Source organism: Streptomyces sp. DT224, assembly GCF_049844595.1.
GTDB lineage: Bacteria > Actinomycetota > Actinomycetes > Streptomycetales > Streptomycetaceae > Streptomyces.
Window position 1 is genome coordinate 1 of sequence record NZ_JBNCLI010000001.1, and the last position, 222,829, is coordinate 222,829.

Annotated in this window: 201 protein-coding genes, 2 tRNA genes, 3 pseudogenes and 1 riboswitch (1 of these 207 cut by a window edge); of the genes and pseudogenes, 118 read left to right on the forward strand and 88 right to left on the reverse strand. The window is 71.7% G+C overall.

Features of this window, described 5'->3' with window-relative positions:
- Together ACLQ2N_RS00005 and ACLQ2N_RS00010 are read right to left on the reverse strand one after the other, a co-directional pair.
- The coding region (locus ACLQ2N_RS00005; RefSeq protein ID WP_425808234.1) for an MFS transporter at nucleotides 1–551 on the reverse strand (551 nt) is incomplete at its 3' end.
- Nucleotides 548–910: a MarR family winged helix-turn-helix transcriptional regulator gene (locus ACLQ2N_RS00010; protein WP_425808932.1), complete on the reverse strand. Its 363-nt coding sequence runs from the start codon at nucleotides 908–910 to the stop codon at nucleotides 548–550. The genes ACLQ2N_RS00010 and ACLQ2N_RS00005, both read right to left, overlap by 4 nt.
- Nucleotides 911–1,061: 151 nt before the next feature.
- Here ACLQ2N_RS00010 and ACLQ2N_RS00015 point away from each other — a divergent pair.
- Nucleotides 1,062–1,523: pseudogene (locus tag ACLQ2N_RS00015) on the forward strand (methyltransferase domain-containing protein); the annotation flags it as partial.
- Nucleotides 1,524–1,584: 61 nt separating this feature from the next.
- On the opposite strand, the gene ACLQ2N_RS00020 reads toward ACLQ2N_RS00015, so the two are convergent.
- The 7 genes from ACLQ2N_RS00020 to ACLQ2N_RS00050 all read right to left on the reverse strand — a co-directional run bounded on the left by ACLQ2N_RS00020 (nucleotide 1,585) and on the right by ACLQ2N_RS00050 (nucleotide 8,753).
- Complete coding sequence (locus ACLQ2N_RS00020) at nucleotides 1,585–1,992, reverse strand: PIN domain-containing protein (RefSeq protein WP_425808235.1); 408 nt, start codon at nucleotides 1,990–1,992, stop codon at nucleotides 1,585–1,587.
- Complete coding sequence (locus ACLQ2N_RS00025; protein ID WP_425808236.1) at nucleotides 1,989–2,264, reverse strand: hypothetical protein; 276 nt, start codon at nucleotides 2,262–2,264, stop codon at nucleotides 1,989–1,991. The genes ACLQ2N_RS00020 and ACLQ2N_RS00025 overlap by 4 nt, the downstream gene beginning before the upstream one ends.
- Nucleotides 2,265–2,524: 260 nt before the next feature.
- The gene (locus tag ACLQ2N_RS00030; RefSeq protein WP_425808237.1) at nucleotides 2,525–3,739 is read right to left on the reverse strand and encodes a hypothetical protein; all 1,215 of its coding nucleotides are present in this window, start codon (nucleotides 3,737–3,739) and stop codon (nucleotides 2,525–2,527) included.
- Nucleotides 3,736–5,712: a hypothetical protein gene (locus ACLQ2N_RS00035; RefSeq protein ID WP_425808238.1), complete on the reverse strand. Its 1,977-nt coding sequence runs from the start codon at nucleotides 5,710–5,712 to the stop codon at nucleotides 3,736–3,738. The genes ACLQ2N_RS00030 and ACLQ2N_RS00035 overlap by 4 nt, the downstream gene beginning before the upstream one ends.
- Nucleotides 5,709–6,500, reverse strand: coding sequence for a toll/interleukin-1 receptor domain-containing protein (locus ACLQ2N_RS00040; RefSeq protein WP_425808239.1), 792 nt, complete (start codon nucleotides 6,498–6,500; stop codon nucleotides 5,709–5,711). The genes ACLQ2N_RS00035 and ACLQ2N_RS00040 overlap by 4 nt, the downstream gene beginning before the upstream one ends.
- 183 nt (nucleotides 6,501–6,683) lie before the next feature.
- On the reverse strand, nucleotides 6,684–7,919 hold the full coding sequence (locus tag ACLQ2N_RS00045) for a helix-turn-helix domain-containing protein (protein ID WP_425808240.1): 1,236 nt from the start codon (nucleotides 7,917–7,919) through the stop codon (nucleotides 6,684–6,686).
- Nucleotides 7,920–8,168: 249 nt separating this feature from the next.
- Nucleotides 8,169–8,753 (reverse strand): TetR/AcrR family transcriptional regulator, encoded by a 585-nt coding sequence (locus ACLQ2N_RS00050; protein ID WP_425808241.1) that lies wholly within the window; start codon nucleotides 8,751–8,753, stop codon nucleotides 8,169–8,171.
- A 161-nt stretch (nucleotides 8,754–8,914) separates the two neighbouring features.
- Between ACLQ2N_RS00050 and ACLQ2N_RS00055 the strand changes: the two genes are divergently transcribed.
- Nucleotides 8,915–9,730: an SDR family NAD(P)-dependent oxidoreductase gene (locus ACLQ2N_RS00055; protein WP_425808242.1), complete on the forward strand. Its 816-nt coding sequence runs from the start codon at nucleotides 8,915–8,917 to the stop codon at nucleotides 9,728–9,730.
- Between the two features lie 54 nt (nucleotides 9,731–9,784).
- Here ACLQ2N_RS00055 and ACLQ2N_RS00060 read toward each other — a convergent pair whose 3' ends face one another.
- A complete protein-coding gene (locus tag ACLQ2N_RS00060) occupies nucleotides 9,785–10,507 on the reverse strand; it encodes a lytic polysaccharide monooxygenase (RefSeq protein ID WP_425808243.1) in 723 nt (240 codons plus the stop codon).
- A gap of 370 nt (nucleotides 10,508–10,877) precedes the next feature.
- A complete protein-coding gene (locus tag ACLQ2N_RS00065; RefSeq protein ID WP_425808244.1) occupies nucleotides 10,878–12,272 on the reverse strand; it encodes a glycoside hydrolase family 18 protein in 1,395 nt (464 codons plus the stop codon).
- Between the two features lie 200 nt (nucleotides 12,273–12,472).
- On the opposite strand from ACLQ2N_RS00065, the gene ACLQ2N_RS00070 reads away from it, so the two are divergent.
- The 6 genes and pseudogenes from ACLQ2N_RS00070 (at nucleotide 12,473) to ACLQ2N_RS00095 (ending at nucleotide 18,367) form a co-directional block, all read left to right on the forward strand.
- The gene (locus tag ACLQ2N_RS00070) at nucleotides 12,473–13,225 is read left to right on the forward strand and encodes a GntR family transcriptional regulator (RefSeq protein WP_425808245.1); all 753 of its coding nucleotides are present in this window, start codon (nucleotides 12,473–12,475) and stop codon (nucleotides 13,223–13,225) included.
- A gap of 240 nt (nucleotides 13,226–13,465) precedes the next feature.
- Nucleotides 13,466–13,666 (forward strand): SPOR domain-containing protein, encoded by a 201-nt coding sequence (locus ACLQ2N_RS00075; protein WP_164403001.1) that lies wholly within the window; start codon nucleotides 13,466–13,468, stop codon nucleotides 13,664–13,666.
- A gap of 399 nt (nucleotides 13,667–14,065) precedes the next feature.
- A pseudogene (locus tag ACLQ2N_RS00080) lies at nucleotides 14,066–14,287 on the forward strand (PadR family transcriptional regulator); the annotation flags it as partial.
- A 309-nt stretch (nucleotides 14,288–14,596) separates the two neighbouring features.
- A complete protein-coding gene (locus ACLQ2N_RS00085) occupies nucleotides 14,597–14,992 on the forward strand; it encodes an NUDIX hydrolase (RefSeq protein WP_425808934.1) in 396 nt (131 codons plus the stop codon).
- Between the two features lie 190 nt (nucleotides 14,993–15,182).
- Entirely contained in the window at nucleotides 15,183–15,611 is a 429-nt protein-coding gene (locus tag ACLQ2N_RS00090; RefSeq protein WP_425808936.1) for an ATP-binding protein, read from the forward strand.
- A gap of 194 nt (nucleotides 15,612–15,805) precedes the next feature.
- Nucleotides 15,806–18,367, forward strand: a complete 2,562-nt coding sequence (locus ACLQ2N_RS00095; RefSeq protein ID WP_425808938.1) for a SpoIIE family protein phosphatase — start codon at nucleotides 15,806–15,808, stop codon at nucleotides 18,365–18,367.
- An 18-nt stretch (nucleotides 18,368–18,385) separates the two neighbouring features.
- On the opposite strand, the gene ACLQ2N_RS00100 is transcribed toward ACLQ2N_RS00095, so the two are convergent.
- Nucleotides 18,386–19,099 (reverse strand): PspA/IM30 family protein, encoded by a 714-nt coding sequence (locus tag ACLQ2N_RS00100; protein ID WP_425808246.1) that lies wholly within the window; start codon nucleotides 19,097–19,099, stop codon nucleotides 18,386–18,388.
- Between the two features lie 97 nt (nucleotides 19,100–19,196).
- A complete protein-coding gene (locus tag ACLQ2N_RS00105; protein ID WP_425808940.1) occupies nucleotides 19,197–21,287 on the reverse strand; it encodes a TPM domain-containing protein in 2,091 nt (696 codons plus the stop codon).
- Nucleotides 21,288–21,539: 252 nt separating this feature from the next.
- Between ACLQ2N_RS00105 and ACLQ2N_RS00110 the strand changes: the two genes are divergently transcribed.
- From ACLQ2N_RS00110 to ACLQ2N_RS00160, 11 genes are all read left to right on the forward strand, one after another.
- On the forward strand, nucleotides 21,540–21,992 hold the full coding sequence (locus tag ACLQ2N_RS00110) for a MarR family winged helix-turn-helix transcriptional regulator (protein ID WP_425808247.1): 453 nt from the start codon (nucleotides 21,540–21,542) through the stop codon (nucleotides 21,990–21,992).
- Nucleotides 21,993–22,003: 11 nt separating this feature from the next.
- Nucleotides 22,004–23,410 (forward strand): MFS transporter, encoded by a 1,407-nt coding sequence (locus ACLQ2N_RS00115; RefSeq protein ID WP_425808942.1) that lies wholly within the window; start codon nucleotides 22,004–22,006, stop codon nucleotides 23,408–23,410.
- Between the two features lie 35 nt (nucleotides 23,411–23,445).
- On the forward strand, nucleotides 23,446–23,997 hold the full coding sequence (locus tag ACLQ2N_RS00120) for an isochorismatase family protein (protein ID WP_425808248.1): 552 nt from the start codon (nucleotides 23,446–23,448) through the stop codon (nucleotides 23,995–23,997).
- 221 nt (nucleotides 23,998–24,218) lie between these two features.
- On the forward strand, nucleotides 24,219–26,558 hold the full coding sequence (locus tag ACLQ2N_RS00125) for an ABC transporter family substrate-binding protein (RefSeq protein ID WP_425808249.1): 2,340 nt from the start codon (nucleotides 24,219–24,221) through the stop codon (nucleotides 26,556–26,558).
- Between the two features lie 117 nt (nucleotides 26,559–26,675).
- Nucleotides 26,676–27,347, forward strand: coding sequence for a hypothetical protein (locus tag ACLQ2N_RS00130; protein WP_425808250.1), 672 nt, complete (start codon nucleotides 26,676–26,678; stop codon nucleotides 27,345–27,347).
- Between the two features lie 192 nt (nucleotides 27,348–27,539).
- Nucleotides 27,540–29,447 (forward strand): translational GTPase TypA, encoded by a 1,908-nt coding sequence (gene typA / locus ACLQ2N_RS00135; RefSeq protein WP_425808251.1) that lies wholly within the window; start codon nucleotides 27,540–27,542, stop codon nucleotides 29,445–29,447.
- Between the two features lie 461 nt (nucleotides 29,448–29,908).
- Entirely contained in the window at nucleotides 29,909–31,528 is a 1,620-nt protein-coding gene (locus ACLQ2N_RS00140) for a peptide ABC transporter substrate-binding protein (RefSeq protein ID WP_425808252.1), read from the forward strand.
- Between the two features lie 119 nt (nucleotides 31,529–31,647).
- Nucleotides 31,648–32,577, forward strand: a complete 930-nt coding sequence (locus tag ACLQ2N_RS00145) for an ABC transporter permease (protein ID WP_164404078.1) — start codon at nucleotides 31,648–31,650, stop codon at nucleotides 32,575–32,577.
- Nucleotides 32,570–33,514: an ABC transporter permease gene (locus ACLQ2N_RS00150; RefSeq protein WP_425808253.1), complete on the forward strand. Its 945-nt coding sequence runs from the start codon at nucleotides 32,570–32,572 to the stop codon at nucleotides 33,512–33,514. Before ACLQ2N_RS00145 ends, ACLQ2N_RS00150 begins: the two co-directional genes overlap by 8 nt.
- Before the next feature lie 11 nt (nucleotides 33,515–33,525).
- The gene (locus tag ACLQ2N_RS00155) at nucleotides 33,526–34,584 is read left to right on the forward strand and encodes an ABC transporter ATP-binding protein (RefSeq protein ID WP_425808254.1); all 1,059 of its coding nucleotides are present in this window, start codon (nucleotides 33,526–33,528) and stop codon (nucleotides 34,582–34,584) included.
- A complete protein-coding gene (locus tag ACLQ2N_RS00160) occupies nucleotides 34,577–35,719 on the forward strand; it encodes an ABC transporter ATP-binding protein (protein ID WP_425808255.1) in 1,143 nt (380 codons plus the stop codon). The genes ACLQ2N_RS00155 and ACLQ2N_RS00160 overlap by 8 nt, the downstream gene beginning before the upstream one ends.
- Nucleotides 35,720–35,919: 200 nt before the next feature.
- Here ACLQ2N_RS00160 and ACLQ2N_RS00165 read toward each other — a convergent pair whose 3' ends face one another.
- From ACLQ2N_RS00165 to ACLQ2N_RS00185, 5 genes are all read right to left on the reverse strand, one after another.
- Nucleotides 35,920–37,017 (reverse strand): ABC transporter ATP-binding protein, encoded by a 1,098-nt coding sequence (locus ACLQ2N_RS00165; protein WP_425808256.1) that lies wholly within the window; start codon nucleotides 37,015–37,017, stop codon nucleotides 35,920–35,922.
- Nucleotides 37,018–37,043: 26 nt separating this feature from the next.
- A complete protein-coding gene (locus tag ACLQ2N_RS00170) occupies nucleotides 37,044–38,009 on the reverse strand; it encodes an ABC transporter ATP-binding protein (protein WP_425808944.1) in 966 nt (321 codons plus the stop codon).
- Nucleotides 38,010–38,080: 71 nt separating this feature from the next.
- A complete protein-coding gene (locus ACLQ2N_RS00175; protein ID WP_425808257.1) occupies nucleotides 38,081–39,061 on the reverse strand; it encodes an ABC transporter permease in 981 nt (326 codons plus the stop codon).
- 262 nt (nucleotides 39,062–39,323) lie between these two features.
- Nucleotides 39,324–41,111: an ABC transporter substrate-binding protein gene (locus ACLQ2N_RS00180; protein ID WP_425808258.1), complete on the reverse strand. Its 1,788-nt coding sequence runs from the start codon at nucleotides 41,109–41,111 to the stop codon at nucleotides 39,324–39,326.
- Nucleotides 41,112–41,185: 74 nt separating this feature from the next.
- Complete coding sequence (locus tag ACLQ2N_RS00185) at nucleotides 41,186–42,214, reverse strand: ABC transporter permease (protein WP_425808259.1); 1,029 nt, start codon at nucleotides 42,212–42,214, stop codon at nucleotides 41,186–41,188.
- 504 nt (nucleotides 42,215–42,718) lie between these two features.
- Between ACLQ2N_RS00185 and ACLQ2N_RS00190 the strand changes: the two genes are divergently transcribed.
- The 6 genes from ACLQ2N_RS00190 to ACLQ2N_RS00215 all read left to right on the forward strand — a co-directional run bounded on the left by ACLQ2N_RS00190 (nucleotide 42,719) and on the right by ACLQ2N_RS00215 (nucleotide 49,841).
- Nucleotides 42,719–44,350 (forward strand): peptide ABC transporter substrate-binding protein, encoded by a 1,632-nt coding sequence (locus ACLQ2N_RS00190; RefSeq protein WP_425808260.1) that lies wholly within the window; start codon nucleotides 42,719–42,721, stop codon nucleotides 44,348–44,350.
- A gap of 100 nt (nucleotides 44,351–44,450) precedes the next feature.
- Nucleotides 44,451–45,374 carry an ABC transporter permease gene (locus ACLQ2N_RS00195; RefSeq protein WP_425808261.1) on the forward strand — a complete coding sequence of 308 codons (924 nt, stop codon included), beginning with the start codon at nucleotides 44,451–44,453 and terminating at the stop codon, nucleotides 45,372–45,374.
- Nucleotides 45,367–46,341: an ABC transporter permease gene (locus ACLQ2N_RS00200; protein WP_425808262.1), complete on the forward strand. Its 975-nt coding sequence runs from the start codon at nucleotides 45,367–45,369 to the stop codon at nucleotides 46,339–46,341. Before ACLQ2N_RS00195 ends, ACLQ2N_RS00200 begins: the two co-directional genes overlap by 8 nt.
- 13 nt (nucleotides 46,342–46,354) lie before the next feature.
- Complete coding sequence (locus tag ACLQ2N_RS00205; protein WP_425808263.1) at nucleotides 46,355–47,332, forward strand: ABC transporter ATP-binding protein; 978 nt, start codon at nucleotides 46,355–46,357, stop codon at nucleotides 47,330–47,332.
- Entirely contained in the window at nucleotides 47,322–48,599 is a 1,278-nt protein-coding gene (locus ACLQ2N_RS00210; protein WP_425808264.1) for an ABC transporter ATP-binding protein, read from the forward strand. Before ACLQ2N_RS00205 ends, ACLQ2N_RS00210 begins: the two co-directional genes overlap by 11 nt.
- A gap of 180 nt (nucleotides 48,600–48,779) precedes the next feature.
- The gene (locus ACLQ2N_RS00215) at nucleotides 48,780–49,841 is read left to right on the forward strand and encodes a hypothetical protein (RefSeq protein WP_425808265.1); all 1,062 of its coding nucleotides are present in this window, start codon (nucleotides 48,780–48,782) and stop codon (nucleotides 49,839–49,841) included.
- Between the two features lie 17 nt (nucleotides 49,842–49,858).
- Here the strand turns inward: ACLQ2N_RS00215 and ACLQ2N_RS00220 are convergent, their stop codons facing one another.
- The gene (locus ACLQ2N_RS00220; protein WP_425808946.1) at nucleotides 49,859–51,940 is read right to left on the reverse strand and encodes a prolyl oligopeptidase family serine peptidase; all 2,082 of its coding nucleotides are present in this window, start codon (nucleotides 51,938–51,940) and stop codon (nucleotides 49,859–49,861) included.
- A gap of 208 nt (nucleotides 51,941–52,148) precedes the next feature.
- Here ACLQ2N_RS00220 and ACLQ2N_RS00225 point away from each other — a divergent pair, with 208 nt between their 5' ends.
- The 8 genes from ACLQ2N_RS00225 (at nucleotide 52,149) to ACLQ2N_RS00260 (ending at nucleotide 59,713) form a co-directional block, all read left to right on the forward strand.
- A complete protein-coding gene (locus ACLQ2N_RS00225) occupies nucleotides 52,149–52,343 on the forward strand; it encodes a hypothetical protein (protein WP_365677963.1) in 195 nt (64 codons plus the stop codon).
- A gap of 65 nt (nucleotides 52,344–52,408) precedes the next feature.
- Nucleotides 52,409–53,308, forward strand: coding sequence for an N-acetyl-1-D-myo-inositol-2-amino-2-deoxy-alpha-D-glucopyranoside deacetylase (mshB, locus tag ACLQ2N_RS00230; RefSeq protein WP_425808266.1), 900 nt, complete (start codon nucleotides 52,409–52,411; stop codon nucleotides 53,306–53,308).
- Nucleotides 53,305–53,760, forward strand: a complete 456-nt coding sequence (locus ACLQ2N_RS00235) for a DUF6113 family protein (protein ID WP_425808267.1) — start codon at nucleotides 53,305–53,307, stop codon at nucleotides 53,758–53,760. Before mshB ends, ACLQ2N_RS00235 begins: the two co-directional genes overlap by 4 nt.
- Nucleotides 53,761–53,924: 164 nt before the next feature.
- The gene (locus tag ACLQ2N_RS00240; protein ID WP_425808268.1) at nucleotides 53,925–56,036 is read left to right on the forward strand and encodes a peptidoglycan binding domain-containing protein; all 2,112 of its coding nucleotides are present in this window, start codon (nucleotides 53,925–53,927) and stop codon (nucleotides 56,034–56,036) included.
- A 206-nt stretch (nucleotides 56,037–56,242) separates the two neighbouring features.
- Complete coding sequence (locus ACLQ2N_RS00245) at nucleotides 56,243–57,178, forward strand: ABC transporter ATP-binding protein (RefSeq protein ID WP_425808269.1); 936 nt, start codon at nucleotides 56,243–56,245, stop codon at nucleotides 57,176–57,178.
- Nucleotides 57,175–57,930, forward strand: coding sequence for an ABC transporter permease (locus ACLQ2N_RS00250; RefSeq protein ID WP_425808270.1), 756 nt, complete (start codon nucleotides 57,175–57,177; stop codon nucleotides 57,928–57,930). The genes ACLQ2N_RS00245 and ACLQ2N_RS00250 overlap by 4 nt, the downstream gene beginning before the upstream one ends.
- Entirely contained in the window at nucleotides 57,927–59,105 is a 1,179-nt protein-coding gene (locus ACLQ2N_RS00255) for a sensor histidine kinase (RefSeq protein ID WP_425808271.1), read from the forward strand. Before ACLQ2N_RS00250 ends, ACLQ2N_RS00255 begins: the two co-directional genes overlap by 4 nt.
- Nucleotides 59,102–59,713 carry a response regulator transcription factor gene (locus ACLQ2N_RS00260; RefSeq protein WP_361033469.1) on the forward strand — a complete coding sequence of 204 codons (612 nt, stop codon included), beginning with the start codon at nucleotides 59,102–59,104 and terminating at the stop codon, nucleotides 59,711–59,713. Before ACLQ2N_RS00255 ends, ACLQ2N_RS00260 begins: the two co-directional genes overlap by 4 nt.
- Before the next feature lie 29 nt (nucleotides 59,714–59,742).
- Here the strand turns inward: ACLQ2N_RS00260 and ACLQ2N_RS00265 are convergent, their stop codons facing one another.
- The gene (locus tag ACLQ2N_RS00265; protein ID WP_425808948.1) at nucleotides 59,743–60,345 is read right to left on the reverse strand and encodes a response regulator; all 603 of its coding nucleotides are present in this window, start codon (nucleotides 60,343–60,345) and stop codon (nucleotides 59,743–59,745) included.
- A 125-nt stretch (nucleotides 60,346–60,470) separates the two neighbouring features.
- A complete protein-coding gene (locus ACLQ2N_RS00270; RefSeq protein ID WP_425808272.1) occupies nucleotides 60,471–61,754 on the reverse strand; it encodes a sensor histidine kinase in 1,284 nt (427 codons plus the stop codon).
- Between the two features lie 133 nt (nucleotides 61,755–61,887).
- On the opposite strand from ACLQ2N_RS00270, the gene ACLQ2N_RS00275 reads away from it, so the two are divergent.
- Nucleotides 61,888–62,796, forward strand: a complete 909-nt coding sequence (locus ACLQ2N_RS00275; protein ID WP_425808273.1) for an ABC transporter ATP-binding protein — start codon at nucleotides 61,888–61,890, stop codon at nucleotides 62,794–62,796.
- On the forward strand, nucleotides 62,793–63,641 hold the full coding sequence (locus ACLQ2N_RS00280; RefSeq protein WP_425808274.1) for an ABC transporter permease: 849 nt from the start codon (nucleotides 62,793–62,795) through the stop codon (nucleotides 63,639–63,641). The genes ACLQ2N_RS00275 and ACLQ2N_RS00280 overlap by 4 nt, the downstream gene beginning before the upstream one ends.
- A gap of 18 nt (nucleotides 63,642–63,659) precedes the next feature.
- On the opposite strand, the gene ACLQ2N_RS00285 is transcribed toward ACLQ2N_RS00280, so the two are convergent.
- Nucleotides 63,660–64,589, reverse strand: coding sequence for an SDR family oxidoreductase (locus tag ACLQ2N_RS00285; protein ID WP_425808275.1), 930 nt, complete (start codon nucleotides 64,587–64,589; stop codon nucleotides 63,660–63,662).
- A gap of 169 nt (nucleotides 64,590–64,758) precedes the next feature.
- Here ACLQ2N_RS00285 and ACLQ2N_RS00290 point away from each other — a divergent pair, with 169 nt between their 5' ends.
- A complete protein-coding gene (locus ACLQ2N_RS00290) occupies nucleotides 64,759–65,283 on the forward strand; it encodes a TetR/AcrR family transcriptional regulator (protein ID WP_425808950.1) in 525 nt (174 codons plus the stop codon).
- 87 nt (nucleotides 65,284–65,370) lie between these two features.
- On the opposite strand, the gene ACLQ2N_RS00295 is transcribed toward ACLQ2N_RS00290, so the two are convergent.
- Nucleotides 65,371–67,185: a coagulation factor 5/8 type domain-containing protein gene (locus ACLQ2N_RS00295; RefSeq protein ID WP_425808276.1), complete on the reverse strand. Its 1,815-nt coding sequence runs from the start codon at nucleotides 67,183–67,185 to the stop codon at nucleotides 65,371–65,373.
- Nucleotides 67,186–67,483: 298 nt separating this feature from the next.
- Here ACLQ2N_RS00295 and ACLQ2N_RS00300 point away from each other — a divergent pair, with 298 nt between their 5' ends.
- Nucleotides 67,484–68,116 (forward strand): class I SAM-dependent DNA methyltransferase, encoded by a 633-nt coding sequence (locus ACLQ2N_RS00300; RefSeq protein WP_425808277.1) that lies wholly within the window; start codon nucleotides 67,484–67,486, stop codon nucleotides 68,114–68,116.
- Nucleotides 68,117–68,176: 60 nt separating this feature from the next.
- On the opposite strand, the gene ACLQ2N_RS00305 is transcribed toward ACLQ2N_RS00300, so the two are convergent.
- Together ACLQ2N_RS00305 and ACLQ2N_RS00310 are read right to left on the reverse strand one after the other, a co-directional pair.
- Entirely contained in the window at nucleotides 68,177–68,719 is a 543-nt protein-coding gene (locus ACLQ2N_RS00305) for a TetR/AcrR family transcriptional regulator (RefSeq protein WP_425808278.1), read from the reverse strand.
- A 19-nt stretch (nucleotides 68,720–68,738) separates the two neighbouring features.
- Nucleotides 68,739–69,317 carry a sugar O-acetyltransferase gene (locus ACLQ2N_RS00310; protein ID WP_425808279.1) on the reverse strand — a complete coding sequence of 193 codons (579 nt, stop codon included), beginning with the start codon at nucleotides 69,315–69,317 and terminating at the stop codon, nucleotides 68,739–68,741.
- Nucleotides 69,318–69,447: 130 nt separating this feature from the next.
- Between ACLQ2N_RS00310 and ACLQ2N_RS00315 the strand changes: the two genes are divergently transcribed.
- Nucleotides 69,448–70,665, forward strand: coding sequence for an MFS transporter (locus tag ACLQ2N_RS00315; protein ID WP_425808280.1), 1,218 nt, complete (start codon nucleotides 69,448–69,450; stop codon nucleotides 70,663–70,665).
- Nucleotides 70,666–70,678: 13 nt separating this feature from the next.
- On the opposite strand, the pseudogene thrS reads toward ACLQ2N_RS00315, so the two are convergent.
- The 5 genes and pseudogenes from thrS to ACLQ2N_RS00340 form a co-directional block, all read right to left on the reverse strand.
- Nucleotides 70,679–71,911, reverse strand: a pseudogene (gene thrS, locus ACLQ2N_RS00320) (threonine--tRNA ligase); the annotation flags it as partial.
- Nucleotides 71,912–72,118: 207 nt separating this feature from the next.
- Complete coding sequence (locus ACLQ2N_RS00325; protein ID WP_425808281.1) at nucleotides 72,119–72,826, reverse strand: class F sortase; 708 nt, start codon at nucleotides 72,824–72,826, stop codon at nucleotides 72,119–72,121.
- A 121-nt stretch (nucleotides 72,827–72,947) separates the two neighbouring features.
- Nucleotides 72,948–73,697 (reverse strand): hypothetical protein, encoded by a 750-nt coding sequence (locus ACLQ2N_RS00330; protein ID WP_425808282.1) that lies wholly within the window; start codon nucleotides 73,695–73,697, stop codon nucleotides 72,948–72,950.
- 230 nt (nucleotides 73,698–73,927) lie between these two features.
- Complete coding sequence (locus ACLQ2N_RS00335; protein WP_425808283.1) at nucleotides 73,928–74,767, reverse strand: transglutaminase-like domain-containing protein; 840 nt, start codon at nucleotides 74,765–74,767, stop codon at nucleotides 73,928–73,930.
- 3 nt (nucleotides 74,768–74,770) lie between these two features.
- Nucleotides 74,771–75,769, reverse strand: a complete 999-nt coding sequence (locus tag ACLQ2N_RS00340; protein ID WP_425808284.1) for a GNAT family N-acetyltransferase — start codon at nucleotides 75,767–75,769, stop codon at nucleotides 74,771–74,773.
- A gap of 117 nt (nucleotides 75,770–75,886) precedes the next feature.
- Between ACLQ2N_RS00340 and fdxA the strand changes: the two genes are divergently transcribed.
- A complete protein-coding gene (gene fdxA, locus ACLQ2N_RS00345; RefSeq protein ID WP_018105475.1) occupies nucleotides 75,887–76,207 on the forward strand; it encodes a ferredoxin in 321 nt (106 codons plus the stop codon).
- A gap of 118 nt (nucleotides 76,208–76,325) precedes the next feature.
- Nucleotides 76,326–77,420: a succinyldiaminopimelate transaminase gene (gene dapC, locus ACLQ2N_RS00350; RefSeq protein WP_425808285.1), complete on the forward strand. Its 1,095-nt coding sequence runs from the start codon at nucleotides 76,326–76,328 to the stop codon at nucleotides 77,418–77,420.
- A gap of 65 nt (nucleotides 77,421–77,485) precedes the next feature.
- Here dapC and ACLQ2N_RS00355 read toward each other — a convergent pair whose 3' ends face one another.
- Nucleotides 77,486–77,884: an ATP-binding protein gene (locus ACLQ2N_RS00355; RefSeq protein WP_425808286.1), complete on the reverse strand. Its 399-nt coding sequence runs from the start codon at nucleotides 77,882–77,884 to the stop codon at nucleotides 77,486–77,488.
- A gap of 314 nt (nucleotides 77,885–78,198) precedes the next feature.
- The gene (locus ACLQ2N_RS00360; protein ID WP_425808287.1) at nucleotides 78,199–79,122 is read right to left on the reverse strand and encodes a hypothetical protein; all 924 of its coding nucleotides are present in this window, start codon (nucleotides 79,120–79,122) and stop codon (nucleotides 78,199–78,201) included.
- A 35-nt stretch (nucleotides 79,123–79,157) separates the two neighbouring features.
- Between ACLQ2N_RS00360 and dapE the strand changes: the two genes are divergently transcribed.
- Both dapE and ACLQ2N_RS00370 read left to right on the forward strand, forming a co-directional pair.
- Complete coding sequence (dapE, locus tag ACLQ2N_RS00365; protein ID WP_425808288.1) at nucleotides 79,158–80,237, forward strand: succinyl-diaminopimelate desuccinylase; 1,080 nt, start codon at nucleotides 79,158–79,160, stop codon at nucleotides 80,235–80,237.
- 109 nt (nucleotides 80,238–80,346) lie between these two features.
- The gene (locus tag ACLQ2N_RS00370; protein WP_361031807.1) at nucleotides 80,347–81,132 is read left to right on the forward strand and encodes a TIGR00730 family Rossman fold protein; all 786 of its coding nucleotides are present in this window, start codon (nucleotides 80,347–80,349) and stop codon (nucleotides 81,130–81,132) included.
- A 111-nt stretch (nucleotides 81,133–81,243) separates the two neighbouring features.
- On the opposite strand, the gene folP is transcribed toward ACLQ2N_RS00370, so the two are convergent.
- Nucleotides 81,244–82,104, reverse strand: a complete 861-nt coding sequence (folP, locus tag ACLQ2N_RS00375) for a dihydropteroate synthase (RefSeq protein ID WP_425808952.1) — start codon at nucleotides 82,102–82,104, stop codon at nucleotides 81,244–81,246.
- Between the two features lie 133 nt (nucleotides 82,105–82,237).
- On the opposite strand from folP, the gene ACLQ2N_RS00380 reads away from it, so the two are divergent.
- Nucleotides 82,238–82,660 carry a hypothetical protein gene (locus ACLQ2N_RS00380; protein ID WP_425808289.1) on the forward strand — a complete coding sequence of 141 codons (423 nt, stop codon included), beginning with the start codon at nucleotides 82,238–82,240 and terminating at the stop codon, nucleotides 82,658–82,660.
- Nucleotides 82,657–83,244 carry a DNA-3-methyladenine glycosylase I gene (locus ACLQ2N_RS00385; RefSeq protein ID WP_425808290.1) on the forward strand — a complete coding sequence of 196 codons (588 nt, stop codon included), beginning with the start codon at nucleotides 82,657–82,659 and terminating at the stop codon, nucleotides 83,242–83,244. The genes ACLQ2N_RS00380 and ACLQ2N_RS00385 overlap by 4 nt, the downstream gene beginning before the upstream one ends.
- A gap of 10 nt (nucleotides 83,245–83,254) precedes the next feature.
- Here ACLQ2N_RS00385 and ACLQ2N_RS00390 read toward each other — a convergent pair whose 3' ends face one another.
- Nucleotides 83,255–84,067 carry an enoyl-CoA hydratase/isomerase family protein gene (locus ACLQ2N_RS00390; RefSeq protein WP_425808291.1) on the reverse strand — a complete coding sequence of 271 codons (813 nt, stop codon included), beginning with the start codon at nucleotides 84,065–84,067 and terminating at the stop codon, nucleotides 83,255–83,257.
- Nucleotides 84,068–84,382: 315 nt separating this feature from the next.
- Here ACLQ2N_RS00390 and ACLQ2N_RS00395 point away from each other — a divergent pair, with 315 nt between their 5' ends.
- The gene (locus ACLQ2N_RS00395) at nucleotides 84,383–84,550 is read left to right on the forward strand and encodes a DUF3117 domain-containing protein (RefSeq protein WP_018105485.1); all 168 of its coding nucleotides are present in this window, start codon (nucleotides 84,383–84,385) and stop codon (nucleotides 84,548–84,550) included.
- Between the two features lie 100 nt (nucleotides 84,551–84,650).
- On the opposite strand, the gene ACLQ2N_RS00400 is transcribed toward ACLQ2N_RS00395, so the two are convergent.
- On the reverse strand, nucleotides 84,651–85,316 hold the full coding sequence (locus ACLQ2N_RS00400) for an O-methyltransferase (protein ID WP_425808292.1): 666 nt from the start codon (nucleotides 85,314–85,316) through the stop codon (nucleotides 84,651–84,653).
- A gap of 178 nt (nucleotides 85,317–85,494) precedes the next feature.
- On the opposite strand from ACLQ2N_RS00400, the gene sigE reads away from it, so the two are divergent.
- The 5 genes from sigE (at nucleotide 85,495) to ACLQ2N_RS00425 (ending at nucleotide 90,386) form a co-directional block, all read left to right on the forward strand.
- The gene (sigE, locus tag ACLQ2N_RS00405) at nucleotides 85,495–86,262 is read left to right on the forward strand and encodes an RNA polymerase sigma factor SigE (protein ID WP_425808293.1); all 768 of its coding nucleotides are present in this window, start codon (nucleotides 85,495–85,497) and stop codon (nucleotides 86,260–86,262) included.
- Nucleotides 86,259–87,242, forward strand: coding sequence for a zf-HC2 domain-containing protein (locus tag ACLQ2N_RS00410; RefSeq protein WP_425808294.1), 984 nt, complete (start codon nucleotides 86,259–86,261; stop codon nucleotides 87,240–87,242). The genes sigE and ACLQ2N_RS00410 overlap by 4 nt, the downstream gene beginning before the upstream one ends.
- Before the next feature lie 123 nt (nucleotides 87,243–87,365).
- Nucleotides 87,366–89,036, forward strand: a complete 1,671-nt coding sequence (locus tag ACLQ2N_RS00415) for a trypsin-like peptidase domain-containing protein (RefSeq protein ID WP_425808295.1) — start codon at nucleotides 87,366–87,368, stop codon at nucleotides 89,034–89,036.
- 99 nt (nucleotides 89,037–89,135) lie between these two features.
- Entirely contained in the window at nucleotides 89,136–89,612 is a 477-nt protein-coding gene (locus tag ACLQ2N_RS00420) for a sec-independent translocase (RefSeq protein WP_425808296.1), read from the forward strand.
- A gap of 117 nt (nucleotides 89,613–89,729) precedes the next feature.
- Nucleotides 89,730–90,386: a hypothetical protein gene (locus ACLQ2N_RS00425; protein ID WP_425808297.1), complete on the forward strand. Its 657-nt coding sequence runs from the start codon at nucleotides 89,730–89,732 to the stop codon at nucleotides 90,384–90,386.
- Nucleotides 90,387–90,450: 64 nt separating this feature from the next.
- On the opposite strand, the gene ACLQ2N_RS00430 is transcribed toward ACLQ2N_RS00425, so the two are convergent.
- Genes ACLQ2N_RS00430 through ACLQ2N_RS00440 form a run of 3 tightly spaced genes read right to left on the reverse strand, consistent with a single transcriptional unit; the run spans nucleotide 90,451 to nucleotide 93,447 of the window.
- Nucleotides 90,451–91,584 (reverse strand): Mrp/NBP35 family ATP-binding protein, encoded by a 1,134-nt coding sequence (locus ACLQ2N_RS00430; protein ID WP_425808298.1) that lies wholly within the window; start codon nucleotides 91,582–91,584, stop codon nucleotides 90,451–90,453.
- 44 nt (nucleotides 91,585–91,628) lie between these two features.
- Entirely contained in the window at nucleotides 91,629–92,183 is a 555-nt protein-coding gene (locus ACLQ2N_RS00435; protein ID WP_425808299.1) for a DUF1003 domain-containing protein, read from the reverse strand.
- Nucleotides 92,173–93,447 (reverse strand): magnesium transporter MgtE N-terminal domain-containing protein, encoded by a 1,275-nt coding sequence (locus ACLQ2N_RS00440; RefSeq protein ID WP_425808300.1) that lies wholly within the window; start codon nucleotides 93,445–93,447, stop codon nucleotides 92,173–92,175. Before ACLQ2N_RS00440 ends, ACLQ2N_RS00435 begins: the two co-directional genes overlap by 11 nt.
- A 206-nt stretch (nucleotides 93,448–93,653) precedes the next feature.
- Between ACLQ2N_RS00440 and ACLQ2N_RS00445 the strand changes: the two genes are divergently transcribed.
- Nucleotides 93,654–94,424, forward strand: a complete 771-nt coding sequence (locus ACLQ2N_RS00445) for a hypothetical protein (RefSeq protein ID WP_425808301.1) — start codon at nucleotides 93,654–93,656, stop codon at nucleotides 94,422–94,424.
- Nucleotides 94,425–94,435: 11 nt separating this feature from the next.
- Here ACLQ2N_RS00445 and ACLQ2N_RS00450 read toward each other — a convergent pair whose 3' ends face one another.
- Nucleotides 94,436–94,951 (reverse strand): hypothetical protein, encoded by a 516-nt coding sequence (locus tag ACLQ2N_RS00450; RefSeq protein WP_425808302.1) that lies wholly within the window; start codon nucleotides 94,949–94,951, stop codon nucleotides 94,436–94,438.
- A gap of 23 nt (nucleotides 94,952–94,974) precedes the next feature.
- Nucleotides 94,975–96,096 carry a magnesium and cobalt transport protein CorA gene (locus ACLQ2N_RS00455; RefSeq protein WP_425808303.1) on the reverse strand — a complete coding sequence of 374 codons (1,122 nt, stop codon included), beginning with the start codon at nucleotides 96,094–96,096 and terminating at the stop codon, nucleotides 94,975–94,977.
- Nucleotides 96,097–96,500: 404 nt separating this feature from the next.
- Here ACLQ2N_RS00455 and ACLQ2N_RS00460 point away from each other — a divergent pair, with 404 nt between their 5' ends.
- Nucleotides 96,501–97,085 carry a suppressor of fused domain protein gene (locus ACLQ2N_RS00460; RefSeq protein ID WP_425808304.1) on the forward strand — a complete coding sequence of 195 codons (585 nt, stop codon included), beginning with the start codon at nucleotides 96,501–96,503 and terminating at the stop codon, nucleotides 97,083–97,085.
- A 6-nt stretch (nucleotides 97,086–97,091) separates the two neighbouring features.
- Here ACLQ2N_RS00460 and ACLQ2N_RS00465 read toward each other — a convergent pair whose 3' ends face one another.
- Nucleotides 97,092–98,339 (reverse strand): MFS transporter, encoded by a 1,248-nt coding sequence (locus ACLQ2N_RS00465; RefSeq protein ID WP_425808305.1) that lies wholly within the window; start codon nucleotides 98,337–98,339, stop codon nucleotides 97,092–97,094.
- A gap of 205 nt (nucleotides 98,340–98,544) precedes the next feature.
- On the opposite strand from ACLQ2N_RS00465, the gene ACLQ2N_RS00470 reads away from it, so the two are divergent.
- The 3 genes from ACLQ2N_RS00470 (at nucleotide 98,545) to ACLQ2N_RS00480 (ending at nucleotide 100,877) form a co-directional block, all read left to right on the forward strand.
- Nucleotides 98,545–99,189 carry a DUF6758 family protein gene (locus tag ACLQ2N_RS00470; protein ID WP_425808306.1) on the forward strand — a complete coding sequence of 215 codons (645 nt, stop codon included), beginning with the start codon at nucleotides 98,545–98,547 and terminating at the stop codon, nucleotides 99,187–99,189.
- A 76-nt stretch (nucleotides 99,190–99,265) separates the two neighbouring features.
- Nucleotides 99,266–100,132, forward strand: coding sequence for a PHP domain-containing protein (locus tag ACLQ2N_RS00475; RefSeq protein WP_425808307.1), 867 nt, complete (start codon nucleotides 99,266–99,268; stop codon nucleotides 100,130–100,132).
- Nucleotides 100,133–100,271: 139 nt separating this feature from the next.
- Complete coding sequence (locus tag ACLQ2N_RS00480; protein ID WP_425808308.1) at nucleotides 100,272–100,877, forward strand: MarC family protein; 606 nt, start codon at nucleotides 100,272–100,274, stop codon at nucleotides 100,875–100,877.
- A gap of 91 nt (nucleotides 100,878–100,968) precedes the next feature.
- Here ACLQ2N_RS00480 and ACLQ2N_RS00485 read toward each other — a convergent pair whose 3' ends face one another.
- Nucleotides 100,969–101,121, reverse strand: a complete 153-nt coding sequence (locus tag ACLQ2N_RS00485; RefSeq protein ID WP_018105503.1) for a hypothetical protein — start codon at nucleotides 101,119–101,121, stop codon at nucleotides 100,969–100,971.
- 209 nt (nucleotides 101,122–101,330) lie between these two features.
- Between ACLQ2N_RS00485 and ACLQ2N_RS00490 the strand changes: the two genes are divergently transcribed.
- Nucleotides 101,331–102,218, forward strand: a complete 888-nt coding sequence (locus ACLQ2N_RS00490) for an NYN domain-containing protein (protein ID WP_425808309.1) — start codon at nucleotides 101,331–101,333, stop codon at nucleotides 102,216–102,218.
- 31 nt (nucleotides 102,219–102,249) lie between these two features.
- Here the strand turns inward: ACLQ2N_RS00490 and ACLQ2N_RS00495 are convergent, their stop codons facing one another.
- Together ACLQ2N_RS00495 and ACLQ2N_RS00500 are read right to left on the reverse strand one after the other, a co-directional pair.
- The gene (locus tag ACLQ2N_RS00495; RefSeq protein ID WP_425808310.1) at nucleotides 102,250–103,095 is read right to left on the reverse strand and encodes an alpha/beta fold hydrolase; all 846 of its coding nucleotides are present in this window, start codon (nucleotides 103,093–103,095) and stop codon (nucleotides 102,250–102,252) included.
- 142 nt (nucleotides 103,096–103,237) lie between these two features.
- Nucleotides 103,238–105,160 (reverse strand): DEAD/DEAH box helicase, encoded by a 1,923-nt coding sequence (locus ACLQ2N_RS00500; protein WP_425808953.1) that lies wholly within the window; start codon nucleotides 105,158–105,160, stop codon nucleotides 103,238–103,240.
- Nucleotides 105,161–105,604: 444 nt separating this feature from the next.
- On the opposite strand from ACLQ2N_RS00500, the gene ACLQ2N_RS00505 reads away from it, so the two are divergent.
- A complete protein-coding gene (locus tag ACLQ2N_RS00505; protein ID WP_425808311.1) occupies nucleotides 105,605–106,339 on the forward strand; it encodes a ferritin-like fold-containing protein in 735 nt (244 codons plus the stop codon).
- Nucleotides 106,340–106,351: 12 nt separating this feature from the next.
- Here the strand turns inward: ACLQ2N_RS00505 and ACLQ2N_RS00510 are convergent, their stop codons facing one another.
- The 4 genes from ACLQ2N_RS00510 to ACLQ2N_RS00525 all read right to left on the reverse strand — a co-directional run bounded on the left by ACLQ2N_RS00510 (nucleotide 106,352) and on the right by ACLQ2N_RS00525 (nucleotide 108,205).
- Entirely contained in the window at nucleotides 106,352–106,621 is a 270-nt protein-coding gene (locus tag ACLQ2N_RS00510) for a hypothetical protein (RefSeq protein WP_425808312.1), read from the reverse strand.
- Between the two features lie 188 nt (nucleotides 106,622–106,809).
- Complete coding sequence (locus ACLQ2N_RS00515) at nucleotides 106,810–107,037, reverse strand: DUF3107 domain-containing protein (protein WP_374781919.1); 228 nt, start codon at nucleotides 107,035–107,037, stop codon at nucleotides 106,810–106,812.
- Between the two features lie 142 nt (nucleotides 107,038–107,179).
- Nucleotides 107,180–107,821, reverse strand: coding sequence for a TetR family transcriptional regulator (locus ACLQ2N_RS00520; protein ID WP_164398457.1), 642 nt, complete (start codon nucleotides 107,819–107,821; stop codon nucleotides 107,180–107,182).
- Nucleotides 107,822–107,989: 168 nt separating this feature from the next.
- Nucleotides 107,990–108,205, reverse strand: a complete 216-nt coding sequence (locus tag ACLQ2N_RS00525) for a hypothetical protein (RefSeq protein WP_425808313.1) — start codon at nucleotides 108,203–108,205, stop codon at nucleotides 107,990–107,992.
- Between the two features lie 110 nt (nucleotides 108,206–108,315).
- Here ACLQ2N_RS00525 and ACLQ2N_RS00530 point away from each other — a divergent pair, with 110 nt between their 5' ends.
- The 7 genes from ACLQ2N_RS00530 to moeZ all read left to right on the forward strand — a co-directional run bounded on the left by ACLQ2N_RS00530 (nucleotide 108,316) and on the right by moeZ (nucleotide 116,988).
- Nucleotides 108,316–109,281 carry an alpha/beta fold hydrolase gene (locus ACLQ2N_RS00530; RefSeq protein ID WP_425808314.1) on the forward strand — a complete coding sequence of 322 codons (966 nt, stop codon included), beginning with the start codon at nucleotides 108,316–108,318 and terminating at the stop codon, nucleotides 109,279–109,281.
- On the forward strand, nucleotides 109,266–110,594 hold the full coding sequence (locus ACLQ2N_RS00535; RefSeq protein ID WP_425808315.1) for a DUF3152 domain-containing protein: 1,329 nt from the start codon (nucleotides 109,266–109,268) through the stop codon (nucleotides 110,592–110,594). Before ACLQ2N_RS00530 ends, ACLQ2N_RS00535 begins: the two co-directional genes overlap by 16 nt.
- Before the next feature lie 180 nt (nucleotides 110,595–110,774).
- The gene (locus ACLQ2N_RS00540) at nucleotides 110,775–112,523 is read left to right on the forward strand and encodes a glycosyltransferase (RefSeq protein ID WP_425808316.1); all 1,749 of its coding nucleotides are present in this window, start codon (nucleotides 110,775–110,777) and stop codon (nucleotides 112,521–112,523) included.
- 61 nt (nucleotides 112,524–112,584) lie between these two features.
- Entirely contained in the window at nucleotides 112,585–113,781 is a 1,197-nt protein-coding gene (locus ACLQ2N_RS00545) for a hypothetical protein (protein WP_425808317.1), read from the forward strand.
- Nucleotides 113,782–113,943: 162 nt separating this feature from the next.
- Complete coding sequence (locus tag ACLQ2N_RS00550; protein ID WP_425808318.1) at nucleotides 113,944–114,909, forward strand: NAD-dependent epimerase/dehydratase family protein; 966 nt, start codon at nucleotides 113,944–113,946, stop codon at nucleotides 114,907–114,909.
- Nucleotides 114,897–115,724, forward strand: a complete 828-nt coding sequence (locus tag ACLQ2N_RS00555) for a spherulation-specific family 4 protein (protein WP_425808319.1) — start codon at nucleotides 114,897–114,899, stop codon at nucleotides 115,722–115,724. The genes ACLQ2N_RS00550 and ACLQ2N_RS00555 overlap by 13 nt, the downstream gene beginning before the upstream one ends.
- Nucleotides 115,725–115,809: 85 nt before the next feature.
- Nucleotides 115,810–116,988 (forward strand): adenylyltransferase/sulfurtransferase MoeZ, encoded by a 1,179-nt coding sequence (gene moeZ / locus ACLQ2N_RS00560; RefSeq protein WP_018105519.1) that lies wholly within the window; start codon nucleotides 115,810–115,812, stop codon nucleotides 116,986–116,988.
- 62 nt (nucleotides 116,989–117,050) lie between these two features.
- Here the strand turns inward: moeZ and ACLQ2N_RS00565 are convergent, their stop codons facing one another.
- The 3 genes from ACLQ2N_RS00565 to ACLQ2N_RS00575 form a co-directional block, all read right to left on the reverse strand.
- Nucleotides 117,051–118,577 carry an alpha/beta hydrolase gene (locus ACLQ2N_RS00565; protein ID WP_425808320.1) on the reverse strand — a complete coding sequence of 509 codons (1,527 nt, stop codon included), beginning with the start codon at nucleotides 118,575–118,577 and terminating at the stop codon, nucleotides 117,051–117,053.
- Nucleotides 118,578–118,649: 72 nt separating this feature from the next.
- Nucleotides 118,650–120,248: an alpha/beta hydrolase gene (locus ACLQ2N_RS00570; protein WP_425808321.1), complete on the reverse strand. Its 1,599-nt coding sequence runs from the start codon at nucleotides 120,246–120,248 to the stop codon at nucleotides 118,650–118,652.
- A gap of 105 nt (nucleotides 120,249–120,353) precedes the next feature.
- Nucleotides 120,354–123,068, reverse strand: a complete 2,715-nt coding sequence (locus ACLQ2N_RS00575; protein WP_425808322.1) for a lysylphosphatidylglycerol synthase domain-containing protein — start codon at nucleotides 123,066–123,068, stop codon at nucleotides 120,354–120,356.
- Nucleotides 123,069–123,298: 230 nt separating this feature from the next.
- Between ACLQ2N_RS00575 and ACLQ2N_RS00580 the strand changes: the two genes are divergently transcribed.
- The gene (locus ACLQ2N_RS00580) at nucleotides 123,299–123,670 is read left to right on the forward strand and encodes an MGMT family protein (protein ID WP_425808323.1); all 372 of its coding nucleotides are present in this window, start codon (nucleotides 123,299–123,301) and stop codon (nucleotides 123,668–123,670) included.
- 189 nt (nucleotides 123,671–123,859) lie between these two features.
- On the forward strand, nucleotides 123,860–127,192 hold the full coding sequence (locus tag ACLQ2N_RS00585; RefSeq protein WP_425808324.1) for an ATP-dependent helicase: 3,333 nt from the start codon (nucleotides 123,860–123,862) through the stop codon (nucleotides 127,190–127,192).
- Here the strand turns inward: ACLQ2N_RS00585 and ACLQ2N_RS00590 are convergent, their stop codons facing one another.
- Together ACLQ2N_RS00590 and ACLQ2N_RS00595 are read right to left on the reverse strand one after the other, a co-directional pair.
- The gene (locus tag ACLQ2N_RS00590; protein WP_425808325.1) at nucleotides 127,193–128,098 is read right to left on the reverse strand and encodes an SAM-dependent methyltransferase; all 906 of its coding nucleotides are present in this window, start codon (nucleotides 128,096–128,098) and stop codon (nucleotides 127,193–127,195) included.
- A 54-nt stretch (nucleotides 128,099–128,152) separates the two neighbouring features.
- On the reverse strand, nucleotides 128,153–129,064 hold the full coding sequence (locus ACLQ2N_RS00595) for an SAM-dependent methyltransferase (RefSeq protein ID WP_425808326.1): 912 nt from the start codon (nucleotides 129,062–129,064) through the stop codon (nucleotides 128,153–128,155).
- Between the two features lie 300 nt (nucleotides 129,065–129,364).
- On the opposite strand from ACLQ2N_RS00595, the gene ACLQ2N_RS00600 reads away from it, so the two are divergent.
- Genes ACLQ2N_RS00600 through nudC form a run of 3 tightly spaced genes read left to right on the forward strand, consistent with a single transcriptional unit; the run spans nucleotide 129,365 to nucleotide 135,025 of the window.
- Nucleotides 129,365–132,628 carry a UvrD-helicase domain-containing protein gene (locus ACLQ2N_RS00600; protein ID WP_425808327.1) on the forward strand — a complete coding sequence of 1,088 codons (3,264 nt, stop codon included), beginning with the start codon at nucleotides 129,365–129,367 and terminating at the stop codon, nucleotides 132,626–132,628.
- Between the two features lie 10 nt (nucleotides 132,629–132,638).
- Complete coding sequence (locus ACLQ2N_RS00605) at nucleotides 132,639–134,033, forward strand: dipeptidase (protein WP_425808328.1); 1,395 nt, start codon at nucleotides 132,639–132,641, stop codon at nucleotides 134,031–134,033.
- 44 nt (nucleotides 134,034–134,077) lie between these two features.
- The gene (gene nudC, locus ACLQ2N_RS00610; RefSeq protein WP_425808329.1) at nucleotides 134,078–135,025 is read left to right on the forward strand and encodes an NAD(+) diphosphatase; all 948 of its coding nucleotides are present in this window, start codon (nucleotides 134,078–134,080) and stop codon (nucleotides 135,023–135,025) included.
- 63 nt (nucleotides 135,026–135,088) lie between these two features.
- On the opposite strand, the gene ACLQ2N_RS00615 is transcribed toward nudC, so the two are convergent.
- Complete coding sequence (locus ACLQ2N_RS00615) at nucleotides 135,089–135,346, reverse strand: glutaredoxin family protein (RefSeq protein WP_164398441.1); 258 nt, start codon at nucleotides 135,344–135,346, stop codon at nucleotides 135,089–135,091.
- A 257-nt stretch (nucleotides 135,347–135,603) separates the two neighbouring features.
- Between ACLQ2N_RS00615 and ACLQ2N_RS00620 the strand changes: the two genes are divergently transcribed.
- From ACLQ2N_RS00620 to ACLQ2N_RS00635, 4 genes are all read left to right on the forward strand, one after another.
- Complete coding sequence (locus ACLQ2N_RS00620; RefSeq protein ID WP_425808330.1) at nucleotides 135,604–137,853, forward strand: ATP-dependent DNA helicase UvrD2; 2,250 nt, start codon at nucleotides 135,604–135,606, stop codon at nucleotides 137,851–137,853.
- Nucleotides 137,854–138,017: 164 nt separating this feature from the next.
- Complete coding sequence (locus ACLQ2N_RS00625) at nucleotides 138,018–138,356, forward strand: hypothetical protein (RefSeq protein WP_425808331.1); 339 nt, start codon at nucleotides 138,018–138,020, stop codon at nucleotides 138,354–138,356.
- A 173-nt stretch (nucleotides 138,357–138,529) separates the two neighbouring features.
- Entirely contained in the window at nucleotides 138,530–138,898 is a 369-nt protein-coding gene (locus tag ACLQ2N_RS00630; RefSeq protein ID WP_018105532.1) for a WhiB family transcriptional regulator, read from the forward strand.
- 29 nt (nucleotides 138,899–138,927) lie between these two features.
- A complete protein-coding gene (locus ACLQ2N_RS00635) occupies nucleotides 138,928–139,257 on the forward strand; it encodes a hypothetical protein (RefSeq protein WP_425808955.1) in 330 nt (109 codons plus the stop codon).
- A gap of 242 nt (nucleotides 139,258–139,499) precedes the next feature.
- Here ACLQ2N_RS00635 and ACLQ2N_RS00640 read toward each other — a convergent pair whose 3' ends face one another.
- Both ACLQ2N_RS00640 and ACLQ2N_RS00645 read right to left on the reverse strand, forming a co-directional pair.
- Nucleotides 139,500–141,032: an ABC1 kinase family protein gene (locus ACLQ2N_RS00640; protein ID WP_425808332.1), complete on the reverse strand. Its 1,533-nt coding sequence runs from the start codon at nucleotides 141,030–141,032 to the stop codon at nucleotides 139,500–139,502.
- 41 nt (nucleotides 141,033–141,073) lie between these two features.
- Complete coding sequence (locus ACLQ2N_RS00645; protein WP_425808333.1) at nucleotides 141,074–142,222, reverse strand: ThiF family adenylyltransferase; 1,149 nt, start codon at nucleotides 142,220–142,222, stop codon at nucleotides 141,074–141,076.
- Nucleotides 142,223–142,447: 225 nt separating this feature from the next.
- Between ACLQ2N_RS00645 and ACLQ2N_RS00650 the strand changes: the two genes are divergently transcribed.
- From ACLQ2N_RS00650 to ACLQ2N_RS00665, 4 genes are all read left to right on the forward strand, one after another.
- Nucleotides 142,448–143,068, forward strand: coding sequence for a M48 family metallopeptidase (locus tag ACLQ2N_RS00650; RefSeq protein WP_425808334.1), 621 nt, complete (start codon nucleotides 142,448–142,450; stop codon nucleotides 143,066–143,068).
- A gap of 131 nt (nucleotides 143,069–143,199) precedes the next feature.
- Nucleotides 143,200–144,849 (forward strand): TerD family protein, encoded by a 1,650-nt coding sequence (locus tag ACLQ2N_RS00655; protein ID WP_425808335.1) that lies wholly within the window; start codon nucleotides 143,200–143,202, stop codon nucleotides 144,847–144,849.
- 11 nt (nucleotides 144,850–144,860) lie between these two features.
- Nucleotides 144,861–145,541, forward strand: coding sequence for an AIM24 family protein (locus ACLQ2N_RS00660; protein WP_018105538.1), 681 nt, complete (start codon nucleotides 144,861–144,863; stop codon nucleotides 145,539–145,541).
- 19 nt (nucleotides 145,542–145,560) lie between these two features.
- Nucleotides 145,561–146,316, forward strand: a complete 756-nt coding sequence (locus tag ACLQ2N_RS00665; protein ID WP_073862914.1) for an AIM24 family protein — start codon at nucleotides 145,561–145,563, stop codon at nucleotides 146,314–146,316.
- Nucleotides 146,317–146,386: 70 nt separating this feature from the next.
- On the opposite strand, the gene ACLQ2N_RS00670 is transcribed toward ACLQ2N_RS00665, so the two are convergent.
- Complete coding sequence (locus tag ACLQ2N_RS00670) at nucleotides 146,387–146,935, reverse strand: NUDIX hydrolase (protein WP_425808336.1); 549 nt, start codon at nucleotides 146,933–146,935, stop codon at nucleotides 146,387–146,389.
- Nucleotides 146,932–148,386, reverse strand: a complete 1,455-nt coding sequence (locus tag ACLQ2N_RS00675; RefSeq protein WP_425808337.1) for a zinc-dependent metalloprotease — start codon at nucleotides 148,384–148,386, stop codon at nucleotides 146,932–146,934. The genes ACLQ2N_RS00670 and ACLQ2N_RS00675 overlap by 4 nt, the downstream gene beginning before the upstream one ends.
- 189 nt (nucleotides 148,387–148,575) lie before the next feature.
- On the opposite strand from ACLQ2N_RS00675, the gene ACLQ2N_RS00680 reads away from it, so the two are divergent.
- From ACLQ2N_RS00680 to ACLQ2N_RS00695, 4 genes are all read left to right on the forward strand, one after another.
- The gene (locus ACLQ2N_RS00680; protein ID WP_425808338.1) at nucleotides 148,576–149,718 is read left to right on the forward strand and encodes an SDR family oxidoreductase; all 1,143 of its coding nucleotides are present in this window, start codon (nucleotides 148,576–148,578) and stop codon (nucleotides 149,716–149,718) included.
- Between the two features lie 90 nt (nucleotides 149,719–149,808).
- Nucleotides 149,809–150,270: a molybdenum cofactor biosynthesis protein MoaE gene (locus tag ACLQ2N_RS00685; RefSeq protein ID WP_425808339.1), complete on the forward strand. Its 462-nt coding sequence runs from the start codon at nucleotides 149,809–149,811 to the stop codon at nucleotides 150,268–150,270.
- A 127-nt stretch (nucleotides 150,271–150,397) separates the two neighbouring features.
- Nucleotides 150,398–150,586, forward strand: coding sequence for a hypothetical protein (locus ACLQ2N_RS00690; RefSeq protein ID WP_073737049.1), 189 nt, complete (start codon nucleotides 150,398–150,400; stop codon nucleotides 150,584–150,586).
- 89 nt (nucleotides 150,587–150,675) lie between these two features.
- Nucleotides 150,676–151,764: a YlbL family protein gene (locus ACLQ2N_RS00695; protein WP_425808340.1), complete on the forward strand. Its 1,089-nt coding sequence runs from the start codon at nucleotides 150,676–150,678 to the stop codon at nucleotides 151,762–151,764.
- A 28-nt stretch (nucleotides 151,765–151,792) separates the two neighbouring features.
- Here the strand turns inward: ACLQ2N_RS00695 and ACLQ2N_RS00700 are convergent, their stop codons facing one another.
- Nucleotides 151,793–152,362, reverse strand: a complete 570-nt coding sequence (locus tag ACLQ2N_RS00700) for a PPA1309 family protein (RefSeq protein WP_239081803.1) — start codon at nucleotides 152,360–152,362, stop codon at nucleotides 151,793–151,795.
- 128 nt (nucleotides 152,363–152,490) lie between these two features.
- Here ACLQ2N_RS00700 and ACLQ2N_RS00705 point away from each other — a divergent pair, with 128 nt between their 5' ends.
- The 4 genes from ACLQ2N_RS00705 to ACLQ2N_RS00720 all read left to right on the forward strand — a co-directional run bounded on the left by ACLQ2N_RS00705 (nucleotide 152,491) and on the right by ACLQ2N_RS00720 (nucleotide 158,056).
- The gene (locus ACLQ2N_RS00705) at nucleotides 152,491–155,469 is read left to right on the forward strand and encodes a UPF0182 family protein (protein ID WP_425808957.1); all 2,979 of its coding nucleotides are present in this window, start codon (nucleotides 152,491–152,493) and stop codon (nucleotides 155,467–155,469) included.
- A gap of 52 nt (nucleotides 155,470–155,521) precedes the next feature.
- Nucleotides 155,522–155,595: transfer RNA gene (locus tag ACLQ2N_RS00710), tRNA-Met, on the forward strand.
- 214 nt (nucleotides 155,596–155,809) lie between these two features.
- Nucleotides 155,810–157,891 carry a sel1 repeat family protein gene (locus ACLQ2N_RS00715; protein WP_425808341.1) on the forward strand — a complete coding sequence of 694 codons (2,082 nt, stop codon included), beginning with the start codon at nucleotides 155,810–155,812 and terminating at the stop codon, nucleotides 157,889–157,891.
- 91 nt (nucleotides 157,892–157,982) lie between these two features.
- Nucleotides 157,983–158,056: transfer RNA gene (locus tag ACLQ2N_RS00720), tRNA-Met, on the forward strand.
- A gap of 114 nt (nucleotides 158,057–158,170) precedes the next feature.
- Here the strand turns inward: ACLQ2N_RS00720 and ACLQ2N_RS00725 are convergent.
- Nucleotides 158,171–158,590 (reverse strand): Fur family transcriptional regulator, encoded by a 420-nt coding sequence (locus ACLQ2N_RS00725; protein ID WP_361031642.1) that lies wholly within the window; start codon nucleotides 158,588–158,590, stop codon nucleotides 158,171–158,173.
- A gap of 175 nt (nucleotides 158,591–158,765) precedes the next feature.
- On the opposite strand from ACLQ2N_RS00725, the gene ACLQ2N_RS00730 reads away from it, so the two are divergent.
- Nucleotides 158,766–160,217 carry a catalase gene (locus ACLQ2N_RS00730; RefSeq protein WP_425808342.1) on the forward strand — a complete coding sequence of 484 codons (1,452 nt, stop codon included), beginning with the start codon at nucleotides 158,766–158,768 and terminating at the stop codon, nucleotides 160,215–160,217.
- Between the two features lie 70 nt (nucleotides 160,218–160,287).
- Here ACLQ2N_RS00730 and ACLQ2N_RS00735 read toward each other — a convergent pair whose 3' ends face one another.
- The 6 genes from ACLQ2N_RS00735 to ACLQ2N_RS00760 all read right to left on the reverse strand — a co-directional run bounded on the left by ACLQ2N_RS00735 (nucleotide 160,288) and on the right by ACLQ2N_RS00760 (nucleotide 165,299).
- Nucleotides 160,288–160,689 (reverse strand): cyclic nucleotide-binding/CBS domain-containing protein, encoded by a 402-nt coding sequence (locus ACLQ2N_RS00735; RefSeq protein WP_425808343.1) that lies wholly within the window; start codon nucleotides 160,687–160,689, stop codon nucleotides 160,288–160,290.
- A 186-nt stretch (nucleotides 160,690–160,875) separates the two neighbouring features.
- Nucleotides 160,876–161,676 (reverse strand): histidinol-phosphatase, encoded by an 801-nt coding sequence (gene hisN, locus ACLQ2N_RS00740; RefSeq protein WP_425808344.1) that lies wholly within the window; start codon nucleotides 161,674–161,676, stop codon nucleotides 160,876–160,878.
- 54 nt (nucleotides 161,677–161,730) lie between these two features.
- Nucleotides 161,731–162,054 (reverse strand): DMT family transporter, encoded by a 324-nt coding sequence (locus ACLQ2N_RS00745; RefSeq protein WP_383295747.1) that lies wholly within the window; start codon nucleotides 162,052–162,054, stop codon nucleotides 161,731–161,733.
- A gap of 107 nt (nucleotides 162,055–162,161) precedes the next feature.
- Nucleotides 162,162–163,178: a ribosome small subunit-dependent GTPase A gene (rsgA, locus tag ACLQ2N_RS00750; protein WP_425808345.1), complete on the reverse strand. Its 1,017-nt coding sequence runs from the start codon at nucleotides 163,176–163,178 to the stop codon at nucleotides 162,162–162,164.
- Nucleotides 163,179–163,181: 3 nt separating this feature from the next.
- The gene (gene aroA, locus ACLQ2N_RS00755) at nucleotides 163,182–164,531 is read right to left on the reverse strand and encodes a 3-phosphoshikimate 1-carboxyvinyltransferase (protein WP_425808346.1); all 1,350 of its coding nucleotides are present in this window, start codon (nucleotides 164,529–164,531) and stop codon (nucleotides 163,182–163,184) included.
- Between the two features lie 54 nt (nucleotides 164,532–164,585).
- Nucleotides 164,586–165,299, reverse strand: coding sequence for a M50 family metallopeptidase (locus ACLQ2N_RS00760; protein ID WP_383295739.1), 714 nt, complete (start codon nucleotides 165,297–165,299; stop codon nucleotides 164,586–164,588).
- Between the two features lie 65 nt (nucleotides 165,300–165,364).
- Here ACLQ2N_RS00760 and ACLQ2N_RS00765 point away from each other — a divergent pair, with 65 nt between their 5' ends.
- The 9 genes from ACLQ2N_RS00765 (at nucleotide 165,365) to ACLQ2N_RS00805 (ending at nucleotide 173,664) form a co-directional block, all read left to right on the forward strand.
- Nucleotides 165,365–166,180, forward strand: a complete 816-nt coding sequence (locus ACLQ2N_RS00765) for an SOS response-associated peptidase (RefSeq protein WP_425808347.1) — start codon at nucleotides 165,365–165,367, stop codon at nucleotides 166,178–166,180.
- 55 nt (nucleotides 166,181–166,235) lie between these two features.
- Nucleotides 166,236–166,895, forward strand: a complete 660-nt coding sequence (locus tag ACLQ2N_RS00770) for an alpha/beta family hydrolase (protein WP_425808348.1) — start codon at nucleotides 166,236–166,238, stop codon at nucleotides 166,893–166,895.
- Nucleotides 166,896–167,178: 283 nt separating this feature from the next.
- Nucleotides 167,179–167,835, forward strand: coding sequence for a sigma-70 family RNA polymerase sigma factor (locus tag ACLQ2N_RS00775; protein WP_018105559.1), 657 nt, complete (start codon nucleotides 167,179–167,181; stop codon nucleotides 167,833–167,835).
- Nucleotides 167,832–168,152, forward strand: a complete 321-nt coding sequence (rsrA, locus tag ACLQ2N_RS00780; RefSeq protein WP_073964051.1) for a mycothiol system anti-sigma-R factor — start codon at nucleotides 167,832–167,834, stop codon at nucleotides 168,150–168,152. Before ACLQ2N_RS00775 ends, rsrA begins: the two co-directional genes overlap by 4 nt.
- Nucleotides 168,153–168,277: 125 nt before the next feature.
- Complete coding sequence (locus ACLQ2N_RS00785) at nucleotides 168,278–169,699, forward strand: HD-GYP domain-containing protein (RefSeq protein ID WP_425808349.1); 1,422 nt, start codon at nucleotides 168,278–168,280, stop codon at nucleotides 169,697–169,699.
- The gene (locus ACLQ2N_RS00790; RefSeq protein ID WP_425808350.1) at nucleotides 169,696–170,970 is read left to right on the forward strand and encodes an HD-GYP domain-containing protein; all 1,275 of its coding nucleotides are present in this window, start codon (nucleotides 169,696–169,698) and stop codon (nucleotides 170,968–170,970) included. Before ACLQ2N_RS00785 ends, ACLQ2N_RS00790 begins: the two co-directional genes overlap by 4 nt.
- Nucleotides 170,971–171,061: 91 nt before the next feature.
- A complete protein-coding gene (locus ACLQ2N_RS00795) occupies nucleotides 171,062–172,054 on the forward strand; it encodes a tetratricopeptide repeat protein (RefSeq protein ID WP_425808351.1) in 993 nt (330 codons plus the stop codon).
- Nucleotides 172,055–172,149: 95 nt separating this feature from the next.
- Nucleotides 172,150–172,788 carry a peptide deformylase gene (gene def, locus ACLQ2N_RS00800; protein WP_425808352.1) on the forward strand — a complete coding sequence of 213 codons (639 nt, stop codon included), beginning with the start codon at nucleotides 172,150–172,152 and terminating at the stop codon, nucleotides 172,786–172,788.
- A gap of 144 nt (nucleotides 172,789–172,932) precedes the next feature.
- Nucleotides 172,933–173,664 carry a D-Ala-D-Ala carboxypeptidase family metallohydrolase gene (locus ACLQ2N_RS00805; protein ID WP_425808353.1) on the forward strand — a complete coding sequence of 244 codons (732 nt, stop codon included), beginning with the start codon at nucleotides 172,933–172,935 and terminating at the stop codon, nucleotides 173,662–173,664.
- 30 nt (nucleotides 173,665–173,694) lie between these two features.
- On the opposite strand, the gene ACLQ2N_RS00810 is transcribed toward ACLQ2N_RS00805, so the two are convergent.
- Nucleotides 173,695–174,669 (reverse strand): GlxA family transcriptional regulator, encoded by a 975-nt coding sequence (locus ACLQ2N_RS00810; protein WP_425808354.1) that lies wholly within the window; start codon nucleotides 174,667–174,669, stop codon nucleotides 173,695–173,697.
- An 81-nt stretch (nucleotides 174,670–174,750) separates the two neighbouring features.
- Here ACLQ2N_RS00810 and ACLQ2N_RS00815 point away from each other — a divergent pair, with 81 nt between their 5' ends.
- Nucleotides 174,751–174,963: a hypothetical protein gene (locus ACLQ2N_RS00815; RefSeq protein ID WP_425808355.1), complete on the forward strand. Its 213-nt coding sequence runs from the start codon at nucleotides 174,751–174,753 to the stop codon at nucleotides 174,961–174,963.
- A 1-nt stretch (nucleotide 174,964) separates the two neighbouring features.
- On the opposite strand, the gene ACLQ2N_RS00820 is transcribed toward ACLQ2N_RS00815, so the two are convergent.
- From ACLQ2N_RS00820 to ACLQ2N_RS00840, 5 genes are all read right to left on the reverse strand, one after another.
- Entirely contained in the window at nucleotides 174,965–175,984 is a 1,020-nt protein-coding gene (locus tag ACLQ2N_RS00820; protein WP_425808356.1) for a ribonucleotide-diphosphate reductase subunit beta, read from the reverse strand.
- The gene (locus ACLQ2N_RS00825) at nucleotides 175,984–178,395 is read right to left on the reverse strand and encodes a ribonucleoside-diphosphate reductase subunit alpha (protein ID WP_425808357.1); all 2,412 of its coding nucleotides are present in this window, start codon (nucleotides 178,393–178,395) and stop codon (nucleotides 175,984–175,986) included. Before ACLQ2N_RS00825 ends, ACLQ2N_RS00820 begins: the two co-directional genes overlap by 1 nt.
- A gap of 143 nt (nucleotides 178,396–178,538) precedes the next feature.
- Nucleotides 178,539–178,663, reverse strand: a riboswitch (cobalamin riboswitch).
- A 65-nt stretch (nucleotides 178,664–178,728) separates the two neighbouring features.
- The gene (gene mctP, locus ACLQ2N_RS00830) at nucleotides 178,729–180,345 is read right to left on the reverse strand and encodes a monocarboxylate uptake permease MctP (protein WP_425808358.1); all 1,617 of its coding nucleotides are present in this window, start codon (nucleotides 180,343–180,345) and stop codon (nucleotides 178,729–178,731) included.
- Nucleotides 180,342–180,596 (reverse strand): DUF3311 domain-containing protein, encoded by a 255-nt coding sequence (locus ACLQ2N_RS00835; protein ID WP_425808359.1) that lies wholly within the window; start codon nucleotides 180,594–180,596, stop codon nucleotides 180,342–180,344. Before ACLQ2N_RS00835 ends, mctP begins: the two co-directional genes overlap by 4 nt.
- A 238-nt stretch (nucleotides 180,597–180,834) precedes the next feature.
- Nucleotides 180,835–181,605, reverse strand: coding sequence for a GntR family transcriptional regulator (locus ACLQ2N_RS00840; protein WP_425808959.1), 771 nt, complete (start codon nucleotides 181,603–181,605; stop codon nucleotides 180,835–180,837).
- 281 nt (nucleotides 181,606–181,886) lie between these two features.
- On the opposite strand from ACLQ2N_RS00840, the gene ACLQ2N_RS00845 reads away from it, so the two are divergent.
- The 4 genes from ACLQ2N_RS00845 to ACLQ2N_RS00860 all read left to right on the forward strand — a co-directional run bounded on the left by ACLQ2N_RS00845 (nucleotide 181,887) and on the right by ACLQ2N_RS00860 (nucleotide 186,722).
- Nucleotides 181,887–183,185, forward strand: coding sequence for an extracellular solute-binding protein (locus tag ACLQ2N_RS00845; protein ID WP_425808360.1), 1,299 nt, complete (start codon nucleotides 181,887–181,889; stop codon nucleotides 183,183–183,185).
- 115 nt (nucleotides 183,186–183,300) lie between these two features.
- Nucleotides 183,301–184,314 (forward strand): carbohydrate ABC transporter permease, encoded by a 1,014-nt coding sequence (locus ACLQ2N_RS00850; RefSeq protein ID WP_425808361.1) that lies wholly within the window; start codon nucleotides 183,301–183,303, stop codon nucleotides 184,312–184,314.
- Nucleotides 184,311–185,174: a carbohydrate ABC transporter permease gene (locus ACLQ2N_RS00855; RefSeq protein WP_425808362.1), complete on the forward strand. Its 864-nt coding sequence runs from the start codon at nucleotides 184,311–184,313 to the stop codon at nucleotides 185,172–185,174. The genes ACLQ2N_RS00850 and ACLQ2N_RS00855 overlap by 4 nt, the downstream gene beginning before the upstream one ends.
- A 9-nt stretch (nucleotides 185,175–185,183) precedes the next feature.
- A complete protein-coding gene (locus ACLQ2N_RS00860) occupies nucleotides 185,184–186,722 on the forward strand; it encodes a glycoside hydrolase family 3 protein (protein WP_425808363.1) in 1,539 nt (512 codons plus the stop codon).
- Nucleotides 186,723–186,795: 73 nt separating this feature from the next.
- On the opposite strand, the gene nagB is transcribed toward ACLQ2N_RS00860, so the two are convergent.
- Nucleotides 186,796–187,581, reverse strand: coding sequence for a glucosamine-6-phosphate deaminase (nagB, locus tag ACLQ2N_RS00865; protein ID WP_425808364.1), 786 nt, complete (start codon nucleotides 187,579–187,581; stop codon nucleotides 186,796–186,798).
- A 197-nt stretch (nucleotides 187,582–187,778) separates the two neighbouring features.
- Here nagB and ACLQ2N_RS00870 point away from each other — a divergent pair, with 197 nt between their 5' ends.
- Together ACLQ2N_RS00870 and ACLQ2N_RS00875 are read left to right on the forward strand one after the other, a co-directional pair.
- Nucleotides 187,779–188,849 (forward strand): SIS domain-containing protein, encoded by a 1,071-nt coding sequence (locus ACLQ2N_RS00870; RefSeq protein WP_425808365.1) that lies wholly within the window; start codon nucleotides 187,779–187,781, stop codon nucleotides 188,847–188,849.
- Between the two features lie 361 nt (nucleotides 188,850–189,210).
- The gene (locus ACLQ2N_RS00875) at nucleotides 189,211–190,677 is read left to right on the forward strand and encodes a sensor histidine kinase (protein ID WP_425808961.1); all 1,467 of its coding nucleotides are present in this window, start codon (nucleotides 189,211–189,213) and stop codon (nucleotides 190,675–190,677) included.
- A 160-nt stretch (nucleotides 190,678–190,837) separates the two neighbouring features.
- Here ACLQ2N_RS00875 and ACLQ2N_RS00880 read toward each other — a convergent pair whose 3' ends face one another.
- Both ACLQ2N_RS00880 and ACLQ2N_RS00885 read right to left on the reverse strand, forming a co-directional pair.
- Nucleotides 190,838–191,095, reverse strand: a complete 258-nt coding sequence (locus ACLQ2N_RS00880) for a WhiB family transcriptional regulator (protein ID WP_003953983.1) — start codon at nucleotides 191,093–191,095, stop codon at nucleotides 190,838–190,840.
- 319 nt (nucleotides 191,096–191,414) lie between these two features.
- Complete coding sequence (locus ACLQ2N_RS00885) at nucleotides 191,415–192,383, reverse strand: diacylglycerol/lipid kinase family protein (protein ID WP_425808366.1); 969 nt, start codon at nucleotides 192,381–192,383, stop codon at nucleotides 191,415–191,417.
- 141 nt (nucleotides 192,384–192,524) lie between these two features.
- Here ACLQ2N_RS00885 and ACLQ2N_RS00890 point away from each other — a divergent pair, with 141 nt between their 5' ends.
- Nucleotides 192,525–192,983, forward strand: coding sequence for a hypothetical protein (locus ACLQ2N_RS00890; protein WP_425808367.1), 459 nt, complete (start codon nucleotides 192,525–192,527; stop codon nucleotides 192,981–192,983).
- Between the two features lie 71 nt (nucleotides 192,984–193,054).
- Here the strand turns inward: ACLQ2N_RS00890 and ACLQ2N_RS00895 are convergent, their stop codons facing one another.
- The 3 genes from ACLQ2N_RS00895 to ACLQ2N_RS00905 all read right to left on the reverse strand — a co-directional run bounded on the left by ACLQ2N_RS00895 (nucleotide 193,055) and on the right by ACLQ2N_RS00905 (nucleotide 194,937).
- The gene (locus ACLQ2N_RS00895; protein WP_425808368.1) at nucleotides 193,055–194,035 is read right to left on the reverse strand and encodes an RNA polymerase sigma factor SigF; all 981 of its coding nucleotides are present in this window, start codon (nucleotides 194,033–194,035) and stop codon (nucleotides 193,055–193,057) included.
- Nucleotides 194,032–194,445 (reverse strand): anti-sigma regulatory factor, encoded by a 414-nt coding sequence (locus tag ACLQ2N_RS00900; protein ID WP_018105584.1) that lies wholly within the window; start codon nucleotides 194,443–194,445, stop codon nucleotides 194,032–194,034. Before ACLQ2N_RS00900 ends, ACLQ2N_RS00895 begins: the two co-directional genes overlap by 4 nt.
- Before the next feature lie 231 nt (nucleotides 194,446–194,676).
- Nucleotides 194,677–194,937: a UBP-type zinc finger domain-containing protein gene (locus tag ACLQ2N_RS00905; RefSeq protein ID WP_425808369.1), complete on the reverse strand. Its 261-nt coding sequence runs from the start codon at nucleotides 194,935–194,937 to the stop codon at nucleotides 194,677–194,679.
- A 35-nt stretch (nucleotides 194,938–194,972) separates the two neighbouring features.
- Here ACLQ2N_RS00905 and ACLQ2N_RS00910 point away from each other — a divergent pair, with 35 nt between their 5' ends.
- A complete protein-coding gene (locus tag ACLQ2N_RS00910; RefSeq protein WP_425808370.1) occupies nucleotides 194,973–196,568 on the forward strand; it encodes a Na+/H+ antiporter in 1,596 nt (531 codons plus the stop codon).
- Here ACLQ2N_RS00910 and ACLQ2N_RS00915 read toward each other — a convergent pair.
- The 4 genes from ACLQ2N_RS00915 to ACLQ2N_RS00930 all read right to left on the reverse strand — a co-directional run bounded on the left by ACLQ2N_RS00915 (nucleotide 196,550) and on the right by ACLQ2N_RS00930 (nucleotide 199,948).
- Nucleotides 196,550–197,467: a 1-aminocyclopropane-1-carboxylate deaminase/D-cysteine desulfhydrase gene (locus ACLQ2N_RS00915; protein WP_425808371.1), complete on the reverse strand. Its 918-nt coding sequence runs from the start codon at nucleotides 197,465–197,467 to the stop codon at nucleotides 196,550–196,552. The genes ACLQ2N_RS00910 and ACLQ2N_RS00915 overlap by 19 nt on opposite strands.
- Nucleotides 197,468–197,501: 34 nt before the next feature.
- Nucleotides 197,502–198,095 (reverse strand): N-acetylmuramoyl-L-alanine amidase, encoded by a 594-nt coding sequence (locus ACLQ2N_RS00920; protein WP_425808372.1) that lies wholly within the window; start codon nucleotides 198,093–198,095, stop codon nucleotides 197,502–197,504.
- Nucleotides 198,096–198,217: 122 nt separating this feature from the next.
- Entirely contained in the window at nucleotides 198,218–199,411 is a 1,194-nt protein-coding gene (locus ACLQ2N_RS00925; RefSeq protein ID WP_425808373.1) for a globin domain-containing protein, read from the reverse strand.
- 87 nt (nucleotides 199,412–199,498) lie between these two features.
- Entirely contained in the window at nucleotides 199,499–199,948 is a 450-nt protein-coding gene (locus ACLQ2N_RS00930; RefSeq protein WP_425808374.1) for an RrF2 family transcriptional regulator, read from the reverse strand.
- 179 nt (nucleotides 199,949–200,127) lie between these two features.
- On the opposite strand from ACLQ2N_RS00930, the gene ACLQ2N_RS00935 reads away from it, so the two are divergent.
- From ACLQ2N_RS00935 to ACLQ2N_RS00955, 5 genes are all read left to right on the forward strand, one after another.
- Entirely contained in the window at nucleotides 200,128–201,534 is a 1,407-nt protein-coding gene (locus ACLQ2N_RS00935; protein ID WP_425808375.1) for a family 2B encapsulin nanocompartment shell protein, read from the forward strand.
- 131 nt (nucleotides 201,535–201,665) lie between these two features.
- Nucleotides 201,666–202,709, forward strand: coding sequence for a family 2 encapsulin nanocompartment cargo protein polyprenyl transferase (locus ACLQ2N_RS00940; RefSeq protein ID WP_425808376.1), 1,044 nt, complete (start codon nucleotides 201,666–201,668; stop codon nucleotides 202,707–202,709).
- A gap of 115 nt (nucleotides 202,710–202,824) precedes the next feature.
- Entirely contained in the window at nucleotides 202,825–203,499 is a 675-nt protein-coding gene (locus ACLQ2N_RS00945) for a DUF6304 family protein (protein ID WP_425808377.1), read from the forward strand.
- 113 nt (nucleotides 203,500–203,612) lie between these two features.
- Nucleotides 203,613–204,596: a DUF1648 domain-containing protein gene (locus tag ACLQ2N_RS00950; protein WP_425808378.1), complete on the forward strand. Its 984-nt coding sequence runs from the start codon at nucleotides 203,613–203,615 to the stop codon at nucleotides 204,594–204,596.
- Between the two features lie 2 nt (nucleotides 204,597–204,598).
- Nucleotides 204,599–204,961, forward strand: a complete 363-nt coding sequence (locus ACLQ2N_RS00955) for a GntR family transcriptional regulator (protein WP_425808379.1) — start codon at nucleotides 204,599–204,601, stop codon at nucleotides 204,959–204,961.
- 67 nt (nucleotides 204,962–205,028) lie between these two features.
- Here ACLQ2N_RS00955 and snpA read toward each other — a convergent pair whose 3' ends face one another.
- Nucleotides 205,029–205,685: a snapalysin gene (gene snpA / locus ACLQ2N_RS00960; protein WP_425808380.1), complete on the reverse strand. Its 657-nt coding sequence runs from the start codon at nucleotides 205,683–205,685 to the stop codon at nucleotides 205,029–205,031.
- Nucleotides 205,686–205,940: 255 nt separating this feature from the next.
- Between snpA and ACLQ2N_RS00965 the strand changes: the two genes are divergently transcribed.
- The 5 genes from ACLQ2N_RS00965 to ACLQ2N_RS00985 all read left to right on the forward strand — a co-directional run bounded on the left by ACLQ2N_RS00965 (nucleotide 205,941) and on the right by ACLQ2N_RS00985 (nucleotide 209,988).
- Nucleotides 205,941–206,885, forward strand: a complete 945-nt coding sequence (locus ACLQ2N_RS00965; RefSeq protein ID WP_425808381.1) for a LysR family transcriptional regulator — start codon at nucleotides 205,941–205,943, stop codon at nucleotides 206,883–206,885.
- Nucleotides 206,886–207,008: 123 nt separating this feature from the next.
- Complete coding sequence (locus ACLQ2N_RS00970) at nucleotides 207,009–207,995, forward strand: NAD-dependent epimerase/dehydratase family protein (protein WP_425808963.1); 987 nt, start codon at nucleotides 207,009–207,011, stop codon at nucleotides 207,993–207,995.
- Nucleotides 207,996–208,075: 80 nt separating this feature from the next.
- A complete protein-coding gene (locus tag ACLQ2N_RS00975) occupies nucleotides 208,076–208,432 on the forward strand; it encodes a DUF952 domain-containing protein (RefSeq protein ID WP_425808382.1) in 357 nt (118 codons plus the stop codon).
- Entirely contained in the window at nucleotides 208,429–209,358 is a 930-nt protein-coding gene (locus tag ACLQ2N_RS00980) for an SDR family oxidoreductase (RefSeq protein WP_425808383.1), read from the forward strand. The genes ACLQ2N_RS00975 and ACLQ2N_RS00980 overlap by 4 nt, the downstream gene beginning before the upstream one ends.
- A 6-nt stretch (nucleotides 209,359–209,364) precedes the next feature.
- Nucleotides 209,365–209,988 (forward strand): nucleotidyltransferase domain-containing protein, encoded by a 624-nt coding sequence (locus ACLQ2N_RS00985; protein ID WP_425808384.1) that lies wholly within the window; start codon nucleotides 209,365–209,367, stop codon nucleotides 209,986–209,988.
- Between the two features lie 61 nt (nucleotides 209,989–210,049).
- Here the strand turns inward: ACLQ2N_RS00985 and ACLQ2N_RS00990 are convergent, their stop codons facing one another.
- Complete coding sequence (locus ACLQ2N_RS00990) at nucleotides 210,050–210,661, reverse strand: TetR/AcrR family transcriptional regulator (RefSeq protein WP_425808385.1); 612 nt, start codon at nucleotides 210,659–210,661, stop codon at nucleotides 210,050–210,052.
- A gap of 100 nt (nucleotides 210,662–210,761) precedes the next feature.
- Here ACLQ2N_RS00990 and ACLQ2N_RS00995 point away from each other — a divergent pair, with 100 nt between their 5' ends.
- Nucleotides 210,762–212,210 carry an MFS transporter gene (locus ACLQ2N_RS00995; RefSeq protein ID WP_425808386.1) on the forward strand — a complete coding sequence of 483 codons (1,449 nt, stop codon included), beginning with the start codon at nucleotides 210,762–210,764 and terminating at the stop codon, nucleotides 212,208–212,210.
- Between the two features lie 24 nt (nucleotides 212,211–212,234).
- Here ACLQ2N_RS00995 and ACLQ2N_RS01000 read toward each other — a convergent pair whose 3' ends face one another.
- Nucleotides 212,235–213,245 (reverse strand): LuxR family transcriptional regulator, encoded by a 1,011-nt coding sequence (locus ACLQ2N_RS01000; protein ID WP_425808387.1) that lies wholly within the window; start codon nucleotides 213,243–213,245, stop codon nucleotides 212,235–212,237.
- Between the two features lie 147 nt (nucleotides 213,246–213,392).
- Between ACLQ2N_RS01000 and ACLQ2N_RS01005 the strand changes: the two genes are divergently transcribed.
- From ACLQ2N_RS01005 to ACLQ2N_RS01015, 3 genes are all read left to right on the forward strand, one after another.
- Complete coding sequence (locus ACLQ2N_RS01005) at nucleotides 213,393–216,260, forward strand: M4 family metallopeptidase (protein ID WP_425808388.1); 2,868 nt, start codon at nucleotides 213,393–213,395, stop codon at nucleotides 216,258–216,260.
- Nucleotides 216,261–216,386: 126 nt separating this feature from the next.
- The gene (locus tag ACLQ2N_RS01010) at nucleotides 216,387–217,079 is read left to right on the forward strand and encodes a hypothetical protein (RefSeq protein WP_425808389.1); all 693 of its coding nucleotides are present in this window, start codon (nucleotides 216,387–216,389) and stop codon (nucleotides 217,077–217,079) included.
- Nucleotides 217,080–217,227: 148 nt separating this feature from the next.
- Nucleotides 217,228–217,962, forward strand: a complete 735-nt coding sequence (locus ACLQ2N_RS01015; protein ID WP_425808390.1) for a glycoside hydrolase family 16 protein — start codon at nucleotides 217,228–217,230, stop codon at nucleotides 217,960–217,962.
- Nucleotides 217,963–218,242: 280 nt separating this feature from the next.
- On the opposite strand, the gene ACLQ2N_RS01020 is transcribed toward ACLQ2N_RS01015, so the two are convergent.
- The 3 genes from ACLQ2N_RS01020 to ACLQ2N_RS01030 all read right to left on the reverse strand — a co-directional run.
- Nucleotides 218,243–222,019, reverse strand: a complete 3,777-nt coding sequence (locus ACLQ2N_RS01020) for a tetratricopeptide repeat protein (protein ID WP_425808391.1) — start codon at nucleotides 222,017–222,019, stop codon at nucleotides 218,243–218,245.
- Nucleotides 222,016–222,414: a hypothetical protein gene (locus ACLQ2N_RS01025; protein WP_425808392.1), complete on the reverse strand. Its 399-nt coding sequence runs from the start codon at nucleotides 222,412–222,414 to the stop codon at nucleotides 222,016–222,018. Before ACLQ2N_RS01025 ends, ACLQ2N_RS01020 begins: the two co-directional genes overlap by 4 nt.
- A gap of 187 nt (nucleotides 222,415–222,601) precedes the next feature.
- Nucleotides 222,602–222,829, reverse strand: the end of a protein-coding gene (locus ACLQ2N_RS01030; protein ID WP_425808393.1) for an NUDIX domain-containing protein. It continues 303 nt past the right edge of the window; the window shows 228 of its 531 coding nt (coding positions 304–531); its start codon lies beyond the right edge, outside the window; its stop codon occupies nucleotides 222,602–222,604.

Here is a 222,829-nt window from a genome sequence, read left to right on the forward strand (position 1 = left end):
ACCAGGCCGAGGCCGTAGGCGGCCCGTACCCCGCCGAGCTCGGCGAGCAGTGCGGCCAGCGGGTAGCCGACGCCGGCCCCGATGATCGAGACCACCGAAATCAGGGCGATCACGGCCGCGCTGCGCTCCTCGGGGAGGTGGTCACGGGCCACGCCCATCATCAGCGCCGTCAGACCGAGCCCGACGCCCTGGGCCGCCCTGCCGGCCAGCAGCCACGCGAACGGCAGCGGCAGCACCGTGAGCGCGCTGCCGGCGACGACGACCGCCAGCGTGGCGAGGATCGTGGCCCGCCGGTGCGGACCGGCTCCGAGCCTGCCCAGGACCGGCGTGGCGACGGCGCCGCTCAGCAGCGCGATGGTCAGCGTCCACTGCGCGCTGTCGAGCGAGACGTGGAACGTGGTCGCCACGCTGGTGATGAGCGGCGCCCCGAGGCTGGCGACCGCCGCCACGACCAGAGCGATGAACATCAGGGAGGGGACCAGCAGCTGCGCCTCGGAACGCGCCACCCAGAACGCCTTCACCGCGACCCCGCCGACCGGCTGCCCGGTCACTGCTTCGGCCCTTCGCGGTCCTGGCTTTCGAGCTCTGCCAGATGCTTCAGCGCCGGAAGGGCCGCCACCAGCGCCTCGACCTCATCGCCGGTGAGCTCGCCGATCAACCGCTCGAACGCGTGGACGCCCGCCTGGCGCCGCGTCCGGACACAGGAGGCGCCGGCCTCGGTCAGGCACACCAGCGTGACCCGCTTGTCGGACGCGTCGCCCCGCCGCTCGACCAGGCCGGACTCCTCCATCACCCGGACCAGGGCGGTCATCGCGGGCTGGGTGACGCCCTCGACCGCGGCCAGATCGGTGATGCGCCGCGGGCCGGTCCGGTCCAGGGTGGCCAGGGTGGCGGCGGACGTCAGGCTCATGTCCCGGGGCAGGCGTCTCGCGGCCCTGGTGGCCAGGCCGTAGAGGGCTGCCCCGATGGCGGCGGACGCGCCAGGAGCGGTGTCTTGTCGACTCACGCTCGAAGCATAGCTTTTTTATATTCATAGTTTATGGAAATGGTCGACTGGCGTAGGCGGCACCGCATGTTGCGGACCCGAGGTCATCGAGATCGACGACAACTTCGGCTCCACCCTGTACGCCGCAGACGAGCGCGACGCCCTGCCCGCTGAGGTCCTCGCCGCCTCCCTAGGCTGCGGCAAACCGACCGCGGTGGCCGACCTCCACGAAGGCGAACGCGCCCTGGAGCTCGGCTCCCGCGGCGGCATCGACGTACTGCTTTCCGTCCGCCGCATCGGCCCCACCGGCAAGGCGTACGGGCTCGACATGACCGAGGAGATGCTCGCCCTCGCGCTCGAGAATCAGCAGAAGGCCGGCGCTACCAACGTCGAGTTCCTCAAGGGCGCCATCGAGGCCATCCCGCTGTCCGCGAACACCATCGACGTCGTCATCTCCAACTGCGTCATCAACCTGCCCGCCGACAAACCTGCCGTCTTCGCCGAGATGATCCGGGTCCTCAAGCCCGGCGGCCGGATCGCCGGAGCCCTCTCCTTAGCCGCTCACCGAACACATTCGATCAAAGGGCCAACCGCCAAGCTCAGACATCCTTGATCTGTACGCGGTCGCCGCACAGTTTCGACCAGTCGTCGCGGTCCGAGGTGAGTACGAGGACGGGTGCCGGTGAGCGGAGCGCCATCGCGGCGATGAGGGCGTCGATGGCGTACTTGTGGCCGTGCAGGCCGCCGGCGTCGCTCAGCAGCTGCACCGCGGTGAGGCTGTCCGCCTGGGTGACGTCTTGGACCTGAAGCCTGGAGAGCACCCAGCGCAGCCGGGCGGTATCCGTCTTCCCGTGGACGGCCTCCACCACTGTCAGGGCCGACACGAGGACGGGTACGCCCGCGCGCCGAGCGGCTTCGATCCGGGTGATCATCTGGCGGTCGTTGCGCAGGAGCAGTGACAGCGCTTGGGAGTCCAGCACCAGGGACCTCGCGGCGGGCTCCTTCATGCGGCGCTGTCGTTCGACGCGTAGGGCGCCGATGCGTCACCGAACAGTTCGTGCTGTGCGGCCTGGACCTCGGCCTCGCTCAGCGATTCGTGCTCGGCTTCGTAGGCGGCCACGATCTCGCCGAGGCCGTCCATCGCCAGTTGGTGCCGGACCGCCGCTGTCACATACGCGGATACGCCGCGCTTGCCGGTGCGCGTGCGCAGAGCGCCGAGGAGTTCCGAGGGCATCGAGACGGAGATGTTCTCCGTACCTCCGGGGCGGGGTGACTTCATGAGACCAGTCTAGTACAGGAACTATTACATCGGGTGGAATGCTGCGCAGCCCGCATCCGGCGGCGTAGTCTCGGCGCCATTGGATCTTCTTGTACTTTGTCGCGGACCCCGTGCTGGGATGGTGCTGGGATGCGCCTGCATTTCCGCAGGTCAGAGCCTTGTGGTCGAGTTCCGGTTCAACGTGTGACGCCGTTTGCTTCGCGCTCGGGGCCCCCCGCCGCGTGTTGCGGCGGGGGACCCCCGAACTGCCCATAGCCGGGTCAGTGGTCGGCCTGGTCGTCAAGATCCTCCCCGAGGGGTGATTCGGGGCGGTGAGGGGTGTGGGAGGTATCCCAGAAGTACGGGGGTGTCGTGTCGTCGTACATGGACGTCCCCCACCGGGGCCGGTCTCGGTTGTCCGAGGCGTCGGGGGATTCGCTGGGCTCGGTCCCGTCCGTCGATAGGAACTCCCGCCGGATCTCCTCTGCGGCTTCGTCCAGCCCTTCCGCCTCCAGCGTGACCACCACGCGGTGCACCATCACCGTGTACGCGTCCATGTCCGGTTTCAGGCCGACCGCCCCAAGCAGCAGGCGCAATCGCTCCGCGATGCTCACTTCCTCTTCGCGGTCGGGTATTCCGTTCTCGTAGACGGAGCCGTCCCAAGGCGGGCCGCCGACGGTCGCCTCGGTCCTCGCGCCCACGGGTGGGACGAGCAGGTGCCGGAAGAGGTCGGGCACCTCCTCGTCCTTGGCGGCCGCCGAGATCTGGGCGAGCGGGCCGATCATGTCGACCGCCTTCTCGATCTCCTCCTCGTGGCGGGCCAGCCACCACACCACAGCGCTGCCCGTGCTCTTGAGCACGTCCTCACCCAGGTACTGCCGTTTGCTGCGTTCGTGCTGCCGTTCGTGCTCCCAGACCTCCTCGTCCTTGCGCAGGTCGCTTAGTTTCCGCAGCCGGTCGCGGTCGGCGGGGGCGAGTGTCAGAGTCACATCGGCCAGCATGGACTCCACCCACCCGCTTCGGTCCGTGAACGGAATGCCGAGCTCTCCCTCCAGGAGGTAGCGGGCGAAGCTCGCCCGAGCGGGGTCTTCATGGCGCACCACCGCCGAAGCCCGGTTGATGACCGCGGACACGGCGAGAGCCGGCGAGGCACTGCCGGACCAGTCGGCATGGCCGGGCACGGGCCGCCACCACACGGTGGCGGAGAAAAGGAAGTCGTAGCCGTCTCGCGCGCTGGGCAGGGCCGCTTCGCTCACCCGAGTCTCCTGGTACGGCTGTTCCGGCGGCGCCGACGGTTGAGGCTCCTCGTGTTCGTTGAGCTGGGCCGGCTCGCGGCCACTGCTGCGCAACGCCAGTATGAGCAGGAGAGAGCCCGACACGGTGACCATGGACATGAACCCCCACAGCAGGGGTGACCAGTCCAGAAGGCTCCCGAGCGTGGTCGGAGCGAGGCCGCACACGGTGACGAACAGCAGGCGGGGAAAGCGATCTCTCATCGTGCCTCTTCCGTGGTCCGTGGTCCGGTGCCCGCTCGTCGCGCACCCTCCGCGCGGTCGTACTGCGCCTGGTCGATGTGCTTCCAGAAGAGGGCTGCGACGGAAGCCTGGGCGGGGTGGTGCGCGGTCCTCGCCCATGTGCATGCGATGGCGTAAAGGCGGTGCAGGGCAGGTGCGCGGGCATGCGTCGAACCGACCATTACGCGTAGCGCCATTTCCCGCGTGGGGCCTTCGGCTGCGCTGGTCAGCCAACTGCTTACCAGCGGTGCCCAGAGGTCGGTCGGCGGTCGGGCGAAGACCGCTTCCCAGCCCACGAACAGATCGGGCCACGGGGGCGGGTCCCCGGCCCGGTCGCTCGTCAGGAGTTCGGTGAGCAGGCGCAGGTGGGGCGCTGCCGCACGTGGCTCCCGGTGCGTCCGCTCGCTCAGACGGTCGATCAGCAGCCGGTAGAGCCGGCGGTCGCGGCAGGCCAGTTCGAACAGGCCGTCCCTCGCTTCGCGGGCGGCGCCGCCTTCCCGCGCGGCGAGGTGGTGGAGTCTGACCAGAGCCTGGTCGGGGTGAGTCGTGCCGAGGTACTGGCAGCAGGCGGTGGTCAGTACGCGTACGAGGCCGTCCGGCGGAGAGCCGGACCGTGCGCAGTCGTAGATACGCCTCCGGAACCACCCGCCGAACCTCTCGTGGCTGAGGCCCAGCCCGAGGGCGGCTGCCGCACGCGGGTCTCCGCCGGCCCCGGTCGCGCCGTCCGCCCAGCGCGCCGCGAGGTCGAAAAGGTGGTTGGGCCGCTCGACGGCCAGGGAACACTCGCCGAAGCGGATGACGAGGTCGATCCGGTCGTCAAGGGTCAGGTCCTGGTGCCCGGCGGCGTTGCCGATCCAGTCTTTGAGGTCGTCGCGCACCCCCGGAAAGTTCGCCCAGAAGTACGTGCGTACCGCGTCGGCGTAGGCGAGCCGCTCGAAGCGCAGCCGTCCGTCGGGGCCCCGTTCGATATTCAGCGCGTTCAGCCGCTCACCGAAATCCGTACCCGCGAGCTCGGTCGCCGTCTCCTCCTCGTGACCGACCGTCCGCAACAGCCCGCGCCACACCTCGTACACGGTGTCGGCGCGGGCGCCCTCGAAGACTGCGGCCGAGAGCAGGAGTGCCCGCTCGGCGGTGGAGCGGGCCTCGGCGACTTGTCGGCCGACCTCGCCGGCCCGGTCTGTCACCGCGTGGACCGCCTGGTCGAGCCAGCTCGCGAACTCGGTGCCGAACCGTCCGCCGTCACGTGCGTCTCTCACCAGGCGGGCCAATTTCGCCAGTTCATGCATGGCTGAGCGGTCGCACAACTGCTGCAGTTCTGCGCTCCGCAGGTCCGAGGAACGGAAGACCATGCGGTCCATACGGAGATACCGGGTGAGGACCGCAAGGCCCCTGGGGCGTCCCAGCCCGATGATGTGCGGCTCCAGGTCCGGCGCGTGGGCGTGGTCCAGGCCCGCCGGCAGGACAGCCACCAGGTGGGCGCCCGCCTCCTGGACCCGGGACCGGCGCACGGCCAGGTCCCGCTGGGCCGTGGCGTACGTCTCCTCGTCGCGAACGCCTGACAGGTCGAGAAGGAACCGATCGCCCCTGCCCGGTGTGAAGGGTCCCGTGTCCTTGTCGGCCGAGGGAAGCTCGTCGAACCGTGGCCCGGTGCCGTCGTCCGGCGCGAGTCCGTGCAGCAGCATGATCGCCGCGGCTCGGCGGCCGATCCCGGGCCGACCGTCCAGCAGCAGCACCGTCCCAGGCTTCTTCAGACGGTCGGCGGCGACGTGGTAGCCCGTCGGCCGGACGAAACGGTCCGCCAGGCGCATCCGCTCCTCGCGGACGATCCGGAGGGTCTCGACTTCCTTGCGGCTGAGCCAGTCCGCGCTGTAGTAGTGGTTGTTGTACTGAGGGCCGTCGCCGCTATTGACGGGTCCGCGCGGATCGTTGACCGTCACGCGGTCCTGATCGCTCATCGCTCGTCGTCCGAACGCCGGCGCTCACGCTCGAAGCGCTGATGGACCGTGCCGCTGTTGTCGCCCGCCGTGTACTGGACCCCGGTGTTGTCACCCTCGAAATGAGGGGCGTTGTACTGGTGGCCCCGCCCCGTGTTCACCGGCCCCTGCGGCTCGCTGATGTAGGTCCCGAGGTCGCCGTTGAGGTTCCCGATGCCGCTGCGGATGCGCTGCTTCGCGTCGCGCGTGCGCATCCGGGCACGCCCGCGTTCCCCGTCCGCCTGCTCGCGGGGCTTCTCCTCCGCCCGCTTCTGAGCCGCGCGGGCGTCACTGTCCACCTCACCCAGCTCCGGCAGGAGCCTGGCGAGCGCGTCGCCCAGTGCCCTCAGGTCGTACTCGCAGTTGCGGTGGTCGTACCGCCGGTACTGGCAGTCCGCCAGCTCCCGCAGGTCCTCCGGGAGGACGGTCGGGTCGATGCGTGTCGCGCGCCCGACGAGCACGGGGATGACGAGGACCCCACGGCAGAGGGCGGTTTCGATCTCCCGGCGGGTCCAGTCCTGCTCGGATTCCAGTGCGGGCCGGCCGTCGCTTCCGCGTACGTCGGCCCAGCGCGGGCCGATGACGGCGAGGAGCACTTGGCATTCCTCGATTGCGTCGGCCAGCACCGCCGGGAAGCGCTGGCCGGGATCGATCGAATTGCTGTCGAGGAAGACACGCTCGCGGCCGAACCTCCGGGCGAGTTCGCGGTCGATCATGGCCGCCGCTGTTTCCTCGTCGCCGGTGCGGTAGTTGACGAAGACGTCAGGCATGGGAGTTCCCTTCATGGAAGAGCTGAGGTGAGGAGGCGCTACGGGGCGCACGCCTTCGGCCCGCGACGGCATGGCGCGTCCGCGCGGGGCGTACGGGCGAAGGTGTGCGCCCCGGTTGGCGCTCGTGGGCAGCCCGCAGGAGACTGAGTGACCGGCGAACCGGGCAGGGGGAGTTGCGGGGTGTCAGCCGTGGGTGGGCACGAGAGCCCGTGCCAGTGCCGGCTGCAGATCGCGTACAGACCGATTGCTGCGGAAGCGGGACAGCTCCCGCGCCAGGCGCCGGACGTCGGTGTTCACCGTCGCCGAAGGTATGGCCGGCATGACGCCCAGCAGCTCACCGGCGATCGCGCACGCATGCTCGACCTCTCCGGCAGCGGCGTGAGCCAGGGACCTGCGGAAGCCGTACCGGGCCTGGGTGCGCAGCGCGTGCGCCGGAAGACGGTGGCACTCCCGGTCGAGGATCTCGGCGGCGGCCGCGGGGCGGCCGAGGTCGTACAGGCACCAGCCGGTCGTCATCGCGGCCGGGTCGCTCACATGCGTGGTGCCGAGGACGGGGCCGAGGCCGCTGCGGGAGTCGTCGCTGTGCAGCAGCTTCCGCGCTGTGTCGAGGCCCTGGAGGCAGTCCAGTTCCTCACCGAGGAGGGCGTGGCCTTGCGCCTCCTGCAGCACCGCGAGCCCTCGGATGCGCGACGGCAGATGCCGCCCTTGGGCCCGCCGGGCCAGCGCGATGGTGCTCGCGGCGTCTCCGTCGTAGAAGGTGACGAGAGCGCGGCGCACAAGGGCGTACGACCCGAGGTGCGGGTCGCCCCCGGCGCCGGCCAGTTCGACCGCCTCATCTGTCCAGTCGAGTGCCGCCGGGGTGTTCCCGGCCTCCTGAGCCATCCAGCCGGTGAACTCCGCGAACCTCGACGCGAGCAGGAGGGCTGAGGCGCGCGTGGCAGACGATGCACCGGTGGCGAGTCCTGCGACCAGGCGTGTCTGGGACTCCAGCAGAGGAAGCAGCACCTTCGGTGACGTGGACTGGCCCAGTGTGCGCAGCTGGTCGAACTGCGCTTGGAAGGAGAGGAACAGTGGCTCGGCGGCGGTGGGGGCCGTCCGGCCGCCCAGCTTCAGTCCGAGATCGAGCACCGACCCCGTCCCGGCGGCGAGCACCGTACGGCGTCCGGGGTGCGGGAGGCTCTGAGCCGAGCGGCCCGTGCTTTCGGCGTCGGTGACCAGACGCTGCAGCTCGCCGTTCGCGCCGAGGAAGGCGTCGCACCGCCGGGCCAGTTCGGGTGAGGCGGAACGCTCACCGCGCTCCACCTTGCTGAGGTATCCCTTGTCGTAGTTGAGCGCTGCGGACAAGCCGCGGAGGGACAGGTTCGCCTCCACGCGTAATCGGCGAAGCTCCGGGCCGAAGTGTGATGGCGTGCTCGTCATCGGACTCCCCCTCGAAGAGTGACCGTGAGAGCCGGGCGCCCTCACGGGGGACTTTCGTTCGACGTTCACAGGCGGACGTGGCGAGCAGGCGTGAACACCCTTTGTGAGGAGGCCACTTCGCTCCGCGTCCGCGAGTGAGTCTGGCACGAGGTGCGCCTCGGCATTCAAGATTCGGCAGGGTTGCCCGTTGCCTGTTGGGCGGCATCCGGGGACGGCTCCGCCGGCTGGGTAGTGGCAGGGCGGGCCGCGTCACCCCCGTCCCCCCGCCCCCCGCAGAAACGTCTCCACCACCCGCGCCGCCAGCGCGTCCGGGTCCGTCAACGGGTCGGCCGGGTTGCCGTGCAGCGTCTCGCCGAGGAGGGCGTAGTAGACGCGCTGGAGCCAGTGGAGGTCGGCCGAGGCGTCGATGAGGCGGTCCTCGCGGGCGCGCTCCAGGACCGTGAGGCAGTGCTCGGTCATCGTCTCGTGGAGGGCCGCCGCCTCCATGCCGGGGGTGGCGGGGAGGCTCAGGGCGAACGTCCACGCGCCCTTGACCTCCAGGACGTTGGCGGTGATGCGGTGCAGGGCCACCAGGGGCGGGGCGGTGGTGGGGCGGCCGTCCTCCACGGCCTGCGCGAGCTGGCGGGCCGCCGACAGGGCCAGGGCGTCGGTCAGCGCCTGGCGGTGCGCGAAGCGGCGGTGGATCGTCGTGCGGGACACGCCCGCCTCGGCCGCGATCTGCTCCATCGAGGCGCCGGGGTCCTTGGACAGCAGGCGTTCCGCCGCCTCCAGGATCAGGCGCACGCTCCGCTCCGCGTCCGCCCGCAGCGGCCGTGCCGTTGTCTCCCCGCCCATGGCGTTCTCCCTCGTCCGCTCAGCTGCTCCAGCCCTTGAAACGTAACACCCATGCGCCACCTCTGGGTTATGTGAGACAACCGTGTTGCAGATAGAGCGGGAACGAGTACTCTCTTGTTGCAGATGCTCAGTCCGTCGAAGCCTCGTCAAGGAGACCTGCCATGCCTGCAACCGCTCTCGTCACCGGTGCCTCCTCCGGGCTCGGCGCGGAGTTCGCCGCTCAGCTCGCCGCCCGCGGGCACGATCTCGTCCTGGTCGCCCGTTCCGAGGGCCGGCTCACCGCCCTCGCCGCGCGGCTGGAGGCCGAGCACGGTGTACGCGCCCACGTCCTCGTCCAGGACCTCGCCGAGCCCGGCGCCGCCCGTGCCGTGGCGGACCGGCTCGACGCGCTCGGTCTGCGCATCGGGCTGCTGGTCAACAACGCGGGGTTCGGGACCTGCGGCCGCTTCGAGGACATCGACGCGGGGCGCGACCACGACCAGCTGATGGTCAATGTCGTCGCGCTCGTCGGCCTCACACACGCCCTGCTCCCCGGCATGCTGGAACGCGGCACCGGCGCCGTCGTCAACGTCGCCTCCACCGCGGCCTTCCAGCCCGCCCCGTACTTCGCGGTGTACAGCTCGGCCAAGGCGTTCGTGCTGAACTTCGGGCTGTCCCTGCGCCAGGAGTGCCGAGGGCGCGGCGTGCGGGTGCTCACCCTGTGCCCCGGGCCCGTCGACACCCCGTTCTTCGAGGCCATCGGGACCCGCGATGCGGCCGTCAACGGGTCGATGAGCACGCCGGAGCCGGTCGTGCGCGCCGCGCTGGCCGCCCTCGACCGGGACCGCGCCTATGTCACCCCGGGGTTCGGCAACTCCCTGTCCGCGCACCTGCTGCCGCGCCGGCCGCGCGCCCTGGTCGCCGCGATCGCCGAGCGCGTCACGCGTAAGGTCCTCGCCTCCGCGGGCGGCGCGCGGACCGGGTCGTACGCGGCATGAGCCCGGCCCGTACGTACCTCTCCGCGGGGCAGGAGCCCCGCGGAGAGGTGTGGGTCAGCAGGTGCCGAGGTCCTCCCAGACGCCCCACTCGCCGGTCGTGCCGGGCTGGTCGCCCTGCACCCACCACTTGGCGCGCCAGGTGTGCCCGTTGTACGAGACCGTGTCACCGCCGTTGTACACGCGGCCGGCCTCCCACGCCGAGGCGGCGCAGTCGCCCGGGTCCCCGCCGTCGCCGCCGTCTCCGCCGCCGGGGGTGCCGCCCCCGCCGATCTGGAGGTCGATGCAGGCGTAGAACGCGTTGGCGGTGTCCGCGATGTTCCAGACGGCCAGCACTTTCTGGCGGCCGCTGTAGCCGCTGAGGTTCACGTGGTGGGTCTTGGTGGCGCCGGGCTGGGCGCCGTTGTCGTTGAACTCCGCGATCTTCGACCCGCCGATGTAGTACTGCCAGGTGCTCGTGGCGTGGCGGGCCGTCAGCGTCCAGGAGAAGTCCGCGGAGCTGCCGACCGGGGTGGCCTTCCAGCCCTTGCTGTCGTTGTCCAGCTCGGCGAACTGCGCGTTGCCTCCGCTGCAGCTCTTCAGGCCCTTGGGGCCCTCGACGCTCTGCGGCTCGTACTTGATCTGGCCGCAGTCCACCGCGCCGGACGCACACTGCGCCTGGCGGCTCGGCGGCGAGGAGACGTAACCGTGCGCGCTGGCCGTGGTGGCCGGAAGGACCACCGCGAGCAGGGGGGCGACTCCCGCACCGAGTACGAGGGCCAGTTTTCGCTTCGCGTTCATGCCAACTCCTTCGCTGGGACTGCCGCGGGGTGACGGCAGCGGTCGGACATGCCCGCACCGGGCAGCGGCCTTGTCAGGGGGTGCCGGCGCGGTGGGGGCAGGGGTACGGCCGGTGGCGAGGGGGCGCCGCCCGCAGCCCCGCGCACGCCGACGGCCGCCCGGGGGCGACCACGGCTCACCTTAGGTCTAGACCATACTCAGGGGTGTGTGCCCGTCAATAGGGCTTGCACGTAAGCGTCTTGATGGAGTGTCATGCGGCCCGCCGGGTCATCGCGATCCGCGCGATCTCCACCCGGGACCTCGCACCCAGCTTGCGATAGGACCGGGTGAGCGCGCGAGGGGCGGCCGCGCAGCCGCCCCTCGGGTGTTCCTACCGGCGGGAGAGCCCGCGGTCGACGGCCGTGATCAGCTCGCCGTCCTCCGTGTCACCGTCCAGCGACCAGAACATCGCGCCGCCGAGCCGGTGGTCGCGGATGTACGCGGTCTTGGTGCGCAGCACCTGGGGGTCGTCGTACGTCCACAGCGTGGTGCCGTCGAACAGCCAGGCGCTGCCGTCGCGGACGTTGCGGTGCACCTTGTACGTACCGGATTCGGCCAGTTTCCTGAGGGCCTTGTAGTCCTCGTAACCGGCCGCCCAGGTCGCCGGGGCGGGGCCCGCCGCCGGCTGCCCCAGGCCGTCGCCGCCGCCGGTCACGCCCGTCCAGCCCTGGCCGTAGAAGGGCATGCCCATCACCAGCTTGCGCGCCGGGGCGCCCCGCTTCAGCCAGTCCCGCACGGTCCGGTCGACGCTGTAGTCGCCCTTGGCGTACAGCGCGGACTGCTGGGCCGTCCTCGCCTCGCCGGAGACGTGGAAGTCGTAGCCCTGGAGGTTCACGAAGTCGAAGTCCCGCATGATGCGCGGCACGTCGAACCCGGCGTCGATCTTCTCGGGGGACGCCGGGACGAACGCCGAGAGGTCGTAGTGCCTGGGCTTCGCGCCGTGGTGGCCCTCGCGGTCCTTGGCGGCCTTCTTCGCGTACGCGTCGAGCTGGGTGCGGAACTCGTGGACCAGGGCGGTGAAGTTCCGCTTGTCCTCCGGGCGGTACACCGTGCCGGTGTCACCGGCCGATCCCGGCCATTCCCAGTCGATGTCGACGCCGTCGAAGAGGCCGGCCGCCGCGCCCTCGCCGCCCCGCGTCCCGTCCACCGGCAGGTTGCCCTTGATGTACAGGTCGATGCAGGAGGCGACGAGCGCCTTGCGCGATGCGGCGGTGCGGGCCGCGTCGGAGAAGTGCGTGGACCAGCTCCAGCCGCCGAGCGAGATCATCACCTTGAGGCCGGGGTGCTTCGCCTTGAGCTCCCGGAGCTGGTTGAAGTTGCCCGCCAGCCTCTGGTCGTCGGTGTCGGCGACCCCGTCCACGGAGCCGGCCGCGTCGAGCGGACGGACGTAGTCCGCCCAGGCGTCGGCCTCGCCGGGCACGTTGCCCGTGAAGCACGTGCCGTCCGCGCTCACGTTGCCGAACGCGTAGTTGATGTGGGTGAGCTTGGCCGCGGTGCCGCTCGTCTCCAGGTCCTTGACCTGGAAGTCGCGCCCGTAGACGCCCCATTGGGTGAAGTAGCCGACGCGCTTGTACTCGGCCGCGGTGCCGTGGTGGCCGCTGCCGCCGCCGCGGTGTCCGTGGCTCCCGCCGTGCCCGGACGAGGCGTTGGCGGCGGGGGAGAAGGAGGCCGCGAGCGTGAGAGCGCAGGCGGCGATGGCGAGTGAAGACGAGGTTCTTCGACGCATGAGGCCAGAAGTTATTGGTCTGGACCAAACGCGGTCAAGGGTTCGGCAAAGGCGGTTTAAAGGGATTCCGGACCGCCCCGCGAACTATGCGCGGACCCGCTCGATGTCATCACTTCGAGTGAAACTTTGGCCTGCGCTTGCGGTTCGGAACCCACGGTTGCGACGCTGTCGCAGTCCGTCAACCTCTTGGGGAGTGGCCTGTGGCTTTCGGTGAGCAGCCCGCCTATCTGCGTGTGGCGAGCGATCTGAGAGAGAAGATCGTCAACGGTTTGCTGCCGCCGCACACGCGCCTGCCGTCGCAGGCGCGCATCCGCGAGGAGTACGGGGTCTCGGACACCGTCGCGCTGGAGGCGCGCAAGGTCCTGATGGCGGAGGGCCTGGTCGAGGGCCGCTCCGGTTCGGGCACGTACGTACGCGAGCGGCCGGTGCCCCGGATGGTCGAGCGCTCCGGTTTCCGGCCCGAGGCCGGCGCGGGCCCGTTCCGTCAGGAGCAGGCGGCGGACGGGGTGCGCGGGACCTGGGAGTCGCGCAGCGAGCAAGAGGGTGCGAGCGCCGAGATCGCCGCCCGGCTCGGGATCGAACCGGGCGACCGCGTCATGCGTACCCATTACGTGTTCCGGGAGGCCGGCGAGCCGGTGATGCTCTCCACCTCCTGGGAGCCCCTGGCGATCACGGGGCGCACGCCGGTGATGCTGCCGGAGGAGGGCCCGCTGGGCGGCTGCGGGGTGGTCGAGCGGATGGCCGCCATCGATGTGGTCGTGGACAACGTCGCCGAGCAGGTGGGCGCGCGCCCGGGGCTTGCGGAGGAGCTCCTGGCGCTGGGCGGGGTCCCGGGCCATGTGGTGATGGTGGTCGAGCGGACCTTCTACGCCTCGGGGCGGCCCGTCGAGACCGCCGATGTGGTGGTGCCGGCCGACCGGTACCGGGTGGGCTACCGGCTTCCCGTGAGGTGACCGGGGCGGGCTCGGATCCTTTCTGATTGTCATGTCCCGCTCCCGCACCCGTCGCAACGCCCTGGGGGCGCATTCGCGAGAATGCGCCCCCAGGGCGTTGGTCCGTTCCTGGCCGGATCGGTACCTCTTTGTGTAAAGGCGTATTCGTTGAGTGAAGGTCAGGCGTAGGGTCGGGCATATGCGTACCGGGGTTTCCTGGAGTTCCTTAGAAGCGTGCACATCGTTCAGGGGAGGGGCGCGATGCTCGGGAGAAACACGATGAGTGACAGCGGTGCCGTGCTTCCCTGGCTGGTGATACGGCAGGACGACAACGGCAACCGCTACCGCGTGGGCAGGTACGCCACGCAGGGCGAGGCCCAGCGTGCGGCCGACAAGTTGCAGGACCGTGGGCACAAGCAGTTGTACTGGGTGGAGCGCGTCGGGCAGGCCGCCCAGTCGTGAGGTGCGGCGCACGGGGCTCATGCGCCGGTGTGCCCGGCAGTGCGATCGCGAAGTAGCCGGTGGCCGGGGCCGGTGCGTCCCCGTCGGCGGTCCCGAGGGTGAGCCGGGCCGGCGGTGCGCGGCAGAGGCGACCGCCCACGGCGACCACCGGCGTCACCGGGGCCCACCGCCGCCCCGCCCAGGCGGGCCACCTGGCCATGTTTGGTCCCGGCCGCGGATCCGCGAGGAGCTCGACGTAGACCGGACCCGCGAGTGCCACCGGCGTGCGCCGGTGCGCGGCCGCTTCCATGACCGCCCCCTCTTTCCGCTGTACCTCGAATCGAGGTACAGCGGAAAGAGGTAGCGTGGGACGCCCCTTGAGGGGCAGGCAGATGACGGACGCGGTGAGGAGCTCGGGGCGTGCTGGAGCTGTCGATTCTGGGATTCCTCTCCGAGGAGCCCCTGCACGGGTACGAGCTGAAGGCCCGCATCCAGGCCCTCGGCGGCCACATCCGCACCGTCAGCGACGGGGCGCTCTATCCGGCCATTTCCCGGCTGGTGAAGGCCGGCCTGGTCGACCGGCGCACCGAACCCGGCACGGGGTCCGCGCCCCGCCGGGTGCTCTCCCTCGCCCAGGCCGGGCGCGAGGAGCTGTACGCCCGGCTCGGGCACCCCAAGGAGGCCGACATCACCGACGGGCAGCGCTTCTCCACGCTGCTCGCGTTCCTGCACCACCTCCCGGACCGCGCCGCACAGGCGGCGGTCCTGCGCCGGCGGCAGGCGTTCCTCGACGCCCCGGCGGGCTTCTCCTGCCGGGACGGCGAGCCGGTGGCCGAGGAGGCGCCCACGCTCTTCCGGCAGGGGATGCTGCGCATCGCCCGCGCCACGGGCGCCGAGGAGAAGAAGTGGCTGGCCGAGGCGATCGGCGAACTGGAGGGCGGGGAGCCGCCGGTGCTGATCGACACGGTGGCGTGGGTGCGGATCGAGGGGGGCCGCATCCTGTGCGCCCGCCCGCGCGGGAAGGACGTCTTCTACATCCCGGGCGGCAAGCGGGAGGGTGCCGAGAGCGACCTCGACACGCTCGTGCGCGAGATCGAGGAGGAGCTGACGGTCCGCATCGACGCGGAGTCCGTCGCGCACGTCGGGACGTACGAGGCCGGCGGACCCGGCCTCCCGGACGGCGCGGTGGTCCGGATGGCCTGCTACACCGCCGGGTTCAGCGGTGAGCTGAGGGCCAGCAGCGAGATCGAGGACGTGGCGTGGTTCTCGTACGCCGACCGCGGCCGGGTGCCGCCCGTCGACCAGCTGCTCTTCGACGACCTCAGGGCCTCGGGCGACCTGGGCTGAGCCTCTCGCGCGGATCATGGAGCGGCGCGTGGCGCCCGGTGTGTGCGCCCCCGCTTCCCGGGCACCCGTAGGTGCGCGCCGCCGTACACCCGTACGCCCCGCGTGCCGAGCCCGGCGGTATTTGACCCCTGATATCGGGTATGTGCTGTTTGCCCCCGTATACAGGACGTCACCGTTGCCGGCTCTGGGAGTGATCGGCGTGACCGATACCGAAGGCGATCGCGCCGAGTGGAGCTTTCCGGCTGTCCCCGGTGCCGTGCGCACCGCCCGGCACGCCGTCCAGGACACCCTGCGCGGCTGGGGGCTCGACGCCGCCGTCGGTGACGAGGCGATGCTGCTGGTCAGCGAGCTGGTCACCAACTCCATGCGCTACACACCCGGCCCCATCGGAGTGCGGCTGCTGCGCCCCCTGCCGGACGGGGACCGCTCCGCCGCCCGGCCCGGTCTCCTCGTGGAAGTCTCCGATCCGCTCCCCGACCCGCCCACCGAACGTGCGGCGGGACCCGACGACGAGAGCGGCCGGGGACTGCAGCTCGTGGCCTGTGCGGCGCGGCGCTGGGGGACCCGGCGGGGAAAGAGCGGCAAGACGGTGTGGTTCGAGCTGGCTCTGCCTGGTTAGGAGTGAGGTGGGACGCACAGCGATCACCGGAGGTCGGGGCCGAACCTGGCTGAAAGGGACTGAGACCGTGCTGTGATCGTGAACGCCGTGCCGGACGGGGCCGTAGTGCTGAATACTGCGGGCATGACCGGTCCGGTGTGTGAGCTGGAGGGGACGGTCGCGTGAGCGAAATACCTGGGACAGCGGGCGACGTCGTGTGGCAGAGCAGTCCGCCCGGCTCGATCTACGACTACATCAGAGTCGCCTCCTTCTCGATCGGGCCCGACGGGCTGATCGAGCAGTGGAGCCGCCGGGCCGCCGGTCTCTTCGGCGTGGCCGCCCACGAGGCCGTGGGCAAGGACCCGGTCGAGGCGTTCCTGCCCGGCGAGGTACGCCGCGAGGGCCACCGCCGGGTCGGCGAGGTGCTCGACGGCAAGGAGTGGACGGGTCTCGTCCCGTTCCGGATGCCCGGCGAGGGCGGGGCGCACGGGCTCGCCGAGATCTATGTGATGCCCAGCGAGACGGCCACCGGCCGGCGGGCGGCGGTCTGCATCGTCGTGGATGTCCGCGCCCTGCGCCGCATCGAGACGGACCTCGCCGCCTCGCAGGCGATTTTCGGCCAATCTCCCTTCGGTTTCGTCCTGTTCGGCACCGACCTCACCGTCGTCCGGGCCAACGAGCGCTTCGCCACCGTCTTCGGCGGCCGGGCCGACGACCACCGGGGCCGCACCGTCGGCGACTACCTCACCGGCACCGAGGCCGACCGCCTGACCGCCACGCTCGAACGGGTCCTGGAGACGGGCAACTCCGTCACCGACCTCCAGCTCGTCGGCACGCCCCCCGGCGACACCGAGCGCCGGCACTGGTCGATGAACCTCTACCGGGTGCACAGCGGATCGGGCCGCCCCATCGGCATCGCCGGACTCGCCACCGACGTGACCCGGCGTCACACCGCCGCCCGCGAGGCCGCCAGTGCCCGCCGCAACCTCGCCCTGCTCAACGAGGCCGGCGCCCGCATCGGCAACTCCCTGGACCTGGAGACCACCGCCCGCGAACTCCTCGACGTCGCCGTCCCGGTCTTCTGCGACCTGGCCTCCGTCGACCTCTACCAGGCCCTGCTCACCGGGGACGAGACGGTCCCCGGCAGTTGGAGCCCGCTCAGTCAGGAGGCCGTCGGCGGCTCCGCCGAACTGCGCCGCGTCGCCTTCGCCAGCGCCGTGTCCGACGCCCTGCCCCACGCCCGGAGCTCGTCCGACTCCGGACCGCCGGGCGGTGGAACCGCACCCCCCGCCCTCGGCTCCGTCCACCGCTACCCCTTCGGCTCGCCGTGCGCCGTGGCGCTGCGCACCGGCCGCGTGGAGGAAGTGCCGGGCGACGACCGGGGCTTCGTGCAGTCCACGCTGGCCGTGCCGATGGTCGCCCACGACACCGTGGTGGGGCTCGTCCGCTTCTCCCGTACGAAGGGCAGCGAGCCGTTCGACGCCCGGGACCGGGCCCTCGCGACCGAGCTGGCCGCCCGTGCCGCCGTCTGCATCGACAACGCCCGCCTCTACCGCCGCGAGCACGAACGCGCCCTGATCCTCCAGCGCAGCCTGCTGCCCCCCGGCGACCCCGAGGCCGCCGGGCTCGACATCGCCTGTCGCTACCTGCCGGGCAACACCGCCAACGAGGTCGGCGGCGACTGGTTCGACGTGATCGAGCTGCCCGGACACCGCACCGCGCTCGTCGTCGGCGACGTGATGGGGCGCGGCCTGCGCGCCGCCGTGGCCATGGGCGAACTGCGGACCGCCGTGCGCACGCTGGCCCTGCTCGACCTGGAACCGGCCGAGGTGCTGTCCGCGCTGGACGAGGTCGCCCGGGGGCTCGGCACCCCCGGTGCCGCCTCCGCGCCCGGCGGCGGGGGCGCCCAGTGGCCCGCCCGTGCCGCGCGCAAGTCCCGCGAGGCGGACCTCTCCGAGGTGTACCTGGCGACCTGCGTCTACGCGGTCTACGACCCGGTCACCCGGCGCTGCACCTTCGCCAACGCGGGCCATCTGCCGCCCGTCGTGGTCGAGCCGGGCGAGGCCGCGCTGCTCCTGGACGTACCGCCCGGGATGCCGCTGGGCGTCGGCGGCGAACCGTTCGAGGAGGTCGAGGTCGAACTGAAGGAGGGCGCGCTCCTCGCCCTCTACACCGACGGCCTGGTCGAGTCCCGCGACCATCCGCTCGACGAGGGGCTGGCCGCCCTCCGCAAGGCCCTGACCGAACCGGCGCAGCCGCTGGAGGACGTCTGCGACCGGGTCCTCGGCTCGCTGCACACCCGGCACGGCGAGGACGACATCGCGCTCCTGATGGCCCGCATCCAGGGCCTGCCCACCGAGGCCGTCGGCGACTGGCGGCTGCCCCGCGAGCCCCGCTCGGTCGGCCGCGCCCGGGAGCTGGCCCGGGGCCAGCTGACCAGCTGGGGCCTCGACGACCTGGTGGACACCACGGAGCTCCTGGTCAGCGAGCTGGTCACCAACGCCCTGCGCTACGGAGAGGGCGAGATCCGGCTCCGCCTGCTGCGCGACCGCACCCTGGTCTGCGAGGTGTGGGACGCCGGTCTCGTCCAGCCGAGGCGCCGGCGCGCCCGGGACACGGACGAGGGCGGCCGGGGCCTCCAGCTGGTGGGCCTCCTCAGCGCGGCCTGGGGGGCGAGGCGGACCCCGCGCGGCAAGACCGTCTGGTTCGAACTGCCGCTGCCCGACGGGCGGCCGGCCGCCGAACGCTCGGTGGAGGAGCTGCTCAGCATGTTCTGAGCAGCGGTCGGGCACGGCTCACTTCGTCGTCTTCAGCGCCGCGAGCCGGGCCTCCACCTCCGCGCTGTCGCCCAGCGCGTTCAGCTCCTCGAACTGGGCGTCCAGCGAGGAGGCCGCCAGCTCCTGCTTGCCCAGGGCCCGGGCCTCCTCGCGCCGCACCTTGTCCTCGAACCGGCTCAGCTCGCTCGTCGGGTCCAGGACGTCGATGCTCTTCACCGCGTCCATCATCCGGTTCTGCGCCTGCGCCGACTTCGCGCGCGCCACCAGTTCGTCCCGTTTGGCCTTCAGCTCGGAGAGCTTCCCCTTCATCTGGTCCAGGCCCGCCTTGAGCTTGTCGACCACCTCGGTCTGCGCGGCGATGGCCGGCTCGGCGGTCCTGGCCTCCTTCTCCGCCTGGAGCTGCCGGCCCAGCGCGACCTTCGCCAGGTTGTCGAACGTGTCTGCCTCGGGCCCGGAGCCGCCCGCCCGCAGCTCGTCCGCCTTGCGGCTCGCGGCGAGCGCCTTGCCGCCCCACTCGCGCGCCGCCTCGACGTCCTCCCGGTGGTCCTGCTCCATCAGGCGGAGGTTGCCGATGGTGGCGGCCACGGCCTGCTCGGCCTCCGCGATGTTGGCGGTGTAGTCGCGGATCAGCTGGTCCAGCATCTTCTGCGGATCCTCCGCCTGGTCGAGCAGCGCGTTGAGGTTGGCCTTCGCCAGCTGGGTGACACGGCCGAGGACGGTCTGCTTGCTCATGGGGCTCTCTCCTGTCGGGTTGTGCTGCTCGTGGTCCGGGCATGCGGAGGGCGGTGCCGCGTGGTGGTGACGTGTGCGGGTACGGGACGCTCCCGCGTCAGAAGCGCCCGCCGCCGCCCCGGCGGCCCCGCGTCCCCCCGCCGCCGAAGCTGCCCGGCCCGCCGCCGAAGCCCCCGCCTCCGCCGAATCCGCCCCCGAATCCGCCCCGGCCGCCGCCCCCGCCCATCAGGCCGCCGAGAAGGATGCCGCCCAGCACCGCACCGCCCATGCCTCCGCCGCCTCCGCCCGCCATGCCCCCAGGGCCGCCGCGCCCGCCGTACCCGTACCCGCGTACGTCCTGCTCGGCCAGGTCGCGCGCCTCGCGGGCCAGCGCGTCCGCGCGGCCGGCCTCGGCCAGGGCGGCCTGCGGGTCGCCGGCGCCCGCCGGTGCGGCGGCCCGCTCCAGCCGGCGCTGCGCCTCGGCGAGCCGGGTCCGGGCGGCGCTGCCGACCGCGCCCCGGTGCGTCGTGACGAAGTCCGCGGCGGCCGCCACCGACGAGCGCGCCGTCAGCAGCGCCCCGTCGAGCAGCGAGCGCGCCCGGGTGTCGCCCTGTTCCCGCTCGCGGGCCCCGGCCAGCGCCTCGTCGAGCGCCCGGTCCGCCTCCTCCACCCGGCGCAGCGCGTCGATCGGGTCGTACCGGCCGTCCCGCTCCTCGCGCACATCGCCGGCCACCGCCTGCGCCCGGGCGATCCGGCCGCGCAGGTCGGCGGTGGACGTGCCCTGCCCCATGCCGTCGAGCAGCCCGCCCGCGTCGGCGAGGTCGGTATCCAGCTCGGTCAGCGCGGCGGTCAGCCGGTCCGCCGCCTCGTCCAGCTCGCGGGCGCGCCGCTCCACGCCGTCGACCAGGGTGCCCGCCTGGTCGAGTGCGCCCTCGGCGGCCCGGACGTAGACGGCCGCCGTCGCGTGGTCGCCGCCGTCCACCGCCTGCCGGGCCCGGCCGAGGGAGGAGGCCGCGAAGTCGAGCCGGTCCCGGGCCTGGCCTGCGTCCTCGGCGACGGGGGCCGACGCCTGGTCCGCGTACCGCCCGCGCATCGAGGCGAGCGCGGTCTCGGCGGCCGGGACGCGGCCGGTCAGCTCGCGGAGCACGGTCTCGGCGGCGGCCAGGGCCTGCGGCGCCTCGCGCTCCAGCTCGCGCAGCCGGTCGAAGTCCTCGGAGACCGCGTCGAGGCGGCCGTCGGCGTCCGCGCAGCGGCTGAGGATCTCGTCCAGCATCCGCCGGCGGGTCTCGTCGTCCTCCGGGAACGCGTCGTCCAGCTGCTGGCGCAGCCGGAACGCGGCGGTCAGCTCGCCCTTGGCGTACGCCACCGCCTCGGCGAACGGTGCGGCGGCCTCCTCCCCGAACTGGGCGGTGGCGAAGCCCAGCTCCTCCTCGCTCGTGCGGACCGCGTCGTCGGTGGCGACGAGCGTCTCCTCGGCCTTCGCGTCGAGCTCCGGCAGCGGCGCGGGCGGCGGCGCGGCCCCGCCCCAGCCGGTCGTGCCGGGCGTCGTACGGGTGGTGGCGCGCCGCTTGCGCCGCAGGAAGGCGTACGCGGCGACGGCCGCCACCGCGCAGAGCAGGACGACCGGGAGGAGGAGGTCGCCGGTGCCGGTGCCGCCCGAGCCGGAGCCCGGGTCGGCGGCGCCGGGGGTGATCGCCGGGGCGGGCACGGGCTCGCCGGACAGGACGGCGGCGTAGCCGTCGGCGGCGCCGATCGCGGCGCCCGCCCAGTCGTTCTCCTTCAGCGCCGGCTCGATCGCGGTGTTCGCCACGTCCCGGAGCTGCGCGTCGGTGAGCGGGGCGTCCTGGTCGACGGAGTAGGCGTACTGCCGGGCGTGGGTCGCGACGGCGAGCAGGACGTCGTCGCGGCCGAGGCCGTTGCGGTCGGCGGTGGCGTCGGCCCAGTCCTGCGGAGAGCGCCCGGAGAAGTCGCGTACGTACGCCACGAAGAGCTGGAGGCGGTGCTCGGCGTAGAGCCGGTCGAGGGCCGTGACCACCTGGGGGCGGCGGTCGGCGAGGGCGCCCGCCCTGTCGGTGATCTGCCCCTCGCGGGACAGCGTGACGGGGTCGTCGGCACGGGCGGCCGGTGCGGGTGCGAGGGCCAGCCAGCACACCGTCAGGAGCACGGCGAGCAGGGCCCGGCCCGGTATGAGGATCCGGGTGCGGCTCACGGGCGGCGTCACGTTTGAGAGGCTATGTCCCCCTCTGGGTGACCGCGACACGAGGCGCGGGTCAGCGCCTTCCCCGCGGGCCCGTCGCCTCCCTGCCGTCGCAGCGGGCACTTCGTCCACGGGGGGCTGCCCGGGGACATGGCGGCGCTGGTGGAGGCGCGGCGGGCGTTCTCCGGGAAGTGGCTCGACCGATATGACGGAGAAAGGCAGGCTGCCTTGCAAGGTGCCCTGTCGTTCTCGTACGGTGAATGTATGACGCAAGCATCTGGGGCGGTTCCCGACCCCACGGCCGAAGAGGTGGCGAACCAGCTGGCCGCCGTGGTGGGCCGGCTGTTGCGGCGGCTGCGTTCCTCCTCGTCGGAGTCGCTGCTGACGCCGACCCAGCGCTCGGTGCTGGCCCGGCTGGACGACGGGGGCGCCGCGACCACCGCGGACCTGGCCCGCGCCGAGTTCGTACGCCCGCAGTCCATGCGGCTGACCCTGGGCGCGCTGGAGGCGCAGGGGCTGGTCGAGCGGGCGCCGGACCCGGCCGACGGGCGGAAGTCCGTCATGTCGGTCACGGACGCCGGGCGCACCACCCTCGCCCGGGTCCGGGCCGCCAAGCGGAACTGGCTGGCCGAGGCCGTCGCCGCCGAGCTGGACGGGCACGAGCGGCGGACGGTCACCGAGGCCGTGGCCCTCATCGAACGCCTGGTCGGTTCGTGACCGCTCGCGAGGTGCTCCCCGGGGCGGTACGCGCGGCGGCCCGCCCGGACCGGACGGCGTCCGACCCCGGCTTCGGCGCCCGGCTCACCGCACCGCTGCTGCTCGGCTCGCTGCTCAACCCGCTGAACACCACCATGATCTCCACGGCGCTGGTGGCGATCGGGCACCACTTCTCCGTCGGCGCCGCCGACACCGCCTGGCTGATCTCCGTCCTCTACCTGGCCAGCGCCGTCGCCCAGCCCGTCCTGGGCCGGCTCGCCGACGTCCTCGGGCCGCGCCGGGTCTTCCTCGCCGGGCTCGTCGTGGTCGTCGCCTCCGGCCTGGTCGGCACCTTCGCGCAGGGCTTCGGCCAGCTGATCGTGTCGCGGCTGCTGCTCGGTATCGGCACGTCGGCGGCCTACCCGGCCGCGATGGCGGTGCTGCGCGACGAGTCGGCCCGGATCGGCCGGGCGACCCCGCGCCCGGTGCTGGCCCGGCTCTCCTTCGCCGCGCTCGGCAGTGCGGCGGTCGGGCCCACGCTCGGCGGACTGCTCGTCATGACCGCCGGCTGGCGCGCGATCTTCGCCGTCAACGTGCCCGTGGCGCTGATCGCCCTCGGCGCGGCCCTGCTCTGGATCCCCGCCGACCCGCCCCGTGCCCGCGCGGCCGGCGGCCCGGCGCCCCGGCTGGGGCTCGACCCGCTCGGCATCGGCCTGTTCGCGAGCGCGCTGACCGTCCTGGTCTTCTTCCTGCTCGACCTCGCGCACCCGATGTGGTGGCTGCTCGCACCGTTCGCCGCGCTGGGCGCCGCCCTCGTGTGGTGGCAGCTGCGGACCCCCGCCCCCTTCATCGATCTGCGGATGCTCGCGGGCAACGGCGCGCTCTCGCGTACGTACCTCCGGCACGGCATCAGCTACCTGCTGATCTACTGCGTGATGTACGGATACACGCAGTGGCTGGAGGAGGCCCGCGGCTACTCGTCCGGGCACACCGGACTCCTGATGCTGCCGATGTCCGTCGCGGCGCTGGTGTGCTCGCTGCTCGGCGCCCGTACGAAGGGCATCCGGGGTCCGCTCGTCCTGGCCTGCGTCCTGCTCACCGCCGGAGCCGGAATGCTGTTCCTGCTGTCCGGCGACGCACCGGTCGCCCTCCTGCTGCTCGCCGGCGCCTGCTTCGGCATCCCGCAGGGGCTGATCGGGACCAGCAACCAGGCGGCCGTGCAGGCATACGCGCCGCCCGCCTCCGTCGGCTCGGCCGCCGGTCTCCAGCGCACCGCGCAGTACATCGGGGCGATCACCGCCTCCAGCCTCATCGCCCTGGCCTACGGACAGTCGGCCGACGACCGGGGTCTGCACCTGATGGCCGCCGTCGCCGCCGTCCTGGGCGTCCTGCTCATCGTTCTCACCGTGACCGACCGCGCCCTGCGCGGGCGTACCTGATGTCCCTCACGCACCACCCCACAAGGAGCACCACCATGACCGCCACCGTCCTCGACCCCCGCACCGCGCTGATCGTCGTAGACCTCCAGAAGGGCATCACCGCCCTGCCCACCGCCCACCCCGCCGCCGACGTCATCGCGAACGCCGCGACCCTCGCCGACGCCTTCCGGGCCAAGGGCCTGCCCGTCGTCCTCGTCCGCGTCACCGGCGGCGCCCCCGGCCGCACCGAGGGCCCGGCCCGGTCCGGGAAGCCGGCCGCCGACTGGGCCGAGATCGTGCCCGAGATGGGCCCGGGCGCGGACGACATCATCGTCACCAAGCAGCAGTGGGGCGCCTTCTACGGCACCGACCTCGACCTCCAGCTGCGCCGCCGGGGCGTCACCCAGGTCGTGGTGGCCGGCATCGCGACCAGCATCGGCGTCGAGTCCACCGCCCGCTCCGCGCACGAGCACGGCTACCACGTCACCCTCGCCACGGACGCGATGACCGACATGAGCGGCGAGGCCCACGAGAACAGCGTGCGGCGGATCTTCCCGCGCCTCGGCGAGACCGCCACGACCGACGAGATCGTCAAGCTCCTCGGCTGACCGGACCCGTACGGGACGGAGCGCCGCGGCCCCACCCGGGCCGCGGCGCTCCGCCGTACGGGTGGGCTTCGGGGCGCACGCGCCGTGTCGGCGCGGCGTTCCCGCGCGAGGGCGCTTTCAGTGGAGGGGCGGAATCAGTGTGATCAACTGCAAATGCCACCAAAAGCGCTCAATCAGGCCCCTTCCCCGGTGGGGCCGGGCCGTCCCCGGAGGTATCAGCCATGTCCCACGTCGGCGTCCCGCGCGGGACGGCCCGGAAGAGGCGCGTCCCCGCCCTCCTCACCGCAGGCGTCCTCGCCCTCCCGGCGCTGGCCGGGTGCAGCTCGGACGGGAAGGACACCGCGGCCGTCGCCGCCGTCCCGCAGGACGTGGCCCGCGCCGCCCGCGCCCAGGTCGCCGACGGGGGCAAGGTCACCTGGGCGATCGACGCGCTGCCCGCCACCTTCAACGCCTTCCAGGCGGACGCCGACAGCGCCACCACCCGGATCACCGGCGCCCTGCTGCCGACCCTCTTCCCGCTCGACGCCCAGGGCCGCCCGCAGCTCAACCCGGACTACCTCGAATCCGCGAAGGTGACCGAGACCGAGCCCCGCCAGGTCGTCGTCTACCGGCTCAACCAGCAGGCCGTCTGGAGCGACGGCCGGGGAATCGGCGCCCCGGACTTCGTCGCCCAGTGGCGGGCTCTGAGCGGCAAGGACTCCGCGTTCTGGACCGCCCGCAACGCCGGGTACGAACGCATCGAGAAGATCGAGCGCGGCCACGACGACCTGGAGGTCAAGGTCACCTTCGCCAAGCCGTACGCGGACTGGCGCTCGCTGTTCTCGCCGCTCTACCCCAAGCAGGTGACGGGCTCCCCGGACGCCTTCAACGACGGCGCACGCACCACCCTCAAGGCGACCGCCGGGCCGTTCCGGCTGCGCGAGGTGGACAAGAAGGCCGGGTCCGTCACGCTGACCCGGGACCCGCGCTGGTGGGGCGGCCGCGCCAAGCTGGACTCGCTGGTCTTCAAGGCCGTCGAGCCCGAGGACCGCACCGACGCGCTGGCCGAGGGCGCCGTCGACGTGGCGGACATCGACTCCACCACCGCTCATCGCATCGCCCAGGCCGTCCGCGAGGGCGCGGCCGGCGCCCCGCCCGCCCACGGCCCCGGCGCCGCGCGGACCCCGGCGGACGCCCTGCGCTCCTGGGCCGTGGCGCACGGGACCGACGAGGAGGCGGCCGAGGAGGAGCAGGAGGCGCGGGACGACAAGGCCAGGGCCGCCGAGGCGTACGCCACCGAGCAGAGCGGGCTGCGCGCCTACGTGGTCCGCAAGTCCCTGGAGCCCGCCTACACCCAGCTCGCGCTGAACGGCGAGACCGGGCCGCTCGCCGACGACCGGGTGCGCCGGGCGGTGGCCCGCGCCCTGGACCGCCAGGAGCTCGCCGACACCGTGCTGCGGCCGCTCGGACTGCCCGCGCAGCCGCTCGGCAGCCACCTCGCCGTCGCCGGACAGCCCGCCTACCGGGACGGCAGCGACGCGCTCGGCAAGCAGGACACCGAGCAGGCGCAGGCGCTCCTCGCCGACGCGGGCTGGACGCGCGAAGGCGCCCTGAGCCGGAACGACGGCGCCAAGGCCGGCAGCGAGGGCGAGAAGCAGGAGAAGGGCGCGGAGAAGAAGGCCGACGAGAAGAAGGGGAGCGCCGGCAAGGACGCGGACGACGGCAAGGCGGACCGCGCGGCCCCGGCCGGGCCCGCCGACGACGGCCTCTACATCGTGGGCGACGACGACAAGCCCGGCGACACCGGCGCCCTCGCCCTCGCCGCGGCCCCCGACGCCGCCGCGCAGAGCGCCGCCCTGCTGCGCCAGGCCGGGCACCTCGGCTCCACGGGCACCTCGGAGGACGCCCGGGACGCGGTCCGGGCCCAGGACCGGCAGCCCGGAGGCGCCGCCGGAGCCTATGCTCCGGCGGGCACCGCCGCTCCGGCCCGGGCGGCCGACACCGCGCGCGGTCCGCTCGGCAAGAACGGCAAGCCGCTGAGCCTGCGCTTCGTCCTGCCGTCCGGGCCCGGCTCGGCCGGTCTGCGGACCGTCGGCGAGAAGATCGCCGCGATGCTCGACACGATCGGCATCCGCACCGTGATCACCAAGGTCTCCGACGACAGCTACTTCCGCGACCACGTGGCCTCCGGCGACTACGACATGGCGCTGTACTCCTGGCCCGCCACCGCCTACCCGGCCACCGACGACCGCCCGATCTTCGCCAAGCCGCTGCCCGCCTCGGACGGCTCGCTGCTCGTCGAGCAGAACTACACCCGCGTCGGCACGGACCACATCGACCAGCTCTTCGACCAGGCGGCGTCGGAGCTGGACGAGAAGGCCGCCCGGGACCTCGTGCGGAAGGCCGACGCCCGGATCTGGGCCGCCGCGGGATCGATCCCCCTCTTCCAGCGCCCCCAGCTCGTCGCCACCGGCAAGCAGCTCGTGAACGTCGGCGCCTTCGGCCTCGGGGTGCCGCACTACCAGGACATCGGCTACAAGGCCCCGCAGGCGGCGGGTGCTCCGGCCCCGAAGAATAAGTAGGGGACATCCGCACCTCTGGAACTACTCAAGTCACTTGTCCGTGAAGTCCGTTACGGCAACCGTGGTCCCCGACCACCGGTGAATTCCACCGGAAGAACGGACCACGGGGGCGGAACGATGAAGCGGACACGAGCGGTCACCACTGCGGCGGTCATGACGGCGGGCCTCCTCATCGGGGGCTGCACCTCGACGCCGGACGACCGGACGGCCGGCGACCCGGCCCCGGCCGCGTCATCGAAGGGGACGGCGGACCAGGCCGCCGCCCGGGAGCCGCAGGCGTGCCGGGGCGGCACGTACACCTGGTTCAACCTGCGCCAGAACTGGGTGATCAACGGGGTCGCCGAGGCGCAGAGTGTGACCGGGTCCGGCCGCGTGACGAAACCGGTCCGGCGGCTGCGCACGGACCCGGCCTCCGTGGTGACCGAGGGCGTGGACCTGGACCCGGACCTCGTCCTCCACTCCCTCGGGACGAAGCTCGCACTGGTATCCGCGGACGACGATCCGAAGGAGGGTTCCGCCCTCGGCGAGCCGGGCACGTACGCGCCGCTCGACGAGCCGTTGGGCCAGGTCAGCGACGTGAAGGGCACCGTGCGGCTGGTGAGCTTCAGCTACTTCAAGCTGATCGAGACGGACTTCCGCTACACGTGCGCCGGGGGCGGGAAACCGGTCGTCGGCCACGTCTCGACCTGGGGCCCTTCCGGCGGGGGCGCGGTCAACTGCGACGAGCCTCTGGGCAAGGACGCGTCCGCCGCGGCCCACGAGGCCGTCAAGCTCTCCTGCGCCCGCTAGTGCCGCGCCAGCCAAGGTTCGCCCCGTCGCAAACCTTGGCCGGCGCGGCACTGGAAACCGCCGGGGAAGCCGCAGCAGCGGCCGCCCCGTACCATGGGACTAGCCGTGGCGCGTCCGCCCGGCGGGCGTACGAGGACTCAAGACCGACCCAGGCGCCTGAATCCCCGATCCGAGAGAAGCGCAAGCCACACCATGCCCACGCGCCACGACATCCGTAACGTAGCCATCGTCGCCCACGTCGACCACGGCAAGACGACCATCGTCGATGCCATGCTCAAGCAGGCCGGCTCGTTCGCCGCGCATGCCGCCGAGTCCCTCGACGACCGCATGATGGACTCGAACGACCTGGAGCGTGAGAAGGGCATCACGATCCTGGCCAAGAACACGGCCGTGAAGTACCACCCCAAGGATGGCGGCGACGTCATCACCATCAACATCATCGACACCCCCGGCCACGCCGACTTCGGTGGCGAGGTCGAGCGCGGCCTGTCGATGGTGGACGCGGTCGTGCTGCTGGTCGACGCCTCCGAAGGCCCGCTGCCGCAGACCCGCTTCGTGCTGCGCAAGGCGCTCCAGCAGCGCCTGCCCGTCATCCTGTGCATCAACAAGACGGACCGCCCGGACTCCCGTATCGACGAGGTCGTCAACGAGACCTACGACCTCTTCCTCGACCTGGACGCGGACGAGGAGCAGATCGAGTTCCCGATCGTCTACGCGTGCGGCCGTGACGGCGTCGCCTCGCTGACCAAGCCGGAGGACGGCACGGTCCCGGCGGACTCCACCAACCTCGAGCCGTTCTTCTCCGCGATCCTGGAGCACGTCCCGGCCCCGACGTACGAGGAGGACGCGCCGCTCCAGGCCCACGTCACCAACCTCGACGCCGACAACTTCCTCGGCCGCATCGCGCTCCTGCGCGTCGAGCAGGGCGAGCTGCGCAAGGGCCAGACGGTCGCGTGGATCAAGCGCGACGGCTCCATCCAGAACGTGCGCATCACCGAGCTGATGATGACCGAGGCGCTCACCCGCAAGCCCGCCGAGGTGGCCGGCCCCGGTGACATCTGCGCCGTCGCCGGTATCCCGGAGATCATGATCGGTGAGACGCTCGCCGACCCGGAGAACCCGGTCGCGCTGCCCCTGATCACGGTGGACGAGCCCGCGATCTCCATGACCATCGGCACCAACACCTCGCCGCTGGTCGGCCGGGGCGGCACCGGCAAGGGCGCGGACGCCAAGGCCGCGGTCAAGGACCGCAAGGTCACCGCCCGCCAGGTCAAGGACCGCCTGGACCGCGAGCTGATCGGTAACGTGTCGCTCCGCGTGCTGGACACCGAGCGCCCGGACGCCTGGGAGGTGCAGGGCCGCGGTGAGCTGGCGCTGGCCATCCTGGTCGAGCAGATGCGCCGCGAGGGCTTCGAGATGACCATCGGCAAGCCCCAGGTGGTCACCAAGGACGTCGAGGGCAAGACGTACGAGCCCGTCGAGCGCATGACGATCGACGTGCCCGAGGAGCACATGGGCGCCGTCACGCAGCTCATGGGCGTCCGCAAGGGCCGCATGGACAACATGTCGAACCACGGCTCCGGCTGGGTCCGCATGGAGTTCGTCGTCCCGTCGCGCGGCCTCATCGGCTTCCGTACGGAGTTCCTGACGAACACCCGCGGTACGGGTATCGCGCACTCCATCCACGAGGGCCACGAGCCGTGGTTCGGCACCCTGACGACCCGTAACAACGGCTCGCTGGTCGCCGACCGCGCCGGTGCCGTCACCGCCTTCGCGATGACGAACCTCCAGGAGCGCGGCGTGCTGTTCACCGACCCCGGCACCGAGGTGTACGAGGGCATGATCGTCGGCGAGAACTCGCGCGCCGACGACATGGACGTGAACATCACCAAGGAGAAGAAGCTCACGAACATGCGGTCCTCGTCGGCCGACTCGTTCGAGGCGATCGTCCCGCCGCGCAAGCTCTCGCTGGAGCAGTCCCTGGAGTTCTGCCGCGACGACGAGTGCGTCGAGGTGACCCCGGAGGCCGTCCGCATCCGCAAGGTCGTCCTCGACCAGAAGGAGCGCAGCCGCACCGCCTCGCGCGCCAAGCACGGCTGATCCGTATCCGGTAGGCCGTTTTCGGCCGACGATCCGTCAGCACCAGGCATTGCCGAAGCCCAGGGCCCTCACAGACACTGTGGGGGCCCTGAGCCTTGGGCAACTGGTTTTAGGCGTCGCTGTCCAGCATCTGAGACAAAAACGTCCGATTATCGGAGGTTGCTCTCCGAAACGCGTGTTAACAGTCCGTTTCGGGGGTGTCTGTCTGGGATTGATTTGTCCGGATTTTGGTCCCCATGGGGGTCGGATGTTGTCAAACCGAGACCCTTTAAGTGTGGTTTACGGCCCAGTCGTACTTAATAGTTGGCTCCATTGAGCTCGGGTCAATGGGTCACGCACTGTGGGGAGTGCGCCGACTCACGAGCACACTAAGGGCACTGAACGATCACCGTCAGGGGTGTCGGTGTATCGAACCCAGTGCCCTTCTTGTAGTCAAAAGTGGACTCATGAGGAGGAAACCCATGCGTGGTGCCAAGAGCGCCAAGTGGGTCGCGGGAGCGGCCATCATCGCCCTGGCTGCGACTGCCTGTGGTGGCGGCGACGACGACGGCAAGGCCGCTTCGAAGGAGAAGGGCAAGCCTGCCGGCTACGTCTCCGTCGACGTCGGTGAGCCGCAGAAGCCGCTGATCCCGGCCGACACCAACGAGCAGCTGGGCAGCTACGTCATCCAGGCCCTCTTTACCCAGCTCCTCGAGTTCGACCACAAGGGCAACATCGTCTACACCAACGCGGAGTCCGTGAAGACGGACGACAACAAGACGTGGACGGTGAAGCTCAAGCCCGGCTGGAAGTTCCACGACGGCACCCCGGTCACCGCCGCCTCGTACGTGAAGGCGTGGAACTGGTACGCCAACATCAAGAACAACCAGCAGAACGCCTTCTGGTTCGAGGACATCAAGGGCTACGCGGACGTCCACCCGGAGAAGGGTGACCCCAAGGGCACGGAGATGTCCGGTCTGAAGGCCGTGGACGACAACACGTTCACGATCGAGCTGACCAAGGCCGTCCCGTACTTCGAGTACAAGCTGGGCTACTACACCTTCGCCCCGCTGCCCGAGATGTTCTACAAGGACCCCAAGGCGTTCGGTCAGGCGCCGGTCGGCAACGGCCCCTACGTCTTCGAGAAGTGGGACCACAAGAAGCTGATCCGCGTCAAGGCCAACCCTGACTACCAGGGCCCGAACAAGGCCAAGAACAAGGGCATCCTCTTCAAGAACTACGCGACCGTCGAGGCCGCGTACCAGGACCTGCTCTCCGGCAACCTGGACATGATCCGCCAGGTCGGCCCGAAGGACCTGCCGAAGTACAAGCAGGACCTCGGCGACCGCACGGTCGACGAGCCGTACGCGGCCGTCCAGTCGCTGGTCCCGGCGTTCTACTCGAAGCCCTTCAAGGACGTCGACCCGAAGGTCATCCAGGGTCTGTCCATGGGCATCGACCGCGCGACCATCACGAAGACCGTGCTCAACGGCACCCGTGAGGCCGCCACCAGCTTCACGCCTCCGGGCGTCGCCGGTAACCAGCACCTGGACACCGACGTGTTCAAGTTCGACCCGGCCAAGGCGAAGAAGCTCATCAAGGACGGCGGCGGCGTTCCGGGCAACAAGGTCTGGATCCAGTACAACGCCGACGGCGGGCACAAGGAGTGGGTGACCGCGGTCTGCGAGTCCATCCGCAACTCGACCGGGGTCGACTGCATCCCGGACGCGAAGCCGGACTTCCAGACCGACCTGGAGGCTCGTGACAACGACCAGGTCAAGGGCATGTACCGCGGCGGCTGGGTGGCCGACTACCCGCTGAACGTCAACTTCATGCGCGAGCTCTACAGCACGACCGCCGAGGCCAACAACGGCCGGTTCTCGGACAAGGAGGTCGACGCCGAGTTCAAGAAGGGCGACAACGCGGCCACCCTGGACGACTCGATCAAGGCGTACCAGGAGGCGGAGAAGCTCATCCTGAAGAAGATGCCGGCGATCCCGCTCTGGAACTACAAGATCAACGGCGGTTACGGCAAGAACGTCGACAACGTGTCGATCGACTTCCGCGGTGACTACGTCATGACGGACGTCACGGTCAAGTAACCACGCCTGAGGGCCTACTCGGCCATCAGCCCGCCCATACAGGCAGTAGGTCCCGGGGGCCGCGCTCCGCTATCCGGAGCGCGGTCCCTGGGCTGCATTCCCCCCAATCGGAGGCAAACATGGGGCGTTACGTCGCGCGGCGACTGCTCCAGATGATCCCGGTCTTCCTCGGGTCGACCTTGCTGGTCTTCGCCATGATGTACGCGCTGCCCGGCGATCCCGTGCGCGCACTCGCAGGTGAGCAGACCGTCGACCCCGCGCAGATCGCAGCGATGAAGAAGGACCTCGGTCTCGACCTGCCACTCTGGCACCAGTACTGGAACTACCTCGTAGGACTCTTCCAGGGCGACTTCGGCACCCAGATCGCCAGTGGGCGACCGGTGGCCGACATCATCTCCGAGTCCTTCCCGATCACGATCCGGCTGGCCCTGTTTGCCTTCCTGTTCACGGTCCTCGTCGGCATCTCGATCGGTGTCTTCGCCGGTCTGAAGGCCGACACCCTTCGCGACCGCCTGCTGCTCGTCCTGACGCTCCTGCTCATCTCGGTGCCCTCCTTCGTGCTGGGCTTCCTCGGGCAGTACTTCTTCGCCTTCCAGCTCGGCTGGGTCGATCCCAACGTCAGCCTGGAAGCGAATTCGAGCGAACTGATCCTCCCGGCGGTCGTGCTCGGGTCGCTGTCCCTCGCCTATGTGGCACGGCTGACCCGTACCTCCGTCGCGGAGAACCTGCGCTCCGACTACATGCGGACCGCCGTCGCCAAGGGGCTGCCGCGCCGTCGCGTCATCGGCGTCCACCTGATGCGGAACTCGATGATCCCGGTGGTCACCTTCCTCGGAACGGACCTCGGCGCCCTGCTCGGCGGTGCCGTCGTCACCGAGGGCATCTTCAACGTCAAGGGCGTCGGCTCCGCGGTCTTCGACGCCCTCCGCCACCGCGAAGGGGCCACGGTCGTCGGCATCGTCACGCTGATCGTGCTCGTGTACCTCGCCGCCAGCCTGATAGTCGACCTGCTCTACGCGGTCCTGGACCCGAGGATCCGGTATGCCTGAGACGCTCAAGGAAACCTCCGCGGACGCCTCCGCGCCCATCGCCGCCGTGCCGGCCCCCACCGCGGAGGTCGCCAAGGCCCGCAGCCTCTGGACGGACGCCTGGTACGACCTGCGGCGCAGCCCGCTGTTCGTGGTCTCGGCCGTCCTGATCATCTTCCTGCTGGTCATGGCGATATTCCCCGGCCTGTTCACCGGCGCCGACCCGCGCTACGCGGACCTGGCCCACCACTACCTGCAGCGGCCCAAGTGGGGCCACGTCTTCCAGGCCGACTGGTTCGGTTACGACATCCAGGGCCGCTCGATCTACGCCCGTGTGGTCTACGGCGCCCGCGCCTCGATCACCGTCGCCGTGGTCGTCACCGTGCTGGTGACGGTCCTGGGCACGATCGTCGGGATGCTCGCCGGATACTTCGGCGGCTGGATCGACACCCTCCTGTCCCGGGTCACCGACATCTTCTTCGGCGTCCCCTTCATCCTCGGTGCGATGGTCGTCCTGACCTCGTTCGAGGAGCGGCACATCTGGGTCGTCATCCTGGCCCTGGCCTTCCTCGGCTGGACCCAGATCGCCCGTGTCGCGCGCGGCTCGGTGATGACCATCAAGCAGGCGGACTACGTGATGGCGGCGAAGGCACTCGGTGCCTCGACCACCCGCATCCTGCTGAAGCACATCATGCCCAACGCGATCGCGCCGGTGATCGTCGTCGCGACCATCGCGCTCGGCGGATACATCTCGGCCGAGGCCACCCTGTCCTTCCTGGGCATCGGTCTCGCCGAACCGACCGTGTCGTGGGGTGTCGACATCTCGTCCGGCCAGGAGCAGCTGCGTAACGCCGCTTACGTGCTGATCATCCCGTCGGTCATGGTGTCGATCACCGTGCTCGCGTTCATCATGCTCGGCGATGCGGTGCGCAACGCCCTCGATCCCAAGCTGCGCTGAGGGAGGCGTACATGACCACCATCGACAAGACGGCGGCTGTTCCCGCTCCGCGCGGGTCCGCCGACGAGAGCGGTCCCCTGCTCGAAGTCCGTGACCTGCACGTGGAGTTCCACACCCGCGACGGCGTGGCCAAGGCGGTCAACGGAGTCAACTACAGCGTGGACGCGGGCGAGACCCTCGCCGTCCTCGGTGAGTCCGGCTCCGGCAAGTCCGTGACGGCGCAGGCCATCATGGGCATCCTCGACATGCCGCCCGGCAGGATCCCCCAGGGCGAGATCCTCTTCCGCGGCCAGGACATGCTCAAGATGTCCAACGAGGAGCGCCGGAAGATCCGCGGCCAGAAGATCGCCATGATCTTCCAGGACGCGCTGTCCTCGCTCAACCCGGTCCTCACCGTCGGCTACCAGCTCGGCGAGATGTTCCGGGTCCACCAGGGCCTGTCCAGGAAGGAAGCCCGCGCCAAGTCCATCGAGCTGATGGACCAGGTGAAGATCCCGGCCGCCGCGGCCCGGGTCTCGGACTACCCGCACCAGTTCTCCGGCGGTATGCGCCAGCGCATCATGATCGCGATGGCGCTCGCCCTGGAGCCGGACCTGATCATCGCGGACGAGCCGACCACCGCGCTCGACGTGACCGTCCAGGCCCAGGTGATGGACCTCCTCGCGGAGCTCCAGCGCGAGTACAACATGGGCCTCATCCTGATCACCCACGACCTGGGTGTCGTCGCGGACGTCGCCGACAAGATCGCCGTGATGTACGCGGGCCGGATCGTCGAGACCGCCCCGGTGCACGAGATCTACAAGCGCCCCGCGCACCCGTACACCAAGGGTCTGCTGGCCTCGATCCCGCGCCTGGACCAGAAGGGCCAGGAGCTCTTCGCGATCAAGGGCCTGCCTCCCAACCTGCTGCACGTGCCGTCGGGCTGCGCCTTCAACCCGCGCTGCACCATGGCCCAGGACATCTGCCGTTCGGACATCCCGCCGCTCCACGCGGTGACCGAGCAGGACGGCACCGAGCTGGCCGGCCGCCGCAGCGCCTGTCACTTCTGGAAGGAGACGATCCATGGCTGACCTCTCGAAGGAGTCCGTGGACGCCACCCCCAACGTCTCCGACGTGGAGACCGTCGACGTGGCGACCGAGGCGGAGGCCGTAGCCGCCATCGACGCGCCCGTGTCGCAGGGGGAGCCGATCCTCCAGGTGCGCAACCTCGTCAAGCACTTCCCGCTGACGCAGGGCATCCTGTTCCAGAAGCAGGTCGGCGCGGTCAAGGCCGTCGACGGCATCTCGTTCGACCTGTACGCGGGCGAGACGCTGGGCATCGTCGGCGAGTCCGGCTGCGGCAAGTCCACCGTCGCCAAGCTGCTGATGTCGCTGGAGCGGGCCACCGCGGGCGAGGTCTTCTACAAGGGCCAGGACATCACCAAGCTGTCCGGCCGCGCGCTGAAGGCCGTCCGGCGCAACATCCAGATGGTGTTCCAGGACCCGTACACCTCGCTCAACCCCCGCATGACGGTGGGCGACATCATCGGCGAGACGTACGAGATCCACCCGGAGGTGGCTCCCAAGGGCGACCGGCGGCGCAGGGTCCAGGACCTCCTGGACGTCGTCGGGCTCAACCCGGAGTACATCAACCGCTACCCGCACCAGTTCTCCGGCGGCCAGCGCCAGCGCATCGGCATCGCCCGCGGCCTCGCGCTCAACCCGGAGATCATCATCTGCGACGAGCCGGTCTCCGCGCTCGACGTGTCGGTGCAGGCGCAGGTCATCAACCTGATGGAGAAGCTCCAGGACGAGTTCAACCTGTCCTACCTCTTCATCGCGCACGACCTGTCGATCGTCCGGCACATCTCCGACCGGGTCGGCGTCATGTACCTCGGCAAGATGGCCGAGATCGGTACGGACACCCAGATCTACGACCACCCGACGCACCCCTACACCCAGGCGCTGCTGTCGGCGGTCCCGGTCCCCGACCCGGACTCCCGCGAGGGCCGCGAGCGGATCATCCTCTCCGGTGACGTCCCGTCGCCGGCCAACCCGCCCTCGGGCTGCCGCTTCCGCACCCGCTGCTGGAAGGCCCAGGACAAGTGCGCCACCGAGGTGCCGCTCCTCGCGGTCCCCGAGCGCTTCAAGGACGTGAAGACGCCGGCCGCCCACGAGTCGGCCTGCCACTTCGCGGAGGAGAAGGACGTGGTGCACGCGGCCTAGCAAGCGCCGCGCGCGACGAAGGGCGCCCCGGAACCGATCGGTTCCGGGGCGCCTTTCCCGTGTACCGGGAACCGGGCTCGCAGGGTGCTCGGGTCAATGGGCCGTTGCGTGCTCGGTTCCCCCGGCCGGAGCCGTACGGCGGGCGGGGACCGGTCGGGTCCCGCACCGGGCGCACGGCCCCGGGGCCGAGGCGAGGGGTGTCAGCCTCGCGCCTCGCGGTCTTCGGGCCCGCCGGCCTCGTCGAGGCTCTTGGCGGGCTTCGGGTCCTCCGTGCGGGCCTGGGGGACGGCGGCCACCGACCGGGCGTCCTCCGGGTAGTGGCAGGCCGTCAGGTGGCCCTCGCGGCTGCCGGAGACCCGCACCAGCGGGGGCGCCTCGCTCGCGCACTTGTCCGTGGCCTTCCAGCAGCGGGTGCGGAAGCGGCAGCCGGAGGGCGGATTCACGGGGGACGGGACGTCGCCGGTGAGCCGGATGCGCTCACGGGCCGGTGTGTCGTCCGCGGTCGCCTCGGGCACGGCGGAGAGCAGCGCCCGCGTGTAGGGGTGGCGCGGATTGCCGTACAGGTCGTCGCGGTCCGCGATCTCCACAATCCGGCCGAGGTACATCACGGCCACGCGCTGCGAGAAGTGCCGCACGACGGCCAGGTCGTGGGCGATGAACAGGAAGGCGATCCCCAGCTCCTTCTGGAGCTTCTGCAGCAGGTTGACCACCTGCGCCTGGATCGACACGTCGAGCGCCGACACCGGCTCGTCCGCCACGATCAGCTTCGGCTCCAGGGCCAGCGCGCGGGCCACCCCGATGCGCTGGCGCTGACCGCCGGAGAATTCGTGCGGGAAGCGGTTGTAGTGCTCCGGGTTGAGCCCGACCGTCTCCAGCAGTTCCCGCACCCGCGCCTCGCGGCCGCCGGGCGGCTCGATGCCGTTGACCTCCATGGGCGCCGACACGATCTTGCCGACCGTCTGGCGCGGGTTCAGCGAGGCGTACGGGTCCTGGAAGATCATCTGGATCTCGGAGCGGACCGGCGCCAGCTCCTTGCGGGTGGCGTGCGTGATGTCCTGCCCGCGGTAGGTGATCCGGCCCGCGGTCGGTTCGAGGAGCCGCGTGACCAGCCGGCCCGTGGTCGACTTGCCGCAGCCGGACTCACCGACCAGGCCCAGGCTCTCGCCCTCGGCGACGGTGAAGTCCAGCCCGTCCACGGCCTGGACGGCCCCGACGGTCCGCCGGATCGGGAAGCCGCCCTTGATCGGGAAGTGCTTGGTGAGTCCGGAGACGTCCAGGAGGGGATCGGTGCTGCTCATGGTGGGAAAGTCCCGTCTCTTGTACGTCAGTTGGCCCGGGTGCCGGCGAAGTCGGTGAAGAACTCCGCGCGCTGCTCCGGGGTCAGGTGGCAGGCCGCCCCGCGCCCGGACACCAGGTCCAGCGGAGGCTGCTGGGCCGAGCAGCGGTCGCCGCCGACCTGCTCGGTGAACGAGCACCGCGGGTGGAAGCGGCAGCCCGTCGGCGGGTTGAGGAGGCTCGGCGGGGTACCGGGGATCGGCGACAGCGGCACGTCGACCGGGCCTTCGAGGGTGGGCATCGAGCCCAGCAGACCCCAGGTGTACGGGTGCTGGGGCGTGCGCAGCACCTCCTTCTTCGTGCCCCGCTCCACACAGCGCCCGCCGTACATCACGAGGACGTCGTCCGCGATGTCGGCGATGACCCCGAGGTCGTGCGTGATGAAGATGATCGAGGTGCCGAACTCCTGCTGGAGGTCCTTGAGCAGGTCCATGATCTGGGCCTGCACGGTGACGTCCAGCGCGGTCGTCGGCTCGTCGGCGATCAGCAGCGAGGGGTTGCAGACCAGCGACATGGCGATCATCGCGCGCTGGCGCATACCGCCGGAGAACTGGTGCGGGTAGTCGTCCACGCGCAGGCCGGGCTGCGGAATGCCCACCTTGGTGAGCATCTCGACGGCCCGCGCCCGGGCCTCCTGCTTGGAGGCGCCGGTGTGCTTGCGGAACGTCTCGCCGATCTGCTTGCCGATGGTGTGGTACGGCGAGAGGGAGGCCAGGGCGTCCTGGAAGACCATGGCCATCTTGTTGCCGCGCAGCCGCTCCAGCTCCCGCTCGGACGCGGCCAGCAGGTCCTGCCCGTCGAGCAGGATCTCGCCCTGGATCTCGGTGTGCTCGGGGTGGTGCAGTCCGAGGATGGCCAGGTTGGTGACGGACTTGCCGGAGCCGGACTCGCCGACGATGCCGAGGGTCCGGCCGCGCTCCAGGTCGAAGGAGAGCCCGTCGACGGCCTTGACCATGCCGTCTTCGCTGGAGAAGTGCACGCGCAGATCGCGTACGGAGAGGAAGGGGGTGTTCACGGGGTCTCTCCCTAGGCGAGGCGGACGCGCGGATCGATGAGGGCGTAGACGGCGTCGACGATGATGTTGAAGAAGACGATCGCCGCCGCCGCGACCAGGACGACCCCGAGGATCATCGGGAGGTCGTTGTCGTAGACCGCCTTGATCGACAGGGCGCCGATGCCGTGCAGGCCGAAGACCTTCTCGGTGATGATCGCGCCACCGAGCAGCAGACCGACGTCGAGGCCGAAGATGGTGACGATCGGGCCCATCGCACCGCGCCACGCGAACCGGAAGAACACGGTGCGCCGGGACAGGCCCTTGGCGCGGGCGGTACGGACGTAGTCCTCGCTCATCGTCTCCACGAGCTGGGAGCGGGTCATACGCGTGTAGTTGGCGGTGAAGATCAGCGCCAGCACCAGCCACGGCAGCAGCAGTCCGGAGAACCAGCCGGCCGGGTCCTGGTCGAACGGGACCTCCTTGGGGCGGCTGAGGATGTGCCACTGGTCGCAGAGGTAGTACATGGCGACCACGCCGACGATGTAGATCTGCATCGAGGAGAAGATCAGGGACGCCGACGAGGCGATCTTGTCCAGCGCCTTGCCCTGCTTCACGGCGGCCAGCATGCCGGTGCCCACACCGACGAGCACGAAGACGACCGCGGCGCCGACGGAGAGGGAGAGCGTCGTCGGGAAGCGGTCCTCGATGGTGGCGAGGACCGGCTCGCGGTTGCGGAACGAGTAGCCCAGACACGGCGCGGGGCAGTGGCCGAACGAGCTGTAGTCGCGGCCGACGAACACGCCCTCCAGCCAGTGCCAGTACTGCACGGGCAGCGGGTCGGCGATGCCGAGGTTCTGCTTGACCAGTGCCAGCGTCTCCGGCGTGCAGATCTTGCCGCAGGCCGCGCGAGCGGGGTCGCGGGGCGCGATGTAGAAGAGGACGAAGGTGATGGCACTGATGATCAGCAGGATGACCAGTGCGCCGATTGCCCGGCGGATGAGGAAGCGGAACATGGCGATGGATTTCCCTGGCAGACGCCGACGAGGGGGAGAGGAGCGGGCGGGGCGCCGCAGGGGCGCCCCGCCTAGGGCGTGTTTCGAAAGTCCCGCCTGTCCGGCGACGCCTGGCATGCACGCTCGCCGCGTTGTCGGGACCACCCCGATACACCCGGTATCGGGGCGACCCGCCGCCTTGCGATCGCACGCACCAGACGCCGCCGGACCCGCCCTGCGGGCGGACGGCGCTCATTTCGAAACGCGCCCTGGGAGGTGTCGGCTACGCCTTCACGAACAGCCTGTAGAACACGGCCGAGGACCACAGCGGGTGGAACATGGCGCCGCCGACCTTGGAGCCGTACAGGTAGAAGCGGCGCTGGAACGTCTCGGGGATGATCGGCGCCTCCTCCGTCATGATCCGCTTGTCGAGCGCGGCCCACGCCTTGCCGGCCTCGGCCGGGTCGGCGATGGTGACGTTCTTCTTGATGGCCTCGTTGACCCAGTCGACGTTCAGCTGCGAGATGTTGTTCGCGCCGTCCGCGATGGTGCCGCCGTCGAACAGCGGCTGCACCAGCGTGTAGCCGGTCGGCCAGTCCGGGGACCAGCCGAACCACATGACGTCGAACTTGTTGTCGATCTTCTGGATCTGGTCGTAGTAGCTGGTGGACTCCAGCGGCTTGAGGACGGGCTCGAAGCCGGCGGCCTTGAGCGCGTTCTCGATGACGACCTTGGTCTTGTCGTAGTTGTTGCCCTGCGGGAAGGCGTAGACGATCTTCTGCCCCTCCTTGCCCGCCTCCTTCAGGAGCGCCTTCGCCTTCTCCGGGTCGCCCTGCGGCTTCTTCGCCTTGCCGTAGACGTCGTCCTTGGCGTAGCCCATGATGTCGGGGCTCAGGATGGACGTGGCGTAGTCACCGGCCGAGGGGCCACCGTAGATCTTGCGGATCTGCTCCAGCGGCCAGGCGTGGATCAGGGCCTGGCGCACCTTCAGGTCGGTGATGCGCTTGGTGTTGATCGCGTAGTAGTAGAGACCGGTGAGCAGACCGTTGAAGGTGCGCTTCTTCAGCTCCGGGTCGGTGAGGACCTTCTGGATGCGCTCGGCCGGGACGCCGCTGTACGCCATCACGGCGTACTGGTCGTCGCCGGAGTCGGCGATCAGGCGGTCGGCCGCCTGGAGGGCCTCGGGCCCGAACTCGTACACGAACTGGTCCGGGTACGCGGTGCGGATCGCGTCGGTGCTCGGGTCCCAGTGCTCGTTGCGGACCAGGGTCATCGACTTGTCGACGGAGTGCGACTTGATGCGGTACGGGCCGGCCGAGACCGGGTCCTTGTCGTACTTCTCCTTGCTGTCGCCCTTGACCGGGACGGCGCCGTAGGAGCTCATCGCCAGGGTGAAGTTGAAGTCCGGGCGGGCCTCGGCGAGCTTGAACGTGATGGTCTTCGCGGCCTTGTCGATCACGACCGAGTCGAGGTGCTTGCCGCTGAACGGGCCCTTGTACTTCCCGCGGAAGTCGGTGGTGCCGGTGAGCGCCTGCTGGGCGTAGCCGGCGCCCTCGGTGGTGAAGCTCGCGAAGCCGCGCTCGATGCCGTGGCGCACGTCCTCGACGGTGAGCTCCTTGCCGTCCTCCCACTTGAGGCCGTCCTTGAGCGTGAACGCCCAGGTCTTGCCGCCGTCCTTCGTGGTGCCGGCGTCGGTGGCGAGGTCGCCCACGAGCTTCATCGAGCCGTCGGCGGCGATCTTGTAGCCGGTCAGGCAGCGGATGAAGAGGTCACCGACCGCGGAGTTCCACGAGAAGTAGATGCGCTGCGGGTCCAGGTGGGAGAAGTCGTCCGGCGCGATGCCGCGGATCGTCCCGCCCTTCTTGGCGCCGGGGACCTCGGGAGCGGGGCCGGTGGAGTCCTCCTTGGTGCCGACGACCACCGAGCCGGTGTACTTGTCGGTGCCGCCGTGGCCCTTGCTCTTGTCGCCCTTGCCGGCGCTGGAGCTGCCGCTGCTGCAGGCGGTGAGCACCATCGAGCCGCCGGCCGCGACCGACGTGGCGATGACGAAGTTTCTGCGGGAGAGAGACATGGCTTCCTGCTCTGGTCGAGTGGAGAAACGGTGGATCCGGGTGGGCCCCGTCGCCCGTCCGGAGTACGGCGGATTCAGCGCTTGGTCTTGGGGTCCAGTGCGTCGCGCACGGAGTCGCCGAGGAGGTTGAAGGCGATCACGAAGATCACCATCGACGCGCCGGGGAAGAGCATGAACGTGATGTCGCTCTGGTAGACGTCCGAGCCGCGCTGGATCATCACGCCCCAGTCCGGGGTCGGTGACGTCAGTCCGACGCCGAGGAACGCGAGACCCGCCTCCGCCGTCACGTACGCGGGCAGCGCGAGCGTGGCCTGGATCAGGATCGGCGTCCAGAGGTTGGGCAGCAGTTCCTTGAAGATGATCCGTGCCGGGGAGGCGCCGGTGACCTTGGCGGCCTCCACGAATTCGCGCTCGCGCAGGGCCAGCACCTCACCGCGCAGCAGACGGGCGATGGACGCCCAGCCGAAGGCGGCCATGACCGAGATGAGGGTGACCACGGTCAGCCAGACCGGGGTGTTCTCCTCCGGGTCGACCAGGATCGAGAGCAGTACGGGCCAGAAGGCGATGAAGAAGAGGGTGGACGGGAAAGCCAGCAGGATGTCGATGACCCGGCCGACCAGGTAGTCCGTCTTGCCCCCGAGATAGCCGGCCGTGATGCCCACGGCGACTCCGACCACGGTGAGCAGCAGGGTGGTCGCCGCGGCGATCAGGAGGGAGTTGCGGATGCCGTAGAGCAGGAAGGTGAATACGTCCCGGCCGAGACCGGGCTCGATGCCGAACCAGAAGTCGCCGCTGATCCCGCCGTTGGGGAGGACCGGGGAACCGAAGTCGTCCAGCAGGCTGGTGTCGTTCTGCCCGTACGTCGTGTACGGGTTCTTTCCGTACAGCTTCGCGATCAACGGGGCGGCGATGCCCACCACGAAGAAGAAAATGACCACAATGCCGGAAATAACACCGGTGCGGTCCCGCTTGAAACGGCGCCAGGCGAGCTTTCCGGGCGACCGGCCGTCACCTCCCTTGCGCGCGGCGGTCTCCGGCGGAACGGCCGCCGTCACATCCGCCGCCTCAAGGGGGGCTGCTGCGTTCGAGGTTGGAATCGTCATGGTGCTCCTGGCCCGGAGGGTCGAAGGACTCCGCAGGGCACACCCACGGGCTACCCGGACTTTTTCAACGCAATTCACGCAGGGTCAATGAATGTCGGGCCGCCTTGGTCCGCTCTTTGGCGGCTTGGCCCTTTCATTGCCTCTGCGCGGCGAGTCCTTTGCCTTTCATTTGCCTGATCCAGGGCATATTGACCTGCAATTCCATTCAATCCGGGCAATGAGTCCGATATCCGGGCGGCATTGTCTCGAAATTCGTACATCCGGATGCGGCGCGATGCGGCCGATGCCGGTTCGTTGCCCTGTCGTTACCGCTTCTCCCTCGTCGGAGGGGGTCGGGGGCCTGTCGCGGCGTCGTGTACGCGTCCGGAATCCGGTGTCCGGGCGTGCGGGCGGAGGGTCGGCCGGCCGCCGCTCTGCCCGAATGGGGGGAGTAGATATGCGTATGTACCGTTATGAGGTGATATTTGACCTCACGTAAGCCGGAGCAGAACGAGGAGGCACTCCATGCGCGGAGCCACACACGTCAAGTGGGCCGCATGCGCGGCGGCCGTCGCCCTGGCGGCGACGGCCTGCGGCGGGGGCGACAGCGGTGGCGGTGGAGGTGGCGCCGACGGGATCGTCAGCTCGTCCTGGGGTGACCCGCAGAACCCGCTGGAGCCGGCCAACACCAACGAGGTGCAGGGCGGCAAGGTCCTCGACATGATCTTCCGGGGTCTGAAGAAGTACGACCCGAAGACCGGCGAGGCCACCAACATGCTCGCCGAGAAGATCGAGACCAAGGACAACCAGAACTTCACCGTCACGGTGAAGGACGGCTGGACCTTCAGCAACGGCGAGAAGATCACCGCCAAGTCCTTCGTGGACGCGTGGAACTACGGCGCCCTCCTCAAGAACAACCAGAAGAACGCCTACTTCTTCGGCTACATCGACGGCTACGACAAGGTCCACCCGGAGTCCGGGAAGGCCGGCGCCACCAAGCTCTCCGGCCTCAAGATCGTGGACGACAAGACCTTCACGGTCAAGCTGTCGCAGAAGTTCTCGCTGTGGCCCGACACCCTCGGCTACCCGGCCTTCGCCCCGCTCCCCAAGACCTTCTACACCGACCACGCCGGCTGGCTCTCCAAGCCCGTCGGCAACGGCCCGTACACCATCGACAAGTACACCAAGGGCTCCTCGATGAGCCTGCGCAAGTGGGACGACTACCCCGGGGACGACAAGGCGCAGAACGGCGGCATCGACCTCAAGGTCTACACCGACAACAACACCGCCTACACCGACCTGACGGCCGGCAACCTCGACCTCGTGGACGACGTGCCCGCCTCGCAGCTCAAGAACGTCAAGTCGGACCTCGGCGACCGCTACATCAACACCCCGGCCGGCATCATCCAGACCCTCGCGTTCCCCTTCTACGACAAGCAGTGGGACACCCCCGACGCGGCCAAGGTCCGCCAGGGCCTGTCGATGGCGATCAACCGGCAGCAGATCACCGACCAGATCTTCCAGAAGACCCGCACCCCCGCCTCCGACTGGACCTCCCCGGTCCTCGGCGAGGACGGCGGCTTCAAGAAGGGGCTCTGCGGCAAGGAGTGCACGTACAACGCCGCCGAGGCGAAGAAGATGATCGAGGACGGCGGCGGCATCCCCGGGGGCCAGCTCAAGATCTCGTACAACGGTGACACCGGCTCGCACAAGGAGTGGGTCGACGCCGTCTGCAACAGCATCAACAAGGTCATGGGCAACAACAAGGCGTGCGTGGGCGCACCCGTCGGCACCTTCGCCGACTTCCGCAGCCAGGTCTCCCAGCAGAAGCTGAACGGCGCCTGGCGCGCGGGCTGGCAGATGGACTACCCGCTCATCCAGAACTTCCTGCAGCCCGTCTACTACACCGACGCCTCGTCCAACGACGGCAAGTGGAGCAACAAGCAGTTCGACGACCTCGTCGACAAGGCCAACGCCGAGTCCGACAAGGCCAAGGCCGTCTCCCTCTTCCAGGACGCGGAGAAGGTCATGGTCCAGCAGATGCCCGTCATCCCGCTCTGGTACCAGAACGGCAGCGCCGGCTACTCGGAGAACGTCACCAACGTCTCGCTGAACCAGTTCAGCGTCCCGGTGTACGAGCAGATCAAGGTCAAGTGAGGGACGGAGCCGGGCGACCCGTGCGGTGACGCACCGGCCGCCCGGCTTCCCCGTCCCCCGACCCCTCAAGCCTCCGTCCCCGCGACCCCCGGAGCCCTTCATGGGACGTTATGTGATCCGGCGGCTGCTGCAGATGATCCCGGTCTTCTTCGGCACCACGCTGTTGATCTTCCTGATGGTGAACGTGATGGGTGACCCCATCGCCGGTCTCTGCGGCGACCGCCAGTGCGACCCGGCGACCGCCGCCCAACTCCGCACGGAATTCGGCCTCGACAAGCCGGTGTGGCAGCAATACCTCACCTACATGGGCAACGTCTTCACCGGCGACTTCGGCACCGCGTTCAACGGGCAGAAGGTCACCGAGCTGATGGGCACCGCCTTCCCCATCACCATCCGCCTCACCCTCGTCGCGATCGTCTTCGAGATCGTCATCGGCATCACCCTCGGCGTCGTCACCGGGCTGCGCCGCGGCCGGCCGGTCGACACCACGGTCCTGATCCTGACGCTGGTCGTGATCTCGATCCCGACCTTCGTCACCGGTCTGCTGCTCCAGCTGCTCCTGGGCGTCGAGTGGGGCGTCATCAAGCCGTCCGTCTCGCCCGAGGCGCCCCTGAACGAGCTGCTGATCCCGGGCCTGGTGGTCGCCTCCGTCTCACTGGCGTACGTCACCCGGCTCACCCGGACCTCGATCGCCGAGAACACCCGTGCCGACTACGTCCGCACCGCGACCGCCAAGGGTCTGCCCCGGCGCCGCGTGGTCATCCGCCACCTGCTGCGCAACTCGCTGATCCCCGTCGTCACCTTCATCGGCACGGACGTGGGCGCCCTGATGGGCGGGGCGATCGTCACCGAGCGGATCTTCAACATCCACGGCGTCGGCTACCAGCTGTACCAGGGCATCCTGCGCCAGAACTCGCAGACGGTCGTCGGCTTCGTCACCGTCCTGGTGCTCGTCTTCCTGGCGGCCAACCTGATCGTCGACCTCCTCTACGCCGTACTCGACCCGAGGATCCGCTATGCCTGACCAGACACCGGAAGAGGCGATCTCGGCGGCGGGAGCGGGTGCGACGATGGATCTCGCCCTCGAAGAGGGCGACACGCTGGAGAAGACGCCCGGCGGCCCCGAGGGGACCGGGCCGGACACCAAACCGCAGAGCCTGTGGTCCGACGCCTGGCGCGACCTGCGCCGCAACCCGGTCTTCATCATCTCCGCGCTGATCATCCTGTTCCTGGTGGTCATCTCGATCTGGCCGCAGCTCATCGCATCCGGCGACCCGCTCGACTGCGACCTCGGCAAGGCCCAGGAGGGCTCCCAGCCCGGCCACCCCTTCGGCTACGACGGACAGGGCTGCGACGTCTACACCCGCGTCGTCTACGGCGCCCGCAACTCCGTCACCGTCGGCATCTGCTCCACCCTCGGCGTCGCCCTCATCGGCAGCGTCCTCGGCGGCCTCGCGGGGTTCTTCGGCGGCTGGTGGGACGCGATCCTGTCCCGGCTCACCGACATCTTCTTCGGCATCCCCGTCGTCCTCGGCGGCCTGGTCTTCCTCTCCGTGGTGACCAGCTCCACCGTCTGGCCGGTGATCGGCTTCATCGTCCTGCTCGGCTGGCCGCAGATCGCCCGCATCGCCCGCGGCTCCGTCATCACCGCCAAGCACAACGACTACGTCCAGGCCGCCCGGGCCCTCGGCGCGTCCAACGGCCGGATGATGCTCCGCCACATCGCGCCGAACGCCGTCGCCCCGGTCATCGTCGTCGCGACGATCGCGCTCGGCACGTACATCTCGCTGGAGGCGACCCTGTCGTTCCTCGGCGTCGGCCTGAAGCCGCCCGCCGTCTCCTGGGGCATCGACATCTCGGCCGCGTCCCAGTACATCCGCAACGCCCCGCACATGCTCCTGTGGCCCGCGGGCGCGCTGGCCGTCACGGTGCTGGCCTTCATCATGCTCGGCGACGCGGTGCGCGACGCCCTCGACCCCAAGCTGCGCTGAGGAGTCCGCTGCCATGTTGCTCGAAGTGCGCGATCTGCACGTGGAGTTCCACACCCGGGACGGGGTCGTCAAGGCCGTCAACGGGGTCAACTACTCGGTGGCCGAGGGCGAGACGCTGGCGGTGCTCGGCGAATCCGGCTCCGGCAAGTCGGTCACCGCACAGGCGGTCATGGGCATCCTCGACATGCCCCCGGGGAAGATCCCGCAGGGCGAGATCCTGTTCAAGGGCCGCGACCTGCTGACGATGAAGAAGGAGGAGCGCCGGAAGATCCGCGGCCAGGAGATGGCCATGATCTTCCAGGACGCGCTGTCCTCCCTCAACCCCGTGCTGACCGTCGGCGAGCAGCTCGGCGAGATGTACGTGGTGCACCGCGGGATGTCCCGCAAGGACGCGAAGGCCAAGGCCGTCGAGCTGATGGACCGGGTCCGCATCCCCGCCGCCAAGGAGCGGGTGGGCAACTACCCGCACCAGTTCTCCGGCGGGATGCGCCAGCGCATCATGATCGCCATGGCGCTCGCCCTGGAGCCCTCCCTGATCATCGCCGACGAGCCGACCACCGCGCTCGACGTGACCGTCCAGGCCCAGGTGATGGACCTCCTCGCGGAGCTCCAGCGCGAACTCAACATGGGCCTGATCCTCATCACCCACGACCTCGGTGTGGTCGCGGACGTCGCCGACAAGATCGCCGTGATGTACGCGGGCCGGATCGTCGAGACCTCGCCCGTGCACGACATCTACAAGGCACCCGCTCACCCCTACACCAAGGGTCTGCTGGCCTCGATCCCGCGCCTGGACCAGAAGGGCCAGGAGCTGTACGCGATCAAGGGGCTGCCGCCCAACCTGCTGCACATCCCGCCGGGCTGCGCCTTCAACCCGCGCTGCCCGATGGCCCAGGACGTCTGCCGCACCGACGTGCCGCCGCTCTACGACGTGGCCGAGCACCGACAGAGCGCCTGCCACTTCTGGAAGGAGACGCTCGATGCACGCTGACCACTCGGGGCGCAAGGAAGCCCGCGAGGAGGGCGAGACGGCGCGCACCCTGCTGTCCACGTCGCGCCAGGAGAGCGCGTACGCGGGCGGCGAACCGATCCTGGAGGTGCGCGACCTCGTCAAGCACTACCCGCTGACCCAGGGCGTCCTCATCAAGAAGCAGGTCGGCGCGGTCAAGGCCGTCGACGGCGTCACCTTCGACCTCGGGGCCGGCGAGACGCTGGGCGTGGTGGGGGAGTCCGGCTGCGGCAAGTCGACGGTCGCCCGGCTGCTCGTGCACCTGGAGCAGCCGACGGCCGGCTCCATCCGGTACAAGGGCGAGGACATCACCAAGCTGTCCGGGCGCGCGCTCAAGGCCGTCCGGCGCAACATCCAGATGGTGTTCCAGGACCCGTACACCTCGCTCAACCCGCGCATGACGGTCGGCGACATCATCGGGGAGCCGTACGAGATCCACCCGGAGGTGGCCCCCAAGGGCGACCGGCGGCGCAAGGTGCAGGACCTGCTTGACGTGGTGGGTCTCAACCCGGAGTACATCAACCGCTACCCGCACCAGTTCTCCGGCGGCCAGCGCCAGCGCATCGGCATCGCCCGCGGCCTCGCGCTCAACCCGGAGATCATCGTCGCCGACGAACCGGTCTCCGCGCTCGACGTCTCCGTCCAGGCGCAGGTCGTCAACCTGCTGGACCGGCTCCAGGCCGAGTTCAGGCTGAGCTACGTCTTCATCGCGCACGACCTGTCGATCGTGCGGCACATCTCCGACCGGGTCGGCGTGATGTACCTGGGCCGGTTCGTGGAGATCGGCACCGACGCGGAGATCTACGACCACCCCACGCACCCGTACACGCAGGCGCTGCTCTCCGCCGTGCCGGTGCCGGACCCCGCGGCGCGGGAGTACCGCGAGCGGATCATCCTGCACGGCGACGTGCCGTCCCCGGCCAATCCGCCCTCCGGGTGCCGCTTCCGCACCCGCTGCTGGAAGGCGCAGAAGCGGTGCGAACTGGAGGTGCCGCTGCTGGCGGTCCCGGCGGCCTTCCTGGACGTGGACAGCCCGGCCCGGCACGCCTCCGCCTGCCACTTCGCGGAGGAGAAGCGGGTGGTCCCGCCTGAGGGCACACTCGATTCCGTGCCGGGGGAGGGCGGCCAGGAGGAAGCGGCGGAGCGGGCGGCCGAGGCGGCGGAGGCCCCGGAGGCCGCCGAGCAGCCCGGACCGGCGGACCGCGACGAGGGCCCGCCCCCGCCGTCCGGGAGCAGCCGGGCCCTCTGACGCGGCGTTAACACATGGGCAACGTCCCCGATATACGGACGCGGCATCATCGACAACGTACGGCCGTGCGGGTGCCGTGGAACCGGCCGGTGGGGTGTGACGCCCCCCGGCCGGTCGCCGTACGGGCGGCCGGTGCAGGCCCTCTTGTCCGGAGGGCGGACGCACGGAAGTATCGCCGGTGTGATACTCACCCGCGGAGCAAGAGTCACCGGAGCCGTCCTGTCCGCCGTGCTCGCGGTGATCGTCGCGAGCTGGCTGATACGGGACGTCGATGCGATCGGTTTCGGACAACTGTGGCGCTACTGGGCCGGGTTGTACGACAACGGGATGCAGGCCGTCCCCACGACCTCGGGCACGGACCTCGTCCTGTTCGTGGTGTACGTCGCCGTCACCGTGGCCGCGCTGCGCACCGCCTCCGCCGCCTCCGCGCTCGTCGTCGCCGGTGTGGTCACCCTCACCGTGCGGCTCCCCGGACTCTGGACCATCGGCACCCGCCGGATGGAGACCGCGTACTCCGACGACCTGCGCTCACGGGCCCTGATCTGCGCCTTCGTTGCCGTCGCCGCGGCCGCCGCGATGATCATCACCGCAGGGGCGGGCCGTCGCCCGCCCGCCGACTCCTACGAGCGGACGCCGACCGGGCCGGGCCCCGGCGCGGGCGTGCTGGCGTTCCTGGCGCTGGGCGCCGGCGGGGTCGTGCTGATCGCCTGGGAGATCCGCCAGATCGTCCGGGACCCGGAGCTGTTCCCCGACTGGTACGTGGGCGGCGACCGGATCGGGCAGTACCTGACCGGTCCGCCGCCGGGCTGGGGCACCGTGATGCTGGCGCTGCTGTGCGTGGCCGCCGGGATCAGCGCCGTGGCCCGGGCCCCGCACGCCCGCCCGTTCGGCCTGGTGGCAGCGGCGGTGCTGCTGCCGGGCGGGGTGTCCGGGGTGGTCCGGATCGTGCACTACGACATGCTGGAGCACTTCGGCGACCTGTCGACCGAGCTCCAGCTCAGCCTGCTCAGCTCGTTCTTCCAGGCACTCGCCGCCGTGACCGCGCTCATCGCCCTCGCCCTTCCGGGCCAGGTCCGCGCCCCGGGCCGGGACCCGTGGACCGGCAGCGGCCCGGGCTGGGGCCCGACTCCGGCCACGCAGCCCCCCTACCCCGGACAGCGGCCCGGCTACGGCTACCCGCAGGGCGGCAGCGGCGGATTCGGCCCGCCCCCACCGCCCTCACAGCCGCCGCCCGGCTGGTAGCCGCCGGACACGGCCTGCTAAAGCCCCAGCGACCGCTTCAGGAAGTCCACCTGGAGCAGCAGCAGGTTCTCGGCCACCTTCTCCTGCGGGGTCATGTGGGTCACCCCGCTCAGCGGCAGCACCTCGTGCGGCCGGCCCGCGGCGAGCAGCGCCGACGACAGCCGCAGGCTGTGCGCGACGACCACGTTGTCGTCCGCGAGACCGTGGATGATCAGCATGGGCCGCACCTGCTCGGCCGCCTCCGACAGGCCCGCGTCGGTGATCAGCGAGTTGTGCGCGTACACCTCCGGAGCCTCCGCCGGGTCGCCCAGGTAGCGCTCGGTGTAGTGGGTGTCGTAGAGCCGCTGGTCGGTCACCGGGGCGCCGACGACCGCCGCGTGGAAGACGTCGGGCCGTCGCAGCGCGGCCAGCCCGGCCAGGAAGCCGCCGAACGACCAGCCCCGGACCGCCACCCGGTCCAGGTCCAGCGGGAAGTGCTCCGCGAGCGCGTGCAGGGCCTCCACCTGGTCGTCGAGACTGAGCGCCAGATCGTTCTTGACCGCCTTCTCCCAGGCCGGTGAACGACCGGGCGTCCCCCGCCCGTCCGCGACGACGACCGCGAAACCCTGGTCCGCGAACCACTGCGAGGTGAGATGCGGGTTGTGGGCGGCCACGACCCGCCGGCCGTGCGGTCCGCCGTACGGGTCCATGAGGACCGGAAGCGGACCGTCCGACTCCGAGTACCCGGTGGGGAGCAACACGGCGCACGGAATGCGCCGTGCGCCCCCTTCGGTGAACACCGGCCGCGCGGTCAGCACCGGGCGCTCCGCACGGTTCTCCACGACGGCGATCTCCTTGCCGTCCCGCAGCACCCGCGCCGTCGCCCCCGGCTGCTCCGGCGTCGCCGAGACCAGCACCGTCACCCGGCCCGACCGGACCGCCGTGTGCACACCGACGCCCTCGGAGACCCGCTCGACGCCCAGCTCGTTGACCCGGTACACATGGCTCTCGCCGGTCTCCGGCTCCGCCGCCTCAGCGCCCGCCGACGCCGACACCAGGACGTCGGAGTCCCCGATGTCCAGCACCGACTGGACGTGCAACTGGGCCCCGGTCAGCGTCCGGTCGCCGACCGCGAGCCGCCGCGCCCCGCCCTCGTCCGTGATCCGCACGAGCCGCCCGTCCGGCGCCCACGCGGGCACCCCGGGGAACAGCTCCAGCCAGACCGGGTCCTCGTCCACGTGCACGGTCCGGGTCGCCCCGGTCTCCGGGTCCACCGCCAGGTACAGCTGGCTCCGCTGGTCCCGGGCCTGGACGAGGAGGAGCGGAGCCCCGTACGAGGACCAGTGCACCCGCGCCAGATACGGGAACCGGTCCCGGTCCCACACCACTTCGGTGCGCTTGCCCTCCAGGTCCACGACGTGGAGCCCCACCACCGCGTTGGGCGTGCCCGCCGCGGGGTACGCGACCTCGGCCGGCTTGCGCTCGGGATGCGCGGAGTCGGCGATCCACCACCGCCGCACGGGGCTGTCGTCCACCCGGGCCACCAGCAGCCGGTCGGACTCCGGCGACCACCAGAAGCCCCGGTTGCGGCTCATCTCCTCGGCCGCGATGAACTCCGCGAGCCCGTAGGTGACATGGCCGTCCTCCGGCTCCGCGAGCGCCCGGTCCGCCTCGCCGTCCACCCCGACGACCCGCAGGGCACCCTTGGACACATAGGCGACGTGTCGCCCGTCCGGGGAGGGGCGCGGGTCGATCACCGGGCCGGGAACGGGCAGCGCGCGCGCCCCGCCCGCGCCCAGAGCGACGACGTACACCTTCCCGGAGAGCGCGAACGCGGCCAGTTCGGCGGACCCGTCCAGCGCGTAGCCCACGATCCCCGACGAGCCCTCGCGGCTGCGCTCCCGCCGGGCGCGCTCCTGCGCCGACAGACGCTCCTGCGAACCGCCCAGCAGGGCCGCCGGATCGGCCACCAGGCGTTCTCGCGGCCCGGTGCCCTCGTCGAGGTCCAGCACCCAGAGCTGCCCCGAGCGGTCCGTACCCGAACCGGAGCACAGGTAGACCACGCGTCCACCGTCGGGTGACACCGTGAACGCGCGCGGTGCCCCAAGGGTGAATCTCATGGTCCGGGCCAACTGGAGCGGAAACGTGATCTCTGACGAAGTCATGCGCCGAACCTATCGGCCGCGCCCGTCCGTGCGCCCCTCGTGCTGCTGTGCCCCGAACAATGCGTTGCCACGGATAGTTATGATCCGTAGCGCTCGGTGGGTATGAACCTGCTGGCTCCACGCGTGCTGCCCGTCCCGACCGTACAGATGGAGGTGAACCGCCGTGGCGCTCTCGATTTCGGCGGTGGTGCTGCTGGCGATCATCGTCTTCCTGCTGATCCGGAAGTCCGGACTGAAAGGAGGACATGCGGTCGTCTGCGCGCTGCTCGGTTTCTATCTCGCCAGTTCGTCCATCGCACCCACCATCTCCGAGGTGACGACGAACGTGGCGGGCATGATCGGCGGCATCAAGTTCTGACGCGGTCACCCGTCGGAGGGCGGCCGTCGGAGGGCGGCCGTCGCGGGAACTCGTAGGCTGGTCCCATGACGGACCTTCCCGCCCGGCGGCTGCTCCTGGTGCACGCGCACCCGGACGACGAGTCGATCAACAACGGCGCCACCATGGCCAGGTACGCGGCCGAGGGCGCCCTGGTCACGCTGGTGACCTGCACGCTCGGCGAGGAGGGCGAGATCATCCCGCCCGCGCTCGCCCACCTCGCCGCCGACCGCGACGACGCACTGGGCGCGTACCGCACCGGCGAACTGGCGGCGGCCATGAAGGAGCTGGGCGTCACCGACCACCGCTTCCTCGGCGGCCGGGGCCGCTACCGGGACTCCGGGATGATGGGCACCGAGCAGAACCGCCGCCCCGGCGCCTTCTGGTCGGCCGACCTCGACGAGGCCGCCGGGCACCTCGTCGACGTGATCCGCGAGGTGCGGCCCCAGGTCCTCGTGACGTACGACCCCGACGGGGGCTACGGGCACCCCGACCACATCCAGGCCCACCGGGTCGCCACCCGCGCCGCGGAGCTGGCCGCCGACGCCGCGTACCGCCCCGGCTCCGGCGCCCCGCACGCCGTCGCGAAGGTCTACTGGAACCGGGTGCCGCGCTCGGCCGCCGAGGAGGCGTTCGCCGCGCTGCGTGCCGAGGCCCCGGACGCGTTCCCGGGGATCGCCGAGATCGGCGACGTACCGGGTGTGGTGGACGACGACCGGATCACCACCGTGATCGACGGCGCCGGCCACGAGGACGCGAAGGCCGCCGCGATGCGGGCGCACGCCACCCAGATCGCCGTCCGGGAGCCGTACTTCGCCCTGTCGAACGACCTCGGGCAGCCCCTGTTCACCACGGAGTACTACGAGTTGGTCGCCGGCGTCCCGGGCGCACCGGCGGGCGAACGCGAACAGGACCTCTTCGCGGGCGTGCCGGGGACGGACCGGTGAGCGGCAGCAGCAGGGCGCGGGCCGGCGGCAGCCGGATGGAAGCGCAGAAGAAGGACGTTCCGGCCGGCGGCATGGCCGCACCCCTCAACCCCGTCCGGATCGCCGCCCTGTTCGGGCTCGCGGTCCTCGGCGCCGTCGTGGGCATCGCCGGAGCGCTCGTCCAGCCCGCCTGGTTCCCCGGCGGGCTGCTGCTCGCCCTGGCGGCGGCGGCCGGCCTCTTCTACGGCGGGCGCACGCTGACGGGCACCCAGCCCGGAGCGGTGGCACCGGCGGCGGGATGGCTGGTTTCGGTCGTCTTTCTGCTCAGCGGGCGGCCCGAAGGGGACTATGTCTTCGGTGACGCGCTCGGTCTCGGGCTCTTCATGCTGGGCGGAATGGCCATCGCTGTGATCTGTGCCACCATGCCGCGATCGTCCGGGCAGCGGGCCGAAAGCGGCCGACCTGCCAAGTAATGTGCTCCGTCCGATCCCGTAATGCCCCCTGCCCGTCCGGGGGGTGCGCAGTCGTTTCCCCCGGTCGCGGGGTGTGTACCGGCGGCGGCCAGTATGGTGGTTCGCGCGCCCGGGCTGCGGCACGGGGGAAGTACGGGCGGCGGAGCCAATCGGGAGAACCTGCTTTGAGTCGTGAAACTGACAGTTCGTCCTCCGGGCCCCAGGGTCGCGGAGGAGCCGCGTACCCCTCGGGTACGCCGCCGTACGGATCCCGCCAGTATCCGTCGACGCACCCGTCGCAGGACGCCCCGGAAGGGTCCCGGGAACCCGGCGGCGCGGACCGGCCCGACGAGCCGAAGACCGAGACGACGCTGACGACGCGCATCCGGATCAACATCCCGGGCTCGCGCCCCATCCCGCCCGTTGTCATGCGTACGCCCATGGGCGACGCCGATGCCGAGGGCGAGCGCACCGGCTCGACCCCGCGTCCGGGCGCGTCCGCGCCGGGCGGCGCACCGCGGACGCCCCAGGCGCCGAGCGCGGAGAGCGGCGAGGACGCGGACCCGGCGGAGTCCGCCGAGAAGCCGGCCAAGGAGAAGAGCGGCAGCGACTGGTTCGCCCCCCGCAAGCCCCCGGCGGCCGCCAAGCCCCCGACGGACGGACGGCCCGGCGGCGACACGGACGGCGCGGGTTTCCCGGCGCCGGGCGGTGCCGGTGACCAGGGTGCGGTGGGTGCCCCGGCTGGATCCGGCGGGTTCGGTGGGGCCGGTGTCACGGGTGGGCCTGGCGGTGCTGGTGGCCCCGGCGCACCGGCCGGTCACGGCGCTCCGGGCGGTCCTGCCGGTCCCGGCCCCGGCCGTGTCTCCCCGCCCTCCGGCCCCCGTACCGACCTGCCGTACTTCTCGGACGGCCCGCAGCGCGACTTCCCGGAGGACCGGGGCGGCCCGCGCTCCACCCCCGACCTGGGCGTCCGCACCCCCGGCCCGGCCGGCCCCACCACGGGCCCGGCCGCCGGCACCTCGCCGCTCACCCCGAACCTCGACGGCCATGGGCCCTTCCAGCCCGGCCCCGGCCCGCTGAACCCGGGCGGCCCCGGGCAGGGCGGTGTGCCGCCGCGCATGTCCGACGACACCGCCATCCTCACCCCGCAGTTCGGCCCGTTTCCGGCCGGCCCCGACGGCAACGTCTCGGGTGACACGCTGAACAGCGGCATCCCCGTCGGGCCCGGTGACCGCAACGGCCCGGGCGACCCGATGGGCACCGGACCCGCTGGCCCGGGCGGCCCCGGTGCCGCGGCGCCGCAGCCGGCCCCGGCGGCCCGCCCCGCGCCGAAGCCGGCGCCCGTCAAGAAGGGCCGCTCGAAGCTGGTCCTGCTCGGCGTGGCGGCCGTCTGCCTGCTCGGTGTCGCGTACGGCGCCGGACTCCTGATGAACCACTCCGACGTACCCAAGGGCACCACGGTCCTCGGCGTCGACATCGGCGGCGGCACGAAGGAGGACGGCGTCGAGAAGCTGGACGCCGCGCTCGCCAAGCGCGCCGCGACCCCGCTCAAGCTGACCGTGGACGGCAAGGAGACGGCGCTCGCCCCGGACAAGGCCGGCCTCTCCCTGGACAGCCAGGCCACGGTGCGCGCCGCGGCCGGCAGCGACTACAACCCGGTCTCCGTGATCGGCTCGCTCTTCGGCGGCGCGCGGACCGTCGATCCGGTCTTCCCGGTGGACGAGGAGAAGCTGGGCGTCGCCCTCCAGGACCTGGCCGGCGCCTCGGGCACCGTGAAGGACGGCACCATCAAGTTCGAGCCGGGCAAGGCCGTCGCCGTACCGGGCAAGGCCGGCAAGGCGATCGACGTGAACAAGGCGATGGGCTCCGTCCGGGACGCCTACCGCGCCCAGGTCGAGACCGGCAGCGCCAGGACCGTCGAACTGCCCGTCGTCACCAAGGAACCCTCCATCACCCAGGCCGAACTGGACCGGGCGATGAAGGAGTTCGCGGAGCCCGCGATGTCCGGGCTCGTCCGCATCAGGGCGGGCGGCAAGGAGATCCCGTTCGGCCCGGCCAAGTCGCTGCCGCAGATCCTGTCGATGAAGGCGGTCGACGGGAAGCTGGTCGACGTCTACGACAAGGAGGCCATCGACCGGCTCTGCGCCGGTGTCTTCGACGGCATCATGATCACCAAGGGTGACGGCAAGAAGCACCAGCTCAGCGCGGACGACGTGGCCTATGCCATGAAGGGCGCGCTGCTGGGGAAGACCCCGGCCGAGCGCACGGTCACGATCGACCTCGACGGCAACGGCTGACCCGCCGTCACCCCGTGCCACCCGCCCCCGACCGGACCCCGGCCGGGGGCGGCGGCGTGAACGGGCGGAACCGGTCCCCGGCCCGGGGCCGTCGTCCCCGCACCCGGCCCCGTGCACCCGTCACCCCCGGCGCATGACATCTGTCATCCCGGATCCACGACTGCCGGCCCTGCCGCGCGCACCCCCCGGTCGGCCAGGCTGGACGCATGACAACGACAGCCACCGGAGCGACCGCGACGAGGACCGCGGTGGTCAGCTTCGACCAGGTCAGCAAGGTCTACGGGGACGTGCGCGCCGTCGACGGGCTCACCCTGGACCTGCATCCCGGCGAGACCGTGGCCCTCCTCGGCCCCAACGGAGCCGGCAAGTCCTCCACCCTCGACCTGCTCCTCGGCCTGCGCACCGCCGACTCCGGCACGGTCAGCCTCTTCGGCACCACCCCGCAGGCGGCCATCAAGGCCGGCCGGGTCGGCGCCATGCTGCAGAGCGGCGGCCTGATGGAGGACGTCACCGTCGAGGAACTGGTCCGGCTGGCCTGCGACCTGCACCCGCGCCCCCACCCGGCCGACGAGGTGCTGGCCCGGGCGGGCATCGCGTCGATCGCCGGCCGGATGGTCAACAAGCTCTCCGGCGGCCAGGAGCAGCGCGTACGGTTCGCGCTGGCCACCGCGGGTGCCAACGACCTCATCGTCCTCGACGAGCCGACGACCGGCATGGACGTCACCGCCCGCCAGGCGTTCTGGGCGACCATGCGCGAGCAGGCCGAGCAGGGCCGTACCGTCCTGTTCGCCACCCACTACCTCGAAGAGGCCGACGCGATCGCCGACCGCGTCCTCGTCCTGCACAAGGGCCGCCTCCTCGCCGACGGGACCGCCGCCGAGATCAAGGCGAAGGCCGGGGCCCGCCGGATCTCCTTCGAGCTGGAGGGCGCGATCGACCGGGCCGCCCTGCGCGCCCTGCCGTTCCTCGCCTCGCTCGACGTCAACGGCCGGCGGGTGCGCATCCAGTCGCACAACGCCGACGCGACCGTGCACGCCCTCTACGGTCTCGGTCTGTACCCGCGCGAGCTGGAAGTCGCCGGGCTCGGCCTGGAACAGGCATTCGTCGCCATCACCGAGGCCGAGGAGGCCAGGACCGCATGATGAATCTCTTCTCCGGGACGCTGATCCGGCTCGAAGTCACCCGCACCCTGCGGAACAAGAAGTTCATGTTCTTCTCGGTCATCTACCCGTCGGTGATCTACCTGCTGATCTCCGGCACCCAGAACGACACCGCCACGATCCCGCACACCGATCTGACCCTCCAGTCCTTCTTCATGGTCTCCATGGCGTCCTTCGGCGCGCTGACCGCCGTCCTCATGGGCAACAGCGAGCGCATCGCCAAGGAGCGCGAGAAGGGCTGGGTCCGCCAGCTGCGGCTGACCGCGCTGCCCGGCCGGGGCTACGTCCTCGCGAAGATCGCCAGCGCGGCCATGGTCACCCTGCCGTGCATCGTCGTCGTCTTCCTCGTGGCCGCCTCGGTCAAACACGTCCGCTTCGACCTCTGGCAGTGGTTCGCGCTGACCGGAGTCATCTGGGCCGGCTCCCTGGTGTTCGCCGCGCTCGGCGTCGCCATCGGCTACCTCACCAGCGGGGACGCGGTCCGCCCGGTCACGATGATCATCTACTTCGGGCTCTCCATCCTCGGCGGCCTCTGGATGCCCAGCGCGACCTTCCCGCAGTGGCTCCAGAACATCTCCGAGTGGCTTCCCACACACGCGTACGCTGCACTCGGCCAGGCCGTCGAGATGGGCGGCGCGCCGCACGCCAAGGACGTCGCCGTCCTCTGTGCCTACTTCCTGCTCTTCGCGGGCGGCGCGGCCTGGCTCTACCGGAAGGACACCTTGAAGGCGTGAGTGACGACAAGATGTCGGTGGGTCTCGGGCGGCCGCCCGCGACCGCCCGGCAGGCCGGGATCAAGCTGCTGTGGATCGGCATCTGGCTCGCCTTCATGAGCGCGCCGGTCAAGGACCTCGCCGACGGCAACCACACCCCGTGGGCGACCGCGCTCGGCGCCCTCGGGCTGCTGGTCTTCGTCGGCGCCTACCTGGTCCTGGTCTTCCGGCACACGTCCAAGGCGCTCGACCCCTTCCGGGTCCGTGGATCGCTCGCCTTCCTCGGCGCGATCGCGCTCCTGATGGCGTCGACGTTCGGCACCCCCTGGCTCGTCCTGTTCGTGTACGTGTCGGTCTCGGTCGGCGCTACCCTTCCGCTGCGCACCGCCCGCTGGCTGATTCCGGCCGTCACCGCCGTCATGGTGGGCGTCGGCGCGACCCTGGAGCACCCGCGCGAGATCGTCACCGCCCTGGTCTTCCCCGCCCTGCTGGGCGGCTTCGCGATGACGGGCGTACGGCAGTTGGTCCGCACCACGGTCGAGCTGCGCCAGGCCCGGGCCACCGTCGCCCAGCTCGCCGCCAACGAGGAGCGCCTGCGCCTCGCCCGCGATCTGCACGACCTGCTGGGCCACTCCCTCTCGCTGATCACCCTCAAGAGCGAGCTGGCCGGCCGGATGCTCCCCGACCGGCCCGAACTGGCGGCCGCCCAGGTCGCGGACATCGAACAGGTCAGCCGCCAGGCCCTGGTGGACGTACGCAGTGCCGTCACCGGATACCGCCGGCCCACCCTCCCCGGCGAACTGGCCGGGGCGCGCACGGCGCTGGCCGCCGCCGGGGTCGACGCCGACGTCCCGGCCGACACCCCGGACGGGCTGCCCGACAAGGCGGAGGAGGTGCTCGCGTGGGGACTGCGGGAGGCGGTCACCAACGTCGTGCGCCACAGCGGCGCGCACCGCTGCACGGTGACCCTGGCTCCCCGTCAGACGCTGGACGGGCGGGTGCTCGAACTGACCGTCGCCGACGACGGCCGGGGCGGCACCGGAACCACGCCCGGCAACGGCCTCACCGGGCTCACCGAACGCCTCGCCTCGGTCGGCGGCACCCTCACCACCCGGGCCACCCAGCCCCGTTCGGGCAAAGGCTTCACCATGGTCCTGAGCGTTCCGTTCGAATCCGGCCTAGGATCCGCGGAATGAGCATGATCAGACTTCTCCTCGCGGAGGACCAGTCCATGGTGCGCGAGGCCCTGGCGGCGCTCCTCGGCCTGGAACCGGACATCGAGGTGGTCGCCCAGGTCGCCCGGGGCGACGAGGTCCTGGCGGCGGCCCGCGAACACTCCGTCGACGTGGCCCTCCTGGACATCGAGATGCCCGGCATGACCGGCATCGAGGCGACGGCCCGGCTCCGCGAGGCCCTGCCGGACGTGAAGGTCGTGGTCGTCACGACGTTCGGCCGGCCCGGCTATCTGCGCCGCGCCATGGAGTCGGGCGCCGACGCCTTCCTGGTCAAGGACGCCCCCGCGTCCCAGCTCGCCGAAGCGGTACGCAAGGTGCTCGCCGGTGAACGGGTCATCGACCCCGGCCTCGCCGCCGCCGCCCTCGCCGACGGCGCCAACCCGCTGACCGACCGCGAGAGCGAGGTCCTGCGCACCGCCGCCGACGGCTCGACCAACGCGGAGATCGCCGCCGCCCTCCACCTCTCCCAGGGCACCGTCCGCAACTACCTCTCCATGGCGATCCAGAAGCTGGCCGCCCGCAACCGCGCCGAGGCGGTCCGCATGGCGCGCGAGAAGGGCTGGCTGTAGGGCCCGTCGCGGTCCGGCCGCAGCCTCCGTCACCGCCCCGGGGACACCAGTCCCGCCTCGTACGCGATGATGACCAGCTGCACCCTGTCCCGCGCGCCCAGCTTGGCGAGCAGGCGGGTGAGATACGTCTTCGCCGTGGCGACGCTGATGACCAGGCGCTCGGCGATCTCCGCGTTCGAGAGCCCGCCGCCGACCAGCACCAGCACCTCCCGCTCCCGGTCGGTGATCGCGGCCAGCGGTGCCGGGGCCGGAGCGGAGGGCGAGGGACGGGCCGCGAACTCCTTGATCAGCCGCCGGGTGACGCCCGGGGCGATCAGTCCGTCGCCGGACGCCACCACCCGGACCGCCGCCAGGATGTCGTCCAGCGCCATGTCCTTGACCAGGAACCCGGCCGCCCCGGCACGCAGCGCCCCGTACACGTAATCGTCGTCGTCAAAGGTCGTCAGGACCACCACATGCGCCGCGCCGCCCTGCGCGGCGATCCGCTCGGTGGCCTCGATGCCGTCCATGCCGGGCATCCGGATGTCCATCACGACGACGTCCGGAGCCAGCCGGGCGGTCAGCCGGACCGCCTCCTCGCCCGTCCCCGCCTCGCCGACCACCTCGATGTCCGGGGTGTCCGCCATGACCATGCGCAACGCCGCCCGCACCAGCGGCTGGTCGTCCGCGAGCACGACGCGGACCGGGGGAGGGGCGGCCACCGCACCGCCCACGTCCTGGACGCTGTCCCCGGGCGCGCCGGGGCGTCCGCCGCCGCTCATGCCGCCGCTCCCGGCACCGGCTCCTGCCCCGGCGGCGCGGACACCGCATCCCGGGCACGCTCCGGCGCGGGCACCGGCAGACGGGCGGTGACCCGGAAGCCTCCGCCCGGGGCCGGCGCGGCGGCGAACTCGCCGTGCAGCAGCGCCACCCGCTCCCGCATCCCGGCCAGGCCGAATCCGGGGGCCGCGCCGCGCCCCGTGCCGCGGCCCACGCCCCGGCCCCGGTCCGTGATCTCCACGGTCAGCTCCTCTTCGCCGTACTCGACGCGGACCCGGCAGGCGTCGGTCTCCGCATGGCGCACCACGTTGGTCACCGATTCCTGGACGATCCGGAACGCCGACAGCTCCAACTCCGCCGGCAGCGCGCGGCGTTCCCCCCGCCATTCCACCTCGACCCGTACCCCGGCGGCGGTCGTGGCCCGGGCGAGCCGGTCGACGTCGGCCAGGCCCTCGGCGGGGCGCAGCGGCGCGTCCTCGCGCCCCGCCGGGTCCTGGCCGGGCCCGGTCTCCCGGAGCGCGCCCAGCATCCGGCGCAGCCCCGAGAGCGTCTCCCGGCCCGCCGCCTCCACCGCGCTCATCGCCTCGCGCGCGGCGTCCGGCTGGGTGTGCACGACCCTGGCCGCCGCGCCCGCCTGGAGGGCGATGATGCCGACGCTGTGGGCCACCACGTCGTGCATCTCGCGGGCGATGCGCAGCCGTTCGGCGACGAGGGCCCGGTCCGTGGCCCGGGCTGTCAGGTCCGCGTCGTGCTTGCGGCTCTCGTGCACCGAGCGGCCCACCAGCCAGGCGACGACCGCCGTGAGGGCGACGGCCAGCTCCGCCGACGTACCGGCGGGCCACCTGGCGAGCACCCGGCCGCCGACGAACGCGACCAGGGCGGTCACCGACATGACGAGGGCGAGGACGCCCGTGCGCAGCGGGCGGGCGGCGGCCGTGAAGTACAGGGCGACGTCGACGGCCAGGAACTGCGCCAGGGGTATCTCCGCCACTCCGATCGGCATGGTGGCGAGCGCGGAGGCGGCGAGCAGCACCGCCATGGCGCCCAGCGGGCGCCGGGTGAGCCACCGGCAGCCGGCCATGAGTAGCGCCGTGGACAGCAGGTGGGTCAGCAGGCCGTCCCAGCGGTAGAAGAGGACCCCGGGCAGGACCGAGGCCCGATGCTCGCCGGGCAGCCGGACCCGCATGAGGAGGGTGAGCACCATGCCCGCGAACCAGGCGGCCGCCACCCACGCGCCGGGTGGGACGCGCTTGAGCAGGGGCAGGACAGGTGAGCTGGACATGCGCCGAGCGTAACCAGCGCCGAACCCCCGCGCATCGGCCCATGGTTGTACACCCACGGGTGCAGTCCGGCCCGCCCGGATGTCAGCGACGGCCCGACGACACCGCCCGGTCGCGGCCCGCAGGGTGGGACCCGTGATCGAAGCCAACGGACTGACCAAGCGATACGGCGGCGCCACCGCCGTGGACGACCTGACCTTCACCGTCCGGCCGGGCGAGGTGACCGGCTTCCTCGGGCCCAACGGGGCGGGCAAGACCACCACCCTGCGCATGCTCCTGGGCCTGGTCGGGCCGACCTCCGGAACGGCCACCGTCCGGGGCCGCCCCTTCCGCGACCACCCGCGCGGACTGCGCCACGTCGGCGCCCTGCTCGACGCGGGCGACGTCCACGGCGGCCGTTCCGCCCGCGCCCATCTCGCCGTGCTGGCCCGGAGCAACGGCATCCCCCGCGCCCGGGTCGACGGGGTCCTCGAAGAGGTGGGTCTCGCGGCAGCGGCCCGCCGTCGCGTCGCCGGCTTCTCGCTCGGGATGCGCCAGCGCCTCGGCATCGCCACGGCCCTGCTCGGCGACCCGCCCGTCCTGCTCTTCGACGAACCCCTCAACGGCCTCGACCCGGAAGGCGTGCTGTGGGTGCGCGGACTCTTCCGCCGCCTCGCCGCCGAAGGCCGTACCGTCTTCGTCTCCAGCCACCTGATGACCGAGATGGAGCACACCGCCGACCGGCTCGTCGTCATCGGGCGCGGATCGCTCATCGCGGCCGAGAGCCTGAGCGCCTTCGCCGCCCGCTCCGCCCGGCGCAGCGTCACCGTACGCACCCCGGACGCGGCGGACCTGACGCCGCTGCTGACCGCCGAAGGCGCCTCGGTGGCCGGGGACGGCGACCGGCTCACGGTGACCGGGCTCCCCGCCGAGCGCATCGGCGAACTCGCCCTGCGCCACCGGGTCCTGCTCCACGAACTGACGGCTTTCGGCGCCTCGCTGGAGGAGGCGTTCATGGAACTCACCGCGGACAGCGTCCAGTACCCGGCAGGAGACCCCCGATGACCACGGCGACCGCAACCCCCGTCACGCGCGTCGAGGCCCGCGCGCGCTTCACCGACCTGATCGCCGCCGAGTGGCTGAAGACGTGGTCGCTGCGTTCGACACCCTGGCTGTACGCGCTCAGCGCACTGGCCGTCGTCGCGTTCAACACCGGTACGGCCTACGACCACTACACGTACTGGTACCAGTACGACAGGGGCAGTCAGGAGTTCTTCGTCAGCCACCGCCTGGCGCTGGTCGACGCCTTCACCGACAACTCCGCCCTGGTGCTGGTCCTGGCGCTGGCCGCGATCGGCGCCGTGTCGGTCACCGGCGAGTACGGGACCGGGCTCATCCGCACGACGTTCACCGCCGTACCCGCCCGGCGCTCGGTGATGGCCGCCAAGGTCCTCGTACTCGCCGCCGTCACCACGGCCTTCGGCGTGCTCGTCGCCGCCGCCTCCTTCGCCTCGACCCGGGCGATCCTGTCCGGACGCGGCGCCTCGGTCTCCCTCGGCGACCCCGGAACGCTCCAGGTCCTCGCCGCTTCCGCGCTGCTCGCCCCGGTCGCCGCGCTCACGGGTCTCGCGCTCGGCACGGTGATCCGGCACACGGGGGCGTCGATCGTGGCGTGCGTGGTGGTGCTGCTCCTGCTGCCCATGGTCCTCAGCGACCGCCGCCACCTGACGGCGGTGCTCCGGCACACCCTGCCGTTCAGCGCCTGGGACCGCCTGGCGGGCGGGGCCCTTCCGCAGCCCCCGCCCGAGCTCTACCCGTGGTCGGAGGCGGGCGCCTGGACGGTCTACGTCCTGTGGGCGCTGGTCGCGGGGGCCGTGGCGGTGTGCGCGGTGCACCGCCGCGACCAGTGAGGGCGGCGGGGCTTCGCGTCACGCCCCCGGCGCGCCGAAGTAGTGCCCCTGGTCCAGGTCCTCGATGAGCCCGGGACCGGCCGGCTTCCAGCCGAAGCGGTCGCGGGTCAGCGCGCTGGAGGCGGGCGAGTCGAGGCCCACCATGCCGGCCAGCCAGCCGAAGTGGCCGGCCGCGTCCTCGGGGGCGACGGAGGCCGTGGGGACGCCGAGGTGGCGGCCGATGGTCTCGGCGACGGACCGCAGCGCGACGCCCTCCTCGGCCGCGGCGTGCAGCGTGGAGCCGGCGGGCGCCTGTTCCAGGGCCAGCCGGAACAGGTGGGCGGCGTCCGCGCGGTGGGCGGCCGGCCAGCGCTGGGAGCCGTCGCCGACGTAGCCGGAGACGCCCTTGGCGCGGGCGGTGGCCACGAGGCCGGCGACGAAGCCCTGGTCGCCGTCGCCGTGCACCGTCGGGGGCAGCCGGACGACGGACGAGCGGACGTCGCGGGAGGCGAGGGCGATCGTCGCCCGCGCGTTGTCCTGGCGGCCGCCCGGGCCCCCGGCGGGCGCGTCCGGGGCGGCGCTCTGCCCGTCCTCCTCGGTCCCGACCCGGCCCGGGGCCAGCCCGAGGAGCCCGGACGCGATGACGAAGGGCTTGCCGGAGCCGGCGAGCGCGTCGCCGAAGGCGTCGATGGCCTTCCGGTCCGCGTCGGTGGCCCCCTGGAAGTCCCCGGAGAACGCGATGTCGTGCTTGAACGCGAGGTGGACGACCCCGTCCGCTTCCGAGGCCGCCTCGCGCAGCACGTCCAGGTCGTCCAGCGATCCGCGCCGCACTTCGGCCCCGGCGGCGGTCAGCGCCTCGGCCGAGGCGTCCGACCGGGCGAGGCCGACGACCTGGTGGCCCGCCCCGATGAGCTCGGGGACGACCGCGGAACCGATCCAGCCGGACGCGCCGGTGATGAATACACGCATGAGAAACCTCCTGGAACAGGCTGATGATCCGGGCAGCCGGAGACCCGGCCGACCCTCGATGTCAGCGACTGTCATCAGCCTAGCTCTGATGTCAGTGACTGTCATCCCATAGACTCGCCGTATGGGTCGATGGGAGCCGAACGCACGCGGCAGGCTGGAGCAGGCCGCCATGGAGCTCTACGCCGAGCGGGGCTACGAGCAGACGACCGTGACCGAGATCGCCAAGCGGGCCGGGCTCACGGAACGCACGTTCTTCCGGCACTACGCGGACAAGCGCGAGGTGCTGTTCGCGGGCTCCGCCCTGCTCCAGGAACGCCTGGTGAGCGGCCTCGCCGCGGCACCCCCGTCCGCACCCCCGATGGACGCGGTGGCGGCGGCGCTCCAGGCGGCCGCGGCCGTGTTCGACGAGCGCCACGGGCAGGCCATGCGACGGCAGCGGATCATCGCGGCCAACGCGGAGCTCCAGGAGCGCGAGCTGGTCAAGCTCGCGTCGCTCGCCGCGGCGATGGGGGAGGCCCTGAAGGCGCGCGGCGTCAGCGAACCGGCGGCGAGTCTGGCGGCCGAGGCGGGGATCGCCGTCTTCAAGGTCGCCTTCGAGCGCTGGATCGACACCACCGGGGTGCGCGGCCTGGGCGCGTTCGTCCTGGAAGGGCTCGCCGGACTCGCATCCCTGATGGCGGGCGGCCGGCCCTGACACGGCGACGCCCGCCCCGTCGGCAGTGACGGAGCGGGCGTCTTCGCGGAGGACTCCGACGAGCGGAGTCCCATACCGGTCAGCGGCTTACGGGAACGACACCACCTGCGACGGGACGGTCTCCGTCCCCGAGGTCGGGGCGCCCGTGTCGTTGATGACGTGGTTGTACTGGCCCTGGCCGCCGAGTGAGACGACGAGCAGGTCGTGGAACTTCACGCCTGCCTTGACCGGGGCCTCGAAGCCGTGGTCCTGGCGGATGCCGGGGTCGACGTTGAAGTAGCAGTAGCTGCCCAGTCCCCAGCCCTCGTGGGTGGTGACCGAGTCGTCCACCTTGTAGGCGGCGTAGCCCTTGACGTCACCGTTCTGGACGGCGTCCTGATTCGGCGCGTCGTACGCCTTCTCGTTCTGGAAGAAGATCGTCTTGCCGTTCTCGCCGGACCAGCGGACGTCGTACTTGTTGAAGTGCTCGACGAAGAGCCCGGTGGCCAGGACGTTGTCGCCGTTGACCTGGAGGCCGTAGTCGGAGCGGTTGGTCTCCCAGCCGATGCCCTCGCCGTGGTCGGCGCGCCAGAGCCAGGTGTGGTCGATGATCGTGTCGTTGCTGTTGATCACCATGCCCGTGGTCGCCTTGCCGGCGCCCGCGCCGCCGACCCGGACGAACACGTCCTGGACGCTGGTCGGATTGTCCGCGTGGCTCGCGGAGGCGCCCTCGGGGCCGACCTCGACCAGGGTGTCGCTGTTGGTGGTGCCGGCGTCCACGAGCAGACCGGCCAGCTTCACGCCGTCCACGTCACCGACCTTGAGGGCGGTGACCCCGTTGTCGGGGACGATCGTGGCGAGGCCGAGGCCCAGCACGACGGTGTTGGCGCGGTCGATGTCGATCGTCTGGTCGACGTGGTAGATCCCGGGCGTGAACAGCAGGTGCAGGCCTTGGTCCACCGCCGCGTTGATCGTCTCCGCGCTGGCACCCGGCTTCACCACGTAGAACTGGTCGAGCGGGATGGACTCGCCCTGCGGGGCTCCGTTGGCCCACGAGACACCGCGCGCGTTGGTGCGCTTGGCGGGGACGAAGACCTTGTAGTCGTTGCCGTCCAGGTAGAGGAACGGCTTCTCGCGGGAGACCGGGGTGTTCTCGAGTGTGGTGTACGGCGGTTCGGGGAAGCTCTGCGCCGGGGCGCCCTCGACACCGGAGAACGTCATGTTCCAGACGCCGTTGCCCCAGCTGCCGATGGAGCTGTCGCGGGTGTACCACTGCTGCTGCGAGTACGGGCCGACCTGGCCGTCGATCTTGCTGTCGGCGATGTAGCCGCCGCTCGCCCAGCCGTAGCCGTTCGGGGCGAGGTTGAGGCCGCCCTTGACGTGCATCCGGCGGAACGGCGCGGCCTGCGAGACCGCCCAGCGGTCGGTGCCGCTGACCGGGTTAAGCGCCAGGTTCTCCGCCGAACGCCAGAAGTTCTGCGTGGCGTTGCCGTTGAACCAGCCCGCGTCCACGGTGACATCACCGTTGAACGTCGTGTCGTCGGGGTTCAGCCCGAGACCGGCGATCGACGTGTAGAAGCCGATCTGCGCGTTGATGTTGTCGTACGTGCCCGGCTTGAAGAGCAGCGCGTAGCGGCCGTCACCGAACTGCGCCGACTCCTGCTTCTTGAACACCTCGTCGACCTTGGCCTGGATGTCCGGCGTGGACGGGTCGAACACCATGACGTTGGGCCCGAGATCGCCGCCGCCCTCGACGGCCTGCGCGTCCTGCCCGAAGGCGGTCTGCGCCGTGGGGACGGCCATGAGCAGCGACACGGCGAACGCGGCGAACCCGAAGGCCCTGCCCCGGCGCCTGCGGCGGGATGGTGCGGTGGAGGTGGGTGTGGGGGGTGTGGTGAGGGCTTCCGTGGGGGGAAGGTGCATGGACGTACGTCTCCTGGGTCTTGGTGCGGGTGACGCGACGAACGGCCCGGCGAATGGCTCAGAGAGCGCTCTCCGGTGGGTGTCGATGGTTCCGCTGTTACCCGGGACACGTCAAGAGGTGTGCGTCGGGAGCCTGGACCGAACCGCGCTGCACGCAACAAATAAGGTCTGGGGCACGGCAATTGACCCGATCTGTGGTCAGTTCGGAGTGCGCTTGCGTTCAGGAGCTGACGGTGACCGCCCGGGAGCGCGGGGTGCCCGGACCTCACCGGCGTCACCACCCCTTAGGGTCGTACGGATGACCGAACTCGACGCGACCCGCGCCTACTACGACACCGTCGCCGAGGACTATGCCGCCCGCGTTCCCGGCCTCTTCGCCGAGGACGTGCCGGGACGCGCGCTGATCGGCGCGTTCGCGGAGGAGGTCCGCGCGGACGGCGGGCTCCCCGTCGCGGATCTCGGCTGCGGGCCGGGTCATGTGACGGCCCATCTGGCCGGCCTGGGGCTGAGCGTCCACGGTGTGGACGTGTCGCCGCGCATGGTGGACGCCGCCCGGCGCCGCCACCCGGACCTGCGCTTCGAGACCGGGGCCATGGACGCGCTCGGGCTGCCGGACGGCGGCCTCGGCGGGATCGTCGCCTGGTGGTCCATCCTGCACACGCCGCCGGACCGGCTCCCGGGCCTCTTCGCGGAGTTCCGCCGCGTCCTGGCGCCCGGCGGCCGGCTGCTGCTGGGGTTCCACGCCGGCGACGGGGAGCCTTACACCTCGGAGAAGCGTGCCGGCGGATTCGCGTACGCCATCCACCTGCTGTCACCCGACCGGGTTGTCGGACAACTGGAGGAGGCCGGATTCGCCGTCACCGCCCGGCTGACCACCCCGGGCGCGAGGTGGCCCCAGGTGTGCGTGCTGGCCCGGGCGGCCGGTGCGTGAGGGGCGACCTGGCCGGCACCTCGGTCAGGTGGGGTGCCGGCCAGGGTCTGTGGACGCGCGTCAGGCGCGCGTGATGCGGGCGATGGCCTCGACGGTCAGGGCGCGGTCGTGCGGTTCGGTCTCCAGCGCGCGATGGATGGAGAGGCCCTCGATCAGCGCGTCGAGCTGACGGGCCGTCGCCGGGTCGAAGTGCCATTCCAGGGCGACCCGGCTGCGGCGCATCCACTCGCGGGTCAGCTCGCGGTAGGCGGGCTTGCGGGCGGCGAGGGTGTACAGCTCGTGCGTGAGGACCAGTTCGCGCTGGTTGCCGCCGGACAGATGGTGGACCAGATCGGCGACCGCCTCGCGCGCCTCGTCCTGCGTGGCGGCGGCGCCCAGACGCTCCTCGAAGACGGCGACGATGCCGCTGGAGAAGCGGGTGAACGCCTCCCGCAGCAGCTCGTCCATGCCGGCGAAGTGGTACGTCATCGAGCCGAGCGGGACCCCGGCGCGCGCGGCGACCTTGCGGTGCGAGGTCCCGGCGACCCCCTCGGCCGCGATCAGGTCGAGCGCGGCGGTGATGATGCGCTCCCGCCGCTCGGGGTCGTTCTGTCCGGTCGCCACACTCTGTTCCTCGTCGTCCCTAGATCGAACGGATCACCCGGGCCGGATTGCCCACGGCGACCACGTTGGCGGGGATGTCCCTGGTGACCACGGCCCCCGCTCCGATGACGCTGTTGTCCCCGATGGTCACCCCGGCCAGCACGATCGCCCCACCGCCGAGCCAGACATTGTCGCCGATCGTGATGGGCCGCGCCGCCTCCAGCTTGTCCCGGCGGGGCTCCGGCTCCACCGGGTGCGTGGGCGTCAGCAACTGGACGTTCGGCCCGATCTGGCAGTCGCGGCCGATGGCGATCGGCGCGACGTCCAGCGCGGTGAGGTTGTAGTTGATGAACGTGTCCTCGCCGACCGTGATGTACGAGCCGTAGTCGACGTACAGCGGCGGCCGGATGTGTGCTCCCGCGCCGAGGCCGCCGAGGAGTTCGGCGACGACGGGCTGCGCCGCGTCCGGGTCCTCGGCGTAGGCCGCGAGGTAGCGGGCGGCCAGCCGCACGGCCCGCTTCTGGGCCTCGACGATCTGCGGGTCGTCCGCGATGTACAGGTCTCCGGCGAGCATCCGCTCGTGGTTCGTACGCGGATCGCCCGCGAAGTAGTCCGTCATGGGTACGATCGTACACTCCAGGCGTACGATCGTACGCTCGTGGCGTCCGCCGCTTTTCGGCCGCCACTTCTCCCGTCCGCCGCTTCTCCCGGCCACCACTTCTCCCGACCGTCTGACGAGGCCCCGCTGTATGGATGCCGCCACACGCCGCTGGCGTGCCGCCCTGTTCCTCTTCATGCTCGCCGCAGGTACCGGCATGGCCTCCTGGGTCGCGCGCACCCCGGCCGTCCGGGACGGGCTCGACGTGTCCACCGGCGCGATGGGCCTGGTGCTGTTCGGGCTGTCCACCGGTTCGATGGCCGGTGTCATGGCGTCCGGGCCCCTGGTACGGCGCCGAGGGGGACGGACGACGATCCTCGGCGGGGTCGCCCTGATCGTCGCCGGGCTGCTGGTCGTCGCGGCCGGCACCGCCCTCTCGCTCGCCGCCGTGGTCTTCGCGGGACTGGCCCTGTTCGGCGGCGGGATGGGGATGAGCGAGGTGGCGTTCAACATTGAGGGCGCCGCCGTCGAGACCGCCATCGGCCGGCCCGTCCTGCCGGTGCTGCACGGCTGCTTCAGCCTGGGCACCGTCGTCGGAGCGCTCCTCGGCATGGCGTTGACGGCGGCCGCGTTCCCCGTCGGATGGCATCTGACACTCGTCGCGGTCCTGATAGCCGCGGCCGGTACGCGGGCGGTCCTCGCCATCCCGCCCGGCACCGGCAAGGAGGACGCACCGGCCGCGGGCGGGGGGCCGGGCGGCCTGCGGGGCCAGCTGCACGTGTGGCGGGACCGGCAGCTCGTCCTGATCGGCGTGATCGTGCTGGCGATGGCCTTCGCGGAGGGTGCGGCCAACGACTGGCTGCCGCTGCTGATGGTCGACGGGTACGACGTGAGCCCCACGGCGGGCTCGCTGACCTTCCTGGTCTTCGCCGCCTCGATGACCCTGGGCCGGCTGGCCGGCGGCCCCTTCCTGGAGCGGTTCGGCCGGGCGCTGGTCGTCCGGGTCAGCGGCCTGACCGCGGCGCTGGGCCTGGCGGTGGTGATCGTCGCCCCGAGCCCCCTGATGGCGGGCGCCGCGACGGTGCTGTGGGGGCTCGGCGCCTCGCTCGGCTTCCCGGTCACGGTGTCCGCCGCGGGCGACCACCCGACGGACGCCGCCGCACGGGTGGCCGCCGTCTCCACGGCGGGTTACGGCGCCTTCCTGGTCGGCCCGCCCGCCCTCGGCTTCCTCGCCGACCACATCGGCCTGCGGCTCACGATGACCGTGGTCCTGGCGTTGGTGGCCGTGGCGGCGCTGCTGGCCGGGGCGCTGGGCCCCGGCCGCGAGAGCGGCGCGACCGGGACGCAGGCCGCGCCCGTCGCGCGGTGACGAGGCCGCTCACTCACGCCTCCTCGCCCCACAGCGCGGTGCTGTGCGCGGCGGTCAGCGCGGCGATCCGGGACAGCGCGTCCCCGGCCGGCAACGGGGCGAGCCGGCGGCCGTCGCGCAGACGGAGGGCGACGAGCCCGTCGGCCGCCTCCGCCGCGCCGATCACCACCTGGTACGGCACCAGCCTGGCCTCCCGGATCCGGGCGCCCAGGCTGCCGCGCTCCCGGCCGCTGATCTCCGCGCGCAGCCCCAGCTCCGCGCACCGCACGGCCAGCGCCTCCGCGTCCGGGAGCTCGGCGTCGGACACCGGCAGGACCGCCAGCTGTTTCGGGGCGAGCCAGGCCGGGAAGGCGCCGCCGTGCTGCTCGATGAGGTGGGCGACGGCCCGCTCGACGCTGCCGATGATGGAGCGGTGCACCATGACCGGGCGGTGCTTCGCCCCGTCGGCGCCGATGTAGTGGAGGTCGAAGCGCTCCGGCTGGTGGAAGTCGGCCTGCACGGTGGACAGGGTGAACTCGCGGCCCGCCGCGTCCTCGACCTGTACGTCGATCTTCGGCCCGTAGAACGCGGCCTCGCCCTCCGCCGCCTCGTACGGCAGCCCCGACGCCTCCAGCACCTCGGTCAGCAGCGCGGTGGAGCGCCGCCACAGCTCGGGGGCGGCGACGTACTTCCCGCCCGGCCCCGGCAGCGAGAGCCGGAAGCGGGCCGCGCGGACGCCCATCGCCTCGTACGCCCGGAGGATCATGTCGAGCGCGCCGCGCGCCTCGTCGGCGACCTGCTCCACGGTGCAGAAGATGTGCGCGTCGTTCAGCTGGATGGAGCGCACCCGGGTCAGCCCGCCGAGCACCCCGGACAGCTCCGCGCGGTACATCCCGCCCAGCTCCGCCATCCGCAGCGGCAGTTCGCGGTAGCTGTGCGCCCGGGAGCGGTAGATCACCGCGTGGTGCGGGCACAGGCTGGGCCGCAGCACCAGCTGCTGTCCTTCGCCCAGGTCCATCGGCGGGAACATGTCGTCGCTGTAGTGCGCCCAGTGCCCCGAGCGTTCGTACAGCTCCCGTTTGCCGAGCACCGGCGAGTACACGTGGCGGTAGCCGGCCCGCCGCTCGGCGCCCCGGATGTACTCCTCCAGGGTGTGCCGCAGCTCCGCCCCGTCCGGCAGCCAGTAGGGAAGTCCCGCGCCGATCAGCGGGTCGGTGTCGAACAGCTCCAGTTCACGGCCGAGTCTGCGGTGGTCGTGCATGGCGGTCTCCTCGCGTGGGAAGGGCGAGCAACCCCATGGATGAGCCCCGGGGCACTCGCCCCGGGGCTTTCGGACTGGTCAGCAGTCAGCGCGCCGGGACACTCTCCGGCGTCGTCGTGTTCATGGCGGCACGCTGCATGATTCCGACGCTACCAGCGCCCCGCGCCCGTGCGCCTCCGGTTTTCCCGCCCGTAGGCGGGGGAAGACCGCGGCTCACCCCTTCTTCACCGAGTCCAGGTGGGCGAAGACCACGACGTTGTCCTCGTAGTCCTTGGCCTTCCGGTCGTAGTCGCCGCCGCAGGTGATGAGCCGCAACTGGGCGTCCGGAGTGTCGGCGTACACCTTGTCGTCGGGGAAGTCCGCCTTGCTGAACGTCTCCACGGTGTCCACGGCGAACGTGGCCACCGTGCCGTCGGCGCGGGTGATGTCGACGGTCGCCCCGGGTTTGAGGAAGCGCAGCTGGAGGAAGACGGCCGGACCGGTCGTGGTGTCCACGTGGCCCGCCACGATCGACGTGCCCCGTTCGCCGGGCGTCGCACCGTCCTTGAACCAGCCGACCAGGTTCTTGTCGTTCGGCGGAGGCGCGTCGAGCCGCCCCGAAGGACCGATGGAGAGCGGGGTGAACGGCGCGTCCACCGCGATCGCCGGGATCCGCAGCCGCGTCGGCACCGAGCGCGGCAGCGAGGGCGTCGCGCTCGGGGCGGTCTTCGCGGAGGCCCCCGCCGACGGGGACGCGGCGGCGGACGCGGCTGCCGGTGGCGGGGCGGGTGCCTTGTCGTCGGCCGGCGAACCGATGGAGTGGTAGATCAGGGTCATGCCGAGACCGGCCGTCGCGAGGGGCCAGAACAGGGCCCGGCCGAGCGAGCCGGTGCGGGACGCGGCCCCGGGGGAGGGGGTTTCGGTGGTCTGCGGGGCGGCCATGGAGCACGTGCCTTTCGTCCGTACGGGGGCGTACGAGTGGGGAGGACCGGGGAAAACGCGGGCGCCGCGGCCACCGTCCGGAGAGGACGGCGACCGCGACGACAGAGGGCCCGCGGGCCGGTCAGGCCATCGCACCGCCGGACGCCTGACGGCGACGGAGCCGGTACGCGGCGACGCCGGCGCCACCGAGCAGCAGCAGCGAACCGGCCGCCAGACCACTGCCGGTCATCGCCATCGCGCCGCCACCGGTGTGCATGCCGCCGCTCGGCTTCTCCTCGTCCTTGTACTTGCCGCCCTCGTCCCCGGGCTGCCACTCCTTCGTGACGGTCTTCGACAGCGCGCCGCCGCCGGTGTGGACGCCGCCGTGCGGCTTGTCCTCGTCGTCCTTGCTGTACTTGCCGCCTTCGTCGTTGCCGGGCTGCCACTCCTTGGTGAGGGTGTTGGCGAGCGCGCCGCCGCCGGTGTGGACGCCGCCGTGCGGCTTGTCCTCGTCGTCCTTGCTGTACTTGCCGCCTTCGTCGTTGCCGGGCTGCCACTCCTTGGTGAGGGTGTTGGCGAGCGCGCCGCCGCCGGTGTGGACGCCGCCGTGCGGCTTGTCCTCGTCGTCCTTGCTGTACTTGCCGCCCTCGTCGTTGCCGGGCTGCCACTCCTTCGTGACGGTCTTCGACAGCGCGCCGCCACCGGTGTGCATGCCACCGTGCGGCTTGTCCTTCTTCCACTCGCCGTCGGAGTTGTCGTGCTCGTGGTCGGAGGCGGACGAGCCGCCGTGGTTCTGGTCGGCGGCGACGGTCATCGCGTAGGCCGAGGGAGTGGTGATGGTGAGGACCGCCGTGACGGCGGCCGAAGCGAACAGCGTGCGGGCAGAGCGCATCTGTACACATTTCCTTTCGTCGCCCCTGCGAGGAGTGACGACGTGTCCGCTCCTGGTGACGCAGTGGCTACGTGATCCACCGTCAGTCCGAACCGGGAAGCGCGCCATCGGAGAGCGCCGCATGGGGGCTGCGGCATGGGCCCATCGAGTGGCGAAGAACGGATCATCACCCGTTGGACGGCATGCCACGCCCCAGGAGGTTTGAGCGCCGCGTCCGAGCTCCCGCTCCGTCAGTTCAGGAGCGCCCGCGCCGCCCGCGCACTGGCGCGCACCGCCTCCGCCACGGCCGGCTCCACCTCCTCCACGACCCGCGCGTACTCCTCCATCTCGGCCGCGCCGCGCAGGAACTCGCCCGCGCGCACCAGCAGCTGGGCGTGCTCGTAGCGCAGCCGGGCCGGGTGCGACGGCAGCAGCAGAGACAGCTCCGCCGCCCACAGCGCCACGGCCGTGTGCTCCGGGCGGGCCGCGGCCCAGGCCCGGATGTTGTTCAGGACCCGCAGCACGACCTCCAGCGGCCGCGCGGGCTCCAGCGACGACGGCTCCCACCGCTCCCCGGTCGCGCTCGTCACCAGCAGCTCCGCGTCCTGGTCCGTCAGCGGCCGGCCCCCGGCGAACGGATCGGCGAGCACCCGCTCGCCCGGGTCGCCGAAGCCGACCACGAAATGACCCGGCAGAGCCACCCCGTACACCGGGGCGCCCGCCCGACGGGCGACCTCGATCCACACCACCGACAGCAGGATCGGCAGCCCGCGCCGCCGCCGCAGCACCTCGTGCAGCAGGGACGACTCCAGCCGCTGGTAGTCCGCCGTCGAGCCCTCGAACCCGCACCGCTCACCGAGCAGTTCGGCCAGCGCCGACGCCCAGGCGTGGGCGCCGCGCAGCCCGTACGGCAGCAGCCCGGCCAGCCGGTCCAGCTCGATCTGGGCCTCGTCGATGCCGTGCGCGTCCAGCGCCGGATCGGCCTGTGCCGCCACCAGCAGGCACAGCAGCGCCAAGTCGGGGCGCTCGGCCCTGGCCTCCTCCGCGAACCGGCGGCGCAGCTCCTCGCGGTCGTTCCTCTCGGGGACCACCGGTCACACCGGCCGGAAGTGGTGGTAGCGGTGGTGCGTGGCGAAGCCCATCCCGTCGTACAGCGCGCGGGCGCCCTCGTTGTCCGCCTCCACCTGGAGCCAGGCGGCCGAGGCGCCCTCGTCCATCGCCTGCCGGGCCAGCGCGGTCATCACGGCGGTCGCCAGCCCTCGGCGCCGGTGCCCGGGAGCCACCTCGACGGCCATGAAGCCGGCCCACCGCCCGTCCACCACGCACCGCCCGATCGCGGCGGGCTCCTCACCTTCCTCGCCGGGCACGGTCGCGAACCACACCGAGGGGCCGCCGTGCAGCACCGCCGTCACCTCCGGCCCCGGCGTCCCGACGCGCTGGTAGCGGGCGAGCCACGCCGCGTCGGCCGTGCGGTCCAGCCGGACCCGGGAGACCTCGGCGGGCAGGTCACCGACCGGGGCGAGCGCAGCGATCCGCACCTCCGCCGTCACCTCGCGGCGCCAGCCGTGCTCCTCCAGTGCCGCGCACAGCTCCTCCTGCGCGCCCTCGGCGCCGGTCGCGGTCTGGGCGTACGCGGGCAGCCCCCGTTCCGCGTACCACTCCCGGACACGAGCGAGCGCCTCACCGAGCGGCATGCCCGGGTCGCCGAGCGGCAGCACCGAGTTGGCGCGGCGGGTGAATCCCGCGGAGGCGCGCAGCAGCCAGTCGCCCAGCGGTTCGCTCTCCACGGGCTGCCAGGCACGCGCGGTCACCCGGGCGAGTTCGGCGAAGGAGGCGGCGGGGCCGCGCCGCCGGGCCGGGGCGGACGGCACGACCTTGCCCGCCACGAGGGAGGACTCCGCGATGCGCACCGACTCGCCGTTCCTGGGTGTGACGCACAGCACGCCGTCGTTCCACGATGTGAGAACGCCAACCGTGTCGGTGAACTTCGACCCGTCGGAGCCGTCCGCGGTCACACGTCGGACTGATACCCGTTTGCCCACGTCAGCCGACGTAATGCGGACCTCCAGCCGTCCGCCGATGGTGAATTCCACAGCTCTGTCCGCCCCTCCTGTTCGGATCGTGCCCGCGAACGGAGATACTAGGTGCGGGCATCGACGACGCCGCGCTCCCGCGCGAGAGCCAACGCCCTACCGAGGAGGAACGACAGCGTGACCTACGTCATCGCGCAGCCTTGTGTCGACGTCAAGGACAAGGCCTGCATCGAAGAGTGCCCCGTCGACTGCATCTACGAGGGCCAGCGGTCCTTGTACATCCACCCGGACGAGTGCGTCGACTGTGGAGCCTGCGAGCCGGTCTGCCCGGTGGAAGCGATCTTCTACGAGGACGACACCCCGGACGAGTGGAAGGACTACTACAAGGCGAACGTCGAGTTCTTCGACGACCTCGGTTCGCCGGGTGGTGCCTCCAAGCTCGGCCTGATCGAGCGCGACCACGCGTTCATCGCCGCGCTGCCGCCGCAGAACCAGTAACAGCGCTCCGGCACGTGCGCCGCCCCGGTCCCGTACGGCTCGCCGCCGTGCGGGACCGCGGTGTTTCCCGCCCCCGCCGGGCCGCCCGCGTGAACTCCGTACGAGAAAGCAGAGAGCCGTGTCCGCAGTCTCCTCCCGCCTCCCGGTCTTCCCCTGGGACAAGCTGGCGCCCTACAAGTCGACGGCCCAGGCCCACCCGGACGGGATCGTGGACCTGTCCGTCGGCACGCCCGTCGACCCGGTGCCCGAGCTGATCCGGGAGGCGCTCGTCGCGGCCGCCGACAGCCCCGGCTATCCGACGGTGTGGGGCACCGCCGCGCTGCGCGACGCGCTCACCGGCTGGGTGGAGCGGCGGCTCGGCGCGGTCTCGGTCGCCCACGAGAACGTGCTGCCCGTCGTCGGCTCCAAGGAGCTGGTGGCCTGGCTGCCGACCCAGCTCGGCCTGGGCCCCGGCGACAAGGTCGCCTACCCGCGCCTCGCCTACCCGACGTACGAGGTCGGCGCCCGGCTCTGCGGCGCGGAGCCGGTGGCCTACGACGACCCGACCGAGCTCGACCCGGCCGGCCTGAAGCTCCTCTGGCTCAACTCCCCGTCCAACCCGACCGGCCGCGTCCTCGCCGAGGACGAGCTGATCCGGATCGTCGCCTGGGCGCGCGAGCACGGCGTACTGGTCTTCAGCGACGAGTGCTACCTGGAGCTGGGCTGGGAGGCGGAGCCGGTCTCCGTGCTCCACCCGGACGTCTGCGGCGGTACGTACGAGGGCATCGTCGCCGTCCACTCCCTGTCGAAGCGGTCCAACCTCGCGGGCTACCGCGCCGCGTTCATCGCGGGCGACGCGGCGGTGCTGAGCGAACTGCTGTTGATCCGCAAGCACGGCGGCATGATGACGCCCGCGCCCGTCCAGGCCGCGACCGTCGCCGCGCTCGGCGACGACACGCACGTGGCCGAGCAGCGTGCCCGGTACGCGGACCGGCGCGCCGCCCTGCGCACGGCCCTGGAGGCCCACGGCTTCCGCATCGAGCACAGCGAGGCGAGCCTCTACCTCTGGGCCACCCGCGACGAACCCTGCTGGGACACCGTGGCGTACCTGGCGGAGCTGGGCATCCTGGTCGCGCCCGGCGACTTCTACGGACCGGCCGGCGACCGCTTCGTCCGCGTGGCGTTCACGGCCACGGACGAGCGCGTGGCGGCGGCGGTCAAGCGCCTCGGCTGACCACCGGCGTACCCGAGGGGCCCCGGCAGCACACGCTCCCGGGGGCCCCTCACGCGTGGCGGGCCTCAGCCGAGCGGCAGACCCTGGGTGAGCGCGTCGGTGGGCAGGCCGCCCTTGGCCGCCTTGGAGACGGTGCCGGTGGCCCCGCCCTTGGTGGCGCCGGAGACCTTCTTGGCGGCGGGGGCGGCCTTGCCGCCGACGTCGGTGAGCGTCTTGCCCGCCACCGGCAGCGCGGTGCCGACGAGCTTGCCGCCGGTCTCGGTCGCGGCGCCCGAGGCCGGCTTGGCGGCGCCTTCGACCGTCTTGCCGAGACCGGAACCCTCGACGCTGGTGAGGCCGCCGAGGTCCGTGGCCTGCGGGAGCTCCGCGGCACCCGCGGCACCGGCCGCACCGACCACGGGGGCCGCACCCGCCGCGATCAGCAGCGCGGTACGGGCGATCCGACGGGTCAGGGGGAGGGACATGATGCTCCTTCGACGGGAGGGGAATTCGGGCTGTCCGTGAGCCGGACGCCATGACAACCGTCGTGGGGGCGGGTGAGGTTGCGGTGCGCGGACGTAAAGACTGAGCAACGCGTCGGATAATCCTCAGCGGAGGAACCCGGGCAAACGGTGCGTCGGGCGATGGGTCGGTGAACCGTCACTGCCCTTGCGCGGCAAGGGGTACGGGAGCCGTCGAGGCGGTCGCCGGGCCGCCGCCGGAGGGGCGCCGGGGGCGCACGACGGTACCCCCGTGCGGGCGACAGTCCGCACGCGTGGGCGGTCACCCCGAAGCACCCTCAGCGCACGAGCCGCAGCCGTACCTCGTCCGTGTCCGACGCCTCGCGCCGCGACGCCTCGCGTTCCGTGTGCCAGCCGGAGCCGGCCGCCCAGACCCGGCCCCCGTACGCGACCTCGTCGATGCCCAGCGCCTCGGACTGCGCCACGGCCCAGTGCGCCAACTCCCAGCCGCGCTGCGGTACGCCGTCCCGGTCGGCGCGGCGGTCCGCCCGCACCGGGACCGTGAGCGCGCCCGGGGAGGAGGGGCCCGCCGTGCCGGTGCCGGCCGGCAGCACGCCCTTGCCGAAGGCGCTCACCAGAGCCGTCCGCACCTTCGTCGCGTCGCCGGCACCGGCGGTGGTCCGCGGTGGCTCGCAGTCCAGCGCGGCCGGTGTGCGGCCGGTCAGCGCGGCGGCCAGCACCGCGGCGTCCGGCTCGTGCTTCGCGTACGCCTGCGGGAAGCCGCTGCGCTGGACGCGCTGCGCGGCCTCGGTCAGCGGCAGCCGCGAATAGCCCGGCACCTTCGCCAGGTGCTGGTAGAACTTCCCGGCCGCGTACACCGGGTCCATGATCTGCCGTGCGGTGCCCCAGCCCTGCGAGGGCCGCTGCTGGAACAGCCCGAGCGAGTCCCGGTCGCCGTGGTCGAGGTTGTGCAGCGCGGACTCCTGCAACGCCGTGGCCAGCGCGATGGTCACCGCGCGCTCCGGCATCCCGCGCCGGGTGCCGACCGCGGAGATCGTCGCGGCGTTCGCGGCCTGCTCGGGCGTCAGCCGGTACGAACCGTCCGCCGACCGCACCGTGCACTGGTCGGACCCGCGTCCGCCCGAAACGTACTGAACCGTCAGATAACCGGCCACCGCCGCGAGCACACCGAAGGCCGCCACGATCCGCAGCCGGCGACTGCGGCCGGGACGCCGGGGAGCAGCGGAATCGGTCCTGGTCACGGGGCCACCGTACGACAGACGCTAGGGTCGTAGCCATGGCCGAAAGCATGCTTGACCTCACCCTGGACGGGCCCGCCCTCACCGCCGCGCTCGTGGACTTCCCCTCGGTCAGCGGGGACGAGAAGGACCTGGCCGACGCCATCGAGACGGCGCTGCGCGCACTGCCGCACCTGACCGTCGAGCGGTACGGGAACAACGTCGTGGCCCGGACGGATCTCGGCCGTTCCGAACGCGTCATCCTGGCCGGGCACATCGACACCGTGCCGATCGCCGACAACGTGCCCTCGCGGCTCGACGCGGACGGCCTCCTCTGGGGCTGCGGCACCTCCGACATGAAGTCCGGAGTCGCCGTCCAGCTGCGCATCGCCGCCACCGTGCCCGAGCCGAACCGGGACCTCACCTTCGTCTTCTACGACCAGGAGGAGGTCGCCGCCCACCTCAACGGTCTCGGCCGCATCGCCGACGCCCGCCCGGACTGGCTGAAGGGCGACTTCGCCATCCTTCTTGAGGGCTCGAACGGCGAGGTCGAGGGCGGCTGCCAGGGCACCCTGCGGGTCTTCCTCCACCTGGAGGGCGAGCGGGCGCACTCCGCGCGCAGCTGGATGGGGTCCAACGCCATCCACGCCGCCGCCCCGGTCCTCGCCCGCCTCGCCGCGTACGAGCCCCGGCGGCCCGTGATCGACGGCCTGGAGTACCACGAGGGCCTGAACGCCGTACGCATCGAGGGCGGCGTCGCCAACAACGTCATCCCCGACGCCTGCACGGTCGTCGTCAACTACCGCTACGCCCCCGACCTCGGCCAGGAAGAGGCCCTGGCCCACGTCCGCGAGGTCTTCGCGGACTGCGGCGTCGCGCAGTTCACGGTGGACGACCACTCCGGCGCGGCGATGCCCGGCCTCTCCCACCCGGCGGCCAAGGCGTTCATGGACGCGGTCGGCGGCGTCGCCCGGCCCAAGTTCGGCTGGACGGACGTGGCCCGCTTCGGCCCCCTCGGCGTCCCGGCGGTCAACTACGGCCCCGGCGACCCGGTCCTCGCCCACAAGCGCGACGAGCACGTCAAGGTCGAGCGCATCACCCACTGCGAGGACCGCCTGCGCTCCTGGCTCACCGCCTGACCCACGACCTGACCTCCCGGATTCCCCTGTCCGTAACCCGTGGCGATCTACGCTGGCGGGAGACGGAGGCGTCGCAGGGCGCCCCCGACGTCGGCGGAGGGAGCAGGTCATGGGCAACCGCGAGGATGCGCGCATTCCCGAGGGTGCGGAGATCCCCGAGGGCGCGGTACGGCCCGAGGAACAGCGCCTCGGCCCCGTACTGCGCCGCAGGGACCAGGTGCAGCCCGGAACGACCGATCAGCGGCTGCTGGACTCCGAGGACGACTCCGAGTGGGTGCACACCGACCCGTGGCGGGTGATGCGCATCCAGTCGGAGTTCGTCGAGGGCTTCGGCGCGCTCGCCGAACTGCCGAGCGCCATCAGCGTCTTCGGCTCGGCCCGCACACCCGCCGGTGCGCCGGAATACGAGGCGGGCGTACGGATCGGCAGGGCGCTGGTCGACGCGGGCTTCGCGGTCATCACCGGGGGCGGCCCGGGCGCGATGGAGGCGGCGAACCGGGGCGCGCGCGAGGCGAGCGGCATCTCGGTCGGCCTCGGCATCGAGCTGCCCTTCGAGTCCGGGCTGAACCCGCACGTCGACATCGGCGTCAACTTCCGCTACTTCTTCGTCCGCAAGACGATGTTCGTCAAGTACGCCCAGGGCTTCGTCGTCCTGCCCGGCGGCCTGGGCACCCTGGACGAGCTCTTCGAGGCTCTCACCCTCGTCCAGACGGGCAAGGTCACCCGCTTCCCGATCGTCCTCTTCGGCACGGCCTACTGGGGCGGCCTGGTGGACTGGCTCCGCGACACGGTGGTGGCCCAGGGCAAGGCGTCGGAGAAGGACCTTCTGCTGTTCCACGTCACGGACGACGTGGACGAGGCGGTGGCGCTGGTGACGAAGGAGGTCGGGCGGTGAGCCGGAAGACGGGCCCCGTCGGCGGTTGAGGCGCGGGGCCCCGCGGGGCAGCGCCCCGGTTCCGGGAAGGGGCGGGTAGGGGAACAGGTCCGCCGCAGGCGCACCCGCCCCCTACGCCAGCCCCCTCCGCGCGACCGCCGGCGGTCGCCACCCCGCGATCGACGCGACCATGTCCAGGACATCCCGCGTCTCGGCCACCTCGTGCACCCGGTACACCCGCGCTCCCAACCACGCGGACACCGCGGTCGTCGCCAGGGTCCCCAGCAACCGCTCCTTCACCGGCCGGTCCAGCGTCTCGCCCACGAAGTCCTTGTTGGAGAGCGAGACCAGCACCGGCCACCCCGTCTCCGCCATCTCGCCGAGCCGTCGCGTCGCCTCCAGCGAGTGCCGGGTGTTCTTGCCGAAGTCGTGACCGGGATCGATCATGATCCCGTCGGGCCGGACCCCGAGGGAGACGGCCCGCTCGGCCAGCCCCACGGTCACCCGGAGGATGTCGGCCATCACGTCCTCGTACCCCACCCGGTGCGGCCGCGTCCGCGGCTCCGCCCCGCCGGCGTGCGTGCACACGAGTCCCGCCCCGTACCGTGCGGCCACCTCCGCGAGCTTCGGGTCCACCCCGCCCCACGCGTCGTTCAGCAGGTCCGCCCCCGCCTCGCAGACCGCCTCGCCGACCTCATGGCGCCAGGTGTCGACGCTGATGACCACGTCCGGGTGGAGCCGGCGCACCTCGGCGACGAACCCGACCGTGCGGCGGACCTCCTCCTCGGCGGTGACCTCCTCGCCGGGACCGGCCTTGACGCCGCCGATGTCGATGATCGCCGCGCCGTCGGCCACGGCCCGCTCGACCCGGGCGAGGGCCGGCTCGTCCTGGAAGGTGGCGCCCCGGTCGTAGAAGGAGTCCGGGGTGCGGTTCACGATCGCCATGATCACCTGCTCGTGCTCCCCGAATTCGCGCCGCCCCAGCCGGAGCACACCGCTTGCCATCCGCGTCCCTTCCTGTGAATCCGCCGGCGGAACAACCCCCGCCGGCCAACAGCCGACACTAACTGCCGGTACCGCATGGCACGATCGGACCCGGACGAATTCCGCTCCCGGGGAGATACGCGTGTTCTTGTTCTTGCTGCTGGCGATGGTGGTGGTGGTTGCCGCGGTCACCCTCGCGGTGGTCGGTGGAGGCAGAAGCGCCGTCCTGCAGGACGTGGCGCCCGAACAGCTGACGGACCCGCTGCCCGCGTCGCGCCCGGTCGGCCGCGCGGACGTCGAGGCGCTGCGGCTCCCCGTCGGCCTCCGGGGCTACCGGATGCCGGACGTGGATGACGCGCTCGGCCGGCTCGGCGCGGAGCTCGCCGAGCGGGACGCGCGGATCGCGGAGCTGGAATCGGCGCTGGCCGGCGCGCAGGCGACCCGGACGGGCGGGCCCGACCTCCTCAAGGGAGGGCAGGACCAGCCGCCCCGCCCCTGGCAGCCCCCCGAGACCGCCGGCCGGACGGACGAGCCGCCGGCCCGCGACGAGGAGCCCGGCCGATGACCGGCGGAGCCGTGGCGGCGGCGGACGGCGGACTGCGCTGCCCCTGGGGCCTGTCCACCGAGGACTACCTCTGGTACCACGACACGGAGTGGGGCCGACCGGTCCACGGCGACGACGCGCTGTTCGAGCGGCTGTGCCTGGAGGCGTTCCAGTCGGGTCTCTCCTGGCTGACGATCCTGCGCCGCCGCGAGGGCTTCCGCAGCGCGTTCGCGGGGTTCAGCATCCCGGCGGTCGCGGAGTTCACGGAGGCGGACCGGGAGCGGCTGCTGGCCGACGAGGGCATCATCCGCAACCGCGCGAAGGTCGACGCGACCATGGCCAACGCCCGGGTGCTGGCCGGCTGGGGCGCCGGTGAGCTGGACGAGCTGATCTGGTCGTACGCCCCCGACCCGCTGAGCCGCCCGGCCCCGAAGACCCTCGGGGACGTGCCGGCGGTCACCCCCGAATCCACGGCCCTGGCCAAGGAGCTGAAGAAGCGGGGGCTGCGGTTCATCGGACCGACCACGGCCTACGCCCTGATGCAGGCGTGCGGCCTGGTGGACGACCACCTCGCCGACTGCGTCTCCCGCCCCACCCCGGCGTGATTCCCGGGGCCTACCGCCCCAGATACTTCGGCTTCTCCTTCGCGAGGAACGCCCGCACGGCGATCCCGTGGTCCTCGGACACGCCCGCCTTCGTCTGGAGCTCGTCCTCCTTCTCCAGGGCCTCGGCCAGGGTGTGACCGGCGCCGAAGGCGAGCGACTCCTTGATCGCCGCGTAGGCGACGGTCGGCCCGTCGGCCAGGGCGCGGGCCACGGCGGCCGCCTCGGCGGCCAGCTCGGCGGCGGGCACCAGCTTGTTGACGATGCCCAGCTCGTGGGCGTCGCGCGCGGAGATGGAGCGCGGGAAGAGCAGCAGGTCGGCGGCGCGGCTCTGGCCGATGAGCCGGGGCAGCGTCCAGGAGACGCCCGAGTCGGCGGTGAGGGCGACCCCGGCGAACGAGGTGTTGAAGGAGGCGGTGTCGGCGGCCACCCGGTAGTCGCAGGCGAGCGCGAAGCCGAAACCCGCGCCGGCGGCGGCGCCGTTGATCCCGGCCACGACCGGCTTCGGCATCTCGGTGAGCGCCCGCACGATGGGGTTGTAGTGCTCCTGCACGGTGCTGAGCGCGTTGCCCTCGCCCGCCGCCTCGGTCTCGGCGAGCTTGCCCAGGTGCTCCTTGAGGTCCTGCCCGACGCAGAAGGCGCGCTCCCCGGCCGCGGTGAGCAGCACCGCCCGTACGCCGGTGTCGGCGGCGGCGGACCGCAGGGCGTCGCGGAGGGCGACCTTGGCGGCGGTGTTCATGGCGTTCATCGCGCCGGGGCGGTCGATCGTGATGGTCGCGAGCCCGTCGCTGATGTCGTACCGCACCACGTCGTTGTGATCGGCCATGTGAGGGGTCCCCTTTGTGTGTCGTTCACCTGCGTCTCCACGCAAGCATGGCCGACTTCGCCGGAGGCGGACATGTGACCTGCGTCAAACATTTCCGCACCGCGGAGGGGCTCAAGGGGCCGAAGTATCCCAGTGAGGTCCCCGAATTGGGTGGTTTTGAGTGAGCGCGTTGCCCAAGAGATGCAGAGCGATGTTGGTCATCAAGGCCGGTGATGCGGGATAATGGCGTGGAAGCACTGTGTTCGATGCCGGTGAGGCAGCGCCTGTCATGGGGCCGCCGGTTGCGATGAGCTGGTTTCAGGAAGGGGAACGAGCATGGCGGCCATGAAGCCGCGGACGGGCGACGGCCCGCTCGAGGTGACAAAGGAGGGGCGGGGCATCGTCATGCGAGTTCCGCTCGAAGGCGGCGGTCGGCTTGTCGTGGAGCTGACGCCGGACGAGGCCGATGCCCTCGGCGATGCCCTCAAGCAGGTCGTCGGCTGAGCAGACGCTCATAACTTCACCGCTGCCCCGGCATGGTTCCCGTGCCGGGGCAGCGGTGCGTCCGGAGCCGGTACGGTGACGGAGCGGGCGGGCGTACGCCTCAGCCGCGCCGGACCGCGCAGAGCAGACCGTCGCCCACCGGCAGCAGCGTCGCCATCAGCTCCTGGCTCTCGCGGACCGCGCGCAGCAGCTCCCGTACCCGCAGCACCTCCGCGGGCTGGGCGGCCGAGTCGACCGTCCGGCCGTCCGCGAAGACGCCCTCGAAGCAGACGAGCCCCCCAGGTCGCAGCAGGCGCAACGATTCAGCGAGACAGTCCAGGCTCTCCATCCGGTCGCCGTCGCAGAACACGAGGTCGTAGCCGCCGTCCGCGAGGCGGGGGAGCACGTCCAGGGCGCGCCCGGGGATGAAACGGGACCGGTTGGCCGCGAAGCCCGCGGCGCGGAACGCCTCGCGGGCGAACTGCTGGCGCTCGGGCTCCGGGTCGACCGTGGTCAGCACCCCGTCCGGCCGCATCCCGTGCAGCAGATAGATGCCGGACACGCCGGTGCCGGTACCGATTTCCGCGACGGCCTTGGCGTCCGTGGTGGCAGCGAGCAGGCGCAGGGCGGCCCCGGTGCCTGGCGAGACCGAGCGGAGCCCTGCCTCGCGTGCCCGGTCCCGGGCCCAGCGCAGTGCTTCGTCCTCGGCGACAAAGGCGTCGGCGAACGCCCAGCTCGTCTGCCGGTTGGCGGTGATGGCCCTCTCCTGTCCCCTTGGTTGGCGCAACGGTGACTGTATCCGCTGGACCCGGGAACCCGCAGATGGGACCGGGCGTTGTCCAAAGGTGGGGAGAAGCCCGGGAACGAGGCCCGCCGGTCGGGTCCGTGGCACGGGTGGGCTTGCGGGGACATCCCCGGCCCCAGCTGGGAAAAAGGCTTATCCGGAGCTAACGGGCGAGGTGGTTATGGTAGGGGCTCCACTGGACACCACCAGAGCCGATAGGGGAGGTGCGGCTGCGCCTGTGGATCGGGGAGGAGTGCTGCGGCGCTTTCTCAGGTCGGCGGGTGAGCCGAAATCCGTGACCGACATCGCTGACCGTTCTTCCAAAGACTCCGCACCGACCGCGACCTTCGCCTCCGATGCGGAATCCCAGGCGTGGACCCCGCCCACATGGGAAGAGATCGTCAGCACACACAGCGGCCGCGTCTACCGCCTCGCCTACCGGCTGACGGGAAACCAGCACGACGCGGAGGACCTCACGCAGGAGGTCTTCGTCCGTGTCTTCCGTTCGCTGTCGACCTACACGCCCGGCACCTTCGAGGGCTGGCTGCACCGCATCACGACCAATCTCTTCCTGGACATGGTCCGCCGCAAGCAGCGCATCCGCTTCGACTCCCTCGGGGACGAGGCCGCCGAGCGGCTGCCCAGCCGCGAGCCGTCGCCCCAGCAGGTCTTCAACGACACCCACTTCGACGCCGACGTCCAGCAGGCGCTGGACACCCTCGCGCCCGAATTCCGGGCCGCCGTCGTCCTCTGCGACATCGAGGGCCTTTCGTACGAGGAGATCGCGGCGACGCTCGGCGTGAAGCTGGGCACCGTACGCAGCCGCATCCACCGCGGGCGCTCCCACCTGCGCAAGGCGCTGCGGCACCGCTCGCCCGAGGCGCGCGCCGAGCAGCGTTCCCTCGCGGGCGCCGGCGTCCTCCTGGCAGGGGAGGGCGGCACGGCGTGAGCCCAACGGATCCGACCCCCGCGGAACAACACCTGGGGGACCGCCTCGCCGCGCTCGTCGACGGCGAGCTGAAGCACGACGCCCGCGACCGGGTGCTCGCCCATCTCGCGACCTGCGCCAAGTGCGCGGCCGAGGCGGCCGCCCAGCGCCGCCTGAAGAACGTGTTCGCGCAGGCCGCCCAGCCCTCGCCCTCCGAAGGCTTCCTGGCCCGCCTCCAGGGGCTTCCGGGCGGACCGCCCGGGGGTGACGACGACCGGCAGGGAAGACCCGAGGGTGCCTCCGGGCGGTTCGGTGACGGGCTCTTCCCGGGGACGCGCCCACCGGGCGGCCGGGCGGACCTCACCATCGCCCCCGGCCCCGTGGACGGCTTCGGCTACCTCCCCGCAGCCCACGGGGGGGGCACGGCGCTGCCCTCCACCGGTCCGGGCTTCCGCATCCACGAGGTGGGCCGCGAGGGCGACCGCTCACCGTGGCGGGGCCGCAGATTCGCCTTCGCCGCAGCCAGCGCCGTCTCGCTGGCGGCCATCGCGCTCGGCGGCGCCCTCCCGACGACCACCGGCGAGACCCCGACCCGTGCCTCCGGTCCGGGCAACAGCGTGGTCCCGGCCGGCGCCGACGCCCGGACCGGCGGCGCCCTCCTGTCCGGCCGGCGGAACGGGCCGGACCAGGGCATGCGCTCCGCGTCCGGCCGGGCGGACCGCCCGGTCTCCCTCGCGGTGAACACGGTCTCGGCGGGGTTCGCCGCTCCGTCGTTGCTGGGTTCCGGCCGGCTCTCCGGCAATCCGTACGGGCTGGGCCTCCGCTCCGACACGTCCGCGATACGCCCCGGCGGGGCCGGTTCGCTGCTGGGCCGCACCCTGGGCGGCGGGCTCGACCCCGTCCCGCCCGCCCCCACCCCGCAGCCCTCCCTGCCGCCCACCTCCGCCGCCGCGCAGCCGGCTTCCGCCGGCCACGGACTGCCCCTCTGGCCCCGCCGCTGATCCCGCACCCGGTCCGGGCTGCGCAGCCCCGGACCAAACCTGGTTGAATTCCGGCAGGATTTTCGGGAGGGACGTCCCCGCGGGGGCGTGCGGAGGGCCGGTTGCGGCAGTTGCGGGGAGAACATGGACGACGGGAAGCCGACCGAGCCCAGGGCGAAGTGGTGGAGCCGGCCCACGCCGGGGAGCGCCGCGCCCCCGGAGCCTCCCGTCGAGGACGCGGTGCCGGATCCGAAGACCCTGTCCCCGGGCGGAATTCCGGCTCCGGACGAGGCCCCGGCGGCTGTCGCGGCGCCGACGGCGGCTGAGCCCCCGACGTCCTCCGAGGCCCATGACACCGCCCGCCGCGCCGGGCAGCCCCTGCACGAGCCCGACCCGTACGGCACCCCGCCCTACGGCGGTCCCGGACCGTGGGCGCCCGCCCCTCCCGTACAGCGTCCGACACCCGCGCACGGCACGCCCGTACCCCCGCCGTACGCGGGGACGGACGGCGCGGGGACATCCGTCGCGCCGGACCACACCGCGACCCGGACCTTCCCGCCCCCGGCACCGCCCCAGCACCCGCAGGAAGCCGCGCACGCGCCGGACGCCCACCCCCCGGCCCCGCAGTGGCAGAGCTACGACCCCTGGGGTGCGCCCCGGCAGCCCCTCGTCACCCAGCCGGGCCCCCCGCTCCCCGACGGCCGGCGGAAGAACCGGCGCGGCGGGCTGCTGATCGGCGCGCTGCTCCTCGCCCTGGTCGCGGGCGGCATCGGCGGCGGCATAGGCGCGTACATAGAACGCAACGGCGGTCTCACCAGCATCGAGCTTCCCCAGGACGAGCGGGACGGCGGCGGCCGCGCGCCGGACAGCGTGGCCGGCATCGCGGCCAGCGCCCTGCCCAGCGTGGTCACCCTGCACGTCAGCGGCGCCACCGAGGCCGGCACCGGCACCGGCTTCGTCCTCGACGACCGGGGCCACATCCTCACCAACAACCACGTGGTCGCCCCGGCCGGTTCGTCCGGCGAGATCACCGTCACGTTCAGCGGGGGCGAGACCGCGACCGCCGAGGTCGTCGGCAAGGACAGCGGTTACGACCTGGCCGTGGTGAAGGTCAGCGGCGTATCCGGGCTGAAGCCGCTCGCGCTGGGCAACTCCGACAACGTCCGGGTCGGCGACCCGGTGGTGGCCATCGGCGCGCCGTTCGACCTGTCCAACACCGTCACCTCCGGCATCATCAGCGCCAAGGACCGCCCGATCACCGCGGGCGGCGAGAAGGGCGACGGCAGCGACGTCAGCTACGTCAACGCGCTCCAGACGGACGCCCCGATCAACCCGGGCAACTCCGGCGGCCCGCTGGTCGACACCGATGCCCATGTCATCGGCATCAACAGCGCCATCCGCGCCGCCGACAGCGGCTCGGCCGGCGAGGGCGGGCAGGCCGGGTCCATCGGCCTCGGCTTCGCCATCCCGATCAACCAGGGCAAGCAGGTCGCCGAGGAACTGATCAACACCGGCAAGGCGACCCACCCGGTGATCGGCGTCACGCTCGACATGAAGTACAACGGTGACGGGGCCAAGGTCGGCGGGAGCACGCAGAACTCCTCGCCCGTCACGGCGGGCGGCCCGGCCGACAAGGCCGGCATCGAGGCGGACGACGTCATCACCGAGGTGGACGGCAAGCGGGTGCACAGCGGTGAGGAGCTCATCGTCAAGATCCGCTCGCACCGGCCGGGCGACCGGCTGCAGCTGACCGTGACCCGCGGTGGTAAAGACCTGTCCATAACTTTGACGCTGGGCTCGGCAACCGGCACGTGACGGCCACGGGAAGCTACCGTCCGGACAGATTCGCCGGGTACCGTGTTGGATGTCCGGACCTCATCCGAGCTGGTCGCGGAGAACACGAGGAGCCGCAAGGTGTTCAACGACATAGGTGCACTCGAGCTGCTGGCGCTCGCGATTCTCGGCGTGCTCGTCTTCGGCCCGGACAAACTGCCCAAGGTCATCCAGGACGTCTCCCGCTTCATCCGCAAGATCCGTGAGTTCTCGGAGAGCGCCAAGGAGGACATCCGCACGGAGCTGGGCCCGGAGTTCAAGGACTTCGAGTTCGAGGACCTCAACCCCAAGACGTTCGTCCGCAAGCAGCTCATGGACGGCAACGACGACCTGGGGCTGAAGGAGATCCGCGAGAGCTTCGACCTGCGCAAGGAGCTCACCGAGGTCACCGACGCGGTGAACGGGCGTGGCACCGCGTCCGTCGAGGCGAAGACCGGCGTGTCGGGCGGTGCCTCGGTCACGGCCGCGAACGGCTCGCAGGGCGCTCCGGATCTGCTCAAGAAGGGCGAGCAGCCGCCGAAGGACACCCCGCCGCCGTTCGACGCGGACGCCACCTGAGGGCTGCCAATCCCGGGTCGTCCGGACGGTATGGCTATTCTCCATCTGTCCGGTTGTGAGGACGCCCGCGGGGGCGGGCCGCTCCGGACCCTGAGGATCGAGGAGGCGGCCGGGCTGATGGAGACGACGAGTCGGGTGGGCGCACAGGACGCGCCGGACACGGTGGAGGCGGTCCCGGCGGCCCGGCTCATGGTGGTCGACGGCTATCTGAAGGCCCCCTTCCCCTGGTACGCGCTGGACGAGGCGTTCACCGGCCCGCGCCGGCTGATGCCGCTGGGCACCGCCGCCGACGGCGAGGTGCAGCACGGCTCCATCGGGCACGGCGACGAACCGCTGGTCCGCGCCGACTCGGGCACCGACAAGCAGCGGTTCGCGGTCGTGGTGACCGTCGCCAGCAGCCCCGTACGGCGCAGTGGTGACGGCACCGGGGTCCTGGAGGCGACGACGGTGTCCTCCGCGGCCTGGCTGGCCGGCTCCGGGCTGCTGTCCTGCACCTGGCCCCCGCAGCTCGACCACACCCTGCGCGACGACTGGCTGGACCAGCAGACGGAGACCGCGTTCGAGCTCGCCGACGATCTGGAGGGCCCCGCCTGGTCGGCGCTCTCCCTGCCGGTCGACGGGGTCCCGGTCCCCTTCCACTACCGCGAGTCCGAGTTCGGCTGGGTGCTGGCCGGCTCCGCCCCCGGCGCCGTGCACATCGGCGCCTACGGGCGCGGGATGAGCGCGTACGGGCTGGGCTTCTCCGTGGTCAAGGACATCGAGGCGTACGCGTAACGGGTGCGACGACGGGGAAGGCCGGGACCCGCGGGTCCCGGCCTTCCCCGTATCCGTGCGCGCGTCAGAACTTGTTGCGCGGGGTGATGCCCAGCGACATGCCGGACAGGCCGCGCTGACGGCCGCTCAGCTTGCCGGCGATGGTGCGCAGCGCCTTGCCTGCGGGGGAGTCGGGGTCGGAGAGCACGACGGGCTTGCCCTCGTCGCCGCCCTCGCGCAGCCGTACGTCGATCGGGATCGCGCCCAGCACCGGCACCTCGGCGCCGATCGTCTTCGTCAGCCCCTCGGCGACCTTCGCGCCGCCGCCCGAACCGAAGACGTCGACCATCTCGTCGCAGTGCGGGCACGGCATGCCGGACATGTTCTCGACGACGCCGACGATCTTCTGGTGGGTCTGCACGGCGATCGAGCCGGCACGCTCGGCCACTTCGGCTGCGGCCTGCTGCGGGGTCGTGACGACCAGGATCTCCGCGTTCGGCACGAGCTGCGCGACCGAGATCGCGATGTCACCGGTGCCCGGCGGCAGGTCGAGCAGCAGGACGTCCAGGTCGCCCCAGAAGACGTCGGCCAGGAACTGCTGGAGCGCGCGGTGCAGCATCGGGCCGCGCCAGACCACCGGGGCGTTGCCCGGGGTGAACATGCCGATGGAGATGACCTTCACGCCGTGCGAGGACGGCGGCATGATCATGTTCTCGACCTGGGTCGGACGGCCGTCCACGCCGAGCATCCGGGGCACGCTGTGACCGTAGATGTCCGCGTCCACGACGCCGACCTTGAGCCCGTCCGCCGCCATGGCCGCGGCCAGGTTGACCGTCACCGAGGACTTGCCGACGCCGCCCTTGCCGGAGGCGACCGCGTACACCCGGGTCAGTGAGCCGGGCTTCGCGAACGGCACCTCGCGCTCCGCCGTGCCGCCGCGCAGCGAGGCCGCGAGGTCCTTGCGCTGCTCGTCGCTCATCACGTCGAGGGTGACGTCGACCCGCGAGACGCCCTCGACAGCGGCCACCGCGTCGGTCACGTTCCGGGTGATCGTCTCGCGCATCGGACAGCCGGAGACGGTGAGGTACACCGTGACAGCGACCACGCCGTCAGGATCGATGTCGACCGATTTCACCATGCCGAGTTCGGTGATCGGGCGGTGGATCTCGGGGTCGTTCACTGTCGCCAGTGCCTCAAGCACCGCGTCTTCCGTAGCCATACGGACGATGGTACGGCGCCTCACGCTACGCGCGGGTAGCCCCGTCAGCGGTCTTCGTCACTCTCGGCGGAGAGCAGCGCCCGGCGGTCGTCCAGGTCCTTCACCAGGTCCTCCAGTTCGGAGCGGATCCAGTCTCGGGTGGCGACTTCGCCGAGGCCCATCCGCAGCGCCGCGATCTCCCTGGTCAGGTACTCGGTGTCGGCGATGGAGCGCTCGTTCTGCTTGCGGTCCTGCTCGTGGGTGACCCGGTCCCGGTCGTCCTGCCGGTTCTGCGCGAGCAGGATCAGCGGAGCCGCGTACGACGCCTGGAGCGAGAGCATCAGGGTCAGGAAGATGAACGGGTACTCGTCGAACCGCAGGTGCTCGGGCGCGAAGATGTTCCACGCCACCCACACGATGATGATCAGCGTCATCCAGACGATGAACCGGCCGGTGCCCAGGAAGCGCGCGATGCGCTCCGAGAACCGGCCGAACGCCTCGGGGTCGTACTCCGGCAGCAGCCGCCGGCGCGGCGCCTTCGGCTGGTCGAGCCGGGCCCTCGGCGTGCGGGTCAGCGCCGTCGAGCCGTTCGAGGCCCTGGCGCGGTCCTCACCGGCCACGGAGCACCCCCTCGCCGCCGTGGAAGTCGGTCTCCCGCCAGTCCTCCGGCAGCAGGTGGTCCAGCACGTCGTCCACGGTCACCGCGCCCAGCAGCGAACCGCTCTCGTCCACCACCGGCACCGACACCAGGTTGTACGCCGCCAGATAACTGGTCACCACCGACAGCGGGGTGTCCGGCGGCAGCGGCACCAGGTCGCTGTCCAAAAGTGAGCTGACCAGGGTGAACGGCGGGTCGCGCAGCAGCCGCTGGAAGTGCACCGTGCCCAGGTACTTGCCCGTCGGCGTCTCGTCCGGCGACCGGCACACGTACACCTGTGCGGCGAGCGCCGGTGACAGGTCCGACTGGCGCACCCGGGCGAGCGCGTCGGCGACCGTGGCGTCCGGGCGCAGGATGACCGGTTCCGTGGTCATGAGGCCGCCCGCGGTGCGCTCCTCGTACGACATCAGCCGCCGCACGTCCGCCGCGTCGCCCGGGCGCATCAACGTCAGCAGCCGCTCCTTGTCCTCCTCGGGCAGCTCGGAGAGCAGGTCGGCCGCGTCGTCCGGGTCCATCGCCTCCAGGACGTCCGCCGCGCGCTCCTCCTGGAGCTTGCCGATGATCTCCACCTGGTCGTCCTCGGGCAGCTCCTCCAGGACGTCGGCGAGCCGGTCGTCGTCCAGCGCGGCCGCGACCTCGGCCCGGCGCTTCGGCGTCAGGTGGTGCAGCGCGTTGGCGACGTCGGCGGGGCGCAGCTTCTCGAAGGTGGCCACCAGGGACTCGGCTCCCTGCCCGTGCTCCTCCAGCGAGAAACCCTTCACCGCCGACCACTCGACGGTCAGGGTCTCGCCCTTGCGGCGCAGCGCCCCGCCCCGGCCCTTGCGGACGAAGTACTTGTCGATCTCCCAGTCCCGGCGGGCGGGCAGCTGCTGGATGGCCACGTCCAGGATGGTGACCTCCTCGTCCGTCTCCACCAGGCGCACCCGGCGGTCGAGGAACTCGCCGAGCACCAGGCGCTCGGTGGGCCGCTGCTCGAAGCGCCGCATGTTGACCACGCCCGTGGTGATCACCTGCCCCGACTCCACGCCCGTCACCCGGGTCATCGGCAGGAAGATCCGCCGCCGGCTCACCACCTCGACCACCATGCCGAGCAGCCGGGGCGGCCGGCCGCCGACGCGGAGCATCGCGACCAGGTCGCGGACGCGCCCCACCTGGTCGCCGTTGGGGTCGAAGACCGGCACACCGGACAGGTGCGAGACGAACACCCGGGGCGTCACCGGCGTCATCCCCGCACCTCCTCGTTCGCCTCCGAACGGCCCCCGGCCGCCCGCTTCCGACAGTTATTGCACTGTTATGACGTGATCAGGCTAGCCCGTACGGTCCCGGACCGCCCCGGCTGGCCGTCCGTACGGCTCCGGGTCCGATGGCGTAGGCCACCCGGGTACGCTGCCGTCTGCCACCCCCCACCATGGATACGAGAGGCAGTGCGCCTGTGACCTCTTCCGCCCCGGCCGTACGGACCCGCCGCCGGAACGCGTCCCTCGCCCTCGCGCTCTGCGCGGGGCTGACCGCGGCGCTGACCGCGTGCGCGGGCGACGACCCGGACGAGGGGACCAACGGCGCCGGCAAGCTCTCCGCGCCGGAGATCGAGAAGAAGGCGCAGACCGCGGCGGACTCCGCCGACGCCGTGCGGCTCGCCGGGACGCTGGTCAGCAAGGGCGGCACCTACACGATCGACATGCGGCTCAAGAACAAGGGCGGCGCGGGCTCCGTCACCTCGAAGAACAGCACCTTCACGCTGCTGCGGATCGGTGACGAGCTCTACCTCAAGGCCGACGCCGGCTTCTGGAGCCACGACGACGGGGGCACGGCGGACACCGGCGAGGGCGGCACGGCGGCGGCCGACAAGCTGGAGGGCAAGTACGTCAAGGTTCCCGAGGGAGACCCCACGTACAAGCAGCTGAGCGGCTTCACCGACAAGAAGGTGCTGCTCGACGGGATGCTCACGCTGCACGGCAAGCTCACCAAGGGCGACCGCGACAAGGTGGGCGGGGTGCGCACGGTGCGGATCATGGGCGGCGAGGGTGCGGGCGGCGCACTCGACGTGGCGCTGGAGGGCAAGCCGTATCCGCTGCGCTTCGCCCGGGGCGGCGGCGGAGGCGTGATCACGCTCGCCGACTGGGGCAAGGACTTCACACTGAAGGCCCCCGCGAAGGACGAGACCGTCGACTACGGCAAGCAGCTCCCGAAGACGTCGTCCTGAGGGGTCGCGCGCTACGTGCGCAGTGAGCGCTTCAGCAGGCGCGGCAGGCCCGCCGGGACCGGCAGCCGGGTCGTCGCCGTCGTGGGCAGCGGAGCGGCTGCCCCGGAGGTCTCGGGCAGCTCGGTGTGCGCGTCCAGGGGCGTGAGCCGGACGACCCGGCACTCGCGGGCCCAGCGGTCCACCATCTGCTCCGCGTCCGGCGCGTTCAGCCGCTTGCCCTTCAGCTCGGCGACGGCGGCCTCCCACTCCTCGGAGTGCGGGGCGAGCACGGTGACCGAGGCGGACCAGGCGACGAGGCGGCCGCCCTTGTCCTTGCTGCGGACGGTCACCTCGGCGGTGGCGCCCTCGGTGAGCCCGGCCGGGAGCGGCTGCTCGCCGGGGCCGTCGCCGACGAGATGGGCGGCGCCCTCGTGCCATACGTGCCACAGCGCCCGCGCCGCGCCCGTGGAGCGGACCCAGACGAGGCCCGACTTCTTCGTGGCCTCCTCGACGAGGGCCGGCCCGAGCAGCGTGTCAGCAGCAGTCATGGAGCAGAGCTTAATGGGGACGCTCAGAGCCAGCCGTTGCGCTTGAGCATGCGGTGGATGGAGAAGCAGACCACGCCGATGAAGCCCATGACCATCGGATAGCCGTACGTCCAGCCCAGCTCCGGCATGTGCGTGAAGTTCATGCCGTAGACCCCGCAGATCATCGTCGGTACGGCGACGATCGCCGCCCAGGACGTGATCTTGCGCATGTCCTCGTTCTGCGCGACGGTCGCCTGCGCCAGGTTGGCCTGGAGGATGGAGTTCAGCAGTTCGTCGAAGCCGATGACCTCTTCCTGGACCCGCACCAGGTGGTCGGCGACGTCCCGGAAGTACTTCTGGATGTCGGGGTCGATCAGCCGCATGGGCCGTTCGCTCAGCAGTTGCATCGGACGCAGCAGCGGGGAGACGGCCCGTTTGAACTCCAGCACCTCGCGCTTGAGCTGGTAGATCCGCCCGGCGTCCGAGCCGCGCGCGCTTCCCTTGTCCGGCGTGGAGAAGACCTCGATCTCCACCTCGTCGATGTCCTCCTGCACCGCGCCTGCCACCGCGATGTAGCCGTCGACCACGTGGTCGGCGATGGAGTGCAGCACGGCGGAGGGGCCCTTGGCCAGCAGCTCGGGGTCGTCCTCCAGACGGTGGCGCAGCGCGCGCAGCGAGCCGTGGCCGCCGTGCCGCACGGTGATGACGAAGTCCCGGCCGGTGAAGCACATGACCTCGCCGGTCTCCACCACCTCGCTGGTCGCGGTCAGTTCGGCGTGCTCGACGTAGTGGATGGTCTTGAAGACGGTGAACAGCGTGTCGTCGTAGCGCTCCAGCTTCGGGCGCTGGTGGGCGTGGACCGCGTCCTCCACGGCCAGCGGGTGCAGTCCGAACTCCCGGGCGATGCCCGCGAATTCCTCCTCGGTCGGCTCGTGCAGCCCGATCCAGGCGAAGCCGCCCTTCTCCCGGACCCGGAGCATCGCCTCGCGGGCGGTGCGGCAGGTGCCGTCCGTCTCGGCGAGCCGGCGGCCGTCGCGGTAGACCGCGCAGTCGACCACGGCGCTGGAGGTGGACGGGTCGCGGGTGGCGTCGTAGCCGTTGTGCAGGGGGGCGGTCTTGCGCAGGGAGGGGCGCACGACGGCGCGCAGGTCACGGATCATCGACATGGCTGGCTCCTTCACGGAGGGCCGTCGTCGGGGGCGTGGAACAGCCCGGAATGGGGACGTGGACTCACATCCGCAAAGCGGGCGGCACCGCGGCGGCACGATGACGGCGTTCGCTACAGACAGGCAAAAAGATGTGCTCTTCCGTCATGCGACATGCCAGGGCCCCGACCGGGTGTCAGATCACACGGAGGGGCGTCCGGCGGAAGAGCGGTTGGTACTGCACGATCGACTCGGATCCACCGCAGCCCCACCTCCTCCTGCCGGTCCCCCGTGGGGGATGACGTAGCGCCGGGACTTGAGAGCGACGCTTCAGCGTGCTGTCCCGGGCCGACACCCCAGGCTAGCAGCCAGTACAGGGCCAATCCCTTACTTTGCCCGTTCCATACGCGACCTATGCTCGCGGCATGGCAGAAATTCTCGCTCTGGTCGAGGCGCGGCTGCGGACGGCCCTCGGTGAACCGGACGCACGTGCGGCAGTGACGTTTCTCGGGACGGACCGGATCGAGGTGCTCCGGTTCATCGACGGTGACATCGTGCGGTACGCCACGCTCGGCATGTCCGCCCAGCCGATGTCCGACCCGACGGCCGTCGTGGCCGACCCGCTGAAGGGCCCGCGCGCCGAACTGGTCCTGTCGGTACGGGGCGGACTGGCCGACACCGACCAGGTGCTGCGCAAGCTCGCGGTGCTCGCCGCCTCGCCCCAGGTGGAGGGCCTGGTCGTGGCGCCCGGCGCCTCGCTGGACGTCGGCGAACCGCTGTGGCCGGGCGCGCCGTTCACCTCGGTGCTCGTCGCGGAGGGCGGGGGGCTGGTCGAGGACCTGGAGCTGGATGAGCCGCTGGAGCCGGTGCGGTTTCTGCCGTTGCTGCCGATGACGTCGAACGAGGCCGCCTGGAAGCGGGTCAGGGGTGCGCAGGAGCTCCAGGAGAAATGGCTGTCGCAGGGGACCGACCTGCGCGATCCCCTGCGACGTTCCGTGACTCTCGACTGACGGGCGTCAGTTGGCGAAGACCGTGACGCCGTCCTCCGTGGCGTGCTTCGGCTCCAGCTCCTCCGCCTCGTGGGTCAGCGCGGAGCGCCGTACCCAGACCACGACCGCACCGATCACCGAGGCGGCGGCGGCGACCACGAACGGGATGTGGATGTTGCTCCACTCCTCGATCTTCGGGGCCAGGTAGGGCGCCGCGGCGGCGGCGAACCAGCGGACGAAGTTGTAACCCGCACTGGCCACCGGGCGCGGCGCGTCCGAGACGCCGAGCGCCAGCTCGGTGTACACGGTGTTGTTCATGCCGATCAGGGCGCCGGACACGATGGTGCAGACGATGGCCGTGGTGTGGCTGCCGTAGCCGAGGACCACCAGGTCCGCGGCGAGCAGCACCAGCGAGGCGCCGAGCACCTTGAGCGAGCCGAACCGCTGCTGGAGCCGGGGCGCGACGAGCACCGAGAACACCGCGAGCAGCAGGCCCCAGGCGAAGAAGACGGCACCGGACTTGTACGGCGTCATGTTCAGCACGAACGGGGTGAACGCCAGGATCGTGAAGAACGCGTAGTTGTAGAAGAACGCGGACGCCGCGACGGAGGCGAGCCCGCTGTGGCCGAGCGCCTTGACCGGATCGAGCAGCGAGGTCTTGCGGGCCGGCTTGGGCTGCTCCTTCAGGAACGCCGTGATGCAGACGAAGCCGATCGCCATCAGCGCGGCCGTCCCGAAGAAGGGGTAGCGCCAGCTGGCGTCCCCGAGCAGCGCGCCGAGCAGCGGCCCGCACGCCATGCCGAGGCCGAGCGCCGACTCGTACAGCAGGATCGCCGCCGAGCTGCCGCCGGCCGCCGCGCCGACGATCACCGCGAGCGCGGTCGAGACGAACAGCGCGTTGCCCAGGCCCCAGCCGGCCCGGAACCCGACCAGCTCCCCGACGGACGAGGAGGTGCCGGAGAGCGCGGCGAAGACCACCACGAGCGCCAGCCCGGCCAGCAGGGTCTTGCGGCCGCCGATGCGGCTGGAGACGAAGCCGGTCACGAGCATCGCGACGGCGGTGATCAGGAAGTACGAGGTGAAGAGCAGGGACACCTGGCTGGGTGTCGCGTCCAGGCCCTTGGCGATGGACGGCAGGATCGGGTCCACCAGGCCGATGCCCATGAACGCGACGACCGAAGCGCCCGCCGTGGCCCAGACGGCCTTCGGCTGGCGCAGGATGCTGACCGGCTCCTGGTTGAACGGATCCTCTCCCGTTACTGCCTCTGTGGGCATGGGCCTCTTCCTCTCCACTGGCTCCGCTGGATCGATGCGTTATGCACAGAATAAGTTAGAGAAGCTAATGAATGCAAGTTACATCTAAATTTCCCCGGGGGTGCCCGGTGACCCCACGGTGCGCGGGGTAGAGGGGCCTGGGTGCGCGGCGCGCAAGGGTGATCGTCCTTGACGCGGCGACGGCCGGAGAGGACCGTGGGAAGGTATGAGGGGCGAACCGAGTTGCCCGAAGTGCGGAGGCCGGGTGAGGGCGCCGGGGCTCTTCGCCGACACCTGGCAGTGCGACGTCCACGGCAGCGTCCATCCGCTCCAGCCCGTCGTCCCGCCGAGCGTCGAGGCGCTCGGCGTGGTGGTGCACCGGGCGCGGGTCCCCGTGTGGATGCCCTGGCCGCTCCCGGTCGGCTGGCTGTTCACCGGCGTCGCCTGCGCCGGTGACGACCGCACCGGTGGACGCGCCACCGCCGTCGCCTGCTCCGGACCCGGACCGCTCGGCGGCATGGGCGAGTTGCTGCTCGTCGCCGAGGAACTGGGCGTCGGGCTCGGCGCGCGGTACGCCGGCATCGACGGTCCCGACCCCGGGCCCCTGCTGCGCGTGGACGGCCCCCCGGACTCCAAGGTGCTCGCCGCCGGACGCCCCACACCCCTCTGGCATGTCAAGCACGCCCCCGCCGACCGCGCCGTCTTCGCGGGCGAGGCGCGCGGCCTGTGGCTGTGGGCCATCGTGTGGCCCGAGCAGTCCGGACTGCTCATGTACGACGAGCTGGTGCTCACCGACCTGCGCGACGCCGGGGGAGAGGTCGACCTGGTGCCCTGCGGCGCCCTCACTCCCCGCCTGCTGACGGGCCCCTGACGCCGGGCGGACCAAGCGCGCGCGCCGGTTATCCTGGGGTGTCCCCCGTCCGGCCGCGAGCACTGGAGTACGAGTCGTGCGCATCGATCTGCACACCCACTCCACCGCGTCGGACGGCACGGACACCCCGGCCGAGCTGGTGCTGGGCGCCGCCGCTGCGGGCCTCGACGTCGTCGCCCTCACCGACCACGACACCCTGCGCGGGCACGCCGAGGCCGCCGCCGCGCTCCCGGAAGGGCTCACCCTCGTCCCGGGCGCCGAGCTGTCCTGCCGCGTCGACGGCGTGGGCCTGCACATGCTGGCGTACCTCTTCGACCCGGACGAGCCGGAGTTCGCCCGCGAGCGCGAGCTGGTGCGCGACGACCGGGTGCCGCGCGCCCGGACCATGGTCCGCAAGCTCCAGGACGTGGGCGTCCCCGTCACCTGGGAGCAGGTCGCCCGCATCGCCGGTGACGGCTCCGTCGGCCGGCCGCACGTCGCCACCGCCCTCGTCGAGCTGGGCGTCGTCCCGACGGTCTCCGACGCCTTCACGCCGGACTGGCTCGGCGACGGCGGCCGCGCGTACGCGGAGAAGCACGAGCTGGACCCCTTCGACGCGATCCGGCTCGTGAAGGCCGCGGGCGGCGTCACCGTCTTCGCCCACCCGGCCGCCGTCAAGCGTGGTCGTACGGTGCCCGAGGCGCGGATCGCCGAGCTGGCCGCCGCCGGGCTCGACGGCATCGAGGTCGACCACATGGACCACGACGAGCCGACCCGGACCCGGCTGCGCGCACTGGCCCGCGAGCTCGGGCTGCTGACGACCGGCTCCAGCGATTACCACGGGAGCCGCAAGACCGTGGAGCTCGGCGCGTACACCACCGACCCGGAGATCTACGGCGAGATCACCCGGCGCGCCACGGGAGCCTTCCCGGTGCCGGGCGCCGGCGGACCCGCCACCGCCTGACAGCACCCGGGCCCCGCCCGCGTACGCCGCTCATCCCTTCACCGCACCCCGCCGCCGTCCGGCATGCCCGGCGGCCCCGAGGTGCGTCTCTTCCCCGCGGTCACCGCCGCACACCCGCTCACTCCCCACAAGGCTCACCGTGTTCGACGTCGCTGTCTTCGGATCCCTTTTTCTCACCCTTTTTGTGATTATGGATCCGCCCGGAATCACCCCGATCTTCCTCGCCCTCACCGCCGGCCGCCCCGCCAAGGTGCAGCGCCGGATGGCGCTCCAGGCCGTTGCCGTCGCCTTCGGCGTCATCGCCGTCTTCGGCGTGCTCGGCCAGCAGATCCTGGACTACCTGCACGTCTCCGTGCCGGCGCTGATGATCGCCGGCGGGCTGCTCCTGCTGCTCATCGCGCTCGACCTGCTCACCGGCAAGACGGACGAGCCGACGCAGACCAAGGACGTCAACGTCGCCCTCGTACCGCTCGGCATGCCGCTGCTCGCCGGTCCCGGCGCGATCGTCTCGGTGATCCTCGCCGTGCAGCACGCCGACAGCGTGGCGAGCCAGGTCTCGGTGTGGACGGCGATCCTCGTCATGCACGTCGTGCTCTGGCTGACCATGCGTTACTCGCTGCTGATCATCCGCGTCATCAAGGACGGCGGGGTCGTGCTCGTGACCAGGCTGGCCGGCATGATGCTGTCCGCCATCGCCGTGCAGCAGATCATCAACGGCGTCACCCAGGTCATCCAGGGCAGCTGACCGGGGCCCGGACGCAACAGCGCCCCCGCACGGTCGTTCCGTGCGGGGGCGCTTCGTCTTCGTTATGACGGCAACTCACATCGGCAAGGTGTTACGAAGCCGGACTTTCGGCCGGGCGGATGTAGATGCGCTGGCCCGTGGCCGCGGCCTGCTGCACGATCCGCTTGACGGAGGCGGCGTCCACGACGGTGCTGTCCACGGCGGTACCGTCGACATCGTCGAGTCGCATGATCTCGAAGCGCATAGGGCTTCCCTTCGTCTGATCCTCCTGCTGGAGAACTACGGGGAGGACGGTGTCCCGTCCGCAAGGATGAGGAGCGCCAGGCATGTCTGTCGAGCGCCCCACACCGGGTACAACGGCTTGCCCCCTGCAATCATTCCCTACGCTAAGGAAATTTTTCGGATGTCTAAATACCCGTTGGTAATCAGGCGTACGGGCGCGACGGGACGCGCATGAACGACGCGGAGATCGGCGAGCGGCTGGACCGCACCAACGCACTGCTCGAACGCGTGCTCGCCGAGGTCTCGAAGACCCCGTCGACCCACGCGATCTTCGTGGACGCGGGCTACGTCTACGCCGCCGCCGGGCTGCTCGTCACCGGCACCGAGGACCGGCGCTCCTTCGACCTCGACGCCGAAGGGCTGATCGAGGCGTTCATCGACAAGGCCCGCACCATCTTCGCGGACAGCCGGCTGCTGCGCGTGTACTGGTACGACGGGGCCAGACGCCGCATCCACACCACCGAGCAGCAGACCATCGCCGAACTCCCCGACGTCAAGGTCAGACTCGGCAACCTCAACGCCAACAACCAGCAGAAGGGCGTCGACTCCCTCATCCGCACCGACCTGGAATCGCTCGCCCGCCACCGGGCCATCAGCGACGCCGCGCTCGTCGGCGGCGACGAGGACCTGGTCTCGGCCGTCGAGGCCGCCCAGGGATACGGCGCCCGCGTCCACCTCTGGGGCATCGAGGCGGGCGAGGGGCGCAACCAGGCGGAGCCGCTGCTCTGGGAGGTGGACAGCCAGCGCACCTTCGACCTGGACTTCTGCCGCCCCTACGTGACCAGACGCCCCGTCACCACGTACGAGGAGGACGCCCCCGTGCCCTCCCGCGAGGACGTCCACTTCGTCGGTGCGCAGATCGCGGCGGCCTGGCTCGCCGCGCGCGGCCGTGAGTCCCTGGCCGACCTGCTGCCCGGGCACCCCTTCCTGCCGGGCTCGGTCGACCAGGACCTGCTGCACGAGGCCGAACGCCTCCTCCAGCGCTCGCTGCGCGGCCATCCCCCGCTGCGGCGCGCACTGCGCGACGGCTTCTGGCAGCACCTCCAGTCCCAGTACTGAGACCCTGCGGTACGGGCACTTTGGGGGTGACCTACAGGCTGTCCCAGAAGGAGGCGAGCGCGGCGGCGGTCGCCTCCGGCCGCCCCGTGTTGGGGGAGTGCTCGGCGCCCTCGATCCGGGTCCGGCGCGCCCCCAGGCGCCCCGCCATCTCGTCCAGCACCGGCACCGGCCAGACGTCGTCCACCTCGCCGGAGACGACATGGACCGGCAGCCCGGTCGCGGCGAGCTCGGCCACCCGGTCCGGCTCGGCGGCCAGCTGGCGGCCCGTCGCGATCAGCTGGGCCGGACGGTGGAGCAGCCACCGCCGCCGCAGGTCCTCGCCGCCCGTCTCCGCCTCGGCCGGCGGGTCGAAGGCGCGCATCGCGTCCCAGACGGCGCTCATGGTCATGGTGGCCAGCGCGTCACCGAGGATCTTCAGCTTGACCTGCTGAGCCTCGACCACCTCGGCGGGCCCCGAGGACATCAGCGTCAGCGAGCGGAACGGCGCCGCGTCCAGCAGGACCGCGGCCCGGCAGAGCTGCCCCCCGAGCGAGTGCCCCAGCAGGTGCACCGCGCCCTCGCCGGCGCCGAGCGCGGCCGTCTGCGCGAGCACGTCACGGGCCAGCTCCTCCTGCGCGTACTCCTGGAGGTCGTCCGTCCCCGGGCTCTCGAACTGCCCGCGCCCGTCGACGGCGACGGCCCGGTAGCCGGCCTCCGCGAGCGGTTCCAGCAGCGCGATGAAGTCCTCCTTGCTGCCGGTGTACCCGGGCACCAGCAGGGCGGTACCGCGCGGAGTCCCGGTGGGGGCCGCGTCCAGCACGGCGAAGTCCCCGCGCGCGGTGGGCAGCGCACGGGCACGGGCGCAGGAGGGCGGGGTGAAGGTGGGTGGCCTGCTCATGGAACGAGGTTAGAACGTTCCGCGCGCCCGCGAACGACGGGCGGCCCGCGCCCGCGAACGACGGGCGGCCCGCGCCCGCGAACGACGGGCGGCCCCGGGGAAGAGTTCCCCGGGGCCGCCCGTCAGGTGTTGCGTGGTCCGCTCAGCCCTCGGCCTTCGCGGTGGCGCGCGGTGCCCGGCGCCGGCGCGGCTTGGCCTCGCCCTCGGCGGTCGCTGCCTCCGCCACGGCCTCCGTCTTCGGCTTGGGGGCCGTACGCGTACGACGGCGCACCGGCTCGGGCTCGGAGATCGGCGCGATCTGGAAGTCGACCTCGTCCTCGACCGGCTTGACCACCCGGCGGCGGCGCGGCCGCGTGACGGCGGGCGCCTCCGGCTCGGCCACCGGCTCGGCCTGGAACGCGGCCTCCTCGGCCACCGGCTGGGCGGCGCGGGCCCGGCGGCGACGCGGCTTGGCCTCGGCCTCGGCGGTCGCGGTCTCCGCGACGGCCTCGGCGGCGACGGCCTCCGTCTTCGGCTTGGCGGCCCGGGTCCGGGTGCGCTTCTTCGGCGCGGCCTCGGCCTCCGGCTCGGTCACCACGGCCGCGGGGGCCTCGGCCACGGCGACCGCGGCCGTGGCGACCGCGGCCTCCGCCGCGATGGCCTCCGCCGCACCGGCACGGGTGCGCCGGCGGCGGCGCGGGGTGCGCGGCGCGTCGGCCGACGCCTCGGCCTCGGCGGCCGGGGCGGGCACGGTCGCGGCGCCCTCGTCGACCGACGAGCCGCCACGGGTGCGACGGCGCTGGCGCGGGGTGCGCGGGGCCCGCTCCTCGCGGGCGGGCGGCGCGGCGGACTTGCGGCCGCGGCCGCCGGTCTCGCCGAGGTCCTCGATCTCCTCGGCCCCGAGACCGGCGCGGGTGCGCTCGGCGCGGGGCAGAACACCCTTGGTGCCGGCCGGGATGTCGAGGTCCTCGTAGAGGTGCGGCGAGGTGGAGTACGTCTCGACCGGGTCCGGGAACTTCAGGTCCAGGGCCTTGTTGATCAGCTGCCAGCGCGGGACGTCGTCCCAGTCGACCAGCGTGATCGCGATGCCCTTGGCGCCCGCGCGGCCGGTGCGGCCGATGCGGTGCAGGTAGGTCTTCTCGTCCTCGGGGGACTGGTAGTTGATGACGTGCGTCACACCCTCGACGTCGATACCGCGGGCGGCGACGTCGGTGCAGACCAGCACGTCGACCTTGCCGTTGCGGAAGGCGCGCAGGGCCTGCTCGCGGGCGCCCTGGCCGAGGTCGCCGTGGACCGCGCCGGAGGCGAAGCCGCGCCGCTCCAGCTGCTCGGCGATGTCCGCCGCGGTGCGCTTGGTGCGGCAGAAGATCATCGCGAGCCCGCGGCCGTCGGCCTGGAGGATGCGCGAGACCATCTCGGGCTTGTCCATCGAGTGGGCGCGGTAGACGTACTGCGCCGTGTTCTTGACGGTCGTGCCCTCGTCGTCGGGCGAGGTGGCGTTGATGTGCGTCGGCTGCGACATGTAGCGGCGGGCCAGCGAGATGACCGCGCCCGGCATGGTGGCCGAGAACAGCATGGTCTGGCGCTTCGCCGGCAGCATCGTGATGATGCGCTCGACGTCGGGCAGGAAGCCCAGGTCCAGCATCTCGTCGGCCTCGTCGAGGACGAGCGCGCGGACCTGGGACAGGTCCAGCTTGCGCTGGCCCGCGAGGTCGAGCAGCCGGCCGGGGGTGCCGACGATCACGTCGACGCCCTTCTTCAGCGCCTCGACCTGGGGCTCGTAGGCCCGGCCGCCGTAGATCGCGAGGACCCGCACGTTGCGCACCTTGCCGGCGGTGAGCAGGTCGTTGGTGACCTGCTGGCACAGCTCGCGGGTGGGCACGACGATGAGGGCCTGCGGGGAGTCGGTCAGCTCCTCCGGCTTCGCGCGGCCCGCCTCGACGTCGGCGAGGACGGTCACGCGCTCCAGCAGCGGGAGGCCGAAGCCGAGCGTCTTGCCGGTGCCGGTCTTGGCCTGGCCGATGACGTCGGAGCCGGAGAGGGCGACCGGGAGCGTCAGCTCCTGGATGGGAAAGGGGGACGTGATGCCGACGGCCTCAAGGGCCTCGGCCGTCTCGGAAAGAATCCCGAGGTCTCGGAACGTAGTCAGGGTGCTGCCTCTTCTGTGAGATGCGGTCCGAGGCGAACGAAGGGGGTCGTACCGTGCCGGGGTTGGTCATCCGGCGGAAAAGCCGGGTGGCGCGGGACCACTGCCGTCGCTCGAGCGCTCGTGCCGCTGAGGGGGCCCCTCATCTGCGGTCGTACGTGTGCACGCACCGCGTGGAGGGCTGTCGGGTCGGAGCCGATCGGGCCACCGACCGGGCATCCTCATTCAATTTCGCGCCACGAGCAGATGCAAAGTGCTCAGTAAGCGCATTACCACTGTACCCCGGATCCGCGCATCTGTGTGGGGCGAATTCGTCGGAACGGTGTGACGTCGGTCGTCGGGCGGGCCCTTCCGCCGCCGCCCGGGCGGGCTATTCTGCGCTGCATGGAGACGCCTGACAACGCCAACGAAGCCCCCGCGACGACCAGAATCGCCGACCAGGACTGGGCCACCGCGTCCGCGCAGCCGCAGTACCGGGCCGCCGTCGTGGATCTGCTGGGTGCCCTCGCCTACGGGGAGCTCGCGGCCTTCGAGCGGCTCGCCGAGGACGCCAAGCTGGCGCCCACGCTGGCCGACAAGGCGGAGCTGGCGAAGATGGCGTCCGCCGAGTTCCACCACTTCGAGCGGCTGACCGAGCGGCTGACCGCCATCGAGGTCGAGCCGACCGCCGCCATGGAGCCCTTCGCCCGGGCGCTGGACGACTTCCACCGCCAGACCGCCCCGTCGGACTGGCTGGAGGGCCTGGTCAAGGCGTACGTCGGCGACTCGATCGCCAGCGACTTCTACCGGGAGGTCGCGGCCCGCCTGGACTCCGACACCCGCTCGCTCGTGCTCGCCGTGCTGGACGACACCGGTCACGGCAACTTCGCCGTCGAGAAGGTGCGCGCGGCGATCGAGGCGGACCCGAGGGTCGGCGGCCGGCTGGCGCTGTGGGCGCGGCGGCTGATGGGCGAGGCGCTGTCGCAGGCGCAGCGGGTGGTCGCGGACCGCGACGCGCTGTCGACCATGCTGGTCGGCGGGGTCGCCGACGGCTTCGACCTGGCGGAGGTGGGCCGGATGTTCTCCCGGATCACCGAGGCGCACACCAAGCGCATGGCCGCGCTGGGGCTGGCCGCGTAGAGGGCCCGGATGTCAGGCGGCGGCCGACCGCCTCAGCCGGCGGCTGCGGGGCCGGACCAGCAGGGACACCGTCACGGCGGCGATCAGTGCGGCGCCCACCACGACGGCCGCCGCGTGGCCCGGGCCGAGCACCGAGTGCATCAGGGACGCGCCGAACACGCCGCCGAGCGCCCCCGTGCCGAACACGGTCCGACGGGCCGGGAGCCGGCCGGGGAGCGAGCGCAGCGCCGCCCAGGAGAGGACCACTCCGAGCACGACGGCGCTCAACGTTTCCAGGATCACGGACGATCACCTCGCAGGGATACGGAACGGGCGCTTCGGTCCTGCTGGTACTACCCGTGAGCGACCGCTCACAACCCTCCCGCGCACCGGCTTCGCCCGGCCGCCGTACCGCCGGTCCGGGTGCGGGCGCCGAATGAGGAGCGGCCCGGCGGTGATTCCCGCCGGGCCGCTCCTCGCGTTCGTACGCTCTACAGCGCGCCGAACCCCACCCGTCGGGTGCTGGGCTCGCCGATCTCCACGTAGGCGATCCGGTCCGCCGGTACCAGGACCTTGCGGCCCTTCTCGTCCGTGAGGCTCAGCAGCCGCGCCTTGCCGGCGAGAGCCTCGGACACCGCGCTCTCGACCTCTTCGGCGGAAAGCCCGCTCTCCAGAACGATCTCCCGGGGCGTGTGCTGCACCCCGATCTTGACCTCCACGGCTATGTCCCTCCGACGGTCAGTCCCTGCGCGGCGAACCGCGCCGTACGCAGCACACATTAGCCCGCTGAGGGGACTCGTCAGGGCGCTTGGGGGTGTCTTGCCGGCCACGCCCGCAGCGAACACGGCGCCGCGCGGGCGGTCAGTGCTGATCGATGCCGTGCAGGGGGAAGCCCGCGATGCCGCGCCAGGCCAGCGAGGTGAGCAGCTGGACCGCGGTGTCGCGCGGAATGGCCGACCGGCTCGACAGCCAGTAGCGGGCGACCACCTGGGACACCCCGCCGAGGCCCACCGCGAGGAGCATGGACTCCTCCTTGGAGAGGCCCGTGTCGCCCGCGATCACGTCGGAGATCGCCTCGGCGCACTGGAGCGAGACCCGGTCCACACGCTCGCGCACGGCGGGCTCGTTGGTCAGGTCGGACTCGAAGACCAGCCGGAAGGCGCCGCCCTCGTCCTCCACGTACGCGAAGTACGCGTCCATCGTCGCGGCCACGCGCAGCTTGTTGTCCGTGGTCGACGCCAGCGCCGTGCGCACGGACTGGAGCAGCGACTCGCAGTGCTGGTCGAGGAGGGCCAGATAGAGCTCCAGCTTGCCCGGGAAGTGCTGGTAGAGCACCGGCTTGCTGACCCCGGCGCGCTCCGCGATGTCGTCCATCGCCGCGGAGTGGTAGCCCTGCGCGACGAAGACCTCCTGCGCGGCTCCCAGCAGCTGGTTGCGTCGGGCGCGGCGGGGCAGGCGAGTGCCCCGCGGGCGCGCCGCCTCGGTCTGCTCGATGGCTGTCACGCCGCCTCCCAAATTCGTGGTCCGACACAGCCGTTCCGTACGTGCCGCGCCATACCGACATCGTACTTTTGGGTAACCCGGGTATGCGCGGCGCGGACGCAGAATTTCACGGACCGGACGGCTGCGGTAGCCGCAGATTGTCCGCCCCGGCGGGCAGAGCGGGACGTATCAGCGGTAATCGTCCTCATCCTGTGGGACCGCACGGGCCTGGTCCGCCGCGTCCGCCTCGCTGGCGCCGCTGCGATCGAGGTCTGTGAGCGGTTCGTCCCCCTCCGGACGGAGGTCTGCCTGCTGCTCGGCGGCGTCCGCCTCGGGCGTCTCCTGGTCGGGCTCGTCCGGCTGGACGTCCTCGAAGGTCTCCGGGTCCCTCGGGTCGACCGTCATGGTGACTCCCTTCCTCGCTTCGAGCCTATGAGGTACCCCGGAAAGCCGCTATGCGATCGTGTGACGGCGAACACATGAACCCCGGTGTGATCATCTCGTAACATTGCCGCATGTCTTCGACCGAGCTGCCGGGAGTCCGCGCCGCCGCCGCAGCGGTGTCACCCACGGTGAGCGCCGTCAGGGTCGCGGAGGGGGAGCGGATGCGCTCCGTCGAGCTGCCCGGGCTGACGCTGACCGTCCGTTCGCGGCCGTCCCGGGGGCCCGGGCTGCCGCCCGCCCTCTTCGTGCACGGGCTCGGCGGCTCCTCGCAGAACTGGTCGGCCCTGATGCCGCTCGTGGACGACCTGGCCGACTGCGAGGCGGTCGACCTGCCCGGCTTCGGCGACTCGCCGCCTCCGGACGACGGCAATTACTCGGTCACCGGACACGCCCGCGCGGTCATCCGCCTTCTGGACGCCCAGGAGCGCGGGGCCGTGCACCTGTTCGGCAACTCGATGGGCGGCGCGATCGCCACCCGGGTCGCCGCGGTCCGCCCCGATCTGGTGCGTACGCTCACGCTCATCTCGCCCGCGCTCCCGGAGATCCGAGTCCAGCGCACGGCCGCCCCGACCGCGCTGCTCGCACTGCCGGGTGTCGCCTCCCTGTTCGCCCGGCTCTCCCGGGACTGGACCGCGGAGGACCGCACCCGCGGAGTCATGGCACTCTGTTACGGCGATCCGGCACGGGTCTCCGAGGCGGGCTTCCGCGACGCGGTGGCCGAAATGGAGCGCCGGCTGGAACTGCCGTACTTCTGGGACGCCATGGCGCGTTCCGCCCGTGGCATCGTCGACGCGTACACGCTGGGCGGACAGCACGGGCTGTGGCGCCAGGCCGAGCGGGTGCTCGCGCCGACCCAGCTGGTGTACGGCGGACGGGACCGGCTCGTCTCGTTCCGGATGGCCCGCAGGGCGTCCGCGGCCTTCCGCGACGCGCGCCTGCTGACACTGCCCGATGCCGGGCACGTGGCGATGATGGAGTACCCGGAGGCGGTCGCCCAGGCGTTCCGGGAATTGCTCGACGAATGCGGCGGGAGCTGATCCAGGGCGTGGGACGACACAGCCGGAAGGGCCCCGGGCCCAGCGCGCCCGGGACCGGGCAGGCGGAGCCGAACGAAGCGGGGCGCGAGGCCGCCCGGCCCGTCGCCGGCACCGGACGGCGCAGACGGCAGGCGGGACCCGCGCCCTTCGCGGGGGCGCCCGAGGTGCGCGGCGGCCACCCCGAGCAGCGTGAACCCGGCGGCGGCTGGGGTACGGGCCCCATGCGCGCCCCGGGCCGCCCCGGCCTCCAGGCGCCCGCGCCCAGCGCGCGCCCCGGCGCTCCGCGCCCCCCGCACCACCAGCAGGCCGCCGGTACCCGGCCGCTGATACCGGGCCCGCGGCGCGAGTTCGTCGACGCCTTCGACAGCCCGCCCGCACCGCCCGCCCCGCGCCGGCGCGACCCGGTGGCCGACGACCCGCACCCCTCCGTCACCGACCGGGACAGCCGCGAGCCGGAGACCCGGAGCGACGCGGAGGGGACCCCGGCCAAGGAGGCCAGGGGAGGCAAGGGCCGTACGCTCACCGGTATCGCGGCCGCCGCGGTGACCACCGTGCTCGCGGTCGTCGTGGCCGGGCAGGTCGCCCACGACAGCACCTCCGGGAACGGCGCCGCGCGGGCGGCGGAGGTCGACCGGGACGACGCGGGCGACGCGTCACGTTCGGACAGCCGTACGACCCCCTCGCCCGAGGCGGCGGCGGTCAAGCCCCTTACGTATGAACAGAAAATGGCCAAGCCCTATCCGCTGTCGCCGGCGCTGACGGGCTCGGGGAAGTTCGAGACCGTGCCCGGCTCCGCCAAGGCGCCCGGCAAGGGGACGGTCCACCGCTACCGGATCGATGTGGAGAAGGGCCTCGGGCTCGACGCCCAGCTGTTCGCCCGGGCCGTCCAGAAGACCCTCAACGACGACCGGAGCTGGGCGCACGACGGCGACATGACCTTCGAACGGATCTCCGAGGGTGAGCCGGACTTCGTCATCACGCTGGCGAGCCCCGGCACCACCGGTGCCTGGTGTGCCAAGTCGGGCCTCGACACCATGGAGGACAACGTCTCCTGCGACTCGGCCGCCACCGAGCGCGTGATGATCAACGCCTATCGCTGGGCACAGGGTTCGGCCACCTTCGGACCGGACAAGCTGTTCTCGTACCGGCAGATGCTCATCAACCACGAGGTCGGCCACCGGCTCGGCCACAACCACGCGAGCTGCCGGACGGAGGGCGCGCTCGCGCCGGTGATGCAGCAGCAGACCAAGACGCTGGATCTCGACGGCATCGAATGCCGCCCGAATGCCTGGGTCTACCCCACCGCCGAGTAACCCTCAGTTTCTATAGCGCGACAGAACGCTATTCCGCCGGGAAAGTTACGCCGGTTCACCCCTTTCGGTGGCGCGATGGACAACCGTCCGTCGCGCCACCGGCGTATCCGCTTACGGTCGTCCCGCCGCGAGTCGCCGAAGGAACGGCGGCCGTTCATCAGGGAGATCGGGGGTGCGCTCGTGCGGATCGGACTGCTCACCGACGGTGGTTATCCGTACGCGACCGGTGAATCCAGGCTCTGGTGCGACCGGCTCGTACGCGGGCTCGCACAGCACGAGTTCGACCTCTTCGCGCTCAGCCGCTCCGCCGAACAGGAGGCGGCCGGCTGGGTCCGGCTCCCTCCCCAGGTCGCCGGCGTGCGCACCGCGCCCCTGTGGACCGCCGACGAGGACACCCTCGGCCTGCACGCCCCCCGGGGGCCGCTGGCCCGGCTGCTGACGGGTGGGGGCGCGCGGATGTACGCCCGGCGTGAACGGAGGCGCTTCACCGCGCACTTCGCGGGCCTCGTGGCCTCCGTCTGCGCCGCCGCGGGCAGTGAGCGAAGCCGCACGGACACGGAGGCGGGCGGCCACACGGAGGGCGGCGCGGGAGCGCGGCTCACGGACGAGCGGTTCACCCGGGGGCTCTACGGACTCGCCGACCTCGCCCGGGAACACGGCGGACTGCCCGCGGCCCTGCGCTCGGAGACGGCCGTGCGCGTCCTGGAGGCCGCCTGCCGCGCGCCCGGCACCGGCCGCACCGTGCAGAGCGCCACCGTCACCGACCTGCTCGCCTTCACCGCCGAGCTGGACCGGGTGCTGCGTCCCCTCTCGCTCGACTGGTACGAGGAGGACGGCCTCGGTGCCGTGGACCTCTGCCACGCGACGGCGGGCGGTGCCGCCGCCCTGCCGGGTCTGCTGGCCAAACGCTTCTTCGGAGTGCCGCTGCTGGTGACCGAGCACTCCGTGCGGGTGCGGGCGCACTACCTCGCGTCGGGCGGTGGGCCGGCCAGCGCGCCGGTGCGCGCCCTCCTCGCGAACCTGCACGGGCGGCTCGCCACCGAGGTGTACCGGCAGGCCGCGCTCATCACCCCCGGCAACACCCACGCCCGCCGCTGGCAGGAGCGCTGCGGTGCCGACCCCGCGAAGGTGCGGACCGTGTACCCCGGCATGGACGCGGCCCGGTTCGCCGCGCTCGGCGAGAGCGAGGACGGCGGCGGGCCCGACACGCTCGTCTGGGTCGGCCGCATCGAGCCCGCCAAGGACCTGGCCGGGCTCCTGCGCGCCTTCGCCGAGGTGCGCCTGGCCGAGCCGGACGCCAGGCTGCGGATCATCGGTGCCCCGGCCCCCGGCCCGGCGGGCGCCGCCTACCTGGCCCGCTGCCGCACGCTGGCCGACGAGCTCTTCCCCGAGGAGGACGCCGTCGCCTTCGAGGAGATCGGCGGGCCCGAGGTCCCGGAGCTGGCGCGGGCGTACGCGGCGGGCGGCGTCGTGGTGCTCTCCAGCGTGGTGGAGGGCTTTCCGATCAGCCTGGTCGAGGCGATGTTCTGCGGCCGGGCCACGGTGTCGACGGACGTCGGCGCGGTGGTCGAGGTCATCGGCGGTACGGGTCTGGTGGTCCCACCGCGCAACCCCCGGGCGCTCGCGGACGCCTGCCTCGCGCTCCTGCGCGACCCGGAGCGCCGTGCGCGCCTGGGGGCGGCGGCGCGCGCCCGGGCGCTCGAACTCTTCGGCGTCGAGCAGAATCTCGCCGCCTTCCACGGCATCTACCTGGAGCTGATCGCGCGGGCGCCGGTACGCGAGAGGCCCCGGCCGGCCGCCCACGACGGCCCGCGCCCCTTCGCCACCCCGCCGGAGGCCCACGTCCTGGGCCCCTGGCCGGAGCCGCCCGGCCGGGAACGCGCCGACCGCACCCCCAGCTGGGCGGGCGCGGGGGGCGGCGATGCGTAGCCATGAGACGGCGGGCCCGCCCGGCCCGGCACCGGGCGAACAGCACCACGGAGGAACGACGATGAGCCGCGAGGGGCACCAGGGGGACGCCGCCCCGGCGCCCGACGCCGGAGTCGGGAGCGCGCCCGCGCGCGCCCCCGAAGTGGCGCACGCGCACCCCGCGCCGCGCAAGACCGTCGTCGGCCGGCGGGGGACCGCCGACCCGGTGCGGGCGCTCATGCACCGCCACCGGGACCTGTGCGAACGGGCCGTCGATCCACTGGAGATCGCCGCCGGTCTGGAGGCTCACGGCGTCACCGACCGCACCGCCGCCCGCTACCGGCACCGCGACGTGTTCTCGCTCGCCGAGGAGCTCTTCGCGCGGGTCCCGGCGGTCGCGGCGGAGCCCGTGCCGGAAGGCCCTGCCCCAGCGCGCGACGTCACCACGCGCGCCGCCTGGTCCCTGCGCGCCCTGCTGCCCGGCGCCGCCTGTCTGGCGACCCTCGTCGTGCTCGGGCTGACCGACGGGGTGCTCGGCGGCGACGCCCGGCTCGCCCTCGGCTCCGCCGGGACCCTCCTCGCGCTCATCGGCCTCGCCCTCGCCCTGCGCACCGGCCCGCTGAGCGCCAGGGACGGGAGGGGGCCGTCCGGCACCGCCGCGCTCTGCGCCTGCTGGCTGCTCGGCTACGTCCTGTACGGCGACGACCTGCTCCGCCAGGTCCTCAGCGGCGGCCCCGAGGGCCCCTGGACGCTGACCCCGGCCCCCCTGCTGGGGCTCGCCGTCGCGGTGGCCCCGGCCGCCTGGTGCGTGCACCTGTTCGCCCTGTCCGCGCAGCGCCGACTGCACGGCAGCCGCGCGCTGGAGGAGTTCGGCGCGGGCGTGCGCCCCCCGCTGTTCGGCGTCGTCGCGCTCTTCGTCTGCGCCCTCGCCGGGCTGCTGTACCTGGCCCGTCTGGGCTTCGGCGCCGGCGGCTCACCGGCCGGGGCCGCCGCCTTGGGGGTCCTGCTCCTGCTGGCCCGGCTCCTGACCGTTCACGGCTTCCCCGAAAGCGCCGCCACCGGACTCGCCGCCGCCTGCGCCATGGAGGCCGCCGCTCCCGCCCTGATCCTGGCCGGCCGGCTGCCCGGGCTCCACGTGGTCGCCCGCCCCGTCGACGCCCTCATCGAGGCGGCGGGCGCCGGGGTCGTGCCCGTACTGGCCTGCGGCACCGCCGGGTTCGGCCTGCTGATCACCGCCGTACTCGCCCTCTCCCGGGCATCAGCCCACGCCGCCCCCTGAGGCGGCCCCCCGAGCCCCCCGCGGAGCCGACGCCGCGGGCCCGTCACCACCCGAACCGTACGCACCGAGACGTACGGAACAGCCTCAAGGAGACACCGACATGACCCGCCAATCCCCCGCACCGGCAGCCCGCCGTCGGCCCTCAGGCCGGGGCGGTGCGCGATGAGGGTGCTGCTGCTCGGAGCCAACGGATTCATCGGCCGGTTCGTCGCCGACCGGCTGCTCGCCGACCCCGCCGTCCACCTCACGGCACTCGGCCGCGGCGACGACGCCGACGTGCGGTTCGACCTCGCGACCGGCAGCCCCGGAGCGCTCACCCGCTTCCTGGACGCCGTCCACCCCGGGGTCGTCGTCAACTGCGCCGGCGCGACCCGGGGCGGCGCGCGCGACCTCACCCGGCACAACACCGTCGCCGTCGCCACCGTCTGCGAGGCGATGCGGCGCAGCCGCTGCACCGCCCGGCTGGTCCAGGTCGGCTGCGCGTCGGAGTACGGCCCCTCCCAGCCCGGGTCCTCCACCGCCGAGGACGCCATCCCGCGCCCCGGCGGCCCGTACGGCGTCAGCAAGCTCGCCGCCACCGAACTCGTCCTCGGCTCCGGCCTCGACGCGGTGGTCCTGCGGGTCTTCTCGCCGGTCGGCCCCGGCACCCCGGCCGGATCCCCGCTCGGCCGGCTCGCCGAGGCGATGCGCCGCACGATGCAGGCGGGGGACGGCGAGCTCAAGCTCAGCGGCCTCGGCGTGCAGCGGGACTTCGTGGACGTACGCGACGTGGCGCGGGCCGTGCACGCCGCCTCGCTCTCCGCCGCCCAGGGCGTCGTCAACATCGGCACTGGCCGGGCCGTCCGGCTGCGCGACGCGGCGGCCGTCCTCGCCAAGGTCGCCGGATACGCCGGCGCGCTCCACGAGCTGGACACGCCCCCCGCCCGCCTCCCCATCGGCGCTCCCCGCACCTCCACCGAGTCGGTCATCGAACACCTCTCGGCCACCCCGTCCCCGTACCCGGACGGCTGCGGCACCTGGCAGCAGGCCGACGTCCGCACCGCGCGGGACCGGCTCGGCTGGCGCCCCCGGATCAACCTGGAGGAGTCGCTCGCCGACATCTGGATGGAGGCGGCGTGCCGTATCTGACGAGCACCGGCACCGCCCGGCGCACCAGCGGCGCCGACCGGATCGGCTTCGGCGTCCCCGGCTACGCCCACCCGCTGCTCGCCCCGGCCGAGTGGGCCGAGCTGGCCCGTCCCGGCACCCCGCTGCACTGGGCGGTCCTCAACATCGACAACGGCCCCGGCAGCAGGCCCGACCCGCACTGCCTGGAGGCGGCCGGACGGCTCCGCAACGCCCGCGCCCGCGCGCTGCGCGAAGGGGACCCGCGCGATGCCGTACGGGCGTCCGGCGGCAGGCTGCTCGGACAGCTCGACCTCGCCCACGGCACCCGCCCGTTCGGGGATCTGCTCGCCGACGCGCGGTCCTACCTGGACTGGTACCGGGTGGACGGCTTCTACCTCGACCGCTGCCCGGCCGGCCGGGCCGAACTCCCCGCCGTCCGCCGTCTCGCCGGCACCCTGCGGGCCTTCCTCGGGGAGGACGACGGCCACCTCGTGCTGGGTCACGACACCCACCCGTATCCCGGCTACGCGGAGACCGGCGACCAGCTCGTCACGTTCCGGGGCGCGTGGAGCGACTACCGGTGGTCGCAGGTGGCGGAGTGGACCGCGGCCTACCCGCCGGGCCGCTTCGCGCACTTCGTGCACGGCGTTCCGCGCACGCATCTGGAGGAGGCGATGCGCATCGCCCGCTGGCAGGGCGCGGGGACGATCTTCTTCACCGACCGCGGCGGACGGTCCGGCCCGGGGAACGGGCACGGACAAAGCGATCCATTCGCGGCACTGCCCAGGTACTGGGACGAAATCGTCTCGCGGATCGGACCTGGTATCTCGGAATGAGGAGGGGCGTGGCAGTGTTACGGGAAGAACAACCGTACGTAGTCGAAGTACGTAGAAACCGACCACCTGCATTGTTGAGGTTCCTGTGTCGCTGCCACCCCTGGTCGAGCCAGCTGCTGAGCTCACCGTCGACGAGGTCCGCAGGTACTCCCGCCACCTGATCATCCCGGATGTCGGGATGGACGGGCAGAAGCGGCTGAAGAACGCGAAGGTGCTCTGTGTCGGCGCCGGCGGCCTCGGTTCGCCGGCCCTGATGTACATGGCCGCCGCCGGTGTCGGCACGCTCGGCATCGTGGAGTTCGACGAGGTAGACGAGTCGAACCTGCAGCGCCAGGTCATCCACAGCCAGGGCGACATCGGCAAGTCCAAGGCGCAGTCGGCCAAGGAGACCGTCCAGGGAATCAACCCCCTGGTCAACGTGGTCCTTCACGAAGAGCGGCTGGAAGCCGAGAACGTGATGGACATCTTCTCCCAGTACGACCTGATCGTGGACGGCACGGACAACTTCGCCACCCGCTATCTCGTCAACGACGCCGCGGTCCTGCTGAACAAGCCCTACGTCTGGGGCTCGATCTACCGCTTCGACGGCCAGGCGTCCGTGTTCTGGTCCGAGCACGGTCCCTGCTACCGCTGCCTGTACCCGGAGCCGCCCCCGCCGGGCATGGTTCCGTCCTGCGCCGAGGGCGGCGTCCTCGGCGTGCTCTGCGCCTCCATCGGGTCGATCCAGGTCAACGAGGCCATCAAGCTGCTCGCCGGCATCGGCGACCCGCTGGTCGGCCGGCTGATGATCTACGACGCCCTGGAGATGCAGTACCGCCAGGTCAAGGTGCGCAAGGACCCCGACTGCGCGGTCTGCGGCGAGAACCCCACCGTCACCGAGCTCATCGACTACGAGGCGTTCTGCGGCGTCGTGTCGGAGGAGGCCCAGGAGGCGGCGGCCGGTTCGACCATCACTCCGAAGCAGCTCAAGGAGTGGATCGACGCCGACGAGAAGATCGAGATCATCGACGTCCGCGAGCCGAACGAGTACGAGATCGTCGCGATCCCGGGCTCCCGGCTGATCCCGAAGAACGAGTTCCTGATGGGCAACGCCCTCCAGGACCTCCCGCAGGACAGGCGCATCGTCCTGAACTGCAAGACGGGTGTCCGCAGTGCGGAAGTCCTCGCGGTCCTCAAGTCGGCGGGCTTCGCCGACGCGGTCCACGTGGGCGGCGGCGTGATCGGCTGGGTCAACCAGATCGAGCCCGAGAAGCCGGTCTACTAGAACGCTCGGAAGGGGCCGGTCCGCATCGCGCGGGCCGGCCCCTTCGGCGTTCGCAGGCACCCCTACGAGCAGGTCTTGCCGTCCGCCGGGACCTTCCCGTCCAGGAAGTACGAGTCCACGGTGGACGTCACACAGCTGTTGCCGCCGTACGCGCCGTGCCCCTCGCCCTTGTTGGAGAGCAGCACGCCGACGCCCTCGCCCAGCTCGTCCGCCATCCTGCGGGCGCCCTCGTACGGCGTGGCCGGGTCGCCCGTCGTCCCGACGACCAGGATCGGACCGGCGCCCGGAGCGCTCGCCTCCGGGTCGTCGTGCTCGCCCTCCACCGGCCAGCCGGAGCACCACCCCGCGGTGTCCCAGGCCAGGAACGGACCGAAGACGGGGGACAGCTTCTCGAACTCGGGCAGCAGCGCCTTCGCCTCGGCCGCCGTGGGCCGGGCCTTGCCGTCCGCACAGGAGATGGCCCGCTGCGAGTGGTTCTGGGTGTCGTAGTGGCCGTTCTCGTCCCGGCCGTTGTACGAGTCGGCGAGCTGGAGCAGCGTGGTGCCGCTGCCCTTCTCGGCCTCGTCCAGGGCCCGCGTGAGGGTGGGCCAGTTGTCCTTGGAGTAGAGGGGGAGCACGATGCCGGTGATCGCCAGCGACTGGTTGAGCTCGCGGTCCGTGCCGGTCGGCAGCGGCCCGGCGTCGATCCGCTTCAGCAGCGCCGCGACCCGCCGGGTGCCCGCCTCCGGGTCCTCGCCGCGGTCCTTGAAGTAGTTCTCCAGCGCCCGCTGGAAGCCGGTCGCCTGGTTGCGGGCGTGCCCGGTGGCGTCCGCGGTCGGGTCGACGACCGCGTCGAGGACCGTACGCCCCACGCGCTTCGGGAAGAGGTGGGCATACGTGCCGCCCAGCTCGGTGCCGTACGACATGCCGAAGTACGTCAGCTTCTCGTCCCCGAGGGCCTGGCGGATCAGGTCCATGTCGCGGGCGGCGTTCGTCGTTCCGACGTACGGGAGGACCTTGCCGGACAGGCGTGCGCAGCCGGCCCCGAAGTCGGCGCCGTCCGCCATGAACGCCGTCTCCTCGGCCGCCGTGTCCGGCGTCATGTCCACATCCTGGTACGCCTTCTCCTGCGCCTTGTCGTCGCGGCACCGCACCCCGGCGCTCCCCGCCACCCCGCGCGGGTCGAAGCCCACCAGGTCGTAACGCGAGTTGAGGGTGGCGTACCCGGCGGCGGCGCGCGGCAGTATCGAGACGCCGGAGCCGCCCGGTCCGCCGAAGTTGAAGAGCATCGACCCCAGACGCTCGGACGTGTCCGTGGCCTCCTTGCGGATCAGGGCGATGCCGATTGTGTCGCCCTTCGGCTTCGCGTAGTCCAGCGGAACCTTCACCGTCGCGCAGCGCCACTCGGAGCCCGGCGCCTCACCGCCCTCGGGAGCCTCGCACCGGGTCCAGTCCAGGTGCTGCGAGGCGAGCGAAGAGGGCGAGGAGGCGGTGGAGCCGTCCGCCCGCTTGCCCGGCTTGCCGTCCGTACCGTCCTCGCAGCCCGCGAGTACCCCCGTCAGCAGCAGTGCGGCGGTGGCCAGTGCCCCGGCCCGTGCGTGTGCGACCACGTGTGCGTTCCCTCCCCGTCGAGCGCTGCCCGTACGGCAGTTCGCCCATCGTAGGGGGCACCTGCGGCCGTCCTAGCCGCAGACCGTGCCGGCCTCCGGGACCTTGCCGTCGAGCAGATAGCCGCCGACCGCCTTCTGCACGCAGGCGTCGCCGCTGTTGTACGCGCCGTGCCCCTGGCCCTTGTACGTCATCTCCACGCCGACGCCCTCGCCCAGCTCCTCGGCCATCGCCCTGGCGCCCTCGTACGGGGTCGCCGGGTCGCCGGTGTTGCCGATGACGAGGACGGGGGCGGAGCCGGGGGCGCTGACGTCCGGGGTCTTCCAGGTGCCCTTGACCGGCCAGTCGGTGCAGCCCATCAGGCCCCAGCCCAGGTAGTCGCCGAAGACCGGTGAGGCGTCGCGGAATTCGGGGAGCTTCGCCTTCGTCTCCTCCAGCGTGAACCGCTGGCGCGAGTCGGCGCAGCTGATCGCTGAGTAGGCGGCGGCGGAGTTGTCGTACCGCCCGTCGTCGGAGCGGCCGTTGAGGGAGTCGGCGAGCGCCAGCAGCAGGGAGCCGTTCCCGCCGTCGGCCTCGTCCACACCTTGTTCCAGCAGCGGCCAGGTCTCCTTGGAGTAGAGGGCCGCCGCGATGCCGGTGGTGGCCTGGGTCTCGGTCAGCTTGCGGGCGCCGATGCCCGTGACGGGCTTCTTCTCCAGCTGGTCCAGCAGGGAGGAGATGCCCTTTTCGATCTCCTTGGCATCGGACCCGGGCAGCTTGCAGGCGTCACCCCGGTCCGCGCAGTCCTTCGTGAAGTTGTCCAGCGCGAGCTGGAAGCCCTTGGCCTGGCTCAGCGAGGACTGCTCGGCGTCCTCGGTGGGATCGACCACCGCGTCCAGGACCGCCCGTCCGACCTTCCCGGGGAACAGGTGCGCGTAGACGCCGCCCAGCTCGGTGCCGTACGAGATGCCGAAGTAGTACAGCTTGTCGTCACCGAGCACCTGGCGCATCAGGTCCATGTCGCGGGCGGCGTTGGTGGTGCCGACGTACGGAAGCTGCTCACCGGACCGCTCCTCGCAGGCGGCGGCGAACCTCTTGGTGTCCTGGACGAACGCCTTCTCCTCCGCCGCGTCGTCCGGGGTGCCGTCCTCCTGGTAGCGGGCGTCCAGCTGTTTGTCGGTCTCGCACTCGACGCCGTCGCTGTTCCCCACTCCGCGCGGGTCGAAGCTCACCAGGTCGTACCGGGTGCGCAGTTTGTCGTACGCCGTACCGAAAGCGGGCAGGGTGGCGACGCCCGAGCCGCCGGGGCCGCCGAAGTTGAAGATGAGCGAGCCGATCCGCTTCTTCGGGCTGATCGCCTTCGCGCGGATGAGAGCCAGCTCGACGGTGGCGCCGTCCGGCTTCGCGTAATCGAGGGGGGCCTTCATGGAGGCGCACTCCCAGTTCGCCCCGCCGGGCAGCGGGGAGGGCGGGTTTCCGCCGCCCTGGGCCTGGGAAGGCGCGGGGCACTTCTTCCAGGTCAGCTTCTGGGAGGCGAGGCCGGACGGGCTGCCGGTGGCGGCGTTCGCCGCGCGGCCCTGGCTCGTCGGGCCGGCGGGTTCCGTGTCACCGCCGTCCGCACAGCCGGCGAGGGGGAGCAGCACGGTCACGGTGGCGGCGAGGGCCGCGGCGCGCAGGGCAGGGGAGGTCCTCATCGCTCCATGCTGCGGTGGCGGCGGGGTCCGCGCACGGGGTGCCGGGCCAACTGGGTGGCCCGTGCACGTAGGGTCGGGCGCGCCCCGCCGGTCAGCGCCCGGGCTTCACAGCTGCCCCTTGCGCGTGAGGTGGTTGAAGCACAGCCAGCCGGGAAGGACCGGCAGCCACAGGGTCATCAGCCGGAACAGCAGCACGGCCGGGGCGGCGACCTCCTTCGGCAGGCCGACCGCGATCAGACCCAGCGTCAGCGCGCCCTCGACGGCGCCCATGCCGCCCGGGGTCGGCGCGGCCGAGCCGAGCGCGTTGCCGGCGAGGAAGACGACCGCGATGCTCGCGTAGCTGAGGTGCGGGGTGTCCGGCCCGCTGAACGCCCGGACCGAGGCGTCCAGGCACATCACGAAGACGCCGGTCAGCAGCAGCATCCCGCCGATCCCGGTGAGCAGCTTCTGCGGACGCTGCACCACGTCGAGCATGCGGGGGACGACTCCGGCGAACAGCGACCGCACCCGGGTCACCACGAACTTCCGCAGGAACGGGATGGCGGTGACCACGAGGACCAGCACGGCGACCGTCAGCAGCCCGGCGATCACGGTCCTGGACGGGGTGAGCGAGGACGGTGTCTTCTCGGTGCCGGTCAGGTAGCCGAAGGCGCCCAGCAGCAGGATGTGGCAGCCCAGGCCGAAGAGCTGGGAGGCGCCGACACTGGCCACCGCGAGGCCGGGCCGCACCCCGGATCGCTGGAGGAACCGGGTGTTCAGCGCCACTCCGCCGACCGCCGCCGGCGCCACGATCTTCACGAACGACCCGGCGACCTGCGCGAGGACGGTCCGGCCGAACGACACCCGCTCGGGCACGAAGCCCAGCAGGCTCATCGCGGCGGCCACGTAACTCAGCGCCGAGAAGCCGAGCGCGGCGGCCACCCAGCCCCATTCCGCCTGCTCCACGACCGCCCCGAAGTCGGCCTCGGTGACCTGCGAGATCAGGAAGTACGCGGCGATGGCACCGGCGATGAAGCTGATCAGGGTGCGCGGCTTGATGCGTTCCAGGCGGACCGGCTCGACCGGCGCCTGCGGCCGGATCAGCAGGACCTCCCGGCGCATCTGGGAGAGCAGGTCCTCCTCGCGCACCTCTTCGAGGGCGTCGTCCATGGCCCGCTTCTCGGCCTGCTTCTCGGTGCGCAGCGACTTGCGGGCGTTCTTGCGGTCTCCGCTCCTGGACAGCTCCGCGTCCTCGGCGCGGGCGCGCTTGGCCGCGTCCGACGCTTCGAGAACGGCCTCGCGCTCGCGCTGCGAGCGTTCCCGGGCGAGCCGGCGCAGCTGTGCCCGGGTGGAGCGGCTGAGCGCGATCGGCTGGAGGAGGGGCAGGCAGTCGGCGACCGCGTCGGGGCCGAGGACGGCGAGCGCGGCGGCCACGGCCCGCTCGGGGCCCACCCGCAGTCCGGTGGTGGTGAGCAGCTGAGCGACGTCCATTCGCAGGACCAGGTCGCCGGCCGCGATCTCGCCGCCGCGCAGGTCGGTGACGAACACCTTGCCGAAACGATCCACCAGTATGGCGTCGCCCGTGAGCCTGCGGTGCGCGATCCGGCGCGACTGGAGGGCCTTGACCTGTTCCCACGCCCCGCGCACCAGATCGTCGGTGATCTCGGTGTCCGCCAGGGCGTCCAGGGACCGCCCGCCGATGTGCTCGTAGACCAGCATCACGGCGTCCGGGCCGAGCTCGGATGTGGCGATGAGCTTGGGTGCGTTGGCGCCGGCGGCGATCGCCGCGTAGGCGAGCAGCGCCTCCTGCTCCAGCGCCTGGCGCAGCGACTGGATGGACCGCCGCTGGGTGATGCCGCGCAGGGTGAGCCTGCGCCACACCCGGTAGAAGAACCCCTGGGCCTGCTGCTCGCGGTCCACCACGGTCACGTCGAGCGGTGGCCCGTCCTCCAGGGAGACCAGATAGCGGCGCCCCCGGTCGCTCTGGTCGCCGGAGTCGGGTGCGTCCTCGGCGCGCATCGCGGTGACCGGCCGGAAGCCGACGTGCCGCAGACCGGCCATCAGGTGCTGGCCGGTCGGGCGGACGTTCGGCGAGCCGACCGCGTACAGCGTGCCGTACGCCACCGTCCAGCCGATCAGCACCGTGAGCACGATGGAGAACGGGGTCGTGTAGCCGCCGACCAGCATCGCGAAGGCGTCGAGCAGCAGCACCACCCACAGCACGACCCGCCAGCGCGGCCGTCTCGCCATCCCGACCGCGGTCATGTACGCGATCACGGGTGCGAGGTAACCGTGCACCGGATCGGTGAGCGCGTCGCCGGGCTGCGGCTGGGTCAGCGCGTCCCGGATGGTGCCGGAGGCGGACTTGGCGACCCACAGGTCCGCGGCGAGCGTCACCCCGTGCGCCAGGACCGCGGCCAGCACCCCGTCGGCGATCCGCAGTCCGTCGCGTTTGATCAGCCGCTCGATGGCGAAGGCGACCGGGACGAGCAGCACGGCGATGCTGGAGACCAGCCCGGCGAGCTTGATCAGCAGGTCGGGAGCCTGGCCCGTGCCCTTGTTGATGTCCTCTTCGAGGCCCGTGGTCGTACCGTGGGCGAAGGCGGCGACGGAGAACAGCACGATGACCGCCAGCACCCCGATGAGCAGGCGCAGCAGGTCGGAGGGGCGGTGCACACGGGCGGGCAGCAGCGGTTCGTCACCGGAGACGCGCTCGGCCTGCGACTCGTCGGAGCCGGCGAGGGTCGATCCGGCAGGGGCCTCCGCGTCCGTGCCCGGCTTCCGGGCCCTGTCCGGACGCGGCTCGGCATCGGAGGCGTCGGCCGCCTTCGGTGGCTGCACGCCCTGCTCCTTCGTCGCCTCTGAATGGTCTTCGTGTTCTCGTATCACCGGTCACCGCCCGCATGATGGTGGCACGGCCGATGGGCGCAAGGGGGCATCAGGGTGCGATGCGGGGGCGTGCGATGCGCAACATACGCTCCTTTCCCGCCGTGCGCACGCTGCGTGTGCGCACGGACACGGGCCGGGTCGTGAGGGCCGCGCTGTCGGTGGTGTGCGGCAGGATGGGTCGGATGAGCGAACACCCCACGGGCGACGCGCTGCCGGAGTACGCGGAGCGCGTGCTCGACGTCGCCGACCTGATCCCGCCCGGCCGCGTCATGACCTACGGCGACGTCGCGGAGTGGCTGGACGAGGGCGGCCCGCGCCAGGTGGGCCGGGTCATGGCGCTGTACGGGAGCGCGGCGCCGTGGTGGCGCGTCGTGCGCTCCGACGGCAGGCTGCTGCCCGGCCACGAGCTGCGCGCCCTGGCCCGCTACCGGGCGGAGGACACCCCGCTGCGCGAGGCCCCGGCGAGCGCGGAGGGCCACCTCCCGCGCCTGGACATGCGGCGCGCGCGATGGGACGGCGTGACGGGCGGAGGCGGTGGGGGAACTCACACCTGACAGCTTCGGCCATGGGGCGGCGGAACGGGCGGATCCGCGTCCGTACGGTGCGCGCGGGGCGCGGCCGGAAGAACGTGACGATCCCCGCAGCCGTCCCGCCGCATTCGGGGGGTGCGCCGGAGTAGCGTCTTCAGTTCGCGGCCGACGCCGCGCCCTCACCCGTACACCCACCAGGACCGGCGAACCCACGTGAGCACCTCCTCCACCACCCGGCACAGTCCTCACCGTCACGCACGGCCGGGGACCACGGGTCCGTACCGGCTGGTGCGCACCCTGCCGGGTTCGGTGGAGCCCCCTCTCCTGGACGCGGCGCAGCGCGCGGTGGTTGACCACCCGGGCGGTCCGCTCCTGGTCCTCGCCGGACCCGGTACGGGCAAGACGACGACGCTCGTCGAAGCCGTCGCCGCGCGCGTCGCCCGGGGCGCCGACCCGGCCCGTCTGCTGGTCCTCACCTTCAGCCGCAAGGCCGCCGTCGAACTGCGCGACCGGATGGCCGCCCGGCTCGGCGCCGCCCGGGGGCCGCAGGCCACCACCTTCCACTCCTTCTGTTACGCCCTGGTGCGCGCCCACCAGGACGCCGACCTCTTCGCGGACCCGCTGCGACTGCTGTCCGGGCCCGAACAGGACGTGACCGTCCGCGACCTCCTGGCCGGCCAACTCGAACTGGAGAAGGAGGGGCGCCCGCACATCAGCTGGCCCGACGAGCTGCGCGCCTGCCTGACCACGCGCGGCTTCGCCGACGAGGTACGCGCGGTGCTCGCCCGCAGCCGTGAACTGGGTCTCGGCCCGGACGCCCTCGCCGCCTTCGCCCGGCGCACCGGCCGGCCCGACTGGGGCGCCGCCGCCCGCTTCCTCGCCGAATACCTCGACGTGCTGGACGCCCAGGGCGTGCTGGACTACGCGGAGCTGGTGCACCGCGCGGTGCTGCTCGCGGAGCGCCCCGAGGTGTCGGCGCAGCTGGCCGGGGCGTACGACGCGGTCCTCGTGGACGAGTACCAGGACACGGACCCCGCCCAGGTGCGGCTGCTGCGCGCGCTGGCCGGCAACCGCGGGAGCACCCCGGGGGGCGGCGGCGGGCGCGATCTGATCGCCTTCGGTGACCCGGACCAGTCGATCTACGCGTTCCGGGGCGCCGACGTCAACGGCATCCTCGACTTCCCGGAGATGTTCCGGCGCGCCGACGGCGCCCCGGCCCCGGTCGGCGTCCTCACCACCTCGCGCCGCTCCGGCGACCGGCTGCTCGCCGCCACCCGGCTGCTCACCCGGCGGATGCCGCTCACCCGGCTGCCGTCGGCGAAGGTCCGCGCCCACCGCGAACTCGGCGCGGTCCGCGAGGGCGGCTCCGTCGAGGCGTACACCTACCCGACCGCCTCCACGGAGCTGGAGAACATCGCGGACCTGCTGCGCCGGGCGCACCTGGAGGACGGGGTGCCGTGGTCCGAGATGGCGGTGCTCGTCCGGGCCGGCGGGCGCACGCTGCCCTCCCTGCGCCGTGCCCTGACCTCGGCGGGCGTCCCCCTGGAGGTCGACGGCGACGACCTGGCCCTGCGCCACGAACCGGCGGTGGGCCCGCTGCTGACGGCGCTGCGCGCGGTGGCGGAGGCGGCGGTGCGGGGCACGGCACCGGAGGAGGAAGAGGACGAGGCCCCCTGGCTCGGCACCGAGACCGCGCTGGCCCTGCTCGCCTCGCCCCTCGGCGCGATGGACGCCGCCGACCTGCGCCGCCTCGGCCGCGCCCTGCGGGACGAGGAGCGCGCCGCCGGCAACAAGGTGCCCGCGCCCTCCGGTGAACTGCTGGCCCGGGCGCTCGCCGAGCCGGAGCGCCTGGTGACGCGCGACCCGTCGTACGCCCGGGGCGCCCAGCGCCTCGGCGCGCTCCTGCGCACTGCCCGCGAGCTGCTGGAGGCGGGCGGCACCGCCGAAGAGGCCCTGTGGGCGCTGTGGTCCGGCACCCCGTGGCCGGCCCGGCTGGAGCGGGCGGCCCTGCGCGGGGGCACCGCGGGACGCAACGCCGACCGCGACCTCGACGCCGTGTGCGCGTTGTTCGAGACCGCCGCCCGCGCCGAGGAACGCACCGGCGGCCGGGGCGCGCTCAACTTCCTGGAGGAGGTCGACGCCCAGGACATCGCGGCCGACACCCTTTCCCGCCGCGTGGTCCGGCCCGATGCCGTCCGGCTGATGACCGCCCACCGCTCCAAGGGCCTGGAGTGGCGCCTCGTCGTGGTGGCGGGCGTCCAGGAAGGGCTCTGGCCGGACCTGCGCCGCCGGGGCTCGCTCCTCGAAGCGGACCGGATCGGCCGCGACGGACTCGCCGAACCGCTGACGCCCGGCGCCCTCCTCGCGGAGGAGCGGCGGCTGTTCTACGTCGCGGCGACCCGCGCCCGCGACCGCCTGGTCGTCACGGCGGTCAAGGCCCCGGCCGACGACGGCGACCAGCCCTCCCGCTTCCTCGCCGAGCTGGGCGTCGAACCCCGCGACGTCACCGGCCGGCCGCGCCGCCCGCTGTCCGTCGCCGCCCTCGTCGCAGAGCTGCGCGCCACGACCGTGGACCCGGCCGCGTCCGACGCCCTGCGTGAGGAAGCCGCCCGCCGCCTCGCCCGCCTCGCGGCGCTCACCGACGACGACGGCCAGCCGCTCGTACCGGCCGCGCACCCGTACCGCTGGTGGGGCCTGTACGAGCCGACCCGCTCGGCGGTGCCGCTGCGCGACCGGGACCAGCCCGTCACCCTCTCCGGCAGCGCGCTCGACCAGCTCGCCCACACCTGCGCGCTCCAGTGGTTCCTGGGCCGCGAGGTGAAGGCCGACGCGCCCGCGACCGCCGCCCAGGGCTTCGGGAACGTGGTCCACGTCCTGGCCGACGAGGTGGCCTCCGGCCGTACGCCCGCCGACCTGGCGGTCCTCATGGAACGGCTCGACTCGGTCTGGGACGGCCTCGTCTTCGACGCCCCCTGGAAGTCGCGCCAGGAGAAGGAGCAGGCCCGCGCCGCGCTCGAACGCTTCCTGCGCTGGCACGTCATGGACCGGGCCGGCCGCACCCCCGTCGCCAGTGAGCACGACTTCGACGTGACGCTGGAGGCGGGGGAGTACGAGGTGCGCATCCGGGGCTCCATGGACCGCGTGGAACGGGACGCCGAGGGCCGGGCCTACGTGGTCGACTTCAAGACCGGCAAGCAGTCCCCGACGAAGGACGAGGTGCACCGCCACCCCCAGCTCGCCGTGTACCAGCTGGCGGTGCGGGAAGGCGCGGTCGACGACGCCTTCGGGGGGACGCGGCCGGAGCCGGGCGGCGCCGAACTCGTACAGCTGCGCCAGGCGGCCCCCAAGAAGGAGGGCGGCGACGCGGCGCCCAAGGTGCAGGCGCAGGCGCCGCCGGACGGCGAGTGGGTCTCCGACCTGCTGGCGACCGCCGCGGGCCGGGTCCTGGACGAGCGGTTCGCGCCGACGACCGGCCAGCACTGCGGCCACTGCTCGTTCAAGGCGTCGTGCAGCGCGCAGCCGGAGGGCCGGCACGTCCTGGAGTAGTCAGTGCTTGCGGGCCACCAGGCCGTAGACGCTGACGTCGGCGTCGGTGACGTCATTGATGTCCTGGTAGCGCGTACGGTCCAGCTCGTCCAGGCCCGCCACGAACTCGGGGTCCGGGTTCTCGGCCTCCGGCAGGTCCACGACCCGCTCGGGACGCCAGCGGTGCACGGGGACGATGCCGGGGTCGAGGAGTTCCAGGCCGTTGTCGGTGACGAACCGTTCCATCTGGGCGTACGACCGGCGCACCATGGCGAAGCCGCGCTCCTTGAAAGCCTTGGTGATGCTGCCGACCTGCTCCGGGTTGAGGTCCGAGCTGACGTTGCTCAGGACGAGGAAGCTGCCGGGGGCGAGCGCGTCCAGCAGTTGCTTCACGACCGGGTAGGCCGTCTCGTCCTCGATGAAGTGGGTCACGGCCGCGAGGACCAGGGCGACCGGGCGGTCGAAGTCGAGCGTGCGGCGGGCGGCCGCCAGGATCCGGTCCGGGTCGCGCAGGTCCGCCTCGATGTAGTCGGTGCGGCCCTCGGGACCGCTGGAGAGCAGGGCCTGCGCGTGGACGAGGACCACCGGGTCGTTGTCCACGTAGACCACGCGGGACTCGGGCGCGACGGCCTGGGCGATCTGGTGCACGTTCGCCTGCGTCGGCAGCCCGGTGCCGACGTCGAGGAACTGCCGGACGCCGTCGTTCGCGGCGAGGGTCACCGCCCGCCGCATGAAGTCCCGGTTGTGCCGCACGGTGAGGTAGCCGCGCGGATTGGCGGCCAGCGCCATGGCCGCGGCCTCGCGGTCGGCCGGGTAGTTGTCCTTGCCGCCGAGGAAGACGTCGTACACCCGCGCCGGATGCGCCTTCGTCGTGTCGATGCGCTTCCTGAGTCCGGTGGCGTCAGGGGCGGGTGCGTCGGCGCTCATATGACCTTCCTCGTAAGGCTGTTGGTGCGACAAGCGGTTGATCTGGACGGCCCTTCAGGGCTTGCGCGCCACCAGGACGTAGATGTTGACGTCTTCGTCGGTCGCCTCGGAGATGCTGACGTACCGCCCCTGGTCCAGGTGGTCGAGTTGTTCCGGCGCCGGACCGGGCACCTCCGTCGCGTCGGCCAGGTGGTCCGGCCGCCAGTGCCGTGACGCGACGATGCCGGGATCGAGCAGTTCCAGGCCGTTGTCGGTCACGAACCGCTCGATCTCCTCGCGTCGGCGCAGCACGAAGGAGAACCCCCGCTTGCGGAACGTCTCGGCGACCTTGTTGATCGGTACCGGGTTCATGTCGGCGCTGAGGTGGCTCAGGACGAGGTGGCTGCCGGACGGCAGCGCGTCCAGGAGCTGTGCGACGACGGGATACGCCTCGTCGTCCTCGATGAAGTGGAGGATGGCGGCGAGGACGAGGCCGACCGGGCGGTCGAAGTCGAGGGTGCGGCGGGCCGCTTCGAGGATCCTGGCCGGATCGCGCAGGTCCGCCTCGATGTAGTCGGTGCGGCCCTCGGGGCTGCTGGTGAGCAGGGCCTGCGCGTGGACGAGGACGATCGGGTCGTTGTCGACGTAGACGATCCGCGCGTCCGGGGCGATGCCCTGCGCGATCTGGTGCACGTTCTGCCGGGTCGGCAGCCCGGTGCCGATGTCGAGGAACTGCCGGATGCCCGTCGCGCCCGCCAGCGCGGTCACCGCCCGCCGGATGAAGTCCCGGTTGTGCCGGACGTCGAGGTGCCCGCGGGGGTTGGCTTTCGCCGCCAGCGCGGCGGCCTCGCGGTCGGCCGGATAGTTGTCCTTGCCGCCGAGGAAGACGTCGTACACCCGCGCCGGATGCGCCTTCGTGGTGTCGATGCGCTTACGGAGCTCGGCCGTGGTGTCCAGTGTCGCGGGGCCAGGGGCGTCGGCGTTCATAGGGGCGTCCTCGTCGGGATGGGCGATGCGCGCGGTCGGCGCGCTTCGGTGCTGTGTGAGACGGCGTACCGGGGCGGTCCGTGCAGAAGGGAGTCGGATGTGATCGGCGGCGGTCCGGAACGATCATTGACAACCTAGACCGCTCGTTCCGGCGGCGGGAGGCACTTCTCGGACTCTCAGGGAGGGACTCCGCGCTACCTTGCCGAGAGTGCCCGGCTCCGCACGGCCCGTGGGTTGCCGAGGGTCCGCGGCCTCAAGCGGCTTCGTGGGTTGTCGGTGGCGCCGGTTAGCCTCTGTGGAGTGTCCCCGCGCCTCACCGATCCCGAGCAGCTCAAGGAGCTGCTGGGCATCCCCTTCACCCCGGAGCAGACGGCCTGCATCACCGCGCCGCCCGCCCCGCAGGTGATCGTGGCCGGAGCCGGGTCGGGGAAGACCACGGTGATGGCCGCCCGGGTGGTCTGGCTGGTCGGCACCGGCCAGGTCGCCCCCGAGCAGGTCCTCGGGCTCACCTTCACCAACAAGGCGGCCGGTGAGCTCGCCGAGCGCGTACGCAAGGCACTCGTCGCCGCGGGCATCACCGACCCGGACGTGATCGACCCGGACAACCCCCCGGGCGAACCCGGCATCTCCACGTACCACGCCTTCGCCGGGCGGCTGCTGACCGAGCACGGACTGCGCATCGGACTCGAACCGGGCACCCGCCTCCTCGCCGACGCCACCCGCTACCAGCTCGCCGCCCGCGTGCTGCGCGAGGCCCCCGGCCCCTACCCCGCCCTGACCAGGTCCTTCCCCACCCTCGTCAGCGACCTGCTGGCCCTCGACGCCGAGCTGGCCGAACACCTCGTACGCCCCGAACAGCTCGACGCGTACGACACCGAACTGCTGAGCGCGCTGGAGACCGCGAAGCTCAGCAACGCCGAACTGCGCAAGATCCCCGAGACCGCCGAGGCCCGCCGCGAACTGCTCGCGCTGACCCGCCGCTACCGCGACGCGAAGCGGAGCCGCGACCTCCTCGACTTCGGCGACCAGATCGCCCTCTCCGCCGAGCTGGCCCTCAGCCGCCCCGAGGTCGGCGCGATCCTCCGCGACGCATACCGGGTCGTCCTGCTCGACGAATACCAGGACACCTCCGTCGCCCAGCGCCTCCTGCTCTCCGCCCTCTTCGGCAGCGGCCCCGGCACCGACGAGCCGACCGGGCACGCCGTCACCGCCGTCGGCGACCCCTGCCAGGCCATCTACGGCTGGCGCGGCGCCTCCGTCGCCAACCTGGACGACTTCCCGGACCACTTCCCGCACGCCGACGGCACCCCCGCCACCCGCTACGCCCTCAGCGAGAACCGCCGCAGCGGCGGCCGCCTCCTCCACCTCGCCAACGGACTCGCCGCGCCCCTGCGCGCCATGCACGAGGGCGTCGAGGCACTGCGCCCCGCCCCCGACGCCGAGCGCGACGGCCTCGTCCGCTGCGCCCTGCTGCGCACGCACACCGAGGAGATCGCCTGGCTCGCGGACTCGATCGCCCACCTCGTGCGCACCGGCAAGGCACCGGGCGAGATCGCCGTGCTGTGCCGCACCGCCGGTGACTTCCCGGAGATCCAGGCCGCGCTGGTCGCCCGCGACATCCCGGTCGAGGTCGTCGGCCTCTCCGGGCTGCTCCACCTCCCCGAGGTCGCGGACCTCGTCGCCGTCTGCGAAGTCCTCCAGGACCCGGGCGCCAACGCCTCCCTCGTCCGCCTGCTCACCGGCCCCCGCTGGCGGATCGGCCCGCGCGACCTGGCCCTGCTCGGCCGCCGGGCCCGCCTCCTGGTGCACCGCGCCGCCCACGGCGACGACGAGGACCACGACCCCGACCGCAGGCTCGCCGAAGCCGTCGAGGGGATCGACCCGGCCGAGGTGATCTCCCTCGCCGACGCCCTCGACACCTTCCTGGACGCGGGCGGCGAGGAGGACGACCGTCTTCCGTTCTCCGCCGAGGCGCGCATCCGCTTCGCCCGCCTCGCCGCCGAACTGCGCGACCTGCGCCGCTCGCTGGCCGACCCCCTGATGGACGTCCTGCACCGCGTCCTCGCCACCACCGGCCTGGAGGTCGAGCTCTCCGCCTCCCCGCAGGCCCTGGCCGCCCGCCGCCGCGAGACCTTGGGCAACTTCCTCGACGTGGCCGCCCGCTTCGCCGCCGTCGACGGCGAGGCCACCCTGCTCGCCTTCCTCGGCTTCCTGCGCACCGCCGTCCAGTACGAGAAGGGCCTCGACAACGCGCTGCCCGGCGGCGAGAACACCGTCAAGGTCCTCACCGCCCACAAGTCCAAGGGCCTGGAGTGGGACGTCGTCGCCGTGCCCGGACTGGTCACCGGCCAGTTCCCCAGCGGCCAGTCCCGGGACGCCTGGACCTCCCAGGCCAAGGTCCTCCCGCACGCCCTGCGCGGCGACACCGCCACCCTGCCCGCCCTCCACAGCTACGACGCCAAGGGCCTCAAGGGATTCAAGGAGGAGATGAAGGAGCACCAGCACACGGAGGAGCTGCGCCTCGGCTACGTCACCTTCACGCGTCCCCGCACGCTGCTGCTCGGTTCCGGCCACTGGTGGGGCCCCACCCAGAAGAAGCCGCGCGGCCCGTCCCCCTTCCTGCACGCGCTGTACGAGCACTGCGCCGCGGGGCACGGCGAGATCGAGGTGTGGACGGACGCCCCGGAGGAGACCGACGAGAACCCGGCCCTGGCCGAGGCGTCCGCCGACCACGCCTGGCCGCTCCCGCTGGACGACACCGCCCTGGCCCGCCGCAGGGCCGCCGCGGACACCGTGATGGAGCTGCTGTCCCGGCCGGAGCCCCCGGACGCCCCGGACGTCCCGGCTCCCCGCACACCCGCCCGCCTCACCCCCGAGGAGACGCGCACCCTCGCCTCCTGGGACCGGGACCTCGACGCGCTGGCCGGGGAGCTGCGCCGGGCCCGCGCCACCGTGCGCGACGTCCTCGTCCCCGCCTCGCTCTCCGCCACCCAGCTGCTGCGCCTCGCCGACGACCCGGACGCCTTCGCCCGGGAACTGGCCCGGCCGATGCCCCGCCCGCCGCAGCCCGCCGCCCGCCGGGGCACCCGCTTCCACGCCTGGGTGGAGTCCCGGTTCGAGGAGCTGCCGCTGCCCATGCTCGGGCCCGACGAGCTGCCCGGCGGCGACGACGACGCCGACATCGCCGACGAGCGCGACCTCGCCGGCCTGAAGGAAGCCTTCGAGCGCACCCCGTACGCCCGCCGCACCCCGTACCGGGTGGAGACGCCGTTCCAGATAACCCTGGCCGGCCGGATCATCCGGGGCCGTATCGACGCCGTGTACCGCACGGGGGACACGTACGAGATCGTGGACTGGAAGACCGGCCGCACCCACACCGCCGACCCGCTCCAGCTCGCCGTCTACCGGCTGGCCTGGGCGGAGCTGCACGGACTGCCGCTCGCCGACGTCACGGCCACCTTCCTCTTCGTCCGCAGCGGCGAGGCCGTCCGCCCGGCCTCGCTCCCGGGCCGCCGGGAGCTGGAGCGCATCCTCCTGGACGAGCCACCTCCTGCGGACGGATAGGCTGAAGGTCATGAGCGACACCCCGGACAGCGCCGTCCGCACGTACACCGAGCAGCACCGCGTGGCCTTCCTCGACGACCTCGCCGAGTGGCTGCGCATCCCCTCCGTATCCGCTCAGCCGGAGCACGAGGGCGACGTACGGCGCAGCGCCGAGTGGCTGTCGGCCAAGCTGAAGGAGACCGGATTCCCGGTCACCGAGGTCTGGGAGACCGACGGCGCACCCGCCGTCTTCGCCGAGTGGCCCTCCGACGACCCGGCGGCGCCCACGGTCCTGGTGTACGGACACCACGACGTCCAGCCCGCCGCCCGCGAGGACGGCTGGAGCAGCGAGCCGTTCGAGCCGGTCATCCGGGACGGCCGGATGTACGGACGCGGCGCGGCCGACGACAAGGGGCAGGTGTTCTTCCACACCCTCGGCGTGCGGGCCCACCTCGCCGCCACCGGCCGCACCGCCCCCGCCGTGCACCTCAAGCTGATCGTGGAGGGCGAGGAGGAGTCCGGCTCCCCGCACTTCCGTGACCTGGTGGAACAGCACGCGGACCGCCTCGCCGCCGACGCGGTGATCGTTTCCGACACCGGCATGTGGAACGAGACCACGCCGACCGTCTGCACTGGGATGCGCGGCCTCGCCGAGTGCGAGATCGAGTTCCACGGCCCCGGGCAGGACATCCACTCCGGCTCCTTCGGCGGCGCCGTCCCCAACCCGGCCACCGAGATCGCCCGCCTCGTCGCCGCGCTCCACGACGCGGACGGGAAGGTCGCGGTCCCCGGCTTCTACGACGGCGTGGCCGAGCTCACCGCGACCGAGCGCGCTCTCTTCGCCGAGCTGCCGTTCGACGAGGCCGACTGGCTGCACACCGCCAAGTCCCGGGCCGCCTCCGGAGAGGCCGGGTATGCGACGCTGGAGCGGATCTGGGCCCGCCCGACCGCCGAGGTCAACGGCATCGGCGGGGGCTACCAGGGCGCCGGCAGCAAGACGATCATCCCTTCGTCCGCCCGCGTGAAGATCAGCTTCCGGCTGGTGGCCGGCCAGGACCCGGACCACGTCGAGAAGGCCGTACGGACCTGGGCCGAGGCCCGTGTCCCGGCCGGGATCAGCCACCGGATCACCTTCCTCCCCGCCACCCGGCCCTGCCTGACGCCCCTGGACCACCCGGCGCTCCAGGCCGTGGCCCGCGCCATGGGCCGCGCATTCGGCCAGAAGGTCCTCTTCACCCGCGAAGGGGGCTCGGGGCCCGCCGCCGACCTCCAGGACGTGCTCGGCGCGCCGGTCCTCTTCCTCGGCATCTCCGTACCGTCCGACGGCTGGCACGCCCCCGACGAGAAGGTCGAGCTGGACCTCCTGTTCAAGGGCGTCGAGACCGCCGCGCATCTCTGGAGCGACCTGGCGGCCGCCCTCCGCTGAATTCTCTGAACGCCCGATCCATCCCGGGGGAGTAGGAAGCACCTGTGAGCACCTTCGACAACGCCACCACGGACCGGCCCATCGGTCTGACCGCGCCGAGCGGCATCGACCGCGCGGCGCACCACCGCCTCGACGAGGCGTGGCTGTCCGCCGCGTGGAGCCACCCGACAACCCGGGTCTTCGTCGTCTCCGGAGGCCAGGTGCTGATCGACGACACCGACGACGGCACCGAACTCGTGATGACGCCCGCCTTCGAGGCCCCCGTCACCGAGACCCACCGCTACTTCCTCGGCACCGACGCGGACGGCGTCAGCTACTTCGCCCTCCAGAAGGACACCCTGCCGGGCCGCATGGACCAGTCGGCCCGCCCGGCGGGGCTGCGCGAGGCGGGCCTGCTGCTCGGCCCGCGCGACGCCGCCCTGATGGTGCATGCGGTGGCCCTGGAGAACTGGCAGCGGCTGCACCGCTTCTGCTCCCGGTGCGGCGAGCGCACGGTGATCGCGGCGGCGGGCCACATCCGCCGCTGCCCGGCGTGCGGCGCCGAGCACTACCCGCGCACCGACCCGGCGGTGATCATGCTCGTCACCGACGACCAGGACCGGGCCCTGCTCGGCCGCCAGGTGCACTGGCCCGAGGGCCGTTTCTCCACGCTCGCCGGGTTCGTGGAGCCGGGCGAGTCGATCGAGCAGTCCGTGGCGCGCGAGGTCTTCGAGGAGGCCGGCATCACGGTCGGCGAGGTCGAGTACGTCGCCAGCCAGCCCTGGCCGTTCCCGTCCAGCCTGATGCTGGGCTTCATGGCGCGCGCCTCGACGTTCGACATCAACGTGGACGGCGAGGAGATCGAGGAGGCCCGCTGGTTCTCCCGCGAGGAGCTGACCGCCGCCTTCGAGTCGGGCGAGATCCTGCCCCCGTTCGGCATCTCGATCGCCGCGCGGCTGATCGAGCTCTGGTACGGCAAGCCGCTCCCGAAGCCGGTGCGCGCGGGCGCCTGAACGGGCCGGACATGACACCGCCCCCGCCGGTGCGTCGACCGGAGGGGGCGGGGTGCCCGGGGGTCAGGCCCCGAGGGCCTGCTTCACCTGGGCCAGGCTCGGGTTCGTCATCACGACGTCCGTGCCGCCGTTCTCAGGAACCACCAGCACGGTCGGGACCGTCTGGTTTCCGCCATTCGCCTTCTCGACGAAGGCGGCCGACTCCGGGTCCTGCTCGATGTTGATCTCGGTGTAGGCGATGCCCTCGCGGTCCATCTGCCCCTTCAGCCGACGGCAGTAGCCGCACCAGGTGGTGCTGTACATCGTCACAGTGCCCGGCATGTCTTCGCGCTCCTCTGTCTCTTCGGTCCCGGCAAATCCCGTCACGCCCGGACGGCCGCCCACGCGTCTGATACGTCACACGGGGCCGGGGCGTGCGTTGCCGCACGCCAGGTGAACGTATGCGACCCGGCCGCCATTCCCGCCCCCGGGGCCCTTGCGAGGACGGCCCGCGGGACCGCTCCGCGTTAGTACGACGGATACCCCGCCCCTGTGGACAACCACGGCACGTGCCCCGGGCGACCTGGCAGCATGGCGGGGTGACATCAGCAACGCACTCCACCCTCTTCCCCCGGGTCCCGGACACCGCGGACGCCGTCCTCGACGGGCTCGACCCCGAGCAGCGCGAGGTGGCCACGGCCCTGCGGGGCCCGGTGTGCGTGTTGGCCGGAGCCGGTACGGGCAAGACGCGGGCCATCACGCACCGCATCGCCTACGGGGTGCGCGCGGGGATACTCCAGCCGGCGAGCGTCCTGGCCGTCACGTTCACCAACCGGGCGGCCGGCGAGATGCGCGGCCGGCTGCGCCAGCTGGGCGCGGGCGGGGTGCAGGCGCGGACCTTCCACTCCGCGGCCCTGCGTCAGCTCCAGTACTTCTGGCCGAAAGCGGTCGGTGGAGAGCTGCCCCGGCTCCTTGAGCGCAAGGTCCAGCTGGTGGCCGAGGCAGCGGCCCGCAGCGGCCTGCGGCTCGACCGCAACGAGCTGCGCGACGTCACCAGCGAGATCGAGTGGGCCAAGGTCACCCAGACCGTCCCCGCCGACTATCCGGCGGTGGTCGCCAAGGCCCAGCGCGACGCCCCGCGCGACCCGGCGGAGATCGCCAAGGTCTACGAGACCTACGAGGAGCTGAAGCGCGAGCGCACGGTGATCGACTTCGAGGACGTGCTGCTCCTCACCGTCGGCATCCTCCAGGACCGGCACGACATCGCCGCCCACGTCCGCCGCCAGTACCAGCACTTCGTCGTGGACGAGTACCAGGACGTGAGCCCGCTCCAGCAGCGCCTGCTCGACCTGTGGCTCGGCGACCGGGACAGTCTCTGCGTCGTGGGCGACGCCGGCCAGACGATCTACTCGTTCACCGGGGCCACCCCGGACCACTTGCTCAACTTCCGCACCCGCCACCCCGGAGCGACCGTCGTCAAGCTGGTCCGCGACTACCGCTCCACCCCGCAGGTGGTCCACCTGGCCAACGGGCTGCTCGCCCAGGCCACCGGCCGGGCCGCCGAGCACCGCCTCGACCTGGTCTCGCAGCGCGAGCGCGGCCCCGAGCCCGCCTACGTGGAGTACGCGGACGAGCCCGACGAGGCCGAGGGCACCGCCCGCCGCATCCGCGACCTCATCGCGGCGGGCGTCCCGGCCGGCGAGATCGCGGTGCTCTACCGGGTCAACGCGCAGTCCGAGGTCTACGAGCAGGCCCTCGCGGACGCGGGCGTGCCCTACCAGCTCCGGGGCGCCGAGCGGTTCTTCGAGCGCGCGGAGGTCCGTGAGGCCGGTGTGGCCCTGCGCGGCGCGGCCCGTGCGGGGGGCAACGACTCCCTCCTGGACCACGCGGACGACCTCCCCGCCGAGGTGCGCGCGGTGCTCTCCACCAAGGGCTGGCGCAGCGAACCGCCCGCCGGGTCCGGTGCGGTGCGCGACCGCTGGGAGTCCCTGGCCGCCCTCGTCCGGCTCGCCGAGGACTTCGAGCGGGCCCACCCCGGGGCGACGCTCTCCGACCTGGTCGCCGAGCTGGACGAGCGGGCCGCCGCCCAGCACGCGCCCACCGTCCAGGGCGTCACGCTGGCCTCGCTGCACTCGGCGAAGGGCCTGGAGTGGGACGCGGTGTTCCTGGTCGGGCTGACCGAGGGCATGATGCCGATCACCTACGCCAAGACGCCGGAGCAGATCGAGGAGGAGCGCCGGCTGCTGTACGTCGGCGTCACCCGGGCCCGCTTCCACCTCACGCTGTCCTGGTCGCTGTCCCGGTCGCCCGGCGGCCGGCCCGGGCGGCGGCCGACCCGCTTCCTGAACGGCCTCCGCCCCGGCTCCACGGGCCCCGGCGGCCGGAGCGCGGCCGCGGCCGGCCCGGGCGGCATCTGGACCGGCGACGGCGGCCGGAACGGCGAGGGCGGCGCGGCCGGCCCCGAGGGCGGGGGGCGGCCGGCGGCGGCCAGGCGGAAGCCCCGGACGCCGGCCCGGTGCCGGGTCTGCGGCAAGACCCTGACGGACGCCGGCGAGATGAAGCTGATGCGCTGCGACGACTGCCCGTCCGACATGGACGAGGCGCTGTACGAGCGGCTGCACGACTGGCGGGCGGCCCGGGCGCGGGAGACCGGCCAGCCCGCCTACTGCGTGTTCACCGACCGGACACTGATGGCCATCGCGGAGGCGGTGCCCGGCAGCGAGCGCGAACTGGCCGGGATCCCCGGGGTCGGCGCGCGGAAGCTGGGCCGCTTCGGCGCCGCCGTTCTGGACATCTGCGCAGGTGGAGACGGGCACGAAGGTGGTGCGGAAGCCCCAGGGAAGATGTGAGAAAAACTCGTCGGAAAAATAGTTTGCGCCCGCCCCAGTCATCACCATAGGTTCTTAACCACGGAAACAGCGGCTTCTCTGAAGCCCTGGTTCCGTGCTGTACTTATCCGAATACGCAGGACCGGCCCGCCGGTCCCCCGAGACGCCGAGAGGAGGCGATTGAAGTGATCAGCATCATCGAGACCAACAAAATGACCGATCTCTCGGTCGTCTCCGCCTGCTCGCTCGGCCTTCTCGCCCGTGCCCCGAAGTCCTCCCTGCGCGCCACCGGTGTGTCCGGCGTCTCCGCCGTCATTCCGATGTCCCTGGCCGGCCTTCCCGTGCGGGAGCGCAATGAGCGACCGACCCAGGCACCGGCAGCAGCAGTAGCGAAGGGACAGGCCCCGGCCTATGTCTTTGCGGCCGTCGGTGCGGGAGCGGAAGCCGGCGTCACCGAGCAGACGAAGCAGCACCACACGATGTGGGCCTTCCGTGGGCCTGAACCCTGGAGCGATCCAGCCTGATCCAGCATCAGGCCGGCGCCTTCAGGGCCGCGGAACCCCACTCGGGATCCGCGGCCCTTTTGTTTTGCCTCAACGGGCGAGACAACGAGAAGGGGCCTCGGGACAAGCAGGACCTGGTACCAGCCGCCCCCCGGCCAACAGGCCGGAAACGACCAGACGAGGACACCACCACCGTGCAACTCGAAGCGCACGCCCCGTCCGTACCGCCTTCCGACACGATCTCCCCGCCCGGCCTCACGGAGGACTCCACCTTGACCCCCCTCACCGCGCTCACCGCGCTCGACGACGCCATCGAGAACCTCGGTGTACCCGTCCCCTGCCGCGCCTACGACCCGGAGGTCTTCTTCGCCGAGTCGCCGGCCGACGTCGAGTACGCCAAGTCCCTCTGCCGCACCTGTCCGCTGGTCGAGGCGTGCCTCGCCGGCGCCAAGGAGCGCCGCGAGCCGTGGGGTGTCTGGGGTGGCGAGCTCTTCATCCAGGGCGTCGTGGTCGCCCGGAAGCGGCCCCGTGGCCGCCCGCGCAAGAACCCGGTCGCAGCGTGATCACCGTGGGGTTCCCGGCCCCCAAGCCCATGAAGCGCATCGGAACCATCGACCGTCCCCTGACCCACGACCCCCGAAACCAGGCTCCAATGACCATCCCCACCCCCACGTCCGAGCCCGCCGGCTCCGCGACCCCAGACGTCACCATCATCGGCGCGAACGACTCGCGTCAGAACAGGACCCGCGAGATGCAACTCATCCCAGAAGCCCTGGCTCGTGCGCATATGCACGACCGCCTGCGCGAAGCCGACGTGGAGCGCCAGGCCGTGCGCCTGATCTCCGCCCGGCGGATGCAGCGCCGGGCGGAGCGAGCCTCCATGCGCGCCCGCCGCGCGCTGGCCATGGCCGTCATGCACTGAGCCACCCCGGCCGGCCACGGAGGCCACCGCCCGGACGCAGCCGCTCTCTGCGCCCGGCGGACCTCGTCTCCCAGCGCCACCCGCGCAGCAGCACCCCACCCCCGGGGCCGATCCGTCCGACCGACGGACCGGCCCCGGGGCGTTTCGGAAGCGGCCGGAGCGATTCGGGGCGGGGCCCGGCCCGGTTCGCCCCGACCGGTTTGCCCGGTCCGGTTCGCCCGGGCCCGCCCCTCCCGTCCGGGCTAGCCGGCGTCCACCGTCTCGGCGGACCTCGGCGCCGGCGGCACGCGCTTCGGGCCCCGGGCCTGGCCCTCGGAGCCCAGGACCTCCGCGTCCTCCTGGTCCTGCTGGTCCTCCGTGTCCTGCTGGTCCTCCGTGTCCGCCCGGTCCGCGTCCGCCGCGTCCTCCGGCGACAGGAACCCCGGCAGCCAGGACTCGAGTTCGTCGCGGAGCCGGACCGTGGCGCCGAGCTGGCACAGCACCCCGATCGTGCTCAGCGTCACCCGGTGTATCAGCAGGTAGGAGGGCGGCAGGTTCAACTGCTTGCCCAACTGGTGGGCCGGAGAGCGAGGGTCTGCTATCCGGGCCGCCTGATGACGCAGCCAGCTCCGGCTGAACGTGAACTCCTCCACCTCGGCCGGTTCGATGATCGGCAACAGGTAGTCCAGCACCGCGGCAGGCTCCAGGGCGATCGAGTCCTTGACGAACCCCTCCGCCCGCAGCATCTCGTAGACCGCGTCCGCGTCGCCCCCGAGCGTCAGCCGCAGCGCGTCCCCGATGGTCTGCGGCAGTCCGCCCGGCAGCCGGTCCACCGTCCCGAAGTCCAGCACCCCCAGCCGCCACCGGGCCGCGTCCGCACCCTCGTCACTCTCCTCGCCCGACGCACCCGCCACCGGGTCCGGGGGCAGCAGCCGGAAGTTGCCGGGGTGCGGGTCGGCGTGGAGCAGCCCGGTGCGCGCGGGACCCGAGAAGAGGAACCGTGCGAGCAGCTGGCCGGCCCGGTCGCGCTGCCCGGCCGTGCCGTCGGTGATCACATCGGCCAGCGGGACACCGTCCAGCCACTCGGTGACCAGCACCTGCGCCGACTGGTGGACCACCTCCGGGACCACGACGTCGGGATCCTCCGCGAACTCCTCGGCGTGCGCCTGCTGGGACCGCGCCTCCTGCTCGTAGTCCAGCTCTTCCGAAACCCGGTCACGCAACTCCGTGATCAGCGGCTTGATGTCCATGCCCGGAACCAGCGGGCCCAGCAGCCGCGCGAAACGGCTGAGCTGCGTCAGATCCGAGAGCAGCGCCTCGCCCGCGCCCGGGTACTGCACCTTCACGGCCACGTCCCGGCCGTCGTGCCACACCGCCCGGTGCACCTGGCCGATCGACGCCGCGGCCGACGGCTTGTCGTCGAAGGCCAGGAACAGCTCCCGCCAGTCCTCGCCGAGCCGCTCCGCCAGGACCGCGTGCACGGTGCCGCTCGGCATGGGCGGGGCGGCCTCCTGGAGTTTGGTGAGCGCCGCGCGGTACGGACCCGCGACCTCCTCGGGCAGCGCGGACTCGAAGACGGACAGGGCCTGGCCGAGCTTCATCGCCCCGCCCTTCAGCTCCCCGAGGACCTTGAAGAGCTGGTCGGCGGTGCGCTGCTGCACCTCGCGGGCCACCAGCTCCGCCGATTTTCCGCCGATGCGCTTGCCCAGCCCCCAGGTGGCTCGGCCGGCGAAACCCAACGGCAGCGCGGCCAGCTTGGCGGTACGGGTGACCGCCTTCCGGGGAAGATCAGACATATGCCCCTCCAATTCCCAGACTGCCGCGCTGCGGGCGGCGGTTACCCGGCCATTGTGTCGTGCGCCGTGCCGGCTCCGGAGGCGCGGACCCCCTCAGTGTGACCGGCGGCGCCACAGGAACAGTCGAGGTGGGCCCCGATCCGTTCCGACCTCCAGTCCAACAGCGGCAGCGCCGCCTCCCACCGCGCACCGGTACTCACGGGCAGCTCGCCGTCGAGGAAGGCCAGCGCGTGCGCCGCCGCGAGCCCCGCCACCGCCGTCGCCAGGGCCAGGTCGCACGCCTGCGCGGCGCCGCGCCGCCCGGACTGCCACTGCGCCAGCATGCGCGGCCACTGCGGGTCCCGGTCCCGCCGGTGCGACTGGAGGCAGCCGGCGCAGGCGGTGCCGCCGGGCAGGACCAGGGGTCCGACGAACCCGGTCGCCTCCAGCACCCCCGCGTACAGATGCGGTGTGCCCGAGGAGATCCACGGCTCCGCGGTGCCCGGATCGGGGACGTACGCCGACAGTCCGTCGCGCGGCGCGACCACGATCAGCGACAGCCCCGGCTCGCGCCCGGCGGGACCGCAGCCCGCCGCCCCGGGAGCCCGGGGCCCGGGGCCGGGGGCGGAGCGCCGGACCAGCTGCCGGGCCGCCATGTCCCTGCGCTCCCCGACGGCGGAGGAGGGCAGCCCGCCCGGGGACACGTCACCCGGCTCCGTGCACCCGCCGTCCAGGACCTCCACCCGGCCGACTCCCGCTCCGGAGAGCACCGCCGCGACGGTCGCGCCGACCCTGCCCGCGCCGCGGACCTGCACGCGCATCGAGCGGCGGGCCGCGAGTCTGCGCATCCCGCCGCCGGGCTCGGGATGCACGACGGAGAGCGAGGCCAGGTCGGGCCGGTGACGCTCCAGGACGTCGGACCTGGTCCGCAGCGCTTCCGCCGCCGGACCGCCCGCCCGCACGTCGTCCACGAGTCCGGCGTCCACCAACCGCGTCACCAGCTTGTCGACATGACGCTCGCTCAGGTCCATCGCCCTGGCCTGCTCACGGAGCAGCGGCATGCCTCTGGTGCCGTCGAGCAGTTCCATGAAACAGCCCGTCGCGATATCCATCGGGCCGACCTTCACCGCGTGTGCGGGTGTCACTCCGAATTGCACGGTCTCCCCGCTCCGCCAAGCGCGGCGCAGTGCGGGCTTCAACATCGGATGCACGGCTTCCCCCGGTCTGTGTGTCTTGACTCCGCTGTGCGTGACTCTGCTGTCTGTGACTCTGCTGTGCGTGTTCCTTTGCCAGAATGCAGCGGGCCGCGGAGGCGTGCGGAAAGTTATCCACAGGCGTGGGTATTAGTCGTTCAAATGGTGCAAGGCGTGGAGGCGATCATGGAGAACCGTCCCGGAGGCGGGACTTACCCCGCACACAGCGGGTAACGTCGAGCCGTGCCCGCCGACCCGTCGCCAAGCTCCGCCGGGGAGCCCGCCGTGCCCGGCGCCGGACCCCGCCGGCGCGGTGCGGATCCTGCCCGCAGCGCCTCCGCGACGAGCGCGGTCGAGGTCCGCAGAAGCGCCCGCCGCAGCAGAACGGTTTCCGCCTACCGCGAGGGCGACCGCACGATCGTGCTCATCCCCGCCCGGATGTCCGAGGCCGAGGAGCGGCGCTGGGTGGACGTGATGCTCGACAGGCTCGCCGCCCAGGAGAGCAGGCGCGTCCTCGGTGACACCGAGCTCGCCGAACGGGCGGAGCGCCTGTCCGCGCAGTACTTCGCGGGCCGGGCCAGGCCCGCCTCCGTGCGGTGGGTGACCAACCAGAACACCCGCTGGGGCTCGTGCACCCCGTCCGAGGGCAGCATCCGGCTCTCCCACCGGCTCCAGGGCATGCCGGAGTACGTCGTGGACTATGTGCTCGTCCACGAACTCGCCCACCTCCTGGTGCCCGGGCACGGGCCGCGGTTCTGGCGGCTGCTGGACGCCTACCCCCGTACCGAGCGGGCGCGCGGCTATCTGGAGGGGGTGGTGGCCGCCGGCCGGCTGCCGCACCTGCCGGCCGCGCGCGGCGAGTGACAGGTGGTGGCGCCGGGTGAGCGGTGCCGGGTGTTTCTGTACCGGGTCTGTACCGGCTTCGCCCAATGCCGGAGTTTGCGGATAGCCTGACGCGACGCATTCACCTTCCGGATGGGGGACGGTCGTTACGCATGGCCAGGGAATTCCAACGCGGCCACAAGGCCAAGATCAGCGATCTCACACCGGGGACGGACCTGTACGTAGGGGTGCAGATCGCCGGCCCGGGGCTGAGCTTTGACATCAGCTGCTTCGGGCTCGATGCCAATGAGCAGCTCTCCGACGACCGGTATTTCATCTTCTTCAATCAGCCGAAATCTCCCGAGGAGTCCATTCAGCTCCTCGGGGCCCAGGCCGGTGACACCGAGTCGTTCCGCGTCACCCTGGACCGCATTCCGGCGAACATCCACAAGCTGTCGTTCACCGCGACCGTGGACGGCGCCGGGCAGATGTCGCAGGTGGGCCCCGGCTACATCCGGATCGTCGCGGGCGGCGAGGAAGTCGTCAGGTACGCGTTCAACGGCTCGGAGTTCAGCACCGAGCGCGCCGTCATGCTGGGCGACTTCTACCTCAAGGACGTCTGGCGCTTCGCCGCGGTCGGCCAGGGCTTCGACGGCGGCCTCGAGGCGCTGCTGAAGAACTTCGGCGGCGAGGTCGCCGAGGAGGAGCCGGCCGCCGCCGCGCCGCCGCAGGGCGCCGCACCGTCGTTCGCGCCGCCCGCCCAGGCGGCCCCGGCCCCGTCGTTCGGCGCCCCGGCAGCCCCTCCGGCACCCCAGGTCCCTCAGCCCGCGCCGTCCTTCGGGACCCCGCCGCCCGCCCCCGGCCCGGCGCCGACCCCGCAGCAGCAGATGCATGCCGCGCCGACGATCGTCGCCCCGATGACCCCGCCCGGTGGCACCGTGCCCCCGCCGCCCGCGCCGGCCCCGTACGGGCAGCCCGGTCAGCCGCAGCAGCAGCAGCACTTCGGGCAGCAGCCCCACCAGCCCCAGCAGCAGTTCGGGCAGGTCCCCGGCCAGGCGCCCGCACCCTACGGACAGCAGGCGCCGTCCCCGTACGGCCAGCAGCCTCCCGGTATGCCCCCGGGCGCGCAGGGCATGCCCGGCGGCGCTCCGCAGGCGGCAGGCGCCGGTCTTCAGGCCGCGCTCCAGCCGTACAAGGAGACCGCGACCGGACAGCGCTGGACGCCGCAGAACCAGCAGCTCATGCGGGTCGACCTGACCATGGGCGGTACCGGAGTGCTCGCCCGGCAGGGCAGCATGGTCATGTACCAGGGCAAGGTCGACTTCAGCTACAAGGGCGCGGGTTTCGCCGGCCGCATGGTGGGCAACGCCACCGGCCAGGAGATGCAGCTCATGCGCTGCACCGGCCGGGGCCAGGTCTTCCTCGCCGAGGAGGGCGCCCATCTGCACTCCATCGAGCTCCAGGGCGACGGAGTCTGCGTCTCCGCCGAGAACGTGCTCGCCTTCGACGAGTCGCTCCAGTACGAGGTCCGCCGCATCGAGGGCCACGGCATTCCCGGCGGTGCCCTGTTCACCATGCAGTTCCAGGGCTCCGGCACCCTCGTCGTCAAGACGCACGGCGTCCCCGTGGTCCTGCCAGTCACCCCGACCACCTTCGCCGACTGCAACGCCGTCGTGGCGTGGTCGTCGGCGTCCCAGGTGATCATCTCCAGCCAGGTCCGGCTGCGCCGCAACGCCTACCCCGGACACAGCGGCGAGACCGTGAACCTCCAGTTCCGCGGCGCGCCCGGCAACTTCATCGTCGTCCAGCCCTACGAGGTCTGAGGGAGCCCGTCATGAACCAGCAACTCGCGGGCTACGCCCCGACCCCCGTCACGGCACGGATGGAGAACCACGGCCATTCCATGCTGAAGGTCGCCATGGCGACCGGTCAGGACCTCTACGCGCGCACCGGCTCGATGGTCGCCTACGAGGGCTTCATCCAGTACGAGCCCAACCCGCCCGCCGTCCGCCAGATCGCCTCGCAGTGGATCACCGGCGAGGGCGCGCCGCTCATGAAGTGCACCGGCGACGGGCTGCTCTACCTCGCCGACTACGGTGCCGACGTCGTCGTCATCAACCTCAACAACGACTCGATCTCGGTCAACGGCACCAACGTCCTCGCCTTCGACGGCCACCTCACGTGGGGCGTCGAGCGGGTCAAGGGCCTCGCCAAGTTCGCCGGCCAGGGCCTGTGGAACGTCTGCATCTCGGGTACCGGCTGGGTCGCGATCACCTCGCGCGGCACGCCGCTCGTGGTCGACTGCGGACGCGGCGAGGACGAGACGTACGTCGACCCGGACGCGCTGGTCGCCTGGTCCCCGAACCTCAAGGTAAAGGGCAAGCGCAGCTTCAAGGCCTCCTCGCTCATCGGGCGGGGCAGCGGCGAGGCGTTCCAGATGGCCTTCTCCGGCCAGGGGATCGTCGTCGTCCAGCCGAGCGAGGACAGCACCGACCGGCTGCGCGTCCGGCACTGACGGGGAGGGAGAACACATCATGCAGAGTTCGCTTTTCGGCCTCACGGAACAGCAGTCCCAGGAGCGCTACACCATCCAGAACCCGCAGCTTCTGCGGGTCGCGCTGACCGGCCACGACGACGTCCTCGCCCGCAAGGGCGCCATGGTCGCCTACCAGGGGCTCATGGAGTTCGACGGCGAGTACCAGTCGAACGCCCAGCGCCGCTCCCGCGCCCACACCGGTGAGGGCCTGGACCTGATGCGCTGTTCCGGGCAGGGCACCGTCTACTTCGCCAACCTGGCGCAGTACATCCACGTCGTGGACGTCGACCACGACGGCCTGACCGTGGACAGCTCCTACGTCCTGGCGCTCGACTCCTCGCTGCACACCGAGGTCATCGCGGTGGACAGCCAGTACGGCATCTCGGGCACCGGCAAGTACCAGCTCAACATCTCCGGCACCGGCAAGGTCGCCCTGATGACCTCGGGCCAGCCGCTGATGATGCAGGTCACGCCCGACAAGTACGTCAGCGCCGACGCCGACGCGATCGTCGCCTGGTCGACCTCGCTGCGGGTGCAGATGCAGGCCCAGACGCACTCCTCGGGCGTCTTCCGCCGGCGCGGCAACACCGGCGAGGGCTGGGAGCTCAGCTTCCTCGGGCAGGGCTTCGCCCTGGTGCAGCCGAGCGAGCTGATGCCGCCGCAGAACGCCCAGATCGGACAGGGCCTCGCCGCCCAGTACGGCATGGGCCAGCACGGCGCGCACGGCCAGAACCAGAACAACGCCTGGAACTGAGCCACACAGCGAGAGTAAGGGGCGGCCTCCAGGGAGGCCGCCCCTTACCGTTGTCCCGTCGTACGGGCCGCTACCGGCCGCCCTCCAGCACCGCGCGCGTACGCTCCACCAGCCGGATCACTGAGGCGTCGGCGACCCCGGCCACCTCGTCGTAGGCGAACCAGCGCAGGTCCAGGGATTCGTCGCTGATGCTCTCCGTCACGCCCGCCGGCGCCACCGCCGCGTACTGCACGTCCAGGTGCCAGTGGCACGGCGTGGGGATCGGATGCCGGTCCAGGACCACGGGTCCGCCCGGCAGCAGCGTCAGCCCGGCGATCCCGGACTCCTCCGTCGCCTCCCGCAGCGCCGCCGCCGCGAGTGTGGCGTCACCGGGCTCGCAGTGCCCGCCCATCTGCAGCCACATCCGCAGCTTCCGGTGCAGAGTGAGCAGCACCCGGCCGTGCTCCGGGTCGACGACCAGGGCGCTGGCCGTCAGATGCCCGCCCCCGCAGGACTTCCACATGCCGTCCGGATGGTGTGCGAGGTGGTCCAGATAGGCATCGCGCAGCTCCTCCTGGGCCGCGTCGGCCCCCGCCCCGTAACCCTTGAGTACGAGGACGGCGTCGTCGTGCAGGCTCACTTGTCGCTGTCGTCCTTGCCGTCGCCGTCGCCGTCGCCCTTGTCCGCGGCGTCGTCCGGGGCGTCCGCCCCCGGCGCGGGCTTCCGCGGGCCGTTCGCCGCCTCGCCGAGCATCTTGTCCAGCTCCGAGAAGTCCATCTGCTCGTGGTGGACGAAGCCGTCCGGATCGTCGAGGTCGTGAGCGGTCGGGAGCATGTCGGGGTGCTCCCACAGCGCGTCGCGCCCCTCAAGACCGCGGGCGTCCGTGAGCGAGGCCCACAGCCGCGAGGCGTCCCGCAGCCGGCGCGGACGCAGCTGGAGGCCGATGAGCGTGGCGAACGTCTGCTCGGCGGGGCCACCGGACGCACGGCGCCGCCGCATCGTCTCGCGGAGTGCGTCGGCCGAGGTCAGCCGGGGCTTCGCGGCAGCGTGCACCACGGCGTCCACCCAGCCCTCGACCAGCGCGAGGGCCGTCTCCAGGCGGGCCAGGGCCGCCTTCTGCTCCGGGGTCTCCTCCGGCTGGAACATGCCCTGCTGAAGGGCCTCCTGCAGCTGCTCGGGCTGCGAGGGGTCGAACTGGCCGACCACGTCCTCCAGCTTGCTGGTGTCGACCTTGATGCCGCGCGCGTAGCCCTCGACGGCGCCGAACAGGTGCGAGCGGAGCCACGGGACGTGGGCGAAGAGCCGCTGGTGGGCGGCCTCGCGCAGCGCCAGGTACAGCCGCACCTCGTCCTGCGGGACGGACAGGTCCTTGCCGAACCGCTCCACGTTCAGCGGGAGGAGCGCGGCCCGGCCCGCAGGGCCCAGCGGCAGCCCGATGTCGGTCGAGCCGACCACCTCGCCCGCCAGCACCCCGACGGCCTGACCGATCTGCTGGCCGAACATCGCGCCGCCCATCGACCGCATCATGCCGATCAGCGGGCCCGCCATGGCCTGCATCTCCTCGGGCAGCACATCACCCATGGCGAGGCCCACCCGCTCGGCGACCGGGTCCACCAGCTGCTGCCAGGCAGGGAGCGTCGCCTCGACCCACTCCGCGCGGCTCCACGCCACACTGGAGATCGCCCCGGACGGCATCGACGTCACGCCGTCCAGCCACAGGTCGGCCAGGCGCAGCGCCTCGTCGACCGCCGAGCGCTCGGCCGGGCCCACGCTCGCGTCCTTGGAGCCGTCCGGCGTGCCCTGCGACACCGTCTGCCGGGCGATCTGCTTGGCCATGTCCCAGTTGACGGGCCCGCCCTCGTAGCTCAACATCTGGCCGAGCTGCTGGAAGGCCGCGCCCAGGTCGTTCGGGTTCATCGAGCCGAACATGGCGGCGAAGGGGTTGTCACCGCCCGCGCCGGGGCCGAAGCCGAACGGGTTCGCCGGACCGCCCGAACCCTGCCCACCTCCGGTGGGGTCGTTCTTCTTGCCCTGGTCGCCGTCGTCCGGCTCCTCCGGCGGAAGGCCGAATCCGAATGGGGTGTCACTCACGGGTTTCCTCGGCTCGTAGGGCCGCCGGGGGAACCGACGGCGACTGCCCGACATCACCATCCAGCGTAGACACCAAGTCCGCTCAGGGCCTCAGTGCTCCGCCCGGTCCGGCCCTGCGGCAGGATGGACGCCACCTGGTACGTACGTGTCACGCGGGTACGTACTGAAGACAACCGCTGGAGACGCCCGGTGAGTTCCCCAGATCCGCAGGTTCGCGCAGCGCGAAACCTGGCCGACCCGTCACCCGAGAAGAAATCCGTCCCCGGCCGGCCCGGAGGCCGCGGCCCGGTCGTGGCCGTCACCGGAGCCGCGACGGGTGTCGGTGAGCTGCTCACCGCACGCCTCGCCGCCTCCGAGGAGATCAAGCAGGTCATCGCCATCGACGAGCGCCGGGGGGAGGTCTCCGAGGCGACCTGGCACCTTCTCGACGTCCGCGACCCCGCGATCGCCGAGAAGCTGCGCGGCGCGGACGTCGTCGTCCACCTGGCGCTCGACCTCGACCTGGAGACCGACCCCGCCGCGCGCACCGCCTACAACGTGCGCGGCACCCAGACCGTGCTGACCGCCGCCGCGGCCGCCGGCGTCCACCGCGTCGTCCTGTGCACCTCCGCCATGGTCTACGGGGCGCTGCCCGACAACGACCTCCCGCTCGCCGAGGACGCCGAGCTGCGGGCCACCGCGGAGGCCACCGGCGTCGGCGACCTGCTGGAGATCGAACGGCTCGGCCGCCGCGCCCCGCGCGCCCACCCCGGGCTGCACGTCACCGTCGTACGCCCCGCCGTGCTCGTCGGCGGCACGGACACCGCGCTGACCCGCTACTTCGAGTCTCCCCGGCTGCTCGTGGTCGCCGGTTCCCGGCCCGCCTGGCAGTTCTGCCACGTGGAGGACCTGGTCACGGCGCTGGAGTACGCCGCCCTTGAGAAGATCGACGGCGAGTTCGCGGTCGGCTGCGACGGCTGGCTGGAACAGGAGGAGGTCGAGGAGCTGAGCGGGGTGCGCCGGATGGAGCTCCCCTCCGCCGTCGCACTGGGCGCCGCCGCCCGGCTGCACCGGATCGGCCTCACCCCCTCGCCCGCGGGCGACCTGGCGTACACCATGCACCCCTGGGTCGTCAGCGTCAGCCGGCTGCACGACGCGGGCTGGCGCCCGGCCTGGACCAACGAGGAGGTGCTCGCCGCGCTCCTGGAAGAGGTGGAGGGACGCCACACCGTCGCCGGCCGCCGCCTCGGCCGCAAGGACGCCACCGCGGCCGGTGCCGCCGGGGCGACCGTCGCCCTCCTCGGCACCGCGGCCCTGGTGCGCCGCGCCCGCAAAGCCCGCCGCCGCATCTGAGCACCCTGTAGGAGGCTCCAAGCCGGGGCGCGCCCCGCCGGGCGAATCGGCAATTCCGTGTTGTCGGCGCGGTACGGCACGATGGGGGTCATGGCACTCACGTACGACCACCCCGGCGAACAGACGGCGCAGGACCCGATCCGGCTGCTGGACATCCGTGATAGGCCGCTGTCGGTGGACGAGGTCTTCCAGGCGGTCGGCGACGACGCCGCGGGCGGCACCACGCTTTTCGTCGGCACCGTCCGTGACCACGACGGCGGTCAGGACGTCGACGGCCTCGGCTACTCGTGCCACCCCTCGGCCGCCGACGAGCTGCGCCGGGTGGCGGAGAAGGTCGTCGCCGACTTCCCGGTCCGGGCGCTGGCCGCCGTCCACCGGGTGGGTGAACTGCGGGTGGGCGACATCGCGGTCGTCGTGGCGGTCTCCTGCCCCCACCGCGCGGAGGCGTTCGCGGCCTCCCGCAAGCTCATCGACGACCTCAAGCACGAGGTGCCGATCTGGAAGCACCAGCGCTTCTCGGACGGCACGGAGGAATGGGTCGGCGCCTGCTGAGCGCAAACCGGAACGGCGCGCATCCGCCCCGATTTGCGTAACCGCACCCCTGCCACGAGCGTTGGTTTTCCAGACGGTTAATCTGCTGATCGGCCAGTCGGCCGCATCAGGGGGTAGGGAGGTCGGCATGGCAGCGCTCGCCTGGTTGTTGATTCCGCTTTTCGCCGCGTTCGGCGCGGCGATATGGGGAAGCTGGGCCGCCCGCAACCGCACAACCGGTGACGTCACCGAACTCGCCGGATACGCCCGGTTCCGCGAAGCCATGGAGAAGTCCGACTCCGGTTCCGAACCGGTGGAGCAGATCTCGAACGTCTGACGCCGCGTACGGCGTCCTCGACCCGCCCCGAGCCCCGTACGGACCGGCCCCGGCGGTGCACGGAGAGACCCTTCCCGTACTGTCGTTCCATGCCACGCCGCACCGCGACGATGCTCGCCTCCACGCTGATTCTGATCGCGCTGCTCTGCGCAGGCGTGCTGATCAAAGTGCCGTACTCGGAGATGTCTCCCGGTCCGACGGTGAACACGCTCGGTGACGTGGAGGGTGACCCCGTTCTGCGGATCACCGGCCACAAGACGTACAAGACGTCCGGCAACCTCAACATGACGACCGTCCGCGTCACCGGCGCCGACTACAGCATGAACCTGGTCGAGGCCGTCTCCGGATGGCTGGGCCACGACAGCGTCGTCGTACCGCACGACACCCTCTACCCGGACGGCAAGACCGAGGAGCAGTCGACGCAGGAGAACGCCGAGGAGTTCAGCCAGTCCCAGGAGAGCGCCAAGGTCGCGGCCCTCAAGGAGCTGAACATCCCGGTCACCGCGTACGTCGTGGTCTCCAGCGTCGTCAAGGGCAGCCCGTCGCAGGGCAAGCTGCACGCGGGCGACATCATCGAGAAGGTCGACGGCACCGCGGTCGAGAAGCCCGAGGACGTCGCGAAGCTGGTCACCAAGCACAAGCCCGGCCAGGACGTCGTCTTCACGGTGATCCCGGCCAAGACCGCGGCGGCGGCCGAGAAGGCCGGCAAGAAGCCCGAGGGGACCGAGAAGGTCACCGTCACCACGGTGAAGGCCCCCGAGGGGGACCGCGCGATCGTCGGCATCCAGGCGGGGACCGACCACACCTTCCCCTTCGACATCGACATCAAGCTCGCCGATGTGGGCGGCCCGAGCGCGGGGCTGATGTTCTCCCTGGGCATCCTCGAAAAACTGACCCCGGGGCAGCTGACGGGCGGCAAGTTCATCGCCGGCACCGGCACGATCGACGACGCCGGCAAGGTCGGCCCGATCGGCGGAATCTCCATGAAGCTGGTCGGCGCGCGCAGCGCGGGCGCCCGCTACTTCCTGACCCCCGACGACAACTGCGAGGCCGCCGCGGCGGACACCCCCGACGGGCTCACCCTGATCCGGGTCAAGACCATCGACGACGCCAGGAAGTCCCTGGACAAGCTCCGCGCGGGGGACACGGCCGGGCTGCCGAGCTGCTCGGCGGGCTGACCGCGCCCCCGCGGCACACGGTGGACGGTCAGGACTCGAAGGTGGCCGCCAGCGCCTCGGCCAGCCCCGGCACGAGACCGGCACCGGTCAGCACCTCGCTCGCCGAGTCCTTCTCCCGCAGGCGTACGGCGGACTCGCGCGCCCCGTCCCGCAGGACGGCCACGGTCATCCGCACCTCCTGCCGGTCGGGGTGCTCGGCGACCCACTTGGTCAGCCGCTTGTCGTCCAGCCCTTCCGGCACGGACGCCTCGGCGGACGGCGGAAGCATCAGGCGCTCCACCGTCATCGCGCACCCGGCGACCGCGTCGGGCCAGGCGATCGTGGCGAGGAACTCGTCCAGCGCCGTGCCCGCGGGCAGCTCCTCCTGTTCCACGGGGGTCAGCGCGGCGGTCTTCGCACCGTCGTCGTCAAGACCCAGCTGGGCGGCGATGCCGGGCTCCTGGGCCCGCAGCCGCGCGGTGTCGACCAGGGCGAAGAGGCGGGCCGGCTGGTCCCAGCCGAGGGTGGAGACGTACTCGTCGATTTCGAGCACCGCGACGGTGAGCGGGCTCGCGGCCATCGGGGGGCCTGAGGGGGAAACGTTGGACATGGGCAACATCCTGCCTCCTTCCGCCCCCGTAACGGGAACTAGGTAAAGCATCAGTAAGTTGAAGGGATGGGCTCTACGATCGCTGGGCCCGCTCCACACGACCCGCGAACTTCGAGGTGCGCACGTTGGCTTTCCAGATGCCGGACCGCGGCGGAGGCCCGACCGGGCCACGGATCAGAGTCGGCCGCCCGTCCCGGCGCGCCCGAACCCTGCTCATGACTCTGGGCGTCCTGGCGATTCTCGCCATGGCGTTCGTCATGTTCGCCGGGTTCTGGACGGACTGGCTCTGGTACAGGTCGGTCGCGTATTCGTCCGTCTTCACCACCACCCTGTGGACCAAGATCGGGCTGTTCCTCGTCTTCGGACTGCTGATGGCCCTGGCCGTCGGTCTGAACATCTGGCTCGCGCACCGGCTCCGGCCGCCGCTGAGCGCGATGTCGCTGGAGCAGCAGAGCCTGGACCGCTACCGGATGGGCCTCGCCCCGTACAAGAAGTGGGTCCTGCTCGCGGTCACCGCGCTCGTCGGGCTGATCGCCGGCGCCTCCGCCTCGGGGCAGTGGCGGACCTGGCTGATGTACGTGAACGGCGTGTCGTTCGGCCAGAAGGACCCCCAGTTCCATCTGGACGTGTCGTTCTACGCCTTCGACCTGCCCTGGTACCGCTTCCTGCTGGGCTTCGGCTTCGCGGCCACCGTGCTCTCGCTGATCGCTGCCGCGCTGACCCACTACCTGTACGGCGGACTGCGGGTCACCAGCCCCGGCGCGCGGGCGACGGGGGCGGCCACCGGCCACCTGTCGGTGCTGCTCGGGATCTTCGTCGCACTGAAGGCCGTGGCGTACTGGCTCGACCGGTACGGCCTGGCGGTGAAGTCCAGTGACTTCAAGGCCACGGACAACTGGACGGGCCTGCGGTACGTCGACGCCAACGCCTACCTCCCGGCGAAGACGATCCTGTTCTGCATCGCCGCGATCTGCGCCGTGCTGTTCTTCGCGACGCTCTGGCGGCGCACCTGGCAGCTGCCGGTGATCGGCTTCGGCCTCATGGTCCTCTCGGCCATCCTGATCGGCGGCCTCTACCCGGCCATCGTGCAGAAGTTCCAGGTCCAGCCGAACGAGCAGGCCAAGGAAGCCCCGTTCATCCGGAAGAACATCGAGGCCACGCGCGACGCGTACGGCATCGACGACGCACAGGTCTCGGACTACACGGGCAAGTCCACCGAGGATGACGACGCCAAGCTCCGGGCGGCGGCGGGTGACGCGGCCAGCTACCGGGTGATGGACCCCAACGTCGTCTCGCCGGCCTTCCAGCAGCTCCAGCAGAAGAGGAACTACTACCAGTTCCCCAAGACGCTGGACGTCGACCGCTACAAGGACGAGGCGGGCAAGGAGCAGGACACGGTCATCGGTCTGCGCGAGCTCAACATCGAGGGCATCCCCAAGCGCAACTGGATCAACGACCACTTCACCTACACCCACGGCTACGGCGCCATCGCCGCCCGGGGGACCACGACCGGCAAGAACCCGAAGGGATCTCCCGACTTCACCGAGTCCGGCCTGCCGACCACCGGCGACCTGGGCACGTACCAGCAGGAGATCTACTACGGCGAGAAGACCGAGCAGTACTCCATCGTCGGCGGGCCCCAGAAGGAGCTCGACTACGAGGAGGACGGCGAGAAGACCACCAGCTACAAGGGCGACAGCGGGGTCAGTCTCTCCAACACGTTCAACCGCGCCGCGTACGCCGTGGCGTTCAGCGAGCCGCAGATCCTCTACTCGGGCGCCATCGGCGACGGTTCGCGGATCCTCTACAACCGCACGCCCAAGGAACGCGTCGAAGCGGTGGCCCCCTGGCTCACCATCGACGGCGACGCCTACCCGGCCGTGGTGAACAAGCGCATCCAGTGGGTGGTCGACGCCTACACGACGACCAACGGCTACCCGTACGCCTCGCGGACCACGCTCGGTGACACCACGGCCGACTCGCTGACCACCAACCAGCGCGCGGTCGTCGCCCAGCAGAACCAGGTCAATTACATCCGCAACTCGGTGAAGGCCACCGTCGACGCGTACGACGGCACGGTCACGCTGTACGAGTGGGACACGCAGGACCCGGTCCTGAAGACCTGGCGCAAGGCGTTCCCCGGGACCGTGAAGCCCAAGGCGGACATCCCGCAGGAGCTGATGGAGCACCTGCGCTACCCGCAGGACCTGTTCAAGGTGCAGCGCGAGCTGCTGACCCGCTACCACGTCACGAGCCCCGCCCAGTTCTACAGCGGCAGTGACGCCTGGCAGGTCCCGGACGACCCGACCAACAAGGAGTCCGGCTCCGTCCCGCCGTACTACCTGAGCATAAAGATGCCGGGCCAGACGGCTCAGAGGTTCTCGCTGACCACGACGTTCACCCCGAAGGGGCGGCCCGACCTGGGGGCCTTCATGGCGGTGGACGCCGATGCGGCCAGCAAGGACTACGGCACCATAAGACTCCTGAGAGTCACCGGTGCGGTGAAGGGCCCGGGGCAGGTACAGAGTGAACTCAACGGCAACGACGACGTCGCCGAGTTCGTGAGAAACCTCAAGGGCACCGACTCCGACATCGAGTACGGCAACCTGCTGACCGTGCCCCTCGAAGGGGGCTTCCTCTACATCGAGCCGGTCTACACGCGCGGTGGTACGCAGAACTACCCGCTGCTGCGCAAGGTCGCCGCCTCGTACGGTTCGAAGATCGTCTTCGAGAACAGCCTCGGCGAGGCCCTGAACGCCGTGTTCGGTGCCGAGGGTTCGGATACGAGCGAGCCACCGGGCGACACGACCGAGCCGCCGGACACCAGCCAGCCGCCGGCGACCGGTGACGCCGCGCTCAAGAAGGCGATCGCCGATGCCCAGAAGGCGTACACGGAGGGCGAGGCGGCGCTGAAGAAGCAGGACTGGGCGGCCTACGGCAAGGCGCAGACCGATCTCCAGGACGCGCTGGAGCGGGCGGCCGCGGCCCAGTCCAAAGCGGACAGCGACGGCAAGGCCGACAAGTCCGATGGCGGCAAGTCGGATAAGTCGGATAAGGGTGACAAGGCAAGTCAAGCCAGCGTTTCGCGCAAAGCGGGCGATGAGGGTGGGGGCTGAGTAACCCGGTAAAGCTCCACCTCCGCGTCGTGGTACGGTTTGAACACAACGACGCGGGGTGGAGCAGCTCGGTAGCTCGCTGGGCTCATAACCCAGAGGTCGCAGGTTCAAATCCTGTCCCCGCTACTGAAAGACGAAGGCCCGGATCCTCCAGGGGATCCGGGCCTTCGTCGTGCCGTGGCGGCCTCTTTCGCGAGGTGGGCGTGAAGTGCGGTTCGAGGGGCACGAGTTGGCCGGGGACGTGTTTGACTTGTCTCTCTGTGGGCATGTCGACAAAACGCTGAAGTGACGTCACTGACCGCGATATACCAGGTGTACGCGGGTTACAGGTGGTGCGACGATGGTATTTATGGGGGACAGGGCAACTCTGTTGAAGACAGGGCGGTTTGCGCGGGGTCACGTCCATCCGGCGGAAAATATGGCGGATGCGGTGTTTGCCGCTGCCGCCGAGCAGTACAAAGACACCATCGAGACCGCCCAGACCCCCCGGACCGCCCAGTCCGTCAGGACCGCCGAGAACGCGGAGAGTGCAGCGACCGCAGAGACCGCAGAGACCATCGAAGCCGCCGACGGTGTGGAGAACGCCGAGCGGGCGGAGGCCGAGGCGAGCGCGGACAGCGCGGAGACCGAGGCACGCCACCGCCGGGCGGCCGACGCCGGTGACACCGCATCGATGAGCGTCCTCGGCGCGCTGCTCCTGCGCCGGGGCGACCTCGCCGGCGCCGAGCCCTATCTGCGCGGCGCCACCGCCGACGGGGACCGGGCCGCCGCCAACAACCTGGGCGTCCTGCTGCACCAGCGCGGCTACCCCGACGAGGCGGCCGGCTGGTGGCGCACCGCCGCCGTGGCCGGGTCCGCCGCAGCCGCGCACGCCCTGGGCCGGCACTTCCGCGAGCGCGGGGACGAGCCCGCCGCCGAGTACTGGCTGCGCCAGTCCGCCGAGCAGGGCCACGCGCTCGGCGCCTACGCCCTCGCCGACCTCCTGGAGCACCGCAGCGACGTCGGCGCCGAGCGCTGGCTGCGCGCCGCCGCCGAGCAGGGCCACCGCGAGGCGGCCTACCGGCTGGCGCGCCTCCTGGAGCGCAACGCCGCCGACGCCGCGCACGAGGTGTTCGGCCGCCCCGGCCTGGGCCCGCGCACCGGCGCGGAGCCCGTCGCGCCCCGCCGCACCGCCGAGGGCGACGGCCCGGTCGCCGGCCCCGACCACGTGCGCGGCGGCGGCGAGGCCGAGCAGTGGTACCGGCAGGCCGCCGCGCGCGGTCACCGGCGCGCCGCCCTGCACCTGGGCGCGATCCTCGAACAGCGCGGCGAGCTCAAGGAGGCCGGGCGCTGGTACCTCATGTCGGCCAAGGCGGGCGAGGCCCGGGCCGCCTGTGCGCTCGGCTTCCTGCTGCGCGACGCGGGCGACCCGGAGAGCGCCGCCGTGTGGTGGCTGCGTGCCGCCCAGGACGGCGACGGCAACGCGGCGAACGCCCTCGGCGCACTGCACGCGGCCCGGGGCGAGCAGCAGACCGCCGAGCGCTGGTACCGCGCGGCGATGGACGCGGGCGACGTCAACGGCGCGTACAACCTCGGGCTGCTCTGCGCCGCCCAGGACCGCACGGCCCAGGCCGAGCAGTGGTACCGCCGCGCCGCCTACGCGGGCCACCGCGAGGCCGCCAACGCGCTCGCCGTGCTCCTGCTCCAGGCCGGCGACCCGGCCGGGGCCGAGCCCTGGTTCTCCAAGGCGGCCGAGGCGGGCAGTGTCGACGCGGCCTTCAACCTCGGCATCCTCTACGCCGGGCGCGACGAGGACCGCACCGCCCTCCTCTGGTACGAGCGGGCCGCGGCGGCCGGGCACACCGAGGCGGCGCTCCAGGTCGGCATGGCGCTCCTGCATCACGGAGAGGAGCAGGAGGCCGAGCGCCACCTGCGCTGCGCGGCGGGCGGTGGCAGCGCGGAGGCGGCCTTCCGGCTGGCCGGGCTGCTCGACGCGCGGCAGCCGCCGCCGGGGCCGCCCGCGCTGGGCGAGCCGCTGCCCGAGAAGACCGAGTGCGAGGAGTGGTACGAGCGGGCCGCCGAGCAGGGCCACCGCCGAGCCCAGGTCCGCGTCGGCATGCTCGCCGCCTCCCGGGGCGACGTGGAGAGCGCCGGGCACTGGTACCGGGAGGCGGCCGAGTCCGGCAGCCGCAACGGGGCGTTCAACCTCGGCCTGCTCCTCGCCCGCGAGGGCAGCGAGCGCGAGGCCGCCCTGTGGTGGACCCGCGCCGCCGCCGACGGGCACGGACGGGCGGCGCTGCGCCTGGCCCTGCTCGCCGCGCGCCGCGGTGAGCTGGCGGAGGGGCAGCGCTGGTGCGCCCGGGCGGTCGAGCTGGGCCCGGCGGAGGTCGCGGAGCGCGCGGCGCGGCTGCGCGAGGCCCTGCACCAGGAACTGACCGCGTGAGCCCCGGGGTGGCAGGGCCGCCCCGCAAACGAAGCCGTACCTAAGGATTTGCGCTGGTCCGAGCCGTCCCGTAGGGTTGTGAACACAACGACGCGGGGTGGAGCAGCTCGGTAGCTCGCTGGGCTCATAACCCAGAGGTCGCAGGTTCAAATCCTGTCCCCGCTACTGAAGGCCGAGGGCCGGATCTTTTCGAAGATCCGGCCCTCGGTCGTATGCGTACGAGGTCGTATGCGCACGCGAGAACCGCCCCCGGCGCGCGGGGGCGGTTCCGGCGCGTGTTCAGGCCGTCGCGGCGCAGTCCGGGCAGATGCCCCGGTAGGTCAGTTCGACGCCCGAGATCGTGAAGCCGAAGCGCTCACCGGCCGGCAGGTCCGCCAGTGGGTCGCCCGACGGGTGCACGTCGCGGATGGCGCCGCACTGCGCGCACACCAGGTGGTGGTGGGCGCGGTGCGCGTTGGGGTCGTAGCGCTTGGCGCGGCGATCGGTGGAGACCTCGATGACCTCGCCGAGGCTCACCATCTCGCCCAGCGTGTTGTAGACGGTGGCGCGGGAGATCTCGGGCAGCTTGGCCACCGCGCGGGCATGGACCTCGTCGGCGGTCAAATGCACATGGTCCCCGTCGAGGACCTCGGCCACGACGCGCCGCTGCGCGGTCATGCGCCAGCCGCGTCCTCGAAGTCGTTCCAGCAGGTCACTCATGGGCGCCAGTCTACCAGCGCGGGGGCCAGGTCTTGAATAGGTGCGACTTTGGATGCTTATTTGACTTGGACTTTGTCCAATGTAGGATCGCTTACGTGTCGGCCGGAGGACAGGAAGGCCGGACGCGGGGCACGGCATGAAGGCATGACGTGCGGAAACGACGCAGGAGGCGCACGTGACGCAGGGACCGCTCACCACGGAGGCAGGCGCACCGGTCGCCGACAACCAGAACAGCGAGACCGCCGGAGCCGGCGGCCCGGTCCTGGTGCAGGACCAGCTGCTGATGGAGAAGCTGGCGCACTTCAACCGCGAGCGCATTCCGGAGCGCGTGGTGCATGCCCGGGGTGCCGGCGCGTACGGGACGTTCACGCTGACCCGCGACGTGTCGCAATGGACGCGGGCGAAGTTCCTCTCGGAGGTCGGCAAGCAGACCGAGACGTTCCTGCGCTTCTCCACCGTCGCGGGCAACCTCGGCGCCGCAGACGCCGTGCGCGACCCGCGCGGCTTCGCGCTGAAGTTCTACACCGAGGACGGCAACTACGACCTCGTCGGCAACAACACCCCGGTGTTCTTCATCCGGGACGCCATCAAGTTCCCCGACTTCATCCACACCCAGAAGCGCGACCCGTACACCGGCTCGCAGGAGGCGGACAACGTCTGGGACTTCTGGGGGCTCTCGCCCGAGTCCACCCACCAGGTGACCTGGCTCTTCGGTGACCGGGGCATCCCCGCCTCGTACCGGCACATGGACGGCTTCGGCTCGCACACCTACCAGTGGCAGAACGAGGCGGGCGAGGTCTTCTGGGTCAAGTACCACTTCAAGACCGACCAGGGCATCAAGAACCTCACCACCGAGGAGGCCGTCCGCCTCTCCGGGGTGGACCCGGACAGCCACCAGCGGGACCTGCGCGAGTCCATCGAGCGCGGCGACTTCCCGTCCTGGACCGTGCAGGTGCAGATCATGCCGGCGGCCGAGGCGGCGACGTACCGCTTCAACCCCTTCGACCTCACCAAGGTGTGGCCGCACGCGGACTACCCGCCCGTCGAGATCGGCAGGCTGGAGCTCAACCGCAACCCGGAGAACATCTTCGCCGAGGTCGAGCAGTCCATCTTCAGCCCGGCGCACTTCGTGCCCGGCATTGGTCCGTCCCCCGACAAGATGCTCCAGGGCCGTCTCTTCGCGTACGGCGACGCGCACCGCTACCGCGTCGGCATCAACGCCGACCACCTCCCGGTGAACAGGCCGCACGCCACCGAGGCGCGGACCAACAGCCGGGACGGCTACCTGTACGACGGCCGCCACAAGGGCGCGAAGAACTACGAGCCCAACAGCTTCGGCGGCCCCGCCGAGACGGGCCGGCCGCTCTCGGGCCCCACCTCCGTCGCAGGCGTCACGGGCGGTCACCCGACCCCGCTCCACGCCGAGGACGACGACTTCGTGCAGGCCGGGAACCTCTACCGGCTCATGACCGAGGACGAGAGGTCCCGGCTGGTCGACAACCTCTCCGGGTTCATCGCGAAGGTGTCGCGCGACGACATCGCCGAGCGCGCGATCGGCAACTTCCGGCGCGCCGACGAGGACTTCGGCAAGCGGCTGGAGGCGGCCGTGCAGGCGCTGCGCGCCTGAGCCCCCCGGCCGTACCGGCCCGGCCCCGCACCCGCGGGGGCCGGGCCGGTCGCGTGTGCGGGGACGGCCGTCAGCCGACCAGTGCGGCCGGGCGGCGGGGCGCGGGCGTCCAGCAGCGGATGATGTCGCGGACCGAGACGATGCCGACCGGGCCGTCGTCGTCCAGGACGATCAGGTGGCGGAAGTTGCCGTGCGTCATGGCTGCCGCGGCCTCTTCGAGCGTCCAGCCGGGCGCGGCGAAGACCACGTCGGTGGTGGTGTGGGCGGAGGCCGTCTCGGTGTCCGGGTCCTGGCCCGAGCCGACGGCGTTGAGGACGTCGCGCTCGGTGAGGATGCCGAGCCCGCAGGTGTCGGGGTCGTGGACGACGGCCGCCCCGATCCGGCGGGCCGACATCAGCCGGGCGGCCTGGCGCAGGGTATGGGCGGGGCCGATGGTGAGGACCATCGTGGTCATGGCGTCACGGACGAGCATGAAGGGTGCCACCTCCTCTGTGAAGCGACCGCGTGAGCCGATTCACAAGTTCACAAGTGGGGGAATCCTCAGAGTTGCACCGATACGGGAGGGCGGCAAGGGGGCGCGAAGATCGGAAAAGGGGCGTGCGGACTCGCCGCACGCCCCTCGACTGCCCTGTACGCCGCCCTGCGGGCGGGGGCGCGCTCAGTAACGCTGGTTCAGGTAACCCAGCAGCTCGCGGTGGAGCACGCCGTTCGACGCCGCGCCGTTCCCGCCGCCCGGCCCGTCCACACCGTCCAGACTGGTGAACCGGCCGCCCGCCTCCTGGACGACGATCGCGTTCGCCGCCATGTCCCACAGCGAGAGCTCCGGCTCCGCGCACATGTCCACGGACCCCTCGGCGACCATCATGTACGGCCAGAAGTCCCCGTAACCCCGGGTGCGCCAGCAGGCCCGGGTCAGGTCCAGGAACCCGTCGAGCCGCCCCTGCTCCTCCCAGCCGGTCAGCGAGGAGTACGCGAACGAGGCGTCCGCGATCCGCTCCACCTGGGACACCCGGAGCCGGGTCGCGGAGGTCAGGCTGCGCCCGGTGTACGCCCCCGAGCCCTTCGCCGCCCACCAGCGCCGGTTCAGCGCGGGCGCCGAGACGACGCCGACGACGGGCTGGAAGCCGTTCTCACCCGCTTCCATCAGGGAGATCAGCGTCGCCCAGACGGGCACGCCGCGTACGTAGTTCTTGGTGCCGTCGATCGGGTCGATCACCCAGCGCCGCGGGCCCGTGCCCTCGATGCCGTACTCCTCGCCCAGGATCGCGTCGCGCGGGCGCGCCCGGTGCAGATGGCCCCGGATCAACTCCTCGGCGGCCTTGTCGGCCTCGCTCACCGGCGTCATGTCCGGCTTGGTCTCGACCTTGAGGTCCAGAGCCTTGAACCGGTCCATCGTCACCGCGTCGGCGGCGTCCGCCAGTACGTGGGCCAGGCGCAGATCATCGTGGTAATCGGGCATGCCGTCACAGTATCGACCCGCCGGCGAGCCGGGCCACACAGGACCGGGGCGTGGTCAGTGCGCGGAGCCGGAGAGCTGGAGGCCGATCACGCCGAGGATCACCAGTGAAATCGACACCAGCTTGAGCGTGGAGACCACGTCACCGAGGAAGACCATGCCGTAGATGGCCGTGCCCGCCGCGCCGATGCCGGTCCACACCGCGTAGGCGGGCCCGACGTCGAGCTTCTTCAGGGAGAGGGTCAGCAGACCGAAACTGCCCAGCGCGAAAATGCAGAACGCGATGGTCGGCCACAGCCGGGTGAAGCCGTGCGAGAGCTTCAGGCAGACCGCGAACCCGGTCTCCAGAAGTCCCGCGACCACGACCAGCAGCCATGCCATCGTCCGCACCCTCCCGCATCGCCGACCGCCACCGGCCGGTGCCGCTGGGCGTGATTATGCACTTTCCGGAAGCGCGTGATCGCAAACGTTCCCGGCCCGGTCGGCGATCAGTCACCCTCGCGCCGGTTGCGGGTGGAGAGCAGCCGGCGCAGCGAGTCCAGCCGCGCCGGGTCCGCGTGCCCCGCCACCACCCAGGCGTCCAGCGCGCATTCCGGTTCGTGGCTGTCGTGGGTGCAGCCGCGCGGACACTCCTCCGTACCGGGCTGGAGGTCCGGGAAGGCGTTGATGACGCGCGACGGGTCGATGTGGTTCAGCCCGAACGAGCGCACCCCCGGGGTGTCGATCACCCAGCCCCGGTAGCCCGGCAGCGGCAGCGCCAGGGCCGACGTGGTGGTGTGCCGGCCCCGGCCGGTCACCGCGTTCACGACCCCCGTGGTGCGCCGCTTCTCCTTCGGCACCAACGCGTTGACCAGCGTGGTCTTGCCGACGCCCGAGTGCCCGACGAAGGCCGTCACCCGGCCGTCGAGCTGCTCGCGGACCCGGTCGGCCGCGTCGCCGGTCTCCAGCTCCTCGCGGCTGGTGACGACGAACGGCACCCCCAGCGGGGTGTACGCGCCCAGCAGCGTGTCCGGGGACGCCAGGTCGGACTTGGTCAGCACCAGGAGCGGGGAGAGCCCGCCGTCGTACGCGGCGACCAGGCACCGGTCGATCATGCGCGGACGCGGTTCCGGATCGGCCAGCGCGGTCACGATCGCCAGCTGGTCCGCGTTGGCCACGACCACCCGCTCGAACGGGTCGTCGTCGTCCGCCGTCCGGCGCAGCACCGAGCGCCGCTCACCGATGCGGACGATCCGGGCGAGGGTGTCCTTGTCGCCGGACAGGTCGCCGACGAGCGAGACGGTGTCGCCCACCACCGCGGCCTTGCGGCCCAGCTCACGGGCCTTCATCGCGGTGACCGTGCGATCGCCGACCAGGACGGTGAGGCGCCCGCGGTCCACGGTGAGGACCATGCCGTCCTCGGCGTCCTCGTGCTTGGGCCGGATGTGGGTGCGCGGGCGGTTGCCCTTGCGGTTGGGGCGGACGCGGATGTCGTCCTCGTCGGGGTTCTTGCCGTAGCGGCGCATGTCTCAGGCCCCGAGCATTCCGGTCCACATCTGCGGGAAGTCCGGCAGGGTCTTGGCGGTCGTCGCCACGTTCTCGATCTCCACTCCGGGGACGGCAAGGCCGATGACGGACCCCGCGGTGGCCATCCGGTGGTCGTCGTACGTATGGAAGGTACCGCCGTGCAGCGGGCGCGGGCGGATGTGCAGGCCGTCCGCCGTCTCGGTGACGTCGCCGCCCAGCTCGTTGATCTCCTTGGTGAGCGCGGCCAGCCGGTCCGTCTCGTGCAGGCGCAGGTGCGCGACGCCGCTCAGCGTGGAGGGGGAGTCGGCCAGCGCGGCGACGGCGGCGATGCCCGGGGTGAGCTCGCCGACCTCGGAGAGGTCCACGTCGATGCCGTGGACGCGGCCGGATCCGGTGAAGGTCAGCCCGTGCTCGGTGAGTTCGCAGCTACCGCCCATCGCGGTGAAGATCTCGCGCAGCGCGTCACCGGGCTGCGTGGTGTGCGCCGGCCAGTCCGGGATGGTCACCCGGCCGCCCGTGACCAGCGCCGCCGCGAGGAAGGGCTGGGCGTTGGACAGGTCCGGCTCGACGGTCAGGTCGCGGCCGAGGAGCGCCGAGGGGGAGACCCGCCAGACGTTCGGCTCGCCGCCGGTCTCCGGCTCGTCCACCTGCGCGCCGACGGCCCGGAGCATGTCCACGGTCATCCGGATGTGCGGCATCGAGGGCAGCCGGTCGCCGGTGTGCCGGACCTCCACGCCCTGGTTGAAGCGCGGCGCGGACAGCAGCAGCGCCGAGACGAACTGGGAGGACGAGGAGGCGTCGATCGCGACCGGCCCGCCGTCCAGCGCTCCGCCGCCGTGCACGGTCATCGGCAGCGAGCCCCGGGAGTCGTCGTCGATCCGGGCGCCGAGGACCCGCAGGGCCTCGATCACCCCGGTCAGCGGGCGTTCGTAGGAGCGGGGGTCGCCGTCGAAGCGGACGGGGCCGTCGGCGAGCGTGGCCACCGGGGGCAGGAAGCGCATGACCGTACCGGCGTTGCCGACGTCGACGGTGACCGGGCCGTGCAGCGGGGCCGGGATGACCCGCCACGCCTCGCCCGCGGCCTCCGCACCGCCGGCCGCGCCGGTCGCCGAGGAACTGGAGGACACCGTCTCCTCGATGCGTACGCCCATCGCGCGGAGCGCGTCCGCCATCAGCAGCGTGTCCCGGGAGCGCAGCGGGCGGCGCAGCCAGCCCGGCTCCGAGGAGAGCGCGGCGAGCACCAGCGCGCGGTTGGTGACCGACTTGGAACCGGGCACCGTGACGGTCGCGTCGACGGCCCCGCTCGCGAAGGGGGCGGGCCAGAGGGCGGGGTGTACGGCGCTTTCGGTCATGCGCTCACTTTACGGGCTGGCGCCGGAGGGGGCCGGATCGCGCCCGCCGCCCGGTCACAGCCCCAGCAGCCAGCGCCCGCCGCCGATCAGGGAGCACAGCGACACCGCGTGGAACAGGAACAGCCACAGCGCCGCCGGGACGTCGGTCAGCCGGGACAGCTGGTCCGCGTCCGAGTCCGGTGCCCCGCCGTGCCGCCGCTTCGACTGGAGTTCGAAGACCGGGCGTACACCGCCCAGCAGCAGGAACCAGACCGCGCTGTACGCGAACAGCGACTGCCAGGCGGGCGAGGCCAGCCACGAGACCAGCAGGAACACCGAACCGGTGAGGATCACCGTCAGCGCCCCGTACACATTGCGGATCATCACCAGCATCACCGCGAGCAGGGCCGTCGCCAGCCACAGCAGCAGCGTGATCCGGCCGTCCACCAGCAGCCAGGCGCCGCCGAGCCCCAGCAGCGAGGGCGCGGTGTAGCCGGCCGCCGCGGTCAGCACCATGCCGATCCCCGTCGGCTTGCCCCGGCTCACCGTCAGACCGCTGGTGTCCGAGTGGAGCCGGATGCCCGAGAGCTGCCGGCCGGAGAGCAGGGCGACCAGCCCGTGGCCGCCCTCGTGCGCGATGGTGATCGCGTTCCGGGACATCCGCCACAGGAGGTTCGGCACGACCGCGATGAGCGCGGCCGTCGCGGTCACCACCACCAGCCACTGCTCCGGGGCGGGCTGGGTGCCGGTGACGCGGTCCCACAGGTTGCCGAGATCGGTGCTGTCCATGGGGCGGGCGGCTCCTTACCGGATCGGGGGCCGTCCGGGACGGCGGTCGTGGCAGTCTGGCACTTATGTGCGGACGGTATGCAGCGAGTCGGCGGCCCGAGGACCTGACCGGACTCTTCCAGGTGGAGAAGTGGGAACCGGCCGAGACGCTGGAACCCGATTACAACGTGGCGCCGACCAAGGAGGTCTACGCCGTACTGGAACGTCCTGTGAAAGACGCCGACGACCAGCGTCCGGTTCGTCAGCTGCGGGCCCTGAAATGGGGGCTCGTCCCGTCCTGGGCCAAGAACCCGGAGGGCGCCGCCCGGATGATCAACGCCCGGGCCGAGACCGTCCACGAGAAGCCGTCCTTCCGCCGCCCCTTCGTCTCCCGGCGCTGCATCCTGCCCGCCGACGGCTATTACGAGTGGGTGACCGGCGCCGAGGAACGGCAGCTGGAGGAGAAGGGGCGCCGCAAGCGCCCCCGTAAGCAGCCCTACTTCGTGACCCCGGCCGACGGCTCGGTCTTCGCGATGGCCGGTCTGTACGAGTTCTGGCGCGACCGCACCTTGCCCGACGACCACCCGCAGGCGTGGTGGGTCACCTGCTCGGTGATCACCACCGAGGCGGAGACCGGCCCGCTCGCCGTCGCCCCGGCCGACGGACCGGCCTCGCTCTCCGACATCCACCCCCGGATGCCCCTGATGCTCACCCCGGACCGCTGGGACGACTGGCTGGACCCCTCCCGCACCGATGCCGAGGAGCTGCGCGCCCTGCTCGCACCGCCGCCGCCCGGCCTGATGCGCGCCTACCCCGTCGCGACCGCCGTCAGCAACGTCCGCAACAACGGCCCCGAGCTGAAGGACGAACTGGCCGAGCCCGAGGTGAGCACCCTCTTCTGAGCCGCGTGCGACGGGGCTCGCGCCATCCCCGTACCGCTCACCCGGTGTTGGTTGGATGGACACCGTGAACACCGATGACGTGACCCCCCGCACCGAGACCGTCGAGACCGGGGCCGGCACCGCCCGCGTCACCTGGCTCGCCGCCCCCGCCCCGCGCCTCGTGCTCGCCCTCGGCCACGGCGCCGGCGGCGGCATCGAGGCCCGTGACCTGAGGGCCCTCGGCGCCGCGCTGCCCGCGCACGGCGTGAGCGTCGCCCTCGTGGAGCAGCCCTGGCGGGTGGCCGGCAAGAAGCTGGCGCCCGCCCCGAAGACCCTGGACACCGGCTGGCGGGGACTCTGGCCGGCCCTCGCCGCCCCCGGGCCGCCGGTCGTCGCCGGGGGACGCAGCGCCGGTGCCCGCGTGGCCTGCCGCACCGCCGCCGAGCTCGGCGCCCGGGCGGTCCTGGCGCTCAGCTTCCCGCTGCACCCGCCGGGCCGCCCCGAGAAGACCCGCGCCGACGAGCTGCTGGGCTGCGGGGTGGAGGCGCTCGTCGTCCAGGGCGGCAACGACCCGTTCGGCAAGCCCGCCGAATTCCCGCCCGGCGACTACCGGATCACCGAAGTGCCGTACGGCGACCACGGCTTCTCCGTACCGAAGAAGTCCGGGCTCACCGAGGAGCGGGCGATGGAGATCCTCACCGCGTCCGTCGCTGGATGGCTGGCGGATCTCACGTGACGCGGGCTCCTCGGACCCCCGGGAATGCCCGGCGCAGGGCCGCTGTTGTGAGGGACATCGGTACGCCAACGTCGTAAGTGGAGAGGGAGTCCGTCGCATGGGTTCGACCATCTGCCCACGTCGCTCGAACACCGCTGACCTGGAGTGGACGGTCCTGCACGCGGCCAAGACCGCTCCCGAGCGGTCACTCGGTGGAACGGAACGACAGCCCGCGCCGGACCAAGGTCGACTATTCTCCGATTCGAGCGGGTCCGGTTTCGGCTCCGCCCCAGCGTTGGAGGAGGTGGGTCCGGTCACAGGGACCGACACAGGGACCGACGACGGCCGCCCGCAGGAGACGACGGCCGAGCGCAACGCGCGTTTCGAGCGCGACGCCCTCGGATTCCTCGACCAGATGTACTCGGCGGCCCTGCGCATGACGCGCAATCCCGCGGACGCCGAGGACCTGGTCCAGGAGACGTACGCCAAGGCGTACGGCTCCTTCCACCAGTTCCGTGAGGGCACCAACCTCAAGGCGTGGATGTACCGCATCCTCACCAACACCTTCATCAACTCGTACCGCAAGAAGCAGCGCGAACCCCAGCGCAGCGCCGCCGAGGAGATCGAGGACTGGCAGCTGGCCCGCGCCGAGTCGCACATGTCGACCGGGCTGCGCTCCGCCGAGTCGCAGGCCCTCGACCACCTGCCCGACTCGGACGTGAAGTCCGCGTTGCAGGCGATCCCCGAGGAGTTCCGCATCGCGGTCTATCTCGCCGATGTCGAGGGCTTTGCCTACAAGGAGATCGCGGACATCATGGGGACTCCCATCGGTACGGTGATGTCCCGACTGCACCGGGGCCGCCGTCAACTGCGCGGCATGCTGGAGGACTACGCCCGTGACCGCGGGCTCGTCCCCGCCGGCGCCGGGGAGTCGGACGATCGGAAAGGCTCGGGCTCATGAGCTGCGGAGAGCCGCACGAGACGGAGTGCGCAGAGGTCCTCGATCACCTCTACGAGTTTCTCGACCGGGAGATGCCCGACAGCGACTGCACCAAGTTCGAGGAGCACTTCGTCGAGTGCTCCCCCTGCCTGGAGAAGTACGGCCTGGAGCAGGCCGTCAAGAAGCTGGTGAAGCGCTGCTGCGGCCAGGACGACGTGCCGGCCGACCTGCGCTCCAAGGTGATGGGCCGCATCGACCTCATCCGCTCGGGCCAGGCGGTGCCGGAACAGGACGTCACGGTCTCCGGCCCCGAGGTGCCGAGCGCGGCCAAGGAGTAGACCTCCGCGCTTCGGCCACCTCCGCGCTTCACCCGAACGTGCTAATCGCCCCCAACGGCACCCGCCCGGACCGCCCCGCTCGTTAGCGTGGCCCCTCCACGAGCGGAGCTGGGGGGCGAGCGAGGGTGCGAGCCACACGAGGGGCGGTGCGGGCCCATATCGGTGCCGTCGCCCTCGGCGCGGCCCTCTGCGCCGGGCCCGCCCTGCGCCCCGGCGCCGCCACCCCGTGGACCACCCTCGCCCTGCTCGCCGGGCTCCACCTCGCCTGCGAACTCCTCGGCCGCCGCCCCTTCCCGGTCGGCTTCGCCGGCGCGGGCTCCTTCTTCCCGCTGCTGCTCGCCGCCGCGTTCCTGCTCCCGCCCGCGGCGGCGGCGCTCGTCGCCGTCCCCGGCTCCCTCGCGGGCCGGGCCGGCAAACCTCCCGCCGCCGCCCGCCGGGCCTGGCGCGCCGCCGAGCTGGCCGTCGCCGTCTGGGCGGCCGCCCGCGTCCACGCGCTGCTCGGCGGGCCCGCCGCCCTCGGCAGCCCGCCCGACCTCCCCTACGCGCTGCTGCCCGTCTGCGCGGCGGCCCTTGCCTTCAGCGCCGTGCTCGCCGCCCTCGACGGCTCGATCCTGCTCGTCGCGGAACAGCTGCCCGCCCGGCGCGCCTGGCGCGGGCTCCTGGCGCGCTCGCTCGCCCCCCACCTGGTGCACGGCCTCGCCGGGCTGATGATGGCCGTCCTCTGGAACAGCTCGTACGGGCCGCTGGCCGCGCTCTTCGTCCTGCTGCCCATGTACATCTCCTGCTGGGTCTACGCCCAGTACCACCGCGAGCACGCCGCGCACCGGGCCACCATCAGGGCGCTCGTCCAGGCCGTCGACATCAAGGACACCTACACCCGGGGCCACAGCGAACGGGTCGGCCGCGCCTCCGTCCTCATCGCGCACGAACTCGGCCTGGACCGGGAGCGCGTCGAGGTCCTCCGGTTCGCCGGCATCCTCCACGACGTCGGCAAGCTGGGCGTCCCCACCCGCGTCCTGCGCAAGGACGGCCCGCTCACCCCCGAGGAGCGGCGCGTCATCGAGCTGCACCCGGAGTACGGGCACGAGATCGTCCGGGGCATCGGCTTCCTCGGCGAGGCCAGGGCCGCGATCCTGCACCACCATGAACGCCTCGACGGCAGTGGCTATCCGTACGGGCTCTCCGGCCGGGGCATTCCCGAGTGCGCCCGCATCGTCGCCGTCGCCGACGCCTTCGACGCCATGACCTCGACCCGCTCCTACCGGCGGGGCCGGCCGGTCCCGGCCGCCGTGGAGGAGCTGAAGCGGTGCGCCGGCACGCAGTTCGACCCCCAGATGGTGCGGGCCCTGGCGCGCGGCCTGGAGCGGTACGGCTGGTCCGGGGCCGTCACGGCGGACGACGCGCGGCTCCCGCCCCCGCGCGAGGCGGCCGGCGAGGCGGACGGCGGCCGGGGCGTGGACGCCGGGACCCTCAGGACGCCGCTCGGCCCCCGGCCGCAGGAACCCCTCGGCCCCCGGCCGCCCGACGGCACCGAGGGGTCCCGGTGACCCCGGGGACCGCGACCCTGGGCCTGCGCGGCGCCGCCCTCGCGCTCGCCGCCGCCGGGCTCGGGTACACGCTCTGGCGCGGGGTCCACGACCCGGGGCACGCCCTCGCCTTCGGCGCCCTCATCACCATCGGGGAGCTGGCCCGCTGGGGCGCCCTCCCCGGGGAGCGGGAGCCCGCGCCCCTCGGGGCCGCCGGGGCACTCGCGTACGCCCTGCTCGGGCGCAGCGGCGGGCAGCCCACCAGTCACGGGGCCCTCCAGGTCGTCGCGGTCGTCGCCGCCGCCCAGCTCGTCGCCTCGGTGCCGCAGCTGGCGCGGGGAGACGGACCGGGCGCCGACCAGGTGGCCCGGCGGCTGCTCACCGTGGCCTTCGCCGCGGTCTGCTTCCAGCCGCTGTACAACGCGGGCGGCAGCGAGCGATGGTTCGGCGACGGGCCGTACTACGCGGCCTTCCTGCTCCTGCTGCTCGGCCTGACCGCCCTCTGCGACGCCGTGCTCGCCGCGCTCCTGCTGCGGGCCCGTACCCGGCCGCGCGGCTCCCGCGCCAAACAGGCTCCCGCCCCCTACGGGCCGTTGCTCCGCGACGAGCTGCGGGCGCTCACCGGGATCGGCTCGGCCGTCTGCGCGACCGGCGCGGTCATGGCGCTCGGGGTCGCCGCCGCCGGACTGTGGGCGCTGCCCGTGCTCTGCGTACCGCTGCTGCTCACCCAGCTCTCGTACCGCCGGTTCGCCGCCGCGCGCACCACGTACCGGCAGACCATCGCCTCGCTCGCCCGGTCCACCGAGATCGCCGGCTACACCCCGCACGGCCACGCCCGCCGGGTGGCCGAGCTGTGCACGGCCGTCGGGCGCGAGATGGGCCTGTCCGGGCCCGAGCTCACGGTCCTGGAGTACGCGGCGCTGATGCACGACATCGGCCAGCTCTCCCTGGTCGACCCGGTGCCGGACGGGGCGACGGCCCTGCTGCCGGCCGCGGAGCAGCGCCGGATCGCGCTGCTCGGCGGTGCGGTGGTCCGGCAGACCGGGGTCGACGCGAAGGTCGCCGTCGTGGTGGAGCGGCAGGCCGATCCCTACCGCGAGCAACCGCTGTCCGCCAGGATCGTCCGGGCGGTGAACGCATACGACGACCTCAGCGGGGAAAGTCTCTCCGGGCCACTGGGTGCGCTGGAACAGCTCAGGCTCGGCACCGGGCACGACTACCAGCCGCAGGTGGTGGAGTCCCTCGCCCGGGTTCTGGCCCGGGGCGGTCTGACCCCCGTCCCGCCCGGGTAACCGATGGGTAATGAGCGGGCCCCGGGCCCGGCATGGTTGGATGCGAAGAGAGCGGTAGAACGAGGGTGTCCAGTCGGGACAGGCGGGAATCGTGAGGATCTTCGGGAAGGTACGGCATCGGCCGTCCGCCTCTTGGCGGCAGGCCACGGACCGCGCGTTCACGCTGATCGGCGACGGCCGGTACGAGGACGCGGGGGCGCTGCTGACACGCGCGGCGGACCTGGAGCCCTGGCTCTCCGAGTCGTGGTTCAACCTGGCGCTGCTGCACAAGTTCCGGCACGACTGGGAGCAGGCGAGGGCCGCCGGGCTGCGGGCCGTCGCCCTGCTCGACAAGGAGTCCGGAGCGCCGGACTGGTGGAACGTGGGCATCGCCGCGACCGCCCTTCAGGACTGGCCGCTGGCGCGCCGCGCCTGGCAGGCGTACGGCCTGAAGGTCCCCGGTGGCGGGCAGCAGACCCCGGCCGCGGGCAACGAGCCGGTCGGCATGGAGCTGGGCAGCGCGGCGGTCCGGCTGTCGCCCGAGGGCGAGGCCGAGGTCGTCTGGGGCCGCCGGCTGGACCCGGCCCGGATGGAGGTGCTGTCGATCCCGCTGCCGTCGTCCGGGCGGCGCTGGGGCGAGGTCGTGCTGCACGACGGGGTGCCGAACGGCGAACGGATCACCGCTGCGGGCCCTTCCTATCCCGTCTTCGACGAGATCGAGCTGTGGGCCCCGTCGCCCGTGCCGACCTGGGTGGTGCTGCTGGAGGCGGCCACGGAGGCGGACCGGGACGCGCTGGAGCAGCTGGCCTCGGACGCCGGGTTCGCCGCCGAGGACTGGTCCTCGTCGGTGCGGCTGCTGTGCCGCTCCTGCTCGGAGAGCCGGATGGAGAGCGACGAGGGCGACGGCGAGCACCTGGACCCGCACGACCACAGCGAGCCGGGGCACCCGGGCCCGCTGGGCCACCGCACGGCCGGTGAGCTGTGGGTTCCGGAGCGTGAGTGCGGCTTGGCGGCCCCGGCCGGTCTGGTGCGCGGGCTGCTGGACGGCTGGGTGGCGGACAGCCCGGACACCCGCGAGTGGCGCGATCTCGAAGAAGTCTGCTGACCGGTGCCCGCGAGGTCTGTCCGGCCCTGATCCGCCGGACAGCCCTTAGGCTGTACGCGCACCGATTCGGGTTTTGAGGAAGGCGTACGGCGGACATGGCGCAGCAGGAGACGGACGAGCAGGTCAGCGTCGACGAGGAGGGCTTCCTCATCGACACCGAGGACTGTGAGGCGCGCGAGACGGCACACCGCGAGCGCGGTACCTCCCGTCCGATCACGGTCGTGGGCAACCCGGTCCTGCACAAGGAGTGCAAGGACGTCACGGAGTTCGGCGACGACCTCGCCGCGCTGATCGACGACATGTTCGCGAGCCAGCGCACGGCGGAGGGCGTCGGCCTGGCCGCCAACCAGATCGGCGTCGACCTCAAGGTCTTCGTCTACGACTGCCCCGACGACGAGGGCGTGCGGCACGTCGGCGCCGTCTGCAACCCGGTCCTGGAGGAGCTGCCGCCCGAGGCGCGGGTGCTGGACGACTCCGGCGAGGGCTGCCTCTCCGTGCCGACGGCGTACGCCAAGCTGGCCCGCCCGGACTACGCGGTGGTGCGCGGCCAGGACGCCCAGGGCAATCCGGTCCGGGTGCGCGGCACGGGCTACTTCGCGCGCTGCCTCCAGCACGAGACGGACCACCTGTACGGCTACCTGTACATCGACCGGCTCTCCAAGCGCGAGCGCAAGGACGCGCTGCGGCAGATGGCGGAGAACACCCCGCGCTACGAGGTCGTCCCCAACGACTGATCCCGGGATCGGAACGCGGCGCGGGCCCGTCCCCGCGCCGCGTTCGTCTTTTCGTCAACCGCCTTTTCTACACGCGTAGTTGACGCGCGCCGCCTCATCCGACAGGCTCATGCACCACACCTTCGACAGTGGTGAGGAGCCCCCGTGATCAGACGTTCCGCACGACTCCTGCTCAGCCTTGTCATGACCATGGCGTTTGCCTTGGGCGGTGCCGTCGTCACCGCCGGCACCGCGCAGGCCGACGACTGCTACACCTGGACCCGCACCCTGAGTCCGGGCGCCACCGGCAACGACGTCTCCCAGCTCCAGATACGGGTCGCCGGGTACTCCGGGTACAACTCCGTCCTGGCCATCGACGGCTCGTACGGGCCCGCCACCACCGCCGCCGTCAAGCGCTTCCAGGCCGCCTACGGGCTGGCCGCCGACGGCATCGCGGGCCCCGCCACCCAGTCCAAGATCTACGCCCTCCAGGACAGCGACTGCACCCCGGCGCACTTCACGTACGCCGAGATGAACCGCTGCAACAGCACCTGGTCGGGCGGTGCGGTCTCGGCGGCCACGGCGAAGGCCAACGCGCTGAGGACCATGTGGAAGCTGGAGGCGCTGCGTCACGCGCTGGGCGACCGACCGATCAGCGTCAACAGCGGCTTCCGCTCGTACTCCTGCAACAGCGCGGTCGGCGGCGCGTCCAACAGTCGCCATCTGTACGGAGACGCGGCCGACCTCGGCGGGATCGCCTTCTGCACCCTCGCCGGTGAGGCCCGCTACCACGGCTTCCACACCATCCTCGGCCCGGGCTACCCGGACCACAACGACCACGTCCACGTCGACCAGAGCCCCAGCCACTACTGGTCGGCGCCCAACTGCGGTATCTGACCCCCTCGGCGGGGCCCGTCGGGCACTCGGTCAGGCCGCCTCGCCGACCGCCGACGGGCCCCGGAAGGTGCGCCGGTACGCCTGCGGTGTGGTGTCCAGGGCCCGTACGAACTGATGGCGCAGGGCCGCCGCCGTCCCGAAGCCGGTCCGGTCGGCGATGGTGTCGACGGTTTCGTCGGATGTCTCCAGCAGGTGCTGGGCCAGCAGGACGCGCTGGCGCAGCAGCCAGCGGTACGGGGTGGTCCCGGTCTCCTGCTGGAAGCGGCGGGCGAAGGTGCGCGGCGACATGTGCGCCCGGTCGGCGAGCTGTTCGACGGTCATCTCGCGGTCGAGGTGGCGCTCCATCCAGGCCAGCGTGTCGCCCACCGTGTCGCACCGGGTGCGCGGCAGCGGGCGCTGGATGTACTGCGCCTGCCCGCCGTCCCGGTGCGGCGGCACCACCATGCGGCGGGCGATGGTGTTGGCGGCGGCCGGTCCGTACGCCTGGCGGACCAGGTGCAGACAGGCGTCGATCCCCGCCGCCGTCCCCGCCGACGTGGTGACCGGCCCGTCCTCCACGTACAGCACGTCCGGCTCGACGACGGCCTTGGGGAAGCGGCGGGCCAGGTCGTCGGCGTGCCGCCAGTGCGTGGTGCAGCGGCGGCCGTCCAGCAGCCCGGCCGCGCCCAGGAGGTACGCCCCCGAGCAGACGCTGAGCACCCGGGCGCCCCGCTCCACGGCCCGGCGCAGGGCGACCAGGACCTCCTCGGGGAACTCGCGCTCCCCGAAGCGGCTGCCGGCCGGTACGGCGATGAGGTCGGCCTCCTCCAGCCGGTCGAGGCCGTAGGGGGTGCGGATGGTGAAACCGGCGTGGGTCCGCAGCTGGGGCCCCTCGGCGGAGACCACGGCGAAATCGTGCACCGGCAGGCCCTCGTCGCTGCGGTCGAGGCCGAACACCTCGCAGAGCACGCCGAGTTCGAAGGGATGGACATCGTCGAGCATCAGGGCGGCGACATTGTTCAGCATGGAACCAGTGTGGCAGTAATTCGATGCTGTGTGACAGTCCTGCCACTGCCGCCGTTCCTCCGGAACGAGGACAGTAGAGGCATGAACACATTCCAGAACATCCTCGGCATTTCCGTCCTTTTCGCCCTCGTCCTGCTGCCCGCGCTGGTCGGCATGGCCCGCGAGCGCCGCATCGACCGCGAGCTGCGCGAAGCGGAACAGGACCGGAGCACCCGCCCACCGCAAAGCGCGGACGCCGCGCGGCCGGTGGGGGCCGCACGGCGTCCGTACGTCAGAAGCTGGGCGAGGATCTAGGCTAAAAGTCGTCGTCGAAGGCGACCGTGCCCTCCACGGCCACCTGGTACGCCGAGGGGCGGCGCTCGAAGAAGTTCGTGAGCTCCTGGACGCCCTGGAGCTCCATGAACGAGAACGGGTTCTGCGATCCGTACACCGCCGGGAAGCCGAGCCGGGTGAGCCGCTGGTCGGCGACGCACTCCAGGTACGCGCGCATCGACTCGGTGTTCATGCCGGGCAGCCCCTCGCCGCACAGGTCGCGGCCGAACTGCAGCTCCGCCTCGACGGCCTCCTTCAGCATGTCGGTGACCTGCTGCTGGAGGGCGTCGTCGAAGAGGTCCGGCTCCTCCTTGCGGACCGTGTCCACGACCTCGAACGCGAAGTTCATGTGCATCGTCTCGTCGCGGAAGACCCAGTTGGTCCCCGTGGCGAGACCGTGCAGCAGCCCGCGCGAGCGGAACCAGTACACGTACGCGAAGGCGCCGTAGAAGAAAAGCCCCTCGATGCACGCGGCGAAGCAGACCAGGTTCAGCAGGAAGCGGCGGCGGTCGGCCTTCGACTCCAGCCGGTCGATCTTCTCCACCGAGTCCATCCACCGGAAGCAGAACTGCGCCTTCTCGCGGATGGACGGGATGTTCTCCACGGCCGCGAACGCCGCCGCGCGGTCGTCCGGGTCGGGCAGGTAGGTGTCGAGCAGCGTCAGATAGAACTGGACGTGCACGGCCTCCTCGAACAGCTGCCGCGACAGATACAGCCGCGCCTCGGGGGAGTTGATGTGCTTGTACAGCGTCAGCACCAGGTTGTTGGCGACGATCGAGTCACCGGTCGCGAAGAACGCGACGAGGCGCCCGATCAGGTGCTGCTCGGCGGGCGTCATCCTGGCGAGGTCCGCCACGTCCGAGTGGAGGTCGACCTCCTCCACGTGCCAGGTGTTCTTGATCGCGTCCCGGTAGCGCTCGTAGAAGTCCGGGTAGCGCATGGGCCGCAGGGTGAGCTCGAAGCCCGGGTCCAGCAGGTTCTTCTCGGTGGGGGTGGTGCTCATTACTGGCATGCCTCGCAGGACTCGGGGTTCTCCAGGGAACAGGCGATCGCGTCCGCGTCGGGAGCCTGCGCCTGCTGTACGGGGATGGGGGCGGCGGTCGACGCGGCCCCGGACGCGGCACGGGCGATCCGGGTCGCCGGACGCGACCGCAGGTAGTACGTCGTCTTCAGGCCCTGCTTCCAGGCGTACGCGTACATCGAGGAGAGCTTGCCGATGGTCGGCGTCTCCAGGAACAGGTTGAGCGACTGGCTCTGGTCGAGGAAGGGCGTACGGGCCGCCGCCATGTCGATCAGGCCGCGCTGCGGGATCTCCCACGCCGTGCGGTACAGCGCCCGCACGTCCGCCGGGACCCAGGCGAAGCCCTGCACCGAGCCGTTCGACTCCCGCAGCGCCTCACGCGTCCGCGCGTCCCACACGCCGAGCCGCTTCAGCTCGTCCACCAGATATCCGTTGACCTGGAGGAACTCACCGCTCAGGGTCTCCCGCTTGAAGAGGTTGGAGACCTGGGGCTCGATGCACTCGTAGACCCCCGCGATCGAGGCGATCGTCGCGGTCGGGGCGATCGCCAGGAGCAGCGAGTTGCGCATCCCGGTCTTCGCGATCCGGGCCCGCAGCGCCTCCCAGCGCTCCGGCCAGTTCAGCTCCACGGCGTAGTGGTCCGGGTGCAGCACCCCGCGCGCGGCCCGGGTCTCCGACCAGGCGGGCAGCGGGCCCGACCGCTCCGCGAGGTCGCAGGACGCCTCGTAGGCGGCGAGCATGACGCGCTCGGAGATCCGGGTCGAGAGCGCCCGGGCCTCGGGCGAGTCGAAGGGCAGCCGCAGCTGGAAGAAGACGTCCTGGAGACCCATGGCGCCCAGGCCCACCGGCCGCCAGCGGGCGTTGGACCGGCCGGCCTGCTCGGTCGGGTAGAAGTTGATGTCCACGACCCGGTCGAGGAAGGTCACCGCGGTCCGCACGGTGGCGTCCAGCCGCTCCCAGTCCATCGAGGAGCCCTTGACGAACGCGCCGAGGTTGACCGAGCCGAGGTTGCAGACGGCCGTCTCGCCGTCGTCGGTGACCTCCAGGATCTCGGTGCACAGGTTCGAGGAGTGCACCACCCTGCCCGGCTCGGCGGTCTGGTTCGCCGTGCGGTTGGAGGCGTCCTTGAACGTCATCCAGCCCTGGCCGGTCTGCGCCAGGGTCCGCATCATCCGGCCGTACAGCTCGCGGGCCGGCATGGTCTTGCGGGCCAGGCCCTTCGCCTCGGCCGCCCGGTACGCGGCGTCGAACGCGTCGCCCCACAGGTCCACGAGCTCGGGCACGTCGGCCGGGGAGAACAGCGACCAGGCGGTGTCCGCGTCCACGCGGCGCATGAACTCGTCCGGGATCCAGTGCGCCAGGTTCAGGTTGTGCGTGCGCCGCTGGTCCTCGCCCGTGTTGTCGCGGAGCTCCAGGAACTCCTCGATGTCCGCGTGCCAGGTCTCCAGGTAGACCGCGGCGGCGCCCTTGCGCCGGCCGCCCTGGTTCACGGCCGCGACGGAGGCGTCGAGCGTCTTGAGGAACGGCACGATGCCGTTGGAGTGCCCGTTGGTGCCCCGGATCAGGGAGCCCCGGGCGCGGACGCGGGAGTACGAGAGGCCGATGCCGCCCGCGTGCTTCGAGAGGCGGGCCACCTGGTGGTAGCGGTCGTAGATCGAGTCCAGCTCGTCCAGCGGCGAGTCGAGCAGGTAGCAGGACGACATCTGCGGGTGGCGGGTGCCGGAGTTGAAGAGCGTCGGCGAGGACGGCAGGTAGTCCAGCCGGCTCATCAGCCCGTACAGCGCGGCGACCTCGTCCAGCGCGCGCCCGGAGGTGTCCTCGGCGAGCCCGGAGGCGACCCGGAGCATGAAGTGCTGGGGGGTCTCGATGACCTGGCGGGTGATCGGGTGGCGCAGCAGGTAGCGGCTGTGCAGGGTGCGCAGTCCGAAGTAGCCGAAGCGGTCGTCGGCCCCGTCGGCGAGGGACCGCTCGACCAGGGCGTCCAGCGCCCCCGCGTGCAGCGTCACGAACTCGGCGGTCCGGTCCGCGATCAGGCCCTCGCGGTGGCCCACGGCGACGGACGCGGAGAACGAGGTGGCGCCCTGGCCCGCGGCCTCGTCCGCGATGGTCCGGGTGAGCAGGCGGGCGGCGAGCCGGGAGTAGGCGGGGTCCTCGGCGATGAGGCCCGCCGCGGCCTCGGTGGCCAGCGAGCGCAGCTCGGCCTCGTCCGACCGGGCGTTGCGGCCGCGCAGGGCGGCGGCGGCGACGCGTCCGGGGTCGGTGTCGGGCAGATCGGCGGTGAGGTCGGTCAGGGTCCGCAGCAGTGCGGTGCCCGGTCCGTCGCTCGCGGGTCCGGTGGCTTCGGACTCGGCCGTCTTCGGCGCTGAGGCCGGATCGGCTGGCGCGATGGTCACGTGGTGCTCTCCCTCGCTCGGCTCCGGTCCGGCGGGGAGCGCGGGGGCAGCCGGGCAGGAGGGGGCCCGGGCGGGGCGGCACTCCGTGCGGCGTCCACCGGCCCATCCCACGAGGCCCGGACGTCAGGGCATCCGGTTCGGTCGAGCCGGATGCGCTGTCGGCAGGTCCTCGGACTCCACGGATGCGCGAACGCGCACCGCATACACCGTTGCGGGACAGTTCCGGATTCACACCGGATTCCCCTGCGGCGACAGCGAGCATGAGCATACATGTGGGGGCCGCCCTGCCGGACGGCCCCCACATGTTGTGTCGCGTGCGGTAAAGGTGTGCGGTCAGTGACCGCCCGGCGCCCCCGCCGTGGCCGGCGGCAGCTTCTCCTGGACACCCGGGTCGCCCACGTCCCCGGTGTAGTCGCCCGGGGAGGTCTCGTCGGTGCCTACGGGCGCCTTCACGGCGTTCAGGACGAAGGTGAGGACGACGACGACCACGACGTTCAGCACGAAGGCGGTGAGGCCGATGTAGCCGATCTCGCCGAGGCCCGGGATCTCCTTGGAGGACCCGCCGAAGTGCTTCTGCGTCGGGCTGGCGACCCCGTACGCGGCAGCCGTCCCGTAGATCATGCCGGCCGCCCAGCCGGCGATCAGCGCCCAGCGGTGGAACCACCGGGTGAACAGTCCGCCCACCAGCGCCGGCATCGTCTGGAGGATCCAGATCCCGCCCAGCAGCTGGAAGTTGATCGCGACGGTCTTGTCCATGGTGAGGACGAAGGCGAGCGCGCCGACCTTGACCAGCAGCGAGACCAGCTTGGAGACCTTGGTCTCCTGCTCGGGCGTCGCGTCCGGCTTCAGGAAGTCCTTGTAGATGTTGCGCGTGAACAGGTTCGCCGCGGCGATGGACATGATCGCGGCCGGCACCAGGGCGCCGATGCCGATCGCGGCGAACGCCACCCCCGCGAACCAGTCGGGGAACATGTTCTCGAACAGCTGCGGGATGGCGAGCTGGCCGTTGTCCACCTTCACGCCGGCGGCGATCGCCATGAAGCCGAGCAGCGCGAGCAGGCCCAGCATCAGCGAGTACAGCGGCAGGATGGTGGTGTTGCGGCGGATCACCTCACGACTGCGGCTGGAGAGCGTCGCCGTGATCGAGTGCGGGTACATGAACAGCGCGAGCGCGGACCCGAGCGCCAGCGTGGCGTAACCCCACTGGCCGGCCGCAGCGGGCGCGAGACCGCCCGCGCCCGCCTTGGTGAACTTGTCCTGGGCGGAGGCGAAGATGTCGTCGAAGCCGCCCAGCTTGATCGGGATGTAGATGATCGCCACGGCGATGACCAGGTAGATCAGCCCGTCCTTGACGAACGCGATCAGCGCGGGCGCCCGCAGTCCCGAGGAGTAGGTGTACGCGGCGAGCACCGCGAACGCGATCAGCAGCGGCAGGTCCTTGACGAACCAGTTGGTGTTCTCGCCGCCGCCGACGCCCATCACGTCCAGCACCGCCTGGATGCCGACGAGTTGGAGCGCGATGTACGGCATGGTGGCGAGGATGCCGGTGACCGCGACGGCCAGCGAAAGACCCTTCGAGCCGAACCGGCCGCGGACGAAGTCCGAGGTGGTGACGTACCCGTGCTTGTGCGAGACCGACCACAGGCGGGGCAGGAACGTGAAGATCAGCGGGTACACCAGGATGGTGTACGGCACCGCGAAGAAGCCGGACGCGCCGGCCGCGTAGATCGCCGCGGGCACGGCGACGAAGGTGTACGCGGTGTAGAGGTCGCCGCCGAGCAGGAACCAGGTGACCCAGGTGCCGAACGACCGTCCGCCCAGGCCCCATTCGTCCAGGGTGGCCTCGTTCTCGGCCCTGCGCCAGCGGGCGGCCAGGAAGCCCATGACCGTGACGGCCAGGAAGAAGAAGATGAAGACGCCGAGCGCGATGCCGTTCACACCGTCCTTCATGCGGACGCACCCCCCTTGCGGGCGCGCTGGTCACGCTGCCACAGCTTGTACGCGATCATCGTGAGCGCGGTGGAGATCAGTACCCAGAGCATCTGGTACCAGTAGAAGAACGGGATGCCGATGAAGGTCGGGTCGATCTTCGCGTACGAACTCACCCAGAGCATCGCCACGAACGGCGCGATGAGGCACAGGGCGATGACCACCCGCATCGGTGTGACGGTGGGTGGCTTTCCTTCTGGTTCTTCCGGCATGGCGGCGACTCCGTCCCCTCGCTGATCACCTGTAATGCGCAGGAAATCTAGGCGAGGGACCAGGCCACCGTCACCCCCCGTCCGCATTGCGGTCCGGCAACGGTCTTCACGGACCGGTCGGATGGCCCCAATGGCGGCAAACGTCCGAGGGCTGGTCCGGGCCGAGCCCTGCCGGGGAGCGCCGAACGGCCCCCGGAGGCGGGTCCGGGGGCCGTTCGGGGCACGTGCGTACGAGGGGTCAGTCCAGCGGCCGCTTCAGGCGGGCCACGAACTTGTAGCGGTCGCCGCGGTAGACGGAGCGCACCCACTCGACCGGCTCGCCCCGCTCGTCCAGCGAGTGCCGGGAGAGCATCAGCATCGGCAGGCCCACGTCGGTGCCGAGCAGCCCGGCCTCGCGCGGGGTGGCCAGGGAGGTCTCGATGGTCTCCTCGGCCTCGGCCAGCCGGACGTCGTACACCTCGGAGAGCGCGGTGTAGAGCGAGGTGTACTTGACCAGTGAACGGCGCAGTGCGGGAAAGCGCTTGGCGGAGAGGTGCGTGGTCTCGATGGCCATCGGCTCACCGCTCGCCAGGCGCAGGCGCTCGATGCGCAGGACCCGGCCGCCGGCGCTGATGTCGAGCAGCCCGGCGAGCGTGTCGTCGGCGGTGACGTAGCCGATGTCCAGGAGCTGCGAGGTCGGTTCGAGCCCCTGGGCGCGCATGTCCTCGGTGTACGAGGTGAGTTGCAGGGCCTGGGAGACCTTCGGCTTGGCGACGAAGGTGCCCTTGCCCTGGATGCGTTCCAGCCGGCCCTCGACGACCAGTTCCTGGAGCGCCTGGCGCACGGTGGTGCGCGAGGTGTCGAACTCGGCGGCCAGGGTCCGTTCCGGGGGCACGGGGGTGCCCGGCGGCATGGTGTCCGTCATGTCGAGGAGGTGGCGCTTCAGCCGGTAGTACTTCGGTACGCGCGCGGTGCGCGTCCCGGCGCCCGCACCCGTCTCGTTCTCCGAACTGCCCCCGTCGGCGCCCATGGCCCGCCTTCCCGACTGCTGCGTTGCTGCCGTCACCGGCTCCTCCGTCTGTCGCGGCTCACATGGTGGCACGGTCCGGTCACGGCTCGTCGCCCTCCCTCAGGTGTCGGTCGTATAACGGACGCGAGTGCACTTCTTATACACCCTTGACACCCCTAAAGGTCTAGGCCAAGCTCCCGGTACTGGTCTAAACCATTAAAGACCAGGTCCCAGCCCCAGAGGTACTCGTCGACGTTTTCGCGCGGTGGGGAGGGGGTTGCAGCATCCCTGAGGAGGGTGGCGTGAAGCGCAAGCTCATCGCGGCGATCGGCGTCGCGGGCATGTTGGTTTCCATCGCGGCGTGTGGTTCGGACGACAAGACGTCCTCGAAGGACCCGAAGGACCGCAAGGAAGACCTGACTGTCTGGCTCATGGGCGAGGCCCAGTCGACCTGGCCCGAACTGGTCAAGGACGTCAACGCCCAGTTCAAGAAGAAGTACCCGAACGTCAACGTCAAGATCCAGTACCAGGGCTGGGCGGACAAGGTCAAGAAGCTCGACACCTCCCTCGGTGGCGACAAGTTCCCGGACGTTGTCGAACTCGGCAACACCGAGACCATGCAGTACATCCTCAACGGCGCGCTCGGCGAGATCGACACCTCGAAGTACGAGAACTCGGACACCTGGATCAAGGGTCTGAAGGACACCTGCTCCTACGAGGGCAAGATCTACTGCGTTCCTTACTACGCCTCCGCCCGCCTGGCGGTCTACAACAAGGACATGCTGAAGGCCGGCACCGGCAGCGACGTCCTTCCGCAGACCGAGGACGACTTCCTCAAGGCCATGGACAAGGTCCAGGCCCAGCTCGCGAAGAAGGACAAGCGCGCCTCGTCCCTGTACTACCCGGGCCGTTACTGGTACGCCGCGATGTCCTACGTCGCAGCCGAGGGCGGCCAGATCGCCAAGTACGACGAGGGCTCGAAGGAGTGGAAGGCCACCCTCTCCACCCCCGAGGCGCAGAAGGGCATCCAGCACTTCGTCGACCTGGTCAAGAAGTACAACAAGGCCGACCAGACGAAGGACGAGCAGGACCACGCCAACGTCATGGCCAACGAGAAGGCCGCGGTCATCTACGGCCAGGCGTGGGAGGCCGGCAGCGTCACCACGGGTGACAACGGCAACCCGAAGCTCGACGGCAAGATCGCCACGGCCGGTATGCCCGGCCCGAACGGCAAGGCGCTCCCGTCCTTCATCGGCGGCTCCGACCTCGCCACCATCTCCAAGTCCAAGGTCCAGGACCTCGGCCAGGAGTGGATCTCCCTCTTCACCAACGCGAAGTCCATGGACGTCCTCGCGTCGAAGAACATCCTCCCGAACAACGAGAAGCAGCTTGAGCCGCTGAAGGCCAAGCCCGAGACGGCCGCCATCGCCAACGCGGTGCCGGACGCCTGGTTCACGCCGATCGCGCCGGGCTGGGCCTCCATCGAGAAGGAGGAGATTCTGGAGAACATGCTCCTGAAGATCCTCAAGGGCACGTCCGTCGCCGACGCCACCAAGAAGGCGGACAGCGAGATCGACGCACTGATCAACAAGAAGGCGTAAGTCTTCCGATCGCCAGGCGGGGGCCCGGCATCGCGCCGCGGCCCCCGCTCCCTTCAGCTCAAGAACGCCGTGTTATCCGGGGGCTGCCTCGGACCCGCGATGGAAGGTCAGCCACGTGACTGCCGCCGATACCAAGGCCGCCGGGCCACCGGTCCCCGTACCACGTGATCCCAAGGCGGACGGGAGCCCGCTGTCCGATGAGGGCGGCGTCGCTCCCCTGAAGCAGAAGAGGAAGCGGAAGAAGGGGGAGCTGCTGCCCTACTTCCTGATCCTCCCGGCGATCGTGGCGATCGCCGCCGTCTACCTCTACCCGCTCGCCAAGACCGTCATCATGTCCTTCCAGGACATGGGCCGGCGCGAGCTGTGGACCGGTGATCCCGCACCCTGGGTCGGCTTCGACCAGTTCACCAACATCCTCGGTGACTCCGAGTTCTGGTGGGTGACCTTCCGCACCGTCGTCTTCATGACCGTCTGCGTGACGCTGACCATGGGCATCGGCCTTCTCATCGCCCTGCTGATGCGCCGGCTGTCCAACTGGGTGCGGCTCATCCTGACCTTCTGCCTGATCGCCGCCTGGTCGATGCCGCTGATGGTCGCCGCCTCGATCTTCCGGTTCATGGCCGACTCCGACTACGGCCTCATCAACACCCTCATCGCGAAGGTGGTGGGCGAGGACTGGCTCGGCCACAACTGGTACCTCGACCCGGTCCAGGGCTTCGCGATCATCACGCTGCTGGTCGTCTGGGGAGCCATCCCCTTCGTCGTCGTCACGCTGTACGCCGCCCTCACCCAGGTCCCCCAGGAACTGGAGGAGGCCGCCTCGCTCGACGGCGCCACCAGCTTCGGCATCTTCCGCTACGTGACCTGGCCGGTCATCAAGCCGGTCTTCAGCATGGTCTCCACGCTGTCGGTGATCTGGGACTTCAACGTCTTCGGCCAGATCTGGCTGCTGCGCGGCAGCAAGCCCGAGCCGGAGTACGAGACCCTCGGCCTCTACTCCTATTCCAAGGCATTCGAGTCCACCTCCTTCAGCCAGGGCACCGCGATCGCCCTGATCACGGTGATCCTGCTGTCCGCGGTGGCCGTGTACTACCTGCGCCAGCTCATGAAGACGGGAGAGGTCGAATGAGCACCACGACCGACACACCCCAGGTCCTGCGCCCGGACCGCAAGAAGACCCGGGCCGGCCTGAACATCCTCGGCCTCGGCATCGCCCTGGTCATGGTCTTCCCGGTCTACTGGCTGGTCGTCAGCGCCCTGCGGCCCAGCCGCGAGATCCGTTCGTACGACCAGACCCTGTGGCCCTCGTCGATCACCTTCGACAACTTCGTCAAGGCCGTGGACCAGCCGAACTTCGGCACCGCGGTCCAGTCGAGCCTGATCGTCTCGATCACCGCCGTCGTCGGCGGCATGATCATCGCCACCCTGGCGGCCCTGGCCATCGGCCGGTTCCGCTTCTTCGGCCGCAAGGCCCTGGTCCTGATCATGATCCTGGTCCAGATGCTGCCGCCCACGGCGATGCTCATCCCGATCTACGCCCAGCTCAACGCCATGGGCGGCATCGACGAGTACTGGAGCCTGATCGTCGTCTACCTGGTCTCCACGCTGCCGTTCGCGACGATCATGATCCGCGGCTTCGTGGTGAACATCCCGGTGGAGCTGGAGGAGTCCGCCATGGTGGACGGCTGCACCCGCTTCGGCGCCTTCCGCCGCGTGATCCTGCCGCTGCTCGCCCCCGGCCTCGCCGCCGCGTCGATCTTCGCGCTGGTGAACGCCTGGAACGAGTACCTCTTCGCCTACATCCTGATCAACGACAACTCCAAGTACACGCTCAACGTGTGGCTGATGACGTTCACCAGTGAGCGCGGTACGGACTACGGCGCCCTGATGGCGGCGTCCACCATGATCGCTCTTCCGGTCGTCATCTTCTTCATGTTCGTGCAGAAGAAGATGGCCGCGGGGCTCACCTCCGGCGCCGTGAAGGGATAACGCCGCCCCATGACCACCCTCACCTCCACCACGGACACCCTCACCCGTGACGCCCTCGCCGTGCTGCAGCCCGGCTTCACCGGCACCACGGCGCCCGAGTGGCTGCTGCGCCGGGTCGGCGAAGGGCTCTCCTCCGTCGGCCTGTTCGGCCGCAACATCGAGACGCCCGAGCAGCTCGCCGCGCTCACCGCCCAGCTCAGGGCCGAGCGGGACGACGTGCTCGTCGCCATCGACGAGGAGGGCGGCGACGTCACCCGCCTCGAGGTGCGGCACGGCTCGTCCTTCCCCGGCAACCTGGCGCTCGGCGCGGTGGACGACACCGAGCTGACCCGCGCCGTCGCCCACGAGCTGGGCCGCCGGCTCGCCGAGTGCGGGGTCAACCTCAACTGGGCCCCGTCCGCGGACGTCAACTCCAACCCGGGCAATCCCGTCATCGGCGTCCGCTCCTTCGGCGCCGACCCGCACCTGGTCGCCCGGCACACCGCCGCGTACGTCGAGGGCCTCCAGGCCGCCGGTGTCGCCGCCTGCACCAAGCACTTCCCCGGGCACGGCGACACCGCGGTCGACTCGCACCACGCGCTGCCCCGCATCGACGTCGACCTGGAGACCCTGCACGCCCGGGAGCTCGTCCCGTTCCGGGCGGCCATCGCGGCCGGCTCCAAGTCGGTGATGAGCGCGCACATCCTGCTGCCCGCTCTCGACCCGCACCGCCCGGCCACCCTCAGCCCCCAGATCCTCACCGGTCTGCTGCGCGAGGAGCTGGGGTACCAGGGCCTCATCGTGACCGACGCCGTGGAGATGCAGGCCATCGCCTCGACGTACGGGATCGAACGCGGCTCCGTCCTCGCCGTCGCGGCCGGTGCCGACGCGCTCTGCGTCGGCGGCGGGCTCGACGACGACAGCACCGTCCTGCGGCTGCGCGACGCGCTGGTCGCGGCGGTGCGCTCCGGTGAACTTCCCGAGGAGCGGCTCGCCGACGCCGCTGCCCGGGTCCGCGCCCTCGCGTCCTGGACGCGGGAGGCCCGGGGGGCCGTACGGGAGCCGGGCGCGGCAGCACAGGAGGGGACCGCGCCCGGCACCGCACGGAGCACCGGCATCGCCTCGGACATCGGCCTGGTCGCCGCCCGCCGCGCGGTCAAGGTGACCGGCGAGGCCGCACCGCTCACCGGCCCGGCGTACGTGGCCGCCTTCACCCCGGTCGCGAACATCGCGGTCGGCGACGAGACCCCCTGGGGACTCGCGGCCGAGCTGGGCCGGCTCGTCCCGGGCACGGAGACCGACACGTACGACGGCGCCTCCGAGGCCCCGGCCGAGGCCGCGCTGCGGGCGGCGGGGGAGCGGCGCGTCGTCGCCGTGGTCCGCGACGTGCACCGCCACGCGTGGATGAGCGAGGCCCTGGAGGCGCTGCTCGCGGCGCGTCCGGACACGATCGTGGTCGAGATGGGCGTCCCCCAGGCCGCGCCCCGGGGAGCGCTGCACATCGCGACGCACGGCGCCGCCCGCGTCTGCGGCCAGGCGGCGGCGGAGATCATCACGGCCTCCGCGTAACCCGCGCACGCGAGAGGGCCGGGACACCACCACGGTGTCCCGGCCCTCTCGCGTAACGCGGAAACGCGAAGGACTACAGCCCCTGCCAGGCCGGCTTCGCCGCGTACGTCGCGCGGAAGTAGTCCGCCAGCTTCAGCTTCGACGCCGCGGCCTCGTCCACGACCACCGTCGCGTGCGGGTGCAGCTGGAGCGCCGAGGCGGGCACGATCGAGGCGACCGGCCCCTCGACGGTCGCGGCCACCGCGTCGGCCTTGCCCTCGCCCGTCGCGAGCAGGATCGGGTGGCGGGCCTCCAGGATCGTGCCGATGCCCTGGGTGATGACGTGGTGCGGCACCTGGTCGATGTCGTCGTCGAAGAAGCGCGCGTTGTCGACCCGGGTCTGCTCGGTGAGCGTCTTGATCCGGGTGCGGGAGGCGAGCGAGGAGCAGGGCTCGTTGAAGCCGATGTGCCCGTCGGTGCCGATGCCCAGCAGCTGGAGGTCCACGCCGCCGGCCTCGGCCAGCGCCCTGTCGTACGCCTCGCAGGCCGCCTGGACGTCCTCGGCGGAGCCGTCGGGGCCCATGAACGCGGCCTCGGAGAGCCCGAGCGGTTCGATCACCTCGCGGAGCACCACGGAGCGGTACGACTCCGGGTGGCCCGCCGGCAGCCCGACGTACTCGTCCAGCTGGCAGACGCGGGCGCGCGAGGCGTCCACGGCGCCGGAGCGGACCAGGCCGGCGAGGGCCTGGTAGATGGGCAGCGGGGTAGAGCCGGTGGCAACGCCGAGAAGGGCGTCGGGCTTGCGGCCGAGCAGGGCGCCGATGGCCCCCGCGATCAGTTCGCCGCCTGCCTTGGCGTCCGGGACGATGACAACTTCCACGCGGGGCCTGCCGATCCGATCGAGAGTGACGATATGTGGTATAGACCAATCAAGGTTCCAATCTAGCAGACTCACCCTGCCCCGAAGTGTCCGCACCGGCACTCGGACGCGCCCCACCGGCCGCCGCCCGCTGGCGGCCCCCGCGCGCCCCGTGTTCGACTTGGCCGAGGCATCGCGAGACCCCGGGAGGCACCGACATGTCCGCCACGTACCCGGCCGGTGACGGCGAGCGGCCCGGCCGCATCATGTCCGGCGAGATGGCCGAGCAGCCCGCGATGCTCCGCCGCATCCTGGAACGCGGCGCGCCCGCCGTCCGCGAGACCGCCGGGCGGATCGCGGCGCGGAATCCGCGCTTCGTCCTGCTCACCGCCCGCGGCACCTCCGACAACGCCGCGCTGTACGCGAAGTACCTGCTGGAGATCACGCTGGGGCTGCCCTGCGGGCTGGCCTCGATGTCCACCACCACGGCGTACGGCGCGAAGCCGGACCTCCGCGACGTGCTGGTGATCACGGTCAGCCAGTCCGGCGGCTCGCCCGACCTGGTGGCGTCGACCCGGGCGGCCCGGGAGGCCGGTGCGGTGACGCTGGTGGTGACCAACAACCCGGACTCACCGCTGGCGGCCGTCTCCGAGTACCACATCGACATCCTGGCCGGCCCCGAGAGGGCGCTGCCGGCCACCAAGACGTACACCGCTTCCCTGCTCTCGCTGTACCTGTTCGTCGAGGGGCTGCGCGGCGGCGACGGGGCGGCGGCCGCTGTCCTGCCGGACCTCGCCCAGGAGGTGCTGGCCCGCAAGGACGAGGTGAGGGCCCTGGCCTCGCGCTACCGGTTCGCCGAGCGCATGGTCATCACCTCGCGGGGGTACGGCTACCCCACCGCCAAGGAAGCCGCCCTGAAGCTCATGGAGACGAGTTACATCCCCGCCCTCTCCTACTCCGGCGCCGACCTGCTGCACGGCCCCCTCGCGATGGTCGACAACATCTCGCCGGTCATGGCCGTGGTGACCGACGGCCGGGGCGGCGAGGCGCTCCAGCCCGTCCTGGACCGGCTGCGCGGCCGGGGCGCCGACCTCTTCGTCGTCGGGCCCGAGGCCCAGGTGGCGGCGGCGTCCGCGGGGTTCGTGCTGCCGACGGCCGGGGTGGCGGAGGAGCTGCAGCCGGTCCTGGAGATCCTGCCGCTCCAGAGGCTGGCGTACGAGGTGACGATCGCCCGGGGCCAGGACCCGGACGCGCCGCGCGCGCTCGCGAAGGTCACCGAGACCCGCTGAGATCCGGGAAGCCCCCGGAAGAACCCGCGGGCCGCGGCGCCGGGCCGGGACCCTCAGCCCGACCAGCACCGCAGCCCGGAGCAGGGCCGCCCTCGCGGGCGGCCGGTCCGGCCGGCGGTGTGCGGTGCCCCCGGCCGGGGTGAGAGGCACCGGCGCAGTCAGGGCAGAGAGCGCGGGTACCTCGGTCCGCTCTCCTGTGCGGGGAGAGCGGAGGTTCTACCTCACACATTGTGGACTAGACCACTGGGTCGTGTCCATCCATGCGCGGTGCCGATGTCGGCCCCGGTTCACCGCACGTACGGGCGGCGCTTCCGGTTCGGACCGCCGCGCATCCACGGGTACGCTCGCACACGTGCCCTCCATGAACGACCTCGTACGCCAGCACACCGCCCTGAGCGACACCGACCTCGAGTGGCTGCACCTGCTGGTCTCGGAGTGGCAGTTGCTCTCCGACCTCTCCTTCGCCGACCTCGTCCTGTGGGTCCCCACCCGCGACGGCACCCGGTACGTCTCCGTCGCGCAGATGCGGCCCAACACCGGCCCGACCTCCTACCAGGACGACATGGTCGGCCACCTGGTCCCGCGCGGCCGCCGCCCGCTCCTGGACGCCGCCCTGGACGAGGGCCGCATCGTGCGCGAGGGCGACCCGGAGTGGCGCGAGGAGGTGCCCGTACGGGTCGAGTCGATCCCCGTACGCCGGGAGGGCCGGGTGCTCGGCGTGATCGCGCGCAACACCAACCTCCTCACCGTGCGCACCCCGTCCCGGCTGGAGCTGACCTACCTCCAGTCCGCATCGGACCTGGCCCAGATGATCGCCGCCGGGTCCTTCCCCTTCCCGGGCCAGCAGGTCGACATGGACGCGTCCCCGCGCGTCGGCGACGGCCTCGTCCGGCTGGACGCCGACGGGGTCGTCCAGTACGCCAGCCCCAACGGCCTCTCCGCGTACCACCGCCTCGGCCTCGCCTCCGACCTCGTCGGCCAGCACCTCGGCCAGATCAGCGCCGAACTCGCCCCGTCCCGGGGCCCGGTGGACGAGGCCCTGGTCAAGATGGCCAGCGGTTACGCGCCCCGCGAGTTCGAGGTGGAGTGCGCGGGCGGGGTGATCCAGCTGCGCGCGATCCCGCTCAAGCCCAAGGGCGTCCGCATCGGGTCGCTGGTCCTCCTGCGCGACGTGACGGAACTGCGCCGCCGCGAGCGCGAGTTGATCACCAAGGACGCCACCATCCGGGAGATCCACCACCGGGTGAAGAACAACCTCCAGACGGTCGCCGCCCTGTTGCGCCTCCAGGCCCGCCGGATGGACTCCGCGCAGGGCCGCGAGGCGCTCAACGAGGCGGTGCGGCGCGTCGGTTCGATCGCCATCGTGCACGAGACGCTGTCCCAGAATCTGGACGAGCGGGTGGAGTTCGACGACATCGCCGACCGGGTGATCGCCATGGTCGCGGAGATCTCGCCGGGCAAGGTGACCTGCCGCCGGACGGGACGCTTCGGGATACTCGACGCCGAGGTGGCGACACCGCTCTCGATGGTCCTCACCGAGGTCCTGCAGAACGCCCTGGAGCACGCCTTCTCCGTCGCGGAGTCCGGTACCGTCGAGGTCTCGGCGGTCCGGGGCGGCTCGCCCACCGAGGGGCGGCTGCTCATCACCGTCCAGGACGACGGCTGCGGTCTGCCCGAGGGATTCGACCCGCAGAAGGCCGGCAACCTCGGCCTCCAGATCGTCCGCACGCTGGTCGAGGGGGAGCTCGGCGGCTCGTTCGGCATGGTGCCGGCGCCGGAGCGCGGGACGCAGGTCGTCCTCGACATCCCGGTCCGCAACGAGAAGTAGGGGCCCGCACACGGCAGAGAGCCCGGACCGTTGGTGAACGGTCCGGGCTCTCCGGTCAAACATGCGCTTCGGGGGTACTGCGCGCTGCGACTCGGGGGGCGGGGTGGTGCGTACGCGCTGTACGCGCCGCCTGCGCTGAGGTTCGTAGCGGTGGCGTCGGTCAGGCGCTGGCGTTGCGCGCCCGGTTGCGAGCGGCGCGGCGCTTCATTGCGCGGCGCTCGTCCTCGCTGAGGCCACCCCAGACGCCGGAGTCCTGGCCGGACTCGAGCGCCCACTGCAGGCACTGCTCCATGACGGGGCAGCGACGGCAGACGGCCTTGGCTTCCTCGATCTGCAGCAGCGCAGGACCGGTGTTGCCGATGGGGAAGAACAGCTCCGGGTCTTCCTCACGACAAACGGCGTTGTGACGCCAGTCCATGGCTGCTACCTCTCCTTGGTGTTACGTACTGTGGCTTGTGAATGTGAACGCTTTCACGAATCCCCCCGCAGGTGTAGGCCCGACGCCCAGATGAACTGGTTGCGGTCCTGTGAAGTGAGGAGGGGTTCTGGCTCTCAGTGGAGGCCGTTGTTGCGGGCCGTCCCGATCGCCATGTAGAGATTCGCAAACCTCGGCGGCGGATACAACCCCTTCAGGAAAGTTTTTTTTGATTCCTCGGTGTCGGCTAGGTCACAGCCGTACTTCTAGAGGGTGGAAGCCAGTCCAAACGTTCGAGTTAAAGGACTTTGGTCCCTTCCACTCACACAATCACACGCAGTGCACGGCGTACGCCTGTGAACGTCACACTCGTACGCACTCCGAGGTGGTCACCGTCCATCTGGAAGGGCAGTGGCACCTTTGAATGCAAGGTGAAGTCCGTGAGGTCGTGCCGTGAAACCGCGTGCTTGCCCCGAGGGCCCTTCTCCGGGCTCGACGTGAGGAGCTGGGTGGCGTAGCGGCTGACCGCCGCCGTGGACAGTTTCTGCAGGCCCAGCACGTCCAGAGCGGTGTCGAAGGACGCCTTCGGAGCCGCGTACACCGGCCTGTTCCCCAGGTACGTCCACGGGGACGTGTTGCAGATTATGGAAAGCGCGAGATCGGTGACCGGCTCCTCGCCGGGCACGTCGAGCGTGATCACGCCCTGTCTCCGGTGCGGCTCCTCCAGGAATTGCCGGAGCACCTGGCGCACGTACAGGGCATGGGTCGAACGCTTGCCGCGCTCCCGCTGCTGTTCGACCCGGCCGATCACCCCGGCGTCGAATCCGAGGCCGGCGCAGAAGGTGAACCAGCGCTCCGGCACCGATTCGTCCTCCGTGCCCGGCGTACCCGCCGCGAGGCCGAGGCCGACCGTGCGTTCGGTCCGGTTCGCCAGCGCGTCCAGAATGGCGCCGGTCGCCTCCACCGCGTCGTTGGGCAGCCCGAGGGCCCGCGCGAAGACGTTGGTGGAGCCGCCGGGCACCACGGCCAGCTTCGGCAGGTGGTCCAGATCGGGACCCCGGTGCAGCAGGCCGTTGACGACCTCGTTGACCGTGCCGTCGCCGCCGAGCGCCACCACGAGGTCGATGTCGTCGCTGTCGGCGGCCCGCCGCCCCAGGTCGCGGGCGTGCCCGCGGTACTCCGTGGAGACGGCCTCCAGCTTCATCTCGCTCGCCAGCGCGTGGATCAGCACGTCACGGGTCCGCGCACTGGTGGTGGTGGCGGCTGGATTGACCACGAGAAGTGCGCGCATGACTGCCAGCCTACCTACCGCGGGGTACAGGCCTGAAGTCCTGCCCGCAGGCCCTCACGCTCGGTGACGGCGCGGGGGCGCGGCGGTGGCACGCCGCACCCCGGCTTTCCTTCGCCGGGGCCGGGATGCCAACCTGCAAGGGTGAGTACTCAGCAGAACGCGCCCTCGCCCCTGGCCGAGCCGGCGAAGCCGGCCAGGATCACGCTGGTGGCCGCGATCAGCGGCCTCGAAGGCGCCGCCCTCGTCTTCGGCGGGATCTACATGCTGGTGATGGGCCTGCTGGGTCGGCCCGACAGCCCCGAGCAGGCCGAGATGGGCGGGCTGACCGTCATCGCGCTCGGCCTGATCCCGCTCTTCGCCGCCCGCGGCCTGCTGGGCCGCCGCAGCTGGAGCCGTGGCCCCGCGCTCATCACGCAGATCATCGCGCTGCCGGTGGCCTGGACGCTGCTGCGCTCCCACGGCGCGCTGATCCCGGCCGGCATCGTGCTCGCGGCGGTCGCGCTGACCGCGCTCTACCAGCTGGTCAGGCCCGCCACCATCGAGGCCCTCGGCATCCGCAGGCCGGGCACCACGCCCGACGCGGACACCGAGGACGCCTGACCGCTCCCGGACACGGGAAGAGGCCGCCGGAGACGTTCCGGCGGCCTCTTCCGCGTGCGTCACCGCGCCCGCTACTCCTCCACGAGCAGCCGCTCGCGCAGCTGCGCCAGGGTGCGGGCCAGCAGCCGCGAGACGTGCATCTGCGAGATGCCGACCTCCTGCGCGATCTGCGACTGGGTCATGTTGCCGAAGAACCGCAGCAGCAGGATGCGCTTCTCGCGCGGCGGCAGGTCCTCCAGCAGCGGCTTCAGCGACTCCCGGTACTCCACGCCCTCCAGCGCCTCGTCCTCGGAGCCCAGCGTGTCCGCCACGGCCGGCGACTCGTCGTCCGTGTCCGGCACGTCCAGCGAGAGCGTGCTGTACGCGTTGGCCGACTCCAGGCCCTCCAGGACCTCCTCCTCGGAGATCCCCAGCCGTTCCGCCAGCTCGTGCACCGTGGGCGAACGGCCGTGCAGCTGGGACAGCTCCGCGGTCGCCGAGGTCAGCGAGAGCCGCAGCTCCTGGAGACGGCGCGGCACCCGCACCGCCCAGCCCTTGTCGCGGAAATGGCGCTTGATCTCCCCGACGACCGTCGGCGTCGCGTACGTCGAGAACTCGACGCCCCGCTCCGGGTCGAACCGGTCGACGGATTTGATCAGCCCGATCGTGGCGACCTGGGTCAGGTCGTCCAGCGGCTCCCCGCGGTTGCGGAAGCGGCGGGCCAGGTGCTCCACCAGCGGCAGATGCATCCGCACCAGCCGGTTGCGCAGCTCGGCCCGCTCCGGCGAACCGTCGGGGAGCTTGCCCAGCTCGATGAACAACGCCCGCGCCCCGCTGCGGTCGTTTGGATCGTGGTGCCCGTGCTCGCTCATCTGGCCCGCCCGCTCCGCCTGCGACTGCTCCACCGCGACCGTAATGCCGGCGGGCCCGTCCGCCCCGTCCACCGCACGGGGCAGGTCCGCCCCGTCCACCGGATGAGGCAGGGCCTGCTGATCCGGGATGCCTGCCGCACGCACCACCCCTGGTCGGATCGTCTCGTCCCGCACCGGACCGTCCCCGTTCCCGTTGCTCACGCCGGCCCGGGTCCCGCGCCGCGCTGCTTGTACAGGCTGATGCTGACCGTACGGTCGTCGGCGACCGAGGAGTCGACCTTCCCGGCCAGCGCGGAGAGCACCGTCCAGGCGAAGGTGTCGCGCTCCGGGGCGCGGCCGTCCGTGGTCGGGGCCGCGACCGTCACCTCGAGCGAATCGTCGATGAGCCGGAAGACGCAGCTCAGGACGGAGCCGGGCACGGCCTGCTGGAGCAGGATCGCGCACGCCTCGTCCACCGCGATGCGAAGGTCCTCGATCTCGTCGAGAGTGAAGTCCAAGCGTGCTGCGAGACCGGCCGTGGCCGTGCGCAGCACCGACAGGTAGGCACCCGCAGCGGGCAGCCGGACCTCTACGAAGTCCTGATTACCGGGCTCGCCTGCGATCTGGGACACCCTCACCTCCAAGGTGGCACAAACTCATTCGAGGTTCCGGGAAGAACGCCCGGAGCCATGCGGTACGTCTTCGGTTCTCGGTCCGGCGACGCTATCGCGATCCATGATGCCGTGTCGCCGGAACCCCCTCCCGTGGCTGTCACTCATGGTAGGTCCATGGGTACACACAGTGCCTAGAGGGCTGCGTCGCTCAATTACGAACAACGCGCGCCGGTTTGACGTACCCGGACGTCAGACGATCGAACCGTCGACAAAGCACCAACGCCAGTTCTCGCCCGGTTCGAAGCTCCGCATGACCGGATGGCCGGTCTGCTCGAAGTGCCCCGTCGCGTGCCGCCCGGGCGAGGAGTCGCAGCAGCCGACGTGGCCGCAGCTCAGGCACAGCCGCAGCTGCACCGGGTGAGTGCCGGCCGCCAGGCACTCGGGACAGGTCCCGCCGAGGGGCGCGGGCTCGGGGCGCGGCAGATCCGGTACATGCGGGCAACCACTCATGATGGCCAGGTTACGACGGATGCGAGGATCATGAGATGGACGCATTGCCCCTGGTGGCGCTGGTCGCGGGCAGTGCCGCGACCGCGGGCCTCGCACGCCGCACCCCGGTGCCGGCCCCCCTTCTCCTGGTCGCCGTCGGCCTGATCGCCTCGTACGTGCCGGGGGTGCCGTCGTACACGCTGGACGCGCACATCGTGCTCCCCCTGCTGCTGCCACCCCTGCTCTACACCGCCGCCGTGGACAGCTCCTATCTGGACCTGAGGGCCAACCTGCGGCCCGTGGCGCTGCTGTCGGTCGGCTACGTGCTGTTCGCGACGGTCGCGGTCGGCTGGCTGGCGTATCTGCTGGTGCCCGATCTGCCACTGACCGCCGCGCTGGTGCTGGGGGCCGTGATCGCCCCGCCGGACGCCGTCACCGCCGCGGCCATCGCCCGCCGGGTGGGGCTGCCCGCGCGCGTCACGACGGTCCTCCAGGGCGAGTCCTTGGTGAACGACGCCACCGCGATCACCGCCTACAAGGTGGCGCTCGCCGCCGCCGTGGGCGAGGGCGTGAGCTGGAGCGGCGGGGTTGGCGAATTCCTCCTGGCCTCGGTCGGCGGCGTCGGGGTCGGCCTGCTGCTCATGGTCCCGCTGCACTGGCTGCGCACCCATCTGCGGGAGCCGCTGCTCCAGAACACGCTGTCGCTCCTCATCCCGTTCGTGGCGTACGCGGCGGCCGAGCGGGTGCACGCCTCCGGAGTGCTCGCGGTGGTCGTCGTCGCGCTGTACCTGGGCCACCGCTCCTGGCAGGTCGACTTCGCCACCCGGCTCCAGGAGGCCGCCGTCTGGAAGATGGTCGCCTTCGTCCTGGAGTCGGCCGTGTTCGCGCTGATCGGCCTCCAGTTGCCGTTCGTGCTCAAGGGGCTCGGCGCATACTCGGTGGCGGACGCCTTCGGGTACGCGGTGCTGGTCTTCCTGGCCGTGGTGGTCGTCCGCTTCGTCTGGGTCTACCCGGCGACCTACCTGCCCCGGTGGCTGTCGCGGCGCGTCAGGGAGCGGGAACCCGGAACGAACTGGACCTCACCGCTGATCGTCGGCTGGGCCGGCATGCGCGGGGTCGTCTCGCTCGCCATCGCCTTCTCCGTCCCGCTCGTCACGGCCGACGGCTCGGCCTTCCCGGCCCGCAACCTGGTGCTGTTCCTGACGTTCACCACCGTCATCGGCACGCTGGTGATCCAGGGGCTCACGCTGCCGCTCCTGGTGCGGGTGCTGAAGCTCCCGGGCCGGGACCGGCAGGCCGACACCCTGGCCGAGGCGCAGGCCCAGAACGAGGCGTCCACGGCCGCCGAGGCCCGCTTGGACACGCTGCTCACCGATGAGCGCAACCGGCTGCCCGAGCCCTTGGCGGACCGCCTGCGGACCGTCCTGGAACGCCGCCGCAACGCGGTGTGGGAACGCCTGGGCGCGGCCAACCCGGTCACCGGTGAGTCGGCGGACGACACCTACCGGCGGCTGGCCGGCGAGATGATCGAGACCGAGCGGGAGGTCTTCGTACGGCTGCGGGACGAGCGCAGGATCGACGACGAGATGATGCGGACCCTGCTGCGCCGCCTGGACCTGGAGGAGGCGGCGGCCTACCGGGAGGAGGGCTGAGCCTCCTCGTCCGGGCGGCCGGTGATCACCGCCGCGACGGTGGTCCCGGCGGGGAAGGCGCCCTCCTCGGCCAGCACGGTGAGCGCGTGCAGCATTTTGGCCACATACAGTCGCTCCACGGGCAGCCCGTGCCGGTCCTCGAAATCGTTTGCGAAGGCGTGCAGGCCGGGTGTCGTACGGGCGTAGCCGCCGAAGTGGAACCGCTCGTCCAGCCACCAGTCGCCCGCCGGACCGCCGAACGCCTCCCGCTGGAGCTCCCGCACCGCCTCGCCCAGGAAGCCGCCGCGCAGGACCGGGACGCCGAGCGCGCGCTGCCCCGGCGCGAGTCCGGCGGCGAGCCCGGCCAGGGTGCCGCCGGTGCCGCAGGCCACCGCCGCCACGTCGGCCACGCCCCGCAGTTCGCGCCCGAGCGCGGCGCAGCCGCGGGCCGCGAGGGCGTTGCTGCCACCCTCCGGGACGACCTCGCAGTCCCCGTACGCCTCCAGCAGCCGGGCCAGGACCGCCGGGTCGGACTTGGCGCGGTAGGTCGCCCGGTCCACGAAGTGCAGCCGCATCCCGTCGGCGGCGCACCGGGCGAGCGAGGGGTTGAGGGGGCGGTGGGCCAGCTCGTCACCGCGGACGACTCCGACGGTGCGGAATCCGAGGAGCCGCCCGGCGGCGGCGGTGGCCCGCAGATGGTTGGAGTACGCGCCGCCGAAGGTGAGCACGGGGCGCCCGGCGGCGGCCGCCAGATTGGGCGCGAGTTTCCGCCATTTGTTGCCCGGCAGGTCCGGGTGGATCAGGTCGTCGCGCTTGAGCAGCAGCGTCACACCGTGCCGGGCGAAGCGCTCGTCATGGGCCGGCTGCACGGGGGATGGCAGCAGCGGGCGCAGCCGGGATTCGGGAGACGGGGAGGACATGTGCTCCATTGTGGCGGCGGGCGCCGCCCGGGGCTCACTTCAGGCGGTCGTGGACGCGGTCGCGCATGTCGTTCATCGAGAAGCCCTTGGGGTCCACCTTGCCGGGCTGCCACTCGCGGTGGCCGATTACCGAGCGGGCGGTCCAGCCGTGGTGGCGGCAGATGGCCGCCGAGACCTTCTCGATCGCTTCGAGCTGGGCGTCGGGCCAGGGGTCCTTGCCGTCGCCGAGGTTCTCGCACTCGAAGCCGTAGAAGTGCCGGTTTCCGTCGGTGTCGGCCTCGTTGTCGCGGGGAAGGCGCTTCTTCTCCGCGACCACGGCGCGCAGGACGTCGCCGTCGCCCATCCCCGCGTGGTTGGTCCTGCCGTAGCCGACCAGGTGGACCCGGCCGTCCTTGGCGATGACACCGTGGCAGAGCGGCCCCGGCAGGTCGGGGTGGCCGTCGCGGCACATCCGGACGGTGGCGTCGGTCCCCTCGGTGACGGAGTGGTGGATCATCACGCCGTTCACGGGGCCCCAGGGGCCCTTGTGGTTCCGGTTGTGGCTGCGCCAGTCGCCGACCTCGACGACGGTGAGCCCTTCCTTCTTGAGGGCGGCGAGGAAAGCGCTCGCGGACATGGGTGAGGACATGACCGGCTCCTTTGTGCGTGTGGGAGCGGTTCTACCCGGTCGGAAGGGCCCCGACCGGTCGCGGAGCGACGGCGGGGCCCTGTTCGGATCCTGTGCGAGCCGATCCGGACATCACCGGTGGCTCAGGAGGCGAGCCACAGGTCGGGGCCGAACACCTCGTAGTGGATGTCGGAGGCCGGGACGCCCTTGGCGAGCAGCTGGGTGCGGACCGAGCGCATGAAGGGCAGCGGGCCGCAGAGGTAGGCGTGCGTGCCCGAGGGGACGACGAGGCCGCTCAGGTCCACGAGCCCGGTGCGGTCGGCGGGGTGGCCGTCCGCCGGGTTCTCGTACCAGAAGTGGGCGGCGGCGTCGTGCAGCTTGGCCGTGAGCGCGGTGTGGTCGGTGCGCAGCGCGTGATCGGCGGGGGAGCGGTCGCCGTGCACGACGGTGACCGGGGCGCGGTGCCCCGACTCCGCGAGGTGCTCCAGCATCGACAGGATCGGGGTGCAGCCGATGCCCGCGGAGGCGAGCAGCAGCGGTGCGTCCTCGGACTTCAGTACGAGGTCGCCGTACGGGGCGGAGACCCGGAGACGGTCGCCGGCGCGGACCTGTGCGTGCAGGTGGCGGGAGACCTCGCCGTCCGGGGCGTCGTTGCCGTGGACCCGCTTGACGGTGAGGGAGCGGACCGCCGAGCCAGGGGCGCCGGTCAGGCTGTACTGGCGTATCTGGCGTGCGCCGTCCGGGAGTTCGACCTGGACCGAGACGTACTGGCCGGGGCGGAAGGCGGGGGCCGGCGAGCCGTCGGCGGGGCGGATGCGGAACCGGGCGACGTCGTCGGTCTCCTCGGTGCGCGAGACGACCTCCCACTCGCGCCAGACGTCGCCGGCGACGACGCCCTGCTCCGCGTACAGCCGCTCCTCGATGGCGATCAGGGCGTTGGCCATCAGCCAGTAGACCTCGTCCCAGGCGGCGGCGACCTCCGGGGTCACCGCGTCGCCCAGGACCTCGGCTATCGCGGCGAAGAGGTGGGTGTGGACGACCTCGTACTGGGCCGGGGTGACACCGAGCGAGGCGTGCTTGTGCGCGATCCGGCCGAGCATCACGTCGGGGCGGGTGTCGGGCTGCTCGACCAGCTGGGTCGCGAACGCGGCGATGGAGCCGGCGAGCGCCTGGCGCTGGGCGCCGGACGCCTGGTTGCCCCGGTTGAACAGGTCGCGCAGGAGCTCCGGGTGGGCGTCGAACAGCTTGCGGTAGAAGAGATCGGCGATGTCCCCGATGGCCGCGCCGACGGCGGGCAGGGTGGCGCGGACGGTGGCGGTCGACGGCTCGGAGAGCATCGGTGACTCCTCGGAGGTTGAATTGGCATCTCAGATGCGTATTTAACGGCAGTGTAGGCACCGGCCGGCGGCCCGGTGCGGCGGGGGTCAGTCCCGGGGTGGCGGCGCGCTGCTGAGGCTGATCAGCAGCGGGCCGGTGGGTGCGGCGGCCAATTCCGCGACGGTGAGCGGGTCCAGCGAGGCGTAGAAGGCTTCCTGGGCCTCGCGCAGGGCGCCGCGCAGCAGGCAGGCCGCCCGCAGCGGACACGGGGTGGAGCCCTCGCAGTCGACCGCGTCGCCGGGCTCCTCCAGTTCGCGGACGAGGGCGCCGACCGACGCCGTCCTGCCCGCCCCGGTCAGGGTGAGCCCGCCGCCCCGGCCCCGCCGCGCCTCGATCAGGCCGAGGTGCTGGAGGCGGGCCACGACCTTCGCGGCGTGCGAGTACGGCACCTGCATGGTCGCCGCCACCTCGCGGGTGGTCGGCGGGTCCTCGCGCTTCACGACGGCGAGGCGCATCAGGACGCGCAGCGCGACGTCGGTGAACTTGGTGAGCCGCATGGCGGCCAGATTAGGTAAGTGGCATTCCGGATGCAAATTAAAGCCGATGCGGGGCATCGCGCAGCGTTGTGCCCCACCCAAAGCCCGATTAGTCGCACTCTTTTGTGTAATGGCGTGCACCGTCCTCGTGCTGGAAGTGTTCTTCCCGCAGGTCAGCCGATAGATCGAGAGGACGACAGATGTCCGTTGGTGAAGAGGTTCAGAACGTGCAGGTGCCGCCGCAGCAGAGTCTCGGCACGGCGGCCGCGCGGAACCTCGCGACGACCACCAAGTCCGCTCCGCAGATGCAGGAGATCACCTCACGGTGGCTGCTGAAGATGCTGCCGTGGGTCCAGGTGCAGGGCGGCACGTACCGGGTGAACCGCCGGCTGAGCTACTCGGTCGGGGACGGCCGCGTCACGTTCGTGCAGACCGGGGACCGGGTCACGGTCATCCCCGCCGAGCTGGGGGAGCTGCCGGCGCTGAGGGACTTCGGGGACGAGGAGGTGCTCGCCGAGCTGGCCCGGAGGTGCGAGCAGCGCGAGATCCCCGCCGGGCAGCTCCTGGCCACGGCGGGTGAGGCGGCGGACCGGGTGTACCTGCTGGCGCACGGCAAGGTCGAGAAGGTGGGCACCGGCCCCTACGGGGACGAGGCGGTGCTCGGGGTCCACGCGGACGGGGCGTATTTCGGGGACCACTCCCTCATCGAGGGCGACGCCGTCTGGGAGTACACGGCCCGCGCCGTCACCGCGTGCACGGTGCTCACGCTCCGGCGGGCGGACGTGCTCAACCTCGCCGAACGGGCCGATTCGCTGCGCAGCCATCTCGCCGGGCTGCTGGCCGTCCCGCAGCAGCGCACCAACAAGTACGGCGAGGCGGAGATCGACCTCTCCGCGGGCCACGTCGGCGAGGCCGTCGTCCCGCACACGTACGTGGACTACGACGCGGCGCCACGCGAGTACGAACTGAGCGTCGCCCAGACCGTCCTGAAGGTCCACAGCCGTGTCGCGGACCTCTACAACCAGCCGATGAACCAGACCGAGCAGCAACTGCGGCTCACGGTCGAGGCGCTGCGCGAGCGCCAGGAGCACGAGCTCATCAACAACCGCGAGTTCGGCCTGCTCAACAACTGCGACTACGGTCAGCGGCTCCAGCCGCACGACGGGGTGCCGAGCCCCGACGACATGGACGAACTGCTCTCGCGCCGGCGCGGCTCGAAGCTCTTCCTCGCCCACCCGCGCGCCATCGCCGCCTTCGGCCGTGAGTGCAACAAGCGCGGCCTCGTACCGGAGAGCGTGGACGTCGGCGGGCACCATGTGCCGGCCTGGCGCGGCGTCCCGATCTTCCCCTGCAACAAGATCCCGGTCAGCGACGCCCGCACCACGTCGATCATCTGCATGAGGACCGGCGAGTCCGAGCAGGGTGTCATCGGCCTCCAGCAGACGGGCATCCCGGACGAGATCGAGCCCAGCCTCTCGGTCCGCTTCATGGGCATCGACGAGCAGGCGATCATCTCCTACCTCGTGACGGCCTACTACTCCGCGGCGGTCCTCGTCCCGGACGCCCTCGGTGTCCTGGAGAACGTCGAGGTCAGCCGCTGGCGGTGAGCCACGGGGCCCGGACGCTTCGCGGTCCGGGCCCCTGCCGCCCGCGCTCCCAGCAACCACCCACGCCCCCGGCCCCGGCCGCGACAGCGCCCGGGGCCGGGGACGGCAACGACAGGGGTGACCGATTGACCATGACCCGAACAGACGCCGCGACCGAGGGCAACGAGGCCGCGGCGCTCCTTGAGTACACCCGGACCCTCGTGGACCCGCGCCTGCGGGCGGCGGTCGCCTCCCTGCCCGGCTCGATCCGGCGGGTCGCCATGTACCACTTCGGCTGGCAGCACGCCGACGGCAGCCCGGCGGCGGGCGGCGCGGGCAAGGCGATCAGACCGGCGCTCGTCCTGGCGGCCACCCGCGCCCTGGGCGGCGACCCCGAACAGGCCGTCCGGGCCGCCGTCGCCGTCGAACTCGTCCACAACTTCACCCTGCTCCACGACGACGTCATCGACGAGGACCACACCCGCCGCCACCGGGCCACCGCCTGGACGGTGTTCGGTGTCCCGGACGCCGTCATCGCCGGAGACGCGATGCTGGCCCTCGCCCAGCGGCTGCTCGCCGAGGACGGCCGGGCGATGTCGCCCGCCGCGTCGGTCCGGCTCTCGACCTGTGTCATCGAGCTGTGCGCGGGCCAGCAGGCCGACTGCGCCTTCGAGGACCGCGACCCGGACCAGGTGTCACTGGACGAGTGCCTGGCCATGGCGACGGCGAAGACCGGCGCGCTGCTCGGCTGCGCCTGCGCCCTGGGCGCGCTCTACGCGGGCGCCGACGAGCGGGCCGTCCGGGCCATGGACGGTTTCGGCCGGGAGGCGGGCCTCGCCTTCCAGTTGATCGACGACCTGATCGGCATCTGGGGCGACCCGGCCCAGACCGGGAAGCCGGTCGGCGCGGATCTCAGCGCCCACAAGAAGTCGCTGCCCGTGGTGGCGGCGCTCGCCGCGGGCGGGCCGGCCGCGGCGGAGCTGGCCGAGCTGTACCGGGGTGCGATGAACACCCGCGCCGAGGTGAGCCGGGCCGCCGAAGCCGTGGACCGGGCGGGCGGCCGGGACTGGGCGCAGAGCTGCGCCGCGGACCGCATGGCGCGGGCCGTGCACCACCTGTCCAGGGCGGTCCCGGACCTCTCGGCGGCGGGCGACCTGCTGGCCCTGGCCGAGTTCGTCACCCGTCGCAAGCACTGACGAGCCGTCGGAAGCGCTGACGAGCCGCCGGCCGAAGGGAGGTGCCGCGGGGCGGCCGCGGCCAAGCGGAGGGCGGCAGGGGCGGTGTCGGAGGCAGGGGCTACAGTCCCTGCTCATGACAGATGAGTCGTGGGCAGGGTGGTACCGGGACCGGCAGGGATCGGACGCCGTCATCCTCACCACCGACGGGCAGCAACTCCGCCTCCGCGTCCGGGGAGTGGACTTCGAGGGCGGCAGCTTCGACGGCCTGCGCCCGGTGGCGGCCGGGCCGGCGGAGCAGGGGCTGTTCGCGCTGACGGACGGCGTGCTGGGCGACTGCGTCCTGGAGTGGGACCTGCCGTTCCCCGTCATGGCGGAGGGAGTGGAGCGGCAGACGACTCTGAGCTGCCTGCTCTCGCTGCGCCGCCCCGACCCGTATCTGTACCTGGAACTCCGGTTCGGCGGCGCGGCCTTCGGTTCCCAGCGGGCCGAGAGCGACTTCGGGTCCGCGCTGGCGACGATCCAGCGGGAGCTGCCGCCCGGGGTCCGTCTGCGGACCTGCATAGCCTGCGCGTTCTCCGACTACTTCCCGGCCCCGGCGGCCGGCCGCGGTCTCTCCGGCGGGCTCGCCTGTTTCCGGGGCGCCAAGGAGGCGTACCGGGGCACGGCCGGCGAGCAGGACGTGCTGGGGCTGTGGGAGCGGCGCACCGGCTTCGTCCAGGAGGTCTGGAGCTGCCGGGAGTTCGAACCCCGGCCGACGGAGGGCGCCGGCACGGGCCACCGGGGAGCGTTCCCGCTCGAGACGGCCTGACCGGCCGGGCGCCGGGCCGCCCCGCCCCTTTCCGCTCGTCCTGATCCGCGTACCCCGTACGTCATTGCCGCCACCTTCATTGTTCTACTAACATGCGAACAAGGGAGGTTTTGATGAAGCTGAGATCCGTCGGCCGTGTGGTGCTCACCGCCCTGCCGTTCCTGCTCGCGCTCGCCGTCGACCTGCTGCTCTTCGCCACCCGCCGCGACCGGCTGCCCGCGCAGCTGGCCAGCCACTTCGTGGGCAACGGCCGGGTGGACGACTACGCCGGCCAGCCCTCGTACCTGGTCGTCAGCACACTCGTCCTGCTCGGCACAGGTCTCCTGTGGACGCTGATGGCGGGGTTCGGGCGGTTCGCCGGCGCGGCGCACCGCATGCTGGTCGCCTTCGGGTACGCCTTCGCCGCCTTCATCGGCTACCTCATGGGGGCCGTCCTCCTCATCAACGTGGACGCGGTCGAGGACGCGCAGGGCCGGGGGCAGGGTGTCCACTTCCCCATGTGGCACCTGGCCGCGGCCTTCGGGGCGGGCGTCCTCGCCTACGGGCTCGGGTACCTCGCGGCGGCGCTGACGCCCGTGCCCGAACCGGCCGGGAACGACGCACCCGAGGCGGGCGGCGAGCGCGTCGCGCTGGGAGCGGGGGAGGTCGCCGGATGGGCCCGGAGCGTCGGCTCCTGGTGGCTGCCGCTCACGGCCCTCCTGGTCGTCGGGACCGGTATCGCCGTGCTGTTCACGGCCGGCCGGCCCTTCGCCGTACTGACCCTCGCCCTCGGGCTGCTCATCGCGAGCTTCGCTCGCACCCACGTCACCGTGGACCGGCGGGGGATCACCGTCTCCGGGCTGCTGCCCTGGCCGCGCGTCCGGGTCCCGCTGGACCGGATAGAGGCGGCGGCCAGCCGCGACATCCGCCCTCTCACCGAGTACGGCGGCTGGGGGTACCGCATCCGGCCCGGGCGCAGCGGTGTCATGCTCCGGTCGGGGGAGGGCATCGTGGCCCGGCTGACGAACGGCCGCGACTTCGCGGTGACCGTGGACGACTCGGCGACCGGGGCCGCGCTCCTCAACACCCTGATCGACCAGCGCCGAACGGAGCACTGACCATGCTCTTCCGGGTCGACCCCACCTCGGCCGTGCCGCTCGGCGACCAGATCGCCGCCTGTGTGCGCCGCGCCGTGGCCGACGGCGCGGCGGCCCCGGGCGAACGGCTGCCCGCCGCCCGCGTCCTGGCCGGATCGCTCGGCGTCAACGTCCACACGGTGCTGCGGGGCTATCAGCGGCTGCGCGAGGAGGGTCTGATCGAGCTGCGCCGGGGCCGGGGCGCGGCCATCGCGGACGGGGCGTCCCCGCACCGCGCCCGCCTCCTCGAACGGGTCCGCGAGACCGTGGCCGAGGCCAGGGGCCTGGGCCTCACGGCGGACGAACTGCTGACCCTGGTCCGTACCGAATACGGCGTCACCGGCTGACGGCCTCCGGCACGGGCGACGGGCCGCCTCGTCCTGCGAGGCGGCCCGTCGGTGCGGGCGGGAGCGGTCAGGAAGCAGCCTTGGCCGGCGTGGCCGCGAAGCCGTACTGCCACAGGTAGTTCACCTGGCTGCGCTCACTGGCGTTCGGGTACGGGTTGGTGCAGGACGTGCCGGGGCCGCCGCCCGACATCAGCTCGCTGCACGGCCCCGAGTAGTGGTCCGGCAGACCGAGCACGTGCCCGGTCTCGTGGGCGGTGACCCGGGTCGAGTTGTACTGCCGGTTCTGCGTGTAGTCCAGGAAGATGTAGCCGTTGCCGTGACCGTCGGTGCTCGCGTACGAGCCGCGGGAGTCGTTGCCCTCGTAGTACGCGAAGTCGGGGTTCGAGCCCTCCTGCAGCCGGACGTTGGAGACCGAGCTGTTCCAGATCGAGGCGCTGTTGGCTATCTGGGTGCGGAAGCTGGGCGCGTTCGCGGCGCTGTAGACGATGGTGACGGACTGGACGCCGGGGTTGGCCGCACGCTTCTCGGCCACCGACTTCGCGACCGCCTCGAAGAACGCCTTGTTGGCGGCGGCGTCCTCGTGCGAGGCGGACGTGGCCGAGTACGCGACGTGCGCGGCCGTGGCGGCTGCCTCCGGAGCGGCGACAGCCGGTCCCGCGGCCAGCGCGGCGACGGTGAGGCCGAGTCCGAGCACGGCCGACATGACGGTCCTGGGGTGTCTCATGTGGGGGGTCTCCTACCAGTTACCGGTCAGAGGAACCCGTCCGATGATCGGACTCGGACGGGGGCGATACGCAGAGAGTGTCGGGGAAGCGGAGTCCGCGCGGATGATGTCAGTCGGTGATAACGCGGCCCTATCACCCACGTGGACATGTCGTGCACCCGTGCGGTCCGCACACCCAACGCCCGGTGAATTGACCGTCTTTGGCGGGGTAACCGCCCGTGGTGCGGCCCGGTGGACCGCCCTAATCTCAGCACCATGGAGCTTGAGGTGAGACACCTCAGGGCGCTGTGCGCCATCGCCGACACCGGCAGCCTGCACCGGGCGGCCCGCGCCCTGGGCGTGAGCCAGCCCGCGCTCACCACTCAGCTGCGCCGGATCGAGAACGCGCTCGGCGCCGAACTCTTCAGCCGTGAACGCACCGGCTGCCGCCCCACCCTCCTCGGCCACGCCGTCCTCAGCCGCGCCCGCCCCCTGGTCGACGGCATGAGCGCCCTGGTCAGCGACGCGAAGGCGGAGGCCGCAGCCGCCGAAGGGCCCCGGCTGCGGATCGGCTGCACGGCCAGCCGGGTCATCGGCGGCTGGCTGCGCCGGCTCCGCCTGAGGCTGCCGGGGACCGACATCTCGCTGCGGGTCGACGTCTCCGCCCGCGCCCTGCTCCGCGCCGTCGACGCGGACCGGCTCGACGTGGCCTTCGTGCACGAGGTGGAGGGCTGTCCGCTCGCCGTCCCGGACGGGCTGGAACAGCGGGTCCTCGTGGACCGGGAACCGCAGTTCGTCTCCATGGCCCGCGACCACCCGGCCGCCTCGCTGCCCGTGGTCGACCTGGCGGACCTGGCCGCCGACCGGTGGATGGTCGACCCCACGGTGGACGGCGAATGGGACGGCCTGCGCCGGATGTTCGACCAGGCCGGGCTGGCCCCCGCCGTGCTGCACGGCGACTACCTCACCGCCGCCTCGCTCGTCGTCCTCGGCGAGGCGGTGGCCCCCTGCCAGCCGACCTCGGGCCCCCGGGACGACATGGCGATCCGCCCGCTGCGCGACGACCCGCTCGCGGTCCGGCTGCTCCTGGTCTCCCGCCCCGGCGCGGACATGACCGCGGTCTACGCCGAACTGGAGGCCGCCTACCGGGATGCGGCGCGGCGGGTGGCCGGATACCACCAGTGGCTGCTGCGCAACCGCAGCCCGCTGGCCCGCTCCTGAGACCCGGGGCGCCCGGGCTGGCGGCCTGCCCGCGGAGTTCCCGCCTCCGGATGATTCAGCCGAGAGCGTGGGCCGTTCCGGACCGGGCCGCGACAGGGCAGAGTCGGGGGCATGAGGCTTCTGATGCTGGGCGGTACGCAGTTCGTCGGCCGGGCCGTGACCGAGGCGGCCCTCGCGCGCGGCGGGCAGGTCACGGTCTTCCACCGGGGTCACCACGCGCCCCCGCCCGGGACCGCCGAGATCATCGGTGACCGCACCGCCGAAAACGGCCTGGCCGCCCTCGCCGCAGCCGACGGCCCCGCCTGGGACCTGGTGGTCGACACCTGGAGCGGCGCGCCCTCCGCCGTGCGCGACGCGGCCCGGCTGCTGTCCGCCCGCGCCGCCCGCTACACGTACATATCCAGCCGTTCCGTCTACGACTACCCGGCGCCGGCGGGCCTGGCCGAGGACGGCCCCGTCGTGGCGGGCGCCTCGCCGGACGCCGGTGACGACCAGTCGTACGCCCTGGCCAAGCGCGGCGGTGAACTGGCCGCCGAGGACGCCTTCGGCGACCGCGCCCTCCTCGCCCGGGCCGGCCTGATCCTCGGCCCCTGGGAGAACATCGGCCGGCTGCCCTGGTGGCTGAACCGGATCGCACGCGGCGGCCCGGTCCTGGCCCCCGGCATCCCCGGCACGGACATCCAGTACATCGACGCGCGCGACCTCGCCGACTGGGTGCTCGACGCGGCGGAGCAGGGGCTGCACGGCCCGTACAACCTGGTCAGCCGGCCGGGGCACACCACCATGGGCGGACTGCTCGACGCCTGTGTGCGCACCACCGGTTCGGACGCCGAACTGCGCTGGACCCCGGCGGAGAAGATCCTCGCGGCGGGCGTCGAGCCCTGGACCGACCTGCCGGTGTGGCTGCCGCCGGGGGAGCTGTACGACACCCTCCACCAGGGCGACGTCGGGCGCGCCCTCGCGACGGGGCTGCGCTGCCGCCCGGTCGAGGAGACCGTCGCGGACACCTGGGCGTGGCTGCGCGCGATCGGCGGCGAGGCGCCCCAGCGCCCCGACCGCCCCACCGTGGGTCTCGCCCCGGAGAAGGAGGCGAAGCTCCTGGCGGGCTGAGGAGCGGGCGCCGCGCCGACGCGGCGAGGGGTTATCCACAGGGCCGGGCTCATCGCCCCTCGCGGAGTTAGCCTCGGCCCATGGCCGAACTGCTGCACCTCACCGAAGGACCGCTCTGGGAGGCGGCGCGCGGGATCGGGACGTACGAGATGTCCACCCGCGGCCGCACCCTGCACGAAGAGGGCTTCATCCACTGCTCGCTGCCCCACCAGCTCCCCGGCGTGGCCGAGATGCTGTACGGCGCCGAGAGCCGGGCCGGAGCCGCCGACCAGGAGCTCGTGGTGCTCGTCATCGACCCCGGCCGGCTCACCGCACCCCTGCGGTACGAGGCGGTCGCGCCCGGCGGCGAGGAATTCCCCCACATCTACGGGCCGCTTCCCGTCGACGCGGTCGTCGAGGTGCGCCCCTGGCCGTCCGAGGAGGGCACCTCCGCATGAGCCCCGCCACCGACCCCGCCCCCGGGGCCGTCACCAGCGGACCGCCCACCGCCGTCACCGGGGCGAGCGGCGCGCTCGGCGGCCGGGTCGCCGCCCGGCTGGCCCGGGCCGGCGTCCCCGTCCGGCTGCTCGGCCGCGACCCGTCCCGGCTGCCCGCCCTCCCCGGCGCCGACCTCGCACCGCCCGCCTCCTACGGCGACGGCGAGGCCATGCGGCGCGCCCTGGCCGGGGCGCACACCCTGTTCCTCGTCTCGGCGCACGAGAGCCCCGACCGGGTCCGCGAGCACACGACCGCGGTGGACGCGGCGGTCGCGGCCGGTGTCGAACGCATCGTCTACGTCTCCTTCCTGGGCGCCGCCCCCGACGCCACCTTCACCTTCGCCCGGGACCACTGGAGCACCGAGGCGCACATCCGGACCGCCGACGTCCGGTACACCTTCCTGCGCGACAGCTGGTATCTCGCCGGGCTCCCCGCCATGACCGGCGCCGACGGCGTGCTGCGCGGCCCCGCAGGGGACGGCCGGGTCGCCGCCGTCGCCCACGAGGACATCGCCGACGCGGCGACCGCCGTGCTCCTCGCGGACACCGACGCGACCGGCCCCTCGCACGACGGCCGCACCTACGACCTGACCGGCCCCGAGGCGTTCACGCTCGCCGAGGCGGCCGAGGAGCTGAGCCGGGTCACCGGACGGGCCGTCACCTATGTGCCGGAGACCCGCGAGGAGGCGTACGCCTCCCGGGCGGGATACGGGGCCCAGGACTGGGAGGTGGCCGGCTGGGTCACCTCGTACGAGGCCATCGCGGCCGGCGAGATGGCCGCCGTCTCGGACGCCGTGCCGACGCTGACCGGCCGCCCCGCCATAGACCTGGCCACCTATCTGCGCGAACACCCCGACAGTTACCGCCACCTCCTGCGACAGGGCTGATCCGCCGTGCGCACGGAGACCCCGTGGGGTGTCTGGGACCCGCCGCCGCTCGCCGATGCCGTCCGCATGCTCGCCCCGCTGCGCTGCCCGTGGTGGGTCGCCGGAGGCTACGCGGTCGAGCTGGCGGTGGGCCGCGCGTACCGGGAGCACGGCGACATCGACGTGCTCCTGCTGCGCCGCGACCAGGCGGAGGCGCAGCGGGTCCTGTCCGGCTGGGAGTGGTGGGCCGCCGATCCGCCGGGCACGCTGCGGCCCTGGCGCCCCGGTGAGATCCTGCCCGTCGCTGTCCACGACATCTGGTGCCGGCCGGGCCCGGACGAGCCGTGGCGGTTGCAGTTCATGCTGGACGACACGGACGGCGACGACTGGGTGTTCCGCCGGGACGCCCGGGTCCGCCTCCCGCTGGGGCGGCTGGGCCGGCGTTCCCCGGACGGCGTCCCGTACCTGGCGCCCGAGGTCCAGCTCCTCTACAAGTCCGCGTCCCGGCGGCCCAAGGACGAGCGGGACTTCGAGGCGGCGCTGCCCGTCCTGGACGACCACGCGCGCGCCTGGCTGGCCGAGACGATCACGCTGGCCGAGGGTGCGGACCACCCGTGGGCGGTCCGGCTGCGGGCGGCACTCGCGGGGTAGGGCGGGGGCCCCGGGCCTATCTCCGTACAGGCCCCGGCACCGGCACCGGCACCCCCCGCCCTCACCTCACATACGCCCCCGCCTCCGCCGCCAGGACCGCCGCGTCGGCGGCCCGGTCGGCGGCGGCCTCGTCCAGCGGGTCGCCGCTGGCCAGCAGGCGGTAGTAGAGCGGCGCGGAGACCGCGCGTACGACCTCGTCCGCGTCCGTGCCGGGCGGCAGTTCACCCCGCGCGACGGCCTCGGTGACGCAGCCGGCCCACTCCTGGACCCGGACCGCGTAGAAGCGGTGCAGCGCCTGAGCCGTACGCGGATCGCAGGTCGCCGCCGCGATCACCGACCGGAACAGCGCGCCCTGGCGCGGATCGGTGAGCGTCTTCAGTACCAGCCGGGCGTTCGCCCTGAGGTCGCCCGCCAGCGAACCGGTCCGCGCGCGCGGCGACGACTGCTCGGCCATGTCGTCCAGCAGGTCCGCGATGAGACCGGTGGGCGAGGACCAGCGCCGGTAGACGGTCGTCTTGCCGACCTCCGCGCGGCGGGCCACATCGGCGAGGTCGAGGCGGTCGAATCCGTGCTCGGCCAGCGCGTCGCCCGCCGCGCGCAGGACGGCTTCCCGCACACGGGCGGTCCGCCCGCCGGGCCGTACGGTGCCGGGTTCCACACCCTCGGATGCCATAACGGGTCTCCAGTTCCATTAGGAAGCATTCCTCTGCTACGGTCACTCCATCTTAACGGAACCACGGAACCGTTTAGCTTCCGTCCGAGGAGGGACGACCATGTCCGCGCCCAGCCGCACCCCGTCACGCTCCGCACCCGCCGCCCCCGTACCGCCGTCCGCCCGCATGACCGGGCGTCAGAAGCTCGTCCTGGCGCTGCTCCTCGGCGCCCAGTTCATGATCGCCGTGGACTTCTCGATCCTGAACGTCGCGCTGCCCGTCGTCGGGGAAGGTCTCGGCTTCGCGCTCCAGGACCTCCAGTGGATCGCCACCGCGTTCGCCCTCGCTGCCGCCGGATTCACGCTGCTGTTCGGCCGCGTCGCCGACCTCGTCGGCCGTAAGCGCCTGTTCATCGCGGGCATGGCGGTCCTGGGCCTCTCCTCGCTGCTGGGCGGTCTGGCCACCTCGCCGGAGGTCCTGCTCACCGCCCGCGTCCTCCAGGGGCTCGCCACCGCCGCCGTCACGCCCGCCGGGCTCGCCCTGCTGACCACCGCCTTCAAGGAGGGCCCGCTGCGCGAACGCGCCCTGGGCCTCAACGGCGCTCTGATGTCCGCCGGTTTCACCGCGGGCGCGATCCTCGGCGGGCTCCTCACCGACCTGCTCTCCTGGCGGTGGGCCTTCCTGGTCAACGTTCCCGTCGCCGCCCTCGTCGTCGCCCTGGCCCCGGCCGTCATCGCCGACTCACGCCCCGCCGAACGGCCCCGGCTCGACGTCCCCGGCGCCGCGGCCGTCACCGGCGGCCTGCTGCTCCTCGTCTACGGGCTGACCCGGGCCGGGGCGACCGGCTGGACCAGCCCCGCCACCCTTGTGGCACTCCTCGCCGGTCTCGCGCTGCTCGTCGCCTTCTGGTTCGTGGAGAAGCGGGCGGCCGCGCCGCTCGTCCCCGTGCACATCCTCAAGCGCCGCAGCGTCATCTGGGGCAACGCCACCGGGCTCGTCGCCTTCGTCACCGAGACGTCCCTGGTCTTCCTGCTGACGCTCTACCTCCAGGAGGTCCTGGGCTACGCCCCCCTCGCGACCGGTCTCGCCTTCGGCGTCCTGGGCGTCGGCACCGTCATCGGCGGCACCCTCGGCGGCCGGGCGGTGGGCCGCTTCGGCAACCGCAGGACCATCGTCGCCGGGGGAGTCGTCCAGGCCCTCGCCACGCTTTCACTGGTGGCGCTCGGGACCTCGGGCACCTGGATCTGGCTGCTGCTGGCCGCCACGTTCATCGGGGGCATCGGCAACATGCTGATGATCGTCGGCTTCATGGTCACCGCGACCTCGGGCCTCCCCGACGAGGAGCAGGGCCTGGCCACCGGCCTCGCCACGATGACCCAACAGGTCGGCATCACCCTCGGCATCCCGGTCATGAGCGCCGTCGCCACCGCCCGGATGACCGCACTCGGCGACACCGGTCCGGCCGGCGTCCTGTCCGGGGTCTCCGTCGCCGTCCTGGTCAACTCCGCGCTGGTCCTGGCCGGAGCCGTACTCGCGGGCGTCTTCCTCAAGGACCGCCGGGGCAGGTGAGCCCGCGTGGGAGGCTCCCGCCGCTCACAGCGTCAGCCAGCCACGCAGGGCCGCCTGCACGCCGGCCTGGAAGCGGGTCTCCGCCTTCAGCTCCTGCATCAGGCGGCTTATGCGTCGGCGGACCGTGTGGACGTGCACCTCCAGGCGGCGGGCTATCGCCTCGTCCTTCAGGCCGGAGGAGAGCATCGTCAGCAGCTCCCGGTCCTCGTCCGTGACCTGGGCGTTGTCGACGGAGCCGATCGGGACGGCGCGCTCCCACACCGCTTCGAACAGCGGCACCAGCGCGTTGCTCAGCAGAGCGTCGCTTACCACCAGAGCGGTGGCGGTGGGGTCGGCCGCGTCGGTCGGCGGCAGCAGCGTCATCCGGCGGTCGACAGTGATCAGCTTTGTCGGCAGGTCCATGCCGAGCCGGATCTGCACTCCCTCCGCGGCCAGCACGTTCAGCCCGCGCGCCCGCCCCTGGAAGACCAGCCCCTCCCGGTCGACCACGGCCCGCACCCGTACCCCGCGCCGGACCGGTTCGGCCATGTTGATCGGCTCGGGCATGCCGTCCGGCTCGCTCGCGGCGTACGGGGGGCGGTCCAGGAGCGCCACCTCCTCGGTCGCGGACACCACGAGCGAGGTGACCCGCTCGGCGATGGCCTTGCGCCCCCGCAGCGTCTCGATCCCGAGGGTGCGCGGGGTGTGCGAAGCGGACATGAGCTGCGCCGCGATCCGGTCCACGGAGCCCGTCAGCTCCTCCAGCTCCGCCTCCCGCCGCAGCAGGTCCGCCTGGTGCAGATGGATGAGGTTGCGCAGCGCGGTGGCCGGGGCGTCCGGGACCGGCAGCCCGGGGCCCCGGGCGGGGCGGGTGAAGCCGCGCTCGTCGAGGCGGTCCAGCGCGCTGCGGAGCTGCCGGGGCGAGAGGCCGAGGTTCTGGGCGAGGGCGGCCCGGGTGGTGTTGCCAGGGGTGTTCAGCAGGGCCTCGTAGACCCGGAGTTCGTCCGCGCCGAGCCCGAGCGCCTGCCACTGTTCGTCCAGATCAGCCCATTTCACCAGGTGATTTTCGCCCCTGGGTGTGGGCCACACAAGTGTGCACGTACAGAAGTCTGCAGGTGGAACGCATTGTTCACACAGCGCTACGGGTCTTCCATGACGGCATCCGATAACCGTTCACGCCCTTGTGGCAACCGGAGGAGCACCGTGCGGACTTCAGCACGCAGACGAGCAGTAGGTTCACAGGGACGCCGCACCGGCGTCGTTGTCGGCCAGGGCATAGCCGCGCTGCTGGCCACGGCGGGCCTGATGGCCACCGCCATGCCGGCAGCGCACGCCGACACCGCGGCGGCCGCCCCCGCCGCGTCCGACACCACGCCCGGCAGCGAGACCGACACCCCCTCGCTCGTCACCGGTCTGCACGAGGAGGTCGCCGCCACCGGCAGCGCGGCCGACGCCGCCCGCGGCCACCTCAAGGCCAAGAAGGGCCGCTACCACATCGCGGACACCTCGGCCAAGGACCTGGCCTCCGTCGGGACCACCACCGACAAGGGCGGCAAGGAGACGGTCCGCCTCCAGCAGAAGTACAAGGGCGTCGAGGTCCTCGGCGGCCAGTACGTCGTCCGCATGACGAAGAAGGACGGCAAGCGCGCCGTCACCGGCACCTCCGGCAACTACTTCACCAAGCTGAAGCTCGACTCGGTCAGCCCGAAGGTCTCCGAGGAGACCGCGATCGAGCGCGCCGTCGGCGCCGTCACCACCCAGTTCGGCGGCGGCCTCCTGCGCGCCCCGGCCAAGGGTGAGAAGCAGGCCAAGGCCGAGTTCAAGGGCACGGCCGGCGACGTCACGATCCTCCCGCAGGGCACCGGCGTGCTGACCCGGCACATCACCGTCACGGGCACCAACCCGGCCGACGGCTCGCCGGTCCAGCAGGAGGTGTACATCGACGCGCACTCCGGCTTCCCGGTCATGCAGTACAGCGGCATCAAGACCTTCGGCGCGACGGGCACGGGCACCGGCGCGACGGAGGGCGTCGCGGCCCCCGCCGACGCCACCACCGCGGCCGCCGACCAGCTCGTCGTCAAGGGCAGCGGCGTCCGCTACAACGGCCAGAAGGTCGACATCAATCTGTACAAGGACACCAAGGGTCTCCTGCAGATGATCGACTACAGCAAGCGGGCCGCGGACGACTCCCCGTACGCGGGCCCCATGATCGCCACGTACGACGCCCGGGGCCGTGAGGCGTCCAGCGCCTCCGGTGTCTGGCCCACCGGCATCAAGTACTTCCAGCCCGCCACCCCGGATCTCGGCGAGGAGTACACCAACTCCGGTGCCGTGGACGCCCACTGGGCGGCCGGCAAGGTGTACGACTACTACAAGAACCACTTCGGCCGGAAGGGCCTCGACGGCCAGGACGGCTACATCTACTCCCTGGTCGGCGTCGTCCAGCGGGGCCAGCCGTACAACAACGCCTTCTGGGACGGCGAGAAGATGGTGTACGGCCAGGGTGGCGGCGACTACCGCACCTTCTCCGCGGACACCGACGTCGTCGGCCACGAGATGACCCACGGCGTCGTCGAGCACACCGCGAACCTGGTGTACGCGGGCCAGTCCGGCGCCATGAACGAGGCGCTCGCCGACTACTTCGGCAACGCCATCGACCTGGAGGCCAACGGCCAGTCGATGGACGACCCGGACGCCGGTCTCCTCGGCGAGGACCTGTGCACCACCGCGGGCCCCCGCGAGTGCGCCCTGCGCGACCTGAACGACGGCGCCACCACGTCGAAGAACTTCATCGGCGTCACCTACAGCGGTGACAACGGCGGCGTCCACCTCAACTCGACGATCTTCTCGGGCGCGCTGTGGGACATGCGCCAGGACCTCGGCGCCGAGCTCGCCGACCAGTACGTCTACCGCGCCCTGTCCGCGTACATGACCCCCCTCGACGGCTTCACCGAGGGCCGCGCCGCGGTCATCGCCGCCGCGAAGGAGCTGGGCGCCACCAAGGCCCAGCTGGCGATCGTCAAGCGGTCCTTCGACGCGCACGGCATCGTCCCCGGCTGGGAGAAGGCCCTCGGCGTCGACACCGACACGCTCGTCTCCAAGGTCAACATCGCCAGCACCGGCGTCGGCGCGGGCGGCGGCAAGTACGCCGTCTCCCGCTCCAACGAGGACGGCAGCGAGCCGTACTCGGTGTGGCTGGGGAACACCTCCGGCAAGGGCCAGCCGCAGCTGGTGAGCGCCAACAACGGCGACTACAACGTCTACGCCAACACCGACGGCAAGACGGTGGTGTGGGCCGACTACAGCAGCACGGGCATCAAGATCATGGCGCGCCCCGTCGCGGGCGGCCTCGCCAAGATGGTCGACGGCATCGGCAGCGACGTCACCGGCCTCGTCGTGGACGGTGACTGGGTCGCGTACACCGCCCTCAACCCGCAGTACGGTGTCACGAACGTCCGGTACGCCAACATGAAGACCGGCGAGACCGGTCTGGTCGACGGCGGCCGCCCCTACAACATCTCGGGTCTGGCCTCCATCAAGGACGGCAAGATCGCCTACGCCAAGGTGGCCCCTGACGCGAACGGCAACATGAAGGTCGGCGTCGAGGTCTTCGACACGGCGACCCACACCAAGACGACGATGCCCGCCTCCGACGACGCCATGGGCATCGGCCAGACCGCGATCACCGACGACGGCGTCTTCTGGATCGAGGACGACGACGCCACCGACACCGGCAAGGCCGCGGTGCGCCGCGCGAACCTCGACGGCACGAACCCGGTCACCGTCACCCCCGAGGCGGGCGAAGGCTCCCTCTACGCCTACTCGCTGACGGCCTCGGACGACGCGGTCAGCATCTCGACCGTCCCGCCGGCCACCACGTGGGCCAACGACACGATGATGAAGCTGTACCAGATCGCCCCCGACGGCAAGGGCGGCGCGCAGCGCGTCTCCTGCAACCGCGGCGAGCAGATGTTCGGCGCAGCCGACGAGGGCCAGCGCGTCCTGTGGCTCGACGGCACCACCGGCTACACCAACCTGGTCAAGCGCGACCGCCCCGCGGGCAACTGCTGACCTGACTCCGTAACACCTGCGGCCGGGCCCCTGTCGGCGGGGGTCCGGCCGCGGTGCGTGGCGGACGCGCCCTGATATCCTGCGCTCTTCGCCGGCGGCCCCGGCGGAGTCCCCCGGTAGGGCTTCATGTCGTGCTCCGAGCAGCTCATGACCGCTCTCGACGCCCTGGACCGTGCCTTCGCCCCGGAACGCCCTTTCCCCGTCGGGGGGTGCACGTTCTGCTACGCCGAGCAGGATCTGGACGAACTCGCCGGGCCCCTGCACCTCATATCCGAGGATCTGATCCCCGCGGTAGCCGCGGAGGGGCCCGACCACTGGGACGACTTCCCCCGGCTCTACCGCCGCCTCGTCCCGCGCATCGTCCGTCCGCTCGTCACCGGCCGACTCCACGTCGACGAGGAGCTCATCGCCTCGCGGCTGGTCCAGGCGGAGTGGACCGCCTGGGACCCGCTGCTGGCCGAGGCTCTGCGGGACGTGTGGGTCGCCTGGTGGCGCAGCGCGCTGGACACCCGCCCCGGCGGTCCCGTGTCCATCAGGGACACCCTCAGCCTCGTCACCGTGACGACCGGCAGCATACGTCCCTGGCTGGACACCTGGGCCGCGACCCGGACCCCGGCCGCCGACGCCCAGTTGGCCGATCTCGTCGACGACGTGATGTTCGAAGGCGAGATCACCGACCTGTACATGGGCTTCTACGAGGAGTACCACGCCACTCCCGAACTGCTGGGCTGGCTCCTCACCGACGTACGCGACCGGGTCACCGACCCGCGCCTGGACGATCCGTACGTCCGTGCCCACCTCGGACCAGGGCAGTCGTGAGTTCAACTTCCCAAGGCACGTGCCGAACCCTGCGCCGAGTCTTGCTCACTGGCGAACGGTCTCCTATCGTCCCGCGTCAAGCAGCCCGTGGGAACGCTCCCACCGGGGCCGGTCCCCCCCACCCGTTCCTACAAGCAGTGGAGACGTGATGACCGACATGCCGCACAAGCCGAGCCGCAGGCGCGTACTCGGTGCCGCACTGGCCGTGCCGCCCGCACTGATGCTGGGCGCGCAGAGCGCACGGGCCGCGTCCTGGGGCGCGCCCGTGACCGTCAACGCGTGGAACAGGATCAGCGGGAGGTGGACCCCCAACAACGAGCTGGAGACGTACACACCGGACTGTGTCTGGTACGAGGGCGACACTCTGATCATCAAGGCGTACAGCGCCGGTGGCGGCGTGTACTACTCGGGTCGCGTGGAGTCGTCGGCGCTGTACGGGTACGGCACGTACAGGTTCACCGCGAGCATGCCCAACGGCAGGGGGCTGCTGCCCGCCGTGTGGGCCGCCTACCTCAACCCCTGGCTGCCGGAGTTCGACGCGGCGGAGATCGTGGGGCAGAACCCGAACGTCGTCTACCAGACCAACCACGACACCAACAACGCCCAACAGCAGTTCTCCCGGACCAACTCCTCCGGCTGGACGAACGCGTTCCACACCTACTCGTTCAGCTGGTTCCCCGACCACATCGACTACGCGGTGGACGGCGTCATCACGGGCACCACCTGGTACACCTCACCACCCGGGACCAAGATGCACTTCATCGCCAACATCGCGGTCGGCGGCGACTGGCCGGGCAACCCGGACGCCTCCACCTGGGCCACCGCCGACGGCGCCCGGTACCTCAAACTGTCGTCGGTGACGCACACGCCGTACTACCCGTGACAAGGCGAGGGCGGCCACGAGAAAACCGCACCCGGCCCGCGACGACCGCCGAGTACGGCGGCCTGCGGACCGGGTGCGGCCGGCTGCGACCGGGAGATCAGGCCTTCTTGGTCTCCTAGTAAAGGGGCGGGTCGGCGACCTGCGGCGAGGGCGGCCACAGTTCGCTGACCTGGCCTTTTGGTGATGGGTGGCGATGGGGTGCGACGGTCTTGGCCGGGTGTCCTGCGGACTGTGTGCGGACTGCTCTACTTCTGGTGTGCGGATCGCGTAGCCGCCGATGCTAGGAATCGCCATCGTCGGCACGCACTGCCATCAGCACCCGTTGCAACGTGGTGATACGTGGATCCCCATCCGGCCGGACTTCCCGGGTGCGGTCCAGCAGAGCTTCGAGCTCCTCCTGAGCGGCGCGTGGCTGTCCGGCCTCCCACAGCAGCTGAGCTCGACGGTAGCGTGCGTCCCAGACTGACTCGTGGTCCGCTCCGCGTGTACGCGCCCAACCGGCCGCCACTTCCTTGAACTCCTCAGCGCTTTCTGACGGCTGCCCTGCCCGGCTCAGACTCTCGCCGAGGTTCTTGCGCGCTAGCAGCGTTTCCGGATGGTCAGGCCCCAACGTGCGGTCCCGACGCTCCACAACGTCACGAAACCGGGGAATAGCCTCCGTGAGCCTTCCCTGGTTTCCCAGCGCCATGGCCAGATTATGATTATTTGTCAGGGTCTCGGGATGGTCGACTCCGAGAGCCTTCCGGCACGCGGACAGTGCATCGCGGTACTCCGTCTCCGCTTCAGGGAATCGCTCCTGATCGGCCAGCAGATACGCCAAGTTTCCGTGCACGGAGAGGGTCCTTGGGTGATCAGGCCCCATGACGCGGCCACATATCGACAGGATTTCCCTGAATGCGACTTCGGCTTCGGCGGCGAACCCCCTGTCATCCAGGACACGAGCGAGCGAAAGCCGAGTGGTGAGCGTCTCGGGGTGCTCATGCCCGTACCTAAGTTCCTGGATCTGCAGGATCGCTGAGTGCTCCCTCTCTGCCTCGTTGAGATTGCCCTGGATGCGGAGGAGGACGGCGAGGTTATGTCGTAGCGTCAATACCAGGGGTTGATCATCGGAGTGTTTGTAGGCCGCGTCTCTCAGCGCTTCGCGGTAGACGGAAGCTGCCTCGTCGAGACTTCCGAAGTCTTTTAGCGCGACCCCGAGACTGTTACGGGCGGTAATCGTGTCGGGGTGTGAGGGCCCCGACTTTTGTCGCTCCTGGTCGGCGATCTCCCGCAACTGACGGATGGCCTCCCGCAGCCTTCCACGCGCGTGCAACACCGCCACCAGGTCGTGCCGGACGTCCAGACGCCCCCCGTCGTGCTCCGGCAGAGCATTGAGTGCTTGATGCAATTGCGCCTCGGCTTCGGCAAGGCTTCCCTGTTGCAGCAGGAGTGTGCCCAAAGACGCTCGGACACTGGCGACGTTGCGGTGGGAGCTGCCAAGCACAGCCTCCTGGAGGGCCAGGACATTGCGCACCTCGGATACGGCTTCGTCCGTTCGTCCGACGCGTCCCAAGGCCATGGCCCACTCGTAGTGGGCGTTGAGCGTGACTGGGTGATGTTCGCCGTGGCGCGTAGTCGCCGAATCCAAGATCGACCTGTACTCCGATTCCGCCTGGGTCAGTTCGCCCAGAGAGCGGAGTGCCGCAGCACGGCTGTTACGACCTGCCAACACGTTGGGGTGGTCGTCGACGAGCTGCCTTTTCTGCGCGTCGGTCAGCTCCGCGAAGACCGCGGCAGCGCTCTTCGCGTCGAGCTCCCCTTGTTGTGTGAGCAGCACAGCCATGCTGTGACGCGCGTCGAGCGTCTCGGGATGATCGGGTCCCAGGATGCGTGTCCGAGCGTCCAGCACAGTCCGAATCTCGGCCTCCGCTGCGGTGAACTCCTGTCGCAGGACGAGGGTGATGGCCAGGTTCGCGCGAGTGATCAGCGTGGACGGGTGCTCAGCTCCGAGAACCTCTTCTTCCAGTTCGAGAACCTGTCGGAAGACCTCCTCGGCACGCTGGTTCTCCCCCTGATCGCGCAGAGAGACCGCGAATTCGTGCTGAGCTTCTAGGACATCTGGGTGCTCTTCTCCCAGCTTGGCTCGCAATCCTTCCAGCACCACTCTTCCCTCGTCAGCAGCTTCACCGAGGCGGCCCATGCCTCTGATGCAGATGGCGCGACCGTGCCGCGAGCGCAACGTGGTGGCGGCGTCGGCGCCGAACAGCCGGGTCTCATGATGGATTACCTCGTCGTACTCGCGCTCCGCCGCCTCTAGCTTTCCTCGCTGACATGCCACTCGCGCCCGCTGGTAGCGCACGGTCAGGGTGGTGGAGTCTGCCTCCCCGAACTGCCTGACGCACTCCTCCGTAATGTGGTCAAGTTCGGACTCAGCCGCCGTCAGATCGCCCATCTCCTCGACTGCGATGGCCCGGTGCCTGCGGATATTCACCCTGACCCAGGGTGCGGCTTCTGCTGAATCAGCACGCTCCAACGCTTCGTCCGCCAGTTCGCAGGCCGCCGCGTACTCGCCTCGGAAGTGCAGGTAGGAAACGGCGACCCCGGCCCCGATCAACAGTCCGTTGAGACGGTCATCGACCGTGGTACCCCATCGCGGCAATCGTCGCAGCATCACCTGCCAGTGCGGGATGAGCCCTTGCCAAGCCGGCCAGGAACTCGGATCCCGCGGATTCTCCATGTACGGGGTGGCTGTCACCAGCAGATCGGCGGCCGAGTCCCATACCTCTCGGTAGGCCCGGGGCTCTGTGAGGAGTGGGGCGACCGACACCTCGGCCACGAGCCGGTGGATCTGGTAGACGGGTTTCGTAGAACCTGTGTTGACCCCGATGAGGCCGAACCTGCGAAGACCGCCCATGGCAGCTCTGATTGCCCGGGGCGGAAGTTTCGCGGGCCACATCGGCAGAGTGGCAATGGCGGAAAGGTCGAGCAGAGCGTTCGGTAGGGAGGCTGTTGGGGCGAAGCAGGACAGCAACTGCAGCAAGCTTCGGGCGTGCTCTGTGCCCTGCCGTTCGAGGAGGGACAGGGACAGCTCCCACGTACCGGCAATTGTCCGGCGGGCCCGGTCCTCCTCGTTGCGTAGATCCCCGTGCACGCCCTCGGTCGCGTCGTCGAGGAACAACGGAGAGCCGTCGAGCACGTCGGAGTATTCGGCGAAGGTCTGTGCTTCGGCCAGTGGATCGCCGTGCGCCATGGCCAGGTATGTGCCCGCCAAGTGCAGTGCAAGGGGCAGGGAGCCCAGCCGGTCGGCCAGAGCCCTGGCGGAGGCCGCGTCCCCCGCCTCGCGAGCCAGCTCTCGGAGGACCTGGCCTGCGAATTCGACTTCCAAGACCTCAAGTCGGTGGAAGCGTGCGATTCGGTCGCCCCAGGATGGCCTGTTGCCATCGCGCGTGGTGACGAGTACGCCACGTGATATGCCGATCGGGGGCCTGACCCAGCCCGTGGCGTCGGCGAGCGCGGCGCCGGGGCAGGACAGCACGTTGAGATCGTCGGCATCGTCGAAGACAAGCAGCCAGGGGCGGTCCAGGTTCGCCAGATGGCGCCACACCAGATCGGCTGCAGGACGCCCGCCCTTCTCCCAGGCATGGGCGACGTGCTCGGCCGGCGCCCCGGCGCGGAGAGCCGCCTGCTGCATCCCGTCGGCTACGGCAGCTGCGGATCCTGCCTGGATCCAGAAGACCTCGGCTCCGGCCTTCTTGGCCCGCTCGGCTGCGCTCAGGGCGACTGTCGTCTTCCCCACTCCGCCCATCGCGGACAGGACTTGGATGCGTGGATCGTCCACGCTCTCTGTGAGGGCTGTCAGGATGCTGTCACGCCCCAGCACGGCCTGCGGAAGCCTGCCGTAGGGAGCCTCCACCGAGCCGAGTGCGAGCAACTCCTGTAAGGATGGGGTGGGGGAGCTGAGGCCCGTGACGTTGACGGTGACCGAATCGTGGAAATGCGCCGCCGGAGCGTTGAGGCCGGTGGAGCCTAAGACGCTGTTAGCTGTCGTGTCCCGCGCGGGTTCGGGGCTCGTTGTCATTGTGCTTGCTCGGACTGGCCGAATGACATGTGCACCTCACCATTGAAGGTTCCCCCAGGCGCATTGAGCCCCTGGGATCCGTGCACGGTGTTGGTAGTGGAGACAACGGGCTTAGCGAGGAGTGACAACCACTCCTCCATCTCACGACGGAACTCAGGGTCGGCCGCGGCCTCACGACGTAGGGCCTCACCAAGTAGAGCGACGGCAGCTGGATCATTGCTATTTCGCGCGTCTAGGAGGGCGACAGCCTGGTCGTTGCGCGAGAAGCGGCTCCGGAGACGTTGCCAGAGATCCGTTACGACTGTCTCGCTCAGGCTTCCGCTGGCACCACCCAGCGCCGCAAGTGCCAGCTCGGCCACCGCTAAGTCCATCTGAACCCCCAGGATATCGATCATCTAGTGTGCTAGGCGCCATTTTAGTGATGAGAAGCCACTTGAGGCTGGTCTTGGCTAAATGGTCGGCCCACATGCTTCAGCGACTGGTGGGCGTGATGGCGAGGGTGCTAGCGCTGACGTGGCCTTGTAGAAGTGAAAGAGGAGCTTCAACACCGGTCGCTTCAGTCCGGACGGGGTATGGGCCTCTCTACTTCCAGCCGTCGAGGGAAACGTCCGGGCCACCCGTGAGGTACCGGTGGAGGGCGCTGGAGGTCGTGTCCACGAAGTTCTCGGGGATCGCGCCGGCATCGACCCAGCAGACCTGGGCGTGCTTGCGGGGTTCGCGGTTTTCGGGTTCGCCGGTCCATTCGTGGGTGGCGAAGACGACCGTGAGGAAGCCGTTGGGGGCTTCGACGCCCCAGGCGCCGTGAATGAT

What these genes read in the sequence shown, in the direction of transcription:
- ACLQ2N_RS00395 (WP_018105485.1), top strand. Translation starts at nt 84,383, where the DNA reads ATGGCGGCCATGAAGCCGCGGACGGGCGACGGCCCGCTCGAGGTGACA.
- ACLQ2N_RS00815 (WP_425808355.1), top strand. Translation starts at nt 174,751, where the DNA reads ATGAACACATTCCAGAACATCCTCGGCATTTCCGTCCTTTTCGCCCTC.
- ACLQ2N_RS00855 (WP_425808362.1), top strand. Translation starts at nt 184,311, where the DNA reads ATGAGCACCACGACCGACACACCCCAGGTCCTGCGCCCGGACCGCAAG.
- ACLQ2N_RS00455 (WP_425808303.1), bottom strand. Translation starts at nt 96,096, where the DNA reads ATGTCGATGATCCGTGACCTGCGCGCCGTCGTGCGCCCCTCCCTGCGC.
- ACLQ2N_RS00075 (WP_164403001.1), top strand. Translation starts at nt 13,466, where the DNA reads ATGCTCGGGAGAAACACGATGAGTGACAGCGGTGCCGTGCTTCCCTGG.
- ACLQ2N_RS00700 (WP_239081803.1), bottom strand. Translation starts at nt 152,362, where the DNA reads ATGTTGCCCATGTCCAACGTTTCCCCCTCAGGCCCCCCGATGGCCGCG.
- ACLQ2N_RS00285 (WP_425808275.1), bottom strand. Translation starts at nt 64,589, where the DNA reads ATGCGTGTATTCATCACCGGCGCGTCCGGCTGGATCGGTTCCGCGGTC.
- ACLQ2N_RS00870 (WP_425808365.1), top strand. Translation starts at nt 187,779, where the DNA reads ATGTCCGCCACGTACCCGGCCGGTGACGGCGAGCGGCCCGGCCGCATC.
- ACLQ2N_RS00545 (WP_425808317.1), top strand. Translation starts at nt 112,585, where the DNA reads ATGAGCCGCGAGGGGCACCAGGGGGACGCCGCCCCGGCGCCCGACGCC.
- ACLQ2N_RS00725 (WP_361031642.1), bottom strand. Translation starts at nt 158,590, where the DNA reads ATGAGTGACCTGCTGGAACGACTTCGAGGACGCGGCTGGCGCATGACC.
- ACLQ2N_RS00920 (WP_425808372.1), bottom strand. Translation starts at nt 198,095, where the DNA reads ATGTCCTCACCCATGTCCGCGAGCGCTTTCCTCGCCGCCCTCAAGAAG.
- ACLQ2N_RS00940 (WP_425808376.1), top strand. Translation starts at nt 201,666, where the DNA reads ATGACCCGAACAGACGCCGCGACCGAGGGCAACGAGGCCGCGGCGCTC.
- ACLQ2N_RS00915 (WP_425808371.1), bottom strand. Translation starts at nt 197,467, where the DNA reads ATGTCCTCCCCGTCTCCCGAATCCCGGCTGCGCCCGCTGCTGCCATCC.
- ACLQ2N_RS00045 (WP_425808240.1), bottom strand. Translation starts at nt 7,919, where the DNA reads ATGACGAGCACGCCATCACACTTCGGCCCGGAGCTTCGCCGATTACGC.
- ACLQ2N_RS00060 (WP_425808243.1), bottom strand. Translation starts at nt 10,507, where the DNA reads ATGAACGCGAAGCGAAAACTGGCCCTCGTACTCGGTGCGGGAGTCGCC.
- ACLQ2N_RS00935 (WP_425808375.1), top strand. Translation starts at nt 200,128, where the DNA reads ATGTCCGTTGGTGAAGAGGTTCAGAACGTGCAGGTGCCGCCGCAGCAG.
- ACLQ2N_RS00970 (WP_425808963.1), top strand. Translation starts at nt 207,009, where the DNA reads ATGCTGGGCGGTACGCAGTTCGTCGGCCGGGCCGTGACCGAGGCGGCC.
- ACLQ2N_RS00950 (WP_425808378.1), top strand. Translation starts at nt 203,613, where the DNA reads ATGAAGCTGAGATCCGTCGGCCGTGTGGTGCTCACCGCCCTGCCGTTC.
- ACLQ2N_RS00760 (WP_383295739.1), bottom strand. Translation starts at nt 165,299, where the DNA reads ATGGACAGCACCGATCTCGGCAACCTGTGGGACCGCGTCACCGGCACC.
- dapE (WP_425808288.1), top strand. Translation starts at nt 79,158, where the DNA reads ATGGCCGAAAGCATGCTTGACCTCACCCTGGACGGGCCCGCCCTCACC.
- ACLQ2N_RS01020 (WP_425808391.1), bottom strand. Translation starts at nt 222,019, where the DNA reads ATGACAACGAGCCCCGAACCCGCGCGGGACACGACAGCTAACAGCGTC.
- ACLQ2N_RS00130 (WP_425808250.1), top strand. Translation starts at nt 26,676, where the DNA reads ATGAAGCGGACACGAGCGGTCACCACTGCGGCGGTCATGACGGCGGGC.
- ACLQ2N_RS00770 (WP_425808348.1), top strand. Translation starts at nt 166,236, where the DNA reads ATGGACACCGTGAACACCGATGACGTGACCCCCCGCACCGAGACCGTC.
- ACLQ2N_RS00840 (WP_425808959.1), bottom strand. Translation starts at nt 181,605, where the DNA reads ATGGGCGCCGACGGGGGCAGTTCGGAGAACGAGACGGGTGCGGGCGCC.
- ACLQ2N_RS00035 (WP_425808238.1), bottom strand. Translation starts at nt 5,712, where the DNA reads ATGAGCGATCAGGACCGCGTGACGGTCAACGATCCGCGCGGACCCGTC.
- ACLQ2N_RS00025 (WP_425808236.1), bottom strand. Translation starts at nt 2,264, where the DNA reads ATGAAGTCACCCCGCCCCGGAGGTACGGAGAACATCTCCGTCTCGATG.
- ACLQ2N_RS00260 (WP_361033469.1), top strand. Translation starts at nt 59,102, where the DNA reads ATGAGCATGATCAGACTTCTCCTCGCGGAGGACCAGTCCATGGTGCGC.
- ACLQ2N_RS00160 (WP_425808255.1), top strand. Translation starts at nt 34,577, where the DNA reads ATGGCTGACCTCTCGAAGGAGTCCGTGGACGCCACCCCCAACGTCTCC.
- ACLQ2N_RS00030 (WP_425808237.1), bottom strand. Translation starts at nt 3,739, where the DNA reads ATGAGAGATCGCTTTCCCCGCCTGCTGTTCGTCACCGTGTGCGGCCTC.
- ACLQ2N_RS00415 (WP_425808295.1), top strand. Translation starts at nt 87,366, where the DNA reads ATGGACGACGGGAAGCCGACCGAGCCCAGGGCGAAGTGGTGGAGCCGG.
- ACLQ2N_RS00580 (WP_425808323.1), top strand. Translation starts at nt 123,299, where the DNA reads ATGAGCGAACACCCCACGGGCGACGCGCTGCCGGAGTACGCGGAGCGC.
- ACLQ2N_RS00155 (WP_425808254.1), top strand. Translation starts at nt 33,526, where the DNA reads ATGACCACCATCGACAAGACGGCGGCTGTTCCCGCTCCGCGCGGGTCC.
- ACLQ2N_RS00945 (WP_425808377.1), top strand. Translation starts at nt 202,825, where the DNA reads ATGACAGATGAGTCGTGGGCAGGGTGGTACCGGGACCGGCAGGGATCG.
- ACLQ2N_RS00995 (WP_425808386.1), top strand. Translation starts at nt 210,762, where the DNA reads ATGTCCGCGCCCAGCCGCACCCCGTCACGCTCCGCACCCGCCGCCCCC.
- ACLQ2N_RS00525 (WP_425808313.1), bottom strand. Translation starts at nt 108,205, where the DNA reads ATGACGGTCGACCCGAGGGACCCGGAGACCTTCGAGGACGTCCAGCCG.
- ACLQ2N_RS00590 (WP_425808325.1), bottom strand. Translation starts at nt 128,098, where the DNA reads ATGAGCGCCGACGCACCCGCCCCTGACGCCACCGGACTCAGGAAGCGC.
- ACLQ2N_RS00705 (WP_425808957.1), top strand. Translation starts at nt 152,491, where the DNA reads ATGCCGGACCGCGGCGGAGGCCCGACCGGGCCACGGATCAGAGTCGGC.
- ACLQ2N_RS00925 (WP_425808373.1), bottom strand. Translation starts at nt 199,411, where the DNA reads ATGCTCTCCGAGCCGTCGACCGCCACCGTCCGCGCCACCCTGCCCGCC.
- ACLQ2N_RS00685 (WP_425808339.1), top strand. Translation starts at nt 149,809, where the DNA reads ATGGCACTCACGTACGACCACCCCGGCGAACAGACGGCGCAGGACCCG.
- ACLQ2N_RS00955 (WP_425808379.1), top strand. Translation starts at nt 204,599, where the DNA reads ATGCTCTTCCGGGTCGACCCCACCTCGGCCGTGCCGCTCGGCGACCAG.
- ACLQ2N_RS00020 (WP_425808235.1), bottom strand. Translation starts at nt 1,992, where the DNA reads ATGAAGGAGCCCGCCGCGAGGTCCCTGGTGCTGGACTCCCAAGCGCTG.
- mctP (WP_425808358.1), bottom strand. Translation starts at nt 180,345, where the DNA reads ATGAAGGACGGTGTGAACGGCATCGCGCTCGGCGTCTTCATCTTCTTC.
- ACLQ2N_RS00535 (WP_425808315.1), top strand. Translation starts at nt 109,266, where the DNA reads ATGCGGCGGGAGCTGATCCAGGGCGTGGGACGACACAGCCGGAAGGGC.
- ACLQ2N_RS00145 (WP_164404078.1), top strand. Translation starts at nt 31,648, where the DNA reads ATGGGGCGTTACGTCGCGCGGCGACTGCTCCAGATGATCCCGGTCTTC.
- ACLQ2N_RS00430 (WP_425808298.1), bottom strand. Translation starts at nt 91,584, where the DNA reads ATGGCTACGGAAGACGCGGTGCTTGAGGCACTGGCGACAGTGAACGAC.
- ACLQ2N_RS00695 (WP_425808340.1), top strand. Translation starts at nt 150,676, where the DNA reads ATGCCACGCCGCACCGCGACGATGCTCGCCTCCACGCTGATTCTGATC.
- ACLQ2N_RS00595 (WP_425808326.1), bottom strand. Translation starts at nt 129,064, where the DNA reads ATGAACGCCGACGCCCCTGGCCCCGCGACACTGGACACCACGGCCGAG.
- ACLQ2N_RS00315 (WP_425808280.1), top strand. Translation starts at nt 69,448, where the DNA reads ATGGATGCCGCCACACGCCGCTGGCGTGCCGCCCTGTTCCTCTTCATG.
- ACLQ2N_RS00150 (WP_425808253.1), top strand. Translation starts at nt 32,570, where the DNA reads ATGCCTGAGACGCTCAAGGAAACCTCCGCGGACGCCTCCGCGCCCATC.
- ACLQ2N_RS00465 (WP_425808305.1), bottom strand. Translation starts at nt 98,339, where the DNA reads ATGCCCACAGAGGCAGTAACGGGAGAGGATCCGTTCAACCAGGAGCCG.
- ACLQ2N_RS00245 (WP_425808269.1), top strand. Translation starts at nt 56,243, where the DNA reads ATGACAACGACAGCCACCGGAGCGACCGCGACGAGGACCGCGGTGGTC.
- typA (WP_425808251.1), top strand. Translation starts at nt 27,540, where the DNA reads ATGCCCACGCGCCACGACATCCGTAACGTAGCCATCGTCGCCCACGTC.
- ACLQ2N_RS00450 (WP_425808302.1), bottom strand. Translation starts at nt 94,951, where the DNA reads ATGACTGCTGCTGACACGCTGCTCGGGCCGGCCCTCGTCGAGGAGGCC.
- ACLQ2N_RS00265 (WP_425808948.1), bottom strand. Translation starts at nt 60,345, where the DNA reads ATGGTCATGGCGGACACCCCGGACATCGAGGTGGTCGGCGAGGCGGGG.
- ACLQ2N_RS00065 (WP_425808244.1), bottom strand. Translation starts at nt 12,272, where the DNA reads ATGCGTCGAAGAACCTCGTCTTCACTCGCCATCGCCGCCTGCGCTCTC.
- ACLQ2N_RS00765 (WP_425808347.1), top strand. Translation starts at nt 165,365, where the DNA reads ATGTGCGGACGGTATGCAGCGAGTCGGCGGCCCGAGGACCTGACCGGA.
- rsgA (WP_425808345.1), bottom strand. Translation starts at nt 163,178, where the DNA reads ATGCGCCGCTACGGCAAGAACCCCGACGAGGACGACATCCGCGTCCGC.
- ACLQ2N_RS00190 (WP_425808260.1), top strand. Translation starts at nt 42,719, where the DNA reads ATGCGCGGAGCCACACACGTCAAGTGGGCCGCATGCGCGGCGGCCGTC.
- sigE (WP_425808293.1), top strand. Translation starts at nt 85,495, where the DNA reads ATGGTAGGGGCTCCACTGGACACCACCAGAGCCGATAGGGGAGGTGCG.
- rsrA (WP_073964051.1), top strand. Translation starts at nt 167,832, where the DNA reads ATGAGCTGCGGAGAGCCGCACGAGACGGAGTGCGCAGAGGTCCTCGAT.
- mshB (WP_425808266.1), top strand. Translation starts at nt 52,409, where the DNA reads ATGACGGACCTTCCCGCCCGGCGGCTGCTCCTGGTGCACGCGCACCCG.
- ACLQ2N_RS00175 (WP_425808257.1), bottom strand. Translation starts at nt 39,061, where the DNA reads ATGTTCCGCTTCCTCATCCGCCGGGCAATCGGCGCACTGGTCATCCTG.
- ACLQ2N_RS00050 (WP_425808241.1), bottom strand. Translation starts at nt 8,753, where the DNA reads ATGGGCGGGGAGACAACGGCACGGCCGCTGCGGGCGGACGCGGAGCGG.
- ACLQ2N_RS00270 (WP_425808272.1), bottom strand. Translation starts at nt 61,754, where the DNA reads ATGTCCAGCTCACCTGTCCTGCCCCTGCTCAAGCGCGTCCCACCCGGC.
- ACLQ2N_RS00140 (WP_425808252.1), top strand. Translation starts at nt 29,909, where the DNA reads ATGCGTGGTGCCAAGAGCGCCAAGTGGGTCGCGGGAGCGGCCATCATC.
- ACLQ2N_RS00250 (WP_425808270.1), top strand. Translation starts at nt 57,175, where the DNA reads ATGATGAATCTCTTCTCCGGGACGCTGATCCGGCTCGAAGTCACCCGC.
- ACLQ2N_RS00880 (WP_003953983.1), bottom strand. Translation starts at nt 191,095, where the DNA reads ATGGACTGGCGTCACAACGCCGTTTGTCGTGAGGAAGACCCGGAGCTG.
- ACLQ2N_RS00290 (WP_425808950.1), top strand. Translation starts at nt 64,759, where the DNA reads ATGGAGCTCTACGCCGAGCGGGGCTACGAGCAGACGACCGTGACCGAG.
- hisN (WP_425808344.1), bottom strand. Translation starts at nt 161,676, where the DNA reads ATGCCCGATTACCACGATGATCTGCGCCTGGCCCACGTACTGGCGGAC.
- ACLQ2N_RS00635 (WP_425808955.1), top strand. Translation starts at nt 138,928, where the DNA reads ATGAAGCGCATCGGAACCATCGACCGTCCCCTGACCCACGACCCCCGA.
- ACLQ2N_RS00205 (WP_425808263.1), top strand. Translation starts at nt 46,355, where the DNA reads ATGTTGCTCGAAGTGCGCGATCTGCACGTGGAGTTCCACACCCGGGAC.
- ACLQ2N_RS00550 (WP_425808318.1), top strand. Translation starts at nt 113,944, where the DNA reads ATGAGGGTGCTGCTGCTCGGAGCCAACGGATTCATCGGCCGGTTCGTC.
- ACLQ2N_RS00745 (WP_383295747.1), bottom strand. Translation starts at nt 162,054, where the DNA reads ATGGCATGGCTGCTGGTCGTGGTCGCGGGACTTCTGGAGACCGGGTTC.
- ACLQ2N_RS00615 (WP_164398441.1), bottom strand. Translation starts at nt 135,346, where the DNA reads ATGCCGGGCACTGTGACGATGTACAGCACCACCTGGTGCGGCTACTGC.
- ACLQ2N_RS00440 (WP_425808300.1), bottom strand. Translation starts at nt 93,447, where the DNA reads ATGACGCCGGTGACGCCCCGGGTGTTCGTCTCGCACCTGTCCGGTGTG.
- ACLQ2N_RS00975 (WP_425808382.1), top strand. Translation starts at nt 208,076, where the DNA reads ATGGCCGAACTGCTGCACCTCACCGAAGGACCGCTCTGGGAGGCGGCG.
- ACLQ2N_RS00930 (WP_425808374.1), bottom strand. Translation starts at nt 199,948, where the DNA reads ATGCGGCTCACCAAGTTCACCGACGTCGCGCTGCGCGTCCTGATGCGC.
- ACLQ2N_RS00990 (WP_425808385.1), bottom strand. Translation starts at nt 210,661, where the DNA reads ATGGCATCCGAGGGTGTGGAACCCGGCACCGTACGGCCCGGCGGGCGG.
- ACLQ2N_RS00530 (WP_425808314.1), top strand. Translation starts at nt 108,316, where the DNA reads ATGTCTTCGACCGAGCTGCCGGGAGTCCGCGCCGCCGCCGCAGCGGTG.
- ACLQ2N_RS00385 (WP_425808290.1), top strand. Translation starts at nt 82,657, where the DNA reads ATGACCGGCGGAGCCGTGGCGGCGGCGGACGGCGGACTGCGCTGCCCC.
- ACLQ2N_RS00640 (WP_425808332.1), bottom strand. Translation starts at nt 141,032, where the DNA reads ATGTCTGATCTTCCCCGGAAGGCGGTCACCCGTACCGCCAAGCTGGCC.
- ACLQ2N_RS00170 (WP_425808944.1), bottom strand. Translation starts at nt 38,009, where the DNA reads ATGGTCAAGGCCGTCGACGGGCTCTCCTTCGACCTGGAGCGCGGCCGG.
- ACLQ2N_RS00220 (WP_425808946.1), bottom strand. Translation starts at nt 51,940, where the DNA reads ATGAGATTCACCCTTGGGGCACCGCGCGCGTTCACGGTGTCACCCGAC.
- ACLQ2N_RS00370 (WP_361031807.1), top strand. Translation starts at nt 80,347, where the DNA reads ATGGGCAACCGCGAGGATGCGCGCATTCCCGAGGGTGCGGAGATCCCC.
- ACLQ2N_RS00490 (WP_425808309.1), top strand. Translation starts at nt 101,331, where the DNA reads ATGAACGACGCGGAGATCGGCGAGCGGCTGGACCGCACCAACGCACTG.
- ACLQ2N_RS00210 (WP_425808264.1), top strand. Translation starts at nt 47,322, where the DNA reads ATGCACGCTGACCACTCGGGGCGCAAGGAAGCCCGCGAGGAGGGCGAG.
- ACLQ2N_RS00390 (WP_425808291.1), bottom strand. Translation starts at nt 84,067, where the DNA reads ATGGCCGATCACAACGACGTGGTGCGGTACGACATCAGCGACGGGCTC.
- def (WP_425808352.1), top strand. Translation starts at nt 172,150, where the DNA reads ATGGCGCAGCAGGAGACGGACGAGCAGGTCAGCGTCGACGAGGAGGGC.
- ACLQ2N_RS00460 (WP_425808304.1), top strand. Translation starts at nt 96,501, where the DNA reads ATGGCAGAAATTCTCGCTCTGGTCGAGGCGCGGCTGCGGACGGCCCTC.
- ACLQ2N_RS00605 (WP_425808328.1), top strand. Translation starts at nt 132,639, where the DNA reads ATGAGCGACACCCCGGACAGCGCCGTCCGCACGTACACCGAGCAGCAC.
- ACLQ2N_RS00300 (WP_425808277.1), top strand. Translation starts at nt 67,484, where the DNA reads ATGACCGAACTCGACGCGACCCGCGCCTACTACGACACCGTCGCCGAG.
- ACLQ2N_RS00665 (WP_073862914.1), top strand. Translation starts at nt 145,561, where the DNA reads ATGCAGAGTTCGCTTTTCGGCCTCACGGAACAGCAGTCCCAGGAGCGC.
- ACLQ2N_RS00165 (WP_425808256.1), bottom strand. Translation starts at nt 37,017, where the DNA reads ATGAGCAGCACCGATCCCCTCCTGGACGTCTCCGGACTCACCAAGCAC.
- ACLQ2N_RS00355 (WP_425808286.1), bottom strand. Translation starts at nt 77,884, where the DNA reads ATGTCCCTCCCCCTGACCCGTCGGATCGCCCGTACCGCGCTGCTGATC.
- ACLQ2N_RS00055 (WP_425808242.1), top strand. Translation starts at nt 8,915, where the DNA reads ATGCCTGCAACCGCTCTCGTCACCGGTGCCTCCTCCGGGCTCGGCGCG.
- ACLQ2N_RS00735 (WP_425808343.1), bottom strand. Translation starts at nt 160,689, where the DNA reads ATGCTCGTCCGTGACGCCATGACCACGATGGTCCTCACCATCGGCCCC.
- ACLQ2N_RS00875 (WP_425808961.1), top strand. Translation starts at nt 189,211, where the DNA reads ATGAACGACCTCGTACGCCAGCACACCGCCCTGAGCGACACCGACCTC.
- ACLQ2N_RS00820 (WP_425808356.1), bottom strand. Translation starts at nt 175,984, where the DNA reads ATGAGCACCACCCCCACCGAGAAGAACCTGCTGGACCCGGGCTTCGAG.
- ACLQ2N_RS00495 (WP_425808310.1), bottom strand. Translation starts at nt 103,095, where the DNA reads ATGAGCAGGCCACCCACCTTCACCCCGCCCTCCTGCGCCCGTGCCCGT.
- ACLQ2N_RS00195 (WP_425808261.1), top strand. Translation starts at nt 44,451, where the DNA reads ATGGGACGTTATGTGATCCGGCGGCTGCTGCAGATGATCCCGGTCTTC.
- ACLQ2N_RS00910 (WP_425808370.1), top strand. Translation starts at nt 194,973, where the DNA reads ATGGACGCATTGCCCCTGGTGGCGCTGGTCGCGGGCAGTGCCGCGACC.
- ACLQ2N_RS00010 (WP_425808932.1), bottom strand. Translation starts at nt 910, where the DNA reads ATGAGCCTGACGTCCGCCGCCACCCTGGCCACCCTGGACCGGACCGGC.
- ACLQ2N_RS00715 (WP_425808341.1), top strand. Translation starts at nt 155,810, where the DNA reads ATGGTATTTATGGGGGACAGGGCAACTCTGTTGAAGACAGGGCGGTTT.
- snpA (WP_425808380.1), bottom strand. Translation starts at nt 205,685, where the DNA reads ATGAGACACCCCAGGACCGTCATGTCGGCCGTGCTCGGACTCGGCCTC.
- ACLQ2N_RS01025 (WP_425808392.1), bottom strand. Translation starts at nt 222,414, where the DNA reads ATGATCGATATCCTGGGGGTTCAGATGGACTTAGCGGTGGCCGAGCTG.
- ACLQ2N_RS00425 (WP_425808297.1), top strand. Translation starts at nt 89,730, where the DNA reads ATGGAGACGACGAGTCGGGTGGGCGCACAGGACGCGCCGGACACGGTG.
- ACLQ2N_RS00310 (WP_425808279.1), bottom strand. Translation starts at nt 69,317, where the DNA reads ATGACGGACTACTTCGCGGGCGATCCGCGTACGAACCACGAGCGGATG.
- ACLQ2N_RS00100 (WP_425808246.1), bottom strand. Translation starts at nt 19,099, where the DNA reads ATGAGCAAGCAGACCGTCCTCGGCCGTGTCACCCAGCTGGCGAAGGCC.
- ACLQ2N_RS01010 (WP_425808389.1), top strand. Translation starts at nt 216,387, where the DNA reads ATGTCGTGCTCCGAGCAGCTCATGACCGCTCTCGACGCCCTGGACCGT.
- ACLQ2N_RS00280 (WP_425808274.1), top strand. Translation starts at nt 62,793, where the DNA reads ATGACCACGGCGACCGCAACCCCCGTCACGCGCGTCGAGGCCCGCGCG.
- ACLQ2N_RS01015 (WP_425808390.1), top strand. Translation starts at nt 217,228, where the DNA reads ATGACCGACATGCCGCACAAGCCGAGCCGCAGGCGCGTACTCGGTGCC.
- ACLQ2N_RS00965 (WP_425808381.1), top strand. Translation starts at nt 205,941, where the DNA reads ATGGAGCTTGAGGTGAGACACCTCAGGGCGCTGTGCGCCATCGCCGAC.
- ACLQ2N_RS00125 (WP_425808249.1), top strand. Translation starts at nt 24,219, where the DNA reads ATGTCCCACGTCGGCGTCCCGCGCGGGACGGCCCGGAAGAGGCGCGTC.
- ACLQ2N_RS00505 (WP_425808311.1), top strand. Translation starts at nt 105,605, where the DNA reads ATGGAGACGCCTGACAACGCCAACGAAGCCCCCGCGACGACCAGAATC.
- ACLQ2N_RS00110 (WP_425808247.1), top strand. Translation starts at nt 21,540, where the DNA reads ATGACGCAAGCATCTGGGGCGGTTCCCGACCCCACGGCCGAAGAGGTG.
- ACLQ2N_RS00185 (WP_425808259.1), bottom strand. Translation starts at nt 42,214, where the DNA reads ATGACGATTCCAACCTCGAACGCAGCAGCCCCCCTTGAGGCGGCGGAT.
- ACLQ2N_RS00470 (WP_425808306.1), top strand. Translation starts at nt 98,545, where the DNA reads ATGAGGGGCGAACCGAGTTGCCCGAAGTGCGGAGGCCGGGTGAGGGCG.
- ACLQ2N_RS00295 (WP_425808276.1), bottom strand. Translation starts at nt 67,185, where the DNA reads ATGCACCTTCCCCCCACGGAAGCCCTCACCACACCCCCCACACCCACC.
- ACLQ2N_RS00690 (WP_073737049.1), top strand. Translation starts at nt 150,398, where the DNA reads ATGGCAGCGCTCGCCTGGTTGTTGATTCCGCTTTTCGCCGCGTTCGGC.
- ACLQ2N_RS00810 (WP_425808354.1), bottom strand. Translation starts at nt 174,669, where the DNA reads ATGCTGAACAATGTCGCCGCCCTGATGCTCGACGATGTCCATCCCTTC.
- ACLQ2N_RS00040 (WP_425808239.1), bottom strand. Translation starts at nt 6,500, where the DNA reads ATGCCTGACGTCTTCGTCAACTACCGCACCGGCGACGAGGAAACAGCG.
- ACLQ2N_RS00120 (WP_425808248.1), top strand. Translation starts at nt 23,446, where the DNA reads ATGACCGCCACCGTCCTCGACCCCCGCACCGCGCTGATCGTCGTAGAC.
- ACLQ2N_RS00570 (WP_425808321.1), bottom strand. Translation starts at nt 120,248, where the DNA reads ATGAGGACCTCCCCTGCCCTGCGCGCCGCGGCCCTCGCCGCCACCGTG.
- ACLQ2N_RS00660 (WP_018105538.1), top strand. Translation starts at nt 144,861, where the DNA reads ATGAACCAGCAACTCGCGGGCTACGCCCCGACCCCCGTCACGGCACGG.
- ACLQ2N_RS00180 (WP_425808258.1), bottom strand. Translation starts at nt 41,111, where the DNA reads ATGTCTCTCTCCCGCAGAAACTTCGTCATCGCCACGTCGGTCGCGGCC.
- ACLQ2N_RS00655 (WP_425808335.1), top strand. Translation starts at nt 143,200, where the DNA reads ATGGCCAGGGAATTCCAACGCGGCCACAAGGCCAAGATCAGCGATCTC.
- aroA (WP_425808346.1), bottom strand. Translation starts at nt 164,531, where the DNA reads ATGACCGAAAGCGCCGTACACCCCGCCCTCTGGCCCGCCCCCTTCGCG.
- ACLQ2N_RS00330 (WP_425808282.1), bottom strand. Translation starts at nt 73,697, where the DNA reads ATGCGCTCTGCCCGCACGCTGTTCGCTTCGGCCGCCGTCACGGCGGTC.
- ACLQ2N_RS00485 (WP_018105503.1), bottom strand. Translation starts at nt 101,121, where the DNA reads ATGCGCTTCGAGATCATGCGACTCGACGATGTCGACGGTACCGCCGTG.
- ACLQ2N_RS00325 (WP_425808281.1), bottom strand. Translation starts at nt 72,826, where the DNA reads ATGGCCGCCCCGCAGACCACCGAAACCCCCTCCCCCGGGGCCGCGTCC.
- ACLQ2N_RS00885 (WP_425808366.1), bottom strand. Translation starts at nt 192,383, where the DNA reads ATGCGCGCACTTCTCGTGGTCAATCCAGCCGCCACCACCACCAGTGCG.
- ACLQ2N_RS00905 (WP_425808369.1), bottom strand. Translation starts at nt 194,937, where the DNA reads ATGAGTGGTTGCCCGCATGTACCGGATCTGCCGCGCCCCGAGCCCGCG.
- ACLQ2N_RS00200 (WP_425808262.1), top strand. Translation starts at nt 45,367, where the DNA reads ATGCCTGACCAGACACCGGAAGAGGCGATCTCGGCGGCGGGAGCGGGT.
- ACLQ2N_RS00835 (WP_425808359.1), bottom strand. Translation starts at nt 180,596, where the DNA reads ATGCCGGAAGAACCAGAAGGAAAGCCACCCACCGTCACACCGATGCGG.
- ACLQ2N_RS00980 (WP_425808383.1), top strand. Translation starts at nt 208,429, where the DNA reads ATGAGCCCCGCCACCGACCCCGCCCCCGGGGCCGTCACCAGCGGACCG.
- ACLQ2N_RS00860 (WP_425808363.1), top strand. Translation starts at nt 185,184, where the DNA reads ATGACCACCCTCACCTCCACCACGGACACCCTCACCCGTGACGCCCTC.